The organism is Chroococcus sp. FPU101 (genome assembly GCF_017312365.1).
Classification (GTDB): domain Bacteria; phylum Cyanobacteriota; class Cyanobacteriia; order Cyanobacteriales; family Microcystaceae; genus Chroococcus.
Genome location: NZ_BLJI01000006.1, coordinates 1 through 171,610 on the forward strand (window position 1 = coordinate 1; position 171,610 = coordinate 171,610).

Below are 171,610 nucleotides of genomic sequence, written 5' to 3' on the forward strand. Positions count from 1 at the left end.
CGGAATTATTACCTGAAGATAAAGTAGATGCTGTCGAAAAACTCTTACGTCAATCGGGTAAAAAGAGTAAAGTTGCTTTTGTTGGGGATGGAATTAATGATGCACCCGTAATAGCGATGGCAGATGTTGGAATGGCAATGGGTGGACTTGGTTCAGATGCAGCGATTGAAACAGCCGATGTGGTACTGATGACCGATGCTCCTTCTAAAGTAGCAGAAGCAATCCAAATTGCTAAGAAAACTCGCCGTGTCGTGATCCAGAATATTGCTTTTGCTATGGGGATTAAAGCTTTGTTTATCGTCTTGGGTGTATTCGGTGTAGCAACCTTATGGGAAGCGGTTTTTGCTGATGTTGGAGTGGCTTTACTAGCGATTCTCAATGCTTCTCGTGTTTTGCGTTAATGACTAATCTTGGAGAATGAATTAATGAAACTTGGCTATTTAATCGTTTTTGTATCGCTTTTATTGTCTTCTTTAGCTTTCTCTACTGATGCAGTCGCTCAAAGTGTTTGGGATAAAGAAACTGAGTTATATTCCGAGCCATTGAATATTACAGTCTATAGCAGTCCATCTTGTAACTGTTGTGAAGGTTGGATGAAACACCTAACTAAGCATGGTTTTCAAATCAAATCAGTTAAAACAGAAGAAATGGAAGCAATTAAACAAAAATACAATTTGCCCTCTAAACTAGCTTCTTGTCATACAGCGATTATTAACGGATATGTCATTGAAGGCCATGTACCTGCCGATGATATTAAACGTTTTTTAAAACAAAAACCCAATTTACTAGGTTTATCTGTACCCGAAATGCCAATCGGAACACCTGGAATGGATACAGGCAATCAAAAAGAACCTTTTGAAGTGGTTTCTTTTTCAAAAACAGGTACATCGACCACTTTTCGTCAATATAAATCTTATTAAATCAGGAAAATCATGATGAGGAAAAAACGTTCTCTTCCTTGGATTCAGCGTTGGTCACGTCCAATTATGGCAGGAATTGCCACTATTGGAGCAGTAGGAACAGCTTATTTAACCTTCGTCAAATTAACTCAAGGTACAGCAGCTTGTCCTACTGGTGGCTGTGATGTGGTGCTTTCAAGTCCCTATGCTACCGTTTTTGGTCTGCCCCTAACTTTGTTTGGATTTTTAGGCTACTTTAGCATGATTGTCTTTGCTGTAGCACCTTTATTCTTCAATACATTAGAACAAAAGAGACTGCATACTCGCCTAGACCAATGGACACGACTGCTGCTGTTTATGGGAGGAACAGCGATGATGGTTTTTAGTGGATATCTAATGTATCTACTTTTTGCCGTCATTAAAGCAGCTTGTCTATACTGTATTGTCTCAGCTTTGTTGTCTACGAGTCTTTTTGTTCTGTCAATTATCGGATTTGACTGGGAGGAGATTGGACAACTTTTATTTACAGGGATTATCGTGGCAACGGTAGTTTTAGTCGGCACCTTGGGAATGTATGCCTCGATTAATAATCCTCGTGCGGAAACGACTCCAGGTGGCTACAACATTACAACGGCCTCCAGCCAAGCTGAAATTTCTCTAGCACAGCATCTCAAACAGGTGGGTGCAAAGATGTATGGTGCTTTTTGGTGTCCTCATTGTCATGATCAGAAACAATTATTCGGTCAAGAAGCCGTTGCACAATTAAATTACATTGAGTGCGATCCTAAAGGAAAAAATCCACGTCCCGACCTTTGCCAGGCGGCTAAGATACAAGGTTTTCCAAGCTGGGAAATCAAAGGAAAATTCTATCAAGGTACACAAAGCTTAAAACAATTAGCTGATGTGTCGGGTTATCAAGGCGATCGTAACTTTAAGAATGTTCTTACTCCCAAATAGTAGTTTCTTTCATGCAACATGATCAGAGCGTTCTTCCAAAAACGCAACAACTTCAACTGCTCTGGCTAATTCTAGGATTGCGATTTCTCCTGTTTTGGGTTGAATTGTCAATCGGCTTAATGGGTCATAGTATATCCTTACTAGCCAATGCAGGACATTTATTTTTAGATCTTGTAACTTTGGGCTTAACTGTATTGTCTGTCTATCTTGTCCAGCGTCAAACTAATTTGAATTATCAAAAAATTTCGGCTTGGATCGGATTACTCAATGGGATCATTTTGTGTGCGATCGCTTTTTTTCTAGTTACAGAATCAGTAGAGCATCTGCAAACCCCCGAAAGAGTTTCAGGAGTGCCGATGCTCATCGGAGCTTTTCTGAGCTTGTCGGTTAATGGATGGTGTACATATAGGCTTCACCAAGACAGCCATAATGACTTGAATGTACGAGGCGTTTTTCTACATGGAATGGCTGATGCAGCTAGTTCAATCAGTGTCATGGTAGCGGCTGCTTCGGTTCACTTTTTCAATTGGTTTTGGGCTGATGCAGTCGGAAGTTTAATCGTTGCCGTACTCATTGGCTTGAGTGCGCTATTTCTTGTCAAAGATAGTTGGTTAATCCTAGTATTTAGCTCAACAAAAATTGAAGGCTTCCAACATCATACCGAATAAAATAAAAATCCATCAGACATTAATTCTAAAATAGAACAACCCTGGTCAAGTTTTGATAAAGCCTTAACTAATTCACAAGATCTTGTCATCTTTTCTAGAATTAAATTAACCCGTCTCTCCGTTATGGAAAAGGTGGAATGATGAAATTTAATCAAAAAGCACTCATTTTCTTGGGTTTGACCACTATTTTAAGTGGAATAGGACTTGGTTTATTTGTCTCGCCTTCCGAATCGCGTTCTGCTCAAGAACTTCCAGCGTCTACTCTTCATACGGCTCAAGATTTCTTCAACCGAGGCTTAGAAAAATACAATACAGGCGATTATACAGGAGCGATTGAGAGTTACACTAAGGTCTTACAAATTGATCCTAACTATATGGAGGCTTATTGTAACCGAGGATATATTAAAACGATACTCGGAGATCTCAACGGAGCGATCTCTGATTTCAATCATGCTTTGCAAATCGATCCTAAACATACTGATGCTTACAACCGACTTGGAAATGCTCATGCTAATCTCGGACAGTTAACAGCAGCCCTTGAAGATTTTGACCAAGCGGTACGGCTCGATCCTAAATTCGCCGATGCTTACTACAATCGTGGTCTAACTCGTTTCAATCTAAAAGATAGTCAAGGTGCGATCGCTGACTATACTCAAGCCCTAAAACTGAATCCTAACTTGGCTGAAGCTTACGGCAATCGGGGATTGACTCGAAATGTATTAGGAGATAAATCAGGAGCGTTGGAAGATTTACAGAAAGCGGCTCAACTGTTCCTAAGCCAAGGAAACACAGAAGGCTACCAATATACGCAAGAGTTAATTAAAGAGGTTGAGCAGTAGCTACTCCTGTCTACTGTAATCAATCAGAGATTAAATTTATGCTAATAATATCAATTGATTGAGATGGCGATGAGTACCGATTCAGCCCGCTCCTACATTCTTCTTTCACTTGCCGCCGCCATAATCACTATCGCTCTCAAGTTTGGTGCCTATTGGCTAACTGGGTCAGTTGGGCTACTATCTGATGCCCTAGAGTCTTGTGTTAATTTAATAGCGGCTCTTTTTGCTTTTTGGGCATTGTCCTTTGCTAGTAAACCACCAGATGAAGAACATACTTTTGGACACTCTAAAGCCGAATACTTTTCGAGCGGTTTGGAAAGTGCTTTGATTGTAGTTGCCGCAATTAGTATTTCAATCACGGCTTGGGAGCGATTATTCAATCCTCAGCCCATTGAACAAATTGGATGGGGCTTGGCACTTGCCTTAGTTGCCACAGCGATTAATGGTGTGGTTGCCCAGGTTTTACTTCGAGCAGGACAACGGCTACATTCCATTGCTTTGAGGGCTGATGCTCATCATTTACTAACAGATGTTTGGACATCGGCTGGTGTTGTAATTGGGATCTTTCTCGTCAAGCTAACAGGCTGGTTAGTGCTTGATCCCTTGATTGCCCTGATGGTAGCAGCTAATATCATATGGGCAGGATTTAAACTACTGAGAGAGACAGGTTCAGCACTATTAGATAGTTCTATTCCGCTTGAAGATCGAAAAATCGTTACAGATATTTTGACAACTTATAAACCTCAAGGTATCCTGTTTCATGCACTCAGAACACGGGTAGCGGGGTCACGTCGATTTATCACATTCCATGTATTAGTACCAGGTGATTGGACGGTTCACCAAGGTCATGCCTTATGCGAAGAGATTGAACTTGCCATCATTCAAGTACTACCGAAAACAACTGTCATGACGCATTTAGAGCCAAAAGAAGATCCTATATCTTGGATTGATCAGGAATTAGATCGGACGTGAGCCGATAGAAAAATTTCTATCGGTTGTAGGATGCAATACCAGCGTCTTGGAACTTAATTAATCCTTAATGAGCGACATGACTTAATGTAGCCTGCACCCTATTTATTAGTAGATGCGTATTGAATTGCATTAATAAGCAAGTAGAAATTATGAGAACGATTATGAATGATTTTATTACTGTTTATCTAAGGCTTTCGCTGGTAGGAGTTTTTAATAAAGGGAGTTGAATGGTAAATGTACTGCCTTTACCCACTTCGCTTTTGACTCGAATACTACCACCATAAGTTTCAACAATAGCCCGTGCAATGGATAGCCCCAATCCTGCGTTTCCCGTTTGGCGAGAGCGATCGTTGTTAACTCGATAAAAGCGGTCGAAGACATGAGCTAGATGCTCGGGAGAAATGCCAATTCCTGTATCTCGGACTTCAATGATAGCATACCGCTCCCCACTTTCAAGTACCAAGGTAATGCAACCACTTGAAGATGTGTACTGAATGGCGTTGACTACTAAATTGGAAACCAAACGATAAATCTGATCCTCATCTGCAAAAATATACAATGGCTTGTGCGATTGTATCTCGGCAATGAGCTTTAAATTGACTGCTTCTGCTAAGGCTGAAAACTCTTCTACTAAGTCATTCATTAATTCATTAAGACATAATAATTGCGGATTCGCACTCAACGTATGCTGTTCTAGTCGAGAAAGAAGCAATAAATCCTTAACCAGTTCAAAAAAACGATTAACCTGACGTTCAATTGTTTTAAGGGTATCTCGTGCCTCTAACTCAGTCAAACTGGGCAGTCTTCGAGTAGAATCGAGTGTTGCTAAAATCGCTGTCAGTGGGGTTCGTAGTTCGTGGGCAGCATCTGCTGTAAATCGCTGCATTTGTTGGTAAGAATGGTGAATGGGTCGCATAGCTAGTCCAGCTAACCACCAACTAGAAACACCTATAAAAATGATCGTAGCTGGCAGACCTAACAGAAAAGCGAGTCTTAACGCTGCCAGCCGACTATCGAGTTCTTTAAGCGAACGTCCTACCTGCAAATAGCCCCAAAGCTGATTATCTGAAGTATGTAGTGGTGAAACTATCTGATGAAATCGGTTGCCCTCGGAGTCAACAACAAATTGCCAAGTCTGCGAGCCAATTGTTAATGGTAGATCGACACGAGATCCACTAACAGCAATCAGCTTTCCTGAAGGATCTAAGACTCGAATCGAGTAATCGCTTTGATGGATTTTGTTGAGCATATGGTGATCCGTCCAAAAAGAATGACTGTGTTTGAGATCTGGTTGAGACGGACACGATTCCCCGATTAAACATATGTCTGGTAGGAGTTTTTTCACGAATGGCTCTAGACGACCGGGTTGCTTCAGATACAGTTCGATTCCCGTATTTAACGTTCCTGCAACCGTTTCCAACTCCCGATCAATTGAATCCATATAAGCGCGAATAATAACTTGATAGACTACAATACCAACTAAGCTAAGGAGCAAGCTCATTACCAAAGCATACCATCCCGCCAACTGTAGCCGTGATCGGTTAAATAGTCCCGTCTGCATAGCTTAAATTTAGTCGATATCCCCCTCCTGGAACCGTTTGGATTGTGTCGTCACACCCTAATTCTGCAAGACGGCGACGCAAAAGCCGAACTTGTGCTGCAACAATATTGCTAATACGTTCCGTATCTACTTCATAAAGATAGTTTAGAATCTGATCGCGAGTTACGGCTTGCCGAGGATGCTTCATGAGATATTCCAACAATTGAAATTCCTTTTTGCTCAGTCGAATGCTACGGCATTCATCGTAGTTAGGCTGCCAGTAAACAACCCGATTATCACAATCTAAAAGTAAGTTGCCAACCCGAATCTGTAGCGGCTGAAACTGGGGAGATCGCCGCCGCAGTGAGCGTAGCCTTGCTAATAGTTCTTCCATGCGAAAAGGTTTGACTAGGTAGTCATCGGCTCCTGCGTCTAAGCCCATCACCCGATCTTCCCAACGATCTCTTGCGGTCAGTATCAATATTGGTAGGGAATTATGCTGTTTCCGCAAGCGTTTACACAACTCTAGACCTGTCAGTCCTGGCAACATCCAATCAAAAATTGCCAGTGTATACTGAGCTAACTGATTTTCTAGATAGTTCAAGGCGGCAGTTCCATCTTGAACCCAGTCTACAATGTATTTCTCTTGGTTCAAGGTTCGTTGGATTGCCACTCCTAAATCTAATTCATCTTCAACAAGGAGAACTTTCATACAGATTGCTTGCTTAGTGAACTATATTCCATCTATATCCTCCTAACCAGGATTGATAGAACTCTTACTTCTAGGATGACAGGTACTTATGAAATTAGAGTGAAATTTCAGGGCGAGTGCAACAAAACAAATAGTAATACATCGTTTTGAACAATGTCAGGAGAGATGTTTGTCTGACAAGACTCTAACAATTGTTTCCAGATTTGTTCTAGCGTTTTAGTCTACAGATTCCCCATAAACCCACTAGAGCAATTCCAGCAATTCCACTCGGTTCTGGAACGGTGGCCGTATTATCGGTAACTCGTAAACGCCCGAACACTCCATCCTCCTCATCTTCTGGCCCTGCGGCAAAATAGAGCGAGTCGGCATCGCCTAGACTAGCACCATTGCCAAACAACAAACCCCAAATGCCAGGAATAGAAATTGGTTGACCAGATGGATCGCGTAGGTAGTCGATCGCACGATAGGTATTTGGATCGAAAGCAACGATCGTCCCATCGCCAAAATTAGAGACAAGCAGTGTATTGGAAAAAGCTCCAAAATTACTAGGCGCAAAAGCGACTCCCCAAGGAGAGTTCAGCAGTCCTCGATCATCCCAAGTCCGAATGAGATTACCAGCCAGATCGAATTCTGCCAGTCGTCCATTCCCCGGCCCTGACTCTTCTTCACCCGCTAACACTTGACCTGGATTATTCGGATCTTCCTGGCTTTTAGCATAAGGAACAAAAGCTGTCTCCAATCCTCCTGAGTTGGTTAAGGTCTGAATATTAAACGGAGTAAAGTCTCCTGGATTAAAACCATCTGCACCCGCAAAGGGATTCGTAAACCCAGATGAAATAGTAATATCGTTGAAAGCTCCATCAAACACCTGGATGCCTGGATTGATTCCAAAATCAGCCGCATATAAGCGATCGCCCAACGTTGTTATTCCCAATCCAAAATACTGACTTCCCTGAGACGAGCGATCAATCACCGCTAGTGCTTCACTAGGACGATCAAATGTTCCGTCGGGATTTTTTCGTTCCGTCCAGCCAGAAATGACTCCATTATCGGTAGCGAAAAGGAACTTGCTTGGCCCTGTAATGGCTCCATTGGGGTGATTTTGGGTAATTGCAAAGTTGTTCGAGCCATTAAATACAACACCAGTCGGTGTCCCCTTTGTCCCGTTCGGCCCTGGTACAGTAACGATCTGAAGATCATCTTGGTACAGAGGAACTCCATTCACGTCACCAACGTACTCGTATGAGATTCCAGAGCCATTACCTGTTACCCAAAAATGACCGCCTAATCCCGCAGGTCGAATTGCAATTCCCCAGGCGTTGACAAAGGTCGGATCTAAAATCAGAGGATTATATTCTGATTTGTTCGCCACTAGATTTGTTTGAACATAAGAGTTGGGTGAAAGAGAAGTAGCTAGGCCCCTTTCAGGCACTCCTAACGCCAACAAGCTTGATACAGCAAGCAATAGAGCAGTACGATAACCCTGTATTTTCAACTTCTCATCTCTCCTTATAAAGTGAACTATGCTTTGTTAGATCGAGCCATCTTTTTTGATTATTGATTTTAGAATCAATAAAGATTTGAAAAAGTATGAGCGATGCTTGAGCAATTTTGTCTCCAACAGATCCAAAGACTCAAACCGCTTCACAAGATAAGTCACATTTAGCTTTAGCCCTCCCTATCCATCACAAATCTCTAGAAAGCTGTGTAGTAGAAAGTTTTTATTTATACATTGACTTATTGAGATTCTTTTTTAATAGCATTGCAGACTCGGATGAAAATAGAATGAAAATTTATAATTTGACAATAGTGCGCTAGAAATTTCTTGTTTAGGTGGCGTTCAGTTGAGACTCATCTAAATAAGAGCGACAAAAATCTTTACATAAAGCGTAGCGAGGCGAGAGAGTGGATTTAAAAACTTTGTGTGCCATGATATGTTGGAAGCTCATGTACAAATTGTAAAAAAAGACTAGCCACAAAACTTTCACCATACTTTCATTCTTGTGTGGAACACTAAGAGTTAAGTGTGGTTTTGGCAATGCTAAAGCTTTTGAAGTAGTCATGACCGCTTCCGCAAAAATCATCCATAGACACTATGCCTCAACGTTCTGATTTTCTCCCAACTACTTACTGGAAAAGATCCCGCCAAAAGAAATCTCAACAGATACATCAGGAACGTATTTCAGGTGTCTGCTTGAGTCTGCTACTGTTGACTGCTGCGCCCGCTATTGCTGGGGGTGGACATGGGCATGGAGGAGAAGCATTTAGCAGTGGTGATCCTAGTGAGGCTAAACCCATTGAACTTGATGCTAATGATGCAGCACAAATTGGGATTGAAGCGGAGCCAGTTATTAGAAAATCACTCGCATTCGGTATCCCAACGACGGGACAGATTGAAACATCTCCTGATCGCAAAGCCGCAGTAACTACTCCCGTCACTGGCACCGTAATTAAATTTTTTGTCAAACCTGGGGATTTAGTTAAGATAGGACAGCCAGTTGCTATCCTATTAAGTCCAGAATTAGCAAGTTTGCGAACTGAGTCACTAACCAATCGTGCGGAGGCAGAAGCGGACTTGCAGAAAGCTCAGGCGGCATTACAACGAGCGCAACAAAACTATCAGCGACAAACCCAAATTGCTGATGCCGAAATTGAGCAAGTCAAAGTTGTCCTGAATTTTGCACAGGAAAGATATGACAAAGACAGAGAATTACTGGCAAAGGGCGTGATTCCTAGACGACAATTGCTAGATTCTGAGGAAAAACTCGCAGAGGCTAAAGCGACTTTGGCCAGAACTCAAAGCCGTTTGCAAATCTTAGAAGCCCAAGAACAATTAAAAAGCACCCAGTCAGATGTTAAAGTTGCTCAATCTCGTCTGCAACTTAGCGATGTTAACTATAGAACGCGATTGCGACAATTGGGATCTGATGCTAATTCTGATGGAACAGTTACGATTCGCGCACCAATTTCTGGAAGGGTTGTTGATCGAGAAGCCTCTGTGGGAGAGTCAGCAAGCGATCCAGGAAAGCCATTAATGACTATTGTAAATGACAGTATTGTGCTGGCAACAGCCAACGTCTACGAAAAAGATCTCGCTCAAATCGAGATCGGTCAGCCTGTCCGTGTCACAGTGTCCAGTTTACCAAATCGGATCTTTAACGGGCGTGTAACACTTGTAGGTTCATTAGTACAAGGGCAAAGCCGTTCCCTGCCAGTCAAAGCGGAACTGGAGAACCCCGACGGAATCTTGAAGCCAGGAATGTTTGCCAAGATGGAAATCGTTACAGATCGATCCTACGCTTCTGCTTTGGCAGTTCCCAAATCAGCCATCATCGATGCCAATGGAAAAACTCTAGTGTTTCATCAAGAAGAAGGCAATATCTACGAGCCAGTCGAGGTAAAATTGGGTCGGTCTGTCGGCAATCTCGTGGAAGTAAAAAGTGGTGTAGAAGATGGCGATCGCGTAGTCACTCAAGGAACAACATTGCTTTATGCTCAGGCACTTAAAGGCGGTAACCTGAAGGAAGAAGAAAATCATAGCGACGAGCAATCTGAGGGAGAGAAAGAAGCTAGTATTGCCAAGGGAGGGTTACCGCTTCCCTGGTGGTTAGCCATACCTAGTATAGGAGCAGTTGCAGGGGGGATGTTCTGGCTGGGTCGCCGTAGCAAGCCACCAATTATCCTGCGGGATTCAAAATACACAGACCCCGATTATAAACCAGACTTTAAATAGCTCGCTTGAAGCACGGATGCGATCGTCTCTTTCTTTAACCTGTCAGCACTATGATTACCTACACCCTCAAAATCCTTCAAGATACGTTTCTCAAACGAAAATTATCAACGCTAGAAACTTTACCAGAGAAGGAGAAGTATTTAGTCAAAGAAGGAATGGAGTTCTCGATCCATTCTTATCTACAAGTAGTGGATCATCTGCGATTTACCCTAGAGCATCAGGCGGTCGACGATTGTAGCATCTGGTATGTCAATTTAGATGACATCCAATTGCTCAAGGATGGGCAGATCGTGCAAACCTTAGAACATCCATCTCAACGTGGACATGGAACCTCAGAACTCTGCCGCCGCCCTCCGTTTATTTGGGATGCGTCCCCCAATTTTTCTAGCCGCAATGGGATACCCATTCGCCGAATTATCTTGCACTGTACGGCAACCAATTCCCTAGCAACGGTGTTGAATTGGTTTCGCCATCCTGAAAGTCAGGTAAGTACCCATTACGTTGTAGCACGAGACGGAAAAATTTATCAAATGGTGCGCGATAGTGAAAAAGCATGGCACGCTTACGGTGAAAATGCTGATTCTATTGGGATTGAACACGTTGCTGACGTTCACGAACATCTCTCACCGCAGCAAGAACATTCTACGATCGCCCTGATTCGTTGGCTCATGGCAGAGTACCGCATTCCCCCCTATGCGATCGCTGGACATCGCTTTTCGCCCAGCCATCAAGGGGATATCACCTGTCCCCATCATCTGTTTGGTGACGAAACAGAAGAAGCATTAAGGAAATGGATTACCAAGAATTTGCTTTAGTTTAGATCGTTGTTAACCCCGCTTTTTTATTTTTAGCTTTATGAACTCTCTCCTAAAATGGTCGATCAACCAACGTTGGATTGTTGTTATTGCTTCTGTATTGATTACAATTTGGGGCATCTTTGTGGTCATGCAAATGCCACTAGATGTGATTCCTAACTTTGCGCCGCCCCAGGTACAGATTCAGACAGAAGCTCCTGGACTGGCTCCAGAAGAAATCGAATCGCTAGTTACGCTGCCGATTGAAACGGCAATTAACGGGACTCCTGGTGTGACATCGGTTCGTTCGTCCTCGGCGGTTGGGCTTTCGGTCGTCAATGTTGTTTTTGACTGGACGACCGACATTTACCGCGCCCGACAACTCGTCACAGAAAGGGTACAGCAAGTCCAAGGCAAACTTCCAGCAGGCGTTGAACAGCCAGAGCTAACCCCCATCAATTCCCCACTAGGCGATATCGTCCGCTATGCCTTCACAGCAGAAACGACCTCAATGATGGAGCTAAAGCAGATCGTTAACTGGCAGGTCAGAAACCGAATACTGGCAATTCCTGGTGTCAGTCAGATTACCCTGTTCGGTGGGGACGATCGTCAGTATCAAGTATTGGTCGATCCAGTAAAGTTACAAGCTTTTGATGTTACCCTAGAGCAGGTGACCGAAGCCGCCGCTAATTCCAATGCCAACGCCCCTGGAGGATTTTTAATCAACCCCGACCAAGAAATATTGACTCGTGGGGTAGGGCGGATTACTTCCCTAGAAGATCTGCAAAAGTCGGTGATTACTCAACGCAATGGTACCCCTATCAGACTCAGCGATGTTGCCGAGATCGTCTATGGAGCCGAAGTGAAGCGGGGCGATGGACAGTTAGATGGTAAGCCTGCTGTAGTGATGACGGTTAAGAAGCAGCCGTTAGCGGACACGGTGCGAGTGACAGAAGCGGTCGAGAAAGCAATTGAAGAGTTAAAGGCAAGCTTCCCCAAAGATGTTAAGGTCACTGAAACCTTTCGGCAAGCGGAATTTATCGAAGCCTCAGTGAAAAACGTAGAAGAAGCATTGCGGGACGGTGCGATCATCGTTGCGGTGGTGCTGATTCTGTTTCTGATGAATTGGCGTACTATTATTATTTCCCTGAGTGCCATGCCTATTTCATTGTTAGGGGGTTTGATGCTCCTCAGTTGGTTAGGAGAAGGTATTAATACCATGACGCTGGGGGGCTTAGTGGTGGCCATCGGTTCTGTGGTGGATGATGCGATCGTTGGCATGGAAAATGTCTACCGTCGCCTGCGGGAGAACCAATTGGAAGGTTACCCAGTGCCGCCGCTCCAAATCGTGTTTAGTGCTTCGCTAGAAGTCAGGGTAAGTGTATTATTTTCCACCGTGATTATTGCCGTCGTGTTTGCTCCAGTGTTTGCCCTATCTGGGGTAGAAGGCCGTATTTTTACGCCGATGGGTCTTACTTACCTGTTGTCCATCTTCGTCTCTACCATTGTTGCTGTTACTCTTACCCCTGCTTTATGCGCTTTGCTGCTTGTAAACCGTCGTCTGCCTGGCGAGGAGACCTGGATTGCCCGTTTTTCTGAGCAAGTCTACCGACCCGTTTTAAGATTTGCTCTGGTGCGTCCGAAAATTGTTGTTTTATCGGCTTTAGCTGCTCTGGTTGCCTCTCTCATTGTTTTGGGAGGAATGGGGCGTATTTTCTTGCCAGAATTCCAAGAACGATCGCTAGTTATTGCCCTAAACTTAGCTCCTGGTGTTTCCCTGCAAACCACAGGGCGAGTTGGAGCCGCCCTAGCCAAAAATCTGGAGGAGGACTCTCGGTATGAAATTGTACAAATGCGATCTGGTCGAGCTAGTGGTGATATTGAAACTTGGGGTGTTAACTTTGCAGAAGTGGATATAGAACTGAGTAAAGAAGCCGCAAAGGATATTGAACGATCAGAGGAAGGCATTCGGGAAGCCAGCAACAAATTTCCTGGTGTCGTGGTAAGTGTTGGTGGTTTTATTTCTCATCGGATTGATGAGGTGCTTTCTGGAGTACGGTCTGGAATTGCCGTCAAAATCTATGGTTCAGATCTCGATCAACTGCGATCGCTAGGGCAACAGGTACAAACGGCGATGGGTAGGGTTGATGGAGTTGTAGACTTACAACTAGAACAGCAAATTCCAATTAAGCAGGTACAAATCAAAATTGACCGCGATGCAGCGTCCCGCTACGGATTAACGATTGGAGAACTCTCTGAAACAATTGAAACTGCTCTTAATGGTAAAACTGTTTCTCAAATCCTCGATCAACAACAGGTGTTTGACCTGTTCGTTTGGCTCACTCCTGATGCCCGTCAGGATCTCGATACTATTCGCAATTTGCTGATCGATACACCAGAAAATGGCAAAATACCCTTAGCACAGGTGGCTCAGGTAGACTATGGCACTGGGCCTAACACCATTAATAGGGAAAACGTTTCTCGTTTGATTTTGGTATCTGCCAACTCATCAGGACGAGATCTTGGCTCGGTTATTCAAGACATTCGCACCCGCATTCAACAAGAGGTGCAATTGCCACCTGGATATTTTCTCGAATATGGGGGTCAGTTTGAAGCGGAAGCTCGTGCTAGTCAAACGCTGATAGTCTTTGGATTACTTGCACTGGTTATCATTGCTATCTTAATGTATTTCGCAGTCAAATCGATCGGCGCAACTTTGATGATTCTAATTAACCTGCCCTTAGCGTTGGTCGGTGGTATTTTTTCGTTAGCAGTCACAGGGGGCGTTTTATCAATTGCTTCTCTGGTCGGATTCATCACACTGTTTGGCATTGCAGCCCGAAATGGGTTATTGCTAGTAGATAATTACAACCAGAAACTGGCAACTGGAATGCCGTTGAAAGATGTGTTATTTGAAGGTTCTCAAGAGCGTTTGGTTGCCATTTTGATGACTGCCTTTAGCTCTGCTTTGGGAATGTTTCCCCTAACTATCGGTAGCGGTGCAGGAAAGGAAATGCTGCAACCTCTAGCGATCGTTGTTCTGGGTGGTCTGTTTACTTCTACTGTCCTGACGCTGATTGTGCTTCCAGCACTCTATGCCTGGTTTGGTCGCTTCCTGATACCCAAACAGAAAGATTCGGAACTTCATTTATCCGATCTCGGTGGGGGTGAAGTGGCTCCCTAAATTACTGATCTCAAACAAAATCATGACCCATAATCACAGTCACGAATCCGTTAACTATAACCGTGCGTTTACTATTAGTGTTGCTCTCAACACCACTTTTGTCGTCATTGAGGTAGTTTATGGAATACTAGCCAATTCTCTAGCTCTGCTGGCTGATGCTGGACACAACCTAAGTGATGTGATGGGCTTGCTGCTTGCATGGGGAGCAAGTTTGCTGGTTCGCCGTCTTCCTACAGCACGACGTACATTTGGACTACGACGCTCATCTATTCTAGCAACACTTTTAAATGCCAGTTTTCTTCTGGTTGTATCTGGAGGCATTGGATGGGAAGCTATCCTGCGATTTCGTGAACCGACACCCGTTGCTGGAATGACGGTAATTGTTGTGGCAGCGATCGGGATTGCCATTAATACAGGCAGCGCATTAATGTTTTTATCGGGTCGCAAACGGGATCTAAATCTTCAAGGCGCATTTTTGCATCTGGTTGCTGATGCTGCTGTATCGGCTGGGGTGGTTCTGGCAGGGATTGCGATCGTTTTAACTGATCAACTTTGGTTCGATCCGGCTGTCAGTTTGATTGTCAGCTTGGTGATTATTGTTGGAACCTGGCGACTGTTTCGACAATCCCTCAATCTAGTGATGGATGCGGTTCCTGAAGGAATTGAACCGTTAGCTGTTCGCACTTATCTGGCTGAACTATCTGGTGTGGCTGAAGTTCATGACTTACACATTTGGGCAATAAGTACCACCGAAACTGCGTTGATGGCTCATTTAGTCATGCCTAATGGTCATCTTGGTGATGCTTTTCTAGCACAAGTCGTTCAGGAACTACATGACCGATTTAGTATTGAGCATACGACACTTCAAATTGAAACAGGTGATCCAAAGTATCCCTGTCCCCAAGCTCCAGAACACCTTGTATGAAGGAGATAAAATACCTTTAAGTATTTAGAAATTTCATGACCTCAATCAATTTTTGCTTTCTACTATAGCCAACTTCCATAAAATGAATAATTTGAATAAGCTTCAGCCTGTTAGCACAATTTTAGAAATTCACATAATTTTTTAAAATTTCACCTTACTTTCATTTTGTTTTTCTATAATAAAAATCAACAATTGTAAAACTTCAGTTACGTTCAAAAAACACAAAGATTAATTTTATTCCTATGCCTTTAGGATTTATAATTTCATTTTCTATTACTCTGATAGGAACCTATTTTTGTCTAAAGCTTTCTGAAGAAGTTCCTCAGTTACTGACTTTAACAGTTACCCTTGTCAATTTTTTCTTAAGTCTCGTATTTGCTCCTTGGTGGCTTCAACTATTAATTATAATATCTATTTTATTTAGCAAACGTACTAGATTTTTGTAAAACAAGTAGTATAAAAAATGATGTGGTTTATTTCTAATCGCTCAATTAACATAATTTTTTTTGGCTTAGTAAAGCCGTGAATGCTTGACTTGCTTCATAAAGAATTTTAAAGATAATCAAGTGTAGCTATAAGTATTATAAAAAAAATCTCGAAGAACTAAAAATTTCATCTTACTTTCATAGCTGGCTGTTAAGTTAATAAATTGAAGGAGAATCTGACAGAGATCATTCTTAAAATAATTTAATGACAGGAGAAATTTAGATGTCGAGAATGTTTATCCAAATTACAGCCATAATTTTAGCAATTGCAACTTTAAGCCCTGCTGCCGAGGGAAATCAGCATTCAAAGATTACCACCTATCCTTCTATCGTGGGTGCTGTGCAATTCCCAAAAAGAAAGATGTCATTTGTCAGACACAGTATTAAAATACAAATTCCAGAAAATGCTCAAGCCATCTCACAACTAAAAATTAATGTGCCTTCAGGCTTGAAGGTTGAAAATGACATTACTATTCATGATGAATCAAAAGAAAAAATTGCTGCTAATATATTAGTTAATGAAAGTACAATAATTATTGATTTCCCTCAACCACCCAAGCCTCAAAGCCGATTGGAAATTGATATGAATCGAGTTAAAATGACAGGTGCTTCTAATGTTTTTACCTACAGAGTTTTCGCAAAATTCGTTGGAATCGAATCAGAATTAAATCTTGGAATTGCCGAAATTCGTACCTCTCGATAGATACCAACTTATCTCCACACATATATTTCCCTTTAACACTGGACAAGTCAACACTTATGACTAAAAAATTAGCTTGCTCTACTTTCCTCGATAGATAATTTATGCAATTTTTTCGAGCTTTTCTCATAATGAGTGTTAGCCTAGCCATTAACTTAAGTACATTTGAACCCATGTTTGCTCAAACAGAGCCCACTCCTTCTATTGACTCTAATGAGCAGGAAAAGCCTATGGCTCCTAGTATTCTTGAATCTAGTCCCAACCCCCTGCAACTGCCCACTTCGCCCGAAGACGTGAAGATCCAGACTATTCTACCAATTACTTTACAACAAGCACTCGAACTAGCAGAACGCAACAATCGAGAACTACAAGTGACACTTTTATCCTTGGAACGTTCTCAGGCTGCTCTTAGAGAAGCTCAGGCGGCACAATTTCCTACGCTGGGAACCAATGCTGAACTTGCTGTTTCTGCCGATCAAGAACCTCCAACAGATATTGAATTGGATATTGCTGATTCCCCAACTACTTTCTTGGGGGGGATTGTGGAAGTCAACTACGATCTGTTTACTTTCGGCAGACGTTCAGCAAGAATTAAAGCCGCAGAGGAACAGGTACGCTTTGACCAGTTGGAAGTTACACGAAGTCGAGAACAAATTCGCCTGGACATCATTAATGCCTATTATGATTTGCAGGAAGCTGACGAACAAGTCAGAATTAATCAATCTGCGGTAAAAAATGCCCAGATTAGTTTGTTTGATGCTCAAGCCTTGGAAGAAGGAGGGTTAGTAGCTCGTTTTGATATCGTGCGCGCACGGGTGCAGTTAGCCAATGCTGAACAAGAATTAATTCAATCCCAAGCCGAACAAGATATTGCAAGCGATCAACTAGCAAGAATTCTAGGTTTATCTGAAACCGTCGATATTGCTGCCGCAGATTCGGCCCAAATCACGGCTCAATGGAATCAAACTTTAGAGCAAAGCCTTATTGCAGCTTTTAAAAATCGGGTCGAGTTGGAGCAGCAGTTAGCACAGCGTAATATTAGCGAGCAACAGCGACGGGCAGCATTAGCAGATCGCAGACCGACTGTGAGTCTGTTTGCTAACTACGGAGTCTTAGGAGAATTTAATTCACGCGTAGAAGATGGTTTTGCAACAGGAGTAAGAGTCGGATGGAATTTTTTTGACGGTGGTGCTACGGTAGCCAGAGCAGCCCAGGAAGAAGCTAATATCAAAATTGCCGAAGTCCGTTTTGCCGATACCCGTAGTCAAATTCGCTTGGAAGTCGAACGAGCGTTTAAGACGTTGGCGGCGAATGCCAAGAATATTGAAACAGCTACTTTTGCCCTTCAGCAAGCACAAGAGAGTCTGGAGATGGCACGTTTCCGTTTTCGTTCTGGGATTGGCACTCAATTAGAAGTAAATACGGCAGAGAACGAGTTAACTAGAGCGGCTGGAAATCGAGTTAGGGCAATTTTAAACTACAACCGTGCTTTCGCCGCACTTCAACGAGCTATAAGCAATTTTTAGCGATGTTTTAGATAACGCTCAGAAATTCTTTTAGTAAAATATGCTCTTGACAGGCTGACGCAAAAACTATCGAAATTGATAAACGCTGAAGCGTCTAAATTGAAGTCTTAACTATGACATTTCATTTTACTAATTTATAACTTTCATGTTTTCTTGGTTAGTCATCCTATATCCAGTTAATAAAGTCATTTCAATTCCCGTGCTTCAAGCTGATACTAGAATAATTGCTCAGTTGAATAGAAACACACAGGATATTGAAAAAATATATTGTCCATCTCCAGTTCTTTCTCGTTTGCAGCGTCATCAAGTTATCTCAGGGGAAACTGTTGTTAGTATTGCTCAACGTTACAATTTAATTCCAGAAACTCTTATTAGTCTTAATCCAAATTTGCAAAAAGGTATTGTTGCTGCTGGTCAGGAAATTCTAATTCCTCCTTTTAATGGCATTCGCCTTGAAGTTTCAAGAGGGACAACTTGGAAAGATTTAGAAGCAGCTTATAGTATTCGCGCTGATGTTCTCTTTGAAATTAATGGCTGTCAGAAGCACCCGAAAGTCGTTTTTATTCCTGGGATAAAATGGAGTTCTCTAAGAAATTCTCAAGGAGATGTTTATAGGCAACTTATGAGCTATCCTTTGCCTTCAGTTACTAAAATTGAGCTAGATTATGGTTGGCAAATTAATCCTGCCGATGGGCAAAGATTTTTTCATAGTGGAATTGACTTATTAACACCAATAGCTACATCTGTCCTAGCAGTTGAATCAGGAGTTGTAGTATATGCAGGTCTTGATAAAAATTATGGTAATTTAGTCATCATCAACCATGAAAGCAAACGGCAAACTCGTTACGCTCAATTGAGCGAAATTCAAGTAGAAATTGGTCAGTTAGTCAAAACAGGAGATGTTTTAGGAACTACTGGAATGACAGGAAACCCTGATGTAAAGTTTCCCCATCTTCATTTTGAAGTGCGTTACGAATTATCTGTTGGTTGGGTTGCTCAAGACCCAACGATTCATTTAAGCTCTACAGTTATAAATAGAATCAAAAAGAAACACTAATAATAGGTCTTACTGTTATATACACATATAAAAGGCTTTTCGAGCTTTTTTTAGTTATTTAACTAAAGAAACAATAAGATTTTTAAGTTCTTTCGTACCAGCTACAGCTTTATTAACAAGGTAATCTAGACAAAAATATATTGTTTTCAAATTCTAGATACTCTTATGGTTTAAGCTGATAGGTTGGTTAGTGCTTGATCCCTGACGGGGTGACAAGCATTCTATAAGCATTGCCAAATAAGGCTTTCAGCTTAGAGAACTTGAAAAAGATTGTCTAGCCATTTCACCCTTAAAACAGAAAAATTTAACTAGAGAATCAGGCTTTCGTCAATAGCGATCGTTGATTGATGCTCCAAAGAGCCTATCTATAAGCTTGAATCTTGTTGAAGGTCAACTAGCTCAAATCCATTACCATCAAGGGTTTCAAAGAGGTTGTCACCCCGTCAGGCTTGATCCATTAATTGCCCTGATAGTAATTGAACTTGCCATCATTCAATCACTATCGAAAACAACTGTCATGATTTATTTAGAGCCAAAAGAAGATCCTATATCTTGGATCGATCAGGGATTAGATCGGATATGAGCCTGGATTGATCTTTCTATCGGTAAGCGAATCGTAAAAGTGCTACCTTTGCCTAGCTCACTGTGTACCTGAATACTGCCCTGATGCGCTTGTACAATAGCATTTGCTATCGCTAAACCTAACCCCGAACCGCCTGTCTGACGGGAACGTGCGCTATCTACTCGATAGAACCGATCAAAGATTCGCTTTTGTTCAGAAGGGGGAATACCGATACCTGTATCATGAATCTCAATTAATCCATAATTATCCACACGATTTAAAGTAACCTTTACTTGTCCTTTCGCTGGGGTGTACTGAATGGCATTGACGATTAGATTAGAAACCAATCGATAAAGTTGTTCTAAGTTACCTTTCACGTAAAGGGGTTGAGCAACTAAAATATGTTCAGTCAATGTGAGATTAGATGCGATCGCTAGTGCTGATAATTCTTCAATTAGATCGCTAACAATGTCATTAAGACAACAGGATTCAAAACGCTGTGTCATTGATTGTCTATCTAAGCGAGACAGCAAGAGTAAATCATTCACTAAGGTGGCTAATCTTCGATTCTGACGTTCGATAGTGGTTAAGATATTCTGCATCTCCAAAGGCTCTAATTGCTCTTTTCTAGCTGATTCTACGGTTGCTAGTGTCGCTGCTAAGGGTGTGCGTAACTCATGGGCGGCATCGGCTGTAAATTGTTGGATCTGTTGATAGGATTGATAGATGGGTTTCATGGCTAATCCAGCTAACCACCAACTAGAACCCCCGATTAAAAGCAGAATAATCGGTAAACCTAAAAATAAAATGATTCTCACAATAGAAAGATAATCATCAAATTCTTTGAAACTCCGTCCTAACTCTATATATCCCCAGTTTTCCTGACGATTGGTGTGCAAGAGAAAAGAGATCTGATGATAGCGGTTTCCTTGTTCATCTTTAAGAATTTGCCATTGGTTAGCGACTGGAAATGAAGAGACTTGCGGAGGCATCCCGATAAAACCGATTAAACATCCCTTTAGATCCAATAGACGTAAATAGTAATTTCCTTGTCCGACAACACTTAAGATGTGACGCGCCGAAGATGCAGAGGTATAAATCGCAACCCGACAGTTGTTATTAGAATTTTGATCAGAAGTGCTTTTAGCAAAACAAGGATTACCCCTAGTACAGAGATCGGGTAAAAGCTGATAAACAATCGGTTCGATCTGTCCGACGTTTTGCAGTTTAAGCTCTAGACTATCGTGGATTGTACCTGCAACTGAGGCAATTTCTCGATCCAGTGCCACCATGTGAGCATGAGCGATCGCCCGATACACTCCGAATCCCGATAAACTCAAAATAAGCCCCATCACACTGGCATACCAAAATGCCAAACGTAAGCGAGTCTTATTGAATAAACTATTTTGCTGCATGAGAATTTAAACGATAGCCAACGCCATGTAGAGTTTCAATTAATTCCCCACAGTGGAGTGATTCTAATTTACGACGTAACAAGCGAATTTGAGCCGCTACTACGTTACTGACGGGTTCTGAACCAATTTCCCAAATCTGATTCCGAATTTGTTCGCTAGTTAGGATTTGATTGGGATGTTCCATCAGATATTCTAAGATTTGAAACTCTTTGGTTGTTAGAGAAATGACTTGTTGTTGAGTAGAGTCGTTCTGAATGCGGACAGTACGAGTACTATAATCGAGTGTCAAGCCACCAATTTGTAACTGTTGGGAATGAAGTTGTGGCGATCGTCTCTGCAAAGCGCGGATTCTTGCTAGTAATTCTGCTCGAAGAAAGGGTTTTACTAAATAGTCATCTGCACCTGCATCAAGTCCTTCTACTTTATCTTCTAGTTGATCTTTAGCAGTCAGCATTAAAACTAATAATGAACTATTTTGTCGCCTCAGTCGTCGACACAGTTCAATCCCTGATAATCCAGGCAGCAACCAATCAAAAATAGCTAGAGTGTAATCCGTCCATTTATTCTGTAGATATAACCAAGCATCATCCCCATTTTGTACCCAGTCAACAATGTATTTTTCTTGAATTAAAATTCGTTTAATTGCTTCTCCTAAATCTGCTTCATCTTCAACTAATAGAACCCTCATATAATTTACCTATATAACCATTTAAGTAATTATTTGGGCAACCTGCTAGTGAGGAAAACATTGAGCAGATTGCCCATTTAAAACTTGACTAATTACCGTAAGTCTGAATTCTGGCTAATCCAAGTGGGATTTCTTGATTGATTCCAGCAAACTTACCATAAAGTTTGTATTGCCATGTACGAGGATAACCAGGAGTCAAAATTCCTTTCATTTTAACCGATATTGTTGTATTCGCAGGAACAGGCTGATCGAAAGTGATCAAAGCTTGCTTTCCATCAATAGAAACTTTAGCATCTAGCATTTTACCTGTTTGATCTTGAATCTCGATTCCTCGACTAATCTTAAGTTGTTCGGGGATCTGAATTACAAGTTCTGACAAAGCATTTTTTTGAACTAAATATTCAAAATGATGAGTTGCCCCTTGAACACGAGCCGAAGGTTGATGAGCATGACTATGAGGGTCACTCGCTTGAACGAGAGGAGCATAAGAGGCGAGAGCTATAGTCATTGCAAAACTGGTTAAAAGTAGCTTTTTCATAATTAACTTCCTTTGAATTTGGTATTAGTTCTCTTTGTTTATCTATTTATTAGATTGAACGATAATAATGAAATTAAGATGAAATGTTTCTATTTTTTCAAAAGTTTTTAGATACGAGTACGCACTTCGGCTACTCCAATTGATAATTCAGTCTTACTATCAACTAATTTGGCATAAACCCGATAAAGCCAAAGCGGATAAGTTCTTGGAAGTTTGACTTTATTAAGATCAATCTCTATAACTTCCTGAGCCACCATACCTTGAGGAAAATCAAGTGTTATCCTAGAATCATTTACAGAACTATTCACTTCAATCGGTTGGCCTACTCTATTATGTACAGTGATATCATTTTTTACAGTAACGCCAGAAGGAACATCAATTGCTATTTCAGAGATACCTTTGCTTTCTGGAGGCATTTTAATCCGAATAGTATGTCTAACAAACGTTGCTTTTCCTGCTGGAAACTGGTTGGTAGATAAAATATATGGCATTGTGTCAGCATTCTTAATATTATCTGCATAAGCGGCAGATATTGATGTTACGGTGATGATAGCTAAGGTAGTTACAGTGAGCATTTTATTCATTCAAGTCTATCTAGCTTAATCAAAATCTGGACAAAAATCAGATCTTTGATCAGTCTCCTCCTAATTACTAGATTGTCAGATAACTATGAAATCAAGATGAAATTTTAATTTGTTACTAAACTTAATAATTTTGTGTTTACTCATTGATGAAATCCTACTATCTCTTCTAGTTTTAAAAAAACAGTAGGTGTTAGTTAAGCGAGGTTGTTGTTTACCTCATCTATTAAAATAGCTACTAAAAATGAAACGAACATGAAATTTCAAGTTTTTTAAAATTTATCTTTTACTGGCTTAAATCAAAATTTATTATATAAAAGCTAAAAACTTAAGAAATTTAATAAATAAAAAGTATTAAATTTATTTATTATCTTATAAATGAGTCATTACAAACGGGTTTTTAAGTTTGTAATGACCCCACTTTTGCTTACGGCAATTGATACCAAGATTGCCGCCATTGCTTCATCTGCTCGATCTCTTTCTGTTGCGAAGAAATAATGTCTTGTGCAAGTTTTTGAATTTCAGGGCGATTAGATTTATTTAACGCTTCCTGTGCCATCATCAGCGCACCCTCATGATGAGGAATCATCCCATCAATAAATCGAAGATCGAATTTAGCATCAGCAGCCCCTAAGTCCAAATCCATCCTCATGCTTTTCATCTGTTTTTTTGACATTGACATAGTATGTCTCATCGAGTCACTGTAAGCTACTGGCTTTTCTCCTGCATCAGGATACCAAATTTTACGCCACTGTCGCTGTTGAGCAATTTCTTTTTCTTGAGCTTTAATAATCTCGTTAGCTAGTTGTTGAATTTCAGGACGTTTAGATTTTTGTAGTGCTTCTTTTGCCATAATAACAGCACCCTCATGATGCAAAATCATTCCATCAATAAAACGCAAATCAAATTGAGCATCAGCAGGGCCGAGATCCATGCTCATACTATGGTCAGCCATTTCATCGTCATGAGATGTCATTTGATTGGCCTCCGTTCTATTTTGAATAAGAGAACAAGAGGTTAGCAAGCCAAATATTATAGCTGTGAATGCCAGAATTACGATGTTGCTAAAATTATTCTTCTGTTGTAGACTGCTCATTGATACTCCTCACACTACTTTAATCATTTTTGGGATGAAAAACTATTGCTTAAAACTAAAACGACCGTTGACTTTTTGACCGTTTATATCGGCTGTAATCCGAACTTGATACTGTCCTGATGCCTTCTCAGGTAAAAAAGCTGTGTAATGTTTACCACTGGTATCATATTTAAAAGTAAGATTCTTCTGAGTACCATTAGGTAATTGAATTTGTCCTGTGACTTTTGAATTGGGAATCGCTTGATGATTGTCTCCTTTTTGTAGATAAAAATCTAAATGAATGCCATCTTTTTCTTTTTCAGGTACAAGTTCTAAATGATATGCTCCTTGTTCAACAACTTGTCCACCTCTAGATTGCTTTGCTTCTGCAACAATTTCTTGAGTATTAAAAGCAATAACCTGTTTAATTGTACTTAAATTTAAACTAATAAGAAATGAAAGACAAACAACAAATGGAAATACTTTCCCCAATTTCATATTTAACTCCTGAAATACAATATTAAACATTGAATTATGCTTTATTTTCTTCGAGTTTAGTGTTATATTTAATATTATTTTTAAGAATTTCTTCTCTTTTTTGAAACACTAAAAATCGACCGAATAAAGCATATAAGGCTGGTAAAACCAACAAAGTTAAAGCTGTAGAAGTAAAGAGTCCTCCTAAAACAACTACTCCTAATGGCTGTAAAATTTCTTTTCCCGCACCTGTTCCAACAACAACAGGGAGCATTCCCAATGCAGAAGTTAAAGCCGTCATTAAAATAGCTGCTAGTCGTTCCATCGAACCTTCAAAAACAGCTTTTTTTAATGGTAGTCCAGTTGATAGTTTATTGTTGTAGTTATCAACTAATAGTAAACCATTTCTAGTAGCTACTCCAAATAAAGTGATAAAACCAACCATTGAAGCAACAGAAATAATACCACCTCCCAAAGCGACCGAGAAAATACCACCCACTAGAGCCAGAGGCAAGTTGATCATGATCATCAAGGTTGCCGCGATTGATTTAACAGCAAAATACATAAGGATTGTAATGACAACTAAAGCCAGAAGTCCAGACCAAATTAAAGTTTGAGTGGCTTTTTCTTGCGCTTGAAACTGTCCTCCGTATTGAATAAAATAGCCAGAGGGTAATTGAACTTTTTCTTGAACGGCTTGACGAATATCCGTAATAACAGAACCTAAGTCTCGACCATCGACATTAGCAGAAACAACGATAAAACGTGAAACATTTTCTCGATTAATTGTATTCGGGCCAGTTCCATATTGTACTTTCGCTACTTGAGATAAAGGAATTTTTTGTCCATCTAAAGTATCAACTAACAAGTTGCTAATTATAGCAATATTATTTCTTGAATCTTCTTGGAGCCAAACCACTAAATCAAAAACCTGTTGATTTTCTAAAACTTGAGAAACAATTCGTCCATTTAGGGCTGTTTCAACCGTTTCTGCTAAATCACCGACTCTAATTCCATAACGAGCGGCGGCTGTGCGATCAAATAGAATTTGAATTTGTTTAATCGGAACTTGAGGTTCTAATTGTAAATCCACCACCCCTGAAATAGTAGACATTTCTGCTTCAACTTCTTGACCGATCGCCCGAAGTTCGGCTAAATCAGAACCAAAAATTTTGACAGCGATCGCACTTCTAACCCCTGACAGAACTTCATCCATACGATGCGAAATAAATCCCCCAATATTTGCGGCAACTCCAGGAATTTTGTTAAATTCTTGGCGGATGATTTCGATGCTTTCTTCTCGATTCTTGACACCTTCTTCACTCAGTTCTACATCCAATTCAGCAAAATTGACACCGCCGACATCACTATCTCCAGGTGCGCGTCCTGAACGGAGTTGCAGAGCATCAAATCGTGGGTTATTCTTCAAAGCTTCTTGAATTGCAAAGTCAGCTTGATTGGTCGTTTCTAGAGAGACACCTGGATAAAGTGAAGTAGCAATCACTAAAGAGCGTTCTTGAAACTCTGGCAAGAAAACTCGTCCTAATGAAGGAAAGATAACTAAAGAAGTGACGAATCCAGCAACGGCAATTAATAAGATAATTTGGGGAAATTTCAAGGAAAATTGTAGTAGTGGACGGTACAAACGATTAGAAAATCGTGCCACCCAAGTTTCATCGGAGGGTAAACGTCGGTTGACTAATAGTAAAGCACACAAAGCTGGAGTCAGTGTTAGAGCCACTACAGTTGAAGCAATGATCGAAAGCAGATAAGCAACCCCCATTGGTGTAAAAATGCGTCCTTCCACACCCGAAAGGGCAAATATAGGGGCAAAAACAACGGCGATAATTACGGTTGAAAAAAGTACACTAACTCGAACTTCTACTGAGCCATTAAAAACAACCTGTAAGGGATTTATTGGGGTTCCAGCCTGTTGATTTTCTCGAAGACGACGGTAAACATTTTCCATATCTACAATGGCATCGTCCACCACCGAACCAATAGCCACCGCTAACCCACCTAGCGTCATCGTATTAATGCCTTGTCCAGTCCAATCGAGTACCATCATGCAGATTAATAAAGATAAAGGAATGGCACTCAGACTTATAATTGCGGTGCGCCAATTCATCAAAAAGAGAATCAGTACAACAGAGACAATGATTATTCCATCTCGAAGAGACTCTTCAACATTTTTGAGAGCAGCTTCGATAAAGGTTTCTTGACGAAAAGTTACCGTAACTTTGACATCTTCGGGCAAACCCGCTTTGATTTCTTCCATCGCTGCTTCAATTGCCCTTGTTACAGTTGGGGTATCAGCTTGAGGTTGTTTATTAACTACAACAACAATGGCTTTTTTCCCATTAAGATAGGCATCCCCCCGCTTGAGTTCTGCACCAATTTTGACATCCCCAACTTGCCTGAGTAGTACAGGAATACCGTTACGGGCGGTTATGGCAGATTGACCTAACTGTTCGATGGATTCTAGCCGACCAACGCCTCGAATCAAGGTTTCTCGATCTGGAGTAATCAAAAAACCTCCAGGAGCATTCATATTGGATTTTTCGACGGCTTCTGTGATTTCTTGGAGGGAGACATTGTAGGCTTTAAGTTTATTGGGATCGACTAACACTTGATATTGTCGGATGTCTCCCCCAAAAATAACAATTTGAGTGACACCAGGAACAGCTAAAAGACGGTTTTTAACTTGCCAATCAACAATGCGTCGAACCTCCATCAATGAAGTTGTTTCGGAAGTGAAAGCGTATTTGATCACTGCACCCAAAGGAGAACTCACAGGCGATATCTGTGGCGTTTCTACTCCTTGTGGAAGTTGGTTTTGAGCTTGTTGTAGGCGTTCGGTCACGAGTTGACGTGCGCGGTAGATATCTGTATCCCAGCTAAAAATGACCTTAACCACTGAAATGCCAACGGCAGAGGAAGAGCGTACCGTTTCTACACCAGGCGTTCCATTAATAGCACTTTCAATGGGACGAGTGACGAGAGATTCAACTTCTTCGGGGGCTAAACCTGGGGCTTCAGTCTGAATCTCAACTTGTGGCGGTGCAAAAGAGGGAAAGACATCAAGTGGCATCTGGGTGAGGACACGAAATCCCCACAATGTAATGATGACAGAAGCAATTACGACTAACCAACGTTGAGCGATCGACCATTTGACAATAGCATTCAGCATGATTTAACTCTTGAAGCCACTGTAGTTTAATGTCACCGATAAAAATGAAATTAGGATGAAATCTGTAAAGTTCCCATCATGCCTAAATCTTTATGATGGGGCAAAACGTTTCGTAGCTGTTATGAGGTGCTTTTCTTGCTTGAAACGCTTGGCACGCGGAAGCGCACGCATCTCTCTGAAATTTTGCAGCTTCTAGACACTTCCTGCAAAAGTGGCTCGTTTTCTGCTTAGACAGAAAAGCCTACAATCCTTAACTGTTATAGCTTTTAGGAATTGGGGTTTGAGTAGCAATGGAACCATTTCTTACGCTCTTGTGATTTTTCTGAACTGTACCAATTAAACCGTCCGAGAATCAGACGGCTCAACTCCTTGAAATTGGGTTCCTGATCGCTGTACCAAATAGACGATAGTTTAACTGGTACAGTTATTTAAAGAGTAATGAGAAAAAATCGAGTTTTTAAATAGTTACCCTGAGAAGGTTTTAAGCTTAATGGCACTTTCTGCACACTTGCTACTTAAATGCCTAATAGCGACCTTCTTCGGCAGTATCCTGAACGATGATAGATTTTTGAGGGGTCATGAGTGAATTTTCTTTGAGATATTCGGGTGTATTGAGGTAGTCATCAATGGCGGCGATGGCAAACTCAATCCCTTCAGAGAAACCCTGTAATCGTCTCCCTTCAAGAGTGCGTTCGGTTTTGGATAAGTGGTCAGAGGCTTGGTAGTTATGTTTGCAATGTTCAATTTGAGCAAGCAGAGCGGCTTTGACGAGTTCGAGGTTAGCGAAAAATCGGTTCATGATGGTTGCCTTTATGTAGTATGTATAAAAACGTAATACAACGGATTGATTGAACTTGGTTGTCAAAAAGATGGATAAATATCCGAGGCTTTGTAGTATAAGTTATTTAAGTTGTTCTTTATTGATATGTTGCCTCTTGGATTGCCGTATTGAGATTAAACTTTTGTACATTGTAGAATTGTTGTCCACTTTGTAAAATTAATGTCCAAAATAAGAAGAAACTTTAGTTTTAGCTGATAAACGGGTTGACTTCAGGAATTTCATCGATATTAAAGTGAAATACTGAAATTTCTGGTAATGTCATGGTTTCTATTTTGGGTTTGAGAAGGTTTTTAGTTATCTGTCTATGTAATGTTTCTGTGTATTCTATTTTGGAGTGTAGTAACTCAATTTCAGTCAAAAACCAATAGTTAATTGTAATTGCATCAGGCTGTGCTTCAAATTTCTCTTTTAGTAACCATAGACTAATTTGATTTTTGTAGTCTTTTTCAATTAACTCTTCTTCTAGGATTTCGTGTGTTCTGAAGTAGTGAATGTTAAGAAAGCTGTTTTCTTGAGTGATGCAATCGTAGTTGGCTTCAATCATTTCGTCATTGATAAATTGTGATAGGTGTAGATTGAAGTGAATTTGTTTACTCTTGTTAAAGTTGCATCGTTCTTGCAATTGGGTTAGCCATTGTTTGTGATAGGGTTCATTGGCTAACATCGCTGTCAGATCCAATCCGAGTAACCATTGTTGAATCAATAGCAGGAAATGGCGATCGTCTATATGAGGCTTATTCCAATCGTAAATCATTGTTCTTTAAGAAATGAACTACGATTTTTCAAAGGCGATAGCCTTCTACTGATTCAAAAATTTTTGAATAGTTGTATATATGAGTGACTGGATCAGATCTAAGTTTTTATACGCTTCTTCTGATTCATTTTCAGTTAGTAGTAGGCGTAATGTTTTAAGCGAATCATGAATCAATAGTAAATTTGCGTACAGGTGGCGATCACTCTTTAGCGTGGGTAACTCTTTATCGAGGGCGGTTCGTCTTATCCATTCTGATACATTTGTCCCTCCTCGTAATGCTTTTTGATTTAACCTTTCCTTTTCCTGAAGAGTTACCCTTACGATTACAATCTCGGTTTTTTTTGTACTACTTTTGTCTTTCTCTATCATACAAACGTCTTACAACTGTAGTTTTTAGTAATCACTTCCAAAAGTCGAGCTTGGCGATCATCTGTCTATTTCTCGGTGGGAGAGGGTGAAAATGTATATACAAAGTCCTTGCTCGCTAGGGTCTTTCACCAATACATCAGTACCTAGCCTCGTCTCCATCCGAGAAACCGAAGTAGCATAGAATAGCGTTATAAAAGCGTTACTTAGCAATCACGATTAATTAGTAGGCTTATTGAAACCAGTTATTAAATGAAATCCAGGGTTGTTAGTAGTTAGATTGAGTTTATTATACCCAAAAATGTCTTTGTAGAGAGATGTACAGCCGATGGTAGGGAATAAAGTTTCGTTCAACCTTGATTTTTAAAGGGTGGTTTGGAAAAGGGTGGTTTGGTGGGATTCACGCTCACATTAACAAATATAGACAGTCTTATTAATAGACCTATGATTTGTGCCACTTGTGATTATCACCACGAAGGCTGTCTATATTTGTCCAGTTTTTTCCAAGGTAAAAAAAGAAGTAGATTCGTGGCTTCTTCTTAGCTACTTGTAGAAATAGATGATCAACTCATTCATCTTTAAACAACCGACAGGTTGATGACTTAAATTTAATCGTCATCGTCATACTTTCCAGTGTAGATTTTGACGTGATATTCAAGATAGGTTTTGTATAGCTCCTGAATATAGAGATCATTACCATTCATTTCGGCAATGTTGATGATGGCTGAATTGGTGTCTTTATCATGCCATTGGTAGATATCTTCTTTGAATTCATTGTATGAATCAAGACAGTTTTTTAACATTTCAGAAACTTCTGGTGTTCCTTCGGTAATATTAAATTTTCCATTTGCTGCTAGTACAACAAATGGGTCTTGATAGGGGTATAGTTGCTCGTTCATGTTATCTAATGTACTCACTGTTTTTCAGGTGTTATTCATCTTCAATTAAGCAACAGGTAATAATTGGGTTTATGGGTGAGTGGGTGGGTTGGTGGGTGAAAAAAGAAGTAGTTAAGGATAAGCAACTTAACTACAAAGATGGGAGAGAATCACGTTCATTTTTAAACAACCGACAGGTTGCTCTTTAGGGGTGGGTGGGTGTGGGTTTTTAAAACTCAACCTCTTAGAAATGAAGTTGAGTTTTTTGTTAATTATTTGAGTGCAAAGTTAAATACTGTGGTATCACTTTGTTGTTTCTGTTGGTTTTCTCGCGCTTGTTTTAAGTAGTAGTAGTACAGTTCGCGGATATGGTTTTCATCGCGTACCCACATAACATTATCAAGAATAAGTTTAACTAATTCTGAATACGAAAGTTCTCCGAATTGTTTCTGAAATTCGGTTTTGAAAGCTTTCCAGTCAAACTTTTTATCTTCAGCGCGATATTGTTTTTTAAGGCGACGACCTAAAACTTCTTGGGCAACATAGAATGCCATTCTTTGTTGTTCGGTTTCTTTGTTGAAGCAAAGGGTCATCAGGTTAACAGTATTCATTTTTTTTTCTCCTGTTTATTTACAGAATATTTTCACTCTCATTGAACCGACAGGTTCTTATTTATTTTTCGGGTGGGTGGGTGGCTATCATCTATTTATCGATTTGGATCAATATTTTTTTTATCTTTTTTTGCTTATGTATAACTTTTTAATATTTATTTATTTAGAAATACATGATAATATTTATATATTTTCTTAGAAATTTAATTTGTTGGAAAACTTTATCAATTTGTTTTTCTGGTTTTGGGTGCTAGTCTAGCGTAGAAATGACGTTTAAATAACGCGATTTTACTATAGTTCATTAATACTGATTTTTGAGAGTGTGTAGTATGAAGAAAACCAAACGTATTACCGTGTATTATCAAGAAGGAGATGTAATCGATCAAGTGGTTACACACATTAAGCAGAGTAAGGGGAGCCAAAGTATTAGTGCGCTTTTGACGGAGATTTTACTGACCCGATACGGGCCGTTGGTGCAGGAGATGAGTCAATGCCGAGCCAGAGAATGTGCGATTACCTGTGAGAGTTGGGGAAAATTGATTAGAGAGGAATGGGGTTTAGAGACATCTTCTGTTTCTATTAGAGAGACAGATAAGTTAGTCTCGCGTGACTTGCCTAAAGATAAGTATGTTGAAGATGAAGAAGAAGTTGATGTGGCTCAATTGAATCTGAATATTATGAATCTATTTCGAGATGGGGGGAATTGATGAAAGTTCGTCTTGGAATTGATGTGGGAACATCGATGATTAAGGTGTTGTATGGAGTTAACGATGGGGAACAGAAGCTTGAGTATATTGCCCTGTCGCCTGAAGTAATGGCGGTTGATGCGTCATTGATTACGGAAATGATGACCATCAGTGGTAGTGATTTTGTCAAACCCGAACATCAGGCGATTATCAGGTTAGGGAAAGGATTAGATGGTTTTTTTGTAGGACGGATGGCTCAAGAACAGAGGGTCAGTGTGGCGATGAAGCCATTGAAGACCTCATCGTTAATTCCGAAAATTCTAGCAGCTTTAGGAGTGATTGCTCATCGGTTGGACTGTTGGAGTTTTTCGGTTTCATTAATGTTGTTATTGCCTTTAAGTGAAGATCTTGAGGCGACGCGAATTGTATGCCAACTCAAAGCAATCCGACAGTTTTATTTCAGGGACAAATTATGTAAGATATCTTGGACGGCGTTTTGTTGTTACCCTGAAGGATTGGGTTTGTTGTTGAGTGAAAGAGATTTTGAGGGGACGCTTATTGGCTTTCAGTTTGGTTATCGTAATACCTCATTATTGGTTTTAGAGGACGGTTCACTCAATAGGAGCAAGAGTAGTACAACGCTGTATGGTTTTCATGACTGTTTGGACAAAATTGCCTATCGAATACCTGGATGCGATCGTGAACTGTTACAGAGTGCAATCATCACTTCATCGAAGATGAATTATGACGGAAAACAGTGGTTTAATAAGTCTTACAGTCATCTAGCTCTCAGGGAAGCTCACATGAACGAGTATCAGATCTCGATTCTAGATGAAGCATGGTCAAGTGGATTAAAGCTATACTGGCAGCTTTTAGAGCAAAGTTGGTTAAAGGATCGCTTACCGTCATCTGTAGAGCGAGTTGTTATTGGCGGTGGTGCTTCGGTTTTTATCTCCCCATATCTTAAAGAGTACCTGCGTTCTGTCGTTCCAGGGGTGATGTGTGATCTTGGAATCACGCTCTTGCGGTTGAATTGCCTCCTTTTAAAAATGATCAACGGGCAACCGAACAAAATTTCTCTCTTAGATTTCTCGATCTGTGGAAGTTGTTGGAGTTTAACCGAAGGGCGAGTAATTGATAATTTTCCACAAATTGTGGAATTTTTTGATTTCGCCTAAAGCTTAAAAAGCTTACACGAGAAAGGAAGACTTCGGCACTCCGCAGGAACTCGCGCAAAGCGATCGCGCATTGACCCAATTGTACATCACAGTATACGAAGACTGGCTCATCAACGTTCGCTGACCGACTAATTAAGCCACCCAATCTTTACACAATAACTCAGCTTGTTGTAAAACTGTAATCGTAGCTTTCTCCTGCTTATCAGGAGGATAACCATACTTTTTCAATAGCCGTTTTACGGTCACTCGTAATTTAGCCCTGACTGTCTCCTTTACTGTCCAATCAATCGTTAGATTACTACGGATGGCTTTGACTAAATCACGGGCGATCGCTTTTAGGGTTTCATCGCCTAAGATTTGAACGGCACTATCATTGACCTCTAGAGCATCATAAAAAGCAATTTCATCTTCGGTTAATCCTAAATCTTCTCCTCGTTTCTGGGCTTCTCGCATCTCTAGAGCCAGTTCGATTAATTCATGGATGACTTGGGCGGTTTCGATAGAACGGTTCTGATAACGTATGATGGTATTTTCCAGCATTTCACGGAAAGAACGAGACTGGATCAGATTTTTGCGGGAACGAGTCTTAATCTCGTCGTTAAGGAGCTTCTGGAGCATTTCTAGAGCAAGATTTTTATGGGGTAGACCCCTTACTTCTTCAAGGAATTCATCGGAGAGAATGGCGATGTTGGGGTTTTTCAATCCTGCGGCGGCGAAGATATCGATGACTTCCTCGCTGGCAACGGCTTTGGAAACGATTTGACGGACGGCAGAATCGATATCACTGGGACTTTTGCCGCTAGTGGTGGTGTGTTTAACCATTGCCGCTTTGATGCCTTGAAAGAAACCAACTTCATCTCGGAGGGCGATCGCTTTATCGGTACTGCTCACTAAAGCAAAGGCTTGGGAAAGTTCGGTAACGGCTTTGATATAACGTTCTTTGCCGTCTTCAAGTCTGAGGATATGGTCGAGGGCAGCAGGAATGATATTGAGGCGTTCGCTGGGAGTTCCTGTAAAGAATTGCTGGTAGTCGAAACCGTGATACATCCCTTGAATGATTTCATATTTTTCCTGCAAAAGTCCTAACACTTCTTCGGTGGGAATGGCTGTATCTTCTTTATCGCTTTCGGTGTAGTCTTTGAGGGCCTCTCGCAGTTGTTCGGCAATACCAAGATAATCTACAACTAAACCCCCTGGTTTATCTTTGAAAACTCGGTTGACTCTAGCGATGGCTTGCATCAGTCCGTGTCCCTGCATTGGTTTATCGACATAGAGGGTATGGAGGCAAGGGGCATCAAATCCTGTTAACCACATATCTCGTACTATGACCAGTTTCATTTCATCGTCGGGTTTTTTAAAGCGTTTGGCGAGGTCTTTTCGCGCTTTCTTGCTTCTGATGTGGGGTTGCATTTTCGCTTCATCGGCGGCTGAACCTGTCATGACGACTTTAAGAGTGCCTTTATCGTCATCATTATGATGCCATTCGGGTCTAAGTTGGATAATGGCGTTGTAGAGGTCTGCACAGATACGGCGACTCATACAGACTATCATTCCTTTCCCATCAATGCTGGCTAAACGGTTCTCAAAGTGAGTCACGATATCAAGGGCGACTTGTTGGATACGTTTTTCTGAACCGACAAGGGCTTCGAGTCTAGCCCATTTGCTTTTTAGTTTTTCTTTAGTAAATTCTTCTTCATCTTCAGTGATTTCTTCAAATTCTGGATCAATATTGGGCTTTTCTGAAGCTTCAAGTTCGAGTTTGGCAAGTCTTCCTTCATAGTAAATTCTAACGGTGGCTTCATCCTCTACGGCTCTTTGAATATCGTAGATGTCGATGTAGTCTCCAAATACGGCAGGAGTGTTAATATCGGTAGCTTCGATGGGAGTTCCTGTAAAACCGATGAAGGAGGCGTTAGGGATAGCATCACGGAGATATTTTGCGTAACCGTAAGTAATACGAGCTTCATCATCTTTGGTTGTAACTTTGGCTTTAAGTCCGTATTGGCTACGATGGGCTTCATCAGCAATGAGGACGATATTTCTGCGGTCTGAGAGTTGGGGATAGGAAATGCCTGTATCGGGGGCGAATTTCTGAATCGTGGTAAAGACGATACCGCCAGAGGCGACTTGTAGTAATTCTTGAAGATTTTCTCTATTTTCGGCTTGAGTGGGAGTTTGACGCAATAAGTCACTACAAATGGAAAAAGTGTTAAACAGTTGGTCGTCTAAGTCGTTTCTATCAGTGAGGATGACTAAAGTTGGGTTTTCCATTTCGCTTTGCTGAACAATTTTTCCTGCATAGAACGCCATTGTTAAGCTTTTACCGCTTCCTTGAGTATGCCAGACAACGCCAACTTTTTTATCTCCATCGGGTTGAGTAGCTTCTATTGTGGCTGCTACAGCTTTATTAACGGCGTGGTATTGGTGATAGCCTGCCATTTTTTTAGTAATGATGTCGCCGTCTACTTCAAAGACGATGAAGTAACGCAGTAAGTCGAGGAGGACAGTTTTTGTAAAGATACCTTTAATGACGGTTTCAAGTTCGGCGGTTCCTTTTAGGGCGATGGTTTGACCGTCGATGGTTCGCCAGGGCATGAAACGTTCCCAGTCGGCGGTTAGAGTTCCTACTCTAGCTTCGGTTCCATCGGAGATGACTAAGATTTCGTTAGTGGGAAAGAGACAGGGAATTTCGGCTTTATAGGTTTGTAGTTGGTTGAATGCACCTCGAATTGTCGCGTTTTCATCGGTGGGGTTTTTCAGTTCGATAACGGCGATGGGTAAACCGTTGATGAAGATGACGACATCGGGACGGCGGTTATATTTGCCTTCAATGACGGTAAATTGATTGAGGGCTAACCAGTCGTTGTTATCGGGGTTGTGGAAGTCGATTAACCAGACTTTATCGTATACTGTTCGTCCGTCTTTTTGGTAGTTAACATCTATGCCATCGGTAAGGAATTTGTGAAAGCGTCGGTTATTTTCATAAAGGTTGGGGCTTTCGGTTCGAGTCAGTTTTTTGATTGCGTCTTCGATGGCTGAAGCAGGAATCTTGGGGTTGATGGATTGAAGGGCATTTTCTAGGCGTTGAGTGAGGATGACATCGCTATAAGTTTGTCTCTCGGCGTTGGGTTCGTTAGGGGCCAGAGCGCAAGCGTTGAAGGTGATGTATCCGAGTTCGGTTAACCAATGAAGGGCGGCTTGTTCTACGATGTCTTCGGTGAAAGAGTTCATAAAAATATTAAAGTTACGCAAGATAATTGGCTAAAAACTCATTAATCCCTTTAATCATTACTTCAACATCAGAACGATTAAACTGGTCAAATTCTCCATGAGCCGCTTTATTACGAATATCTGCCCATGCTCTAAGCTGTTTAGCTTTTAACTCATTAAATACACCAGCTTTTTTAAGTTCATCAATTAAAGGGTTTAAAGTTAGCTTTTCTCCTTTACTATTAACTGTTGATATAGGATGAGCTTGTTTGGAGCAAAGCGTTCGTAATTCTTTTTCTAAAACTGCTCCAGCTAAGACTGCTGCTGGTACATGATCATATTTACCAGTTTGTCCTTCAGCTAATAGTTGTTCTGCTTGCCCCATATAATCTGATGCCATCTCAGCTTCAATTTTGATTTCTAAATCATCTAAATATCCTTTCTCAAAATCTTCTTTTAGAGCTTTAAGAATAGACATTAAATTATAAAGCTCACTTTCGATACTCCAAGATGTATCTGAATCATCAAGAATTTTTCTATGAACACTCTTGAGAGGAAGAATCTGTTCTAATAATGATCTACAATTAAGCTTCCATTGTAAGAAATTTTGATAGTTGATTTTTTTTGTTTCAGGTATTTCAACCAAAGAGTCATAACCATAAGTAAAAGGTTTTTGATAGTATTTTGCTGGTATAATTTCAACATCTTGTGCAATTTCTTCTCCTTTCGTAATCAGTTCATCGAACCGAGAAAGATATTTACCACGTAAATTTTGAGGTAACATATTTTACGCTACTGCCTCCAATAATTTTTCTGCTTCCTTAACCCGTATCTCTCCTGAAATTAATTTGGATAATAGAATATCTCGTAGGTTAGTGAGAGTTTCTGATTGTTCATCATTTTTCTCTATTTTAATTGAAATTAAATTGGCAAGTTTTTCAAAGTTCCGTAAAAGTTTCTCATTAGGTAATAAAATATCAATTATAGAAAAATGTCCTTTATTTAAAATTGGCACTGCTGAACCTCCCCCTGCTAAATTAAGTAATTCTATTTTACGACTACTCAAATTATAATAAACATATTCTTTTGAATATTTTTTATATACAATAATTGAATTAATTTGTTGATTAGTTACAGAACTTCTGGCAGTACAAGTAACTTTACCCATGTCTGAACCTATACAAGAAACTAATATTGATTCAGCAGGAATCTGAGCAGTTTGTACTGAATTTGCACCTTCTTTTGTTAAATAACGTGCAGTTTTTCTCATTATTTTTCTACCATCCATGTCACTAGGAGTTATAAAAGGTATATTGCCACCAAAGTATTTAGAGATTTTTGTTGATGGAGTTTTCCCTGTTACAATTTTTCCTAAATCAGAAATAGTACCAACCCTCCACCCTTTCGGAATTAACCCTAAAGCAGACTCCTCAAAACTATCAGGGAACACCTCAGCCGTTGCTGCATCCATTCCTACAGGTTGTCTTCCTTCCATCTTTGCTCTTACAGGGTCAAAATCGACAAACCAAGATTTAAAAATAGCCCTCGCCATTGCTTCTAAGGTTTGGTTCATCTGTTGATTGAGTTCGATTTTGTCATCGAGTGTTCCGAGGATGTGGGCAATGGCTTCTTGTTCGGGGAGTGGAGGGAAGGGAACTGGTAATTTAGCTAAATCACTACCTCTAATTCCTGCGGCTGCCACTTGTTCTACAATGCTGTCAATCGCTTGACGACCCAAAATAGAATTAAAAAAATAGTAATAGAACTGGGGACACGCAATATTTTTATTTAATCTGGCACGAATAATATGAGATTCCCAAGTTACACTTTCTGAATCTCCTAAGAAAATAGAACATTTTCCAGCACCAGAACGAACAAGAGACTGTCTTGCAAATAACAGATCATTTGGCTCTAATAAATAACTATTTGCTTCTTTCTGAGACAAAGGGACTCTACCCATCCTGATATTATTAATCCTTGAATAAGCAAAAATTTCTCCCATATTAATCATTTTTACTCCTAAGCCTCTTACTGATTTAGGACGGGTTAGCCCATTTCGTAAAGACACAGAAAAAAGTTTTTCAAACTGTAAAAACGTATTAAAACCCATATCCCAACCCTCGCAAATTCTGACGTATTTCAGCTTCTAACTTAGCTAATTTCTTAACTTTAACCATTCCAATACTCCTGTGAAATTTGTGCTATAGCTGTTTCTAATGGGGGTAAGTAATTCTCGACTACATCCCAAACAATATCTAAATCAATACTTAGATATTCATGAGCTAATCTATTTCTGAAGCCGACTATTTTCCCCCAAAGAATTTCTGGATGTGCTTCTTTCCACTCGGAGGGTAATTTTTTGACTGACTCACTCATTACTTCAAGATTTCTAATCACAGCATCTTGAGTTTTCAGGTCTTCGTAAAAAATGTTTTTTCCCTCAACCGTATACTGTTTAATTCTCTCTATACAGTCTCTAATGTGTATTAAATAAATTCTATTTTCTTTCATAAATTAATGGCCTCTTTAAATATTTTATCTCGGATAAAGTAATGTAAAGATTTGGCGGTTACTACATCTACTTTTTTATTCAATAAATTTTCTAAATCCTCAATTAATCCTACTGGAAACCAGGGTGTTATCTTGTCCAAATCATAATCAATCAAAAAATCGATATCGCTTTCTTCGGTTTCTTCACCTCTAGCAACCGAACCAAAAACTCGTATATTATAAGCTCCATGTTTAGCTGCTATCTGAAGGATTTCTTCTCGTTTTTCTAATAATAAGTTTTTAGATGTCATAGCCCAATCCTCTTAGATTTTCTCTAATTTCTGCTTCTAGTTTAGAACTTTCGTTAAACTGTTCCCCTAACAATTTCGTTAACCGTTCCATTTTTTCCTCAAACGGTTCATCATCTTCTTCTATTGCTTCTGCACCCACATATCGCCCAGGAGTCAACACATAACTATGTCCTTTGATTTCATCCCAAGTTGCACTCTTACAGAAACCCGCTATATCTTCATACTCACTTTTACCTGAACCACGCCAATTATGATAGGTTTCGGCAATACGGTTAATCTCGGCTTCCGTTAACTCCCGATGTACTCTATCGATTAATACTCCCATCTTCCGCGCATCGATAAATAATGTTTCTCCTGTACGCTTGCGGAACTTGCCATTATTTTTATTCCTCGTCAAAAACCACAGACAAGCAGGAATCTGGGTATTGTAGAATAACTGCCCAGGTAAAGCGACCATACAATCAACAAGATCCGCATCAACGATCGCTTTTCTGATTTCTCCTTCTCCCGACTGGTTAGAACTCATCGAACCATTCGCTAAAACAAACCCTGCATAACCGTTCGGATGAAGATGACTAATCATGTGCTGTATCCAAGCATAGTTCGCATTCCCCGCAGGTGGTGTTCCATATGAAAAGCGACTATCTTCGGTTAATCCTTCTCCACCCCAAGCACTCATGTTAAAGGGAGGATTCGCAATAATAAAATCTGCTTTTAAATCTTTATGTAAATCATGGCGGAAACTATCGGCATTATTTGACCCCAAATTACAATCGATTCCTCTGATAGCAAGGTTCATCTTACAGAGTTTCCAGGTTGTCGGGTTCGATTCTTGCCCATAAATGGAAATATCGCCAATTCTTCCCCCGTGTGCTTCGACGAACTTCTCAGATTGAACGAACATCCCCCCACTGCCACAGCAAGGATCATAAATTCTACCTTTGTAGGGTTCTAGCATCTCGACTAATACTTTGACGACGCAAGTCGGTGTGTAAAACTGACCGCCTTTTTTTCCTTCTGCACTGGCAAACTGTCCTAAAAAATACTCGTAAACCCGCCCTAGAATATCTTTAGAGCGATTAGCCGCATCCCCTAAACCCATCGTACCGATTAAGTCGATTAACCGCCCCAGAAGGGTTTTATCGAGGTCTGGACGACCGTAATCTTTCGGTAAAACGCCTTTTAAAGATGGGTTTTCCTTTTCAATTGCTGCCATTCCATCATCAACTAACTTACCGATTTCGGGTTTTTTCGCATTACTTTGTAGATAAGACCATCTCGCCTCAAGAGGAACCCAGAAGATATTTTCTGCGAGATACTCATCTCTATCTTCGGGGTTGGCGTATTCATCTTCAAAGAGTTTGTCATAGATTTCCTCGAAAGCGTCGGAGATGTATTTAAGAAAAATTAACCCTAGAACAACGTGCTTATAGTCAGCAGCATCCATATGTCCCCGTTGTTCATCGGCGGCTTTCCATAATATTTCTTCAAGTCCTAGTTTTGCACTACTGTTGGCTTTCGGGGTTTCGGCTTTGGAGCGAGGCATTCAATAATTTCCTATCGTGGAGAAAAATACTGCTCTATTAAATCTATTCCCTGAGTTCCCATCTGCTGTAACTGTTGCTCAATCAACCTAAGAGCCATCGGTAAAGGTTGAGTTTTTCCGTTTTCCCAACGATTGACCGTTTGAAAGGATACTCCCAACTGTTGAGCAAACTGGATTTGAGTTAAACCCATCCTTGAACGAGTTTCACGGACTAATAAGGCGAGATTGGGGGATTGAGACACAGATATAAGAGTTAGGGAACAATTGCAGACTTAATTCTAGATTACGCTAACAGGTGTTATATCGCACATGGTATATTTACGGAATTTTTATCCCATCAAGTCAACGATTTATGAATTTTTGTAATCACAATAAAAGTTTTTCATGATTGTCTAATAGCTATCTCGAACACTCTTCAAACCAAGTTAAAAAAAGTTTAATAAGTATAGAAATCTGGAATTTTTAGTTAAGAAATGGAAAAAAATAACCCATTTCTAACTAGAAAAATTAGACAATATTTAAAGAAAAATCACAACATAAACAAAAAGAACAACGGCAACTTTTATCCATTTAGCTAACTTAATCCGAGGACAGATAACCAGAGCAACAACAGCTAATAAAACTGAAAGAATCAATCCTTTCTCAGTTTCAGAAAACAGTAAAGTGATTGACAAAAAAGCAGAAATGCCTGTTATTGCCCAACTCAAAAACTGTTCAATCTGGTCAACATCTTGGCGAAATCTTGAAGCCATAATTTAATTGGTATCCTTCACTGAACCAATCATATAATACAATGCCAAAAAATCCGCATTTCTTTTATGAAACCTTTAACCATTTTTTTATTACTTGGAGCGACAATTGCTGTTGTTTCCTGTAGTCCCAACTCCAACCAGAAGGCAACTTCCAACTTAGCTCCAGCTTCAACCCCGACCACATCTAGTAACGCCACTTCACCAATTCCCGACGAAATCAAACAAGCCGTTAAAAATCTTCCTCCCATTTCTCGGATTACTTGGAAAATGTGTAACACCACCGATCTCACTGAGGAATGCACTAAGGAGCCAAAAGTAACGGAGCATTGGGGGAAAGTACAAGAAATTAAAGTCGTTAAAATTCCAGCTTATTCGAGGGAACTGGTTCAAGCACACGTCAAATCACAAGGCTGTTTTGGCTATTATGGAGAAGCTCAACCAGAAGCTTGGTATCCAGTGGGTGGACAAACCTACGAAGTCAAAGGCAAAGTAGCTTCAGCAAGCCTTGTGGAATCGCGCTTACTCACCGACCAAGAAAAAGAAATTCTGCTCTTGCGTCAAAAAATTACTGGCACAGGGTTAGTCGGAGCAACGTGTAATCCTTCAAATTCCTAAAACCTTCCTAATTCACCTGCTGATAGCCTCGCTTTTCTCGTCGCTGCTGTAGCTTATGGTAAGTCTGTAAACCCGATTGATAATCTTGGCAGTTCTCATCTTTAGATTTACCAAACCCTCTCGTCATCGCACTGCCCCAAGTTTTTGTAATCATCCATTCACCATAGATGTTTTGGCAAAGGGTTAAAGTGTAGAATCGCGTATTCCTTTGCCATTTTGAGTGGAGCCATTTGTCATATTCGTAGGAAATCTCCATAGAACAGATCATAGATGCTATATAACTGTATTTTACGATTTAGACCAAAACCAAACTCTTATTTTTCGCTGATTCCTAATCCACAAAATCCAGCATAGCCGATCGCTATTGCCTCACTTCCCACTTGGGAGGTCAAACGCTTGAGATCAAATAATAGCTGAATCGTTTCGGCGACTTCTCTTTGATCGGCTTTTGGCGAACCAAGATGACTTTTCCAGGTGGCACGATAGAGCAATACTGGAAAAACCCGACATTGACGATAGACAACTAAATTAATCACACCCAATGCTTGCAGACTAGAAGATCCAGAAGCAAAATTCGCATTGATAAACGGTTTTTCGAGTGCTACGTGATGGGGCTGAAATTGCCTGACTAATTCCGTCAAATCTGACTCGATTTCTACCAGTCGTTGGGGCAAAGGAGACTTGGCTTCAGTTTCAATTAACCCATAATCAACCACCATAGGATGCTCATTTTCCCTCCCTTTTAAAATCGACCATCCCAACTGCCTTAAACTCGGTCGAATTCCGAGCCAAATCTTCTCCCGTTGGGAGGAATGGGATTGTTGTGAGGGCAGCTTATTTTCAGTAGAAATAGAGGGGTCGCTTGCCCCTTGATCTAATAATCTCGCATAGGCTTCAACTTGTTCAATAAATACTTCTGGCACTCGCAAAGCTTTGGTGGGCTGATGTAGCCACTTAGAAATTAGTTTTGGAAGATGGTCGGTTCTCGGAGAAAAATTTGGCATCGAATGCTTTGTACATTGCATATAGCCCAATTTTAACCCAACGCTCAAAACGGCAAAGTTTGAGACTGGAAGCATAACTTTTCCGTGACGGAAGATATATGCTTCTAATACACCACCGAAAACTTATGCTTCCAATTTTTAGAACCTTGACAAAAAGCTCTATTTCTTATAAAAAAGAGAAATTAAAATTAAACGGTCGTTGTTAAAGATTGTAAAGCTTTTTGAAAAGCAGCCCTAACTTGTTTGTAACGCAAGTATCCTGGTTTGTAAGCAACTGGGCAATTTGTTGTTTGGTAGGATATTGACCCTGTTGATAAACAGTTAAGGTAATCTGTCTAATTTCCTCACAACACTGCTCGATAGCAGAGTAATGAAGGGTATGCTGATACTGACGACGCTTATCGACTAGAGCTTTACACAAGTCGGGAAACTGACGACTAATAAGTTTTCTATCAAGTCCGAGGCTAAGAGCGATTTCTTTAGTAGTAGGAGGTAATTCTGAAGGCGATGAGACAAAGCATTGTACAGAGCTTGTTCTACTCGATGTTTATCAAAAGTACGAGCCGATACACGCTGTTTATTATCAAATGCAATTGGCACACTAGCTTTAGGAGTAAGGCTTGAACAATCAAGCTCTTGAGTAAGGAGTTCCTTTAAAGAAATATCTAGTAGGTAAGAAATTTGAAGTAAAGCCTGAAAAGAGGGAAAAACTTGACCCCTATCCCAACCCCATACCGTATTTTTCGGCATTTTAAGTAATAAGGTAGCTTAAAGTTCCGTAAATATATGATATATAAGAAAATACACATTGTCGTAATATAAATATATGATGCTCATAATTTACTAATATTTATTTTGTGAAAGATTCCCTTAATCTAGCTTTGTTAGTTAAGCTAAAACGAAAATAAATAGGATGTTAAGCAACAAATTTATTGAATGTTTATTAATAGTTTTCTTATGTCTAAATATTCATTTGACCGCATAGAACCAAAACAATTTGAAGCAATGTGCCAAGCTCTTTTAGAAAAAACATATAGGGCTAGTGGTAACTTAATACAATTTGGAGATGGTCAAGATGGTGGGAGAGAAGCTACGTGGACGCAACCCATTGAGCATCAAAACTATACTCGGCCTGTTAATGAAATAGAAAATGTACCGAAAGAATGGGTTTTTCAGGTAAAATACCATGATATTTCTCAGCGAGGTTGGGAAAAAGCACGTGATGCAATCATTGATGATTTAGCAAAAGAGTTAAATAAAATTGTTAATAAACATCAAGTTCCATGTCATGCTTATGTGATGATTACTAATGTTCCTTTTACTGGAGTAAGAAATGTTGGTACTCGTGACAAAATTACAATAATTGCCGAACAATGGAAGCAGCAGATTCCAGAAGTTTATGTATGGGATGCAGCAGATATATCTCGTATGCTTGATACCAATAAAGATGTTCGTACTGCCTATTTAGATTCCATTTTGCCAGGCGATATATTAAAAGCTATATATCAAGGTATAAATTTCCAGAATGATCGTAAAAAAAGTGCTTTTCAAACTTACCTGAAGTTTATCTTAGACTGTGAAAAATCAGCAAGAGCGCAAGAAGCAGGAGATGAACAAAATCTACCTCTATTAGAAGTTTTTATAGACTTTACGCTAACTTTATTAAACTTTGAAAGTCTACTAGAAAATAGCAGAAACATCAAACTAAATCGGAATACTTCAGCAATTGGATTGTTTTCAGAACAATATTCTCCCTTTTTTCCAAATGATTGGTCGCAAGTTAGAGCCTCTAAGGCCTTGTTTCTCTTAGATTCTGACTTTACATTGTTTCTAGGAGGGCCTGGATTAGGCAAAAGTACCCTTACTCAATTTTTGTCTTTATATCAAGCGGCGCGTATAATTGAACCTGATGTTGCTTTATCCCTTGCAAAACGTCTGAAACTTCCTCAAGGGATAGATACGGAAAATCTAGATTCTTATGTTAATCCACGTTTTCCATTTCGGGTTGAGCTACGACGCTATGCAAAATGGATGAGTGAGAAATTTGATAATGGGTGTGAATCTTATTTAGCCCTTTACATTGTTGAAAAATTAATTAATGAAAACACTTCATCGAATCTTGGAATGGATGATATTTTTGGATTAGCATCAACCGATCCAATTTTATTGATTCTTGACGGTCTAGATGAAGTTCCGAATATAGAAACTCGACAAAAAATCATAGAAAATTTAAGAATTTTTGTGAATCGTGTTGAAGCAGAAAAAGGGGACTTACAAGTTATACTATCTAGTCGCCCTAATGGATATTCTGGCGAATTTGACGAATTTAAGCCCGTTACTTGGAAGCTTAATGAACTTGAAAGACCAGATTTTGACGAATATTGTGAACAATGGCTGAAACAAAGAATTCCTTCTGCTGAAGAACGACGTGAAGCAAAAGAAAGAATCGAAGCTGGTATGGAATCCGAAGCAGTACAAAGGTTAGCTCGATCACTACTACAAGCAACTGTAATTTTAACTATCGTTCGTCGTAAGATTCAGATTCCTCATCAAAAGCATTTACTCTATAAAACCTATGTCGAGGTAATTTTTGCGCGAGAGAAAGAAAAAACACCACTTGTAAGCAAGTGGGAAAATGAGCTATTAAAACTTCACGAACGAGTTGGTTTTGAACTGCATCGAAAAATGGAACAGTCTCGAATTCAAGCTTTAAACGACCAAGATTTTCATTATTATATTTATGATGTTTTAGAGGACTGTCCTGTCACTAAATTTGGAACGACAACTCTTGGAAATATTGCACAAGAAATTATTGAAATGGCAACAGATCGACTTTGTTTATTGGTCGGCAAAGGAGAAAAGCAAACAGAAATTGATTTTGTCTTACAACAGTATCGAGAATATTTTGCGGCATCTTATTTAACAAATCATCCTGATGCCGATTCAGATCTTGTTTTTTTTACGTTAATCAAGCGTGGTGCTTATTGGTCTTATGTACTTCAATTTTATGTTGCTCAAGCTCACCCAAATCAACAAATGAGTTGGCTTAACTATGTTGATGACCAAGATGAAATTATTAATAAAACTATAGCATCTAGAGCTATTTTGAATATTTTACCTGAGTTTAAATCTACAAGACCAAAAGATTTTGAACGTGCTTTTAAAAGCATCTTTGATAAAAAAATTAGATGGACATGGCTAGAACAAGAATCAATAATAGATATTTTACAAGTAATTCGTTCTGGCTCTGCTTTTACAAATGTCTGGAAATGGCTGGATGATCTTTCAATAGAAGATCAAGGAAATTTAGAAACTGAACTTTGGCTTTTAGGTCGAATACATTCGCTTAATACTCCTTTTTTGCCAGTCAAAGAATTTGAAAGTAAAATTCAGGAACTTTTGCAACAAGATCAGACAAAAAGTAGTGCTATTCTAGCTTGTTTTAATAATAATTTAATAATTGATTTATCATTTTGTAACTTTTCAGAGCTTGAATTAGTGTTTGAAAAAATTTATTATACAACTAGACTCACCGATTATCGAACAGAAAAACATAAAGAATTTGATAATATTATCTCATCTCAGAATCCAATAAAGTTATGCGAACTTCTATGTTGTAGTTTTTTAGGAAAATTTACTACAATAAACTTACTTTCATCTGAAAGCTTAGAATTATCCCTTTTACAAAATTCAGTAAAACTACGATTAAATTCTTATTTAACTGGAAAATTTTTAACAAAATCTGATTTAGAATTTTTAAATTTAGCTCAGATAGAAACTGATAATATATATGTTAATTATTTACAGAATTTGATAGATGCTACGAAAAATTTAACCGATAGTGTCCTTGATCAAAAAACTAGAGATTTAGAAGAGAAAATTACTGATAAATACTCCTTAATGTCTGTGTGGAGTACAGATAATATTTTAGGGCCTAGTATTACAGCTTTTAGTTCTATAGATGATTGGCAGTTGTTCAGACAAAAACTTACTAAACTCTTGACTGACGAGCAAGATTGGTGTACAAATAGCGTAGATTTTAATAATTTACCTCATCTGTGGCCTGTATTATTCTTTCATCCTAATCACTGGTCACTGCTCGTAGAAAAAAGTTTAATTACAGAGGAGGAATATCAGCTGCTTCTAAAATCTTCTTTAGCTCTTATTCTTCAAATACCGATTATTCCTATTCATCTATTTAATGGTGGAACTATATCTAAGCATAGTACTATTATACCACTTACAAAAGTATTGAATGTTGCTTTGACAATTGCAAAAAATTATGGAATTGAATATTTGGGCGATGCTAAAGGTTTAGATGCTATTTTGTGGGGTGCTACAATAGAACAAATCACCAAAGAAGAGACTGAATCTATTTTGTATAGAGCGATGGAGCTATCCCCTCTACCTCCTATTTGGTCAGGCACATTGTTATTACTTTGTTTACATACACCGTTATTTAATATAGATATCTTGGTTGATTTTTGGGAGAAAAATCAGGAGTTGAGAATAATTTCTGTAGTTGATTCTCATCAAAATAAAAATCTTGATAAAAGCAATCTCATCAATCAACTTTTATCTAAAGATAATCAAAGTATATTGCCATTGGTTGCAGCAATTATAGCTTGTGGTGTATCAATTGATGAAGATATTCAAAACAAATTATATAAGCGATTTCTTGATGAATTAGATAATTATCTCGATAATAACAATATTATTAATCTTTTTTATTTGGCTTTACTTAATTTAAAGCCTAGTCTTGAAGAATTTGTATTTTGGCAAAACTCTGAGATTATCAAGAAAATAAGTGAATTATCCTACTACTTTATCAAAAAAATATGTCAACGTTTTTTGGAAATAAGTCATCCCAACTATCAACTTAATTATGAAAAGTTACGAGAAAAGTTGATGATTTTTATTGAGGAAAGAAATGATTTTCCTCCTGAACTGGTTTTATCTGTATTAGAGGTAATTTTGAAAATGGATGAAGCAAATCTTCCAGAACTACGAGATCAAGATTGGCAACGCACTTGATGATTGAGTTTACCTTAAAATAAGGATAAGGAGAATAGAGATAAGGGATGATAAGGATACACACATTACGAGTATAGATAGACTAACAATGATGATCGCTGTTAAAGAATTTTCATTTGCAGCCTTTCAAGTAACAGAGTAACTTTATATTTAAGTAAACTTTTGTAAAAATTAGGTAGAAAAGGTCATCAATTTTTCTGGACTTACTGAAGCATTATGCTTCCATGAAAGGACTTTCTGCAATATTATGTTTCCAATACGGACATTGTGTACCAAACGGACAAAAAACGGCGGTCAGCGTATAATTTAAGCGTTCTTTTAAGCTGTAATTTAAGCCCCGTCTGGATTTTTAGCATTTAAGTTTTAACAGTTTTTATTCTGTGCATCCTGAGCGGAACTTTGATTATACGTCAAGTTTTCTGAGGGATAATTCAAGGTTTTTAGCCTAATTATACGTCGAGTAAGCCAAAACTAAGCGTACAAGTCATCTTATACGCACAGAGCCGTTTCTTGTCCGTTTGCTACACAACGTCCAATACGCAGTAAACTCAAATAGAGTTATAACGCCAAAATGAGCTTTTAGGACACTGCTACTGTAAAATTATCCTTCCAATCACTGCAATCTTATGGTTCTAGTGATACAAGCGTTTCAAGCAAGAAAAGCACCTCATAACAGCTTTGCTAGTTTTGTCCCAATGAGCATCGAAAGTTCTCATCCCCTGCCAAAACCCAAACGTTGGACAGCGCGGCGTTTGGTTTCTTCCCCTCGGCGATCATACTTCGCCGTCGTTACCACCGAAGCATGACCCGCTAATTTCTGCACCGTGACGATATCTACCCCCGCATCGAGGAGATCTGAACAGAATGTCCGTCTAAAATCATGGGGACTAAATGACTCGACCCCAGATTCAGCCGCCCGCTTCTGGAGAATCAGCAGCACCGATTGAGCCGACATCGACCTGATTTGAATTTCTCCCCCTTTTCTAATCGGACAAAGTAACGCCCCAGGTTGGCGACCTCTCACATCAAGCCATGCTTTGACAAACTTTATTGCTTCATCAGGAAGGTACACGGTTCTATCCTTACCCCCTTTACCCATGATCACCTCTAATGAACCGACCTCTGGGTTAAAGTCTTCACTTGTTAGCTTCACCACTTCAGAGCGTCGTAACCCCGCACCGCGCAGGATGGTAATCAAGGCCGCATCCCTAACCCCTTGCGTAGTTGGGTCATTATTGCAAACCTCAATCAGTGCCGCGATTTCTGCACTACTTAACGCCCGTCCAGAGATTTTGCCACTGCCTTTAATCGATGGCAGTTCTACCGCCTGTTCATAATCTGATGCGTCCATCATCCCTAGCTTTTTTGCCTCCTTTAAAACTCGCCGCAAAGCACACATCATTTTCTGAGCGGTCAAAGGTGCATACTTTTCGAGTAACACTGCCTGTACCGCAGAGGTGTGCTGATATCGTAAGTTAGCCCAATTAAGAGTATAAGCATCACATTGACCGCTCGTGAGTATAGATGCGATCGCATTCAAAGATTGCTCCATCGTCGGCCGCGAACCTTCCCTTAATGAGCGTAAATAGACGGCGGCGGGATGAGTCGTCAAAGGTAACGGTGAAAAGAGAACCAATTCTGAGGGATCGTGATTCAGCTTCAGCATTTACTTATTAGAACTGTGCTTCTAACAAGTTATTTTGGCACAATTTAAGGGGCGATGAACAGGAGATGTGAATTGAAGAAGAAAGTGGAGTGCGATTCGTTCAGTCGAGCGCGACCTGAAAAGGTCATTTGAATTTTTGCTACTTTAATAGGTTTCTAATCCTAAAGTACCCATACCGAGCCGAGAACTATCAAAGTCTTAGCAAGAAGTCAGGCAAAGTGAATTTCTGTTGTTGAACGTCAACTTTCTGGGGACTTTATAACTGTAGTCTATGTAATCGAGCGATAAATACAGTGATGGAACTTCAACCTGAAATACAAAGAATCCTAGATAGATGGCTAGGAATGGATACATGGCACACGAATCGGCGTTAAGCAACTAAACGCGAAATTTACTGTCGCAGTTGCTTAACCCCAATAAAACTACAGAAGGACGAAAATTTAATTAATTTTTTTGAAATTGATGAGATGATTAGAGAACTAATTAGTTTAAAGAATTGGTTAAAATTGGAATATGATTTTATTCTTTAATGTGAATCTATCCTTTTGAAAAATCGTGTCTATTGTTGGCATGAATTTTGAATCCATCACTATATTCAATGACAGGAGTTCCATTAGTCAAGTGAAAGCGAGGCTCTTTCATGACGGGAGGTAAAATAACGTTTAACATCGTTGAATCACTTAAATAAAACTGGTAGTCGTTAAGTTGATCTGTTAAAGATAATAAACATATTTGCTCAATTAAATATTCTAATTCTAGTTCATCAATATATCTATAATTAAGATGAGCAATAAGCTCATCTCTAACAATGACATAAAAACCTTGTCTAAAGAAATTTCTGTAGTTATGTTTGAGAAAATAGTTTTGTGTTAGTTTGTTGTTACATCTTAGTTCTTCTATAGCTCTTTCAACTCGTTTCGAGGGAATGAGATCGCTGACCGCAGTAAATTTAAAGCCAATTGGTTTTAAAAGTAGCTCTAAAGGTTGTTTAAGAATTTTTTCAGGAAAGCTGATTAGAGGCCAATAAACAATTAATAAAATAAGCAGGAATAAAGCGTCCTTATTGACAGTCGGAAATTTCTTAATGGTTGATTCATAGATCGTGTATCCAATTAAAGTAGATAATTGGATTTGAATAAAAATTAAGATTGCTTGATCTCTCCAAGCTAACCAATTACTCCTAACTTTTGTTTTTATTAGGTAATCGATAAAACTTTTAGGAGAAGCAAAAGTTTTGATTTTTAATTTAGGGTCTTGGTTTTTCAATTCTTTTAAAACTAAATTAATCTTCGATATTTCTAAATTCATTGATGCTGATTCTCCTTTTAATTGGTTTTGAAAACTCATCCGCTAAAGAAGGAAACCTTTGTTCTTCGTACCAAGTTGCTTCTACAATAGCTTCTTGTAAATCTTTCCAATCGTGCGCCATTTTTGCTTTAATATAATCATCGAGAGTTCCAACATCTTCAGGAGGAATGATTATTGGTTCAGAGGGAGCGATTTCAATTGTTTCTGTCCCATCTTCTTGAATTACTATAATTTCTTGAGGTTGAATCATATAGGCTTCTTTTTCCTGTAGCCATTCTTTCGTCCAAATTTTTATCATTTTATTGTATTCATCAGTTGAGAAAAGATGTTTGAAAGATGAATTGGAGTACGAGTCTGGCTTCCCTTGATCGTCATAGCTACACTCAACTAAAACCGAGTTGAAATATCGATAATTCCAAATATTCATAGATTTTTTTAGAATTGAACTATCTTAATTAAAACAAAATTTAATTATCTAGCTTGGCTTGTTGTAGCTTTTTACTTTCGGAGTAGCCGACAAGTTCATTATTAATTGGGCGAATCAATGCGTATAATTTCTCTTTTATTTTAGCTGACTGATGCCAGTTAACACCATCATTACGTCTTGCAAAAACAAATTTTCTAGCTAATTCTGGTAAAGAGCTAAAGTTTAATCCTAATTCTTTATCTGAGTATTTTGAGTAATGTTGATGGTAAAATTCAATCTTCCCAATTAACTGTGTAAGTTGTTCAGTTATGAGTTCCTGAATTTGGTCAAAATCTGTCCAGTATTCTTCAGGGATCTCTTGTCTTTTTAATTTTAGATCATTACCATTTTTGAGACTTTCCCAAACTCCTAAAGGTGTTACTTGTGAGATTAGCTTATGAATCCTACAATACTCACTGCCTTTAATTTTTAGTCTAAGACCACTAGAGAAAAGAAGCACAAAACCTTCTGAATTTTTATCTAAATTAGAGGCTTTTTCTAAAATTGATGAAATTGAATTAGCATCTTTTTTTTCTATCACTTTAATACCTAGTTTTATTGCTAAAGAAGCTAACTGATAATAGTCTAACTCATAGCCATCATTTTGATACGCTGCTAATAATACTAAACCTTTAAAGGGGTATCTAATGACAATTTGATTTTCAGGGTAGACCAACTCAAACAAATAAGTTGTTCCTGGTTCAAGGAATGATAGCTCTAATAAGTGTAATTGCTCAGTTCCCCAAATAGCTTGTGTTGAGTTAAATTCTCCTTTGGTGACAAGATGCCAGCTTCCTTGATAGTAATAACCGATTCCTAAGCTGCCATCAAGTTTAGAGTAAGCTTCAAACGGTTCGTTGGGAATGTCATAGCTTAACTCTCCATAATTAAAGAATTTTGGAAATGGAGTTGCAATAACTTGTTTTTGTGCGCGATCAAGGATTAAACCTCTGGCAAGGATATTCCATTCATTCCAAAGACGATTATAAACACAACGATTTGTATAGCAAAAAAGGGAAAGAGATTCTTTTTGCACTTCGTAAACATTTTTGTTTTTGATCTCGTTTTGTAGATGCGCTTCTAGCGTGGTGAAATCAATATTTCTGGCTGGATGCTTGTTTGAATAAGTCATTAGATTTAATGTAGATTTATGACAATTTTAATTGACAATAATTTAATGATTAATGCTAATGAATGACAGTAGCGTTAATCATTAATATTTTATTCTTGATAACTAGCACCTTGAATCAACTCTTTTTGATTGTTGAAGTTAGAAATAGTACAATTAATATCTTCAATTTCAACTGAGCGTAAAACTAGACGGAAACAGGCATTTGAACGGTAATCTCCAATTACATTTTCTATGAAAATTGTAGCACCAATGCAAAATTTTTCTCCGTCATCTAAATCGATTGTTTTGTGGCAAGGAAACCAAGCATACGAAAGAAAGTGTATTGGAGATTTCTTGACAACGCTCAGGAGTTAATCCAAAACGATGATCGCTACGGAAAGGACAATCAAAGCAAGGTTTTAGCAACAATTAAGTTCCTATCTGTTACTGAATAGAAGTTAGGCAATACATAACTTTCATTGGTTTTATGTAGTGCATGAATAAGAATTATTGGAAAGTCATCACTGAGAAAATATGGCTAACTGCTCCTTGTGGATCTAGTTGTTGAATCAAATCAACGGTTTGGTTGAGATGTTCAATATAACCGTTAATTTCAGTTATTGTTAGCAATATCATAATTTGTGGACTTGGCGGAACAGCGATTGTACTTGGTAGCGCACCAGGAACATAGACTAAATGTGCGTCATCAAAATAGTTCGGCTGTCCATCGCCTTTTCCTCCCAGACAATTCCAGGCTTTTTGCCGTTCATGATATGGGATGAGCGTATACTGCATCTGTTCTGGTTTCACTACAAAATCAAAGTTGAGTTCTTGGCTAACAGATGGTAAGCGAGGAATCGCAAAATCGATTAATTGTTTTTTGGCTAGATCGATTCCCCAAATATGAAAATTATAGAATGTCTCCCATCTTTCTAAATTGTGATCGTATGCCATAATTGTTCCAACCTGAAACACGGAATTTGAGATTTTTTCATAAGAGAGTGCATCGATGAGGCAGGAGCAATCGCTGATATCCTGTTCATTGAGATAGGTTAAGGTTGAGCCGACGATCCTAACGGGTTGTGTTTTTGGGTAAAATGGTAAAAAATCTGGGTTAATCATAATAAATATCAAAAAACTTACTCATTTAGATGCGCCAGCATCAAAAAAGATTAAAACAAGCTGCATTTAGGTAGAGATGTATAGTAATAAGTCCAACCCCTATCTAATTCAGTTGTTTGAGTTGTAGTGATTTTGTATCTGATGATTAATCCTAAATTATATAATTTGTTTAAATAAGCTGAATAGATTTAAAATTTTATGAGTAGAAAACGTCAATCAAGAACTTTATTAGAAGATGCGAATTATACATTCAAGGCATTAGTTACTGATGTCTTAGAAGTGGGAGTTGGATAGTTTTCGATGTTGCTAGTGACACGGGGAAGTCCGTCATCGTTTGTGATGAATCTTAGTGGTGTAATAACTATGGTTTATGTCGTGTGGCGAAACGTTAAAAGGATGAAAAATTTTAATCAAATGGACAAACCTCATTCAAATCATTCAAAAATCAATTTTTTACTCATCAAGAAAAACTTAGTAACGATAAAGATTATCGGTTTGATATCTGTTGTTGCCTCCTTAATTTTAGGCCGTGTGGCGCGAAAAGACCCAGTTAGCCAGCTAAATATCGATCTTCCAATAACGAAACTTGAAAATTGTTCAGATATACTCTTATCTGTCAGTCGGTCTGAGTTATTAAAACAGGCTAATATTTTCAGTCCCAATTTTGTCTCGATAAGAACTCTTAGGAATGAGTTCATTCCTGTCTTGAGGTGTGCTGACGACCTCAAATATGATTCAGACTCTTGGCGTGAAGCTAGTTACATTCTGAACAACTTACCTTCCTACGAGCCTGTAAGCGACTCTCTCAAACGAGCCTTACAGAACTCACTTGATGATTTTAAATCTCAATTAAGCGAGTTACTGATAAATAGATATATGTCCCAATTTTTACTAGGTAAAAAACCTTATATTGAACTTTTTTGTTCAATTTTCTTGGTACTAAATCTTATTTACTTTGGAATGAGCGATCTAGATTTAGCCGAACAAAATTCGGAACATGACAGTTGAGGTGGTACCTCTACAAAGATAAGCCAATGAATCAAATCAACAAGCAGCGCCAATCTTGCCAATACTATTATGGGAAAAGACAAGGTAATAATTTACTGGTCTGTGCGGTTTATCCGATGGGTCGAGTAGATTGCCCTGATTGGAAAAAAAGCAACCAAAAATCTTATCGACTTCTTTAAACTCTTTAAAGCTTTTTAGTTTGGGTTAGGGAATAACTTTTTTTAGTTTTATGCCATTTTCATTATTTATTAAACTCTTAGAAGTTATTTATGATTTTTTACTGTAGAACTTCCTTTAACTGCTTAATTAGAAGCGAAATATTCATTAATTACCTTACCTGCTTAATTCCTGTAAAAATTTTACTTTCTTTAAGTATTTCATTTCTCCAACCGTTTGACATTCCGCCACACGACATACATTATACTGATAACACCACTCAGAGTAATTACAAACGATGACGGATTTTCCTGTGTCACTAGCAACATCAAAAACCAGCCCATACCTACTTCTAAGACATCAGTAACTAATGCCTTGAATGTATAATTCGCATCTTCTAATAAAGTTCTTGATTGACGTTTTCTACTCATAAGTTTTTAACTTTTACAAATCCTGAATGAACTTCTAAAATTAGATTAAATACCATCGCTTCCAACCGGATTCATAATCTATTTTTAATTTTTGATTAATATTTTTCTCTAAAATTTTTAGACATTTCAGGGCAAGTTTGAGCAAATTTAATCTCACTCCAGTAGAAGCCAAACTGATTAATCATGAAGAGCTAAAATAATTTGGATTAATTGAGGCGGCTTAGAAATAGGATTGCCTAAACGCTCAAACAGATAAAATGCTACTAGATGAACGACTAATAAGTAAACAAAACTCTGTACTAAGATTAGGCTAATCGCTAAAAGTTGAATGATTTCAAAGTTGGGTTGCAAGAATATATTCAACTTTAAGAAAACCCATTCAGCAAATTCTGTAACTTGAGTAATGACCAGTCTCCAAAGATCATCTCCTAAAAGCAGCGAAAATAACCAAAATCGGAAAAATAAGCCAATACTGTCAATTAAACCACCTGTAAATAGCGAAAATAGCCAAGATGCGTCCCGTTTCCAACACATTCCTAACTGAACCCCCATAAAACCATAGGGCATCAAAAAAACAATGCTACGAGTTGGCCCCATTAAAACAGATAATAACAGTCCAGAGATGATCGCACTCATCCAAGATGCACGACTTCCCCAACGTAGATAAACTAAAGCAATGGGAATGGGAAAGAAAATTCGTAATAGTGGCCCGATGGGAAAATAATAATTTATTAACCAAAGTAAACTCGCTGTACTAGCTAAAAAAGCCGTTTCAACGGTTCTTAAGGTAGCAGTTGTCGAATTTTTGTGCATTTTCAATTAAAATTGTTAAGGATTAACAAAAGTTGCTAAGAACCATAAAAATGCCGAGATTGCATCTTGATTGTCTAGCTCAATGATAATTATTATGAATAATTTTAAATAGATTTAAATATTTTTATGAGCCACTTACAAACCTTGAATGAATAAAATATAGCAAAAACAAAACTACAAGAAAATTATTTATTAAACTAACTATCCGTCTGTTATTTAACCAAACAAAATCATACAGTAATTTTTCTACTTGTTGTTGAGTTAAATCGTTATTGTTATTATTAATGATTGTTTGATAAATCTGAGTAAGTGGGTACTGACAAACTTCTTTTCTGTTGTCCGTCAACAAATAATCTTCTGTTAAAGCTAGTTTTAGTGCATCAGACAAGTCAATTATTGATTTAGGTAAACTAGAATTACATTGATATTCAGCAAGAAAGTAAAACAATGAAAAAGCAAAAAATGGACTAAAATGAACTTTAATGAACATTTCATTACTTAAATCTGAATAACCTGATAGACGATATATCCAAGACATACAATTAGCCCCTAAAAAGAGGAAATAAAATAAATCACCTGTGTTTAAGTGATATTTTTGTATTTTAAATATCTCTTTAAGTTGTTTTTGAGAGTAGTTGGTCTGATTGTTCGATTGTCTTATCATTTCTTCCTTTGCCAGATACAGGGCTATTTCATTCTAAAAAGCCCCAAAATATGCTTTAGTCCATAACGGCATAATCGTTGTGCTTGCGCCATATTTATTGAGCGAAGATTAGGATAAGCGCATTACGCCGATTAGGATGATAGGTGAGTTGACCAAAAAATCAGACACTAGAAAACGTCAATTACCAACGTTATTCAGTGCCAGGTCAACATATAAATTTCAAACAAATACAAATTTACCTCAAAACGAGGCGTATTGGTTGTACGCAAGAAACGGCGGCGGCTAAGGGAGGATTCAGCGTGAGTACAGCAAGACGGATTGAACAAGGAAAACACCAACCCAACAAAGGAAGCCCAAGACCTTGGCGAACTCGGCAAGATCCATTTGCCGAAGTCTGGGAAAGTGAGTTAGTGCCGATGTTGGAAAAAGAACCGCAACTGCGACCGATTACCTTATTTGAATACCTACAGGAAAAATATCCCAACCAATATGACCAATCGAAATTGCGAACATTACAGAAACGGGTCAGAGATTGGAAAGCGACATTTGGCCCACCAAAAGAAGTCATGTTCGCGCAGGAGCATTTACCCGCAGAGATGGGATTATCAGATTTCACACATTTTAAACAGGCGACGATTACAATTGCAGGAAAACCCTTTGACCACCTGCTTTATCATTATCGATTGGCTTATAGTGGTTGGCAATATGTGCAAATCGTACAAGGAGGAGAAAGTTTTGTCGCTTTAGCGAACGGACTACAAAATGCACTCTTAAAATGCGGTGGCAGTCCCAAAATTCATCGAACGGACAGCCTAAGTGCCGCTTACCGAAATATCAACAGCCAAGCTGATGAAGATCTAACCCAGAAATATGAACAACTGTGCAACCATTATCAAATGCAACCGACTCGGAATAATCGCGGGTTAGCCCATGAAAATGGTGGAATTGAATCATCTCATGGTTACTTCAAGCGTCGATTACACCAAGCTCTTTTAATTAGAGGTTCGGGAGACTTTGGAAGCATTGAGGACTATCAACAGTTCATTGATACAGTAATCGAGAAGCTTAACCGACGATGCGCTCTTAAATTTCAAGAGGAGGGACAACACCTACAACCTTTACCTGCTCATCAGACCGCCGATTATGAATTATTAAGCGTTAGGGTAACTTGCCACAGTACAATTACCGTCCGTTGTGTCCTTTATACGGTTCCATCTCAACTCATCGGACAGCGACTAACAATTCATCTGTATCAAAATCGCTTAGTCGGTTTTCTGGGTAATCAAAGAGTGATGGAACTAGCACGAGTCTATCCATCCCAGAAAGGCGATAAACGGCGTGCCAAAAGCGTCGATTACCGCCATGTTATTCACAGCTTACGCCGCAAGCCGAGAGCCTTTTTACAGTCAAGATGGCGAGAGGAGTTCTTGCCAAACGATCAATATCGACGCATCTGGAAACAACTACAAGAACAGTTTAAACCTGATGAAGCCTGTCGTTTGATGGTAGAAAGCCTCTATATTGCTGCCGTACAGGATAAAGAATATGTAGTTGGACTATGGCTAGAAGGTCAACTAAGGGACAAAACCCTCAACCTGAAAAGCCTCAAACAAAAATTTGCCTCGATTCCAGTCGCTCGACTGGAAGTCTCAATGGTTAACCAACATCCTCTCGGCTCTTACGACCAGCTTTTACAATATGAACCAAACAAATTCTCTCCAGCAAACCTTACCGATTCTGTTGAAATCCCTGCGACTTCCATATATGCAACAACAATGGCAGGAGATAGAAACGCGAGCCATTCATGAAGGTTGGTCACATGGCCAGTTTCTCTTGGCTTTATGTGAAGTTGAACAACAACAACGCTATAGCAGTCGAGTACAACGATATCTCAAAGAATCAGGTCTGCCAAGTGCTAAGTCTTTGTCTAACTTTGACTTCACCTGCTGCCCAACGGTTAAAGAGGGTTTGATTCTCCAAATAGCCCAAGATGCTTCTTGGCTCAACCGAGGCGAAAACCTTTTGATTTTTGGCCCTTCTGGAGTGGGAAAAACTCATTTAGCCTCAGCGATTGGACGTTCTCTGATTGAGTTTAATGTTCGGGTCAAATTCCTTAGTGCTACTTTTTTAGTACAACAACTTCAACAGGCCAAGGTTGAACTACAACTGCCTCATCTTCTAGAAAAACTCGACAAATACGATCTGTTAATTATCGACGACATTGGTTATGTCAAAAAATCGGAAGCTGAAACTTCTGTTTTATTTGAGTTGATTGCTCATCGCTATGAAATCAAAAGCTTACTCATTACTGCCAATCAGACTTTCAGTGAATGGGATACCATTTTTGCTGATGCCACGATGACGGTAGCTGCCATAGATCGTCTAGTTCACCATGCGACGATTATCGAGATCCGCCAAGAAAGTTTTCGCCAAAAGACTGCTTTTGCTCGTTCTAATTCTCCTGGTGAATAAGGAAGCAAGATCATCTTCGCTCACCGCTCAAGATAATTGACATTTGACAATATTCGTAAAACCTGCTTCTCGGTACAGATTAATGGCTAAATTCCTTGTAATCGCCCATAGATTCGGTAGAACTCCCGTTCGAGTTCGAGAACTATCTTCTCCAAACGTTACATCTCGGACATAATGAACACAATTCTCTACGCCCCAATAATGGCGAATTCTTTGGGCAAATTGGGTCGCTGACTCGGATAAATCCGATATGTAGTAGCAAGTCTCTCTTTCTATCTTATGTCTGAGTTTTCTCTCCCTTTCTACCTTAATAATTGTCTGGGCTTTTTGCCATTGAGAAAAAGGAAATTGTTCTCTTGGCAACTCCATCGTGCTAACGGTGCGTTTTTCTCTTCGTCCATGTCCTTTATTGACTTGCGTTACTGTCTCGGATGGGTTGAAATAGGCGCGAATGCTATCGTAAAGAGTCGGTTGATTGGCTTTAACGGCAGCAATGTAATGATTTCCCGTTGCTATAAGGATATCAATCGTTTTTTTTGAGTATTCAGAGAATCAAAGGCAAAAACCATTCCTTTTAACGCTAAATCCTTAATAAATTCTGGTAGGGCTGTAATCTCATTACTGCCAAAATTTACTTGTCTTGGCGACAGAATTAAATTTTTCTCGACTACATAAGCTGTTACTAAGATAATTGCTGGATGCGGTTCACTTTTAGGGTTGTTATCTTGTACTGAATAAGACCCTTTGAGAGTTTTACCATCCAAACTGATAGTTTGTCCTTTTTCGGGACTAACGCCTAAAAAACGCGATAATCTCACTGCATAGTCTTGATAATTAACTTCCAGCAACACTCGCCTGATAGCACTGTATGAAGGTAAGCTTTTTACCTCAAACAATTGCTTGAGTTCTGGCTCGTGGTATTTTAGCCAATCCCCCATGGCCAGAAACCCTTGATTTCCAGCTGCCACTGCTAAAGTGAATAATGCCAAACATAGAGATAATGAGTGCCTTCTGCCCTGCTTGCGACGATAATCGGGCATTCCTTCAAAGGCTTGAACAATTGCTATGTCAGACATTTATTTAGTTTGATTTTATGTTACCACAGCCATTCTACCATGTAGAATGAAATAGCCCTGTGCCAGATAAGTTTTGCTAATTTTATTTTTTTAAGTTTTATTAACTAGATTGATGACTCTTAATTTGTTTAGCTTCTTTTAGTCTATTTAAGTATAATTTTTTAAAATTGGTTGGCAATTTCTACTTGTTGTAAGAAAAAACTGCTTGAGAGAAAGCCAACCTTATATTGAGATGCTACAATACGTTCTTTCTCCAAATATATAAAATGAAAATAAGGTGAAATATAAACCCCTTCTACTTCGACTCTTTTTAGCTTTTTATCTTTTTGAAAGTAGATATTAAGATAAATTTGTATTTTTTGTTGTTTTTCTATTTTAATTATAAAAACTATTAATTTGTTCCATTCTAAAATTTTATTTTTTACTCGAATTAATAGGTGAAGTCCAAAAAGTTTTGACTCATGAGGACAGCTTTATTAAAGTTGATCTTTTTGTTCATATTGCTACTACAATAAGAATTAACAAAAACAATCATCTAATTTGTCAATCGTTCTTTTTGTGATGATTGATAGTTTAATTGGATATGTTAAGGCAACTTGAAATGGTTGATGTTTAGGTCTTTTACCTACTTGATTAAAATCAAGAAGGCTGAAACCAATGTGTGATTGAAGAAAAAATAATCTAAAGCAATGACTAAGACAAACCACAAAAGCAGAACGGTTAGAGTAAAGGCGATCGCTACTGCTAGATATTGGAATAGTAACCACGAATAATGTTTAAACGGATGTGCAGTTACACGAGCAATATAACTTTGATCAAGTTTTTGCTCACTTACGTTTTGAAAAATCTGTAAAGCTTGATCAACCTCTAGAGAAGAATTTAGCTGAATTAGATTGTTTTTAAGATTTTTATAATCTTCTTTTTGAGGATACTGAATTTGGTCTAGGCAATTAATAGCTTTAGATAATTGCTCTCGTTTGCCATCAAGAGTATTGACTGTTTTGAATTCTTGGAGATAAACAGTACAATTTTTCTCTCTAGGTCGGTACAGATGATCTTTGGGAACAACATTAGCGGCAATGAATCCTCCTGCTACCACCGCTAATAGAGTCATGCCGTAAATAAAGTTAGGCTCGGTAATGGTAAAAAGAAAATTTACCATTAAATTAGGTTGTTTATTCTCGGCTAGTTCGAGTTCTTGATTTGGTTCATTTGTCATAAAGTTAATCTAAGATTTAGGATTCATTTAGCTTCTGGACTTCCGTTAATAATTTCACTTGGTTGAGGGACAACAAACTGTTTATTTTCTCGCTCCTTTAGAAATTTGTTAACAAGAGATGATAAGGCTTCATCTTTAAGCAGAAACTTCATAATCCCAACAGCAGAAGTATTGAGAAGCAGTCCGCCAACATTATCTCCTAATCCAGAAGAAATAATTGTAGGATTTCCCAACACGCCGGCTTGAGGAGACATAGCCTCCAAAATAGAAGGTAGTTGCTCAACGATCAATTGACCATGCTTTTCAATCAATTGAGCGAAGATAGCTGTTGTGGTAGCGAGATTTTGAGCATCCACAATTGCCTTAATTCCTTCGGCTTTAGCTAGGGCCAAATGTTTCTCAGCCTCAGCCGTAATTTTGGTTGATTCTGCACGAGCTTTGGCTACCTGTACCGATGCTTGAGCCGCAGCAAGGTCTGCTTTTGCTGTTGCTTCGGCTTCAGCGACTAATCCAGCCGTTTTAACAGCAGCTTCTTGTGCTGCTTTGAGTTCAGCCAGGGTCTTTTCTCGATTCGCTTGTTCAGTCAACTGCACAGTTTTGAGCTTCTCCTCTTGGAGAACGACTGCCCGTTGAGCTTCTAGAGTAATCTGTCGAGCTTGAGCAATTCTTGCTTCAGATTGAGCCAAAGCTTCTGCTGCGATCGCTGATTGTGCAGCCTCTTCGGATTTTATAGAGGCCTCTGCTATTGATTCATTCTTTCGCAACTCTTCCTTGTAAAGAACTCGCTTAAATGCAGCAGCTTTTTCAAGTTCAATTCGTTGCCGCTCTGTTTGAAGTTCTTGTTCTTTGAGCTTAAGTGCTGTCGCTTGCTGTAAAGCAAAGGTCTGCTGCTTTGCTGCTTCCGTTGCAGCGGTTCGTTTTTCTAAACCCTGAGCATCAAGGAAGTCAGAGGGATTGTAGTTATCGGCTTCAGTGATTTCCGAGACGGATACGGACAAAACTTCTAAGCCGTTTTTGGCTAGATCTTCGGAGATGGCTGCGCGAACCTGTTCCTCAAAATGCTTCTTCTTCATATCGATATCGTCTAAGGTCAAGTTTTTAGCAGCCCCGCGAATGCAATCATCAGCCCGTGCGTTAACCGCCTCTTTGATTTCCTTCTCCCCAACGACTTCGTTTTTAGCTAGACGAGACGCTGCTAACTTAATACTTTCAGCATCTTTTTTCACACCGACATGAAAGACAACGGCAATATTGGCTTTCAGAGAATCCATCGTCCGTACCGCATCATCGTTTTTCCCATGCTTTTCGACTTTAACCTCTACTTCATTTAAGGTTACGTTGGTGACGCGGCGCGTTCCGATTAATAATCGCCCACCATCGAGGAGAACAACTGTGCCTCTTGCGCCACGAACGACGTAGGCTTCATTGGTGCGAGGGACTAGAAAGGAAGGTCGCAACGTAACCCAGGCGATTGTTATCCCGATCGGAATTACAGTCAAAAGACCCACACCTCCTAATAGCGAAAAAATATCTGCTTTTACTACTGTTAAATGGGGACTTATGGTATTTGCAGTCTCAAAAGCAGATGAGTTTGCTAGGATCTTCGTATTAGGAGTCTCAAGTTGTGCTTGTTTTGAATTCATATTTTTAAGTATTTCTTGTTCAGGAATTGTTGTTTGGCTTGAGTTTTAGTGGCTTTTCTCTTTTATTAATTGATTGCTAAATGATTGCTGGATGACTTCTCTAAAACTCTGAATAAAGGAGTTGGCTTGACATACGATCAAAGGAGTTGTCCATAACTTATTCAGTTGTTCTTGATTTACATTTTGAAAATTAAGATTTGGCATTTGATATTGAATCGTATAGATTGCATAATAATCTTGGAAAATTTGATGAATATTCTTTTGCCATTGTTGAGCTTGTTCAATATAGTCATTTAAAAGTTTGATTTGCTCTTCATAATAACTACTACAATTTTTTAAGCTAGACATTCTAATATTTGGCAGTTGTTCATTAATCTATATAATGGCTGAATCGGCTTGGGCAATATATTGGGCTATTATTATTAAAAAGCTTCCTAGTTCTGCTAGATCGATTAATAAATAAGCGATTCCCAAGTTCTTTTTTGTTGATGGGTAACTAACTAAATCGTTACTATCAGCTATTTTAAGATATTTAGAATAAAAAGGAGAGATAGTTTCATTTAAAGGATGGGTTAGAGGATCAAGATAAATTTTTAGATTTTCTTTAGTATCTAAATCTCCAAAAGGTTTAGTGTTTTCGCTTTTGCTGGATATCTCTTTTGCATTTAAGCTTTTAAGATTAAGTAATATAATTGGTCTTTTTAATAAAGAATGATAAACGATCTTATCTGAAATTGGTCTGACCCTTAGAAGAAAAAGAAGTTGACTGGCAAGTTTATAACTTATATTATAAAGTCTTTGATATTTTAGATGTTTTAAAAAGCGATAATAGCTTGTAATAAGTATTCCAATAATTAATTCAGTGAAAATTGGTGAGTTAGAGATTAGGTAAACCCCATAATAAAAGGGATGTATCCACAAAAATAGAAGTAAAATTAATCCAGTATTGATTAAGCCGTCAAGAACAAATTTAATTAATATCGTAAGGTTAGGCATTTTCTGATTCCTATTCAAATTGCTAATCATTTTCTTTTTCTTCATAACTGACCTCTGAGCCATACGAATATTCTCAATCATCATTTTCGAGTAGATTGCAATTTTTGACCATTTCTATAGCTTCTTTTTTCATATCAGCTTCAACAGAGAAGTCAGCCGTTCCATAAAAATTGATACAAATTTTATAGTACCTTTAATTTTAGTTCTCAGTCCAACTTATAATAGTTTGGTAATTAGTAAAATTAACAATAAATTGATAATTCTTAAAAATTAGTGAGCCTTTAATAACTTCAGTTAGCTCAAATAATTCTAATAAATAATAGTTTTCTTCAAATGCGAATAGGAATTTTTTAACGCATCAATGTAGTAAATCTAAATTTTTCTGAGAGTATCGTTTTAGTTTGTCAGTTACATATAGAATATTAGTCTTTTGTTCTAAATAACTTGTTTCTAAGTGGCATCGGTCAAATTCTGTTCGACTAAACTTTTCCAAAAAGCTTCTGCAACTGTTATTTTTAAGCCTAGATTTACGTGACAGTTGTCCCCTCATACCGCTTAGATCTCAATCAAGCTTACTTGAAGCTCGACTTCCTCATATAAATCGTGGTCGTATTTTTCTCTTAAGATATTACTTAATTGAACTGGATCTAATGAATTTAGTAGTTGTTGTGCCTCACTAGAAGATTGAATCGATTGTGCAACTTCTGAGTGAATTATTTTGAGTTCAAGCAGCGTTTCAAGAAGCTTATTAACTTCTAGGTTATAGCTGAAAGCGGTATATCCAGTGCCATCGGCTCGAATATAGATAGATTGTTTTTGTTTAAGCATAGTCGATTACCATCTTAAATGAGCGGTTGGCTGTTAATTGCTATGACAACTGGACACTTTTTGCTGTTGTAGGGTTTTTCCATTTTAAAGTTTTTGCTTGACAATTCCACAAATTGTGGAATTCGGGTGACTCATATGAAGCGAGTCATCTGCTTTCTAAGGGGCTTGGTTAGCGGTTCTCGCCGAATCGGGTAAGCCCCGCACCGCCCAAAGAGGGCTGAGTACCTGCCACTTTGTTTTAGGTTAGGACAGCTAGTAATTCTGTTTTAGTACAGTGAGTCAAATTTTTACCTGTTCTAGTTTTGATTATTGATAATAACTGATGATCTTTGATGTGTTTTCTTAGCTCATTCATTGTATATTCAGTTAGCCTTTTTTCTTCTTTTAAGCTTTCTTTGATAGCATCGTAAAAGTTATCGAAGTTATTTGAAGAAATATCCTGAGAAGGCGGAGTATCGATAATTTCAGTTGGTTTATAAAGAGCAAGACAACCGCTACAAAAACATATTAAGTAAAGGGTTAACTCAAAAAGCATGAAATTCTCCTTGTTTTAAAGTTTGTTTATTTTTTGATGCTTGTTTTCATTAGGTGAAAAGATTTATAATCTAATAAAATCTTTTTTAAGGATTTTATTGGAATTGTCAAGGATCCCATCTTTGAGGTGTTCCTGCACAGAGGCAAAAAGTCTCTGTTTGTCTTTCACAAATTGCAAAAAGTTTCTCGTTTATGTAATAAGCCTCTGCACCTGTTACACCATTTAAAAATTTTAAAATGGGTTGGTGATCTTCTATGATGATTAGATAAGGTAGATCTACTTCAATTGCTTGATTTGTTACACAATTAATGCGTTTTCCTTTTACTGTAGCATAGCTGCTTTCAGGAAGATAACAGCAGCCATTTTTCATTTGTTTTTCTTGCACTGCTTTTTTAAAATCAACCATAACTTTTTAAAGCTAAATAATTTTTGCTGATTAACGCGCCAGCGTCTTCCATAATTAGGTTAGTAATCCGACTCTTAATCTTTTCGTTATAAATTATAAAAGTGACTTAATGATTTGGGCCAATAGACAATATTGTGTAGTGTTGCATTACCAATTTTTTCAGTTTGTTTAGTCCATAGCTGTAATTTATCTGTATTAAAACCAATTAGAACAGGTGTTACTGAAAAGTTGACGACTATAATCTGATTTTGAGGTAAATTTGATAGTAATAGTAATTGAAGTTGTTTTAAGTATTTTTTGATTAATTGCTCTTCGCCGTCTACGTTCCATTTTTGGTGCAGCCATTCAATTAATTCTGGATCTTCTAGCCAGTTTTTTAGAGCGTTAGTTTGAATAGTCTCAATTAAATCTTGAGCAATAATTTTGATTGTTTTAATGAAAAATTGAATTAGCTCATTAGTTATTTTTTGAGCTTTAATTGGTGAAAAATCGTATTCTTGAGTAATTTGGTAAATTCTGTTGTAAAGATCGGTTTGTGCTATACGAGTTGGAGTGCATTGGCTAAAAATAGATTGATTAAGCTTTTTAACGGCAATCTGATTAATTATTGCTCTAATTAAGTTAATTATAGGTTTTTGTGTACTTTGATGATTGATTATTAAGATAATCAAGCACGTTGGTTCCTGTTTTTGCAAGTAGTATGTCTCTACTACGACTTCTCGGAAAATTTCGAGAAGTTGATTGTTCTTTAAGCAGTTGATTATTTTTGATATTGACTGTCTTTTAATTCGGTATCTAAACATAATTACAGTAATTTTTTATAAAATATAGAATACGCTTATTTATGAAAAACTATTGAAAATTGTAAAAATAATAGAAAAGGTTCAGTACGACAATAATGAAGTTCTAGAAAATACATTTACTGAAGATATTAATAAGCATTACTTTCTAGATATTTAAAATTGGTTTATTCATTATTACTATTGTAATTTATTTAGCTAAAAAAGGCTGTAAAGTATTTTAAAAAGAGTCTATAGATTTAGTTTTATAAACTCTTTTTAAATGATTATCATTTGTTAAAAAGAAAGACGCTTATTGAAGCATATTAATTTGACGGCTTCCTTTCTGGTTTGTGGTGCTACAGGTGGATGCTGCTCTTGCTGAGGTTGCTGCCCAAGACCGAATCACCTGAATTTGTTCTGCTTTGGTTAAAGCAAGAGGTATTGTTTTAGTAATTGCACTTTTTAAATCTTCATAGCTAATCTCTTTTTCTTCATAGAAAGCGTTGATGGCTGCGTCTTCAACAACAGCTTTAATTTCAGCACCACTAAAGTCGGGAGTTTGTTCAACTAAAGAGTCTAGCAATGAAGATGATAAAGTGATATTGTAACGGCTTAAATGGATTTGAAATATTTCTTTTCTCTCTTTTTCTTGGGGCAAATCAACAAAGAATATTTCATCGAATCGTCCTTTACGAGTTAGTTCAGCAGGAAGCTGCTGAATCTGATTTGCAGTGGCCACAACAAACACGGGGGCTGTTTTGTCTTGCATCCATGAAAGAAGTAACCCAAAAATGCGTTGTGAGACACCGCTATCGGTTGAAGCTTCTAAACTAGCCCCCGCTAACGCTTTTTCTAATTCATCAATAAAAATTACACAAGGCGCGATTGCTTCTGCTGTTTTTAAAATTCGTTTTAAATTTGATTCGCTCTCTCCAACAAACGAACTGTAGACCGAACCCATATCTAGCTTCAGAATAGGGACATTTAATTGTTTGCCAATTGTTTTCGCGATCAAAGATTTTCCCGTTCCTGGAATTCCGACTAATAATACTCCTTTGGGGGTTGGCAAGTTCACATTTTCTAATGTTGCGTTAAATAATTTAGCTCGTTTTTGAAGCCATTCTTTTAAAGAGTTTAGTCCTCCTACATCAACTTCAGGGGCAGGGCAAAACTCAACATTTAGTTTTAAAAGTTCCTTAATTTTTAAGTGAAGGATGGTGAGAATTGAGCTTTCATCTAATTTTCCATTGTTGGTTATTGTTGCAATTCTTACTGCATCAGCAATTTTATTTAGTGATAACCCCTGTGCTGCTCTTGATAAAGTCTCTGTTTGTTCCTGACTAAGAGAAATGGCTATTTGTTTTGATTCTAAATCTTGGATCACTGATTTTAGATGATTTTGGATTTGATTAAGGTTGGGAAGTTTATTTTCTAACTTGTAAATTAGTCCATCAAATTCTTTACTTATTTTACTGTCTTGCCCTAAAAGAATAATTTTTTGTTTCGAGCGTTTTAGGCTAAAACAGAGATTTTTCAGTTTTCGGACAATGGCTAAATCGAATCGATTGGGGTCAGTTCCTAAGTAATAGTGTAGATCGAGGAGAATATATAACTCCTTGTTGGTTGAAGATTCAATATGATTCAGTAAATCTAGAATTGGATCAGTAGTTACTTTAAAATTTGTGCTTTGTGCAATAATTCCTGTTTCTTTATTTAAAGTAAGTTTTTTCAAACCATTACTTAATGTCCAGCAATAGGTAGGTAGTGATAGTTTTGGATGGCTGGAAACTTCTGCGATAATTTCTTCAATTACTGCTTCTTCTTCGACGCTTGGTGAGTCAAGATTGATGACAGAGATGCTGGCGCGAATTAAATTAACCAGTTCAGTAGCAAAAGTCATGAATTTTCTTCGTTAAAATCGTTTAATAATATTTCAAGAATTGAAAGGGCATGGAATAAGCAAAACCCTTTAGATAGTGATTTGTTATTTTGTCCTAATTAATTTTATTACTGGTAATTTTTGAGTTTTTGTTTTTGGTGAATTTGAGTTTGATGGTACTCTGTTTTGAAGGTTCTATCCTCTATTTTCCCTAGAACTTCTTCTAAGGCTTGGGTTAAATTAGTACAGCTTTTTCCATCGCCCTCTATCACTTCTAGTTCTTGTGTGCCGTCATCGTTGAAGGTAATTAATATTTGAGTCATCTTTAAAAGTTCCTTATAATTTAATGGGTTTTGCCGTTAGGGAGCGCGTCGCACTAAAACTACGATGTGCTGATTTATCGTCTGATTACCTGTTGTTGAGGTACGCTCAATCTAAGCTGTAATCGTCCGTCTTGATGTCGGGTTCGCTCTACGATCATTCCTCGGCTACGGGCAAAATTTTCTGTACAGACAACGCTGTATTCTTTTGTTAGTTCTTTTATAAATCCTTTTAAGGGATTTGCAGCATCCCATTCACTGATGATTGCGTTATAAATGCCATCTTCGTTGCAATGGAAACCTAGATCATTTGATGCTGGATTGATTTGCTCTCTACGCACGATTAAATGAGCCGCTTGTTGACGGCGATCGCCTCGGTAGCCATATAAGTGTTGTTCCGTCTCATGGACTTCAACCTGCCAGCCTTTGAGATTTTTAATTGCTGTGATTAAAGCATCTCGTTCTTTAAATTCAGTTTTTACTTTTGTAAAGTGTGACATTGATTTTACTCCTTCTATAAAATCATATATTTTTTGTTTTTCTTCAACCATTCTTTGAAGTTTTAAGTGTACTTTGTTAATTGATTCAAATCTATAGTTCTTATTTCTTGGTTTTGTACCGATTCGACTCCAGTAAGTTTTAAGAATTTCTGATTTATTCTCAATTAATCCTCACCAAAATGTATAATACTTTTGAGATAAATCGATACATTTTCCTCATAAGATCATCCATTCGGCTAAAGCTCGATGCCCCTTTCCTTCTGTTGTTAGTAAGGTAGTTTCTTCACTTAATGCCACTTTAAGGTTATTAATGGCTTGATCAATTAGTTGTTGGTTATTGTCTTTACTAACTTGAATTAATAAATCTAAGTCATTACTTAATCCTTTAAGACTTTGATCGAAGTTGATCAAATTTTGACAACGTAACAAGGCTTCTTGTAGCTTAGATACAGAGCGATCACTAAGTTTATTTTGAGATAAAGTTGTTAATTTAGGAAGCACATCAGCAAGTATTTCACAAAATTCATTAGTTGCTGTTTTGATGACAGTTGTTAATTGTTTTTGTAAATTCTGTTTGTATTCATTTTGTAATTCTTGAGCTATTTTGGCTTGTGTTCTTCTTAGCTCACTTTCGGCTAATTCAGCGTCAATTTTTGATTGTTCTGCAATCGATGGGATTCGGGTTAGCTGAGTGATTTCAATATAAAAGTCTTCTTTAATCTGTTCTGGTGTTGGAAAAGACTTTAAGAATTTTGCAATAATTATCTCTTGTTCTGATATTTCTAAATCATTGGTTGTGAGTAGCTGTTTAATTACCTTGACCGACTCATCTTTCTGACTTTCATATAAACTTAATATTTTAGTTAAGTAAACATTTCTTTTTCTTTTTAGCTTTTGAAAATTACGAGTTATTTCCTCTAAATTATTTTCAATTGTAAACCAATTAGGTTCGATATATCTCATTAATTTATCATTTTTTAGCCTTTTCTTAGCAAAATAGTTTAATTTATTAAGATAGCTGTTGAGGGTATCTAGAAAAGGAATTTTTGGTTCTTTAATATTTCTTTTTTTTAAGTATTCTATGGTTTCTTTTTTAATGCCTAATGTTTTCCACTCTAAAGTGTAGGAGCGTCGGCCTCCATGAATTGAGAAATTGAAAAGCCATAGGGATTGATCGCGATATTCGTCTAATTTTCTATATCTAACCTGTATTTGGTCGATCTCTAAACTTTCTATAATGCTCTGTTCTGTTTGGGTTGTAATAGTCATTTTAGACCTCATGGTTGCATTCAACTAGAAGATGGCGATAGCCATTAAGATTGTTGTTATCGTTTAACAAGCCAGAGTGGAAGATTTAGAGCAGCACGTCAAAGATGCAATTGCCAATGGTCGCTATGAAATGACCGAGCGAGGTATTTTGGTTTTATTGCCAGATTTTCAGGAAAATGTTAAATATGCTGCTCAAAAACGTTATTTTCAGACTCCCAAAGGTTGTGTGGCTCGCAATAAGGCCGCCCGTCAATATCGAGAACGTAACAAGATGTTAATTCAGAAAAAGGATAAAACTGAAGTGCGTCGTAAGCAGAAAAGAGATTCTTATCAGAAACGAAAGAAATTGACGGTAGATGAATTAGAGATCTGCTGATTCTGGGTTTTCCTGTAGTTTTGCAATGATATCAAGGGCTTTTGAATGATCATAAGGAAGAAAAACCCTCAATTTCCAGTTAATAATTTCATTTTCTGCACCCCATCTTGAGAGTATTCTTACTGTCGCTTGATCGTAAATCTCTAAAATCTCGATCCGATGGCGGTGAGCAACTTTGTGGAATTGTAATTTATATTTTCCAACTTCAATAGGAGTTGAAGATTGTAGAATTAATTCGTATAAGCTAGAGTTTGATACTTTGATCTGGCCGAGATTGAAGTTGTTGTATACTGCTTGAATTAGTTCACTTTTAATAATTCTACCTAACAGCACTTCTTTTGTATCCGTAGTTAGTCGGTAAACTTTCAGGTTTTCTGTAATTTTAAGTTTATCCCAGATGGGTAGGAGTAATCCTGTAATTAGATAGAAAGTTTGTGTTTTAATTTTAGGAGCAATCTGTATTTCTTCTTCCCAGTGTTGCTTGAGCTTCTCAACCGAGATGGTTTCCCAAGGGGCTTTAATTTCTCCTAGAGTTTCTTGAGCGTAGCATGGAGTTGGATATATGAGTCGGTAGCGAGTAGAGTATGCGCCAGAAGAAGTAATGGTGGAAGTTGTCGGAATGGCGATCGCTACTTTATTTTCTAAAGTGTGATACAAGGGAATTCCTTGATTCTCATATCTTTGTACTTCCGTCCATCGTTTAATTGGATACGGATCGCTACGTTCAATTTCGACACATTCAGTTTTTGCACCCGATGAATGAGAGTAGATGCAGTGCCGAGATAATATTTTGAAGTTAAGAGCTTTCAGGGTTTCAAGCCCAACTTGATAAGTTCCGTTTGAGAAGGCAATTTTAATTCGTTCGTCGATTAGGGTTTCAAAGAGGCTAAATACTTGGTTCTGGTGATCAATGGGTAAAGCTAGGACTCGATTGAGAAATTGATGAAGTGGTGGTAGGTCTTCTTTTAACTTTCCCTGATAACTCAGGGTTAGTCCTGTGCTTTTTTCAAACTCTGCTAGGCTAAAGAAAGGAAATTCTGAATCATAGATTTTTTGGTAAAGTTCTTTTAGTGCTGCTTTTGCATATAGGCTATCTAAGTTATCCTCCTCTCGGTAGAGTTGGTTTGAGCCTGTTTCTCGTTGTCCTTTCGTTAATGCCCCTAAAGTCGCTAGTCGTCGGCAGATGGTTGAGAGAAATCTTTTTTCTCCTTTGACATTAGTGGTGACAAGGCAAAACAGAGGGGGAACAACTTGGTTACTGCGGTGCGATCGCCCTAATCCTTGTAAGGCATTGTCCGCCGTCCAGCCGCTTTCTAAAACGTAGTGTTTGCGACGGCGTTGGTTTTGTACATCGGGGCTGCTGTGATAGGATCTTCCTGTGCCACCTGCGTAGGAAAAAACTAAAATCTGTTTTTTTCCTTCCATAAAATCCTGTGCTTCTTTTACATTAGCAGAACCAGGGCGAGTCTGTATCTTACGAACTCTCCTCTCCTCAATAACACGGATTTTTCTGCCCGTAATTTCTGCAACCTGTTCGTGACCAAAATGCCAGATTAGTTGATCGAGGGCTGTTGGAATAGGAGGCATCAAAGCTAGATCCCGAATTAACTTTTGTTGAAGGGCTAAAGCTTCATTGGAATGGATAATTTGGTTATCTATACTTAAACGCGAACATAGTTCTCCGTTTTCGTTAGTGTAAATCTCATAAAGTTGGGTTGGAAAACTATTTTCTAAATAATCTAGAATTAATTCTCTTGGTGTTAGATCGATATCTAAATGTGACCATTGTTCGGTAGGGATTTGAGTTAGCCTACGTTCTAACAGAGCTTCATTGGTGCTGACGATTTGAATAATGATTGTCAATTCCTGTTCTAAGTCTTTTGAAATTGATTTTAGTAGACTGGGCATTTTCAGGGCTGTTAATAGATAATTAAAAAATCTTTGCTGGTTACTGTAGAATGTGCTTTTTGCGGTGGCATTAGCCTGTTTGTTTAAGTTTTTTCCTCCAAGTTTAATATTTGTTGCTTCTAATGAGAGTTCTAAATTTTGTAAGATTTGTGAAAAGCACTGAGCGTAGGTGTTGTAGATTTCGATTTGCTCTTGTGTTAGTTCATGTTCTAAGCATTCATACTCAACTCCATCGAAGCTTAAATTTCTAGCACAATAGAGGCCAAGTCTTTTTAGATCTCTTGATACAACTTCCATACCTGCGATTCCTGCTGCTTCAATTTGAGCAACAAAATCCTGATGGCTATTAAAAGGAAAGGGTGAGTGATTCCAGAGTCCGAGACGTTCGGCATATCCTAAATTGGTTGGGGTGGTCGCATTGGTTGCAGAAGCATAGAGAATTCTCGAAGAAGGAAGTTGTCTTTGCAAACGCAATCCTGCTAATCCAGAGAGGGAAGCTTTTTTGCCTCCTCTTTCGCCGACTCCTGGTAGCGCGTTAGCCAAGCAGTGACTTTCATCAAAAGCGATAATTCCTGCAAAATCTTCTTTTAGCCATTCTAATAATTGCTCGATTCTTGATGGTTTTCCTTCTTTAGCTGGAGTGATTAAAGTGTTGTAGGTAGTAAAGATGATTCCTTCAGTCCAGATGATCAGATCACCTAATTTGAATTTCGAGAGTGAAATAATTTGTTCGGAATTGCCTCCAAGAAGTGTCCACTCTTTTTGAAGATCGTAGATTAATTTGTCTGATTTTGTGATCCACAAGGCGCGTTTGCGTCCCTTGATCCAGTTATCGATTATGATTGCACAGATTTGACGAGTTTTTCCTGCTCCAGTTCCGTCGCCTATCATATATCCTTGGCGGTATCGGGTTCCTGAATTTGCCCGTTCTAGGTTTTCTGTTTCACGGTTGTAAATGTAGTAATCTTTTAAATACTGATTATGGGCTTGCCCTGCATAGATCACCGTCTCTAGTTGGCTTGCTGAAAGTAAATTTTCTTCTAAAATCCGTGATGGAAGTTGAGGCTGGTACTCTGGAACTGGGGGAGCAATAGCAGCCATCGCTGCTGATTCGGTTAGTGGTGATGGATGGGGATAGAATGAGCCGAATTGAATAACTTGGCACTGATAAGATTCATAGAGTTTTCCAGTGATTTGATTCGGCTGCCTTTCTTGGGTTGTATATTTTATTGTTACTGGTTGTTGCCATTCTTGTTTTTTTGCTCCGAAGTGGGGTAATGTTTTAGGAATTAGTGCAATTAAAGGTAAATTGAGCCAGATCGGTTCGAGCTTGTCTTCAATTTTTTTTCGTTCGGGTAGATCTTTAATTAATTGAGTTAGGTTTTCAAGATTGTTGGTGGTTGGGTGATGTTGTCCTTCTAGATTCAGTTGCTTATCAAAAATATGGATGCGTGTGTCAATGCTTGTTCCGTGAGTTTGATAGAGTTTTCCCGAAACTCCGATACTCAGGATACAACTTGCAATTTCTTTATAGGGAGTATAGTCTAGGATGCCAGGGGAGAGGATGACCAACCTTCCGCCTTTTTGGAGTCTTAGTAAAGCAGAGCGTAGGTGTTTGTGAAATATTCTTGAGCCTTTTCGCTGCGTTTTATAGATACTGCTAAAGGGCGGGTTCATTAAAATAGCAGTGGGCTTAAGATCAATGGGTAGATAATCATTGATTTGTTCAGCATTCAGGCTAAAGAGTTTGGCTGATTTAAAATTGCGCTTGAGACACTCAACTCGTCTGGGGGCAACTTCATTTAAGATTAATTCAGTCCCGATTCGTTGTCCCCATAAAGCAAGAAAACCTGTACCAGCACTTGGTTCTAACAGACAATCCGATGGTTGCAATTGGGCTGCTTGGGCCATTAAGTATGCAATAAGAACAGGTGTTGAAAATTGCTGTAATTGAACCTGTTCAACTGATCGGTAAGTTTGGTTGGGGAGGATAGATTGAAGTTGAATTAGTGTCTCTAATGTGATTGTTTCTTGTCTTAGTAAATACGTGATAATATTAGTTTCTAATTCATCGTAAGCATCCTTCCAATGCCATTGTTCTCCCCAAAGGGTTTTTGCATGGGTGCAAAGATGCTGTGGGGTGATTGGTTGTAATTTTTGAAGTTGAGTTAGCATTAGTTAATCGGGGTAATCATACCTCAAAAAATGAATATTAATTGTAGGAGAGTGTTTTTTCTCTTTAGAGTAGGGAAAGTAATCGCTATTCAATAACGATTACTCAGGTTAATTAAAAGAAGGGAATACTAGAATTAGTTTGATAGAAGTTTTTTAGAGTAGAAAGAGCTAGAGTTGCGTCAAGAACTGGCTGAAGTTCACTATTTTTCCATTGCAGTGTTACACAATTATTAAATAATTGGTCAGGAATATTGTAATAGTTTAAGATTAAATAATTGTGTTTAACCTTCCAATAGCTAATAAGTGATTCCGTTTCTTTAATTAAATTTAAAACTGGATCTTCAGCTTTAACTTCTAAGAATAGATTGTAGAATCGATATTTCCATTTTGTTCTAATTTGTGAAATGTACTGTTTATTCATTAACTTTAAAGCTTCCTCAATTTTGAGATGTTTAGTAAAGAGATAGCTTTTGGGTTCCGCTTCAAATTTTAAGGTCATTTGAATTTTTTTGGAACTACTTTCTTTGAATATTGTTTCAATTTGTTGATAGTGTCCGTTTCCATTATTTTGTAGCGTAATCATATTTTTTATTCGACGATAGATCGTTTAATATAAGCCGTTAGGCTTATTAAATGTGTCGTAAAAGCATTGTGTAGTTGCGTAGATTTCTCTCTGCTATCTTGGGTGGGTGGGTAGGCTTTAAAAAAGAAGGTACCTGGTGTACCTTCATTGGTTTTTATTAAATTAAAATTTTGCACAATACCGCAGTGCAACTATTCATGTAGCCGTAGTTAACTGTTGAAAGGGGTGCGCTGATAATGTTTTGTTCAACCAGTGGCTCTAGGATTCCCGTATTTTCTTGCCCAATTTTAATGTAGGCATGATTCTCAGGGGGGATGTAACCATAATCTGCTAGGTTGACGGTTATCGTGCATAAAGGACTACCTGTTTCGGTAAATGCTTGCAGATGAGTTGTTCGGTTGGGGTACAACTCTTTTTTGATAGTTGCCTTAAAGCCAAACAGTTTTAGCATGGTTTGATACCTATTATTTTGTCATTTTTATAAAGTCGTTAGACTTCATCTGTAAAAAAAAATTCCACAAATTGTGGAATTTAAAAAATTTTTTAGAAGTTAAAACCCTTGCGCTGTAATGTTTCTATAGTTTTAACCTTTTTATCTAAGTTTAAGTTTTCAGGGATCTCCCGTTTGCACTGAAGTTCTGAGCGAATAATCGTTGGCTTTGCCAATTGAATTGTTGTATTCTCAGTGAGGATACAATCCGTATCTCCGCTATAGCTAATGTGTTCTGGGCATTCGTAACCGAAAAAGGTTTCGGTTTTGCTATGAGTTAGGTAGATAGTTACCACTTCAATTTGTGAAGTTTTAACTGCATTAGGGCAAAATGAGTCAGCCGCAACGGGAGGAGTGGCTACCGCGTTTATAGTGCAATTAAGGATTCCAATTAAACAGGTTAGTTTTTTCATTTTTTTATTTATCATTTATGAGAAAAATTGAAGTTGTTTTTCGCGTCTTTTGGCTTGTCGCAACTTACGACGTTCAATTTTTTTGATGCGGTTTTTGGATTCTTTTTGGCTTTTCTTTTTGTTCATAATAAATCTCCAAAAATTTCATATTTAAAAAGGCGATCGCCTTTGGGTGGGTTGGTGGGAAAAAGTTATTTAATCAGTTATCCCCCTTTTGCGTGAAGACAGAATGATTGCTCACTTTTAGAGTGAGAATAAACTTTTTCTTAAAGTATTCTTATGGGTGTTGTACATTTAGTGGGTGGACAAAAAGGAGGGTCAGGTAAAACGTTTTTTGCTCGAATCTTGTGTCATTATTTTCATGCTCATAAACTGGCTGTGCAAATTCTCGATGCAGATCCGCAGCAAGATCTTCATCGAGTCTATGGTGGGATTGGGGGAATTCAATTCTGGGGGGGGGATGCTGATGCTGCTGCTTACTCTAAGTCTTCTAATGAAATGGATATTCTCTATGATTTAGCAGTTGAGCATCCGTTGGTTTTAGTGAATTTGCCTGGAAATGCACAGGAAGGTTTGGCGTGGTGGTTAACCGCTAATCGATTACTAGAATCAGAATTACAGGATATTGAATTTCGTTACTGGTATTTGTGCAATTCACTTCAAGGTTTAGAGGCTTTCAATCAGTCTTTAGCTTTTTTTGCAGGTAAGTTGGCGCATTGTTTAGTTTTAAATCAGTTTGGTGCGCCCGACTGGGATTATGCTCAATTTAGTCAAATTAAGTATATTTCATTGCCTGTTTTACATCGTACTGAAGCACAATTATTTAACGATCCTTCTCATCCTTTGACTTATGGTGATGCGCTTAAGGTTGGAATGTTACCTCGCTTGGCTCAAAAACGTCTATTTGATTTTTTGTCCATTGTCTTTGCTGATTTAGAAGTGACAGGCTGGTTGGATAAGCCTAATCTTCCTGTTCCTGTATCTACTAGCAGAGTTAAAAAACGTAATAGTAATAGCCAGACGGCTGAGGTAGATCTTGTTGAGGAGGTAGGAAATGGATGCAGAAACCAGACCTGATGTGTTAAGTGCAGTAGATGAAGAAGAAATTCAAAAATTAATCTCATTGATTGCTCAATCTGATGATGATGCTTTGATTGCTCCTGAAATCGCTGATTATAACGATCTATGTTTACATGATGTTCTGAAAAATAAAACGCCTCAAGAGCGGCAAGAGTTAATTGATTACTTATTACGGTCAAATGTCACCCGAAACGATCCGCTTTTTGGAGTGCTGGTCTGTTTTGGGGATCTTCAATTAGCTCCAAAGAAGCTTAATCGTCTGTTTCGAGTTTGGGCACAGCGTTGGCAAGATGGCATTATTGTTGCTAAAGGTGTTTTTGAAGCGCATATCAATCGTCTAGAAACTTTAACTCAAGAGCATGACAAATTATTGAAGTCTCAAAGTAAAACTTCAATGGATTTACAGGCTAGTGATATTGCGGCTACTGTTAATACCTTAGTTAAACAAGCCTCGCTGACAAAAGTATCTCATGATATCTATGCTTTAATTGCTTCTGGAGCTATTTTGCTAGGGGCTGTTGGAATTGGGGTTGTTTTGGGTCTATCTGTTCCTTTATTTCGTTCTCCTATTCCTCTTGATCCTTCTAAACCACGTGTACTGACTTTAGAAGAAAAAATGGCAATGCAGTGGGGCTTAAGTGATACGGGTCGTTGGGTGCGTTCCAATCCTGAGCCGGTGCGTTGGTTGAGAAGTCCTGAAGGTCGGTTTGCTCAATCTTTCACTACGTGGAATCAGACTTTGCTTTCTTTTAGAAAAGGTCAACGTTTGTGCATTGAAGATCAAAAGAAATTAGGAATTACTCTTTCAGTTGAAGGTCGTTTAGTTCGTTCTGGAACCTGTACTTTGTGGGTTGTTCCTCCAGAAAAACGTCAGTTTGTTGATTCTAGGTGATTCATTATGATTAATAAGAAATTGATTGCTTCTTTATCTTTAGTTCCCTGGGCAGCGATGCTTGCTTTTCTCCCTTTTCCTGAATTATCGTCAGAGCGGGTTGAGGCTTTTCCATCGCAGCAAGTTCCCGTAGAATATGAAAATCAGACAATCGGATCTGTTGAAATGCCTGATTGGAATTATTTTAGTTTTTCTGATTTTGAGCCAGTTTTGACTTCAGGTTCAATTAATTCTTCTGAGTATGATGTTAATGAAGTTGGCTATGATCTCTCAAGACAGTGGAATAGTGGCGATCGCATAGAATCAATCCTGACTTTGGGTGATTTAGAAGAAATTATGGATGCCCAACAGTTTTCTCTAGATAATATCTCTGAGATTACAGGAGATGATCTGTCTTTTGTTTCACTCGATCAGTTTCCTTTACTGGGGCAATCTACTTTAAGTGAATTAGTTAATACAATTCCTCAGTGGCAAAATCTTAATCTACGTGTTAAAAATGTTCCTGCTTTAGCTAAATTGCTTAATGGTCAGACTATTCCTGGAATGAAGGCTGGCCCTAATCAACGTGTGGCTAAGGTACTTAAGTGGTCTAAGTTTGCTAATCTATCTTTTTCACAAATGCCTCCTGCAATGCAACAGACGCTTAATATTACTCAAGTGACGGGTGCATCTAGTGTTCCTTTGGAAAATTATAAAGGGTGGGAGACTCAAAAGCTTGACCAGATTCCTGGCTTAAAAAAAGTTCCGTTTTCTAAGATGCCTTCAGCTTTAGTTCCTGAGATTGCTGGTATTGCTCGGATTGATGCGCTTTGGGGAACCGAGGAAGCAAAGCGATATCGTACCATTACTGGAAGTTATCAACAGGGTTTTCAAGTTCCTTGTAATGAAAACTGTGCCTATCTTGAATTAGATGATATTGAGGGGACTGGCCGCACCATTCGGAGCGAGTTTGAAGGAAAACAGTGGATCAGTGGTAAGTATCAGAAAGTTAATGGAGGAAGTGGTTGTTTAAAGATGGTCAATGGAGGAAAGGAACCTACAGGACGACATCCTTTTGGGAAAGCATTTAAAGTTTCTCTTGAGGATACTTCTCAAAGTGATGATACGGCCCAAACTGCTTTATATTTCAGGATTAAGGTTAAGTGTGGTGCAACCCCCTATTTTTTAGGCCCTTTTCCTTTTCTAAAGGTGGAACGGGATGGCTGGATTATTTATTAGTGAACCAAGGAGGAAACAATTTCCTCCTTTATTATTTAGTTTTCCTCTGTGATTTTAATTTTTCGGGAACCGATCTTTTCTAAAAGTCCTGAGATGCTTACACCTTGATCGGCAGCAATCTCTCTTAAAGCTTCCCAGGCTGTTGGTGTAACAGTTACACTATGGAGTGCTTTGGGTTCAGCAGAGTGTCGCATCTGTAGATTCTTTAATGAATTGATATGAGTTCCACGTTTTGTCATCTGTTTAAAGTTAAATGTTCTATTCTATAATACTTGTTTTTTCGTTCTTTTTTCCATAATATATATATATATATTATGGAATGAACCTGATGTGAGTAAGCTTACGGCTATTCAGAAAGAGCGGAAAAAGCAAATCGAACAGGAGCTTTCTGTGGATCTACTGGTCGTGCCTGAAGTTGAAATTGCAAATTTTGAGAGGATCGGTAAAAATCTGGCGACTATTAGAGACGAAAAGCTATATCTGCCTGATCCACAATTTTCGTCTTATTACCAGCGCGTTTTCAAATTATCAAGTTCGCGGGTTTATCAGTTTATCGATGCTTATTACGTGATGACCAAGCTTAGAGAGAGTAAAGTAACTCAGTTACCAAAAAATGAAGCACAGTGTCGTGAATTAGCCAAAAGAAAGGATAATCTGGTGCAAATCTGGAATAAAGCTCTAGAAATTACTGATCGTCCTTCTAATAAAGTGATTCGAGAAGTTTCTTTTTCTCTTCTTAAAGAGCGTTTGGAGCAGAAATTAATCAGTCGTAATCAGGTTCCCTGTCCTTTTTCAGTGGGTTCGATTGTTTCGATCAAGCGTTCTGAGCATTCACAGTTTACACGTTGTTGGGGTTATGTCTGCTCGATTAATAATTTTACGGTTACGGTGCAAACTTGGTGTGGACAGTATCTTTCTAAAATTGAGGATTTAGAGTCTGTTATTGTTCTTGATCAGAAATCATTCAAGAAACACTGCGATCGTCTCTATCAGCTTTTTTTAAAGCTTGAGGAGCAAGAGGTGAGTGTTAAAGCTTTTTTAAATGAACTTGGTAAATCTTCTCGCGTTAATTTAAGTCTAGTTGAAATTGCGATGTTGGATGCAATTGAGCAAAGTTTAACCGCTAAAGCCTCTCAACGACAAACACTAACAGCAGTAATTTAAGGAATTTGAGTTTTAAGAAGACTGCATTTGATCAGATATAATTGCTGAATTTGCTCTTTTTCCTTGTCATCTTGGGCTTCTTTTATTCCTTGTTCGTACTGAAGTACAATTTCATCGATTAATTGTTTTCTAATTTTAGAAGAATGTTCTGTTAGGTCTAAAGTAAATACCTCTTCAATTGACTTATCTAGTTCTTTGATTTCTCCTGGTTCTTTAGGATTCGCATTTCTTGGGGTATTAACTAGATAAAGTTCATTCATTGCTCTAGTCATAGCAACATAAAGTAGATTAATTTCTTGCTCATCTTCCCAAGTTTTTTTATTTTTATTAAAGTAAGGTAAAGCTTCTGGATTTAGAATAAAAACTCTTCTAGCTTCATCTCCTTTAGCCCGATGAATAGTTGATAATAGAAGTGAAGGTCTGTTTTCATCATCAAATAAGTTTAGTAGCTGTTGACAGAACGTATCAAAATTAGGACTTTTAAATTCAGAGTAACAGTATAATAAGCACTTCTGCTCATCTTCATACTGAGCAGCAAGTAAACTATCTTCATTTTTGTTGGCAGTTTCAATTAGTTTCTGGTAATGAGAATTTAAGTTATCTAGCCATTGAGTCGGCCAATCTAATTTATCCATGAGATATTGTTTGGCAATTTCAATAAGGTATTTTCCAATATTTCGTCCTCTGATTTTAGCCGATAAGTTTTTTTGAAGGGCTGCTAGACACCAACGAATTAACGGAGCATTGAATCGACTGAGGATTAAATCCCCATCTTGAATCTGATCGAGTACGCCTTGATGTGCAATATATTTAACGCATCCTTGTTCTTTTAGGGGGTCGCCTTGCAGATAGGGGACAAGGTTTCGGGCTAGTTTGATAATTGAATGGTTGCAGCGATGGCAAATGCTGAGTGGTAAATTTTCTGTGTTAAATTCTTCCCTTATCTTAGTCCAGGAATTGCTATCACTTCCTTGAAAACCCATAATTGCTTGAAAGCGATCACCAAACAATAAGAGTCTAGCTCCTTGATTGGCTAAAGATTTAATTAAGGCGATTTGCGAAGCATTTAAGTCTTGGGCTTCATCAACTAAACAATAGTCGTATTTAGGTGGAATCAATTGCCATTTATGGCATAACCAATGTAGGTCGTCAAAACTAAGTTGTCCTGTTTCTGATGCTATTTTTTCACTTACTTTTAAGTAATAAGTTACGCATCGAATAGCCCATTGAGTGATTCGTTGTTCTATTAAGGTTTGCTGTATAAAATCGTATTTTTGAGTCGGAAATTGATAATTCAAATTATAATGTGAACAAAGTTTTTGGCATTCTTCTGTATTTTCAGGATCGGTCAGAGTTTTTTGACAGAAAGAAGCAATCTTTTTAATGAGGTTCCGAAAGAGTTTTAGTTCTAATTTGCCTAGAGGGGTGTCTTCAAAGGAGTATTTTTCGGGATGGCTTTGGTATTTACTGATGGTCTGTTTGAGAATTGAATTCGGTTTATTTTCATCTAATTTAGCCTGTCCTCTCATCATGGCCATCAACAAAGAGAATGCTAGGCTGTGAGAGGTTGAGACGCTGACTCTTGAAATAGGAATTCTCCCTTTGGTTTTTAGTCGTTCTACAATATGAACATTAAAAGCAATAATTTTGATTCGACTTTTACTGGGTAAAGTTGCCACTGTCCCTTCAATTAATGTGGTTTTTCCTGATCCTGCGACGGCTTCGATGCTGCCATGTCGATTGCTCGATCCTACCCATTCTAGGATATACCTTTGATATTCATTCCAGGGAAAGGTTTTTACTTCTTTACGCCAATGTTGAGGGGTCATCTTTTCTAATGGTTCTTGTGTGAGGTTTGAGTAATTCATTTAATTGATTTATGATTATTCTAAATTCTTGAGATAAGGTTGATGACAATTTTTATTAACCAATGGGAGAATACCAGGTAATAAATACATGATTTGGTATTCTGAAGAAGCTGATTGGCGATCAGCCATAATTCAATGTACCGTTTTGTCTTTATGTATGCGGTTGGCTCAAAGTAGTTAATTATGGCTATCCAATTCAGTTTTGATTGTTTATCCGAACTTGTCGGCTAACGATGAAATGATTACCCAGAATTCGGTGCAATCCAGAAAAGCGAAACTTATGTTGTAAGATTAATCCTTCACCTGTATTGAGTGTCCAATCGAAAGTTTGGCTTCGCTTGCATTCAATTCGTGTTGGGGAAAGAGCGATGATTGCAATTCTTTCGCCGTAGTTAGTGCGACTATCAAAGTGCCAATCCCAGGGAAGCGGGTATAGCAATGATTCATGGTCTGTACTAGAATGGTCTGTACTAGATAAGTCTTTGCAATAATGGAGAACGATCTGATTAATTTTCATCCATTCGTTAAGTCGCTCTCCTACACATTCTAGCCAGATTGGAATTGGATTTGCTTTTAATTTAAGTGGACTAGGACTATTTAAGGGATGATTTTCGTACCAGCCGTAGTGCTTGATCTGATGCCCTTCAATATGTGGAGTCAAAGCTAAAAGGCTAGACTGAATAATTCTTTCAATTTGCAATGGTTCTAGAGCATCAGGAATATAGATTCCATTAGCGTTATCGAGGCTTAATCCTTCAATGGGTTCGGTTGTGTTAGAGATTGGTAAATTTAACATTTTTTAAGGGTGGGTGGTAGGGGAATAAAATACCCCTACAGGGGTAAGCAGTAGGGGTATTGAGATTAAGCAGCAATTAGACTTGCTGCTAAATCTTCGGCTGTTATTTGTGAGGTTTGGGTCTGAGGTACTGGTACTATTTCGATTAGAGATTCTTCTAAGCTAAAACTTGCACTAGGATCGTTTCTCTTCGATGCTTGAAAGGTTGATTGAAGATTTCTGATTTTTAGATCTTCATAATTCAATTGCATCATGTGATGTACTGGATCTTCTGAATTGATCGTGGCAACAAGCTCACTGGTTAATTCAGCCAGAAATTGTGCATTTACTTTGGGTTGTTCGATTGAACCGAAAGTTCCCTCAAAGACTTGATTCCAAGTTTTCCAGTGATCACTGGTGTCTCGGCGTGCTGCTTTAAGTCCAGCCGCTACCAGTCTTCCTAGATCGTTTCTGGCTTGATAGTAGACTGCTTCAAATTCTTGTCGTTCTTTTGATGTTATGGCAATTCCGTATTTCTTGTTCAGGAATTCTTTGAAAGCAACGGCAGTTTGTTTAGCATCCATGATTTGTTACTTATAACAATAAATTTTCAATTTCAAACGCTCGATAGAGCGAAACCCCTTTAAAGGGGTTATCGTTATGTTTTAGGTTATCCCCTAATTGGGGGAAGTTTTTCTTTTTTTTTCTTTTTATTCTTAAATCAATTTATATTCAATTTAATCTATGGAGAGACTTTTACAACAGTGGAGATCTTTAACTAAACAGGGGATCAAAATTATTGGATTATCTTGTTTAAATGTGGATCGATCTTTTGTGTTTCGTTCTTTCTGGCAACAAGCTCAACTTTTTCAAACTTCCTGTTACTATTACAATAAAGGTTATAAGCATATTCAGCAGTTGTATTGTGAAGAATCTTTTTATCGCTTTGTTCCAACGGGACAAGCTTTCGACCCTGCCTCTAGAGAGCAATTTTCAAGTGGCTTATATTTAATTGATGATTTTGCTAATTTTAAAGATTTAGATCCAGTTGAGCAAGGCTATCGAGAGGCGGTTTTACAAAATTTACTTGATCTAATATCTTTGCAAGATCATGTTTTTATCATTCTTTTATCGAGTTATTTTTCTTTTAGTCAACGCATCAGTGCTGAAATTCCGATTCTAGAGTTGAGTTTGCCCGATGTTAGCCAAGTTAAGTCTTTGGTAATGTCTTATCTGGCTCCGAGACGAATGGGTTTAGCTGATGAAATTAATCAGCAGCGTCTAGTTAATATTTGCTGTGGATTGCCAAGGGGAGAAATTCAGCTTGCTTTGAATACAAATGGAGCGTTAGCTCAAGATTTTCCTGATTTAATTCATTTAATGCTCTCCTATAAATTGCGTTCATTACGCCAGCTAGGGTTAGAATTTATTAGCGATCCTGATGTGATGGAAGCGGGTGGTTTGGATCTGTTGCAGGAATTTTTAACAAATCGAGTCGCTAAACTTAATGAACCTGGGGCAGTTCGCTATGGCTTACGACCCCCTAAAGGAATGATTTTATTAGGCCCGCCTGGAACAGGTAAATCTTTGAGTGCAAAGTTGGCGGCTAAGGCTCTTGGATATCCCTTATTGGGTTTAAGTTGGGGAAATGTTTTAGGATCTGATAATCCTGACTATACTCTAGCGCGGATCTTAGAAGTCGCCGATACTCTTGATCGTTGTGTATTACTAGCTGATGATTTTGATAAAGGTTTTACGGGTTGGGAATCAGGTGGAGCGTCGCGCCGACTTTCTCAGAGATTGCTAACTTGGATGCAAGAGCGTACTTCGCACGTTTTTATGATTGCAACGGTTAATCGTATCCAGCTTCTTCCTTCTGAAATCAAGCGTCGTTTTGATGATGGGGGGATCTGGTTTGTTGATCTTCCCCATCTAGGAGCTTTATATCATGTCTTTCAACTGCATCTTCGTAAATATTTTTCAACTCAGTTTCAACATGGAGATCCCTGGAATGAGGATGTCTGGTATAAAATTTTGCAAGGTTATAAGGGTTGTACTCCTGTAGAGATCGCCAATGCTGTAATGCGATGTGCGGCTCAGTTTTATTGTGAGCTTGGAAAAGAGGAGCGTTCGTCAGCTTCTATCGAGCCTGTGATTACACCAGAGCAATTACTGGATCAGCTTACTCAATTTCAAAAAGCATCGATTCGTGATGAAGCTGATTTACAAGCGATTCGCAATACGGCTTATTATGCTCGTCCTGCTTCTAGTTCGGATCATAGTATCTTTGCTGCTCCTAACTCCGAGCTTTTCGATTATGCTTGTGTGAAATAGAATACATCAAACCTTTATTTTGATGTGCCTCAATTTTTCCAATGCTTCTTTTGTCACTATTTCTGCTCTAGCTGAAGTGATCTTTCGGACTACTTCATCAGTGTGATGTTCTCCTTTTTCAATGTTTAGTTTCACTCGTTTAATTCCTTTTAGTGGATTCACTGCAATGTAATCTTCATATAAAGCCTAGTTAAATAAAGCGATTATTGCTGTACTATAATTGTTTTGAGTTATGTAACTTAGATCGTTGATTTTTTTTAAATGTTGAACAATTGCAGTTTTTTGAATGTTTATCACAGCAATTGAACCAAATTCTTCTCGTAATGGTTTAAGAAGTGAACTATAAACTTCTTTACTTCGTTTAACAAGCTCTGTGCGACCAATAAATTCATCGGCTAATTCATCTAGAATGATCATCGCTATTATTTTTTTAAGTAGATAGAAAAATAATAGCATTTTCCACAAATTGTAGAATTTTTGAATTTTGCTTAAAGTTCAGAAAGCTTATACTATAGAGACTTTAAGCTTTTAATGTTGATTCCTATTTGAGAAAATTAAGATAGTTTAGATAATTTTTAAGTACAAATGTTGTATTTTATAGAGCGTCTTTAAGAATTTTTAATTATTGTCGTTTTATTAATTAGATTTAAAGTTTAGTTATGCTTAATTATTATTTTTATTATATAATATATTTAAAATCAATTTTGTTTGTTAGAGTAATTATTAAACTTGTAAAAATTTTTAAACTTTATTTTTTTTATGAAAACAAAAGCACAATCAAAGGAAATGTGTTGTCGAGTTAATGCAATTAATAAAAGATTAAAAACATTAGCTGAAGTTGAAAATGCTTTAAAAGTTTTAGTTCAGCGTAAGAAAAGTATTACTATAGCTAATTTATCTAACTTATCAGGAATTAGTAAAACTTGGTTTTATGATGAAGAGGAGTTAAGAGAAATTTTTAGAGGACGTATATCTGAAGAATCAATCCAAAAGCTGTTTAACTATCTTAAACAACAAAAAATAATGTCTACTTGGAAAATATAAAATTTTTTCAGAAACGACACTATTGAAGAACTTTTACATAATAAGTCTTCTACGTTTCTATATTTTTAAGAAACGAAAAAGAGAGATTTTTATTTTTCTTTTCCTTTGATAGTATTAAGTTAAAAATAGTCATTAAAGATTAAAAAGGAGAAGCTCGAATGGAACCAATTGATATTAGATTAATCGGAACTGAACAAGCTAATTTTATGCAGCTAAATGGCGATGTTGGCTATTATGCTTTAGGCGGTAATGATACAGTTTATGGAAGCCAATTTAATAATTTTATCAATGGTGGAACTGGTAATGATTCCTTGAATGGTGGCGGTGGAAGTGATGTTTTAGTCGGCGATGTAGGAAATGATACTTTAATCGGTGGAACGGGCAATGACTATTTAACAGGCGGTACTGATAAAGACTATTTAATTGGTGGTAGTGGCAGTGATACCCTTAATGGTGGTTGGGGAAATGATACTTTAATTGGTGGTGGTGGAGCCGATGTCTTTTACTTTTTTCTATCTCAAAATGCTGGCGTTGATCAGATCAGAGATTTTTCGTTCTCTGAAGGAGATCGAATTAAATTTTTTGCTCGTGGACTAGCCGATTCTCTTAATCAATTCAACTATAGTGCATCTACAGGAAATTTATCTTTTGAGGGGCAGGTCTTTGCTAATTTAAGTACGGGTCTAAATCCTATCGATGTACTAGAAGCAATTCAACCAACTTACTAATTTAATTAGACTCTAGCCGTTAATATAGTCAAGTTGCCTGCTCAAAAAAAGCGGTTAAAAGTTAAGGAAAAAAAGCTTTAACTTTTAACTATTTATTGAATAATCCTTTCTGTATTTCCACAGATTTGTTTAATGTAGTTGTTGATTTCTTAGGTTCAGATGAATAATTTCAGTTTATCTAATTTTAATTCAGTACAAGATAGCTTTAATGATAGTTTGATTGGAACTTCAGGTGACGATCTACTATACGGTAATAACGGTAACGATACTTTAGACGGTCGTAAAGGCTATGATGCTTTGTTTGGGGGTAGTGGTAACGATAGTTTAATAGGAGGAGAAGATAACGATCAACTTACTGGAGAAAACGGCAATGATACTCTAATTGGAGGAACGGGATACGATCTTCTATTCGGTGGACTAGGTAATGATCGAATGGTTGCTGGTACTGGTGATGATCGAATGGATGGAGATGAAGGAAAAGATTTATTAATTGGTGGAGATGGAAGTGATTATTTAGTCGGTGGTGTGGGAAATGACACACTGCTTGGAGGTACGGGAAATGATTTTCTTAGCGGTGGTAGTGGACTAAATTTTCTTATTGGTGGTTCTGGTAGCGATACCATTCAGTTGTCTATTAGTGGAGTACAAAGGATTGTTGATTTAGAGAACGAAGATATTTTAGGTATTTCTAGATATTTTGGTTACGATGGTCAACAAATTCCTTTTCTTGAACAATGGTTTACGGGGAATGGCTTAGATCCCGCACGATTAGCGAAAGGCGTATTTAATAATAGCGATCAAAGATTGTTAGTTAAAGATGGAGCTTTGTTTGTTGATTTTGATGGCATAGAGAGTGGTTCAACTTCATTAAAAATCGCTACTGGAGCAGGATTAGAACAATTATCATCTACACAATTTATGTATTTTAATTAGTAATTTATCTTAAAAAACGACAGAAACTTTTGGCTTTTTGCAAAGAATTAAAGAATTTTGTCTGTTGAACTAATTCTATTAAAAAAATTAAGTATGTAGTCATAATTAAATCTATAAACAAAAAAAGTTAGTAGTTAGGTTTCAGTCTATATGTAATGAGAAGACAGCACAACTACAAACTATTTCTCTATTGTGGTTCTAGTTTTGACTAGGTACTTAGCTAATAAACTATAGGTTTTCTTTTTAACACCATTGAATTTTAATTGAGGAAAAAAATGTCTAATTACGATTTATTTGATGCTCAATACTATGCACGTTACAATCCTGATTTAGCTAAAGCTGGATTAATTACTGAAGCTCAGTTACGTCAACATTTTGAAACGCATGGAATTGATGAAGGGCGTTCTTTTAATCCCTTTGTTTCCCTCTACTCATATAAACAAGTAAACCCAGATTTAGTTTTCTTTAGCAATCATCAACTTTATAACCATATTCAAGAATTTGGCATTGCAGAACAACGACGCTTTAGCTTATTTGAGACTACCCAATTAAGCGATCACTCAACGAGCAACGATGATCTGCGATTTGGAACCAAAGGCAATGATGTTTTATCAGGTGGTTTTGGTTTTGATAAAATCTTTGGCGGCATGGGTAATGATACTCTGTATGGCGATCAAGGTACGGATTGGTTAGAAGGTGGTTCTGGCAATGACCAGCTTCACTCTGATGATGGTGCAGGGATGCTCTATGGAGGGACTGGGAATGATTCTCTCTATGGCGGAATCGTTAATGATACCTTATACGGCGAAATCGGCAATGATGAATTACTTGGTAACAAAGGCTCAGATTGGCTGGTTGGAGGTGAAAGTGGTGACTGGTTGTATGGTGGTGATGGTAGCGATACGCTAATTGGTGGTCATTCTTCTGTGCAATCAGGTAAAGGCACTGATAGCACTGATTACCTTATTGGGAATGCAGGAGCAGATTGCTTTCGTTTTATGAACTTAGGCGTTCCTGATTTTATTAGTGACTTTTCTATTGCTGATGGCGACAAAATCGAAATTAGTAAGACTGGTATTGGTGTCACATCTTCCTCAAAATTTCGTTATGACGTTAATACAGGAACGTTCTTGTTTTTTGTAAACGGTTTTGGTAGCAATGGAATTATTTATGCAGGTCAAGCGATCGCTGTTCTCGATCAGAGTTTGAATTTTGATGTTAATCGGGATATGGTTTTAATTTAATAGATTTTTATTTAATTATGCGAATTAACAATCCCGAACTAAAATTTCTCCTACCTTTTACTCTCGCTATTGGTGCTTTTAGTCTTTTTTTCTGGTCATCATCGAGATATTCGCTTTATCATGATAAACTTCGTGAAATGTCTTTGATTAAGGGGGCTAAGTGTAGTTTAATACTTGACAGCTACTTAACCAGTCAAGGCGAAAAAGAGCTTCAGTTTTTTCAGTCTAAGGCTTTGGCGTGTTTAGATAAAATTACCTTTCCTGAGAGTGAAATTGCTTATCGCCAGCTACAAGCAGGTGAGCGAACACTTCTAATAAAGGAATTACAACAAGACTTAGTATTCTGGGTTGAGCAGCCATTGTATCGAGCGATTTTAAAAGGTTATATTCCAGCTATGTTAGGAGCTTGTTTATTTATTCTTTTAGCAAATCCTATTAATTTTGATGAATTTAATCAGCTTAATTAGTGTACTTTAACGAGATAACTGCTCAATTTAAAGACTTATTGCTTTTAAGGCTGTGAAGAGTGAAAATCTTCTTAGAGTAAGCATTCCAACGATTTAAAGTTCAGCTATAACTAGCAAAAAGAAGGATAAAATTTAAAGAGATAACTGCTATTTCTTTAACGAAATTATAAGGTTTGAGACACTTAGCTAACTAAAGTTAGCTTCAAAACACTTATTCTGTCGTTGCTTAAGCATTAAGTCTTTAAAACTAAGCAAATAAGTGTACTTTAAAGACTTATTTGGGTTCTTGGCAACTTTTGGTGATCCAATATGGCAGGATAGAAAAAAAGCCGTTAAACAGATAATTGATTACAGAACTACTTCAACACCTACTTCCAAATCAGCAATCTTTAGGGCTGGTAGACTGGGACTTTGACGAGAACGAGCATCAGGTTTTATTAACAATTGCCTCAGTTCAAACTGTAGTAGCCTGTCCTCTGTGTGGTCAAACAACTCATCGTATCCACAGTCATTATGAGCGAACGTTACAAGATCTGCGATGGGCAGACTATAGCGTGAAGTGGCAATTACAAGTTCGGAAGTTTTTCTGCCTCAACTCAGATTGCGAACGACGAATTTTTACCGAACGATTATCAGAAGTGACAGAGCCTTGGGCAAGACGAACTTGCCGTTTAGCCAAACAACTAAAAGCTATCGGACTAGCTTTAGGGGGAGCAGCAGGAGTACGTCTGAGCCGTCATCTAGGGATAAATTTGTGCCGAAACACAATACTGAACTTAATAGCCAAACTTCCCTTGCCATCGATTGTCGTACCTGAAGTTTTAGGAGTAGATGACTTTGCCTTTCGTAAACGTCAAAGTTATGGAACAATTTTGGTCGATTTAGAACAGCATCGACCCATAGCACTTCTTAAGGATCGTTCCTCAGCTACTTTAACCCAATGGTTGCAAGAGTATCAAGGGGTACAGGTGCTATCTCGTGATCGCTCGAAAGAATACAGACAGGGAATGACACAGGGTTCTCCAGAATCTATTCAGGTAGCTGATCGTTTTCATCTACTACACAATTTAACTGAAGTTTTGCAGCAGATATTTAGGGGACATCGTACCGAACTTAGGGCGTTAGAAACTACGCATCATTCCTTATCAGCTGACACTGGTCAAGAAACCCTGCTGATAGCTGAACCAATCAATATGGCTACCAAATGCCAAAAAGAACAAACTCAACAACGTCATCAGCAGCGTCTAGCTAACTATCAAAAAATTTGGCAGTTACACCAACAAGATTGGGCGATTCCTGTAATAGCCCAACGGGTAGGAGTCAGTTCACGCACAGTTAAACGTTATCTGCAAGCCTCTAATTTTCCTGAACGCCAGCCTCGTAGCGATCGAGGAAGTAAAATTCTCATTCCTTATAAAGATTATTTACTGCAACGTTGGAATGAAGGCATCCATCAGGTCACTAAGCTGTTTGAAGAAATACAACAACGAGGCTACAACGGAAGTTACATGACTCAAGCGCGTTTATGTACGGCAGTTACGTCAAGCTGAAGGTTTACCTTTACGACCAACACCAGTACGACGAACTGCCCTTCAGGTTGTCGAGCCTTCAAGGTCACCACTGACTCCTAATCAAGCTGCATGGTTAATTATAAAACAAATGGACAACTCTCAAACTAGCGATGAGCCAATTATTCGTTTGATGGAACAGCATCCAACGTTTGCCCCCGTTATCCGTTTAGCCAGGGACTTTGCTGATTTAATACGACAAAGGAAACCTGAAAAGTTTGATCTTTGGCTTGAACGAGCCATACAGAGTCAGATTCGTCCCTTCCAACGGTTTGCTGAAGGTTTAAAAGAAGATTATCAAGCCGTCAAATTTGCAATGACCTTAAATGTCAGTAACGGTCAGGTTGAAGGACAGATCAATCGGTTGAAGATGCTCAAACGGCAGATGTATGGTCGTGCTGGCCTTGACTTGTTGAGCCGTCGTTTTCTACTGGCTAACTAAAGAAAACTTGTTTCGGAGGTCAGCTTCACATACTCAATCTTGTTTTATTATTAAGGATCACCAAAAGTTGCCAAGAACCCAATTATCTCTTTAATGTGCATTAATGTACATTTACACAATACCTGAGCGTAGAGCCACAACTGCTATTTGAACACGATCATCTACTGCTAATTTATTCATAATTCCTCTAACGTGAGTTTTAATAGTATTAGGGCTAAGATAAAGTTTTTCGGCAATTTCATTATTACTTTTTCCTTCAACAATTAATTTTAAAACCTCGGTTTCTCTTTGTGATAATAAACTTATATTAGAATTAGGACGGCTGGTAGATGGTAATTTTAAATTATCAATGACAAGACGAGCAATTTGGGGATCTAAATATGCTGCACCATTAATTGCAGCATCAATCGCAGCCAGTAGACGCTCTAAAGAAGCACCTTTGATGCAATAAGCATCGGCTCCACTGGCTAGAGAAGCAATAACCTCGGTTTCTAGAGTATGAGAGGTTAAAATAACAATTCTTGTTTCGGGTAATTTTTCTCTAATCTGCTTGATCGCAGAGATTCCATCAAGCCTTTGTAATTCAAGATCCATAATGATTAAGTCTGGCTTGAGATTTAAGGCCATATTGACCCCGCTATAGCCATCCTCAGCTTGACCAATTACTTCAAATTTAGTATAGGAGTTTAGTGTTTTTTCTAAACCTAGTTGCATTAGAAGATCGTCTTCAATAATTAAAATACGCATCTTTTTAAAATAGTGAAGGAAAAAGCGGTATATTTCTTAATTCGCCTAAATTAGGATTTGGTAAATACTTTGTGAGAAAGAATTTGATTGTAAAAAAAAGTCCGAGCCATGTTGAAATAGCGATGTTTGGAACACTAATTACCAAAAAAATACAAAAACTAAATCTTAAATATAAATTAATAATTGCTATATTTGGTTGTTGCTTTCGTGTTTCTTTATTCTTTATATCATGATTGTTTTAAATTTTTAATATTTTTTAGATTTGTTACACTTATTTGCTCTAAATTAATTATTTTTATAAAAGATAAAACTTAGTTGCTTTCCAGTTTAAAAGCGTCAAACTATTCGCTCAAAGGGAAATGATTTTATGAGCAATAACAGGGCTGGGAATTTACTTGACTAGATTGTTGCCCTGAGTCAGCCTTACTATGTGGAGTTTGATAATTATGATAAATAGTCAAATGACACAAATTTTTGAGCTAATTTTGACAATTTTAAGGTTTAGATTTTGACCGCGACTAAACGGTCATCGGTACACTGCCCTTGTTTTCTCAGTGTACCGATGACTCGTGGATAAAAAGTCAGCCGCTTCTCCCCGACTTTCAATGTGCGTTTATGTACCGAGAGAAACGACTCGCCTTTAAAAAGCTCTTCGGTCGGCGGTCGGTGTACTGGTTGACTTTTGTTTTGAGATAACCTAAAAAACACTTAAAATAAAAGAAAGTAAACTAATCGATTCAAGGTAAAAGGAAAGAGTGAAAATGGAAGATGAAGTTAAAACCGTTGAAAAAGGCAGTCAAATTTTGCAACAACACGATGAATGGCTAACTCAACATTTAGATGAACTGATTGAGCAGTATCCAGGAAAAGTTGTTGCTATCTCGTCAGGAAAAATTGTTAAAGTCGGAGAAACATATCAAGAAGTGTATCAAGCCTTTATTTCATCAAATGTAGAATGGATGCCAATGGTCATTTCAGTGCCATATCCTGACGAAGTTCAAGAATTTTTACTTTAAAATCAATGACGATTACTCGGTTTCCTTACAAAAGAATCAGAGGAATAGATCAGCCAATTATACCGATCGGACTTGAATTGAATGGCTTATGGCTTCCTTTAGAAGTTTACATCGATACAGGTGCAGAATACACAGTAATTGAATCCAAAATAGCTAAAAGTATCGGATTTGATTATCGTCAAGGAAAAAGGATTTATTTAAAAGTGGGAAACGGCAGTTTGATTACTGTTTACTTAAACCGTTTAAATCTTCAGTTAGGAAAAACTCGTTTATCATGTCGAGTCGGTTTTTCTGACCAGTTAAACGTCAATTATAATATTTTAGGAAAAGTTGATATTTTTGAGAAATTTAAAGTTTGCTTTGCTCAAGCTGAAAGAATGATTACTTTTGAGAAAATTATGGAGACAAGCTAAAAGTAATAAATGAGATAGAGTCAAAGTAAGAGTTAAGCCAAAAAATTGTAAAATTAGAGCAGATAAAATTAAAAATGACTTTAAAAATCGTCAGTGTTAAGAAAAAAGAATTATTAATCCCAGAGGGGGTTGAAGAAAGACAATCAGTTAGTACATTAGAAATCTCGCTATTGTCAGTTGAAGAAAATTCACCAGTCAATGAACAGTCAAACACATCAAACGAACCTGAAACAGAATCATCTGTTTCCTCAACAGAATCCGCCTTTTTTCAAGCCATTGGGATGATTAAAGCTGATTCGGTCAAACTGGTAGAAAAACGGCTGGTCGTTACCATTGGAGAAAAAGAATACAGAGGATATGTTAAAGCTAAACAATTTCCTGCGTTGTGTCGGTTTTTAGAGGAACATGGTGAGAAGCCGCTATATCTAAAAGTGTATCCAAAGACCTTCATGGCCCCCTCTCATCCATTGGAATTACAGGGGTGGCAGATTATCGCATGGAGGACAGACTTACCCGAAAACGAGAAAGTCAATCAGTTTGTCATCAAGGGTGTCTGGCAATTCGTTCCTCAGTCAAGAACGCCTGTGATCACCATTTACCGTAATCATCAATCTAACGATCCTACAGGAAGATACAAAGCGGCTCATTTACCAATTGTAATGAGAAGGGATGATTACCAGCCATTTCGGTTTAACCCAAAATCTACTGAGCAATCGTTACGGTATTTCATTCAAGGATTGTTTCGATTTGACTCAACAAGAAACTGTTTTCTGTGGAAATCCGATTTAGCCTCACCAACTGAGCGTATCCCACGCTATCGTAAACCTTGTAAAGAGCCGCCTGTAGTAACAACAGAACAATATACCGACAAAAACAACAAGAAAGAAGAAAAAACGTCAGAAATAAAAGAAATCGTTTCAGAAATCATTAATATTATGTTAGACGGTAAAACACCAGAGCTATCAATAAAATTCAGCCAGAAGCCCGAATTACCAGCACAAGGGAAAACGGTTAATCTTCAGATTACGGGTGAGAATGGGATTATCGTCAAAGCGACGATAGCCCGTAAGACACTAGCTAAACAAGTTGAGAAAATGGAAAGCTTTGAGAATTGGATAGCGGTGCTGTCAGGGAAGATGGTAGCGATTAATCCTGATGGGGTAGTGGAACTAGAGGGTGCAGGAATTAATGTGTTTGAAAAGAAAGCTAAGGCTGAAGAGGAAGTCAAATGACAAATTCGAGTGCTGTCCCTTAAAATTTGCCATGAAACGACACTCGAATAAAAAAGTTTTAGGAGCCAATGACTTTTTTAACAACAAGGAGTGTTAAATCAATCAGTGTACTAAATAAGTCTCTTTAATAAATTAGCATTATTCACTTATTTATAGCAAGGAAAAATATTAATTTTTGAATTAATTTAGGAATGCTAATATTAGAAGTAATAGCCTTAATAGTAGTATAAATCAACTGATAGCAATCTATAGTGGTCAAACCGTACCTCTCAAATGAAACGTTATAGAAAGAGTTTATTAGATGATGCGATTTTCATTTTTCAGACATTAATTACAGATGTCTTAGAAGTCGGACTGGGATGGGTTATGATGTTAGTTTTGACTAAAGGAAAACCAAGTGAGGCAATTATTATTTTGAGTTTTGTGATTGGAACAATTTATGTAGCGTGGCGTAATGTTAGAAGGATGGAAAGCAGATGATTTATCTTTTTGAGACACCTGAAATAGCGGCTAAGGTTGGTATCTCATTTCAAGAAAAATACGATGGTTTTAACGGAGTTAATTTTGGTGCCGAATGGAGCGATCGCAAGGAACTTTACTACCAATTGAATAGCTTGGGATATTTAACCACTCACTTTTGATAAACTCTCGCTTTTTAAAGTAGAGAACAATAGCTCATAATCCAAAAAAAAGACCTAAGAATATTTGTAAACTCTTAGTAACTAACTCAAAACTATTCATAAAATTATTTAGCAGATTATTCACAAATTAAGACTTTTTTATTCAGTTAGAATTATTATTGTAAATAGGGCAAGTAAGGTATTACTTATTTCACTACCTAGAAAATAATAGTCTACATAGCTTACTAAAATAAGCCACATTACTAAACCGATTAAACTAAAAATTATAAGAATTGCACTATAGGGAATCAGCAACCATAGATATCGTACAATAGGAGGTGCTGTAACTGATTTTAAATAATCTTGAGCTATCTTGGTATGTGCGATCTAATGAGAGATTTCTAAAAATTGATCGATAGTTGGATTAGCATTTAATTGTCTAAAATTATTTTTAAGGTCAATATATTCCTGATTTAGAGGGTACTGAAACTGTTCTAGACAATTCAGTGTTTTTGAGAGTTGGCTGCTTTTGGAGCTTAGAGTACGATGAGTGATAAATTCAGCTAAATAAGCAGTGCAGTTTTTCTTATGGGGTATGTAAGGAAGGGAAAGTAAACGATCAGGTTTAATCAGATAAGTACCGATGATTAATCCGATTGAGAGTGTGATACTTAGAGTAAGTAAACCTAAAACTAGGAGAAGCTGCTTTAGATAAAGTTTCTGTTGTTCGTTTAAATGAGGCATAAAGGTTTAAGATTTTCTGATTTACAAATTATTTATCCAAAACCTATGGCTGTTTTAGGGATTGTCTTTTTCGGAAAGCGTGGTGCATTTTGTCGATGTTTTCGATATAAAATTTCAGCTTGTTCAAAGCAAATTTTTAAAGTCTGAATGATTTCTGAAACTTCAGCTATTGTTTTGTCGGGTGGGAAAACAAGTCTTTGTGATTTCAGACGTTGCTCTAATTCTACAATGTATTCTTTAAGTTTGGTAGTTTTACCATTATAAAATGTAACTTCATTTTGATAAAGGAACTGATGATAATATTCTATTAATTGCTCAAAAAGTTTATGATTTGCTTTGATTTTTTTTCTTTTTTGTTGAAGTAAGGGCGCAACAACTTGATTTTCAATTTCAATGAGTTTTTTGTATTGTTTGATTAGAATAGATATATTATTAAGTTCCCCATGATAAATATCTAGATATTTTATTCCATAGTCGAGGCAGCGTATTGATTTTCTCCAGTATGGATGAACTTGACCAACAATCGGAACTAAATTTAAACATAGATTCTTTTCAGTAATGGATCTGATATAAACTGATTCTTCAGTTTTCTCAAAATACGATAATTCTTCTTCTTTTAAGTCAGTGAAGAGCCAAACATGATCAATCTTAACTGTTTTTCCTTCACCATACAGAGCTACTTCACAGTTTTTTAAACATAGATGTAGATGCTGATTAGAGTTATATTTTTTACGGTCTATTTGACCTAGTACGAGAACCGTTTTTTGATTCCACTTTTCAAGGCATTGTCTTTTCATCTTTAATAAAGGAAATTTTTGAGTGCAGAAAGCTTTTAACGTATCAATTTTAAAAAAAGGAATTCGTCTTTTGAATTTGTTTTGAAAGAAAAGAGTCTAGCTAGTTAAGCTTATTTTTCTTGAAATTCCAAAAAGCAATAATTTGTAGATGTTTGATCCGACATTTAATTGTTTTTTGTTTAAAGTTAATTACGTGATAATGATACTTATGAGAAGTAGGTGCATTATTGATGGATTTAAGATGGCTTAAAGAACCGATTTTTTTTTATTTCTTTGAGCCAGCTTTTACCACATTTTTGTGAGTTAAAGCTGAAATAAGTTTGAAAATAAGTCTGATATTCATCTAAATCATAACAAACTTCATTTGATAAGTAAATTCTTTTAATCTGACTCCATTCTAATATTTCTACATTGTTTAAAAAGTAATTATTACTTAATTAATAGGTTGATCTAGAGTCAGATTAATATTGATTAAAGTGGCAAATTCGGATGGGCGATTAAAGCGGTGAACTAGCCGCTCATGAATTTTGTATCCCTGTAGTCCTTCTGTTTTCAAGCTAAGAGTCAAATAGTCTGATATTGCCTGATTCCAGGCTGAATTGAAATCTTCGTCCAGCCAAGTTTTTTCGATGAGTGATGAAGATTTAATAAATACCGATTTGAGAAAAGCATCGGTATTTTCTTTGAGATAATCAGCTAGTAATGGTGGCTGATTATTGATTAGCCAAGCACCTGCTAATATTCTTAGTTGAAGTTTGTCTAAGTGATTTGCTGCTGCTGCGAGTTCCTTAAGGGTTGGAAATTCGACTAAACAGGCAAATGGTACACCAGGAAAATTAGAGTATGAAAAAATGTAACTGGATTCAGGATTAACTAAATGATAGCTTCCCTGTGAATCAATCTCTTTTAGGAAAAATAAAGATTTCTGTAGGATATTGATGTCATTGTTGATTAATATTGTCGTTCCTTTAGGAATTAAAACAATTGTTTTTTGAGGAATTAATTGGTCTAAAGGAGTAATTGACAAAGGTTTTAAATCCTCATAAGGATAAGAAAACTTTCTTTCTATCTCTGTTGAGTTATTTTTCCACCAAGCAATAGTAATAAATCTTCTATTATACTGATCGTAGCTATTTTTGAGAACGATTCCAAAACTATTTTTAGCTTTGACTAGAGTATGTTTTTCAAAAGGAGCAAATTTTGTATTTCCTTTATTGTGCTGAGAATAGACTAAGATAGCTTGTATCTTTTGAGGAAGAGAATTATTTTGTGCCTGTAAAGTTTGTTCTTGAAGGTTTGAAAGGTGTGAAGAGTTCATTTTTAAAAACTTTTGGTTTTTTAAGATAAATTAAAAAGTGAGCGATTTTGAAGAGATCCGCCCTCGAACGGCGGTAAGTATTAACGAATATGGCATTTTCCTTGTTTTGTACTCCCTAGCCTTTTCTTACAGATTGTTTCAATTCCTAATAAGGATTCCGATGAATTAAAACGTTAATTATTTAATTATCGAGAGCAGCGATCCGCACTAATGACTCATTGATCCAGTAGACATCTAAGAGTTATAAAGTTATTTTCAATAGCATCCATCAATTAGGCGATGTGATCATTCTGTTGTTTTTGGTAAAGTAGCTATAATCTTTAAGAACTGTGAGACAAATGATGAATTCTGAAGTGAATGAGCCAAAACAAGGACATTTTGATAATCCTTTAGTTGAGAATATTTATGATACCAGTAATTTAGCCGATACTGCTTTTACCGATAGTCAAGGAAATGCTAACCCAAAGTTATTGACTTCCCCCGAAATACAGGAGCAGGTGCGGAAGGAAAAGGAACAGACCCAACTAGAGATGGATTAGATTTAATACTCCTGTTTATTGAAAAAAGACCCCGTTTTGTTTTGCTTTTTATCCTAGCTTTGTTTTGGGGAATGACTTTGGGATCTTTTTTCAATTGGCTGATGTGGTTTTGGCGACTTTAGATATCGATTTCTAAATTAAAGTCTGCATCTTGTGTTGTTTCTGGTGCGGGAGGTAGAGCTTTAAGTTCAGCTACTGGGTGTTGTGCGTAACAGCCTAGAGTGGTGTGGTGAGTTTCTATCAACTCAACATGAGATGGCCGTCCTAGAAATAAATATCCCCAATTTTCGAGATTTGGTTCTGTTCGTAAAATACTTTTACAGCAGGTACTTTTATTATTTCCTTCACCTTCTTTTACAGGAATAAAGTTGATGGGCATAATACAGTGAGATCGCCATTGATCGCTTTTGGGTGAATATTTTCGGTTTAGTGCTTTAGCAAAAGTTCTTTCAAATTTAGAGTAGAAACTTTCGCAAGCGGCATTAAAACTCCATAAAGCGACATTGCGAAATCGAATGCTAAATGGAATGTTGTGAAGGGGTTGTTGAGCTTCATCTAATAAGACAATAGCATGATCTGAGCAAACATCCATTGTCAATTTGTTAAGTATTGCTCGGTCTGTTTTGTAAAGACCGACAATTGTTCCTGCTTTTTCTCCGTTTTTAGTTTTGTCATTTTTATATCGAATATAGGGAGGAGTTTTTGCTAGTACGATTAGGTTAACCTGTTCTAGAAATAAGCCCTTGATGGGTTCGCTTAAATCGGTATGAACAATTAAATCTAGCTGATCAATAGGTTCAACCCAGTCGGATTTTTCAATTTGTTCTATAGGAAGTAGTAACCCTGCTGTGATCTTATTTTTTTCGCATCTTTCATTAATAATTAACCCATAAGGTAGATTTGGCATTCTGATTTCATTATGGGTGTCTTCTAAAAGAAATTCATCAATTGCAATCTCTGTTCTAGTCATGGTAAGCGTGGTTTTTGTTAAAAAAAGTTTCTTTTTTTTTACGCCGATAGGCGTATTCGTTTCTAAAATTCCTCTTAACTCATCATTTGCGGGTTTAGCTCAAAAGCTGCTGACTCCAGATATGCTGTTAATGGTGGGCGTTCTTCTATTTCTATTTTTGTTATCTTCTTTAGCTGGAAAAAAGCGCGGTCAGTTGACTTCAGCTAGGATGGCTAATAAATGGGATAAGGTTAGAGCAACTCATTTATCATTTCAGCATCTTCGTTCTTGTAAAAAGAAGTGTTATCCCAATGTGTTGTGGGTTGGTACTCCTCAGTATTGGTGGGGTGGTAAATTAGGATCTTTTGGTGCGGTTATTCAAACTTTTTTAGGAAAAAGTCCGACGGTCTGGTTTCCCTTCGCAGGTCGTGGGATTCTCGCTTTGGGGATTCCTGGAAGTGGTAAAACTTTCTCTTTAATTGATCGTTTGTATGAAAGTGTTTGGCGACAAGGATTTGCAGGTTTAGTATATGACAAGAAAGGTGATCAACTTGAGCTTCATGCTTCTTTGGCTGCTCGATATGGATATCAACAGATTAATGTTTTAGCACCTGGTTATCCTTATAGTGGAGTATTGAATCCGCTTGATGCTGTTCGAGATTGTCATGATACAACAATGGCTTTCGAGTTAGGCAAAATTTTAAATGACAATCGTAAAAAAGGAGATGGGAAGGAACATGATTTTTTCTCTCAAGCTGGTGCGATGGTTGCATCTGGATTAATCTTGCTGGCTAAAAGTAGTCCTTATCCAGATCTAGCTATGGTTTATGCTTTCCTACAGCTTCCGAATTTTGTTGAGCGTATTTATCAGTCTGTTAATCGTCCTCCAAATCATCCAAAGAAAATGGATTTATGGATTGCACCACTGTTTTCACAAATGCTTTCTTCAAAAGATGCAGAAAAAACGGTTGCAGGGATTAAAGCAACTGCTGAAGCAACGTATATTGCTTTTATTCAAAAAGATCTGCTGCCCTGTTTTATTGGACGTAGTAATTTTAATCTAAAAATGAATGAAAAGGAGCTAGTTTTTTTTCAGTTAGATGATAAGCGTCGTAATGTCATCGCGCCGCTTCTTGCTATGTGTATTCATCTCTGCGTTGTTGAAAATTTGTCGAGTAAGCGTAAAACTCCTTTTTTATATGGTTTGGACGAGTTGCCCTCTTTAGGCCGTCTTCCTCAAATTCAAGATTATATTATGGAGTATCGCAGTAATGGTGGTCTTCCGATTTTGGGCGTTCAAGCTTTGTCTCAATTGTATACTCGCTATGGTGAAAATGATGGAAGTGCGATCGCTAATGGTCTAGCCCATCATGTTTTATTTAATCCAGGCGACTCAAAAACGGCTGAAATTTATAGTAAACGCTATGGAGAGACAGAAGTTTTAGTAAAATCTCAAAGTACAGGTATTAGTCAAGGTCAAGGTTCGGGAAATCGTTCAACTAATTTTAGTGAACAGTGGCAACGAAAGCCTCTGATTTCGGTGGATCAGATTTTACGTTTTCCTGAAGGTCGTTGTGTTATTACTGCTTCTGCTTATGGTGATAATAACGATGGCTTTCGTCCTTATTTGTTAAAGATTCCTGTTCCTCCTCAAGATGAAGTTCGGGCTAGAGAATCCGTTGAGATTTGGCATTCTTCAATACGTCCTCAATTAGAGCAGCGAACTAAGGAGAATTTACGCGATTTAGATCTTGATAATGCTATTGAAAAAAGAATTCAGATGGCTTATTCAATGCTTCCTTTACCTGAAGAACCTGATTTTGATCGGATAACTTCTGATTCGCCTTTGGGTATAGATTTACAAAATAAAATGGCTGCTCTTGATTTTAAAACTGATGATTGATTCTTGATCTACTTTGAATAATTATGTATTATACTGTTGCCTTGCACTTTCTTGATTTCGTAGTAGCGACAAAGGTTTCAGTTACTTAACTTTAAAACGTCAGTTATTAGTGTTATTTGAAAGTTTATTTTATTTAATTATTAAAATTAACAAGTTTTTAATTATGTTAATTAATAGAATTCAATTTTGATTTTAAAGTTGATGTTAAAATTATTGTGAATTATGAACAAGTTTCGTGTAGCTAATAATGATAAAAGACTTAAATATAATTGAGCAATTTATTTAGAAATTAATTAAGTATAACTACCCTATTTTATTAATATACGCATTAAAGTTTTCTAAATTTTTATGTTGAGGTTTCAATAAACCTTTTTTTTTAGCTATGTCTACTAAATCAAAACGTGTAGCAGTATGTACTTTTAATTTTTTCTTAATTCTATTTAAAGTTCCTTTAATATTATTCTCACTTGTATTTGTTGCTATTGCTATTTCTTTATTGCTTAATCCTTCTTCAACTTTTAATAGCACATTAGATTCAGTTTGATTTAAGCTTTTTTCTTTTAAGTTGCATTCATATTGAAAATAAGTTTGTTTTTCAGTTTTATAAAATGGATTGATTTTGTAGTCTAACCATAAACCACCCTGACAGACACTTTTTATAGCTAGAGTAAGTCGTTCACTATTGATTCCTTTTAAGCAGTAACCATTAGCACCTGCGGATAATGCTAGGCTAATTGTTGTGTTATCTTGATAGCTGCTTAAAACCAGAACTGGAAGACTGGGTAGAAGCTCTTTTAAAGTTTTAATAACTTCTAACCCATTTTTTTCATTTAAGTTGATTAAATCTAGAATAACGATATCTGGTAGATAAGTGAGAGACATTTCAATTAACTTTTTTCCATTATCGGTCAAGCCAATTAAGTTTAAGCTTGGATTACGCTCAATATAAGCTTTTAAGCCAATTTGGATTAAAGGATCGTTTTCAGCAATTAAAATGTTAATAATTGTGGTATTCATATTCTACTTGAATGAACTCTTTCTAAATCTTCTAATTTGATGATTTGAACACTTCCTGTATTTCCTAATATATTTTCTTCAAGAATTGGAGTGAAATAAACTACCTCTGTACTAGGATTATAAGTTTCTACTAAGTATTTAAGGAGATTTTGACATTCCATTATTTTATTTACTGGGACATACGCTTTTTCGGTTAAGTGACAAAAAACTCCACGATTATAGACTTGATAGCAATGTTTAATTAAATCGGCTATTGTTAAATCTAATTGATAATGATTTGAGAGTAAAATTTTTTGTTTTTGGGTAATGATGGTCGTAATAATTAGTTTTTCATTTTTAGTTATTAAAGAATCTAAAACTTTATATTTTGGTTTGCCCCATTTTGGGTCTAACTGTTTTCTTCTTTTCGCTTCTCCCATAATCATTTACTTGAATCATTAATAATTTTTAGCTGCTTAATTTTTGCTAATCATAGTTTAGCAAAAAAAAATCTTATTTCTTCTCTCTTTTTGGTAAATTTCTGTAAATCTTTTCTTTAAAAATAGTCCAACTTTTTATATTTCTATTTCATTATTGATACAGGGGGTGGACATAAAGTTTTTGATCCAACGTTCAAAAATGAGAGATCGTCTATCGGGGTCTAACGTCTGCATTCGATAAACTCGTTGGCGATTTTCTGGGGAACCAAAACGTCCTAAATAAGACATTTTCAAGCCTAAAAGTCCTAAAAGTCGTTGAGCCACTGCAATCGGTGTGTCTTTTTCAGGATTAATATTCATGCCTAATATACTTTTAATCTGACTTCTAGGAATCGGTTGCGAGATTTTCTCAAACCATTCTTTAAGTGATTGAGTTGTGAATTCTTGCTCAAGATCAAAAAACTGTGCAATATTTAGTAATTTCAATGCACCTATTTTAATTGAAAGGAGCGAACTGTTGAGATCAGGCTTAAATAGTTCTCCCTCTCCTCCTTCAAGTATCTGTTGTAGGGTTTTACGATCACGTTCACTAAGTTGGTCTTGTCCAACGCTAAGAAAATAATGCAGTCGGATTTTTTTATACCAACCCTCATCGTCTTTGACAATCAGATCGCTTGTGATATTTTCGGTTAGATACCGCCGAACTAAACGACCTTTCTTAAGTTTGAGCAATTCTTCCTCGGTTTTAGCTCTTTTTTCTGATAATTCATCAAATTCTACGTCAGTTGGATTATCGCAGACACTAACTTTCTGGCAATGCTTTGTATAGTTTTCATCCCTTGATAAAGTAATTTCTTCTTTAATCTGAACTGCATTATTGTCATTAGGACTAAAAGGGATAACGTCATATCCCATTGTCGTTAATTTCTTGAGGATCTGTTCACGGAAAGCTCGACATGAATAGTTTAAGACACAAGCTCGTTTGGCCCAAGCAAGTAGTGAGGGCGATAGACCTGCGTATTCGTCGTTTTCTTCGACATATTTCACTCCATCAAATTCATGAAATCCAGCATGAAGCATCAATTGAATATTCGTTTGGGCGATTTTATGAGTTGAAGCGAGTAAGGTTCTAACATCGATGCTACCGCTACCAATCCGATTTGGGCTGAAACCTTTAAGCCAAATGTAACGTGGAATGTCATCTCTAACTCGTTCAATTCCCTGACAGACCGCATCAACTGTTTGAACGCCGTGAGAAATAACCCAAACTGAAGAAAAGTGTTGAATGTCGATGCTGACCCCTGTTTCAATAGTTGGACTTGCAATTACAATGTCATAGTTTAATAGCATTTCATTTAATTGTCCCATGCAACCATAAGCTTTGTGATATGGGTCGGCTACACTTTCGCTGTCGATTCTTAAAATTTTAAGATGGGGGAAACGTTTACGCAGGTCGTACTCTAGGTTGCGAGTTCCGTATTTGCTACGGTGTTTCTGTCCATCGGTTAGGATAAATGGTTTTTCACCTTTAAAAACTGCTTTAATTAACTCACTCAGCAGTGATGAAGGGTCATTACCTGTAAACTGATAACATTTCCTTTTTCCAGTATTGGGAATGCTTGTATTATTAACAATCCAAGTTGGGGCATAGAAACCAGCTAATGATTTAACGTAATTGATGGCAATCGGACTAAGATCCGCATCAGCTAAGTAGACACGTCCACCAGTGCTAAGGGTAATTTGAATTAGTTTTTTTAAGGTTTTTAAAATAGCAACTCGGTTTTTCAAACAAGTTTGACCATTCAAGAGATGCCAGAAAACCTGTTCAGCTTCATCGATGATGACCGATGCACCTTCCCAAGAGTGTGGGTTAAATGGTGGGTTAGCACGTTCGTGAAGGGAATCGACACAAAGAGTGTAACCGAGAATTCCTTTTGTGTCTGAGTGATAGACCTCAGTGCGATAATCAATTCCGAATCGTTCAGCTAACGCGATCGCCAGTTGTTCTCGATGCACGATGACAACTACTTTTTCCCCACGCTCAATCATTGGTTCAATTAACTTCGCCAACCATTCGGTTTTTCCTGTTCCTTGAATCGATCTAATTCCAATGATTTTTGCATTTTTAGGTGGGATGAGGAAGGAAGGCAAATATCGTTCATTAATGGTTAAATCGATGAGCGGTGTAAGATCTAGCAATTCGGTTAGCTGATACTCCTCGATTGCTAATCGAGACAGATAGCAACTTGAGAAGTATTCATGTCCTTTAAGCGCAATTAGGTCATCAACTCCTTTTTCTTCTGATGTCCAAGTGATTACAGAAACTTTACACCCAAAAGCAGATAGTAATTTACCTGTTTTAGTAATTGCACCTCTAACGTTTTGAGCCGTTTTAGGTTTTGGATCATGATCGAAACAAAAACTGATTTCCCTCTCTTGAGTGGCGAAAACTTCTAATTGGGGAATGAGATAGGGTAGACCGATCACATTACCAAAATTGTCTTTGGGTTGACGGTAGCCATTCCAAATCCCAGGCAGAGCGATCGTACAATAACCAGCACTTAGTAAAGAAGCGGCTTTTTTGGCTCCTTCGGTCAGAATGATTGGGACTAGATTAGCTTTAACAAACTGCCAAAATCCAAGATCTTCAAACTTCAAAAACGTCTCAGTAGAGGTTATACCAATTAAGGCCGCTATCCGTTTTAAGTAAGCATCTTCTAACCCACATAAGGTAGCGATCTTTAACCCGATCTCCCACGTAACTCTAAGAAAGAATGCTTCAGTAGGAACCTTTGGCGGGTGTTCATATTTAATTGGTTTACCGTTTTCAGAGTTAATTCTTGGCTTGTCTGGTTTAAAACAACCCCAAAGGCTTTCAGAACCCGTAATTGGATTAATTGTGCCACAATACCACCCGCCTTCTTCTAGATGCTCGTATCGCTTGAGATAATTATCACTCAAGCGTCCTGTATTACGGCGAGGCAATTGATCACTGTAAAGAAGTTCATCGTATCCTTGCGTTCCTGTCAGAGATTTCAGGTTTAGGGAAATGAGTTCTGGGGCGATCGCACTGTCTACCCATTCTTGGAAATGAGTGGGATGAATCATGATTCACCTCCAGCCCATATGCTCGATTGCTCGTGAGAAACAATTTTTGTATGCTTAGTTTTTTTCTCTGTCGGTAAATAAAGATTAACTTTTACTCTTTCAGGATAATTATGCCATTTTAGGCAAGATGAGCAGTAATAAGCTTCAAAACCTAGAATTGAAATCGCCTTATTGCAGGCATGGCAAACGCCATAGGGAAATTTTTCGTTCATAGCAACCTCAATTAATGTGATGATTGCCAGTCACGTCTATTGATTCGGTAATTTCCTCTCCCAATCGGACAGCCAAAGTAGAGATAATGGAAGTGTTTTATTTGTTAGAAGCTGTGTTGTAGCTTTTGGTTGACTGACGTTCATCGGTAAACATCAATTAGAAAGTAATCTGATTTGGTTGTTTGATTGATTGAGCAAGTTACCGCTTGAGACACGACCAGCTTTTTTTTAATCAAAAAAGCAATAGGCAAGATACTCTTAGTCAAAAAAACTAGAAAAATGTCATTAGAGCTAGGAGTAACCCCCAAAGTGGCAACTAGAAAATTAAGAATTATCGATTGACTTGAGTAACGGCATTGAGTTAGCCGTCTTTAAAGCGAAAAAATCCATAAAAGCTCCTTTGAATAATTGTGGTGTATCAAAGAAGAGAACATTGAAGTAAAAGAGCTAATTTTGCCAAAATTTCCTTTTTACTGACTAATTCAGAAAATTTTGCACAATGATTGACTGTTTCGCGCTTGAGAGTTTATAATAATTTCAAGTGCAAATTAATAACTGCCGATCGCTGTTTCGACAGTTCAGGCAATGTCAAAATTAGTCTCCTACATCATCTGCACCTCCTCTGTTTTGATTACAGAGAACCCAAACGCAGAAACCCTTTGAGAAACACCGTCCACAAGATGTCCAGTCTGAGACGGTGTTTCGGTGTTTGAGGGCTTCATGATTGTGACTGCTCTGATTGTGCATAAAATAATTAAATAATTTCCTCCTGTTAAGAGTTTATTTAAGTTTACTCCTAAAATCAAGACTAGGGAATAGTAAACTTGATTAATGATGCTAATTTTCTCGTTTCCGAGGTGCAAAGCTGATCAGACGCACGAATAAGGAAATTTTCAAGACTAAAACTAATTAAAGCACTTATCTAACTAAATCTAAAATTTTCTTTAGATCATTTAGCCAAACAAAGCTAGTTATTAGTAAAAATTGCCACAAAATCAAGACTTAAATTTTTTGGAGTATTTAATAAGTGTATCATCATCGTTGTTATTTGAGCAAGTTGATCAAGAAAGAACAAAGAATATAATTATAAACTACATGATAAAAATTAAATCTTTATTTACTGATTTAATAGATTCGTTTGTCACTAAATAATTTTGCTTTGCTTCTATTTTAATACTAAAAAGTTAAACAGATTAAACTTATATTTTTTAGTAAATTTTATAATTACTCATCAATTGATTTATCATTGCAACACACTACAATAATAGCAATTGTTGCTGATGATGTGATTAACAATATTAAGCTAATCAATCCCGAAGCAGTTAATGAAGATTGATTGTGTTGTATAACTTGATGATTATCTGATCTTCTTACTTGGTTTAGAGTACGTTCTGTTTGAGTTTTTGCGAGGGTAGGATAAAAACTTAACATCAAACAGAAACTTATCAAGGGCAGATTTTTTTGAATAACCGAGACTACTTTCATTTAAAGTTTTCTTGATGGCTTTGATGGTTGCAGTGCTATGATGAGGCTATCTCTTTTTGAAATTCCACAATCTGTGGAATTTTTAAAGAACTCTTTATAGCCCAAAACCCTTGATAGAAAAGCAATTCTGGGCATACTACCTTACTAAATTTTTTATAGCAAGCTTTGAATTTGCTTTTTAAGGCGAGGGGTACGAAGTTTCCTCATTGCTCGATTTTCTATTTGGCGAACTTGTGAAGAAGTAATTTCTAGCTTTTGACCTATCTCTTTTCTAGACCAAGGTTGAGAATAATTAATTCCGAATTGAAGCTCAATTACTGTTTTTTCTAAAGAACTTAGATTATTTAGTAGTTCTTTAATATTTTTTTGGTATTCTTCTTCTATTAATTTTGTTTCAGGTTCTAATTCATCTGATTTGAGTAAATCACCTAAATTAGTTTTTTTTTCTTGCCCTACAGGAATATTTAATGATGTTAAACACATTTCTTGTTGTAATATTTTTCTAATATTTTGTGGTTTTTTATTAAGTCTAACTGCAATTTGTTTTACGGTTGGTAAACTGCCTTCCTCTATCAATAATTCTTTTTGAATTTTTTTAATCTTGTTGAGTTGTTCTTGAAGGTGAACAGGGAAGCGAATTAGTCTTCCTTTATCAGAAATTGCTCTTGTGATAGACTGACGAATCCACCAATAAGCAACGGTTGAAAATCTGTTTCCTTTTTTCGGATCGTATTTTTGAATTGCCTTTATTAAGCCTAAACTGCCTTCTTGGATTAAATCTGATAATTCTAAATCTCTATTTTTGTATTTTTTAGCAACTGAAACAACAAGGCGTAAGTTGCTATGAAACATGATTTGTTCAGCTTTAGCTCCTAATCTGATAGTTTCTTGTTGTTCTAAATTTATTTGAGCTTGATCTAATTGTTCTTTAATTCGATTTGCCTCTATGATCTGTTTACTGTAGAAAATTTCTTTTTCTGGGGTCAGTAGTGGAAATTGTCCGATTTCTTTTAGGTAAGCATTGAGTAAAGAAAGCATAGTCCTAATTATAATTATGGTTTTACTAAATTGAGCTTAATTTGAGTTGGATTAATTCTTAGAGGTTGGTCACTTACATGAATAATCTGACCATCTGTTAAAAAGTGTTGATGATAAATTCCTTTAGTATCCCACCAGAAAATATAAGGATCACTATCACCATAGGTTCCATCATCTTGAAGAACTTCGGCTGTGCGTTTATTTTTAGAACCAATTGTTACTAGAAAGCCTTCGTTTTCGTCATATACGTCTGAGTTAGTGGAGACTGTGCGTGGAGTTAGTCTTTTATTGCTTGAAGTTACTTTGCCTTTGACGGTTGAATAAAGTAAGACATTTCCTGTTTGAGGACTGATGATATAGAGATGCTTAATTGAGCCGACTTGATTATCCATTAGAAGTCGATTTTTTACGTTTTGCTGTTCAATAGTTAATCCATCAGGATTTGTCGAAATTTCAACAGATGTTTTGCTAATTCCAGAATCAGATTTTGGAGTGTATTTGGGTCGTGCATAGGTTGTGCAACTATAGCAAAGAAAAGTGATTGTCAGTAGTATATATTTTGTTTTAGTGATCATAGTTAACAGTTTAATTCAGGTACGGTTTGAATTCACGGGGTAATGGTTGTGTTGTTCCATCAGGTAAATCGCCAATATTGGTGAAGGCATAATTAAACTTCTTCATATTGGCGTTGTACTCGGCTGCTAGTTGGTTGTAACTGGCTTTAAGTCCATTCAATTCCGCTTTAATTTGATTGTATTCTGTGCGATCATCGCTAGGCCAAGAAGAACGTGATGTGTTTGAGTAAGCTTGTAAAAGTTCTTTTAAGTCATCTTCAGTAATTTTGATATCGCTTAGTTTTTTGTCAAGTTGAGCCGAGGCTTCTTTAAACCACTCGTATCGTATTAACAGGGTTTGAGGTGATAATTCTTGATTCATTAATGAATGAGCTTGATTTGACCAATTGAACGCACTACAACTGGATAATAAAGTAAGGCTTGTTACTATAATTAGATTTTTCATAGGTTAAAAATTTTAGTTACTTCAGCCATTAGGCTGTTTTGTTTTACGTTTAATTCATTACTGTTTAAAAATGAAGAAAGTTTTTTAAAAGAGTCTTGTTTGACTTTTTTAGTTTTAAGACGTTTTGCAATATTTTCTATAAGCTTTTGACGTTGCGTGAGCGTTTTAACTTTTCTAATATCAGCAATACGTTGTTGAATGTAAATAGTAAATCCTTCTGATATCTGATTAATTAATTCTGTTTCTTGCTCAGATATATAATTGTCGTGATACATTCCAATTAATAGCAGATCAATTTGTGCTTGTTGTTGTTCTCTAGTTAATAACATTTTAATAACTCCAAAGAAGAAAGAGTTACCCGTTTTTCATCGCTCTGAAAGAGCGGTGAACGGATGACTTAAATAAAAGGGAAAAACTCATCTTTAATTTTGAATAAGCGATTTTTCCAAGTGATGTCAATTGGAATTTTCCATTGATATGAATTTTGGAGATCGCATATATGTAAAAACCAGTCTAACTGTTTAATTTCTAACTGCTCTAGTTCTAACTGGGTTAAGGTTTTAGAGTAAATACCTGTAACTGTGTAAGTTGTAAAAGGAATGCGATCTGTATCATAGAATTTACTTGGATAGGATGAATCTATAATTAGAGTAATTGTTTCTTCCTTGGGATCGACCTTAGCATCTAGTTTATAAAATGTGCATGGTAGGATGAAGGCGCGAGGAAATTCAAAAGGAGGAGTTTTGAATTCTGTTCCTGGGTAAATTCCGTTATGACAGTAAATGGTCAGTTTAGAGCTAGGAATTTCAATTTGATCGAGTAATCGATCAATTTCTATTAAATCGATTTGAGGCTTTTGTGTTTTTTTCATTGCTAATTAATACTGAATAGAATCAGAGTAAATTTTTACTTAACTTAGTAAAAATTAAGCAACACATAAAAAAGTCTGTATTAATTTATTTGTCTATCCTTAATGACTGTATTGATGTCGGTAATTGGGCTGAGGGCTAAAACCAAAACCTTTTGTTTTATCTTTAGGAGGTGCGGTTTTGGCTTTATTGAACAGGTGTTTTAATGGTATTTTAGTTCTATTAATAGGTGGCTTTAAAGCTGATGTAGTTGGTTGCTCCGAAATAGCGATTGGTTCAGAATTTACTTCTTGAGGGAGGTTTGTTTTATTAGAAGCCTGTTCTTTTGATTGTATTGTCAATAACTGAGTTCTTAGTTCTTCAAGTTCCTTTTCTACTTTTAGAAGTTTTTCAGTTTTCCATTCAACAAGATCTTTAGGTTTTAAAAGTGGGTCTATAGAGATTTTTTGTGATTCTAAGTAATTTAGTAATTCATCAGTTGTGCAATTTAGGAATTGTTCTTTTAGAGAGTCAGTTTGTTCCGTTGTGAATTTAAGCTTAAGAGCCAAGATTTCCCAGTCTGTTTCGGTAATTGCTCTTTTAAGCTCAAATGTTTTTGATTTTCTAGGATTTAGTTTGCTAATCAGTTTGTCGATTTGATTAAGCAGTAAGCCTCTACCTTCTTCTAAAGAGGAGAGGAAATCGTTGATAAAGCTCTCTAGCTTTTCTAGACTTAGCTTACTGAGCTTATAAAGAGTTTTAATTGGCCAGTAGTCAATGGGCAGTTGTTTAAGCTGTTCTCTAATTGTTTCATCTAGGCCTGACCACCATTGCTTGATCTGAATGTTCTGTTTGTCGATTCTAGGATCTCCTATGCTAGTTTGAGATTCTTCTAGATAATTGATTCCTAATAAAATGTCTTCAATTGAACGATGAGTAGCGAAATGCCAGGGTAGAGTAGTTAGATCGCTATTGGAAGCTAGTTGAGTCTGTGATAGCATGATAGGAATAGATTTTAATTTTTCGGGAGGGCTTTTGAAACCAAAAGCCCACTTTTTATAACTAACTATAGCAGACTATGTAAAAAAAAAGCCATAAAAATGTAAAAAAAAGTTAAAAACCTGTAAATCTTTATTATGAGCGACTTGTAGCCATTATCCATTGAATCTGATGGTTCACAATTTTACAGTCAATTGAAGTGTTATAGTTGCTTAGAAGTGTTTGACTGTTTCTAAGGCGGCTTTTTCTGCATCGGTAGAGTGTGTTGATGTCGATGGTTAAGTAATTGATGTTTTGGGAGAAATTGGTAAATTGTATAATTTTAATCTTAAAGTCTTTGGTGGGTTGTCTGATGGGTAAAAGGTGAAAATAGTAGAAAGGTTCATCTAGGATTCTCATCAAAACAATACTTAGTATCTTTATATTAAATGTCCAAGTAAAGTTGTCTTCTATTTCAAGTATTAACCAGTCATCAAGTAAAATCTGATAATTGTTATATAAATGGTATTTAATGTCATGAATAGCTTCTTTAATAGGTTCACTAGAAGAAAAAAGTGGTTTGTCAGGAAGGAGTTGCTCTGAATAAGGTAAGTATTTAGTTTGAACAAAGCTGAGTTGTTCAGTGGCTTCTGAACATTTGATCATTAAATTTTCTAGTCGATGGACTAATATTCTACAGGTTTGCAAGATTGAAGCATCGCTAATATAAGGTTTAATCAGGTTGATGATTAGTTCAGAATAGTGTTGTCCACCAAATTGAGTATTATTTTTAAGATTAATTAGAATCTCGATAGGTTGATTAATTTCTTTTGTTAAATCACTACAAGAAAGGGTAAATTCTTCATAAATTTTTTGATTTTCTATAGTTTTTTCTAATTGTTGGTTAAGTAAATTAATTTCGATGATATAGTTTAATAAAAAATTAAAAGTTAGAGTTATAAAACTAGCGATTATTAAGGGGACGACAGGTATCCAATAGCCTTTTAGAAAAAGAAAATAGCTGATGCTAACGTATAAGCTACAGAAGGTTAAAAAGATGATAGAACTCCTAAGCAATTTTTGTCTACTCAATAAACTTGCCAATAAGCATGAAACGAAAATTGACAAACTAATCCAAGGTTCTCGGAAAGTAGATAGAGTTGGTCGCTTATCAAGAACTGCCGACAAAATATAGCTACTCACTTGAGCGATCGCTTCAACCCCATTGATTTTACGTGGTGCGCCGAACCATTCAGGATTTAGAGGAGTCAGAAATTGATCGTTCAAACTGGGTGCATAAGCACCAATGATCACGATGCGATCTTTAAAAAGTTTGGGAGCGACTTTGTTTTCAAGAATATCCGAGACTTTTACTACCCTAAAATCGCTTTTACGCCATTTTACTAAAGATTGGTATCCTCCATCATCTGCCGTAACGTAGGCTCCTGTGAAATTGAAGAATTTCCAGAACACCGTCTGGTTAACTTTTAGATGGTAATCGTCGTTGCGGTGGACTCCATCAATTGATGCGCTAAAAGATTCTAGGTATTTTTGGGCCAAAGCCCAACTTAAGCTTGGAATAGCAGGTTCGATTGTAATCGGGTAAATCATTCCCCGCCGTTGCCAACCATCGGAATCTGTAACGATTCCAACATCAGTGATTCGTTCATTGATGACTGGCGGAGGTAAAATTTCATTATCGTTTTTAGTTTTCTTATCTTCATCTTGATTAGCAACAACGAAAAAATTAGCGTTTTCATTGATGAGCGAGATAAATTCAGAGTGTCCAAAAGGTTCTGGGCTATTTAAAGCATTTATTTCTTGTTTTTGTAGCTCTTTTAGTTCCCAGTAATTCGGGGGAACAGGGTGATCTCGAAAAATGTCTATTCCAACTGCTGCTGGTTGAGCTTTTTTTAGAAAGGCTAGAATTCGATAGATTTGCCAGTCCGACAGTCGATTAGTTTTGAGGTTCGCAATGTCTTCTTCCGTGATTCCAACGAGTACAATCCGTTCATCAGGTGTCTCAGTTGGAGCTAGTCTATAATAAAAATCGTACAGCTTCAGTTCAATTGGTTCAAATAATCCTATTAATCTAAATAAAATGCAGGATAGCGTGATTGATAGGATTATAATTAAATATTTCGAGCGATTAAAGCGTTTAATACTGATTTTCATCTAGTTTGCGACTTTGGCTTTGAATAAACAGATTAACTTGTGTTGGGTAATTTACCCAACTGAGCCAGGTATTAATGGTTTTTCCATACTGAGGTCGTCCTTGGCAAAGTAAGTTAAGAGTTAGGAGGTAAGATTTATTAGAATGAAGTTGCGGTAAGTTGACGACTGTATATTCGTGGTTTTTTGGATAAATAACTTGCTCAAAGACTAAAAAACGTTGAAATTTTCCTTGTATTTCGTTGATCGTGATCTTAACCGATTCCTCCCGTTCCGAAACAACTTGAAATAGAATTTGAGGTAGGCTTGTATTAATCTCAAGGGTAAGTTGTTGAGTTAGGGCCGATGTTGATGTTTGATTACCGATACCGTATAAAAACAATGAGCCAATGGGAATTCCACATCCTCTAGTACCCTGCGCTCCTTTTCTGGGTGGGGGAGATTCTTGAGGTTTGAAATTATTGGCGGATACTGAATTTGCGGCTAACAAGCTAGTGAGTAAAGCAATGGTTAATTTAGACAACCTGAACATTTTATTAATTAAATCTTTAGTAATTCTATTTTTCAGTATCTTACCGTCACCTAATGCTTTAGGAGATAGCACAAAAGATAGAATTTTAATACAAGAAATTCAAAATCATCTTGAGTTGGGGAATTTGTCAAGGGTAACTCAGCTTCTAGAGCAGATTTCTAATACTTCTTATAAAAAAGTATTGGAAGCTAATTTAGCAGCCCGTGTTGGCGATTATGATCAAGCAATTACGCTCTATAAAGAGTCAATTGGAAATTTTCAAGACCTAACACAAAAACGTTTAATTTGGAATTATATTCAAGCATTGAGAGAGAGAATTAAATATTATGAATGGCAATTGACGACTGAAAAAGATCCTTTATCAAGACAAGATTTACAAGAAAAAATAGAGAGTGATCGTGAACTAGCTCTAACTTTAGCACGTAATAATCGAGATGACTTAGAAATTTCTGTTCTTCTTTTTCAACTAAATCCAGAAGAAGTCGAGCTTGATCCGATACGAAAGAAAATCGAAAAGAGTGAAGATTCCCAAGAAAAAGTTGAAACGTTAATTGCTGTCTCGGAGCTTCAAGCGGCTCTTGAAGTGGCCCAACGTTTGAATCAGCATCGATTTCTTTCTTGGGCTTATAGCGCACTAGGAAGGCAACAGCTACACGAGGGGTTGGTGGATGAGGCGATCATTTCTTTAGATCGCTCCAGAATGGCGGCGAATCAGGCACAGGATCATTTAGCGATCGCTCGGACTTCAAGTGATTTAGCCAAAGCTTATTTAAAACAAGGAAATCGTGAACGTGCGAAACTGAATTATCGATTATCCGTTGCGGCGATTGAACGGATTAGAAAAACGGTGGCGGGTTATCGGGTTGATCCCTTACTTTTTCAAGAAATACAGTCAATTTTACGAGATTATTTGGCTCTATTGTTAAATTCGCCTTCTCTTGATCAAGAAACTTTAAAAGAGGCGATTCAACTTCAAAAACTGAGTACCTTAAGTGAGTTGGACTCATATTTCAAAAGTCTTTGTGATGTGGAATCTCAAGTTACTTCAAAAGTTCAGAAGGATACGGCTTATATCTACACGGTTATTTTAGATGATCGCTTATTAATCATCCTTCAAACCCCACAGGGGTACACTTCACAATCAATTGCAATTCCTAAAGCGCAACTGGATGAATTACTCTATCAGTGGCGGTTGGCTTTATCAGATCCAACAGATAATGATTATATTGAAGATGGGCGAAAACTTTATGATTTACTAATTCGTCCTATAGAAAGCTTACTTATTGATAAAAAACGCCTGATTTTTGTCCAAGATGGGTTACTCCGAACGATTCCGATGGCTGCCTTGATTGATGGGAAGCAGTTTTTGGTGGAACGGTACAAAATTGCCTATTCATTAGGTTTTAAACTCCAAGAACCCAATCAACGCCTTAGAACGGCTTTAGTGGCAGGGTCAAGTCAAACATCAACCGAGATTTTAGAAAATGTCAATCGGGAAGTGGCTGAGTTAAGTCAAATCCTGTCGGCGGATATCCTTTCAGGGCAAGAATTAACCGAGCAATCCCTTTCTCAAAGATTACAAAATCGCTCCTATGATGTCCTACACATCGCTACTCGAAACCGAATTTTACCCAATATCGAGCAAAGCATCTTCTCACTAGGACAGCAGGACATTTCTTTACTTGATTTTGAGCGGATTCTTCGTAATAGGAAAGGTAAAATTGCTTTCTTAAATTTGGCAGGATGCGATACTGCTTCAGGTAATGCGGTGGCGATTTTGGGCTTAACAGGGATCGGACTGCGATCAGGGATTGTTACGACGGTGGGGAGTTTATGGGGAATAGACGATGATATTACTACTGATTTTATGATCGAGTTTTACCAGAATTTGCAGCAGACGGAGAATTATGAAGATTCACTTCGGCAAGCTCAATTGAAGGCAATTAGCAATCCGTCGTTACATCCTCATGCCTGGGCAGGTTTTCTTGTTTTAACTAATGAATAAACTACCTGCGATTTTCGCGGTCACTTTCTTTAAATAACTTTCATAGACAATGATTTAGGGGGAATCATTGCAATGCCATGACGGACAGGTGATAGTTTTTCAGGATTGATTATTTCCAGATTGAGTGATGAAATAATTGTCGCTAAAATACATTTCATTTCTTGCAGAGCAAAAGTTGCGCCTAAACAATGACGCTCGCCGCCCCCAAACGGCAAATACTCAAATGGTGAAAACTGACGCTCTAAAAATCGTTCGGGGTTAAACTGTTTTGGCTCTGGGTAGGCTGATGTCCTGTGATGAGCTAAGTAGATTGAAATATTAATTATTGTTCCTGGTTCAAGTTGAAAACTTTCTAGTCGAAAAGGTTGTTTAATTGTTCTTGAGAAAGTGCTAATAGCGATCGGATATAATCTAAGAGTTTCCTGACATACAGCATTAAGATAAGTAAGCTGAGAAATATTTTTGTTACTTCCTTGATTAGAATCTAATTCCATTAATAGCTTTTGACGGATGCTCGGTAAGTAGTGAGTCCAGTAAAGCGACCAACTTAAAGCGGCTGATGTCGTTTCGTAACCTGCAAAAATTAGGGTCATTAGATTATCTCTAATTTCTTTTATGTCTAAGCTTTGTCCTGTTTCTTGATCCTGTGCTAGTAAGAGTAAGCTTAAAATATCTTGCCTAAATTCTTTTTTGGCTCGACGTTCACTAATTTCTCGATAAATAAACTGATCGATTTGTTGACGCAAAAATTGATAATCACCCCAAATTCCCCAATGAGTTTGAAAAAATGGAAAGGCAAGACAAATGGAAAAGAGAGGATTATCAAATAGATGAACTAATTGCAGCAGAAGTTCTTGAAGCTCTCGATGCTTTTCTGCTTCAACTCCGAAAATTAGCTTTAAAATAATTTGTAAAGTAATTTGATGGGTTAGAGAGCGAACTAAAAAAATTTGCTTATTATCATACTGATTTAAACAGTCTTGAGTAATTTTTATCATAAAATCTTGATAGTTTTTAAGTTGCTCTTGGGCAAAAGCAGGAAGCATAATTCTCTTTACTCTTTGATGATTTTTATCATTCAAAAATAAAATTGAATTCGTGCCAATTAGCGGCTTAATCAAATCACTTGTTTGTTCTGAGCTAATAACTTCAGAAGAAGCAGTTAAAACTGATTTAATAGCATTAGGATTACTAATACAAATAATCGGAGGATTATCCTTCCCTCCTAATCGAAAAATGTCACCATAGCTTTTAGACCAATGATCTAAAGTTTCTAAAGGTGACGTTAAAATTTGAAATCTTTGTAATAGTAGCGGACTTTTTGGCCCATCAGGTAGATAATGAGTTAAAATACTAGAATTTGACATAGTTTTAAAAATAATGCAGTTCAATAAGTTAATTATTTTATTTATTATAAGCATAACGATTACACCTTTATCGGCTGTCAAAGGACAGATAGTTCCCGATCAAACGTTAGGTAATGAATCATCAATTGTCGTTCCTGAGCAAATAATTAAGGAATTACCTAGTTCTGTAATTCAAGGAGGAGCCTCTAGGGGAACTAACTTGTTTCATAGTTTTCATGAGTTTAATATTGATCTAGGAAAAGCCGTCTATTTTAACAATCCGTTAGGAATAAACTCTATCTTTACCCGAATTACAGGAAATAAAGCTTCTCAACTTTTAGGACGCTTAGGAGTTTTGGGTAATGCTAATTTACTACTTCTTAATCCAAATGGTATTATTTTTGGGCGCAATGCGTCTTTAGATGTTAATGGTTCTTTCGTAGCTACAACAGCTAATCGCATTCGTTTTGCTGATAGGACTTTATTTAGTTCTAACAACAATTCTTTAGAATCAATTTTGACAATTAGTGTTCCGATTGGTTTGGACTTTTTTGGCAATAATCAACCCATCCGAGTTGAAGGATATGGACATAACGTGAACTTGAGGGCGTTTCTTCCTGCTCAGAGATTTCCTACTTTATCATTTTTAAGCGTTCCAACCTCAAAAACGTTAGCCTTAATTGGAGGAAATGTTACTTTATCAGGAGGCGTAGTGCAAGCTTCAGGTCACATTGAAGTTGCTTCAGTTGACCAGGGGTTTGTTAAATGGTCGGGCTTTTCGGAAAGCAATAATTTTTCTTATCAAGAAGTGCAAAAATTTAAAAATGTAGACTTAACTTCAGCCTCTTTATTAGATGCTAGTGGAAGCTTTAATGGGCAAATTAATATCTCTGCAAATCAATTGACTTTACAAGGTGGCTCGGGTATTTTGAGTCAGCAAGTCATGGGTGAAAAAAGTCAAATCTATCTAAGCCTATCTGCTCTAAATATTAATGGTGGATTGACACTAAAAACTTTAGTAACTCCTGAAAATTATCCAATTATTCTCCCTATTTTTACCAGTCAAGGGAGAACTGTCAAGATTGGTGATGTTATTACTTCTTTTTTCCCTAACTTTATTTTATCAGAAGTTTTAGCTCAAGGACAAGGCACAGCTATTACGATTAATACAGAAAATTTAAAAATTAGTGACGGGGGGCAAATTACCACTCGAACTTTTGGTGAAGCTACGGGAGGACAAATTATCATTAAGGCTCAGAATGTACAAATTCTGGGTTATGCTAATATTCCTGAATTTATTTCAATAGGACAAGCTATTTTTAGTTCGATTAATACAAGTACCTTTGCTCAAGGAAATGGAGGTTTGATTTCGCTTTCCTCTAATGATCTTTTTATTGAACAGGGTGGTTCACTTTCTTCAACAACTTTTGCTTTTGGGAAAGGGGGTAATATTAATCTAAAAGTTAATAATTTAATCAGTTTGTCGGGAATTATTCCTAATGTGTTCTTACAAAGCTCAATTAAAGTAGTTTCAACGGGACAAGCAACTGGAAATGCTGGCGATCTAACCCTTCAGACCACTAAATTAAAATTGAGTAACGGAGGTGAAATCTCAAATTCAACATATACTCAAAGTAATGCAGGAAGTTCATTTATTTCGGCTTCCGAGTCAATTACGTTAGATGGAGTTGCTGATCAAGATTCACGATTTCCCAGTACAATAAGCTCCGCAGGTTATACAACAACACAAAATTTACGGGATTTCTTTTCAATAGCTCCTTTGCCAACTGGAAATGCTGGTAGGCTTACGATCACTACTCCTCAGCTAACTATCTCAAATGGAGCCGTTATTAGTGTTGGAAATAATGGATTAGGTGATGCCGGGCAGATCAACATTAAAACAAAGAATCTACAATTAGACCAAGGAAATATTACCGCAGCGACTCGGACTGGTAAACAAGGAAATATTAATATAATTTCCGATCTCACAAGACTTTCTAATAATAGTTCGATCTCAGCTATTGCAGGCACTACCTCAGATGGAGGTAATATCTTTTTAAATAGTTCTTTATTATTAATAGATGGAAGTCAAATTACAGCAGATGCGATTCAAGGAAATGGAGGTAATATTGATTTGAGAACTTTAGTTATCTTTAAAACCTTAGACAGTTCGATTACTGCTAGTTCCCGGTTAGGAATTGATGGCACGATTAATATTGATACCATTCCCTACAATTTCGATGTTACCAATGTCGAAATTCCAACTTCTGTCTCTCTAGCGCAGGTCGCTTTAAAAGCCTGTTACGACTACGGACAAAGGTTAACTCAAACTGGAGAGGGTCAAATTGTGAGGGATGTCAATCGTGCAGGAAGAACCTTTGACGATCTGATCCCGTTGAATCAAGCAATCAGTATAGAAAATTTACCTGATGGACGAGTTCGGCTGTTAACCTGTCAGGATATACTAAAAACGAAATTGCCCCAGAACCGAGAATGATAGCCCTTGAGTCAGATCATCGAAACCACTATTAGTATCATTAAGGGCAAAACCGTAATTGGTTTGGATGAGGAGTAGATCTCTATAACTTAACCTGACTCCGACCCCAGTTCCAACGAGAGTTTGTGGGTCAGCACTTCCGCCTCTGGTATTCCACACGTAGCCGATATCCAAGAAAGGAAAACCACTAAACTCAACATCATTCGTTTTGTAAAAAGGAAACCGTACTTCAAGTGTACCCGCAATACAACTATCTCCAGTTCGAGCGTTGGTAGTATAGCCTCTGACTGTATTACCGAAAATGAATTGGTTCCCGTTTCTCCCTCCGATCGCACACTGCTCGATGTTTGGTAAACTTTGAGGAGTTAACTGTAAGGCAAGGCGAGTAAAAACCTGTCCGATACCAAAATTGTAAAGATACTGTCCCTGCCCTTGCCAGTGGAAAAAGGTACTGTCTACTTCTTGGTTGGATAAGCCAATGGAGAATTGAGAAAGAACGATCGCTAAACTCTTGGCCGAACGCTTAATATAGGTTTGATCGAGTCGAATTGCGGTTAATCTGACATTAGAAAATAACTTATCGTTTAAAACAAAGTTCTGGCTTTCTCGATGATCTACACCAAAACTAAAATCGAGCGATTCATTGAATTTTTGCCAGATCGCCTGTGTAAAACGAAATGAGGCAACATAGCTATCGTTTTTGATGTCAAAATCTTTGAAAAAGCCATCGATGATATTGCTATTACTTTGCTGATAAGTTAATTCGATTCTAGAACGAGTAGGAAGGATTGGAATGGTTGCACCTACTACGAAGCGATCTAATCCTTCGGTTACTTTGTATTCGGCTCTAAATTGTTCGCCTCCCCCTGCAATGTTGTTGTTTTCGATAAAACCTCGAATCCCCCAAGAACCGACGGTAAAATTTTCGTCATTGCTGATTTCGGCTCCAATGTTCCACTTCGGTTGAGGGACAAAATTGACGTTAATGATTGATTCAGACAAGCGATCCCCTGGTGTAATTGTATTTTGCAGATTTTTAACCAATGGATCGATTAAAAGTAGACTCAATCCTTCTCCTAAGCGTTCTTTTTGTAAGGGTTGATCTAGAAAAGGTTCAAGTTTTGATTTAATGTAGTCATCTCGTATCCCTGAACCATTCACGTTAACAATGGCTATTCCTTCAATTGCATTAAAGATGAGTGTTCCTCCAGAGGGTTGTCCCTCGATAACAACAAAAGAAGTGAAATAACCTCGATCTACATAAGCTTGAGTTAGTTTATCTTGAAGTTCGAGGAAGAGTTCAGGATTAATGGGTTGATTGAGATAGGGAGCGGCGATCGCATTAATTTCTTCTTGAGTAAAGACCGTATTATTTTTCAGCAACACTTCGCGCAATAGTCTTGTGTTATTGCTTTTAGTATTTTCATTTGTGTACGATGATACTAAACATTTTTTTTTATGTAGCTGATGTTTTTCACAATCAGTTTGTTTATTGTTAATAATAGCGGGTATAGGTGCGATTATTTTAGGTGTATATTTTCTAATTAAGCTTAAATCATTAGACAGTATAACATTGCCTAGTACAACTAAACTGTATCGTATCATGAAACTCTATTCAAATTAATAAATAAATGTTTAAATATATAAGCAGATAAGCAATCAATTAATATTTCTTGTAAAAATTGTCTCTTGATTTTTTCTTCTTTTTGCTCTGTTGTCTAATTAATGATTTTGAAGCTTTTTTTAATTTTTTTAAAAGCATTGATTGAAATTTGTTGTAAGATGATTAGTATGTATTGAGGTATAGCAAAATTTATTTTTCTACATTAAATTTAATCACTAAGTTTTAATAGCTAAGTTAATCGTTTCAATATTTGCTTAAGTTGCTAATCTTAATAGTAAATTTGTTCGCTAATCTTTTCGAGGGTTAATGTTGACTAATTGATTTTATATATTTAAACTTAAAATGCTTAGTTTAAAAAGAAAAAATGTCTAAAATTCGACATATTTTATATATTGACACCAATTTAGAGCGAGTATCTTTATTGTTGAGTAGATTTAATCCTCCCTTGGGAATTGATTTAAAGCTTTTAGAAAATTTGCAACTTAAATATATTTTTACCTATTGTGAGTCTTTTGTCAAAGCTAGGCAATTAATCGCTTTGCATAATTGTCTTCCCTTAGCCTATACTTTTGAAAATAATTCGCTCCAACCTTTTGACGGAATCTTAATTGAGATTCAAGGTTCTATTACAGAGCAGCCTGAACTTGAGTCGTTTTTAACATTTGTTGGTCAACTAACGATGGAATCAAGCTTAATTCCTGATTTGTTTGCGCTTGGTCGAGAAAAAAATATTGAATTACTTCAAAACTATATGGTTTATGGCATTAGATATTTTTTTCAGTCTCCTTTTGATTTTAAAGATTTAGAAAAAGTTCTTGATAATCATTTTGCTCTTTTTACTAAATCGAAGTGGCGTATTTATAAAAATAAAACTAAAAAGAAATCGGTTGAATCCTTTCGCTTTTTTTATTATGAGGGTTCAGCTACCAAGTCTTTAACGATTCCGAATGTCTATTATGATACTGAGTTAGATGGTGTTGTTATACGTCATTTAGGACTTAATTTACCAGAATCAGAAGTTGAAGCGATTAATGAAATTGAAGAATAGTTGTAAAATTAGAAAAGCTTTTTTAATTTAGTTCACAAGTTAATGATTATAGCTTTAGTCAATCAAAAAGGGGGGGCAGGAAAAACAACGACTGCTGTTCATTTTGCCTACTGGTTATCTGTCAATTCAAAAGTAATTGTCGTTGATGCTGATCGCCAAAAAAGCAGTGCTAATTGGGTACAATTTTTAAATTTACCCTGTCGGGTGGTTAGCGATCCAGATGAATTATTTGATCTTTTGTCTCCTTTAGCTCAAAGTTTTGACTATGTAATTGTGGATGCTCCAGGAAATTTAAGAGAAATTGTTAGCGTTTTACTTGATCGCAGTGATTTAGCTCTAATTCCTTGTAAGCAATCGGGGCTTGATCTTCATAGTACAGCAGAAACATTGAGGTTAATCCGTCAAAGACAGGAAGTTAGAGGGGGTAAACCTTTAGTTTCTTTGTTTCTTAATCAAGCTAAAAAAGGGACGCTTCTTTTACGTGATTCGATACAGGTTCTTCAAGAATCGGGTTTTCCTGTCCTAAAAAGTATTATTTATGATCGTCAATGTATTATGGATGCCCCAGGGCAGAGAACTACTGTTTGGAATTTGCGTTCTGAGTCAGCTAAACAATCAGCTAGTGAGTTTGAGAGGCTATTTAAGGAAGTTTTAGAGGTATTAGATGAGCAGTCAAAGAAATAGTATGAAAAATTTTGTATATGGAGAGGAAGATACAGGAATAGAGCAGAATTTGCCGATTTCTTTAATTGTCTTGCCTCCTTATCAACCTCGATTATTTTTTGATGAACAAAAATTGGATGAATTGGCACAAAATATTAAAATCAATGGAATTTTGAACCGTTTAATTGTTAGACGTATTTTGGGTACTGATCAATACGAATTAGTAGCTGGCGGAAGACGTTTTCGAGCGGCGCAGAAAATTGGATTGACTGAAGTTCCTGTGGTTGTTAAGAAACTTAGTGATTCACAAGCTCTAGCGATTGCGATTACTGAGAATTTACAGCGTGAGGATTTAAACCCAGTTGAAGAAACTGAAGGAATTATTAAGTTATTAGCTTTAAGCCTGAATATTTTACCCGATGAAGTTCCTCAATTTTTAACTAAAATGTATAATGACTCAAAACGTAAATCTGATCATGAACAAAACGTTTTATTCACTGAGTTAGGACAGGTAGTAAAGGCTGTCTTTCACGATTTAGGTAAGATCAGTTGGGAATCTTTTGTCAGTAGTCGGTTGCCTTTACTTAATTTACCAACTGATATTCTTGAAGCTTTAAGGCAGGGAAGGATAGAATATACTAAAGCGATCGCTATTTCTAAAGTTAAAGATGAAGTGATGCGTCAAGAGCTTTTAGAAGAAGCGATTACACATCAACTTTCTTTAACCCAGATTCGTTCTCAAATAGGAAATTCGCGTTCCTTTGAGACTAAGGTTCCTCAAAAAGCGATTACCGATTTATCTCGGAAACTTAAACAATCTCAATTATGGAAAAAGGATCAAGCTAAATGGCAGAAAGTCCAGGCTTTAATTGAGCAGATTGATACTTTATTAGACAGTTAAACATACATCATTCTTTGGGAGAATCGGCTTATTGCCACATACCAGAGTCGATTATAGTCCTCTAATTTTTCTGTCTCAGATTCGTCACCAACTAACAATCGTTTTTTAAGATCAAGACTAATTATTGCACCTTCAGTAAATGTAGAGCCTTGTGAATTATGAATTGTCAGACAAAGGCAAGGTTCAAGTATAGCAAAGCAGTTTTTAAGTTGATTGTATTTTGCCCAAGCGGTTGCTGTTTTTTGTATTTTCGCTTTAGAAAATCGCTCATTAAGAGAAAAGTTATACCGCTCTTTCTCAAGTGGATTTAGGGCATAGCACTGTAAGGAATCTTGATTGATTATTAGGCTAAGGTGATAGCAGCTATATCCTTGATAGTTAGCTTCACTGACTCTTTTAATTATTATTTCAGTAGCATTTGGCACTAAAACATCACCATTTGGCGCAAAAATTGGTCTTTTGGTGATTAATCTTTCGTTTTCGAGATAGGGCTTGCAGTTTTTTCCATAGCGTGATTCTCGAAAGATTTGGTTATAGAGTTGAACGATTTTATTAGTGTAGGCTAAAATCCTAAATTCGTCTGGATTTAGATCCCAGTGGGAGTTGTATTTTTGTAAGCCATATTCAATTAATATTTTAAGAGGAATCTGAAAAGCTCCTTGATGATAATTTGAATGGGTATTAATTGGTTGAAAATATTGTTTAGTAAAAATACACTTTCTACTATGGCTAATTAAATTAGAAAGTGGATTAAGTTTGTTTTGACGAGAAACTTCTGTTAAAACACAATGATTTGAATTAGTTAGTGCTGGTTGTATGCTTTCATTGACAGGTTTAAGTTGTGCTGGATCACCTAAGACAATCAGTTTAATGTTCGGATAATTATTCAGTTCGTCTGTAATGCAGTTCCATAATTTCTGTCCGACCATTGAGCCTTCGTCTAAGATTACAAGGTCAAATCTTAGAAATGAACTGTAATTAACTTTTTTAAAATCATGCTGTTCTATTTCTCCATCTATTCCTAATCCTAATAACTGATGGATAGTTAAGCACTGGAGTAACGGAGAAGAAAATATGTTATTTTCTCTAGCTAGTGTTTTTAGAACATTAGTTGCTTTATTAGTTGGTGCGGTTAAAGCAATTCTTTTGCCTTGTTGAAGTAGGATTTTCAGTAGTGCAAATATTATACTGCTCTTTCCTGTTCCTGCATAGCCAAGCAAGAGGAATTGATTATTGTTGAAATCTTTAATAAAAGCTTCAAGTTTTTCTAAAACTTGGATTTGTTGAGTATTAGGCTTGAAGGGAAGTAATGAGTTTAGTTGGTTTTGTATTTGTAGCATTTTAGAAATATATAAAACTACACAGAAAGGCTTGCTAGAGCTAGATCATGGAGATAATTATCTGTATTAGCGAGATAAATGCTCAATTTAAAGACAAAATTTGCCCTTTTTAAGCTTAAAAAGCGATTTGTACTTTATAGTCTTTGATGGATTTCTAAAGCTTTTTCCCAAAGTTGGGGAGTTATTGTAACAATAACTCCTTCAATCGTGTTTGTTGCAGGGGAAGAATTCATGATCTCTCTAAATAGTTGTACAACTTCCTTTGCATTAGGTTTTGGTTTTTTAGGTTTAGGTTGGGGTAAGGTTATGTCTTGCTCATTAGGTGTTGTTTCTTTTAAGCTTTCTGCTATGACGTTTTGTTTCTCTTCAAGGTAATCTTGAGCGATTTCATTAACCAATGAGCTAGAGGCTTTGTTCTTTCCAGCGAGTTGTGCAGCTTCAACAGCCGTTTGCAGAATTTTTTCCTTTTCTTGGTGATTAAGTTCTTTTTTGCTAAGTGTTCTTAAAACGGCTGTTTTAGCTAGACAACCTTCTTCTATTAAGTTGAGAGTAGAAGGCGATAATGTAAGGATAGTTAAAGTATTATCGTAGTCTTGAGCTTTCCAGCCTGTATGCTCTAAAAATTCTTGTTTGCTTTGTTCTTCTGTTTTTCCACTTAATCGATCTTCTTTTAAATGTCGCTGAATAATTTTTGCTCGATCTAATAGTGACAATTCCTCAATATCTGAGCCAAGAGATAGCATATCGTATTCTAAAGCTCTAAGCGAGACTCCCTTTTCAAGTCGATCAATAATAGCAGGAACTTCAGCAATTTTGATGCCTCTTTGTTCGAGTAAGTTGAGGCTTAAATGTCTTCTGTGACCATCTTTAAGAAATAGGCGATCGCCGTCAAGGATAGCCTGTAGGGGTTCTCTGATTCTTCCTGCTGCTTTGATAGCTTCGATTAAGTTCTCGATGTTATTGTATTTGCCTCTGACATTCCATCCTTTTTCTTCGATTAGTGAAATGATTTCTTTAGTATAATTTAAGGGTTGGTCTTGGGGAATGATACGATATTTGCCATCATCATATTCGCAGATCTTAGGCCCGAGGAAAGAGCCGTCTTCTAGGCGAACACATAATAGTTTTGGATCAATCAAGTAAATTTCTTTAGTTGCTTTGCCAATTTTCCGTCCAATTCGAGACATTGATTTCTCCTTTTCTAGAATAAGATTAATTAAAAGCTGATTGTTTGATTTATGTGGAAATCTAGCTTGCTGTGCGGTTTAGGCATTTTGATGGTTGCATTACCAGTTAATCCGCAACCTCAATATCGGGTTTATGAGATTCAATGGCAGTATTGTTCTTCCTATATCAGTTATTGTCAGAAAACAGCTTCACGTCGTTTTGTCTGGGGGCCAGCGTCAGGTTATAATCCTCTGCCTATTTTATGGCGTAGTGAAAGCGTAGGAAGTAAAAAATTAGTGTCGTTTCTGCTTTTAGTTAAAGCGAATGGTTGTTTTCCCAATCATCAGCCAAAGCCATTAAGTTATTATAATTTGCGAGTTCCCGTTCTAGTTGATCGTCAATCTATTCCTGAGCCTTTGAAGAAGCGTTTTGGTGCGTCTCGTTTATTAGCTAATTCGGAAATTGTGGTTAAAGCGATTCTTCTGCCTAATAATCTCAGCCAGAGGAATACAATTGTAAATAATGCTTTTCAAGTTACATCTAATGATTGTGAGTTAGCGGATCACTCTGAAATTCTAAATTATAGTTCAGGTCATTAAGGGCGATAGCCCTGTTCTATTTCTGTTTTTAGGTTTGGTGTTGTGGGACGAGCGAATGATATTTCACCAATGGCATTAATAATTGCCGCATCTACACCGCTTTGTTGGAGTAAGTTTGGAATAGAGCAATCGGCGGAACTGTTTTGAGCAAGAAAAATAAATTTCTGGATTTGTCCGACGATTGGATCGTTGGGTTGGGTATACCCTAAAGTGATAGCGCGAGATAGCCCAATGTTTAGGTCATTGGCTGTGATGGTTCTGTTGCTGTTAAGTTTAAGAAAGCAGCTATTGTGGCTTGATGTAATCGTGGCAACTGAGCGAGGAACAATTTTTACGCCGAGTTGTTTCGCTTTTTGGTTTGCTTGATTGATTTCAAAGTTGTAGGTAAAAATTTCTCCTTTTTGATTAACTGTCTTAATAATAACGTTGGTTTTTGTTGTTGTTGTCGCTCCTGGGAATCGTAATGGTTGAATTGGTTTTAAAATAGCAGAAGTCGCCTGATTGCTAGATAGAGGAAGATCGGGTACTACAATCAATTTAGAATTATCGCCTTGACCAATGTAAATAATTGTTTGTTTAACTTGGCTAAAATCGATTAAGGTTAATCGACCAGGATAGACAGAGGTTGGAATAATTTTTTGAGTTGCTTCTTCAGTAGGAATTAGATCGTATGCTGGACTGGCATTAGCGAACTTGGGTTGGCTACTGAGCAACAAGCTAATTAGTGCTAATTTGCTAAGAGGAGATTGAATCATTCCAAAGGGAGCGTTTGCTGAATATAGATAACTACAGGTGTTTGCTTTTCGAGGTAGTAGATCGGTGTTTGAGAACGAATTATCTTACTTCGTTGTTCGCTGCGATTGCTAAGTTTTTCACTGTAAGGCTTAAAAAATCCCTCTAAAGCTGCTCCAGGGATATTTGTTTGATTTTGTTGACTAATGCTCGTCCCAAAGTTGCTTTCATTTTGGACAAAGCTTTCTGGTTTGGTGAGTTCTTCTCCCATGCGACCCACTCCTGATAGTAAGCTTGCTATAAAATCATCTCGACTGGCTGTGTCTTTGTTGGGTAAGTATTGTTTAGCAATTAATGGTGAATTATTTAAGCTATAGATGCTAGTCGTATTGGCAGAGATGGCAATGCCATCAATTTCTGTAAGACTTGCTTGAACGTATCCATTATCTTTATTAAAGCTTTGAATCTGTGCAGTTAGAATAGTTCCTTTTTTGAGGATAATCTCGTTGTTATTCCTGACATCTTCTGATAGGCTAATTGTAAAAGAGGATAATTGTTTTTCAGTGATAACGATTGGACTATTTAGAATACCTTTTAATTCTGTATTGGCTGATATGGTAACAGGTTGAGTTTGTTCGCTTTGATTGGAATTTCTTTGCAGGATGCCTACTGCACCTTGGCTGAGGGTAATTTTATTTGTGTCCTTATTGTAGCTTACTTCTACTGCTTTAGTTTCATTTTCTGGTTTAGGATTAGGATTAGTTGTTTTGGATTGAATGAGATTAGGATCTGTTTTAAGTGCTGCTTGATTAGTTGTTGATTGTTGACCTAGTTGTGCTAAAGTTGACCATTGTTTATAAGGATCTATTGGTTTAACTGTGCTATTAAGTGATTTTGACGATTGAGTACGAGTTTGGGGTTGAGCTTTAACTTCTTTTGTTTTAGTAATTGTTCGATAGATGATTTGGGGTTTTGCAGTAGGAGTTGATTGACGATTAGAAAAATTAGATGAGCGTCGCTCTTGAATTTCTCTAGGACGGCGTGAGGATGTTTTTTGAGTGTTTGATTTAGGCTCGGTTGTTGGGTCTGGAGTGCTTGCGTTTGTTGTTTGAGTTGATTCTTTATTTTTCAATGCAAGTTCTTGATCTCGGAAAGCAAGTTTAGCCTGATAATCTGGTTCTTCTACAGGTTTTTCTTGTGCTGTTTTTTTCTCACTAATGATAGGTTCTGGAGTTTTGGGTCGGATAAGTAGCCAAACGCCAAAAACTATTGCAATCGCTCCTCCGACTAGCGTGAGCATTAAAATACTACGAGGTAAACCTTTTTCTTCAAAAGCTTTTGAAGTGGGTAAATCTGAATCAAGTTTGTATTTAGGATCGATGTCAATTGTTTCAGGCAGATCGGCTAATTCGTTAATTTCAGATTCATTAAGTTCTTCGGTTTGTTTGGTTAACATAGTTTTAAGTTAAGGTTCATAAGGGGTAAGTGATTCAATTTCAAGACCGTAGATTCGCATTTTATAAATGGTTTTATCTAAAACATTGGCATCTTCTTTTAATGGAGAACTTGGAACTGGAACGGCTTTAACTCTTAGAGTATAGTTAAATGGCATGATCTGAGGTGTACCACCAATTAGCCTAATTTGATCGGTAATGGCATTGATTTCCCAGATTCCATCTCTAATTTTTTTTGGTGGTGAAATATAGCGAACAATTGCACTACAGGTAGTTCCTCCTGAAAAACTCCTTCTGGAATAAACTCAGTTAGTTTATCTAGATATCCTTGAGCAAATTTAGGAGTCATCATTAAGCTTGCTAACCATGCTGTTGCTGGAACCTGTTTTTTGTTGTTGGTTTTTACACCTTTATCTAAGTTTGATGTACCTGGGATTTTTCCGTCCCAAGAAAACATTAAAGAGTACCATTCTTTTGTAAATTTGGTTAATGTTTCATCACTCCGAAATAGAGGATCTTCTCGTTGAACTTGTAGATTTGTTCCATCTAAAAGTTGAACATTTGTGACTTGTCGTGAGCTTAAAGCTCGATTGTTGAGAGCCGTTGTGCAAGAGGAGAATGAGAGAAGAATAAAACAAACGGCTAAAGCTAGTTGTCCGATTGTAATTTTTTCTCGTTCATCTGTACCGATAAAATTATTCGATTTTTTACGGTTAAATAAATTGCCTAACATAAGATTTTAGAGTAGAGTACCTGCTGCTTTAAATGCTGCATTTCCAATATCTTTGACCGCTTGGAGATTGCTTTGCATGGCAGTTACTAAGTTTTGACCACCACCTCTTGCATAGGCCCAAGCAACCCAAGGAGCAAAGAAGGCTATGTAACATAAAAAGGCAAGATCGGTAAATTGAAAGCTTTTAGAGTAGGTAATAATAATTGCACCAAAGCCAACGCAAAGGTTATACCCTAATTTGATTCCATAGATTGAAAATAAACCGACAAACCATTCAATAATCGGTCGATTACTGACAGGAAGGATCGATGCGCCTAATGCGATCGGAGCATACAGACAGTGTAGAAGTAATAAAGATTCTAAAACATTAACAACCGCCCATTGGACAATATAAAAAACAAGTCTTAATGCTGGAATAAAAGTGCTGGTTGCTAATGTATTAATTGGATCTTGAAGTAATTCTTGAAGCCAACCCACTGCACCATTGTTGCTGATTTGTTGAAGTTGATTAAGGATTTCTTGAGCTTCGCTTTGTTTATCTTGTAAGCAATTATAAAATGCTTGATCTTGTAAACCAATACATTCTTTGTAAACTTGCTCCAAAGCAGTTCTACCAACGCTGTAAGTATTAATTTCATTCAAGGCAGTCTGAAAAGTGACTCCTGCCCATTGAATTTCTTGACTTTTAGCGAGGATTGCATCTGAGGCTAGTTTAATATTAATAATTGTGTTGGCTGCAAGAGTAGCGTTTTGACCAAGTAAGATTGCAATAACTAGCGGCCAGATCATTAATCTTAGTAGTTGTTTGTAATCTTGTTCTTCAACTATTTTTCTTGCTTCTGTAAAAACAATATAGGTAATTCCTAATCCAGCGATTGCTATTCCAATTGTTGCAACGCTAAACCAGAAAAAAGAATTTTCACTAATTGCACTGTTCCACAGAGTTGACCAACTTTCGGTAGTTGTTTTGTTAAGCTCAATGGATTTATTTAGTAAATTTATGGCATTGAGGTTGGTTAGAAAGTAATATTTCATTGGGCTGGCTGTTGACTAATTAAATTTTGGTTAATGTTGTTATTTTCGTTATTGAACGTATTGATGGTAACTAAGCCTGCTTGACCAATAATGCTGTTGTAGGTGCTGTTAGCTTCTCTTCGCTTTGCAGTTGTTTCTTGAGCAATATGTTCAGCCTGTTGTTTAAAGAGTAAAATTTGAGTTGCTTGATCGACTGAATTTTTTTTGGCATTTTGAATTAAATAACCTTGTTGCTCGCTACTTAAAGCTAATTGTTTGGATACGTTTTGTAAGATTTGTTGAGTTGTATCGCTGTTTTGTGAATCTTCACTTAAGTTTTGTTGAGTTTCTAGATTTTCCTGTAATGCGTCAAGTTCTTCTTGAGTTGCTTCTTGGGCATCTTCAGATAAAGTGCTTTCTTGAGCATATTGACTGGTTTGTTCTCGTAGTTCATATTCAGCCGTATCCATCCTCATACGGTAAGTTGGTACTGTTTTTCCTTCATAAATTGCACTTTGTTCTTGACCTTCACTCTGATTATTTCCATTCATTGCCTGTTCTTGAATCTCCTCCCAGTTTGGAAGCTCGTAATTAGTGAACTGTTCGATCCATTGAGAAAACTGATTATATAAGTTTGAGACATTGCCTAAATTAAAAGCTTGGGCTTGTTTGGGAAAACTAATTAGAGCTAGAGATGTTATCAATGTTAGAGAAAGAATTTTTTTCATATCAAGCTGCCTTTTGTATATCTAAAGTAGTTGAAAAAGTAGTTGGAAGATCTTTACCTTGTTTAAGACATTGAACATAGTCTTTGGTAAATATTTTTAAACCTTGTAATTGACCTTTGAGAGTTGGTGGATATTTACTTAAAACTTCCTCTCTATACTTCAATTCTTTTTCTTCGTTGGCTACAGTGCTAAGGGTGTAGTCATTAGGGTAATATTTACCAAACCAATATTGTCCGCTACGTTCAATTAACCATTGCGAACAGCCTTCAGTAGCGTTAGCCGCAAAGTTGTCTTGAACGCATATCTCAATTACATCGGGGTCGAAATTGAGTTGAGGATTATTAATCCATTGATTTTTTTCAGCATCAGTAATTTTTCCAATAATTTTGTATGTCATGTTGCCAAGGATCTGTGAAGCCGCAGAGCAGTCTAGGATACTTTTAATATCTTGAGTAAGCAACAAAACGGCAATTCCATTTTTCCGTCCAATGGCGCAGAGTTCTCCAATACGATCAGAAAAGCCATTAAATTTACGGAAAATAGTCGATATTTCATCTCCAACAAACAAGCATCGTCTACTGGATAAAGCCATATTTAGACAAGTTCCAAAAGTGCTTAAAGCAGTTAGGTATTGGATTTGTTCGTTGGCAATATTGCCTAAACTGAAAAACTGAATTCGAGGGTTGGGGTTGTAGTTACTCACTTTACCAATACTTTGCCAAATGGGTTTAGTTTTAAGGGCATTGAACTGACTGTGAATTTGTCGGAAAGCTAGTTCGTCAGTGCTATCGGCATTACGGATATCAAGATGTTCTTTAGTGCAGAATCTTAAGAGATCTTCTAAAGTAGGCATATTTTTCCATTGTTCGGATTGCCAGCCGTAATGAAGTGCTGTGTTATAGCGGTTTCGGATTTCTCGATCATTGAGAAAGCGATCAAGGGTTTGCTGTAGAATTGTGTCAATTCGTTGTGAGAGTAAATTATCGCTTAATTCATAGCAAGCAATTGTGCAGATGGCTTTATGAATGAAATCTTTCCATTGATCGAGGCGGTCTTTACGTTCTTCTTCAGTAAAATGGCTAAGATCGGGTAGTTCAACCAGATTTCGTTGGGTTAAACTGTCTTGATGATAAGCTCCTTGATCTCCTAGAAGCTGAATAGCTGTTTTAAATGTGCTGCTTTTACCAGGGCTTGTATCGATTCCAACTACTTTATAGTCATACCATAAGGTATTAATAATAAATGACCATCCGAAGACTGATTTTCCCGAACCTGTTGTTCCGACAATAATTGCTCTATTAATTTGGTCATGAATTAGATCGATCCATAATGGTTGTTTAGATTGATCGATGACTTCAACTCCTTTTTGATTAATTGGTGAGCAATGAGTTAGAGGAAGTAATCCAATGGCATCGTAGGTAGGAAGGCAAGCTCGTCTTTCAGAAAGAAGACTACTACTTTCTAATAGTCTTTTCATTGTGGTTGGAAGGGCCTCTAAAAAATGCTCGAAGGCGATATGCGGTTCTCGAACTATTTCAGCCGAACCGAAACTATTCGATAACTGTGAGCAAGCCAAGTTGAGATTATCGTCATCTTTGCGCCAGATCATTGCAGCCAGCGCAATGTGTAGCATTTTTCCTCCTTTATAAATTAGTTTTTGTGCTTCAAAGCTTTCTTCGGCGTTGACTTCGGCTCCTGCGTCTCTCCCTTGTCCTTTTTCTAAGGCTCGTTTCTGTGCGCTTTTTGCTTGTTTAGCCTGTCGTACCAAATTGTCCATAATGCCATATTGGGAGGCAGCACTAATCTGGCTGATAAGCCAAGTGTCTCTGATGAATGGCAAACTTTGAATTGTTTGAAGGTTTCTTAAAGCTTCCTGTTGACTTGGATATCCTTCAGGACGTTTTTCAAGTGTTAAAATGGCTCCTTTCTCGCCTCGTCCTGGAAGCCAGATTGCATTTCCTGATGAGCGATGTTCAGGGCAGCTTGAGCGTCCTTTGGTTCCTTTAATCAAAACATGATTGATGTCTTTAGAAGGATAGTTTTCTTCAATAATGTAATCTGTTGCTAGTTCTTTGAGTCGGATTGTTTTGATTTCATCTAGCGGAACGTTTGTCTCCGAGTCATTGTATAGGTTCCATAACCATTTTTTGAGTTTATTAATTGAAACAGGTTTTGAACTAAGTCCGATTCGTGTATTGAGTAAAATGTTGTAACGCAAAAAGCCATTTTCAAAGCCTCTGACCAGTAATTGTTTATAAAATCGTTCATCGTAAACGTGTTGAGTTCCACTAAACCAGTGTAATAATTTGTTTGTACTGTAAATAAAGCCTCTTAGTGTTTTGCTGATGAAGTCATTTGAACGGTGGTTGCCATTTTTATCAATAGTATATGTACAAAAAACCAGTTTTTCCCAGTTTTGTCTTTTTCCTAATTCATTTAATTTTTGTCGATGAACTTCTTCCTTTTTTAAAATAATTTTTAATAAAGGTATTTGGCAAGTCTCAAGGGCTTGCTCTAGGTATTTTTGGCGAGGTTCGTCATTACTTGGAGTTTGACATATACTACAAAATGTTATTGTTTCACTAGGTAGAATTTCTTTGAGTCCTTCAGAAATTTGTTTAAGTGTATTTGTAATTTCGGAATTGCTTAAGTATCGTCGAATGCCTTTTAGTTCAAAAGCAAAAATAATCTGGTATTTTTCACCTTTGTTTAGTAAAAATCCAGTGGCGATTTCATTATTTTTTTGAATTTCAATACATCCAACGAGATCTTGAAAGTTTTCGTAAGGCATACCATTAAACTGTTTTCCTGTATTAGTTTTGCATCTAATAGGTGGTAGTTTGGGTTTAGTGATGGAATCTTTAATAATTTTGCGTAATTCGGGAGAACGATTTTCTCTGATGAGTGGGATATTAATTAAGTGACCAACAACCCATTCAGTTCCAGGAGGATTCCAAAAACGGTTGATAAATCGATGTGGGTGTTTGCCGACTAAAAACCACCATGAAGTAATGAACCAGATAAAAACTGCCCCCATCCAAGGCAGAGGTAGACTAAAGATTCCTATGGTGAGGGTATAACTAACACCTAGAAAAATTAATGCAGGTAAAATGAGATGAGTGGGGAATAAACCCCCAAGACTGGCTTCTTTCCCGATAATCTGATTGATGGTTATCGGATCTTTCTTGGGGTCTGTCATTTTTATACCCCTGCAAAAATGTAGGTGATTACGTCAACTGAAATAATTACAGCAAAAGCAATTCCAATTTGAGTTAAAATCGGTCGCCAGTCATTTCCTTGTTGTGATTGGTTATAAGCGTATAATGCTCCTCCAACAATTAGTAGTAGGAATAAAGCTCGAAATAGGATAAAGATTTGTGTAACACTTTCTTCTTCAATCGCTCCATTACCTGCTGAACCGTTAGCAACAAGGTCTTTCATAAGTTGTTCTAACCCTGTGAGAAAAACTGCACCCGCAGGAGCTTCCCACTGACCTAAGACAATAGTTAATCCAAGAATGACAACGCTGACGTGCCAGAAACGGATGCGAGTTGATAGAGTTTTTTCTAATATTGGGATGGCTCTGACAATGTTATATAAAGACATTGCAACAATACAGAGACAGCCTAATACTGCAACAAAAATAGGATTGGTATAGGTAAAGTACGCTAATATACTGCTGCATAAACCCACATAGGGAAGATCTTTTGGGGTAATTCCAACCCAACTTAGAACTTTAAAAAGACTTAAATCGTTAAGCGTTAGATAACTTGTCCATTTCTTTTTAACTGTTTGATTTTTGGTGTCGATTATTAAGCGATTCATAGTGGCCTGCTTTATAAGTTCATCGACACTCTATCTAAAATAAATTTAGTTAGCTTCACCTAAATGTTTGATAACTGATTCTCTATACTTTTGAAGCTAAGATATCACCCATCTGTATGATTTATAGGTTTAAAGTTTTATCTTATTCTTTTTATTATTTTATTTTTGTTTTAATTTATGGCAGGACAATATAAGCATTATAAGCCAAGTGCTAAATCTCAAGATTCTTATCTGTCACCCCAGACTGAAGTTAATGGCAAAGTAATAGGAAATCACGTTTTAGGCTATTTTCGTGAGGTTTGCGATCGAGCTTTAGAACAGTGTCAAGACAAAGGAATAAAAACATTTGAAGATTTTGCTAAAGCAGTATTGTCGGTAAGCACTCAGTCTTGTGAAGATAGTCCTTATCATAAATTTTATGAAACTTGTCCAGTTATTCCAAAAGTTCAACAGGATGGATTAGTTCTTGCTTTAGGGCAACAAAAAGAGGGAAATATTTCTTATAATTCTCATTTTTTAAATGCTAATGGTGAGCCGAAAGTAACAACGGGAACTTATATGTTAAAGCATCTTGGGGAAGAAGATACAACACGTTTGAGTCGTCGTTCGGTTGAAGCTACTTTAAATCCAGAGTCAAGTTTAAATGCTGTTCTTGATTTAGATTCTTTGATTAATCAAACTAATTCGTCTAAGAGTAATTCTAAAAAGGTAAATGCCCAAGAAAAGTTACCCGATGTTTTTTCTTTAGTCACTGGTACTTTTGAGGAAACTCCCAATTCTCCTGTTGCGTTTGATGGAACTGATGTAACTGGAGCCGCTCTACAGGCTGCGGGACTGGGTATGAAACTGGTTAGCAAAGCGGGCGATGTATTGCAGAATCGCCAGTATGAAAAGGAAGTAGCTGACTTGGCTCAACGACTCGATCAGGCTCAAGAGAGAGCCAATCGTTCGGTTTCTCGTATTGTTGGACTAAAAAAAGCAGGTTTTAATTTAGAAACTGATTTAGATGAGCAAAATAGCAGCAATGATCCTAAAGAAACTCAGAAAGCAACTAAAGAAAGCAGTGAAAGGTTGACTGAAGCATCTCCCCTGCAACCAATTGCTGATCGTCTAGATGAGGTTAATCAAAAAGTATCTGGGGAAGATAAAGAAAAATTAACGCCAATTAAACTTGATCCTAAGCAAGATGTTTTTGAGCAGCTTGATCTTTTGAAACAGATGATGGATAAGATTGAGCAACGCCTCGATCAACTAGAGCAACGTTTGGATAAATTAGAGCAACAGATTCGGCAGATTCCATCATCTGAAGCAGCTAAACAGTTGGTACATGAGGAGCCAAGTGAACCAACTACTAAACTTGAAGAAGTCAACTCATCCCAAGAGGCAGAATTTCGACTCGATTTGTCTAATCCGAATAAGCGTGAGCAGACTAATGAGAAAGGAAGCTTTGTTCAAGAGGACTCTGTTGAAACTTTAACTGATGAACATACTCAGGAGCAAGCCTCAAGTCTCTCGACTACTTCTGTTCTTAAAGAGCAAAATGTAGAAGCTAATTCTACAAAATTTGATTTCACTCTAAATGATCTTGATGAGTTAGACGAGCCTCTTCAAAAGGAAGCTGTTCTAACTGTTGATGCGATTCAAGATGGTAAGACTATTATTGCGTCAACTGTATTAATGGTTGATGGAAATCCTAATATTAAGCCTTTTATCTATCGTATTGAAGCTAACGAGAAAGAAGATTTAGAAATTACAAAGCGTCAAGCGATGTATACCACTTTGTCTACTGGAATACAGCAAGCTTTAGAAGAAGGTTCTAATCAACTCCTGTTACGTTCAAATCGAGAACTTCTTGAAGAATTAAATGCTGATTCAGTTGATGTTTTGCCTTCTCAGGTTCAAGACATTGTAGAAAGAATACAACAGCAGTTTTCTGAAGTTTCTGAAATTAAGGCTCAAGAAGTATTAGATGAGGATGTGCGTCACTTTTTAGAACAGCAATGCAAAAGAAATGAGGTTATTGAAGTCAGCCAAGTTCAACAACTAGGACAGCTTTTAGAGATCTATTATGATCGGGCCACTGAAGGAAATAAGAATATACCTCAAGATGGTTTGCGTTTAGGAGATAATCGTTTATTCAAGTTAGAAGATGGCTCTTTACAGGTTGAAGCGTCTCTTGCAGGTCAACAGCCTCAAGTTGTGTTGCTTCTTCAGTCTGACGGTGATGTGTGGGAATCTGTACAAGATAGGCTTAAAGAGCATCATAAAGAGGATTGGATTAAAAAACTATCTGAGCATTTGGATGTAGAGTCACTTAAAGAAGCACATTCTGAAAAGTCTGTTGAGAAGATGAAAGAAAAGCGTATTCAAATTCAAGCTTAAAAAGATTGTTTTTTAGAGTTTCTGTTTGAGAATAACTGATGAATTATGAACGATGTCCGTTTATCTAATGAAAAGACGGCCCTCAATAAAAGAGAGCCGATTTTTAATAAGAGTCTGTCAATTTTTTTGTGTCAACCCACAATTTTCTTTTAGGCTCTATTTCTGTCCAGATAGGAGTTTGAGCCTCTAAATAGCTGTTCTTGGCTAATAAGGATCATCAAATATCTGAGATCCTTTGTCCATCAAGATTTTGGGTGGATAGCCAGTTGCGGCTTGACACATTAAAATACAGATCCTTTAATAAATCTTTTGTTGTTGTATTTTTACTCGAATTCTAGTGTTTGTTGTGAATTTAAGCTTTTAGATTGTTGATTAACTTTTTGTGTTCTTAACTTATAATTTTCTGAACTTCGATCTTTTTGCTGATTGAGCTTAGAATTAATTTCTTCAGACACGGAGGCTATTTCTGTCGGTAACTTAGATGATTGATTATTATCACTAATTAATTCAACTTTAAATTTTTCAGGATCTTGGATGATGATTTTTGTGTCATTTCGTTCAACCATTTGAATACGAGGTTTTTGTTTGGTTACTTTTTCGATGCTTTTTTGCTCTAAATGTTGGTGAATTGAGTTTAAAATATCACTTAAAGTTTTTGCTTGATTAATTTCAGTTGTGGCAAACTGATCAGTTAGAATTGTTCCTTTGGGGAGTTTAATTAAGTCTTGAAGCAATTCTGAATTTTCTTTTAGATATTGTTTCCAAAGTTCTTTATATTCTTTAGCTAGTTCACTTTGAGATTTTTTCTTGAGGGGTTGTTTGCCTTTGCCAGCTTTCCAATCATTGCTAATTTCTCGATATCCTTTAACGTCTAGCTGATAAGCTTCTTCAATGGTACGACCATCTTTAAGAGTAGCAGAAAGTGAGCTAAAGCGTCGATCTCCATTTGAAGATACTTCATAGCAATTTTGATTAGTTACTGGGTAGCGTGACCAGTTATAAGGTTTGTTTTCTACTTCAGTTTTTTGTTGTGGCTCTAAAGTATGACTTAGAGCTTGAGATAGTGTTTGCTTGATATTTTCTAAGGCTTGTTGGTTTAGCTTACTTTCACGATTACCCGCAATATTTAATGTTTTGATGTTATTATTTTTAATCCACTCTGTAATTATTTGTGCTGAAAGTTCTGGATTTTGAAGTTGTTCGTTTGACAGTGTTAAATATGGCTTATTTAAAGCTTTAGCATATTGAATAGTTACCTTCGATCCAGGTGAAGAATGATCTCCTAAAATTAGAGTTCCATCGCTAATTTTAATATTAGCTCCCGTTCGGAAATTGTAGGTGTCTTTAAGAGAGCTATATTCTTTTCCAGGAATAAGGTTAAACTCTTTGAGGCTTAAATCTATTCCTTTTTCAGTCATGTAGTTTCCTGCTGCATATCCTTTTGTTGGGATGTTTAAAGATTTAGCTATTTCTAGACCAAGGCGATCAACTCCTGTTTGACCGCCTGAAATTACAGTTAATGAGCAATTGTTATTGTTTTGAGTAGTTTTTTCTTGATCTAGCTCAATTTTTACTTTAGGTGTACTAGGTTGTGTAATTTTTGAATTTGAAGAAATAATCTCTATTTTTTTAGGTTTTTTGACTTTTAATGGATTAGAATAGGCAATTGCTTTGGGTTCAGGAATTTTTATTGAGTTTTCTTGAATTTCTACGATTAAGCTTTTTCCTTTTGGAATAATTTCGCCGATGAATGTTGTTCCGATGGGTAGCTTAGGAGTGTTAGTCGCAAATCGAGCTAAAGTTTGATTGCCAATAGTTATGATCGGTTGGTGTTTATATTGAGGATTTTCTGTCTGATCTGCCTCTACTTTAAGTTCAAATATTTTTCCTTGATACTGCTTAAAATCAATTCCTTTGAAAGCATTGTATTGTTGTCCAACTAAAGTTAGTGTTTTTACTTCAAAGTTTTCTAAATACTTGGCAAGTTCTTCGCTACAAAGATTATAAACTAATCCTCCTTTTTTTAAAGAAGAGTTGTTGATCCAACCGCAGTTTTCAGGTGCAATAATATAGAGAGATTTACTTTGACCTTTATGGTCTTCGTAGCGAAGATCTTGATCGCTAAATTTTAATTGATTTTCTAAATAATTGTTAGCATATTTCTCCTTTAATTTTTCAATAAATTCAGGATTTTTTTCGGAATTAAGTAGAGCAAAATGTACCATTGGTAACTTATTGTCTAGTTTAGTCTCGTATTTTAAATCTAGGTAATCAAGTGTTTCTTTAGCAACCGAGAGTGCATCAATCACCGTGTTCCGAGTTAAGCTTAATAAGCCTTGTTGCTCTGGTTTTAGACTTGCCATAATTGTAATTTTCTCATTCTCAGGTATTTTGAGTGGTTCTTGGATTGTTCCAATTAATTCATTATTATTGAAAACTTGAATTTTTCCATTATGATTACTTAGTTCAAAGGTGAATATTTTATTTTTTAAACTTTCAAACTCTAAATTTTGATAAGCTTCTTCAGCCTCTATGGTCAAAGATTCTTTTTGTTTGAAAGGAACAGAGTAAACATAAGTAGGTAGTGGAATTGCGCTAGTATTTCGTTCGTAATTACTATAGTGATTAAATTCTGGTTTGAGATGTATGGCAATTTCATCACATCGATTTTGAACTTCTTGATGTTTGTTCGATGCAGTTTCTAAATAACCTAAAGCTAACATAAATAGCTGTCGTTCTTCTGGGGTTTTGTAATATTCCTCAATTCGGTTCCGTTCGTATTTATAAAATTCGCTATAGCTTTCTTTAATATCATTTTCATGTAATTTTTTTTGATGAATTGTTTTGTTGTGCGCTTCAAATCGTTCTTTAATTTCTTGCGCCGTAGTTAAATAATGAGTTTCCCAGTTTTTAAATTCTGGCGTATTTTTTTCAAATGGAGGGGTGAAAATATAGCGAAACTCATGTAAAGGACGGGAGGAGGGAAGTTGTACTTGCGACCATTCTTGATTAACAATTTCTGGTAAAATGCTTAGTCTAGTGTTGTCAGTTGGAAAAAGACAGCTTCGATAAACTTTCTCATTTTTAAGAGCATTAAAAAAGTGTGTTGGATGCTTGTATGTAAACTCTTTTGCATCATTTAAGAAATCTGGATCGATTTCTTCTGGATGAGGTGCGCCTTTAGCAAGGTCTGTAGCAGCTTGCATTAGCGTTGTTCCTCGTTCAATTAATTCTTTTTGCTGACTTTGGAATTTACCAACTGGTTCTCCTGATTGAATTTCGCCATTGTAAATTTTGCCAACTGCGTTAGCATATAATCCAACAATGTTTTGAGCAATGTGAGGAATGGCTTCTAGGGTTGTTCGTCCTAATTCTTTTTGAGTCCTTTTTTCGAGTTTAGGCGGAGAAGTAAAAGTTAGAGGCTCTGTTGCTTTAGGACGACAGGCAACGCAATTGGGTACTTTTTCTTGGCTTAGGGTATAGCCATTATCACCATCAAAGTCACCTTGATGGTTTTGTCGCCATGTATTAGGGTCAATAAAAAAGCATCCTTTATATTTTGTAAGATGTTCTGCTCCTTTTTGACGATTATCGACTTGATAACTGACTAAATTTCCAGGGTTTGTCGGGTATCGTCCAACTAGAAGAGTCGTACCATTTGGCACATCTCCACAGACAATTGTTCCAGGTCTGAGATTCCAAGCGGGCATGGCCATTCTTCCATCTGGATGAATAGCTCCTTTTTGAGCTAGGTTTTTCCATTTATTAATTGTGTTATTTTCTAAAGTTTCTCTGATGTACGGGTTTTCATTAAGGAGATGGTAGCGATCTGCTTTTAAAATTTCAATTGTTTTGTCGTTTTGATTGCTTTTTTCTTCTGCTACAGGGAATTTTGAGTTTAATTCTTTGTCTTTCTCTGCTTGGTTAATAATATAAGCCTTAAGAGTAATTGGGTCTTTTTGAACTTCAGCTAATTGTTGAGCAACTTTTTGAGTTATAGGCACAATGTCTTTTTGAATTGCTTCTGGAGTTAGTTCTAGTAGAGTTTGCCAAGAACAATTCCACTGTTCAACTTTGGCATTATTCATGTTTCCTAACAGTGTTTTGGGAAGCTCTACGGTGTCGAGTTGAAGAAGTCTTTGAATTTCTTCTTTATTAAGTCCTTTAATTTGGCTAACATCGATGATTAAATCATATCCAAGCTGATCGGTTAGTTCAGCATTGGGCAGAAATGTTCCCTTGGCTTGAAAGCTTATTTCAGGAGTGTTAGGATGATCTTTTTTCCAAGCATCTGTATAGCTAAGACGGAATTGAAAGGGCCGATCTGCTGTTGCGTTAAATTTTTCAACCAGTCGTGGACTAATTTTTCCATGACCATCTGCTGTTTCAAATTCATGATTGAGATCGGTAGATTCACAGTCTATAAATTTAACTACAAGAGTTTCTTCAATTTTGCTAATTGCTTGATGGTTATTACTATTGCTTAATCCACCATAGAATAACTTTGAATCTTCTTTTTTGAAAAAGTTATTTTGGTATTTCTGACAGAGTTCGGGGTCGGCGTAGAGAATAGATGTTCCTGAAACATATAAGATGTCTCGTTCAATTTCATCTGGAAAATGAGAATAGTTTTTAAGCTTTCTACTTACTATTTCGGGTTCTTGTTGGTTGTCTAAACGTAGAATCGCTAGGGTTTGTCTTTGTTTTTCGGTGATTCCGAGTTCATCGTCAGTTAGAAGATGATAAAGCTGTGTGTTTCTTAGGATTTCTTTTTGGGATAAAAATTTTTGAGGATCGTGAGCAAAATCGATAACAGGAATATGAATTTCACCTTCAGGGCTAAAAATAACTTCTGGTTGTTCTACAGGAATAAAATTAAGTGATAGATCAAACATAAAAGCCTCAGTAACGAATTTGCAATACAAAAAACGTAAATATACAAGTCAAAGGAGTATTTTCCGATTTTAAAAATACGATTATTACTTGTCTTCCTGCTTTTGGGTGAAGTAGAGAAAGTGTTATTTTGGGAGAATAACAATTAATTAAATTAGGTATAAGAAATGTCTTTTAATACAACTGATCCAGTAGCGCAAGCTTTTTCTTTACAAGTTAAATCTCGTCAACTTATGGGGACTTTGACGGAGAATATTTTTTCAATTGCGAGTGAGCAGGTTACTCCATTTTATATTGATCCTAATGAGCTACAAGGAGAGGCAGAATGTGTGTCAGAAAATCCTATCCAGTTGCAAGGTGTTCAACTAACGTTTTTAGATGAAGACGAGCAAGATAAATCCTGGATTAAGGAAGTTGAAACGGCTGATTTTGGTTTTACATGGCCTGAAGGTTATCCAAGTGATTTACAACATTTAACTCAAGTAGAAGCAAATGTTGTTTTGTTGGTTCGTTTTGGATTACATAAGCCTTCTTTAATTCGCCAGAAATGGCCTGACCACTTTATGGAAGATCTTCAACAGTTGTCAAACCAAGAAGAAGCTTCAGTCGTATGGAATCTTCGCGCAACTTATCGATATCTTGTTTATTTAGAGCGCAAAGAGGCACGTACACTCGAAGAAGTTGCGCGAAGAAGCGAAAAGTCTCTAGAGGCTGCTACCTTTGCAACTTATTTTACTGATGGTGAAGATATCAGTGGACGAGATTGGAGTGATGCTTTGAGTAATTTTTAGTGAGATTGGTAATCATTGAAGTTGGTGTTTTTGAGGATTTGATAAATCACTTTTATTTTTTGCTCAATCGAGACTCCTGGTAAATCAATTCCTTGTTTCCAATCTTCAATGATTGCTTTTTTATCAATTTTTTGAGTGATTGTTGTTTTTTGTGTAATATACTCTGGAGCAATTGTTGCTTCGTCAATAATTGTACAACTAGGAGGATTAAGACGAAAACTGATGGCGTATTTTTGACCGATCGCTTTTTCGCTTATCATTCCTGCTTGATAACCTTTGATTAAGCTTTGATCTAAGCTCTTATTCCATCTTTCAAGCCGTTCAAGTTCAGTTTGGTGAATTTGATTTAAGTAACTTATTCTCGCCTTGATAGCTATGATATCAGCCTCAAGTTGTGTTTTAATTTCTACCAGTTGATCTATTAATTCTTCTTGGCTGATTTGACTTTGGATTAGCTTTATAAATTCTTCATCTTCTAATCTTTCTAAATTCTCCCATAGGTATGAGCCATAATGAGAATTGCTGAGTAATTTATATATTAGATTGGACATAATTCAACCTCATAAACTTTTTGTAAAAGAGGCGTTAGCCTCTTTGATCTGATGGCAAAAAATTATTATCCGATGGTATTTGTTCCATTAAATTTTAAACTTTTTCAATCTTCTTCTAAGGTAATAGAACAAAATAATATTTCACTGATACAGCCAGTCCTTCCTCTTTATCCAGTTGCATTAGTGAATCGCTTTAAGTTTTACATGAATGTTTTTTGGATTATCTGGGTGATACTTTCAATAGTGCTATATGCAATTGCTATATATCAAAGATTATCTTTGTTAATTCTTTTTCTATTTCTATTTATTGTTTTTTCAATTTTTCTTCTTTCTTGGTCTTATTTACAAAATTATAAATTTAAGTTGACTAAAGATTATTATAAAGAATTAAATCAATATTTTCAAAAATTTTCAAAACTAAAAAAAGTTGTTGTTCAAGAAGAAACTAAGAAATTTGATTTTAAACCAAAGATGTTTTCAATCGAACAAGGTGATGCTTATTATGGTTTAAGCGAATCTAGTTTTAAAGTTTATCTTGAAAATTATTTTAATGTTAAGCAGGGGTTAGTTTTTAAAGTAAGTGATAAGTACAATTATACGGCTGATTTTATTATTTCCCATTCTTCAGGCTTGATGATTGATGTAGAGATTGATGAGCCTTATGCTTTAAGAAATGCAGAGCCGACACATTGTATAGATCAGTTGACTGACAGGAAGCGAAATCACTGGTTTTGTGATCAAGGATATGTGGTAATTCGTTTTAGTGAATATCAAGTTGTTATCCAACCTGAGTCTTGTTGCTATTTTATAGCAAAGGTTATCTTTGATTACACAGGTGATTTAACCCAATTAAATCGATTTGGAAAAGTTTTACAATTGGTTCCTCAATATGCTTGGAATACTCAAGAAGCAAAGATGATGATCAAAAAGCAATATCGTGCGTCTTATCTACCGAGTGCTGTTATCGTTAAGTCTAAAAAAAGATTGTCTCGAAAAAGAGCTTAGTTTAATTGTACATTTAATTTTCTATTTTTTTAAGGTAAAGATACTTAATAAACTTTTATCTAATATCCAGTTAAATAGACTAAACTGCGTTAGGGGGTAGTACATATCCCAGTTAAAAGGTAAAGATTTAAAAGGAGTAATTGATTGATATTTTCCATATTTGAGAGTAAGCATAATTTGAATTGTAATTAGAATTATGGCAGATAGATAGAATAGCTTAAAGTTAAATTTTGTTGAGCGACACCAAATTCTTTTAGGTCTTTTTTTTAGAAGTCTGATTGAGTTAAGAGGGATAAACAGACCTGTTAAAGTAATGAAAATGATTAAAATTTTGCTTAGGATTAAAATTAAAGCGATCGGGATCACTAGCTCTGCACCTAATCCTCCTTTACTTCCTTTCCATTTTAGATATTCTTCATAGTCATCTCTAAATTTCATTTTGCTCAGTTTTTTGTGGTGAATTATTCCAATTATCAGGGCTATAACGTCTACCTAGCCGATTGATTCCGATTAATTGATTTTTGTGTTGGTAACAGTATCCTTTTTTATATGGAATGATCTTTATTTCTTGTTTTTCGAGTAAAGATAATTTTTCATCTACTGAAATGTTAAGATTAATAATTGGTTCTAAAAGTGTTTGGAATTGTTTGATAATTGAACTTTTTGGTTCAAAACCACGTTTAAATATTTTCTGATATTCGCTGTTTGTATAATGTTTTTGCTCGACTTCTCTGCTAGGAATAATTGGCTTAAGATTGTATTCTTTTCTTAATTCATGTAAATTTTTCTCAATTTCTCTTATAAAATTATGGTTTATTGCTTTTTCGCTGTTAATTGGAATACGGTTGATTATTAAATGTAAGTGAGGGCGAATGGTGTTATCTGTTACTGCATCGTAGTGTTCGACCATAATCCATTGACAGTTTTCCATTGAAAGTGATTCTAATAATGAAGTTGCGAATTTAATCTTCGATTGTTCTATGAGTTTGTTTTGGTCTTCGGGATGTGGATTAAGTGATAGATGGAGACAAGGCTTTTTAATTCTACTATTACTTGAGCTAATAAATTCAAACTCTTCAGCTAATAAATCTGCTTTATTCCCAATTAGCAAGTTTTGGTAAATTATTCTACAGTTGGGTTTACTTAAAATATAATTGAGACAAGCTTTAAATTTACTTTGTAAAGTTACTTTGCCAATCATGGATAGTGTTTCTATTTATTACAAGCGATTTGCTTTGATTTTTATATCATTGCTTGTTGGAATTATTGATTTAATGGCAGGTTCAATTAATAAGGGCCATTGGTCAGCGATTGAGCATGGAGAATTAATTTCATGGTTGCTGTTGGGTTCTCTAATTGTTTTTGGTTTATATGCTGCTCTATTTACTACATATTACTGTATTTTGTCTTTTCGTTGCTTTAATTTGACTTTCTGGAAGTGGTTTATTTTATGGTTATCTTCTGATCTTTGTCTGGTTTCAATCATTGGTCTTCAAGGCATTGCTTATCAACCAGTTTATTCGATTGCAGTTAAAATAATGCTATCTTTTGGTTTAATGATGATTGTGGTTTGGCTAATGCTCATTGTTTTGGGTCTTATTGCTGTTTCTAGAAATCTTAAGTTTTTTCAAGATTCTTAATTGAAAGTCGTGAGTGGTACGGTACATTATGATTGGTTATAGCTTACATTTCATAAATTCCTGTAATGCTTGCCATGTATAGCTTTTTTCATAAAACTATAAAATTTTATCAATAAAAGTTAAAAATAAATACTTAAGAAAGAGCGACAGTATTAAATCAACACCGTCGAGCGTAGTTTTCAAGACGACAGAGGTGTAGTACCGTGTAGAGTCTGACCGAAGTGACCAGACCTTGATCATTACGGTCGGTAAAGGCTATTGCCCTCAAGCTCACCGCTACCCCATCATTGCGCCTGTAATGGTTTAAGGCTTCGAGGACGAAAGAAGAAGCAGGGATGGTGGTTAATGAAATAAAGTTTTTGAAGAAACATAGGCAGTCACATAAGCAGTCACATAGCCTAGAGCCTATGCCACATAGCCAACATAGGCAAAATAGGCAGATACATATAGTGGATGAAAAAAATCATCAGATAGATCCACTTCTCCATTAATTGAACCTCCCTTAGCGGAAAATTATCTAAAAATAGAAGAAGGTATGGTTACTGCCTATGCTGACTATGTTGGCTAGGGCGAAGAAGCCTAAAACCTATGGCTAATAAGGAACATAGGCAATTTTATCAATTTTGATCTCAATGTTCTTTCTCGCTATGTTTAATGTTTAAATTAACTATGCAGGAAGGTGAGATAAAAATAAATAGGCTATTTGGGATTACAAAAAGGCGGATGGGAAAAGAATGACAGGTGCAATTTTAGATTCAGTCAGATGGTGGAAACAAAAAAACAAAACCAATTAGAAATAGCGATCGCGTAACCGTTCGGTGTCGAAACTTGATTACAGGCTTAAGGATTTGAGATAATTCCGAAGTTCGGAGCCAAAGAAAAGGGTTACAAAAAGTCTGATAAAGATAGTATTAGACGAACATTACAAAGACCCTAAACGACGATTACAAACCCTCTACATTTAGATAAATAACGGCATTATAGACAATGCTCGTTTATGAGAAAGAGCCAAGAGCTTGTAACCCTTACTTAACTTAAATAATGTCTACTTAACTAGACTATACTATTAGGGTTGTAATCGACATTTGATACCAAATCCGCATATATAACCCCCTCTATAAAGAAACCCCGCTTTGAGTCTTTAATTTCTCTGGTGGAGTAGGCCACCAATGGTAATTGGTCAAAGCTTGAATCTGAGATGTCATCTGTGTGAGAATCTGACAGCGTTGAGCGAGAACCGCCTCCAAAGCATTAAGAGTTTCAAAACTTTTATTGACCAAAGGCTCATCAGCTAAAGCCCAAAGTCTTTCTGCTGGTTGCAGTTCGGGAGAGTAAGGGGGCAAAGGCTCAAAAATTAGACCTTCAGGTAGCTTGACTTTCCTGCTCATGTGCCAACCAGCACGGTCAAGAACCAAAAGGATAATTTTGTCTTGTCCGACTCCCACTGCAGTGGCAAAGGATTGCAGTACTAAATTAAACCAATCCACATTAACTCTAGGCACAATGAACCACTCAGTAGTTCCTGTCGAGGGATGGACAAAACTGTAAAGGTAAAGCCATTCATAACGATGATTGACGGTAGCAATCGGTCTTTCTCCTATCGGTGTCCAAACTCGACGCAAAATAGGTTTGAGTCCTAATCGATGTTCATCAAACGACCAGACTTCAATTTGAGCAGTAGGATACTGACGTTGTAATTCTTTAACCCGTTCTGGTAGTTTGCGTTTAAATTGTTCCTGCTGTTCTTTATTCCCTTTCTGGTGTCTGGGTCGCGGAACTTTGAGGGAGTAACGAAACTTTTTTAGGTAATCCCACCCCCTCTGCGGCCAGACTTTTTCTCTTCCTGTTTTTTGAGCGATCCAGTGGGCGACTTTTGGCCCCGTCCAGATTCCCTGGTCTGGTGGTGCTTGCTTCAAGCTTTCTCTGAGTTCTTCGATTTGTTCTTCATTGAGTAGGGCTTTCCCTGATTTCTTCTTTTTAAGCCGAGGCTTATTCCTAATGGCCTCTTCGCCCTTTAAGTTGTAGGCTTTTACTATTTCCTTGGCGTAATCATAGTTATATCCTACTGCTGTAGCTGCTTCTTTGATTTTCCATTTCTCGCTCACCAACCAGAGTAAGTGCCAACGTCTTGACTCTACCTTATCGAAAGTTTGTCGGTAGCGTTCTTTGAGTTGCTCACTTGATAGATGATTTTCCAGATGTGCTTTTCTTCCTATTCTCACAGTCTATCACTTAAGTGGGTTCTGTTCTACGGATTTGGTATGACAGAGTCAAAGGCGGAGTGCAGTAGAACTAGCTGCGCTCCGATAAGGCCAGTGATCAGTTCCTTCAATGGATGAAAATAGTTTTTTAGGCGGTTATAGAAATGGGCTGAGATGTTGGGAAATTTCCTGACAGATTAACAACTGCTAAATTTATAGATAAAAATTAGTGTTTATTGTAAAAGTTTTTGTTTAGACTCAATTTTTAAGATTCTTCATAGTTTTTTTCATCCATTTTTGTTGAAGAAGTTGTAGATGAAGAATTATTCAGATAAATTTCAGTCTCGTATTGAGAAGTATTTTTTAAAGGCTTTACGGAAACGAAACGGGACTGACGACGACTTTGCCAAAAAGTACCTGCCCAAAAAGTACCTCCTGCGATCGCTCCTCCAACAGGAATTACAAGCCACCAAGGAATTTGTTTAGAACTGGATACAGTATCTGTGGTTGCAGGGGAAACTTTGTTTTCCTCACTTTCTGCGGCTGGTTTACCTCCTTTTAAAGATTGAGCATAGAGTTGAGGCGCACGCTGAGTAACAATTAAATCATCCTCAAAAAGTCCACTTTTAACTTCAACTAATTGCTCGGAAGTTTGTCCAAGCGTTACTTCTACTGGCTGAAAAGCATTACCATTTTGTAAATAAACCAACTGTTTACCATTTGCTTCAACAACTGCCGATGTTGGAATCACCAAAACATTTCTTGAAGATTGCTCCGTCAAGATTTCTAATTGAGCAAACATACCTGGTTTGAGTAAACCGTTTGCATTATCCAACTCTGCTTTAACAGGAACAACTCGTGTTTCACCTTCAACGTTAGAACCAATTAAAGTAATACGACCTGTAAAAACTCTATTTGGTAAGGATGGAACTTTTGCATTAACTCGTTGACCGTTTCTAATTTTTGTCAAATCCTGCTCATAGATATTAGCGGTGATAAAAATGCGATCGTCATTAACGATGGTCATTAATCTACCCCCTGCATCCTGAAACGCTTGACCGATACTTACCTCTCGGTCTACTACTCTACCCGTAAGAGGTGCCGTTACAACCACTAAACCCTTAGCATTGGCACGAGTTCCGAGTTGTTGTAGTCGAGTTTGATAAGTCATATTACTCAAACTAAAGCGAGTTTGAGCAACTTCTAGATCTGATTGAGCGCGTTTAAGTTGATTTTCAGCTTCTAGTACACTTTTACGGCTTACTGCGGTGGCAAGTTGGGTTTTTCCTTCGGCGAGATGAGCTTGCGACTCAAGCAGATCACGACGTGGCAAGGCTCCAGCTTGATAGAGATCATTGTCTCGATCATATTTTTCCTGAGAAACTTTCACTTCAGTACTAGCTTGAGCAATTTCAGCATCAGCTATTCGTCGCTGACGGTCTAAATTCTCTTGAGCAAGTTGTAAATCCGCTTTGGCTTTCTGAACATCCGCTTCTGCCTCAGCTTGCTTTTCTTGAGCCGTAACTCGTAGCTCGACTAATTCGGGTGCAGCCACCACCGCTACAGTTTGACCTGCTTTAACTAAATCTCCTGGTTTAAACAATAGTTCAACAACTTTACCAGGTGTAGGGGCTGTTACTTCAACTTGACGGTTCGGTAACGTTTCGATTTGACCTGTAGTTTTAAGGCCAACAGCAAGACGCTGGCTTTTCACTGGCTCTACTTTAATACCCATGCTCTTCGCTGTCACCGCATCAACCTGAATCGCGTCAGTTGTCTGATTAGACTCAGAACCGCCTTGAAATTCGTCTCCATGCCCGCCATGAGCCAAAACAATCGAGGGTGTTGTTAAAAGCAGAAAATTCAAGAGTGTGACAGACAATAAAGTTCGTTTTTTCGACATTTTGGCAATACCTTGAATGATGAATCAAGAGAACTTCTAAGGATTAAGCTTTGAAAAAGACCGCTCTGAACGAAATTGTTAAAACTCAAACATAACTCTAGTGTTTCAAAGCAAAATGAAATTAGGATGAAATGAACAGGTCTTCTCAGTTATCAGTCTTGTGCCTTTTTAGTTCATTCAATTTTGGAGCGGTATCCCAAAAGATGCCGTCGGGTCATCATTAAAACCATAGGTGGTAGAATTAACCATTGCAATAGAGGTAGCCAACTAATTTGAACGAAAGGAACTACTAAAACTGAAACACCGTATAACTGAGCAACTCTGACCCGATAAATTTCAGAGATAAAGGTATAGATCCAGCCAATACTGGTAAATATTACAATTAATCGAGCAGTAGGGGTAATCATCCAATAGCGATTGCGTTGCCAAAAGCTAATTATCCCTGAACTAAGTACAGTAATAACACCATCACCGATCGTACAATGGGTAATATAGTTGATTTTGTCGGCTAAAGTCGGCATCCCGTAAAACTCAAAATAAGGTGACTGCCAGACTTCGTAAACAAAGTGAATGAGAAAAGCAAAGATAAATAAATTGGTTTCTGGGGCTGCTAAAAGATGTTTGAGCCATTTAAAGCTTTTCAACAAAGAACTTTTCATGATTTAAAGTAACTCGCGCCAAGTTTTTCCCCCATCTTGAGATTGAAAGATGGCGTTTTTCTCATTAGCGGCATAAATAATTTGAGGGTTATCTGTCGCAATAGCTAATTTAATAATTACACCCTGAGTTCCTTTACCCAGAGGCTGCCAAGTTTTCCCCTCATCTGTACTTCGATAAAGTCCTTCTGATGATTTCAAAAAGCGATAACCATACATCACTATTGATTGATTCGCTTCTTTAATTAGGGTAAGAGCAATAAGCGGTGTATCTTGCGTTTCAGGAACAAGTGTCCAAGTCTCACCAAAATCTATACTTTGATATACACCACCACGAGTCGTCGCAAAAACCTGATTAGGTTGACTTGGATTAGCGATAAGCTCAAAAGGAACCTCATTTAATCCTGTGGCTTTCGGTTGGCTCCAAGTTTTACCGCTATCTTTTGAGATAAAAAGACCCTGTTTACCAGAAACAGCCATTCCATAGAAAATTTCTTGTCCTTGACTATCTACAGCAAAAGTCAAACTATGAAAATCAACTCCTGGCATTGAAAGCTGCTGCCAATCTTGTCCTTGATTTTGACTTTTGATAAAACCGAGATTACCGCCTGTGTGAGGATGTCCACTAGCAAAAAAAATTTGACTGTTACGAGGATCAGTCGTAAAACCCATATAATCAGCCCGTTCTTTCCCCATCCAGAACCATTTTCCCTGTTCTGAGCGTTGAATTAAACCGTTGTGAGTCGCTACGTAAAAAATAGCAGGATTTTTGGAGTTGACGGCTAATCCATGAATGTGATTGTTATTTCTCCAGTCCGTTGAAATTGGCGTTAAAGTGACTGATGTTTGTGAAGAAGAATTGCTGATTACTTGATCTTTAACAACTGATTTAGCTGTATTGTTGTTTGAACTATTAGAACAACTAACAAGAGTTAAACCAATTATAATAGCCAACAGAAAACTAGGAGGAGCTAAAAAATGTTTAATCGTTTGGTACTTCATATTATAAAAAAAGTCTATATTTGAAAGCTTGGTAATATTTTTAAAATAAATTTAACTACTATACAATTTTTTTAAGTAACTTTACTTAGTTAAGGAGTCTAAATACTCTAAGTTTTTGCTTATGTAGTCATGTGTTAGCTACTAAAAGCTCTTTTATATCTTAGTTTCTAATCTAAAAATGAAATTAGGATGAAATTAAAAATAATAAATATTATGTAGAAATAACAGCTATTGAGTGATCTATGATATGTGTCTTGACTCTATAGCTAACTACAGAGTTTAGTATATAGAGCAAAATATAATCTATTATTCCTAAGTGACTTTATGACGACTCATCAAATTGAGATTTTTACTGGTAACTGCCCCTTGTGCGATGAAACTGTAGCACTAATTAAATCAATGGCTGACCCAGCCTACGAAATAACGGTCTGCAATTTAGGGGAGAACCGACAAAAAGCAGAGCAGTACGGAGTAAAAGCAGTTCCAGCGATCGCTATTGATGGAGTGTTAATCTTTACTGGAAAGCAAAATCAATCGTCCTTGGAGGCAATCGGAATTTATCGAGCCAGCGTTTTTTCTGGTGCAGGGGATGATCTGGGTTGGGGAATTTGAATGACGATGGCTACAGGCTTTAATTGAACGAGGTAAGCAAATGTTCTCTTGTATAGTTTTGCACTTCATCGATGAGACTACAAAGAATAAGGCTCTCTGGTTGATCCAAAGGACGTTCCGACCATCGAGTTTGATATTGTTCTAACTCTACCCTAAATTCATTGAGTTGCTGAATCTGTATATTAAGTTGATAGATTTTTTGATTTAATAGCTCTTTGACTTTTGCACAAGCAGGGTATCCTTGTTCACGAATTGTCAAAATTTGCTTAATATCAGCTAAGGAAAATTGAAGTGCTTGTGCTTTTCTAATAAACAGAATCCTTTGAATAACGTTTTTATCATAGTAGCGATATCCATTTTCAGAGCGTTGCAAAGGCTGAACTAAGCCTAATTTCTCGTAGTAACGTAGAGTACCGACGGAAACCCCCGCACGTTTAGAAACTACTCCAATTTTCATCATTTTATCAACCTTTAAGTAAATTTCCTCAATTTTATTGATGTTGGCTTCAAAGCCTTGACTCTATAGCGGGCTATAGAGTTTATAGTTGATTTAAAGATATAACCATCTTGTGATTTTGGAGGCGATTAATTATGTCAAAGCAAGTAAAAGTTTTAATGGGTTTGTTGATTGCAGGCGTTACGGCACTGATCATCGTTGCCAAGCCCGCGATGGCTCAAGATAATAATCAGTCTGGATGTGGATGTTGTAAAAATATGGATGGCATGATGAACCGAAATCGGTAATTGTACTGTACAGTTGAACAAACCTCACCCCATACACTCGACGTTTGAGCCTAATTGGTTAAGTCTGATTAGCTATCTGCGACGAGTGATGGGGATGATTTTAAAACCCAAAAGAGTAGCCAACTTTAAAACGCAACTCGCTTCGTTCTCCAGCACCTGTGGCAATATCCCCCTCTAAACCAACATCAACAACACTGCGTAATCCAACTTGCTGACGAAGACCTACACCCGTTATTAAAATAGCCCCTCCTTTTGTGTCTTGACTGGCTCTAACCCCCATCTCAGCCAAAAAGGTTCTGTCAAAACGTTTTGGATAGCCAAGGGGTCTAGAATAACCTAAGATTAAACCAGGGATAACCGATCGTTCTTCGCTATCGACATCGGTTTTCACATTTAGATCGAGGTTAAGATGGAGACGATCGTACTGCCCGACGGTTTTACTAGCAATGCCTCTGACTCGGATATCGACTCCCCGCGCATCATTTCCAGTCGGTAATCCAAGATCTCCCCGAATGGCAAAAGCAGGCACATTGTCGTACTCTCGGTTAAAGTTATGGAATACACCGACTGATAGATTTCCCACATCGAAATCAGTCTCATCCGTATCTGCTTTACCGCCGACACTAGGATCTAAACCGATGACTAAATGACTATTGAGGGCAAAACCATACAGGTATTCAATATCGAAAGATCCCCCAACACTACGGTTACTGGGTAAGTTCAATCCTGCACCAAATTCGATCGACTGTTCACGATAGGCGATACTTTCCGCATCATCGAAAGATAAGGGACGACCTGAATCAAGATTATTATGATCTACGGCCATAGCGGGATTGACGGCTAAAACGGTAGAAGCGAAAGCCGAAAAAAGTAATGTTCTGTTTGATTTCATTTGTTTTTTTAGTGCTGAATTATTTTTGAGGATTGGGCATTGTAGGTTCTGAGGGTTTTGAAGATGGTTGTGGCATTGGGTGCGTCATCCCTGGCATCGAGGTATCATGATTCATGTTTGGCATCGAATTATTATGGTTCATTCCTGGCATGGAATGATGGGGATTCGTCGTTGGCTGAGGAGTAGGATTTGTCTGAGAGTTTGAATTACTATCATGTCCTTGGTGTCCCGTTCCTTCTGGCATTAAACCCATCCCTGGCATCCCTGCCATAAAACGATGATCGTGTAATCCTTCTCCTCCATAGTTTTGACCTGCTTCCATTCCCTCATGATTTTTCGCCATCACTAACCAGATAGCCCGTTGAATCTGTTCTTCTTTTTGCTGTTCACTAATCCAATCGGAGGCGAGAATATCATTAATCATGTCGTGTAGCATATGCAGGTTATCGAACGTATTCGCTATTTGAGGAAAGCGTTGTGCGAACCGAGGGCTAACTTCAGCAAACATCGGCATAAAAGGACGGTCTGTTCGATATAACTCGACTTCATGATATTGTTTTCCAACTGTAGCGTAAGCGGCTTTCTGTTCTTCCAAAGTTTTGCCATAGAGCATATCGTACATTCCACCTTGTAGCCAGTGATAACCCCAGAACAATCCGTTCACTTTTGGATATTCTTGGCGAAACGCTTTCGAGTAGGGTTGTCCATCGAGATAACCCATATTCATCGGTAGACCAGTAATCGCATAAGGAACGTTTTTGACATAAAATTCATACAATCGCTCGATTTCTGCTTCTTTTTCAGCGTCCGTCATCTTGGTACTAACTAATACATCAACGGTTTGAGCATGGAGAATATGCGCCCAGTCGAACACCTGTTCTAATACACCATACTTGCGTCCGAAAGTTGGTGAAATGTTCGCTTCATCGGGCATGAAACGGGGAGGATTTTTTAGTACATAGTTGATGCGCTCAAAGGTTTTCGTTTCTAAGTCTTTTTCATTTCCTGTGACTAAATCTTCGTAAGCTAAAGCATGACCCACAGCAACGGCATTCAAATCTAATGCTAGTGGTTTCAAGTTATAGACTGCATCATTATAAACGCCTCGTTTGCGATAGATATGGTTTCTGCTTTTGTTGTTCATCCAACTGGGTAAATCAGTAGGTATGGGGGGCAGGGTTTTCGGTTCGGATGTCGGGGTATCTGTCTGAGGATTAGAATGACCGTGATGGTGTTGCTGGGCAATGACAGGCGACAAGGGGATACTCAAAAGCAGAGCAAGTGTACTCGTTAAAAGAGTGATGTTTTGAATTGATCGATAGAGCATGGTAGAACTCCTTAGTTCTGTTTGATATTTTATTGATCGGTAAGTATCATCTTCTGTGCATTATCAATGTAAGAGATAAAAATGAAATGAGGATGAAATTTGAGAGGTAAAGCTTGAGCGAGTAATTTTCTAAGCCTGTTCGATAATTGGACAGATGGTTGCTTCAGAGTTTTGAAAAAGAATTTCTTTTCCAGATAGCAATCCTTTCAACTCCTGTTTGAGGATTTGAAGTTGTTCGATTTGCTGCTCAATTTCGACAATTTTTTCACTTAACTTAACTTGAACTTGCTCACAAGGTAAATTCCCATGATCATGAATATCTAAGAACTCTTTAATTTCCAGTAAACTTAAGCCCAATTTTTGAGCGCGTTTGATAAAGTTCAGGCGAGTCAATACATCAGAATTAAATAATCGGTACCCTCCTTCTGTTCTACCCGTAGCTTTCAACAAGTTTAATTCCTCGTAGTAGCGAATCGTTTTAATCGGTATACTACTTTCTTTAGCAACTTGACCAATTTGTTTGAGTGTTTCTTGTACTAACATATTTTCATCCTCTTAAATAAATCAGGCTTGAACTTCTATGACTCCTCGATACATATTCATCCCACAACTAAAAGGATAAATTCCAGGTTTTTCAGGGGTAAATTCGATAGGAGTGACCTGATTAAGTAGCAATTCTTGAGCAATCCGAAAATCAGGAAAACGAACTTCTTCAAGACAACTACTTGGATCTTTACGATAGAAATTGAGCCGTACAGGTTGTCCTACATTAACAACGACTTGATTGGGTTCATAGCCTCCATCAACAGTAATGGCTATTTCTTGAACCCCTTGTTTAGATTCAGCTTTTTGAGAACGTGGTTTACTACCGAGAAACCACCATAATTCTAGTCCAATTAAGCCTAATCCACCTGCTGTCACTCCAGCTTTGAGCCATAAAGGTTGTTCAACTTTTTGGAATTGATTTTTTTGTTCAGTGCTAGAAGGCTGCATTTCTTCATGAGACATTTGAGCAACGACTTGACCCGAATTTATACCAAGTAAAAATCCGACACTAGCAAAACTTCCAATTATTAATGATTTGTCAAGCATCAGTTACCTCCTAAAGAATTACTCCCGAAATGACACCGACTAGAAAACCAAATCCTAACAATGTTCCAAAAAAAGAAAATTTTTGCCGCATTTTGAGATCTCCTTCTTTTAATGAACAGTTTTGGGTTTGAAATTTCGTAAACGTAGCGCGTTTGTTACAACGGAAACTGAACTAAACGCCATTGCTGCACCTGCAATAATTGGACTGAGTAACCATCCAAATATCGGATAGAGAATCCCCGCAGCGATCGGAATTCCGAGTACATTGTAGATAAAGGCAAAAAAGAGATTTTGTCGAATATTTGAGATCGTGGCCCGTGATAACTGAATGGCTGTAACGATCCCTTGTAAATCACCAGAGATTAAAGTAATATCACTCGCAGCAATGGCAACATCGGTTCCTGTGCCAATGGCTAGACCAACATCCGCTTGTGCAAGTGCTGGTGCATCATTGATCCCATCTCCCACCATTGCGACAATTTTTCCTTCTTGTTGTAAACTTTCGATTTGTGCCGCTTTTTGCTCGGGGCGAACTTCTGCAATAATTCTTCTAATACCGACTTCAGAGGCGATCGCTTCTGCCGTTCGATAGTTATCACCTGTGAGCATGACGACCTCTAAACCCATCCGTTGTAGATTCCGAATTGCACCAACAGATGAGGGTTTCACCGCATCGGCAATTCCCATAATCGCCTCTATTTCTCCATCGACAGCGATTCCTACAACCGTTTTACCCAGTGATTCTAATCGATCCCAATCTTGTTCTAGATTACTGGTATTAATCTCTAATTCTTTTAGCCATCTTTGCGTCCCAATTTGTACCAACTTGTCTAAGACAAATCCTTGTACGCCACTCCCTGCAACCGCTTCAAAAGACTTCACATCAGCTAATGCTACTTCTTGAGATTGAGCGTATTGTACAACGGCTTCGGCTAGAGGATGTTCGGAATTGCGTTCGACTGAAGCCGCTAAAAGAAGAAGATTTAATTCATTTTGATTCGCTGTCCCCCTAAACGTAATAAAATCGGTAACAGTAGGCTTACCTTGGGTAATCGTACCTGTTTTATCCAGTACAATTGTTTTAATTTGATGGGCTGATTCGAGACTCTCTGCACCTTTAATCAAAATCCCATTTTCGGCACCTTTTCCCGTTCCTACCATGATTGATGTTGGTGTGGCTAATCCCAAAGCACAGGGACAGGCGATAATTAAAACACCTACGGTAGTAATCAAAGCCAGTGTTACATTCCCCATGATGTTGAACCAGAGGATAAAAGTAGCAATGGCGATCGCAATCACAGCAGGCACAAACCAACCTGTTACTTGGTCGGCTAATCTTTGAATCGGTGCTTTCGAGCCTTGGGCTTGTTGAACAAGCTTGACAATTTGCGCTAAAAATGTATCCTTACCAATTCGGGTCGCTCGAAATTTGAAACTTCCCGTTTTATTGAGGGTAGCCCCGATGACTTCATCACCTGATTGTTTTTTGACGGGGAGGCTTTCACCTGTAACCATTGATTCATCAATACTTGAAGAACCTTCGACAATCTCACCATCTACGGGAATCTTTTCCCCAGGACGCACGAGGATAATATCGTTTAGCATCACTTCAGCAATGGGGATATCGATTTCTTGACCATTTCGGATCACTCTCGCGGTTTTTGCCTGTAAACCAATGAGTTTACGAATGGCTTCCGAGGTTTGTCCTTTGGCACGGTTTTCTAAAAGTCTTCCAAGTAGGATTAAAGTAATGATTACCGATGCTGCTTCAAAATAAACATCAGGATTGATTCCTTGTTGGATGAACCATTGGGGCAAGAAAGTCGGAAACAGAGAATAGAGATAAGCAACACCTGTACCGAGTGAAACCAGAGTATCCATCGTTGCCGTATGACGTTTTAGAGATTTCCAAGCGTTGACGAAAAAAGAGCTTCCTGCCCAAAACAGCACAGGTGCGGTTAGGATAAGCTGTAACAATGGATGATGTAGCCACATTGGAATTAAGGGAATCGGCAATCCTGTCATGGCAGGTAGTGAACCGATGACGAGGATACTGCTGATGATGCCACTTACCCAAACTTTTCGAGTTAAGTCACGGTTTTCAGCTTGTCGGGTGCGTTTTTCAGCATCATCTTCTGGTGCAAGAACATCATCCTGCATCGGTTCTGCTGAATATCCCGCTTCATCGACTGCACTTTGAAGATCTGCAATGCTGGTTCGTTGGGCATCATAGGTAATAGATGCAAGTTCTGCACCGAAGTTAACGCTTGCTACTTCAACACCAGGAACGGAACGGATCGCATTTTCGATATTATTGGCACAAGATGCACAACTCATGCCACGTAGTTTCAGGGTAGCATTTTCCATTTTCGCCTCCTTTAAGTAATGGTGTATCCTGCTGATGTGATGGCTTGTTTGATTTCAGTAGGAGATGCTAGAGTATCTACACTGACAAGTTTTGTTTTTGGATCTGCATTGACTTGGGCATCGGGATCGATCTTCTGAATAGCCTTAGTAATGGTATCGCCGCAAGCGGAACAAGCCATATTAGGAACAGTTAGTTGTAGGGTCATTGTTTTCGACTCCTGTATGAGGTGGTTAATTCTAGGTTAGTGTCTCCAGCTAACTGGAGAGTCAAGAGGGAATCAAAAATTTTTTTAACGGCAAATTGTCACAGATATCTTAATAACAAAGCGTTACAGATAAAAATGAAATTAGGATGAAATTGAGTTCATCAATAGTAAGAAGTTGGAGTTGCGGCCTAAGAAAGAAGGGAATTTACAAAGGCTTTTCTAACATGAAAGAGCATTGTTAACCACTTTGCAAAATAGACTACAAACAATTACGGAGGAAATAATCATGACTCATCAATTAACTCTGTCTCAAGTTAGCTCCCAAATGCAACAGTGTATTCAAAATTGCTTAGATTGTCATAGTGTTTGTTTAAATACTGTTACTTACTGCTTACAGAAAGGCGGAATGCACTCAGAACTCGATCACATTCGTCTGATGTTAAGCTGTGCGGAAATTTGTCAAACGAGTGCTGATTTTATGTTGCTCGGTTCTCGTCATCATGCTCCTACTTGTGGAGTATGTGCTGAAATCTGCGAGCAGTGCGCCCAAGACTGCGAAAAAATGGGCGATGATGCTCAGATGAAAGCTTGTGCCGAAATCTGTCGTCAATGCGCTGAATCCTGTCGTCAGATGTCGATGGCAATGGCTTAGAATTAACACTATACGGGAAAAGGAGTTAAATTTCTTTTCCCTATTGTTTATTTATTAAAAAATTAAATCAGATATATAGAGTTGTATAATTGCTTAACCAAATATAATTTATTTAATATTTATTAATGAAAAAATAGTCAATTAAACTATGAAAATTTTAATGATTGAGGATGATCAGCGTATTGCTAAACCCTTAGCGGAGGACTTAAAGCATCAGAATCATGTCGTCGATCTTGCTTTTGATGGTTTTGAAGGATTGAACTTTGCCCAATCAAGTCAATATGATTTAATTTTATTAGATTTAATGTTACCCAAATTAGACGGAATTAGCTTATGTAAAAAATTGCGTTCAGAAAATTGTCAAAGTTTCATTTTAATGTTAACAGCTAAAGATACAACAACTGATAAGGTGATTGGGCTAGATGCAGGAGCAGATGATTATTTAGTCAAACCTTTTGAATTAGAAGAATTAGCCGCTAGAATTAGAGCCTTATCCCGTAGAAGTTCTGAAACGAGACAGCCGATTTTAAGGTATAAACAACTACAACTAGATCCGAGTAATTGTCAAGCCACTTATAACAATAAAAAGCTGATCTTGACTTCAACAGAATATATGATTTTAGAATGCTTTTTAAAAAATCCTAATCAAATTTTAACGCGCTCATTACTCATTAATAAATTGTGGGAAATTGATAAGCTATCAGGAGAGGAAACGATTAAAACTCATCTGACTAATATCCGAAAAAAATTAAAATCAGCAGGTTGCTTAGACAATTTGATTGAAACGGTTTACGGCATTGGTTATCGTCTAAGAAAAGAATAAACAATCAAAATATGTTTCAAAAAATACAACATCGTTTATTGTTATCATATTTAGGAGTGTTAGCAACGATCTTATCTATTTTTGCTGTTTCAGTAAGATTGATTTTTGCTCAAAGTCTGATTCAACAACTTTCAGCGCAACTAACAGCATTAGCACAAGGAGCAGCCGCTAATGCCGAATACGAACAGGGAAAGTTGAAAATAGAAGATGATTTTATCTCACAAAATTTATTGGCTCGTCATCAAGCTTTACAATGGTTTACACTCGAAAATCAACTAATAGCTCAAACTGGTAATAACATCATTAATTTACCACTTTCAATTAAAGAAACTTTTCAAATTCAAAAACAAGGTAATCGAATAATTGCGGTAATTTTACCAATTTTAGAAAATGAGCAAAGACAATTAATAGGTTATGTTAGAGCCAGTCAATCTTTAGAAGAATATGATGAAACTTTAAGAAAATTAGATTTTGGATTGGGAAGTGGCATTTTAACAGCTTTAATTTTAAGTGGTTTAGGAGGAATTTGGTTAACTCGTCAAGCCATGCAGCCAATTGAAGAAAGTTTTGCTAGATTAAAACAGTTTACCGCCGATGCCTCTCATGAATTACGAAGTCCTTTAATGGCGATTAAAACTAATACAATGGTTGCTTTAAAATATGCTGAAGGAATGCGAGAAAATGATCGAGAAAAATTTGAAGCTATTGCTAGTGCTACCCATCAAATGACTCGTTTGACTGAAGATTTATTGTTTTTAGCTCGTACTGATCGAATGCCACTAATCAATTGGGAATATCTAAATTTAACAAATCTATTAAAAGAAATAATTCAAGTGTATCAACCCCAAGCAGATTTTAAAAAAATTCATTTTCAAACTGACTTAACCGAAAATTTATTTATTTTGGGTGATGCCAATCAAATTCGTCGTTTATTAACTAATTTAATTGATAATGCGATTCATTATACTTTATCTGATGGTAAAATAGAAATTGTTGCTAATTCAAGTGTTCTGAAGTTTATATTCAAGTTAAAGATACAGGAATTGGCATGAATTCAGAAGATTTAAAAAAAGTGTTTGAACGATTTTGGCGAGCCGATCAAGCTCGTTCTTATGATTCATCAAAAACAGGTTTAGGTTTAGCGATCGCTCAAGCGATCATCCAAAATCATCAAGGTTCAATTACAGTTAGTAGTCAGTTAGATAAAGGAAGTTGTTTTACTGTTCATTTACCTAAAATTGAAGAAAAGAATTGCTGATTATAAAATTTTCAACAATTCTTGATTAAATTATTAATGCCTAAACTGATATTAAGAAAATAGGCTTCTTACTAATTAATTATCGTCATTTGTTTCTCTGTCATTATCCTGAGAATTAGGAACTTGAATACTACTGCGCTGATAAGATGATTCAGAGGCTTCATTATCTTCTTGATTAGGCTTTTCAACATAAAGAACACGACCATTACCTGCATCTACTTTTACTTCTGTTTGACCAATTTCTACAGTATAAACAAGATTTCCGTCTTCGTTATCTAGTTTAACTTGATTAGGTTGACCTCCGCTCTCTTGTTGAGCCGCTTGACTCGCTTGCTGTGGTGAAATTTTAGCTAACTTTTGAAGTTGAGTTGCTTCTTGTTGTTCTTCAGCATCATCGTTGACTTCCCTATCTCTATCTTCAGCTTCAGCTACTTTTATAGAAGTCTGATTCGGAAGTGCATAAGTTGTTTTAGTGATTGTAGCAACTCCTAAAGTCCCTAATAAAAGGGTAGCCATAGCGATTTTAATTGATGTTTTCATAGTTGGATATCCTTTCAATTTGTGTTTACGTTTCTTACTTTAAATGGCAAATATCAAGAAATCGAAAAGATTTGAATTGGCTCTAAGTTTAATTCTTTCCAAGTTCTTGATAATTTCTACTTAAAGTCAAACTATCAACTTACAATTAGAGCTTATCAAACATGAAAACTCGCACAAAAATACTTGTTTTGGCTTCTACAATTAGTGTGAGCGGGATTGGTGGATTAAGTCAAGCTATTTTAGCAAATCAATCTCCCGCACCTGTGGCGATTATACGTCAGCATGATCACAACAATAAGATTGCTCTAAATAATGATAGTGATACTGATTCAGAAGTCAATGATGATCAAGTTCCCAAATCTTTAAGCGAAGTAGGTGAATTGGGTGAAGATCTTTATGATATGACCAAAGCTAACAACTGGACAAAAGCTTCAACAAGTTTGACTAAATTAGAAACAGAAGCGAAACGTCTTGCTAGAGATTTACAAGGAGCAAATCAGACAAAACTAAAACAGCTTAATGATAACATTGCCTTACTGAAGGTGGCTCTCGCTACTAACAATCATAACGTAACCATGCAAAAAGCCAACCAAATAACACTAATTGCAGCTAACCTGACAGCATCTTATCAACTAAAAGTACCAATTGAAGTCACTTTACTCGATTATTACGGACGTGAATTAGAAATCTGGTCAGCTACAGAAAATACAGAGAAGTTAAAAGAGACAGCAAATCAAATTAAACACATTTGGACTCAAGTAAAACCCTCTATCCTCAAACAGGGTGGAACGAAACAAGCGCAAAAATTTGATCAGTTAGTTTCTCAAGTCAGTCTCTCTAAATCTCCTACTCAATATGGCCGTTTAGCTACACCCATCCTCAATGAAGTCGATAATTTAGAGAAGGTTTTCCAATAGTGATTAGGTTGAGCAATATAGGCGCAGATTCGGGAAAGTGTAATTGATTTTACTTAAAAAATCGCTCATTTAGAACTAAAAAAATCCCAACAACTTTTCTTCATCAAATCTTTTCAAGTTCTTGATATTTGCCGTCTAAAGTCAACACTATCAAGACAAACGGTATCGAAAAGCTATAAATCATTACTTTAATTAAAAATTAGGAAAACCATGAAGAAAATATTAAACAGGGTTCCAGAGATTACAATACCCTTCTGGATTATAAAGGTTCTGGCAACTACGGTCGGTGAAACGGCGGCAGATTTTTTATCAGTCACCCTAAATTTTGGTTTAAGTGTTACATCTTATGTAATGAGCGGCGTATTATTAATAGTACTTTTAAATCAGTTTAGGCTTAAACGCTATGTCCCAGTGAGTTACTGGATTGTAGTCATTGTGATGAGTATCACTGGCACACTAATTACTGATAGATTGGTGGATGATCTGGGAGTGAGTTTGATGACCACTACTATATTTTTCAGCGTTGTCTTATTAGTCGTTTTTATTTTCTGGTATGTCAACGAAAAGACATTAGCGATGCACTCCATCAACACAGCTAAAAGAGAGCTTTTCTACTGGGTGGCTATTTTATTTACGTTTGCCTTGGGGACTGCAACAGGAGATCTTTTAGCAGAGGCTTTGAAGTTAGGTTATACCCAATCAGCATTAGTTTTTGGCTCTTTAATTGCAGTAATAACGCTCAGTTATTATTACTTGAGAATCAATGCAGTCTTGGCTTTTTGGCTGGCTTACATTTTAACCCGTCCGCTTGGAGCATCTGTCGGCGATTTACTATCCCAACCTACTACATCGGGTGGCCTAGGTTGGGGTACCGTAAACACCAGTATGCTGTTTCTGTCCCTAATAACGAGTCTGATTATTTATTTAAGCTTTAAGCATAAGAAAAGAGTATCATTGCCGATTGATCCACAAAACTGATTTGCTCTTGTCACTACAGTTCTTTCTAAGTTCTTGACTTTTTCTCTCTAAAATCAAGCCGTAAGTTGATACCAAGTGTAATATACCACAGTAAATAAGAGGCATAATGAGCAAACTTCCACAAATCACTGCCTTCTTCTGGATTATGAAAATATGTGCTACTACTCTAGGAGAAACAGCAGGTGACCTATTATCGATGACATTAAATGTAGGCTATGCGGTTAGTTCTACGATATTGATTGGAGTCTTTTTAATAACTCTTGTCACTCAATTGGTTTCAAAGAAATATAACCCATTACTTTATTGGACGGTCATTCTTTCAACTAGCACGGCTGGTACAACGATGTCAGATTACATGGATCGCACTTTAGGGCTTGGCTATGCTACAGGATCTATGATCTTATTTACCCTTCTGTTGGCTATTTTATCGTTTTGGCAATTCAGTGTTGGGTCTTTATCGGTAACTAAAGTCAAAACACCTAAAGTTGAGTTACTTTACTGGACGGCAATTCTAATTTCTAATACTTTGGGAACTGCTTTGGGTGATTTCCTCGCCGATAGTTCTGGTTTAGGATTTGCAGGAGGAGCAATCCTCATTGCTAGTTTACTAGCTTTGGTATTGGCAGCAGACTACTATACCAAAATTTCTCCAGTCATCTTGTTTTGGGTTGCATTTGTTCTAACTCGTCCCTTTGGTGCAACACTGGGGGATTTTTTGACCAAACCACATATCAAAGGTGGTCTAGGTTTTGGTACGATCGGATCATCGATTGTCCTTGCATCAATACTTGCAGTCTGTATCCTGTACACAACTCTAAAGCAGAAAAAACGACTTGTGACTGGACTTTCTAATAACGAATAACCTTAATCCCATTCAAATCTTCGCTATAGTTTCTCAAGTGATTACAGCTTAGTCTCCTCAGTACAAATATTCTGCTCTCCTATTCTCGATAAAGTCAATAATTGGAAAAAGGTTTTTAAACAATTTAGCGGTTAGATAGGTCAGATTCTCATCATCTGACCCCTCTCAACTTTTGTAATTTTAACATCGTAATACAAAGCATTAACCATAAAAATCCAACGCCGTATCCTGCAATAACATCGGTTGGCCAATGAACCCCTAAATAAAGCCGACTGATCCCTATTGCAGCAATTAAAATTACAGCTAAAGTGTAAATCAAAGCAGTATATTTAGGATAATGGTTTGTTAACTCATAGGCAATAAATCCATACAATACTAAAGAGCCTAATGCGTGACCACTCGGAAAACTAAAAGACTTTTCGGAAATTAAAAGCTCCCAAAGTTGAGGACGAACTTTAGAAAAAAATAACTTCAGTTCCGTATTTAAAATTAAAGCACCCAAACAGGTAATAACAAATATTTTTGTTTCTTCTCGGTAACGTCGCCACCAAAGTATCCCTAATGTCACTCCAGCAACGCTCACAATTGTACTAGGATTACCCAGTTTAGTAATAAATAGCATGACTGCATCAAGATGAGGATTAGCAAAAGTATGTAACCACAGCAAGAAAGAGCTATCTAAAGCAAAAGCTTCTTTTTCTAAAACTTCTTCTGATATCTGTGCGACAACAAAAAGTATCAGTAAACAACTTGCTAATCCAACAATCCCAATCGTAGCAATTAAAGAGGATAGACGAGGATGAATATGACGCAACCAGAAAGCGGAAATTGTTTTAAGCATTGTTTGTCTTATTTTTTTTCAAGATTTGAGTCTGAATATGTGAAATTCATATCGGATACAAATAAAATGAAACGACATGATTTTAGTATAAAAAACAAAAAATTTGTAAAAATTAACAGAAAAACTATAATTTATAGTATTAACTAATCTTTCTAAGTTATTGAAATTTAAACTCTAAAGCTGTGTTTTGTCAAGAAATCCATTATTACTTCAAAAATCATTGCTTTTGAAGGCGATATTAATGACTTTTACAAAGTTTTATTTCTGAAAAATATTTGTAACTGTTTAGAATTTAAAGATAATTATAAAATTTTGTCTGTACTGCAGATTTTATAAAAAAATTCCTGAAAACAGCAGAAATCTTAAATATTTCTAGACTAAAATTCATTAGTGGAACAGCAAACCTGAAAAAGTTTGTAAGAGCAACCAAACATTCAAGCTGACAATGATAGTAGCAACTGCACCAGCAAGAACTTTTAACCAATTGGGATTGACAAACTCACCCATAAGACGGCGATTACTGGTAAACATAATTAGAGGAATCACAGCAAAAGGTAATTGTAAACTCAAAATAACTTGACTGAGTATTAAAAGCTGTCCTGTACTTCTCTCACCAAAAAAGATGATTGTAATTAAAGCGGGAATCACCGCTAAACATCGGGTCGCTAAACGACGAACCCAGGGTTTTAAACGAAATTGTAAGAAGCCTTCCATAACAATCTGTCCAGCCAAAGTCGCGGTCAAAGTTGAACTTTGTCCAGAAGCAAGTAAAGCTAACCCAAAAATTGCACTTGCCGCACTCACACCCAATAAAGGAGAAAGTAATCGATAAGCATCCTGAATTTCGGCAACCTCATTATATCCAGAAAAATGAAACGTGGCCGCCGCGACGATTAAAATAGCTGAGTTAATAAATAAAGCAAAGGAAAGAGCAATCGTTGAATCGAGCGTGCCAAATTTAATCGCCTCCCAGCGTTTTTCCGAGGTTGGTTCCCAAGCGCGGGTTTGCACAATTGAGGAGTGTAGATATAAATTGTGAGGCATGACCGTCGCCCCTAAAATCCCGATCGCAATGTAGAGCATTTCTGGATTTCTGACCACTTCAGATTGAGGCCAATAACCCTGTAAAATTCCTGCTAAGTCAGGTTGAGAAAAGATAATTTCTAAGAGAAAGCAAACGCCGACAGTTCCAACGAGAGTGATGACCAATGCTTCTACATAGCGAAAGCCTTTTCCTTGTAAGAGTAACAAAATCAGAACATCACAACCCGTAATGCAAACTCCCCAAATTAACGGAATACCAAACAGGAGTTGTAGCGCGATCGCACTTCCCAGTAATTCTGCTAAGTCACAAGCCGCGATCGCAATCTCACATAGCACCCATAAAATCAAGTTAACGCGAGGGGGAAAATAATCCCGACAAGCCTGCGCTAAATCTCGTCCTGTTGCCACTCCTAAACGGACACAAAGCGATTGAAGCAGGATTGCCATCAAATTTGATAGAAGAATTACAGATAAAAGCGTATAGCCAAATTTCGAGCCACCTGCCAGATCGGTTGCCCAGTTACCTGGATCGACATATCCCACTGAGACCAGGTATCCAGGCCCCGCATAAGCAAGCATTTTGCGCCCAAAGCCTTTTTCATTAGGAATTTTAATACTACGGTGAACTTCGCTCAGGCTTGGAGTGTGAGGCGTTAGAGACATAAAGCTTCAATGTTTCTCATAATCTTTTCATTATTTAGAAATATAGCACAACAAAGCGGCCTGTTATAATTTTTTATTTTAAAAATTTTGAGAATGATTATAGTTTTATTCAAAGAATTTATTGAACTTAAAAATGAGAATAATTATTGTTATCACCTCATTTATTTTCTGAAAAAAACTAATTTATATTTCTTTTTTTAAAGTAAACTATGAATAGTCGTTCATATGTTTAAAAAAATTGATGAAAATCTCTAAAGCGTCGAAGAGCAGTTGTTCTAGCTGTGGGAATGACGAGCATGAACATCAAGAAAATGATAATCATAGTCATGATCACGGACATGAACATAGCCATAGCTCGGAAGATTTTAATCTCACAGAAGAATTAATCCCAATTGGTATCGTTGTAGCTTTATTGATTACTGGCATCATTTTTGAAGAAAAAATCCACACTTCTTCTTACTCTTGGCTTGAATATCTAATTTTTATTCCTGCTTATCTCCTAGCAGGCTGGAATGTCTTAATGTCGGCTGGAAAAAATCTTACAAGAGGCAGAATATTTGATGAAAACTTTTTGATGTCCATTGCCACAATTGGAGCAATAGCGATTCATCAATTACCTGAAGCCGTTGCTGTGATGCTATTTTTCCGAGTCGGTGAGTTATTTCAAGAATTAGCAGTAGGTCGTTCCCGTCGTTCAATTAAAGCTCTTTTAGAAGTGCGTCCCGATGTTGCTAATCTCAAGATTAATAGTGAAATTAAGCCCGTTTCACCTGAAATGGTTAAAGTAGGAGATCTCATTTTAGTTAAACCTGGTGAAAAAATTCCCCTTGATGGTGAGATTATTGAGGGAAATTCTTTGATCGATACGTCTGCACTAACTGGGGAATCAGTACCTCATTCAGCAACCGTAGGAAATATTGTCTTAGCAGGTACCATTAATCAATCTGGTGTTTTAACACTACGAGTCACAAAATTGTTTGCTGAATCCTCAGTTGCAAAGATTCTCGATTTAGTGGAAAATGCCAGCACGAAAAAAGCAGAAACGGAAAAGTTTATCAGTCGTTTCGCTCGCTATTATACACCTGCGGTTGTCTTCATTTCTCTGGCTGTGGCGATCCTGCCACCGTTATTCATTCCAGGTGCAACTCGCCAAGAATGGGTCTATCGTGCTTTGATTTTACTCGTTATATCTTGTCCTTGCGGTTTAGTGATCAGTATACCTCTGGGCTATTTTGGGGGTGTTGGAGGTGCAGCGAAACGCGGTATTTTGGTTAAAGGTGCGACATTTCTCGATACACTCACAGCAGTTAAAACCGTTGTTTTCGATAAAACTGGAACTTTAACCAAAGGCGTTTTTAAGGTAACTCAGGTTGTTCCTTATAATGGTTTTAGTCAAACAGAATTACTCACTCTAGCGGCAATCGTTGAAGCTAATTCTAATCATCCTGTGGCACAATCGATTCGCAGTGCTTATGGTAAATTTATTGATAGTACTCAAATTACAGAGTATGAAGAAATTCCAGGTCACGGGATACGCGCTACCGTCAATAATCAAGTTGTGATTGCAGGAAACGATCGCCTCTTACATCGAGAAGATATCGAACATGATACCTGTAATGTAGCAGGAACCGTCGTTCATTTAGCAGTCGATAATCGCTATGCAGGTTATATCTTGATTGCCGATGAACTTAAAGACGATGCGTCGGATGCCATTATCAAGTTGCGTCGAGAAGGAATCAAACGAACGATAATGCTAACAGGAGATAATCAGGCTGTAGCGAAAAATATAGCAGATCAACTCGGTATAGATGGCTATCAAG

General features: G+C 37.2%; 161 protein-coding genes and 1 pseudogene. 60 read left to right on the forward strand and 102 right to left on the reverse strand.

What is annotated here, in order from left to right; genetic code table 11:
* From CFPU101_RS07970 to CFPU101_RS07995, 6 genes are all read left to right on the forward strand, one after another.
* The coding region (locus tag CFPU101_RS07970) for an HAD hydrolase family protein (RefSeq protein WP_206814821.1) at positions 1–401 on the forward strand (401 nt) is incomplete at its 5' end.
* A 24-nt stretch (positions 402–425) separates the two neighbouring features.
* On the forward strand, positions 426–920 hold the full coding sequence (locus CFPU101_RS07975) for a DUF411 domain-containing protein (RefSeq protein WP_206814823.1): 495 nt from the start codon (positions 426–428) through the stop codon (positions 918–920).
* A 15-nt stretch (positions 921–935) separates the two neighbouring features.
* Positions 936–1,856: a vitamin K epoxide reductase family protein gene (locus CFPU101_RS07980; RefSeq protein WP_206814980.1), complete on the forward strand. Its 921-nt coding sequence runs from the start codon at positions 936–938 to the stop codon at positions 1,854–1,856.
* Between the two features lie 11 nt (positions 1,857–1,867).
* Entirely contained in the window at positions 1,868–2,524 is a 657-nt protein-coding gene (locus tag CFPU101_RS07985) for a cation diffusion facilitator family transporter (protein WP_206814824.1), read from the forward strand.
* 137 nt (positions 2,525–2,661) lie between these two features.
* Positions 2,662–3,363: a tetratricopeptide repeat protein gene (locus CFPU101_RS07990; RefSeq protein ID WP_206814828.1), complete on the forward strand. Its 702-nt coding sequence runs from the start codon at positions 2,662–2,664 to the stop codon at positions 3,361–3,363.
* 69 nt (positions 3,364–3,432) lie between these two features.
* Positions 3,433–4,335 carry a cation diffusion facilitator family transporter gene (locus tag CFPU101_RS07995; RefSeq protein ID WP_206814829.1) on the forward strand — a complete coding sequence of 301 codons (903 nt, stop codon included), beginning with the start codon at positions 3,433–3,435 and terminating at the stop codon, positions 4,333–4,335.
* 181 nt (positions 4,336–4,516) lie between these two features.
* Here CFPU101_RS07995 and rppB (CFPU101_RS08000) read toward each other — a convergent pair whose 3' ends face one another.
* The 3 genes from rppB (CFPU101_RS08000) to CFPU101_RS08010 form a co-directional block, all read right to left on the reverse strand.
* Positions 4,517–5,896 carry a two-component system sensor histidine kinase RppB gene (gene rppB / locus CFPU101_RS08000; protein ID WP_206814830.1) on the reverse strand — a complete coding sequence of 460 codons (1,380 nt, stop codon included), beginning with the start codon at positions 5,894–5,896 and terminating at the stop codon, positions 4,517–4,519.
* Positions 5,877–6,587 (reverse strand): two-component system response regulator RppA, encoded by a 711-nt coding sequence (rppA, locus tag CFPU101_RS08005; protein ID WP_206814832.1) that lies wholly within the window; start codon positions 6,585–6,587, stop codon positions 5,877–5,879. Before rppA (CFPU101_RS08005) ends, rppB (CFPU101_RS08000) begins: the two co-directional genes overlap by 20 nt.
* A 208-nt stretch (positions 6,588–6,795) precedes the next feature.
* Positions 6,796–8,082 carry a TIGR03118 family protein gene (locus CFPU101_RS08010; RefSeq protein WP_206814833.1) on the reverse strand — a complete coding sequence of 429 codons (1,287 nt, stop codon included), beginning with the start codon at positions 8,080–8,082 and terminating at the stop codon, positions 6,796–6,798.
* A gap of 600 nt (positions 8,083–8,682) precedes the next feature.
* Between CFPU101_RS08010 and CFPU101_RS08015 the strand changes: the two genes are divergently transcribed.
* The 7 genes from CFPU101_RS08015 to CFPU101_RS08045 all read left to right on the forward strand — a co-directional run bounded on the left by CFPU101_RS08015 (position 8,683) and on the right by CFPU101_RS08045 (position 18,991).
* On the forward strand, positions 8,683–10,320 hold the full coding sequence (locus tag CFPU101_RS08015) for an efflux RND transporter periplasmic adaptor subunit (protein ID WP_206814834.1): 1,638 nt from the start codon (positions 8,683–8,685) through the stop codon (positions 10,318–10,320).
* Positions 10,321–10,370: 50 nt separating this feature from the next.
* Positions 10,371–11,135: an N-acetylmuramoyl-L-alanine amidase gene (locus CFPU101_RS08020; RefSeq protein WP_206814835.1), complete on the forward strand. Its 765-nt coding sequence runs from the start codon at positions 10,371–10,373 to the stop codon at positions 11,133–11,135.
* Between the two features lie 40 nt (positions 11,136–11,175).
* Complete coding sequence (locus tag CFPU101_RS08025) at positions 11,176–14,298, forward strand: efflux RND transporter permease subunit (protein WP_206814836.1); 3,123 nt, start codon at positions 11,176–11,178, stop codon at positions 14,296–14,298.
* A gap of 22 nt (positions 14,299–14,320) precedes the next feature.
* Positions 14,321–15,223, forward strand: a complete 903-nt coding sequence (locus tag CFPU101_RS08030) for a cation diffusion facilitator family transporter (RefSeq protein ID WP_206814837.1) — start codon at positions 14,321–14,323, stop codon at positions 15,221–15,223.
* Positions 15,224–15,931: 708 nt separating this feature from the next.
* A complete protein-coding gene (locus CFPU101_RS08035) occupies positions 15,932–16,411 on the forward strand; it encodes a DUF2808 domain-containing protein (RefSeq protein ID WP_206814838.1) in 480 nt (159 codons plus the stop codon).
* 227 nt (positions 16,412–16,638) lie between these two features.
* Positions 16,639–17,934, forward strand: coding sequence for a TolC family protein (locus CFPU101_RS08040; RefSeq protein WP_206814839.1), 1,296 nt, complete (start codon positions 16,639–16,641; stop codon positions 17,932–17,934).
* Between the two features lie 145 nt (positions 17,935–18,079).
* Positions 18,080–18,991: a M23 family metallopeptidase gene (locus tag CFPU101_RS08045; protein WP_206814840.1), complete on the forward strand. Its 912-nt coding sequence runs from the start codon at positions 18,080–18,082 to the stop codon at positions 18,989–18,991.
* 561 nt (positions 18,992–19,552) lie between these two features.
* Here the strand turns inward: CFPU101_RS08045 and rppB (CFPU101_RS08050) are convergent.
* The 12 genes from rppB (CFPU101_RS08050) to CFPU101_RS08105 all read right to left on the reverse strand — a co-directional run bounded on the left by rppB (CFPU101_RS08050) (position 19,553) and on the right by CFPU101_RS08105 (position 30,967).
* Positions 19,553–20,968, reverse strand: a complete 1,416-nt coding sequence (gene rppB, locus CFPU101_RS08050) for a two-component system sensor histidine kinase RppB (RefSeq protein ID WP_206814841.1) — start codon at positions 20,966–20,968, stop codon at positions 19,553–19,555.
* A complete protein-coding gene (rppA, locus tag CFPU101_RS08055) occupies positions 20,955–21,656 on the reverse strand; it encodes a two-component system response regulator RppA (protein ID WP_206814842.1) in 702 nt (233 codons plus the stop codon). Before rppA (CFPU101_RS08055) ends, rppB (CFPU101_RS08050) begins: the two co-directional genes overlap by 14 nt.
* Positions 21,657–21,744: 88 nt before the next feature.
* A complete protein-coding gene (locus CFPU101_RS08060) occupies positions 21,745–22,194 on the reverse strand; it encodes a DUF2808 domain-containing protein (RefSeq protein WP_206814843.1) in 450 nt (149 codons plus the stop codon).
* Between the two features lie 107 nt (positions 22,195–22,301).
* Positions 22,302–22,778 carry a hypothetical protein gene (locus CFPU101_RS08065; protein ID WP_206814844.1) on the reverse strand — a complete coding sequence of 159 codons (477 nt, stop codon included), beginning with the start codon at positions 22,776–22,778 and terminating at the stop codon, positions 22,302–22,304.
* 424 nt (positions 22,779–23,202) lie between these two features.
* Positions 23,203–23,871, reverse strand: a complete 669-nt coding sequence (locus CFPU101_RS08070) for a DUF305 domain-containing protein (protein ID WP_206814845.1) — start codon at positions 23,869–23,871, stop codon at positions 23,203–23,205.
* 42 nt (positions 23,872–23,913) lie between these two features.
* Positions 23,914–24,348, reverse strand: coding sequence for a hypothetical protein (locus CFPU101_RS08075; RefSeq protein ID WP_206814846.1), 435 nt, complete (start codon positions 24,346–24,348; stop codon positions 23,914–23,916).
* Positions 24,349–24,382: 34 nt separating this feature from the next.
* Positions 24,383–27,517, reverse strand: coding sequence for an efflux RND transporter permease subunit (locus CFPU101_RS08080; protein ID WP_206814847.1), 3,135 nt, complete (start codon positions 27,515–27,517; stop codon positions 24,383–24,385).
* Positions 27,518–28,040: 523 nt separating this feature from the next.
* On the reverse strand, positions 28,041–28,316 hold the full coding sequence (locus CFPU101_RS08085) for a hypothetical protein (protein WP_206814848.1): 276 nt from the start codon (positions 28,314–28,316) through the stop codon (positions 28,041–28,043).
* 229 nt (positions 28,317–28,545) lie between these two features.
* Entirely contained in the window at positions 28,546–29,112 is a 567-nt protein-coding gene (locus CFPU101_RS08090) for a hypothetical protein (RefSeq protein ID WP_206814849.1), read from the reverse strand.
* Between the two features lie 45 nt (positions 29,113–29,157).
* Complete coding sequence (locus tag CFPU101_RS08095) at positions 29,158–29,481, reverse strand: hypothetical protein (protein ID WP_206814850.1); 324 nt, start codon at positions 29,479–29,481, stop codon at positions 29,158–29,160.
* A gap of 605 nt (positions 29,482–30,086) precedes the next feature.
* Positions 30,087–30,377, reverse strand: coding sequence for a hypothetical protein (locus tag CFPU101_RS08100; RefSeq protein ID WP_206814851.1), 291 nt, complete (start codon positions 30,375–30,377; stop codon positions 30,087–30,089).
* Positions 30,378–30,628: 251 nt separating this feature from the next.
* Positions 30,629–30,967 carry a hypothetical protein gene (locus tag CFPU101_RS08105; protein WP_206814852.1) on the reverse strand — a complete coding sequence of 113 codons (339 nt, stop codon included), beginning with the start codon at positions 30,965–30,967 and terminating at the stop codon, positions 30,629–30,631.
* A 329-nt stretch (positions 30,968–31,296) separates the two neighbouring features.
* On the opposite strand from CFPU101_RS08105, the gene CFPU101_RS08110 reads away from it, so the two are divergent.
* Positions 31,297–31,674 carry a hypothetical protein gene (locus tag CFPU101_RS08110; protein WP_206814853.1) on the forward strand — a complete coding sequence of 126 codons (378 nt, stop codon included), beginning with the start codon at positions 31,297–31,299 and terminating at the stop codon, positions 31,672–31,674.
* Positions 31,674–32,831: a ParM/StbA family protein gene (locus CFPU101_RS08115; protein WP_206814854.1), complete on the forward strand. Its 1,158-nt coding sequence runs from the start codon at positions 31,674–31,676 to the stop codon at positions 32,829–32,831. Before CFPU101_RS08110 ends, CFPU101_RS08115 begins: the two co-directional genes overlap by 1 nt.
* 132 nt (positions 32,832–32,963) lie before the next feature.
* On the opposite strand, the gene CFPU101_RS08120 is transcribed toward CFPU101_RS08115, so the two are convergent.
* The 8 genes from CFPU101_RS08120 to CFPU101_RS08155 all read right to left on the reverse strand — a co-directional run bounded on the left by CFPU101_RS08120 (position 32,964) and on the right by CFPU101_RS08155 (position 41,140).
* Positions 32,964–36,062: a type I restriction endonuclease subunit R gene (locus CFPU101_RS08120; protein WP_206814855.1), complete on the reverse strand. Its 3,099-nt coding sequence runs from the start codon at positions 36,060–36,062 to the stop codon at positions 32,964–32,966.
* A gap of 13 nt (positions 36,063–36,075) precedes the next feature.
* On the reverse strand, positions 36,076–36,825 hold the full coding sequence (locus CFPU101_RS08125; protein ID WP_206814856.1) for a DUF4145 domain-containing protein: 750 nt from the start codon (positions 36,823–36,825) through the stop codon (positions 36,076–36,078).
* Between the two features lie 3 nt (positions 36,826–36,828).
* Complete coding sequence (locus tag CFPU101_RS08130; protein WP_206814857.1) at positions 36,829–38,052, reverse strand: restriction endonuclease subunit S; 1,224 nt, start codon at positions 38,050–38,052, stop codon at positions 36,829–36,831.
* A gap of 158 nt (positions 38,053–38,210) precedes the next feature.
* Positions 38,211–38,552: a DUF86 domain-containing protein gene (locus tag CFPU101_RS08135; RefSeq protein ID WP_206814858.1), complete on the reverse strand. Its 342-nt coding sequence runs from the start codon at positions 38,550–38,552 to the stop codon at positions 38,211–38,213.
* Positions 38,549–38,842, reverse strand: a complete 294-nt coding sequence (locus CFPU101_RS08140; protein ID WP_206814859.1) for a nucleotidyltransferase family protein — start codon at positions 38,840–38,842, stop codon at positions 38,549–38,551. Before CFPU101_RS08140 ends, CFPU101_RS08135 begins: the two co-directional genes overlap by 4 nt.
* Entirely contained in the window at positions 38,832–40,388 is a 1,557-nt protein-coding gene (locus tag CFPU101_RS08145; RefSeq protein WP_206814860.1) for a class I SAM-dependent DNA methyltransferase, read from the reverse strand. Before CFPU101_RS08145 ends, CFPU101_RS08140 begins: the two co-directional genes overlap by 11 nt.
* Before the next feature lie 11 nt (positions 40,389–40,399).
* Positions 40,400–40,630, reverse strand: coding sequence for a DNA-binding transcriptional regulator (locus CFPU101_RS08150; RefSeq protein ID WP_206814861.1), 231 nt, complete (start codon positions 40,628–40,630; stop codon positions 40,400–40,402).
* A 276-nt stretch (positions 40,631–40,906) separates the two neighbouring features.
* Positions 40,907–41,140, reverse strand: coding sequence for a hypothetical protein (locus CFPU101_RS08155; RefSeq protein ID WP_206814862.1), 234 nt, complete (start codon positions 41,138–41,140; stop codon positions 40,907–40,909).
* A gap of 66 nt (positions 41,141–41,206) precedes the next feature.
* Between CFPU101_RS08155 and CFPU101_RS08160 the strand changes: the two genes are divergently transcribed.
* Positions 41,207–41,755, forward strand: coding sequence for a hypothetical protein (locus CFPU101_RS08160; protein WP_206814863.1), 549 nt, complete (start codon positions 41,207–41,209; stop codon positions 41,753–41,755).
* A gap of 7 nt (positions 41,756–41,762) precedes the next feature.
* Here CFPU101_RS08160 and CFPU101_RS08165 read toward each other — a convergent pair whose 3' ends face one another.
* From CFPU101_RS08165 to CFPU101_RS08175, 3 genes are all read right to left on the reverse strand, one after another.
* Positions 41,763–42,011: a hypothetical protein gene (locus CFPU101_RS08165; protein WP_206814864.1), complete on the reverse strand. Its 249-nt coding sequence runs from the start codon at positions 42,009–42,011 to the stop codon at positions 41,763–41,765.
* Between the two features lie 58 nt (positions 42,012–42,069).
* A complete protein-coding gene (locus CFPU101_RS08170) occupies positions 42,070–42,834 on the reverse strand; it encodes a crossover junction endodeoxyribonuclease RuvC (RefSeq protein ID WP_242577824.1) in 765 nt (254 codons plus the stop codon).
* 330 nt (positions 42,835–43,164) lie between these two features.
* The gene (locus tag CFPU101_RS08175; protein WP_206814865.1) at positions 43,165–43,509 is read right to left on the reverse strand and encodes a hypothetical protein; all 345 of its coding nucleotides are present in this window, start codon (positions 43,507–43,509) and stop codon (positions 43,165–43,167) included.
* 207 nt (positions 43,510–43,716) lie between these two features.
* Between CFPU101_RS08175 and CFPU101_RS08180 the strand changes: the two genes are divergently transcribed.
* On the forward strand, positions 43,717–47,793 hold the full coding sequence (locus CFPU101_RS08180; protein WP_206814866.1) for an NACHT domain-containing NTPase: 4,077 nt from the start codon (positions 43,717–43,719) through the stop codon (positions 47,791–47,793).
* A gap of 712 nt (positions 47,794–48,505) precedes the next feature.
* Here CFPU101_RS08180 and CFPU101_RS08185 read toward each other — a convergent pair.
* The 5 genes from CFPU101_RS08185 to CFPU101_RS08205 all read right to left on the reverse strand — a co-directional run bounded on the left by CFPU101_RS08185 (position 48,506) and on the right by CFPU101_RS08205 (position 53,466).
* A complete protein-coding gene (locus CFPU101_RS08185; protein WP_206814867.1) occupies positions 48,506–49,459 on the reverse strand; it encodes a tyrosine-type recombinase/integrase in 954 nt (317 codons plus the stop codon).
* Positions 49,460–49,996: 537 nt separating this feature from the next.
* Positions 49,997–50,767 carry a hypothetical protein gene (locus CFPU101_RS08190; protein WP_206814868.1) on the reverse strand — a complete coding sequence of 257 codons (771 nt, stop codon included), beginning with the start codon at positions 50,765–50,767 and terminating at the stop codon, positions 49,997–49,999.
* Positions 50,742–51,194, reverse strand: a complete 453-nt coding sequence (locus CFPU101_RS08195) for a hypothetical protein (RefSeq protein WP_206814869.1) — start codon at positions 51,192–51,194, stop codon at positions 50,742–50,744. Before CFPU101_RS08195 ends, CFPU101_RS08190 begins: the two co-directional genes overlap by 26 nt.
* A 40-nt stretch (positions 51,195–51,234) precedes the next feature.
* A complete protein-coding gene (locus tag CFPU101_RS08200) occupies positions 51,235–52,365 on the reverse strand; it encodes an RNA ligase (protein WP_206814870.1) in 1,131 nt (376 codons plus the stop codon).
* A gap of 486 nt (positions 52,366–52,851) precedes the next feature.
* Positions 52,852–53,466 (reverse strand): hypothetical protein, encoded by a 615-nt coding sequence (locus tag CFPU101_RS08205; RefSeq protein ID WP_206814871.1) that lies wholly within the window; start codon positions 53,464–53,466, stop codon positions 52,852–52,854.
* A 396-nt stretch (positions 53,467–53,862) separates the two neighbouring features.
* Between CFPU101_RS08205 and CFPU101_RS08210 the strand changes: the two genes are divergently transcribed.
* Positions 53,863–54,474 carry a hypothetical protein gene (locus CFPU101_RS08210; RefSeq protein WP_206814872.1) on the forward strand — a complete coding sequence of 204 codons (612 nt, stop codon included), beginning with the start codon at positions 53,863–53,865 and terminating at the stop codon, positions 54,472–54,474.
* 377 nt (positions 54,475–54,851) lie between these two features.
* Here CFPU101_RS08210 and CFPU101_RS08215 read toward each other — a convergent pair whose 3' ends face one another.
* From CFPU101_RS08215 to CFPU101_RS08225, 3 genes are all read right to left on the reverse strand, one after another.
* The gene (locus tag CFPU101_RS08215) at positions 54,852–55,061 is read right to left on the reverse strand and encodes a hypothetical protein (protein WP_206814873.1); all 210 of its coding nucleotides are present in this window, start codon (positions 55,059–55,061) and stop codon (positions 54,852–54,854) included.
* A gap of 177 nt (positions 55,062–55,238) precedes the next feature.
* Entirely contained in the window at positions 55,239–55,874 is a 636-nt protein-coding gene (locus CFPU101_RS08220; RefSeq protein ID WP_206814874.1) for a DUF2232 domain-containing protein, read from the reverse strand.
* A 124-nt stretch (positions 55,875–55,998) separates the two neighbouring features.
* Positions 55,999–56,538, reverse strand: a complete 540-nt coding sequence (locus CFPU101_RS08225; protein ID WP_206814875.1) for a hypothetical protein — start codon at positions 56,536–56,538, stop codon at positions 55,999–56,001.
* Positions 56,539–56,735: 197 nt separating this feature from the next.
* On the opposite strand from CFPU101_RS08225, the gene istA reads away from it, so the two are divergent.
* Together istA and istB are read left to right on the forward strand one after the other, a co-directional pair.
* The gene (gene istA, locus CFPU101_RS08230) at positions 56,736–58,346 is read left to right on the forward strand and encodes an IS21 family transposase (protein ID WP_206814876.1); all 1,611 of its coding nucleotides are present in this window, start codon (positions 56,736–56,738) and stop codon (positions 58,344–58,346) included.
* Entirely contained in the window at positions 58,237–59,010 is a 774-nt protein-coding gene (gene istB, locus CFPU101_RS08235; RefSeq protein WP_206814877.1) for an IS21-like element helper ATPase IstB, read from the forward strand. The genes istA and istB overlap by 110 nt, the downstream gene beginning before the upstream one ends.
* A gap of 27 nt (positions 59,011–59,037) precedes the next feature.
* On the opposite strand, the pseudogene CFPU101_RS26245 reads toward istB, so the two are convergent.
* The 13 genes and pseudogenes from CFPU101_RS26245 to CFPU101_RS08300 form a co-directional block, all read right to left on the reverse strand.
* Positions 59,038–60,086: pseudogene (locus tag CFPU101_RS26245) on the reverse strand (ISAs1 family transposase).
* Positions 60,087–60,711: 625 nt separating this feature from the next.
* Positions 60,712–61,305 carry a hypothetical protein gene (locus CFPU101_RS08245; protein WP_206814878.1) on the reverse strand — a complete coding sequence of 198 codons (594 nt, stop codon included), beginning with the start codon at positions 61,303–61,305 and terminating at the stop codon, positions 60,712–60,714.
* A 23-nt stretch (positions 61,306–61,328) separates the two neighbouring features.
* Positions 61,329–62,948 carry an SPFH domain-containing protein gene (locus CFPU101_RS08250; RefSeq protein WP_206814879.1) on the reverse strand — a complete coding sequence of 540 codons (1,620 nt, stop codon included), beginning with the start codon at positions 62,946–62,948 and terminating at the stop codon, positions 61,329–61,331.
* A 45-nt stretch (positions 62,949–62,993) separates the two neighbouring features.
* Entirely contained in the window at positions 62,994–63,296 is a 303-nt protein-coding gene (locus CFPU101_RS08255) for a hypothetical protein (protein WP_206814880.1), read from the reverse strand.
* A gap of 27 nt (positions 63,297–63,323) precedes the next feature.
* Positions 63,324–63,944 (reverse strand): hypothetical protein, encoded by a 621-nt coding sequence (locus CFPU101_RS08260; protein ID WP_206814881.1) that lies wholly within the window; start codon positions 63,942–63,944, stop codon positions 63,324–63,326.
* Positions 63,945–64,499: 555 nt separating this feature from the next.
* On the reverse strand, positions 64,500–64,772 hold the full coding sequence (locus CFPU101_RS08265) for a hypothetical protein (protein WP_206814882.1): 273 nt from the start codon (positions 64,770–64,772) through the stop codon (positions 64,500–64,502).
* 238 nt (positions 64,773–65,010) lie between these two features.
* The gene (locus CFPU101_RS08270; protein WP_206814883.1) at positions 65,011–65,307 is read right to left on the reverse strand and encodes a hypothetical protein; all 297 of its coding nucleotides are present in this window, start codon (positions 65,305–65,307) and stop codon (positions 65,011–65,013) included.
* A 106-nt stretch (positions 65,308–65,413) separates the two neighbouring features.
* Positions 65,414–65,713, reverse strand: a complete 300-nt coding sequence (locus CFPU101_RS08275; protein WP_206814884.1) for a hypothetical protein — start codon at positions 65,711–65,713, stop codon at positions 65,414–65,416.
* An 86-nt stretch (positions 65,714–65,799) separates the two neighbouring features.
* Positions 65,800–66,384 (reverse strand): hypothetical protein, encoded by a 585-nt coding sequence (locus tag CFPU101_RS08280; RefSeq protein WP_206814885.1) that lies wholly within the window; start codon positions 66,382–66,384, stop codon positions 65,800–65,802.
* 421 nt (positions 66,385–66,805) lie between these two features.
* Positions 66,806–68,395, reverse strand: coding sequence for an AAA family ATPase (locus tag CFPU101_RS08285; protein ID WP_206814886.1), 1,590 nt, complete (start codon positions 68,393–68,395; stop codon positions 66,806–66,808).
* A gap of 107 nt (positions 68,396–68,502) precedes the next feature.
* Complete coding sequence (locus tag CFPU101_RS08290; RefSeq protein WP_206814887.1) at positions 68,503–68,697, reverse strand: DUF2997 domain-containing protein; 195 nt, start codon at positions 68,695–68,697, stop codon at positions 68,503–68,505.
* Positions 68,698–68,771: 74 nt separating this feature from the next.
* The gene (locus CFPU101_RS08295) at positions 68,772–69,194 is read right to left on the reverse strand and encodes a DUF1257 domain-containing protein (RefSeq protein ID WP_206814888.1); all 423 of its coding nucleotides are present in this window, start codon (positions 69,192–69,194) and stop codon (positions 68,772–68,774) included.
* A gap of 216 nt (positions 69,195–69,410) precedes the next feature.
* Positions 69,411–70,463 (reverse strand): hypothetical protein, encoded by a 1,053-nt coding sequence (locus CFPU101_RS08300; protein ID WP_206814889.1) that lies wholly within the window; start codon positions 70,461–70,463, stop codon positions 69,411–69,413.
* Between the two features lie 76 nt (positions 70,464–70,539).
* Between CFPU101_RS08300 and CFPU101_RS08305 the strand changes: the two genes are divergently transcribed.
* The gene (locus CFPU101_RS08305) at positions 70,540–70,839 is read left to right on the forward strand and encodes a hypothetical protein (protein ID WP_206814890.1); all 300 of its coding nucleotides are present in this window, start codon (positions 70,540–70,542) and stop codon (positions 70,837–70,839) included.
* Here CFPU101_RS08305 and CFPU101_RS08310 read toward each other — a convergent pair.
* The 4 genes from CFPU101_RS08310 to CFPU101_RS08325 all read right to left on the reverse strand — a co-directional run bounded on the left by CFPU101_RS08310 (position 70,825) and on the right by CFPU101_RS08325 (position 76,408).
* On the reverse strand, positions 70,825–74,922 hold the full coding sequence (locus tag CFPU101_RS08310; protein ID WP_206814891.1) for a strawberry notch family protein: 4,098 nt from the start codon (positions 74,920–74,922) through the stop codon (positions 70,825–70,827). The genes CFPU101_RS08305 and CFPU101_RS08310 overlap by 15 nt on opposite strands.
* A gap of 112 nt (positions 74,923–75,034) precedes the next feature.
* The gene (locus tag CFPU101_RS08315; RefSeq protein WP_206814892.1) at positions 75,035–75,505 is read right to left on the reverse strand and encodes a hypothetical protein; all 471 of its coding nucleotides are present in this window, start codon (positions 75,503–75,505) and stop codon (positions 75,035–75,037) included.
* A gap of 157 nt (positions 75,506–75,662) precedes the next feature.
* Entirely contained in the window at positions 75,663–75,956 is a 294-nt protein-coding gene (locus tag CFPU101_RS08320; RefSeq protein ID WP_206814893.1) for a hypothetical protein, read from the reverse strand.
* Between the two features lie 92 nt (positions 75,957–76,048).
* Complete coding sequence (locus CFPU101_RS08325; protein WP_206814894.1) at positions 76,049–76,408, reverse strand: hypothetical protein; 360 nt, start codon at positions 76,406–76,408, stop codon at positions 76,049–76,051.
* A 279-nt stretch (positions 76,409–76,687) separates the two neighbouring features.
* Here CFPU101_RS08325 and CFPU101_RS08330 point away from each other — a divergent pair, with 279 nt between their 5' ends.
* From CFPU101_RS08330 to CFPU101_RS08340, 3 genes are read left to right on the forward strand one after another with little or no spacing between them, the layout of a single operon-like run.
* Positions 76,688–77,485 (forward strand): hypothetical protein, encoded by a 798-nt coding sequence (locus tag CFPU101_RS08330; protein WP_206814895.1) that lies wholly within the window; start codon positions 76,688–76,690, stop codon positions 77,483–77,485.
* Positions 77,463–78,380, forward strand: a complete 918-nt coding sequence (locus CFPU101_RS08335) for a DUF6753 family protein (protein ID WP_206814896.1) — start codon at positions 77,463–77,465, stop codon at positions 78,378–78,380. Before CFPU101_RS08330 ends, CFPU101_RS08335 begins: the two co-directional genes overlap by 23 nt.
* A 6-nt stretch (positions 78,381–78,386) precedes the next feature.
* Entirely contained in the window at positions 78,387–79,598 is a 1,212-nt protein-coding gene (locus CFPU101_RS08340; protein WP_206814897.1) for a hypothetical protein, read from the forward strand.
* Between the two features lie 35 nt (positions 79,599–79,633).
* Here the strand turns inward: CFPU101_RS08340 and CFPU101_RS08345 are convergent, their stop codons facing one another.
* Complete coding sequence (locus tag CFPU101_RS08345; RefSeq protein ID WP_146136580.1) at positions 79,634–79,837, reverse strand: ribbon-helix-helix domain-containing protein; 204 nt, start codon at positions 79,835–79,837, stop codon at positions 79,634–79,636.
* Between the two features lie 91 nt (positions 79,838–79,928).
* Between CFPU101_RS08345 and CFPU101_RS08350 the strand changes: the two genes are divergently transcribed.
* Positions 79,929–80,762, forward strand: coding sequence for a hypothetical protein (locus CFPU101_RS08350; protein ID WP_206814898.1), 834 nt, complete (start codon positions 79,929–79,931; stop codon positions 80,760–80,762).
* Here CFPU101_RS08350 and CFPU101_RS08355 read toward each other — a convergent pair.
* The 3 genes from CFPU101_RS08355 to CFPU101_RS08365 all read right to left on the reverse strand — a co-directional run bounded on the left by CFPU101_RS08355 (position 80,759) and on the right by CFPU101_RS08365 (position 83,989).
* Positions 80,759–82,630 (reverse strand): UvrD-helicase domain-containing protein, encoded by a 1,872-nt coding sequence (locus CFPU101_RS08355; protein WP_206814899.1) that lies wholly within the window; start codon positions 82,628–82,630, stop codon positions 80,759–80,761. The genes CFPU101_RS08350 and CFPU101_RS08355 overlap by 4 nt on opposite strands.
* A gap of 196 nt (positions 82,631–82,826) precedes the next feature.
* Positions 82,827–83,426 carry a hypothetical protein gene (locus tag CFPU101_RS08360; RefSeq protein ID WP_206814900.1) on the reverse strand — a complete coding sequence of 200 codons (600 nt, stop codon included), beginning with the start codon at positions 83,424–83,426 and terminating at the stop codon, positions 82,827–82,829.
* Between the two features lie 65 nt (positions 83,427–83,491).
* Complete coding sequence (locus tag CFPU101_RS08365; RefSeq protein ID WP_206814901.1) at positions 83,492–83,989, reverse strand: hypothetical protein; 498 nt, start codon at positions 83,987–83,989, stop codon at positions 83,492–83,494.
* Between the two features lie 235 nt (positions 83,990–84,224).
* Here CFPU101_RS08365 and CFPU101_RS08370 point away from each other — a divergent pair, with 235 nt between their 5' ends.
* Complete coding sequence (locus tag CFPU101_RS08370; RefSeq protein WP_206814902.1) at positions 84,225–85,739, forward strand: ATP-binding protein; 1,515 nt, start codon at positions 84,225–84,227, stop codon at positions 85,737–85,739.
* Positions 85,740–85,925: 186 nt separating this feature from the next.
* On the opposite strand, the gene CFPU101_RS08375 is transcribed toward CFPU101_RS08370, so the two are convergent.
* Positions 85,926–86,156: a hypothetical protein gene (locus CFPU101_RS08375; protein ID WP_206814903.1), complete on the reverse strand. Its 231-nt coding sequence runs from the start codon at positions 86,154–86,156 to the stop codon at positions 85,926–85,928.
* Positions 86,157–86,498: 342 nt separating this feature from the next.
* On the opposite strand from CFPU101_RS08375, the gene CFPU101_RS08380 reads away from it, so the two are divergent.
* From CFPU101_RS08380 to CFPU101_RS08410, 7 genes are all read left to right on the forward strand, one after another.
* Positions 86,499–86,783: a hypothetical protein gene (locus tag CFPU101_RS08380; protein ID WP_206814904.1), complete on the forward strand. Its 285-nt coding sequence runs from the start codon at positions 86,499–86,501 to the stop codon at positions 86,781–86,783.
* A gap of 158 nt (positions 86,784–86,941) precedes the next feature.
* On the forward strand, positions 86,942–87,511 hold the full coding sequence (locus CFPU101_RS08385) for a calcium-binding protein (RefSeq protein WP_206814905.1): 570 nt from the start codon (positions 86,942–86,944) through the stop codon (positions 87,509–87,511).
* Positions 87,512–87,670: 159 nt separating this feature from the next.
* Entirely contained in the window at positions 87,671–88,444 is a 774-nt protein-coding gene (locus CFPU101_RS08390) for a calcium-binding protein (RefSeq protein WP_206814906.1), read from the forward strand.
* 275 nt (positions 88,445–88,719) lie between these two features.
* Entirely contained in the window at positions 88,720–89,688 is a 969-nt protein-coding gene (locus CFPU101_RS08395; RefSeq protein WP_206814907.1) for a calcium-binding protein, read from the forward strand.
* 17 nt (positions 89,689–89,705) lie between these two features.
* Positions 89,706–90,155: a hypothetical protein gene (locus CFPU101_RS08400; protein WP_206814908.1), complete on the forward strand. Its 450-nt coding sequence runs from the start codon at positions 89,706–89,708 to the stop codon at positions 90,153–90,155.
* Positions 90,156–90,499: 344 nt separating this feature from the next.
* Complete coding sequence (locus CFPU101_RS08405) at positions 90,500–91,705, forward strand: ISL3 family transposase (RefSeq protein WP_206814909.1); 1,206 nt, start codon at positions 90,500–90,502, stop codon at positions 91,703–91,705.
* Positions 91,706–91,775: 70 nt separating this feature from the next.
* A complete protein-coding gene (locus tag CFPU101_RS08410; RefSeq protein ID WP_277988739.1) occupies positions 91,776–92,165 on the forward strand; it encodes a transposase in 390 nt (129 codons plus the stop codon).
* Positions 92,166–92,276: 111 nt separating this feature from the next.
* Here CFPU101_RS08410 and CFPU101_RS08415 read toward each other — a convergent pair whose 3' ends face one another.
* Complete coding sequence (locus CFPU101_RS08415) at positions 92,277–92,912, reverse strand: response regulator transcription factor (RefSeq protein ID WP_206814911.1); 636 nt, start codon at positions 92,910–92,912, stop codon at positions 92,277–92,279.
* Between the two features lie 761 nt (positions 92,913–93,673).
* Between CFPU101_RS08415 and CFPU101_RS08420 the strand changes: the two genes are divergently transcribed.
* From CFPU101_RS08420 to CFPU101_RS08440, 5 genes are all read left to right on the forward strand, one after another.
* The gene (locus CFPU101_RS08420; RefSeq protein ID WP_206814912.1) at positions 93,674–93,928 is read left to right on the forward strand and encodes a DUF5678 domain-containing protein; all 255 of its coding nucleotides are present in this window, start codon (positions 93,674–93,676) and stop codon (positions 93,926–93,928) included.
* 5 nt (positions 93,929–93,933) lie between these two features.
* Entirely contained in the window at positions 93,934–94,341 is a 408-nt protein-coding gene (locus CFPU101_RS08425; protein WP_206814913.1) for an aspartyl protease family protein, read from the forward strand.
* A 74-nt stretch (positions 94,342–94,415) separates the two neighbouring features.
* Positions 94,416–95,573, forward strand: coding sequence for a hypothetical protein (locus CFPU101_RS08430; protein ID WP_206814914.1), 1,158 nt, complete (start codon positions 94,416–94,418; stop codon positions 95,571–95,573).
* Positions 95,574–95,846: 273 nt separating this feature from the next.
* On the forward strand, positions 95,847–96,053 hold the full coding sequence (locus CFPU101_RS08435; protein ID WP_206814915.1) for a hypothetical protein: 207 nt from the start codon (positions 95,847–95,849) through the stop codon (positions 96,051–96,053).
* Positions 96,050–96,214, forward strand: coding sequence for a hypothetical protein (locus tag CFPU101_RS08440; protein WP_206814916.1), 165 nt, complete (start codon positions 96,050–96,052; stop codon positions 96,212–96,214). The genes CFPU101_RS08435 and CFPU101_RS08440 overlap by 4 nt, the downstream gene beginning before the upstream one ends.
* Positions 96,215–96,580: 366 nt before the next feature.
* Here the strand turns inward: CFPU101_RS08440 and CFPU101_RS08445 are convergent, their stop codons facing one another.
* From CFPU101_RS08445 to CFPU101_RS08455, 3 genes are all read right to left on the reverse strand, one after another.
* Entirely contained in the window at positions 96,581–96,937 is a 357-nt protein-coding gene (locus CFPU101_RS08445) for a hypothetical protein (RefSeq protein WP_206814917.1), read from the reverse strand.
* A 32-nt stretch (positions 96,938–96,969) separates the two neighbouring features.
* Positions 96,970–97,734, reverse strand: a complete 765-nt coding sequence (locus tag CFPU101_RS08450) for a hypothetical protein (protein WP_206814918.1) — start codon at positions 97,732–97,734, stop codon at positions 96,970–96,972.
* A gap of 433 nt (positions 97,735–98,167) precedes the next feature.
* A complete protein-coding gene (locus tag CFPU101_RS08455) occupies positions 98,168–99,052 on the reverse strand; it encodes a hypothetical protein (RefSeq protein WP_206814919.1) in 885 nt (294 codons plus the stop codon).
* A 338-nt stretch (positions 99,053–99,390) separates the two neighbouring features.
* Here CFPU101_RS08455 and CFPU101_RS08460 point away from each other — a divergent pair, with 338 nt between their 5' ends.
* The gene (locus CFPU101_RS08460; protein ID WP_206814920.1) at positions 99,391–99,591 is read left to right on the forward strand and encodes a hypothetical protein; all 201 of its coding nucleotides are present in this window, start codon (positions 99,391–99,393) and stop codon (positions 99,589–99,591) included.
* Positions 99,592–99,709: 118 nt separating this feature from the next.
* On the opposite strand, the gene CFPU101_RS08465 is transcribed toward CFPU101_RS08460, so the two are convergent.
* Complete coding sequence (locus CFPU101_RS08465; protein ID WP_206814921.1) at positions 99,710–100,561, reverse strand: DUF5895 domain-containing protein; 852 nt, start codon at positions 100,559–100,561, stop codon at positions 99,710–99,712.
* Here CFPU101_RS08465 and CFPU101_RS08470 point away from each other — a divergent pair.
* A complete protein-coding gene (locus tag CFPU101_RS08470; protein WP_206814922.1) occupies positions 100,560–102,443 on the forward strand; it encodes a type IV secretory system conjugative DNA transfer family protein in 1,884 nt (627 codons plus the stop codon). The two genes, CFPU101_RS08465 and CFPU101_RS08470, sit on opposite strands and share 2 nt — an antisense overlap.
* A gap of 303 nt (positions 102,444–102,746) precedes the next feature.
* On the opposite strand, the gene CFPU101_RS08475 is transcribed toward CFPU101_RS08470, so the two are convergent.
* The 11 genes from CFPU101_RS08475 to CFPU101_RS08525 form a co-directional block, all read right to left on the reverse strand.
* Positions 102,747–103,460 (reverse strand): response regulator transcription factor, encoded by a 714-nt coding sequence (locus CFPU101_RS08475; protein WP_206814923.1) that lies wholly within the window; start codon positions 103,458–103,460, stop codon positions 102,747–102,749.
* The gene (locus tag CFPU101_RS08480; protein WP_206814924.1) at positions 103,457–103,879 is read right to left on the reverse strand and encodes a hypothetical protein; all 423 of its coding nucleotides are present in this window, start codon (positions 103,877–103,879) and stop codon (positions 103,457–103,459) included. The genes CFPU101_RS08475 and CFPU101_RS08480 overlap by 4 nt, the downstream gene beginning before the upstream one ends.
* Before the next feature lie 135 nt (positions 103,880–104,014).
* On the reverse strand, positions 104,015–106,987 hold the full coding sequence (locus tag CFPU101_RS08485) for a plasmid replication protein, CyRepA1 family (RefSeq protein WP_206814925.1): 2,973 nt from the start codon (positions 106,985–106,987) through the stop codon (positions 104,015–104,017).
* Positions 106,988–108,837: 1,850 nt separating this feature from the next.
* Positions 108,838–109,722: an RNA polymerase sigma factor RpoD/SigA gene (locus tag CFPU101_RS08490; RefSeq protein WP_206814982.1), complete on the reverse strand. Its 885-nt coding sequence runs from the start codon at positions 109,720–109,722 to the stop codon at positions 108,838–108,840.
* Positions 109,723–109,736: 14 nt separating this feature from the next.
* The gene (locus CFPU101_RS08495) at positions 109,737–110,297 is read right to left on the reverse strand and encodes a hypothetical protein (protein WP_206814926.1); all 561 of its coding nucleotides are present in this window, start codon (positions 110,295–110,297) and stop codon (positions 109,737–109,739) included.
* Positions 110,298–110,307: 10 nt separating this feature from the next.
* On the reverse strand, positions 110,308–110,742 hold the full coding sequence (locus CFPU101_RS08500; protein ID WP_206814927.1) for a hypothetical protein: 435 nt from the start codon (positions 110,740–110,742) through the stop codon (positions 110,308–110,310).
* On the reverse strand, positions 110,739–111,071 hold the full coding sequence (locus tag CFPU101_RS08505) for a hypothetical protein (protein ID WP_206814928.1): 333 nt from the start codon (positions 111,069–111,071) through the stop codon (positions 110,739–110,741). Before CFPU101_RS08505 ends, CFPU101_RS08500 begins: the two co-directional genes overlap by 4 nt.
* A gap of 68 nt (positions 111,072–111,139) precedes the next feature.
* The gene (locus CFPU101_RS08510) at positions 111,140–111,613 is read right to left on the reverse strand and encodes a hypothetical protein (RefSeq protein ID WP_206814929.1); all 474 of its coding nucleotides are present in this window, start codon (positions 111,611–111,613) and stop codon (positions 111,140–111,142) included.
* Positions 111,614–111,712: 99 nt separating this feature from the next.
* Positions 111,713–112,591, reverse strand: coding sequence for a hypothetical protein (locus tag CFPU101_RS08515; protein WP_206814930.1), 879 nt, complete (start codon positions 112,589–112,591; stop codon positions 111,713–111,715).
* A 133-nt stretch (positions 112,592–112,724) separates the two neighbouring features.
* Positions 112,725–114,743, reverse strand: coding sequence for a CHASE2 domain-containing protein (locus CFPU101_RS08520; RefSeq protein ID WP_206814931.1), 2,019 nt, complete (start codon positions 114,741–114,743; stop codon positions 112,725–112,727).
* Entirely contained in the window at positions 114,727–115,263 is a 537-nt protein-coding gene (locus CFPU101_RS08525) for a hypothetical protein (RefSeq protein ID WP_206814932.1), read from the reverse strand. Before CFPU101_RS08525 ends, CFPU101_RS08520 begins: the two co-directional genes overlap by 17 nt.
* Here CFPU101_RS08525 and CFPU101_RS08530 point away from each other — a divergent pair.
* Complete coding sequence (locus CFPU101_RS08530; protein WP_206814933.1) at positions 115,247–117,277, forward strand: CHAT domain-containing protein; 2,031 nt, start codon at positions 115,247–115,249, stop codon at positions 117,275–117,277. The genes CFPU101_RS08525 and CFPU101_RS08530 overlap by 17 nt on opposite strands.
* Positions 117,278–117,306: 29 nt before the next feature.
* On the opposite strand, the gene CFPU101_RS08535 is transcribed toward CFPU101_RS08530, so the two are convergent.
* Entirely contained in the window at positions 117,307–118,644 is a 1,338-nt protein-coding gene (locus CFPU101_RS08535; protein WP_206814934.1) for a cytochrome P450, read from the reverse strand.
* A gap of 13 nt (positions 118,645–118,657) precedes the next feature.
* On the opposite strand from CFPU101_RS08535, the gene CFPU101_RS08540 reads away from it, so the two are divergent.
* Positions 118,658–121,120 carry a filamentous hemagglutinin N-terminal domain-containing protein gene (locus CFPU101_RS08540; RefSeq protein WP_206814935.1) on the forward strand — a complete coding sequence of 821 codons (2,463 nt, stop codon included), beginning with the start codon at positions 118,658–118,660 and terminating at the stop codon, positions 121,118–121,120.
* Here CFPU101_RS08540 and CFPU101_RS08545 read toward each other — a convergent pair.
* The gene (locus CFPU101_RS08545; protein WP_206814936.1) at positions 121,088–122,506 is read right to left on the reverse strand and encodes a ShlB/FhaC/HecB family hemolysin secretion/activation protein; all 1,419 of its coding nucleotides are present in this window, start codon (positions 122,504–122,506) and stop codon (positions 121,088–121,090) included. The two genes, CFPU101_RS08540 and CFPU101_RS08545, sit on opposite strands and share 33 nt — an antisense overlap.
* A gap of 602 nt (positions 122,507–123,108) precedes the next feature.
* Here CFPU101_RS08545 and CFPU101_RS08550 point away from each other — a divergent pair.
* Genes CFPU101_RS08550 through CFPU101_RS08560 form a run of 3 tightly spaced genes read left to right on the forward strand, consistent with a single transcriptional unit; the run spans position 123,109 to position 125,356 of the window.
* Entirely contained in the window at positions 123,109–123,792 is a 684-nt protein-coding gene (locus CFPU101_RS08550) for a hypothetical protein (RefSeq protein WP_206814937.1), read from the forward strand.
* 42 nt (positions 123,793–123,834) lie between these two features.
* Positions 123,835–124,476 carry a ParA family protein gene (locus tag CFPU101_RS08555; RefSeq protein ID WP_206814938.1) on the forward strand — a complete coding sequence of 214 codons (642 nt, stop codon included), beginning with the start codon at positions 123,835–123,837 and terminating at the stop codon, positions 124,474–124,476.
* Between the two features lies 1 nt (position 124,477).
* Positions 124,478–125,356: a ParB/RepB/Spo0J family partition protein gene (locus CFPU101_RS08560; RefSeq protein ID WP_206814939.1), complete on the forward strand. Its 879-nt coding sequence runs from the start codon at positions 124,478–124,480 to the stop codon at positions 125,354–125,356.
* Here CFPU101_RS08560 and CFPU101_RS08565 read toward each other — a convergent pair.
* Positions 125,353–126,696, reverse strand: a complete 1,344-nt coding sequence (locus CFPU101_RS08565) for an ATP-dependent RecD-like DNA helicase (RefSeq protein ID WP_206814940.1) — start codon at positions 126,694–126,696, stop codon at positions 125,353–125,355. The two genes, CFPU101_RS08560 and CFPU101_RS08565, sit on opposite strands and share 4 nt — an antisense overlap.
* A gap of 134 nt (positions 126,697–126,830) precedes the next feature.
* Positions 126,831–127,883: a hypothetical protein gene (locus tag CFPU101_RS08570; RefSeq protein WP_206814941.1), complete on the reverse strand. Its 1,053-nt coding sequence runs from the start codon at positions 127,881–127,883 to the stop codon at positions 126,831–126,833.
* Positions 127,884–127,934: 51 nt separating this feature from the next.
* Between CFPU101_RS08570 and CFPU101_RS08575 the strand changes: the two genes are divergently transcribed.
* Complete coding sequence (locus tag CFPU101_RS08575) at positions 127,935–128,462, forward strand: hypothetical protein (RefSeq protein ID WP_206814942.1); 528 nt, start codon at positions 127,935–127,937, stop codon at positions 128,460–128,462.
* Here CFPU101_RS08575 and CFPU101_RS08580 read toward each other — a convergent pair.
* The 8 genes from CFPU101_RS08580 to CFPU101_RS08615 are packed head-to-tail and all read right to left on the reverse strand — an operon-like array spanning position 128,459 to position 136,948.
* Positions 128,459–129,217 (reverse strand): hypothetical protein, encoded by a 759-nt coding sequence (locus CFPU101_RS08580; RefSeq protein WP_206814943.1) that lies wholly within the window; start codon positions 129,215–129,217, stop codon positions 128,459–128,461. The two genes, CFPU101_RS08575 and CFPU101_RS08580, sit on opposite strands and share 4 nt — an antisense overlap.
* Positions 129,214–130,650 carry a hypothetical protein gene (locus CFPU101_RS08585; protein ID WP_206814944.1) on the reverse strand — a complete coding sequence of 479 codons (1,437 nt, stop codon included), beginning with the start codon at positions 130,648–130,650 and terminating at the stop codon, positions 129,214–129,216. The genes CFPU101_RS08580 and CFPU101_RS08585 overlap by 4 nt, the downstream gene beginning before the upstream one ends.
* A 9-nt stretch (positions 130,651–130,659) precedes the next feature.
* Positions 130,660–130,806 (reverse strand): hypothetical protein, encoded by a 147-nt coding sequence (locus tag CFPU101_RS08590; protein WP_206814945.1) that lies wholly within the window; start codon positions 130,804–130,806, stop codon positions 130,660–130,662.
* 20 nt (positions 130,807–130,826) lie between these two features.
* The gene (locus tag CFPU101_RS08595) at positions 130,827–131,381 is read right to left on the reverse strand and encodes a hypothetical protein (protein ID WP_206814946.1); all 555 of its coding nucleotides are present in this window, start codon (positions 131,379–131,381) and stop codon (positions 130,827–130,829) included.
* Between the two features lie 6 nt (positions 131,382–131,387).
* Positions 131,388–132,416 carry a hypothetical protein gene (locus tag CFPU101_RS08600; RefSeq protein ID WP_206814947.1) on the reverse strand — a complete coding sequence of 343 codons (1,029 nt, stop codon included), beginning with the start codon at positions 132,414–132,416 and terminating at the stop codon, positions 131,388–131,390.
* The gene (locus CFPU101_RS08605; protein ID WP_206814948.1) at positions 132,413–133,123 is read right to left on the reverse strand and encodes a hypothetical protein; all 711 of its coding nucleotides are present in this window, start codon (positions 133,121–133,123) and stop codon (positions 132,413–132,415) included. Before CFPU101_RS08605 ends, CFPU101_RS08600 begins: the two co-directional genes overlap by 4 nt.
* Before the next feature lies 1 nt (position 133,124).
* Positions 133,125–136,322, reverse strand: a complete 3,198-nt coding sequence (locus CFPU101_RS08610) for a hypothetical protein (protein WP_206814949.1) — start codon at positions 136,320–136,322, stop codon at positions 133,125–133,127.
* A 2-nt stretch (positions 136,323–136,324) separates the two neighbouring features.
* Positions 136,325–136,948: a hypothetical protein gene (locus tag CFPU101_RS08615; RefSeq protein ID WP_206814950.1), complete on the reverse strand. Its 624-nt coding sequence runs from the start codon at positions 136,946–136,948 to the stop codon at positions 136,325–136,327.
* 177 nt (positions 136,949–137,125) lie between these two features.
* Between CFPU101_RS08615 and CFPU101_RS08620 the strand changes: the two genes are divergently transcribed.
* A complete protein-coding gene (locus CFPU101_RS08620; RefSeq protein ID WP_206814951.1) occupies positions 137,126–139,330 on the forward strand; it encodes a hypothetical protein in 2,205 nt (734 codons plus the stop codon).
* A 323-nt stretch (positions 139,331–139,653) separates the two neighbouring features.
* On the opposite strand, the gene CFPU101_RS08625 is transcribed toward CFPU101_RS08620, so the two are convergent.
* On the reverse strand, positions 139,654–144,225 hold the full coding sequence (locus tag CFPU101_RS08625) for a YpsA SLOG family protein (protein WP_206814952.1): 4,572 nt from the start codon (positions 144,223–144,225) through the stop codon (positions 139,654–139,656).
* 165 nt (positions 144,226–144,390) lie between these two features.
* On the opposite strand from CFPU101_RS08625, the gene CFPU101_RS08630 reads away from it, so the two are divergent.
* Positions 144,391–145,014, forward strand: a complete 624-nt coding sequence (locus CFPU101_RS08630; protein WP_206814953.1) for a hypothetical protein — start codon at positions 144,391–144,393, stop codon at positions 145,012–145,014.
* Here the strand turns inward: CFPU101_RS08630 and CFPU101_RS08635 are convergent.
* The gene (locus tag CFPU101_RS08635) at positions 145,011–145,565 is read right to left on the reverse strand and encodes a siphovirus Gp157 family protein (RefSeq protein ID WP_206814954.1); all 555 of its coding nucleotides are present in this window, start codon (positions 145,563–145,565) and stop codon (positions 145,011–145,013) included. The two genes, CFPU101_RS08630 and CFPU101_RS08635, sit on opposite strands and share 4 nt — an antisense overlap.
* Before the next feature lie 51 nt (positions 145,566–145,616).
* Between CFPU101_RS08635 and CFPU101_RS08640 the strand changes: the two genes are divergently transcribed.
* A complete protein-coding gene (locus CFPU101_RS08640; protein WP_206814955.1) occupies positions 145,617–146,570 on the forward strand; it encodes a hypothetical protein in 954 nt (317 codons plus the stop codon).
* A 21-nt stretch (positions 146,571–146,591) separates the two neighbouring features.
* On the opposite strand, the gene CFPU101_RS08645 is transcribed toward CFPU101_RS08640, so the two are convergent.
* Entirely contained in the window at positions 146,592–147,008 is a 417-nt protein-coding gene (locus CFPU101_RS08645; RefSeq protein ID WP_206814956.1) for a hypothetical protein, read from the reverse strand.
* Positions 146,998–147,771 carry a relaxase/mobilization nuclease domain-containing protein gene (locus CFPU101_RS08650; protein ID WP_206814957.1) on the reverse strand — a complete coding sequence of 258 codons (774 nt, stop codon included), beginning with the start codon at positions 147,769–147,771 and terminating at the stop codon, positions 146,998–147,000. The genes CFPU101_RS08645 and CFPU101_RS08650 overlap by 11 nt, the downstream gene beginning before the upstream one ends.
* On the opposite strand from CFPU101_RS08650, the gene CFPU101_RS08655 reads away from it, so the two are divergent.
* On the forward strand, positions 147,770–148,210 hold the full coding sequence (locus tag CFPU101_RS08655) for a hypothetical protein (protein WP_206814958.1): 441 nt from the start codon (positions 147,770–147,772) through the stop codon (positions 148,208–148,210). The genes CFPU101_RS08650 and CFPU101_RS08655 overlap by 2 nt on opposite strands.
* Before the next feature lie 1,115 nt (positions 148,211–149,325).
* On the opposite strand, the gene CFPU101_RS08660 is transcribed toward CFPU101_RS08655, so the two are convergent.
* From CFPU101_RS08660 to CFPU101_RS08675, 4 genes are all read right to left on the reverse strand, one after another.
* The gene (locus CFPU101_RS08660) at positions 149,326–150,432 is read right to left on the reverse strand and encodes an IS630 family transposase (protein WP_242577827.1); all 1,107 of its coding nucleotides are present in this window, start codon (positions 150,430–150,432) and stop codon (positions 149,326–149,328) included.
* 244 nt (positions 150,433–150,676) lie between these two features.
* The gene (locus CFPU101_RS08665; protein WP_242577828.1) at positions 150,677–152,314 is read right to left on the reverse strand and encodes an efflux RND transporter periplasmic adaptor subunit; all 1,638 of its coding nucleotides are present in this window, start codon (positions 152,312–152,314) and stop codon (positions 150,677–150,679) included.
* Positions 152,315–152,487: 173 nt separating this feature from the next.
* A complete protein-coding gene (locus CFPU101_RS08670; protein ID WP_206814959.1) occupies positions 152,488–152,973 on the reverse strand; it encodes a hypothetical protein in 486 nt (161 codons plus the stop codon).
* Positions 152,974–152,976: 3 nt separating this feature from the next.
* Positions 152,977–153,972, reverse strand: a complete 996-nt coding sequence (locus CFPU101_RS08675; RefSeq protein WP_206814960.1) for a F510_1955 family glycosylhydrolase — start codon at positions 153,970–153,972, stop codon at positions 152,977–152,979.
* Positions 153,973–154,296: 324 nt separating this feature from the next.
* Here CFPU101_RS08675 and CFPU101_RS08680 point away from each other — a divergent pair, with 324 nt between their 5' ends.
* Positions 154,297–154,584: a thioredoxin family protein gene (locus CFPU101_RS08680; RefSeq protein WP_206814961.1), complete on the forward strand. Its 288-nt coding sequence runs from the start codon at positions 154,297–154,299 to the stop codon at positions 154,582–154,584.
* 19 nt (positions 154,585–154,603) lie between these two features.
* On the opposite strand, the gene CFPU101_RS08685 is transcribed toward CFPU101_RS08680, so the two are convergent.
* Positions 154,604–155,044, reverse strand: a complete 441-nt coding sequence (locus CFPU101_RS08685) for a heavy metal-responsive transcriptional regulator (protein WP_206814962.1) — start codon at positions 155,042–155,044, stop codon at positions 154,604–154,606.
* 131 nt (positions 155,045–155,175) lie between these two features.
* On the opposite strand from CFPU101_RS08685, the gene CFPU101_RS08690 reads away from it, so the two are divergent.
* Entirely contained in the window at positions 155,176–155,328 is a 153-nt protein-coding gene (locus CFPU101_RS08690; RefSeq protein ID WP_206814963.1) for a hypothetical protein, read from the forward strand.
* Between the two features lie 100 nt (positions 155,329–155,428).
* Here the strand turns inward: CFPU101_RS08690 and CFPU101_RS08695 are convergent, their stop codons facing one another.
* The 6 genes from CFPU101_RS08695 to CFPU101_RS08720 form a co-directional block, all read right to left on the reverse strand.
* Positions 155,429–156,220, reverse strand: coding sequence for a hypothetical protein (locus CFPU101_RS08695; protein WP_206814964.1), 792 nt, complete (start codon positions 156,218–156,220; stop codon positions 155,429–155,431).
* 19 nt (positions 156,221–156,239) lie between these two features.
* Positions 156,240–157,547: a hypothetical protein gene (locus tag CFPU101_RS08700; protein ID WP_242577831.1), complete on the reverse strand. Its 1,308-nt coding sequence runs from the start codon at positions 157,545–157,547 to the stop codon at positions 156,240–156,242.
* A gap of 129 nt (positions 157,548–157,676) precedes the next feature.
* The gene (locus CFPU101_RS08705) at positions 157,677–158,090 is read right to left on the reverse strand and encodes a heavy metal-responsive transcriptional regulator (RefSeq protein WP_206814965.1); all 414 of its coding nucleotides are present in this window, start codon (positions 158,088–158,090) and stop codon (positions 157,677–157,679) included.
* Positions 158,091–158,111: 21 nt separating this feature from the next.
* A complete protein-coding gene (locus CFPU101_RS08710) occupies positions 158,112–158,639 on the reverse strand; it encodes a cupredoxin domain-containing protein (protein WP_206814966.1) in 528 nt (175 codons plus the stop codon).
* 108 nt (positions 158,640–158,747) lie between these two features.
* Positions 158,748–161,006 carry a heavy metal translocating P-type ATPase gene (locus CFPU101_RS08715; RefSeq protein WP_206814967.1) on the reverse strand — a complete coding sequence of 753 codons (2,259 nt, stop codon included), beginning with the start codon at positions 161,004–161,006 and terminating at the stop codon, positions 158,748–158,750.
* Between the two features lie 11 nt (positions 161,007–161,017).
* On the reverse strand, positions 161,018–161,212 hold the full coding sequence (locus tag CFPU101_RS08720) for a heavy-metal-associated domain-containing protein (protein ID WP_206814968.1): 195 nt from the start codon (positions 161,210–161,212) through the stop codon (positions 161,018–161,020).
* A gap of 286 nt (positions 161,213–161,498) precedes the next feature.
* On the opposite strand from CFPU101_RS08720, the gene CFPU101_RS08725 reads away from it, so the two are divergent.
* The 4 genes from CFPU101_RS08725 (at position 161,499) to CFPU101_RS08740 (ending at position 163,945) form a co-directional block, all read left to right on the forward strand.
* The gene (locus CFPU101_RS08725) at positions 161,499–161,864 is read left to right on the forward strand and encodes a four-helix bundle copper-binding protein (protein WP_206814969.1); all 366 of its coding nucleotides are present in this window, start codon (positions 161,499–161,501) and stop codon (positions 161,862–161,864) included.
* 148 nt (positions 161,865–162,012) lie between these two features.
* Positions 162,013–162,687: a response regulator transcription factor gene (locus tag CFPU101_RS08730; protein ID WP_206814970.1), complete on the forward strand. Its 675-nt coding sequence runs from the start codon at positions 162,013–162,015 to the stop codon at positions 162,685–162,687.
* An 11-nt stretch (positions 162,688–162,698) separates the two neighbouring features.
* Positions 162,699–163,739: a cell wall metabolism sensor histidine kinase WalK gene (locus CFPU101_RS08735; RefSeq protein ID WP_206814971.1), complete on the forward strand. Its 1,041-nt coding sequence runs from the start codon at positions 162,699–162,701 to the stop codon at positions 163,737–163,739.
* The gene (locus CFPU101_RS08740; protein ID WP_206814972.1) at positions 163,736–163,945 is read left to right on the forward strand and encodes an ATP-binding protein; all 210 of its coding nucleotides are present in this window, start codon (positions 163,736–163,738) and stop codon (positions 163,943–163,945) included. Before CFPU101_RS08735 ends, CFPU101_RS08740 begins: the two co-directional genes overlap by 4 nt.
* A gap of 75 nt (positions 163,946–164,020) precedes the next feature.
* Here CFPU101_RS08740 and CFPU101_RS08745 read toward each other — a convergent pair whose 3' ends face one another.
* Positions 164,021–164,485, reverse strand: a complete 465-nt coding sequence (locus CFPU101_RS08745; protein WP_206814973.1) for a PepSY domain-containing protein — start codon at positions 164,483–164,485, stop codon at positions 164,021–164,023.
* Positions 164,486–164,646: 161 nt separating this feature from the next.
* Between CFPU101_RS08745 and CFPU101_RS08750 the strand changes: the two genes are divergently transcribed.
* The 3 genes from CFPU101_RS08750 (at position 164,647) to CFPU101_RS08760 (ending at position 167,242) form a co-directional block, all read left to right on the forward strand.
* Positions 164,647–165,402, forward strand: coding sequence for a hypothetical protein (locus tag CFPU101_RS08750; protein WP_206814974.1), 756 nt, complete (start codon positions 164,647–164,649; stop codon positions 165,400–165,402).
* A gap of 210 nt (positions 165,403–165,612) precedes the next feature.
* Positions 165,613–166,380, forward strand: coding sequence for a hypothetical protein (locus CFPU101_RS08755; protein ID WP_206814975.1), 768 nt, complete (start codon positions 165,613–165,615; stop codon positions 166,378–166,380).
* 106 nt (positions 166,381–166,486) lie between these two features.
* Positions 166,487–167,242, forward strand: a complete 756-nt coding sequence (locus CFPU101_RS08760) for a hypothetical protein (RefSeq protein WP_206814976.1) — start codon at positions 166,487–166,489, stop codon at positions 167,240–167,242.
* Between the two features lie 151 nt (positions 167,243–167,393).
* Here CFPU101_RS08760 and CFPU101_RS08765 read toward each other — a convergent pair whose 3' ends face one another.
* The gene (locus tag CFPU101_RS08765; protein ID WP_206814977.1) at positions 167,394–168,083 is read right to left on the reverse strand and encodes a phosphatase PAP2 family protein; all 690 of its coding nucleotides are present in this window, start codon (positions 168,081–168,083) and stop codon (positions 167,394–167,396) included.
* Between the two features lie 387 nt (positions 168,084–168,470).
* Positions 168,471–169,790, reverse strand: coding sequence for an Nramp family divalent metal transporter (locus CFPU101_RS08770; protein WP_206814978.1), 1,320 nt, complete (start codon positions 169,788–169,790; stop codon positions 168,471–168,473).
* 241 nt (positions 169,791–170,031) lie between these two features.
* On the opposite strand from CFPU101_RS08770, the gene CFPU101_RS08775 reads away from it, so the two are divergent.
* Positions 170,032–171,610 (forward strand): heavy metal translocating P-type ATPase (locus tag CFPU101_RS08775; protein WP_206814979.1); only part of this gene is annotated, 1,579 nt, incomplete at its 3' end.

What these genes read in the sequence shown, in the direction of transcription:
- CFPU101_RS08465 (WP_206814921.1), bottom strand. Translation starts at nt 100,561, where the DNA reads ATGACTAGAACAGAGATTGCAATTGATGAATTTCTTTTAGAAGACACC.
- CFPU101_RS08580 (WP_206814943.1), bottom strand. Translation starts at nt 129,217, where the DNA reads ATGATTCAATCTCCTCTTAGCAAATTAGCACTAATTAGCTTGTTGCTC.
- CFPU101_RS08080 (WP_206814847.1), bottom strand. Translation starts at nt 27,517, where the DNA reads ATGCTGAATGCTATTGTCAAATGGTCGATCGCTCAACGTTGGTTAGTC.
- CFPU101_RS08120 (WP_206814855.1), bottom strand. Translation starts at nt 36,062, where the DNA reads ATGAACTCTTTCACCGAAGACATCGTAGAACAAGCCGCCCTTCATTGG.
- CFPU101_RS08135 (WP_206814858.1), bottom strand. Translation starts at nt 38,552, where the DNA reads ATGAAAGAAAATAGAATTTATTTAATACACATTAGAGACTGTATAGAG.
- CFPU101_RS08555 (WP_206814938.1), top strand. Translation starts at nt 123,835, where the DNA reads ATGATTATAGCTTTAGTCAATCAAAAAGGGGGGGCAGGAAAAACAACG.
- CFPU101_RS07990 (WP_206814828.1), top strand. Translation starts at nt 2,662, where the DNA reads ATGATGAAATTTAATCAAAAAGCACTCATTTTCTTGGGTTTGACCACT.
- CFPU101_RS08450 (WP_206814918.1), bottom strand. Translation starts at nt 97,734, where the DNA reads ATGAAAAGACAATGCCTTGAAAAGTGGAATCAAAAAACGGTTCTCGTA.
- CFPU101_RS08295 (WP_206814888.1), bottom strand. Translation starts at nt 69,194, where the DNA reads ATGTCACACTTTACAAAAGTAAAAACTGAATTTAAAGAACGAGATGCT.
- CFPU101_RS08535 (WP_206814934.1), bottom strand. Translation starts at nt 118,644, where the DNA reads ATGTCAAATTCTAGTATTTTAACTCATTATCTACCTGATGGGCCAAAA.
- CFPU101_RS08740 (WP_206814972.1), top strand. Translation starts at nt 163,736, where the DNA reads ATGAATTCAGAAGATTTAAAAAAAGTGTTTGAACGATTTTGGCGAGCC.
- CFPU101_RS08570 (WP_206814941.1), bottom strand. Translation starts at nt 127,883, where the DNA reads ATGTCTCGAATTGGACGGAAAATTGGCAAAGCAACTAAAGAAATTTAC.
- CFPU101_RS08685 (WP_206814962.1), bottom strand. Translation starts at nt 155,044, where the DNA reads ATGATGAAAATTGGAGTAGTTTCTAAACGTGCGGGGGTTTCCGTCGGT.
- CFPU101_RS08180 (WP_206814866.1), top strand. Translation starts at nt 43,717, where the DNA reads ATGTCTAAATATTCATTTGACCGCATAGAACCAAAACAATTTGAAGCA.
- CFPU101_RS08705 (WP_206814965.1), bottom strand. Translation starts at nt 158,090, where the DNA reads ATGTTAGTACAAGAAACACTCAAACAAATTGGTCAAGTTGCTAAAGAA.
- CFPU101_RS08500 (WP_206814927.1), bottom strand. Translation starts at nt 110,742, where the DNA reads ATGAAAAATCTAATTATAGTAACAAGCCTTACTTTATTATCCAGTTGT.
- CFPU101_RS08275 (WP_206814884.1), bottom strand. Translation starts at nt 65,713, where the DNA reads ATGGTTGATTTTAAAAAAGCAGTGCAAGAAAAACAAATGAAAAATGGC.
- CFPU101_RS08245 (WP_206814878.1), bottom strand. Translation starts at nt 61,305, where the DNA reads ATGACAAATGAACCAAATCAAGAACTCGAACTAGCCGAGAATAAACAA.
- CFPU101_RS08145 (WP_206814860.1), bottom strand. Translation starts at nt 40,388, where the DNA reads ATGCCTCGCTCCAAAGCCGAAACCCCGAAAGCCAACAGTAGTGCAAAA.
- rppB (WP_206814830.1), bottom strand. Translation starts at nt 5,896, where the DNA reads ATGCAGACGGGACTATTTAACCGATCACGGCTACAGTTGGCGGGATGG.
- CFPU101_RS08160 (WP_206814863.1), top strand. Translation starts at nt 41,207, where the DNA reads ATGAAACCTTTAACCATTTTTTTATTACTTGGAGCGACAATTGCTGTT.
- CFPU101_RS08065 (WP_206814844.1), bottom strand. Translation starts at nt 22,778, where the DNA reads ATGAATAAAATGCTCACTGTAACTACCTTAGCTATCATCACCGTAACA.
- CFPU101_RS08195 (WP_206814869.1), bottom strand. Translation starts at nt 51,194, where the DNA reads ATGAATATTTGGAATTATCGATATTTCAACTCGGTTTTAGTTGAGTGT.
- CFPU101_RS08270 (WP_206814883.1), bottom strand. Translation starts at nt 65,307, where the DNA reads ATGCTTTTTGAGTTAACCCTTTACTTAATATGTTTTTGTAGCGGTTGT.
- CFPU101_RS08650 (WP_206814957.1), bottom strand. Translation starts at nt 147,771, where the DNA reads ATGATTGGCAAAGTAACTTTACAAAGTAAATTTAAAGCTTGTCTCAAT.
- CFPU101_RS08115 (WP_206814854.1), top strand. Translation starts at nt 31,674, where the DNA reads ATGAAAGTTCGTCTTGGAATTGATGTGGGAACATCGATGATTAAGGTG.
- CFPU101_RS08205 (WP_206814871.1), bottom strand. Translation starts at nt 53,466, where the DNA reads ATGATTAACCCAGATTTTTTACCATTTTACCCAAAAACACAACCCGTT.
- CFPU101_RS08425 (WP_206814913.1), top strand. Translation starts at nt 93,934, where the DNA reads ATGACGATTACTCGGTTTCCTTACAAAAGAATCAGAGGAATAGATCAG.
- CFPU101_RS08625 (WP_206814952.1), bottom strand. Translation starts at nt 144,225, where the DNA reads ATGTTTGATCTATCACTTAATTTTATTCCTGTAGAACAACCAGAAGTT.
- CFPU101_RS08165 (WP_206814864.1), bottom strand. Translation starts at nt 42,011, where the DNA reads ATGGAGATTTCCTACGAATATGACAAATGGCTCCACTCAAAATGGCAA.
- CFPU101_RS08200 (WP_206814870.1), bottom strand. Translation starts at nt 52,365, where the DNA reads ATGACTTATTCAAACAAGCATCCAGCCAGAAATATTGATTTCACCACG.
- CFPU101_RS08390 (WP_206814906.1), top strand. Translation starts at nt 87,671, where the DNA reads ATGAATAATTTCAGTTTATCTAATTTTAATTCAGTACAAGATAGCTTT.
- CFPU101_RS08290 (WP_206814887.1), bottom strand. Translation starts at nt 68,697, where the DNA reads ATGACTCAAATATTAATTACCTTCAACGATGACGGCACACAAGAACTA.
- CFPU101_RS08750 (WP_206814974.1), top strand. Translation starts at nt 164,647, where the DNA reads ATGAAAACTCGCACAAAAATACTTGTTTTGGCTTCTACAATTAGTGTG.
- CFPU101_RS07980 (WP_206814980.1), top strand. Translation starts at nt 936, where the DNA reads ATGAGGAAAAAACGTTCTCTTCCTTGGATTCAGCGTTGGTCACGTCCA.
- CFPU101_RS08070 (WP_206814845.1), bottom strand. Translation starts at nt 23,871, where the DNA reads ATGAGCAGTCTACAACAGAAGAATAATTTTAGCAACATCGTAATTCTG.
- rppB (WP_206814841.1), bottom strand. Translation starts at nt 20,968, where the DNA reads ATGCAGCAAAATAGTTTATTCAATAAGACTCGCTTACGTTTGGCATTT.
- CFPU101_RS08600 (WP_206814947.1), bottom strand. Translation starts at nt 132,416, where the DNA reads ATGAAATATTACTTTCTAACCAACCTCAATGCCATAAATTTACTAAAT.
- CFPU101_RS08615 (WP_206814950.1), bottom strand. Translation starts at nt 136,948, where the DNA reads ATGAATCGCTTAATAATCGACACCAAAAATCAAACAGTTAAAAAGAAA.
- CFPU101_RS08375 (WP_206814903.1), bottom strand. Translation starts at nt 86,156, where the DNA reads ATGATCATTCTAGATGAATTAGCCGATGAATTTATTGGTCGCACAGAG.
- CFPU101_RS08100 (WP_206814851.1), bottom strand. Translation starts at nt 30,377, where the DNA reads ATGAACGAGCAACTATACCCCTATCAAGACCCATTTGTTGTACTAGCA.
- CFPU101_RS08415 (WP_206814911.1), bottom strand. Translation starts at nt 92,912, where the DNA reads ATGCGTATTTTAATTATTGAAGACGATCTTCTAATGCAACTAGGTTTA.
- CFPU101_RS08695 (WP_206814964.1), bottom strand. Translation starts at nt 156,220, where the DNA reads ATGAAATCAAACAGAACATTACTTTTTTCGGCTTTCGCTTCTACCGTT.
- CFPU101_RS08645 (WP_206814956.1), bottom strand. Translation starts at nt 147,008, where the DNA reads ATGAAATTTAGAGATGACTATGAAGAATATCTAAAATGGAAAGGAAGT.
- CFPU101_RS08360 (WP_206814900.1), bottom strand. Translation starts at nt 83,426, where the DNA reads ATGTTAAATTTACCAATCTCTAACACAACCGAACCCATTGAAGGATTA.
- CFPU101_RS08315 (WP_206814892.1), bottom strand. Translation starts at nt 75,505, where the DNA reads ATGATTACGCTACAAAATAATGGAAACGGACACTATCAACAAATTGAA.
- CFPU101_RS08190 (WP_206814868.1), bottom strand. Translation starts at nt 50,767, where the DNA reads ATGAATTTAGAAATATCGAAGATTAATTTAGTTTTAAAAGAATTGAAA.
- CFPU101_RS08225 (WP_206814875.1), bottom strand. Translation starts at nt 56,538, where the DNA reads ATGATAAGACAATCGAACAATCAGACCAACTACTCTCAAAAACAACTT.
- CFPU101_RS08020 (WP_206814835.1), top strand. Translation starts at nt 10,371, where the DNA reads ATGATTACCTACACCCTCAAAATCCTTCAAGATACGTTTCTCAAACGA.
- CFPU101_RS08140 (WP_206814859.1), bottom strand. Translation starts at nt 38,842, where the DNA reads ATGACATCTAAAAACTTATTATTAGAAAAACGAGAAGAAATCCTTCAG.
- CFPU101_RS08520 (WP_206814931.1), bottom strand. Translation starts at nt 114,743, where the DNA reads ATGAAAATCAGTATTAAACGCTTTAATCGCTCGAAATATTTAATTATA.
- CFPU101_RS08025 (WP_206814836.1), top strand. Translation starts at nt 11,176, where the DNA reads ATGAACTCTCTCCTAAAATGGTCGATCAACCAACGTTGGATTGTTGTT.
- CFPU101_RS08670 (WP_206814959.1), bottom strand. Translation starts at nt 152,973, where the DNA reads ATGAAAAGTTCTTTGTTGAAAAGCTTTAAATGGCTCAAACATCTTTTA.
- CFPU101_RS08340 (WP_206814897.1), top strand. Translation starts at nt 78,387, where the DNA reads ATGATTAATAAGAAATTGATTGCTTCTTTATCTTTAGTTCCCTGGGCA.
- CFPU101_RS08720 (WP_206814968.1), bottom strand. Translation starts at nt 161,212, where the DNA reads ATGACCCTACAACTAACTGTTCCTAATATGGCTTGTTCCGCTTGCGGC.
- CFPU101_RS08075 (WP_206814846.1), bottom strand. Translation starts at nt 24,348, where the DNA reads ATGAAATTGGGGAAAGTATTTCCATTTGTTGTTTGTCTTTCATTTCTT.
- CFPU101_RS08030 (WP_206814837.1), top strand. Translation starts at nt 14,321, where the DNA reads ATGACCCATAATCACAGTCACGAATCCGTTAACTATAACCGTGCGTTT.
- CFPU101_RS08170 (WP_242577824.1), bottom strand. Translation starts at nt 42,834, where the DNA reads ATGCTTCCAGTCTCAAACTTTGCCGTTTTGAGCGTTGGGTTAAAATTG.
- CFPU101_RS08255 (WP_206814880.1), bottom strand. Translation starts at nt 63,296, where the DNA reads ATGTCTAGCTTAAAAAATTGTAGTAGTTATTATGAAGAGCAAATCAAA.
- CFPU101_RS08510 (WP_206814929.1), bottom strand. Translation starts at nt 111,613, where the DNA reads ATGAAAAAAACACAAAAGCCTCAAATCGATTTAATAGAAATTGATCGA.
- CFPU101_RS08480 (WP_206814924.1), bottom strand. Translation starts at nt 103,879, where the DNA reads ATGGGAGAAGCGAAAAGAAGAAAACAGTTAGACCCAAAATGGGGCAAA.
- CFPU101_RS08495 (WP_206814926.1), bottom strand. Translation starts at nt 110,297, where the DNA reads ATGATCACTAAAACAAAATATATACTACTGACAATCACTTTTCTTTGC.
- CFPU101_RS08310 (WP_206814891.1), bottom strand. Translation starts at nt 74,922, where the DNA reads ATGCTAACTCAACTTCAAAAATTACAACCAATCACCCCACAGCATCTT.
- CFPU101_RS08380 (WP_206814904.1), top strand. Translation starts at nt 86,499, where the DNA reads ATGAAAACAAAAGCACAATCAAAGGAAATGTGTTGTCGAGTTAATGCA.
- CFPU101_RS08130 (WP_206814857.1), bottom strand. Translation starts at nt 38,052, where the DNA reads ATGATTAATATGGGAGAAATTTTTGCTTATTCAAGGATTAATAATATC.
- CFPU101_RS08490 (WP_206814982.1), bottom strand. Translation starts at nt 109,722, where the DNA reads ATGCTTTCTTTACTCAATGCTTACCTAAAAGAAATCGGACAATTTCCA.
- CFPU101_RS08725 (WP_206814969.1), top strand. Translation starts at nt 161,499, where the DNA reads ATGACTCATCAATTAACTCTGTCTCAAGTTAGCTCCCAAATGCAACAG.
- CFPU101_RS08760 (WP_206814976.1), top strand. Translation starts at nt 166,487, where the DNA reads ATGAGCAAACTTCCACAAATCACTGCCTTCTTCTGGATTATGAAAATA.
- CFPU101_RS08440 (WP_206814916.1), top strand. Translation starts at nt 96,050, where the DNA reads ATGATTTATCTTTTTGAGACACCTGAAATAGCGGCTAAGGTTGGTATC.
- CFPU101_RS08590 (WP_206814945.1), bottom strand. Translation starts at nt 130,806, where the DNA reads ATGCCATTTAACTATACTCTAAGAGTTAAAGCCGTTCCAGTTCCAAGT.
- CFPU101_RS08215 (WP_206814873.1), bottom strand. Translation starts at nt 55,061, where the DNA reads ATGAGTAGAAAACGTCAATCAAGAACTTTATTAGAAGATGCGAATTAT.
- CFPU101_RS08530 (WP_206814933.1), top strand. Translation starts at nt 115,247, where the DNA reads ATGGTTAATTTAGACAACCTGAACATTTTATTAATTAAATCTTTAGTA.
- CFPU101_RS08540 (WP_206814935.1), top strand. Translation starts at nt 118,658, where the DNA reads ATGCAGTTCAATAAGTTAATTATTTTATTTATTATAAGCATAACGATT.
- CFPU101_RS08155 (WP_206814862.1), bottom strand. Translation starts at nt 41,140, where the DNA reads ATGGCTTCAAGATTTCGCCAAGATGTTGACCAGATTGAACAGTTTTTG.
- CFPU101_RS08420 (WP_206814912.1), top strand. Translation starts at nt 93,674, where the DNA reads ATGGAAGATGAAGTTAAAACCGTTGAAAAAGGCAGTCAAATTTTGCAA.
- CFPU101_RS08095 (WP_206814850.1), bottom strand. Translation starts at nt 29,481, where the DNA reads ATGATAGAGAAAGACAAAAGTAGTACAAAAAAAACCGAGATTGTAATC.
- CFPU101_RS08125 (WP_206814856.1), bottom strand. Translation starts at nt 36,825, where the DNA reads ATGTTACCTCAAAATTTACGTGGTAAATATCTTTCTCGGTTCGATGAA.
- CFPU101_RS08715 (WP_206814967.1), bottom strand. Translation starts at nt 161,006, where the DNA reads ATGGAAAATGCTACCCTGAAACTACGTGGCATGAGTTGTGCATCTTGT.
- CFPU101_RS08550 (WP_206814937.1), top strand. Translation starts at nt 123,109, where the DNA reads ATGTCTAAAATTCGACATATTTTATATATTGACACCAATTTAGAGCGA.
- CFPU101_RS08385 (WP_206814905.1), top strand. Translation starts at nt 86,942, where the DNA reads ATGGAACCAATTGATATTAGATTAATCGGAACTGAACAAGCTAATTTT.
- CFPU101_RS08045 (WP_206814840.1), top strand. Translation starts at nt 18,080, where the DNA reads ATGTTTTCTTGGTTAGTCATCCTATATCCAGTTAATAAAGTCATTTCA.
- CFPU101_RS08015 (WP_206814834.1), top strand. Translation starts at nt 8,683, where the DNA reads ATGCCTCAACGTTCTGATTTTCTCCCAACTACTTACTGGAAAAGATCC.
- CFPU101_RS08110 (WP_206814853.1), top strand. Translation starts at nt 31,297, where the DNA reads ATGAAGAAAACCAAACGTATTACCGTGTATTATCAAGAAGGAGATGTA.
- CFPU101_RS08265 (WP_206814882.1), bottom strand. Translation starts at nt 64,772, where the DNA reads ATGCTTAAACAAAAACAATCTATCTATATTCGAGCCGATGGCACTGGA.
- CFPU101_RS08620 (WP_206814951.1), top strand. Translation starts at nt 137,126, where the DNA reads ATGGCAGGACAATATAAGCATTATAAGCCAAGTGCTAAATCTCAAGAT.
- CFPU101_RS08710 (WP_206814966.1), bottom strand. Translation starts at nt 158,639, where the DNA reads ATGCTTGACAAATCATTAATAATTGGAAGTTTTGCTAGTGTCGGATTT.
- CFPU101_RS08090 (WP_206814849.1), bottom strand. Translation starts at nt 29,112, where the DNA reads ATGATTTACGATTGGAATAAGCCTCATATAGACGATCGCCATTTCCTG.
- CFPU101_RS08470 (WP_206814922.1), top strand. Translation starts at nt 100,560, where the DNA reads ATGGTAAGCGTGGTTTTTGTTAAAAAAAGTTTCTTTTTTTTTACGCCG.
- CFPU101_RS08680 (WP_206814961.1), top strand. Translation starts at nt 154,297, where the DNA reads ATGACGACTCATCAAATTGAGATTTTTACTGGTAACTGCCCCTTGTGC.
- CFPU101_RS08220 (WP_206814874.1), bottom strand. Translation starts at nt 55,874, where the DNA reads ATGCACAAAAATTCGACAACTGCTACCTTAAGAACCGTTGAAACGGCT.
- CFPU101_RS08595 (WP_206814946.1), bottom strand. Translation starts at nt 131,381, where the DNA reads ATGTTAGGCAATTTATTTAACCGTAAAAAATCGAATAATTTTATCGGT.
- rppA (WP_206814832.1), bottom strand. Translation starts at nt 6,587, where the DNA reads ATGAAAGTTCTCCTTGTTGAAGATGAATTAGATTTAGGAGTGGCAATC.
- CFPU101_RS08700 (WP_242577831.1), bottom strand. Translation starts at nt 157,547, where the DNA reads ATGCTCTATCGATCAATTCAAAACATCACTCTTTTAACGAGTACACTT.
- CFPU101_RS08475 (WP_206814923.1), bottom strand. Translation starts at nt 103,460, where the DNA reads ATGAATACCACAATTATTAACATTTTAATTGCTGAAAACGATCCTTTA.
- CFPU101_RS08210 (WP_206814872.1), top strand. Translation starts at nt 53,863, where the DNA reads ATGAAAAATTTTAATCAAATGGACAAACCTCATTCAAATCATTCAAAA.
- CFPU101_RS08185 (WP_206814867.1), bottom strand. Translation starts at nt 49,459, where the DNA reads ATGCTGAAGCTGAATCACGATCCCTCAGAATTGGTTCTCTTTTCACCG.
- CFPU101_RS07995 (WP_206814829.1), top strand. Translation starts at nt 3,433, where the DNA reads ATGAGTACCGATTCAGCCCGCTCCTACATTCTTCTTTCACTTGCCGCC.
- CFPU101_RS08400 (WP_206814908.1), top strand. Translation starts at nt 89,706, where the DNA reads ATGCGAATTAACAATCCCGAACTAAAATTTCTCCTACCTTTTACTCTC.
- CFPU101_RS08560 (WP_206814939.1), top strand. Translation starts at nt 124,478, where the DNA reads ATGAAAAATTTTGTATATGGAGAGGAAGATACAGGAATAGAGCAGAAT.
- CFPU101_RS08770 (WP_206814978.1), bottom strand. Translation starts at nt 169,790, where the DNA reads ATGTCTCTAACGCCTCACACTCCAAGCCTGAGCGAAGTTCACCGTAGT.
- CFPU101_RS08250 (WP_206814879.1), bottom strand. Translation starts at nt 62,948, where the DNA reads ATGAATTCAAAACAAGCACAACTTGAGACTCCTAATACGAAGATCCTA.
- CFPU101_RS08320 (WP_206814893.1), bottom strand. Translation starts at nt 75,956, where the DNA reads ATGCTAAAACTGTTTGGCTTTAAGGCAACTATCAAAAAAGAGTTGTAC.
- CFPU101_RS08610 (WP_206814949.1), bottom strand. Translation starts at nt 136,322, where the DNA reads ATGACAGACCCCAAGAAAGATCCGATAACCATCAATCAGATTATCGGG.
- CFPU101_RS08735 (WP_206814971.1), top strand. Translation starts at nt 162,699, where the DNA reads ATGTTTCAAAAAATACAACATCGTTTATTGTTATCATATTTAGGAGTG.
- CFPU101_RS07985 (WP_206814824.1), top strand. Translation starts at nt 1,868, where the DNA reads ATGCAACATGATCAGAGCGTTCTTCCAAAAACGCAACAACTTCAACTG.
- CFPU101_RS08730 (WP_206814970.1), top strand. Translation starts at nt 162,013, where the DNA reads ATGAAAATTTTAATGATTGAGGATGATCAGCGTATTGCTAAACCCTTA.
- CFPU101_RS08395 (WP_206814907.1), top strand. Translation starts at nt 88,720, where the DNA reads ATGTCTAATTACGATTTATTTGATGCTCAATACTATGCACGTTACAAT.
- istB (WP_206814877.1), top strand. Translation starts at nt 58,237, where the DNA reads ATGAACCAAACAAATTCTCTCCAGCAAACCTTACCGATTCTGTTGAAA.
- CFPU101_RS08565 (WP_206814940.1), bottom strand. Translation starts at nt 126,696, where the DNA reads ATGCTACAAATACAAAACCAACTAAACTCATTACTTCCCTTCAAGCCT.
- CFPU101_RS08605 (WP_206814948.1), bottom strand. Translation starts at nt 133,123, where the DNA reads ATGAAAAAAATTCTTTCTCTAACATTGATAACATCTCTAGCTCTAATT.
- CFPU101_RS08285 (WP_206814886.1), bottom strand. Translation starts at nt 68,395, where the DNA reads ATGACTTTTGCTACTGAACTGGTTAATTTAATTCGCGCCAGCATCTCT.
- CFPU101_RS08460 (WP_206814920.1), top strand. Translation starts at nt 99,391, where the DNA reads ATGATGAATTCTGAAGTGAATGAGCCAAAACAAGGACATTTTGATAAT.
- CFPU101_RS08085 (WP_206814848.1), bottom strand. Translation starts at nt 28,316, where the DNA reads ATGAACCGATTTTTCGCTAACCTCGAACTCGTCAAAGCCGCTCTGCTT.
- CFPU101_RS08435 (WP_206814915.1), top strand. Translation starts at nt 95,847, where the DNA reads ATGAAACGTTATAGAAAGAGTTTATTAGATGATGCGATTTTCATTTTT.
- CFPU101_RS08585 (WP_206814944.1), bottom strand. Translation starts at nt 130,650, where the DNA reads ATGTTAACCAAACAAACCGAAGAACTTAATGAATCTGAAATTAACGAA.
- CFPU101_RS08060 (WP_206814843.1), bottom strand. Translation starts at nt 22,194, where the DNA reads ATGAAAAAGCTACTTTTAACCAGTTTTGCAATGACTATAGCTCTCGCC.
- CFPU101_RS08505 (WP_206814928.1), bottom strand. Translation starts at nt 111,071, where the DNA reads ATGTTATTAACTAGAGAACAACAACAAGCACAAATTGATCTGCTATTA.
- CFPU101_RS08175 (WP_206814865.1), bottom strand. Translation starts at nt 43,509, where the DNA reads ATGCCGAAAAATACGGTATGGGGTTGGGATAGGGGTCAAGTTTTTCCC.
- CFPU101_RS08690 (WP_206814963.1), top strand. Translation starts at nt 155,176, where the DNA reads ATGTCAAAGCAAGTAAAAGTTTTAATGGGTTTGTTGATTGCAGGCGTT.
- CFPU101_RS08345 (WP_146136580.1), bottom strand. Translation starts at nt 79,837, where the DNA reads ATGACAAAACGTGGAACTCATATCAATTCATTAAAGAATCTACAGATG.
- CFPU101_RS08300 (WP_206814889.1), bottom strand. Translation starts at nt 70,463, where the DNA reads ATGACTATTACAACCCAAACAGAACAGAGCATTATAGAAAGTTTAGAG.
- CFPU101_RS08745 (WP_206814973.1), bottom strand. Translation starts at nt 164,485, where the DNA reads ATGAAAACATCAATTAAAATCGCTATGGCTACCCTTTTATTAGGGACT.
- CFPU101_RS08260 (WP_206814881.1), bottom strand. Translation starts at nt 63,944, where the DNA reads ATGCCTAACCTTACGATATTAATTAAATTTGTTCTTGACGGCTTAATC.
- CFPU101_RS08675 (WP_206814960.1), bottom strand. Translation starts at nt 153,972, where the DNA reads ATGAAGTACCAAACGATTAAACATTTTTTAGCTCCTCCTAGTTTTCTG.
- CFPU101_RS08515 (WP_206814930.1), bottom strand. Translation starts at nt 112,591, where the DNA reads ATGCTATCACAGACTCAACTAGCTTCCAATAGCGATCTAACTACTCTA.
- CFPU101_RS08635 (WP_206814954.1), bottom strand. Translation starts at nt 145,565, where the DNA reads ATGTCCAATCTAATATATAAATTACTCAGCAATTCTCATTATGGCTCA.
- CFPU101_RS08325 (WP_206814894.1), bottom strand. Translation starts at nt 76,408, where the DNA reads ATGAAAAAACTAACCTGTTTAATTGGAATCCTTAATTGCACTATAAAC.
- CFPU101_RS08575 (WP_206814942.1), top strand. Translation starts at nt 127,935, where the DNA reads ATGTGGAAATCTAGCTTGCTGTGCGGTTTAGGCATTTTGATGGTTGCA.
- CFPU101_RS08455 (WP_206814919.1), bottom strand. Translation starts at nt 99,052, where the DNA reads ATGAACTCTTCACACCTTTCAAACCTTCAAGAACAAACTTTACAGGCA.
- CFPU101_RS08765 (WP_206814977.1), bottom strand. Translation starts at nt 168,083, where the DNA reads ATGCTTAAAACAATTTCCGCTTTCTGGTTGCGTCATATTCATCCTCGT.
- CFPU101_RS08665 (WP_242577828.1), bottom strand. Translation starts at nt 152,314, where the DNA reads ATGTCGAAAAAACGAACTTTATTGTCTGTCACACTCTTGAATTTTCTG.
- CFPU101_RS08445 (WP_206814917.1), bottom strand. Translation starts at nt 96,937, where the DNA reads ATGCCTCATTTAAACGAACAACAGAAACTTTATCTAAAGCAGCTTCTC.
- CFPU101_RS07975 (WP_206814823.1), top strand. Translation starts at nt 426, where the DNA reads ATGAAACTTGGCTATTTAATCGTTTTTGTATCGCTTTTATTGTCTTCT.
- CFPU101_RS08640 (WP_206814955.1), top strand. Translation starts at nt 145,617, where the DNA reads ATGGCAAAAAATTATTATCCGATGGTATTTGTTCCATTAAATTTTAAA.
- CFPU101_RS08335 (WP_206814896.1), top strand. Translation starts at nt 77,463, where the DNA reads ATGGATGCAGAAACCAGACCTGATGTGTTAAGTGCAGTAGATGAAGAA.
- CFPU101_RS08485 (WP_206814925.1), bottom strand. Translation starts at nt 106,987, where the DNA reads ATGATTCATCCCACTCATTTCCAAGAATGGGTAGACAGTGCGATCGCC.
- CFPU101_RS08040 (WP_206814839.1), top strand. Translation starts at nt 16,639, where the DNA reads ATGGCTCCTAGTATTCTTGAATCTAGTCCCAACCCCCTGCAACTGCCC.
- rppA (WP_206814842.1), bottom strand. Translation starts at nt 21,656, where the DNA reads ATGAGGGTTCTATTAGTTGAAGATGAAGCAGATTTAGGAGAAGCAATT.
- CFPU101_RS08755 (WP_206814975.1), top strand. Translation starts at nt 165,613, where the DNA reads ATGAAGAAAATATTAAACAGGGTTCCAGAGATTACAATACCCTTCTGG.
- CFPU101_RS08355 (WP_206814899.1), bottom strand. Translation starts at nt 82,630, where the DNA reads ATGAATTACTCAAACCTCACACAAGAACCATTAGAAAAGATGACCCCT.
- CFPU101_RS08365 (WP_206814901.1), bottom strand. Translation starts at nt 83,989, where the DNA reads ATGGATGCTAAACAAACTGCCGTTGCTTTCAAAGAATTCCTGAACAAG.
- CFPU101_RS08630 (WP_206814953.1), top strand. Translation starts at nt 144,391, where the DNA reads ATGTCTTTTAATACAACTGATCCAGTAGCGCAAGCTTTTTCTTTACAA.
- CFPU101_RS08655 (WP_206814958.1), top strand. Translation starts at nt 147,770, where the DNA reads ATGGATAGTGTTTCTATTTATTACAAGCGATTTGCTTTGATTTTTATA.
- CFPU101_RS08430 (WP_206814914.1), top strand. Translation starts at nt 94,416, where the DNA reads ATGACTTTAAAAATCGTCAGTGTTAAGAAAAAAGAATTATTAATCCCA.
- CFPU101_RS08035 (WP_206814838.1), top strand. Translation starts at nt 15,932, where the DNA reads ATGTCGAGAATGTTTATCCAAATTACAGCCATAATTTTAGCAATTGCA.
- CFPU101_RS08330 (WP_206814895.1), top strand. Translation starts at nt 76,688, where the DNA reads ATGGGTGTTGTACATTTAGTGGGTGGACAAAAAGGAGGGTCAGGTAAA.
- CFPU101_RS08105 (WP_206814852.1), bottom strand. Translation starts at nt 30,967, where the DNA reads ATGAATACTGTTAACCTGATGACCCTTTGCTTCAACAAAGAAACCGAA.